This is a genomic window from Fodinibius saliphilus (genome assembly GCF_005869845.1).
Taxonomy (GTDB): Bacteria; Bacteroidota; Rhodothermia; order Balneolales; family Balneolaceae; genus Fodinibius; species Fodinibius saliphilus.
Genome location: NZ_VAWF01000001.1, coordinates 346,028 through 576,713, shown reverse-complemented (window position 1 = coordinate 576,713; position 230,686 = coordinate 346,028). Strand labels below are relative to the sequence as shown.

Genomic DNA, 230,686 nt, shown 5'->3' with positions numbered 1-230,686 from the left:
ATTAATTTAAGCCTATACTTATATGGGTATTGAAAGCTCTCTTGGTGACGGTTACTTCACCACAAAAATTGATACATTAACAAACTGGGCACGATCTAATGCAGCTTGGCCTATGCCAATGGGTTTAGCCTGCTGTGCTATTGAGATGATGGCTTTTGCCGGCCCAAAATATGATGCTGCACGATTTGGTTCAGAGGTAATGCGGTTTTCTCCCCGGCAAAGTGATGTTATGATTGTTGCCGGATGGGTAAATTATAAAATGTCGCATGCCATTCGCAGGATATGGGACCAAATGCCCGACCCTAAATGGTGTATTGCTATGGGAGCTTGTGCTTCTACCGGTGGAATGCACCGCTGCTATGGTGTAGTTCAAGGTTGTGATAATTTCTTACCCGTAGATGCATATATTTCTGGTTGTCCTCCACGACCTGACGCTCTCTTGCATGCCCTTATGAAAATCCAGGATAAAATTCGTACTGAACACTCTGTAATGCTCGATACATAATATGGATTTAGAACTATCAGAAAAACTTCAAAATGTAGTCGATGGATTATCCGAACAGTTTTCGGACTCTTTCATCGAAGTATATCAATCAAGCGGTGATACCTTTGTTCAGGTAAAAGCTGGTGCTATTGTTGAAATCTGTTCTTATCTGAAAGATGAACAGCATTTTATCTATCTCACAGACCTTTTCGGCATCGATCGCTTTACCTCAAATGACCGCTTTGAAATTGCTTATAACCTAATTTCATTACGCGACCGTGAGCGTTTTTTCTTAAAAACACGGTTACCGGAAGAAAACCCGGAAATTGCTTCCGTCTCCAACATTTGGAAATCAGCAAGTTGGATGGAACGAGAAGTTTATGACATGTTTGGTGTTACCTTTACCGAACATCCCGACTTCCGTCGTATTTTTATGCCCGAAGATTTCGATTATTTTCCAATGCGTAAAGAGTTTCCTCTTTTGGGTATTCCCGGATCTATCGAATTACCAAGTACAACGCCTGACACTGAGTAGCTTTTTTATGGACACCAAACACATTACGGATCAAGTTGATCCAAAGTTTTTTAAAGAGCATCAGGAAAAGCTATACGATGCTCTTGAGGACAAGCATACAACCATTGAAAAAATGGATGACCAAGATCCTCTGGGCACAAAAATGGTGCTCAACATGGGTCCTCAACACCCTGCTACACACGGGGTACTGCGCCTTGTGTTACAGCTTAACGGTGAGCTCATTGAGAAAGCAAAACTCGATATAGGCTATCTGCACCGTGGCGTAGAAAAGATTGCGGAAAATAAAACGTATCAGGAATTCATGCCTTATACCGATCGCATGGATTACCTTTCACCATACAGTAATAATGTAGCACTGTGTACTGCAGTCGAAAAGATTGCAAATGTAGAAGTGCCGGAAAGAGCTCATTATATCCGCATGATCGGATGTGAACTTGCCCGTATTTCTTCGCACCTGCTGTGGCTTGGTACCATGGTAATGGATGCTGGTGCCGTATCATTCTTTATCTGGACGTTCCGCGAGCGTGAAAAACTATATGATATCTTTGACAATATTGGGGGACATCGATTTACGATCTCTCACGCCAGAATTGGTGGTGTGGCCAATGATCTTACTGATGATGCCATCGCCATGATCAAAGATTTCGTCAACGATTTCCCACAGGAGTTAAAAGACTTCCACGGGCTACTCGACCGTAACCGTATATTCTTCGACCGTAACCGTGAAGTTGGGGTTTTATCTCCGGAAAGAGCTTTGGAAATTGGAGCGACTGGTCCTACCCTGCGAGCTTCGGGTTATGCTTACGATATTCGCGACTTTGAACCTTATGCCCGATATGATGAGGTGGATTTTGAAGTTCCTACTCGTCTTGAGGGCGATAATTTGGCACGTTATTATGTTCGGATGGAAGAGATGCACGAGAGCATCAGAATTATTCGTCAATGTCTTGATAAATTACCGAAGGGACCTGTTAGAACGGATAATGCCAAACAAGCTTATCCTTCCAAAGATGAAGTATATTATTCTATGGAGGGTATGATTCATGATTTTATGATGACCGATACCGGGATTTGTCCACCAGAAGGTGAAGAAAGTTATCATGCTGTTGAAGGGCCAAAAGGTGAGCTTGGTTACTATATACAAAGTGATGGAACCGGACATCCCTGGAGGCTAAAAATCAACTCTCCATCTTTTAAGAACCTACAAGCACTTGAAGATATGCTGGATGGTGAAATGGTTGCCGACACTGTCGTAATCATTGGTGGTGTTGACCCCGTAATGGGTGAAGCAGATAAGTAGAAATTGCTATAGCAAGATAGGTCACGGTTTAGGTAGAGGCCTAATTAAAAACTTAAGAATAAGATAGATTAATGGCTGAACTGTCATTTACAGAAGAAGAACTTAAAGAAATAGAACAACTTAAGGCCAAGTTTCCTACGGCTAAAGCGGCTACCTTGCAGGTATTATGGGTAGCGCAACGTAAATATGGTCATGTGGAACCTGAGGTTCAAAACCTGGTTGCCGATACATTGGATGTCCCAAAATCACATGTGCATGGTGTGGCAAGCTTTTATACACAGTATTATAAAGAAGAAAAAGGTAAGTTTGTTCTCGATGTTTGCACCTGCCTTAGCTGTCAGCTATGCGGCGGCTATGATATATTACATCATCTAGAAGACAAACTGGGTATTAAAGCCGGGGAAACGACCGACGATGGAATGTTCAGTATTCAATCGGTTGAATGCTTGGGTGCCTGTGGATATGCGCCCATGCTTCAAGTTACAAATGGGGTTTATGTTAATAATCTTACCAAAGAAAAGGTTGATTCCCTTATAGAAAACCTAAAAAATGGTAACATACCCGAGTTTGAATCTATGGCGATGCCGGAATTAGAAAAACGAAACCAAGCTGCTTCAGAATAATGGCTCAAGACTGGAAATCATTCGAACCACAACTTATTCCTGACATTCCCAATCTGCAAAAGATTGAGGTTTATGAGGAAAATGGTGGATATAACGCTCTAAAAAAGATTTTAAATGACCAACAAGAATGGTCTCGAGACAATGTCGTCAATGAAGTAAAACAGGCGAACATTCGCGGTCGCGGTGGTGCCGGATTTAATGCAGGGCTAAAATGGAGTTTCATGCCCGATCCCGATGGCGGCCCACGGTATCTTGCATGTAATGGAGATGAATCTGAACCCGGGACATTCAAAGATCGTAAAATATTTGAATTCAATCCTCACCTTTTTATTGAAGGGGCCTTAATTGCAGCATATGCCATGACTATAGACACGATTTATGTTTATATCCGTGGCGAATATATCTCTTGGGTAGAACAACTACAGGATGCAGTAGACGATGCCTATGAACAAGGATATCTGGGTGAAAATATTTTAGGTACAGACATCTCCATTGATTTGGAAATAACCTATGGCGCAGGCGCATATATCTGTGGTGAAGAAACTTCTATGCTCGAATCCCTAGAAGGCAAGCGGGGTTATCCGCGAGTTAAACCCCCCTTCCCTGCTCAAAAAGGTTTATGGGGACGCCCTACTACTATCAATAATATTGAAACACTGGCAAATGTTCCTTTAGTCATTAATAACGGTGCGGATTGGTATAGTGATGTTGGTGCTGAGGAACATCCCGGTCCGGTACTCTATGGCATATCGGGGCATGTAAATCAGCCTGGCGTTTATGAATATCCAACTGGTGTACCAGTTTTAGAACTTATTAATGATGTTGCCGGTGGTATCAGAGGCGGAAAAGAGCTTAAGGCACTTATCCCCGGTGGATCTTCGACACCTGTACTCCGAGCTGATCAGCTTGAAGGAGTAACCATGAATTCAGACTCTTTAAAAGAGGCTGGTTCTATGATGGGTACAGCTGGCATGGTTGTTATGGATGAAGATACCGATATGGTCGATGTGTTGTGGAGAATTGCTCACTTCTATCACCACGAATCTTGTGGACAGTGTACCCCATGCCGTGAAGGTACAGGCTGGCTTGAAAAAGTGCTGCTTAAGATCAAAAACGGTAATGGAGAAATGAAAGATCTTGACCTCTTACTTGACGTAGGCAACCAGATGGAAGGCCGCACGATATGTGCTCTTGCTGATGCCGCTGTATGGCCTGTTCGTCATACTATCAACCGATTTAGAGATGAATTTGAAGCACGATGTAAGAAATCTAGTCACGCTGTAGCGTAACTTTTTGTTATATATTGGATATTGAAATTTTGATATTACAGTCGCTTGCAAAAGCGTCAAAAAATAAATAGATAAATCGATGCCTGAAGTATTTATAGACGGTAAACGTTACGAATTTGAAGGAAAGCCAATGTTGCTCCAGTTTATTCTGGATCAGGGATTGGAAGTGCCTTTCTTTTGTTACCACCCAGCCATGTCCATACCGGCTAACTGCCGCCAATGCATGGTAAAAGTGGGGACACCTGTTAAAGATCGTGAAACAGGAGAGTTTGAAAAGGATGAAAACGGGGAACGTAAAATCCGATGGTTTCCTAATCCACAGACTTCATGCTCAACTCCTCTGCAAGATGGTATGGTGGTTCATACTCAGGAAACTTCTGAGGAAGTAGCCCGTGCTCAAAAAGATAATTTGGAGTTTATACTTGTTAATCACCCGCTTGACTGCCCTATTTGTGATCAAGCCGGCGAATGTCCATTACAGATACAAACTTATAAATATGGACCTGAAGGCAGTCGATTTGAAGTTAAGAAGGTTCACAAACCAAAACGAGTGGAGCTTGGCCCACGCGTTACACTGGATGCCGAACGGTGTATTAACTGTACCCGTTGCGTGCGATTTACTGAAGAAATTAGTGGAACCAATCAGCTTACGATTGTTCAGCGTGGTGATGATAACTATCCCCAAACAGCTGCAGGCGAAGAGTTTGATGATCCCTATTCTATGAATACGGTAGACATCTGCCCTGTTGGCGCACTCACTTCTACCGATTTTCGTTTTAAAGCACGCGTTTGGGAAATGAACCAAACACCCAGTATCGATGTCACAAACGGAAAAGGATGTAACATTGATCTTTGGACTCGCGATAATGAAGTATTACGTATTACCCCCCGCGAGAATGAAGAAGTGAACGATTATTGGATGCCAGATGCAGGGCGCGAGGCATATAAGCGGTTTAATGAAAACCGTGTTGATCGTCCCTCAATTAAACTAGATGGAAATAACCAGTCTAATACTTCTTGGAATAATGCTATTGAAACATTTGCAGAAGTTCTGGAAGCAAATAATGCAGAAGATATCTTGGTGATTGGTAGTCCCCATGCTTCGGTTGAAGAGAACTTTGCTTTTAATAAGTTTTTCAACCTTCTGGGTTCTTCCAATGCTAAGTTTATACCTCATATCATACCCGGTGCCGGTGACGACTTTTTAATTACCGATGACCAAGCCCCCAATACAAATGGTTGTCGGGCTTTAAATCTTGATGAAGTTGACAGCAATAGCTTGCAATCTGCTATTTCTGGTGCCAAGGTTGTTGTTATTCTTTCTGATGATCTGGTCGGCAGAGAAATTCTTTCGGCAACAGATCTTAATGATTCATATACCATCTGTTTGACGACCAATCAAACAGAGACTACCCAAGCTTCTGACTTAGTAATTCCAATAACTTGTGTTGCCGAACATGCTGCCAGTTATGTGAACGTAGATGGACGCATTCAACGCTCCTACCCTGCCAAAGAGACAAAATATACGAATCGTCGCCTCAACCTCGAGATGTCAGAAGGACGCCTCGATCGATTTGGAACGAACTTTGATAACTGGGTTAGCGAAGACAACAAAGTTGACTGTTTACCTCTCTGGCAATTTTTGAATAAACTTGCAGAACGAATCAATCTTGACTTCAGCTACAAACATTCTCGTGATGTTTTTGATGATATCAGAGAACAATTCGAAATTCTCAGTGACATCTCATATGAGCGGATGGACGAAGAAAATGGCGTTCAGCTCCCCATTAAACAAGAAGAAGTAAAACAAGCGTAAATATATTATTTCAATGGAGCCTGTAACAACTACATCATATATTGTATTAGGAGTAGCACTTTTTATGCTACTTAACTCGGCAGCAATTGCTGTATATGCAGAACGCCGTGTTTCTGCTTTTATCCAAAATCGCCACGGTCCCAATCGTGTCGGTCCTGCTGGATTACTTCAGCCCATTGCTGACGTAGTAAAACTTCTTCTCAAAGAAGATGTAACTCCTGCTAAAGGATTTAAGACAGTACATGCCATTGCTCCAATGATACCGGTGGTTACAGCCCTGATGACGGTCGCTGTAATCCCTTTTGGAGATGGTCTTTATGCTACTGATATCAATGCAGCAGTTCTCTATTTGCTAGCTGTCAACTCACTTAGTGTCTACGGAGTTACACTCGGCGGGTGGGCTTCAAATAGTAAATATTCCCTTCTAGGAGGGTTGCGTGCTGCTGCCCAAATGATTAGTTATGAACTTCCCATGGGGATGGCTGTTGCTTCCTGTATTCTTTTTGCAGGATCTCTTAGCATGATCGATGTTGTAGAATCTCAAGAGATTTGGTGGAATATATTTCGCAACCCTATTGGAGCTGTTATTTTTATTGTAGCTGCATTTGCAGAAGCCAACCGTACTCCTTTCGATCTTGTAGAGGCTGAACAAGAACTTGTTGGTGGATTCCACACAGAGTATAGTGGTATGAAATTCGGGATGTTCTTCCTTGCTGAATATATGCATGTGATGATCGGGAGTATGCTCATTACCACCTTCTTTTTTGGCGGATATCACCTCCCCTTTGCTGGATATTATGAGTGGCTGTTACCCGAAGCCGGTTCAGTAGGAAAAATGATTTTAGACGTCTCGGTATTTACTGTAAAGACCCTTATTTGGGGCTTCATATACATCTGGGTACGCTGGACAATTCCACGATTCAAATATAACCAAGTTATGAAATTGGGATGGAAACGCATGCTTCCCATCAGTATTTTTAACTTTCTGGGGCTTGCAGTCATCATCTTTTTCTGGCAACACTACCTGGGATGGTAATAAAAGAGGGCTATATTAAATACATGCATTGCTGGTAAGTAAAATTATTTACTAACTAATGCTGAGAGGCTCTGTTTTTCTCTTAGATAGTAATCAGTATACCACTCCACAAATTTGTGAATTCCCTCTTTTACCCGCACTTGGGGCTGAAAATCTATATAATTATATAAATCATCTACATCAGCCCAAGTTTTAGGCACATCACCCGGTTGCATTGGCAGAAAATCTTTCTCTGCCTTAATCCCAAGCTGATGTTCTAATTCACTAATGAAATCCATTAGTTTTACAGGATTACTGTTACCAATATTAAACAGCTGATATGGAGCAAAGCTACTTCCCGGATCAGGGTTATCTCCAGACCAATCTGCATTACCAGAAGGCGCTTTCGGAATCAGCCGGTGGATTGCTTCTACAATATCCCCGACGTACGTAAAGTCACGTTCCATTTTGCCATAATTAAAAACTTTGATAGGCTCCCCATTTAGAATGGCTTTTGTAAAAAGGAAAAGAGCCATATCTGGCCGCCCCCATGGGCCATAGACCGTAAAGAAGCGTAACCCTGTCGTGGGTATATCAAATAAATTTGAGTAGGTATGAGCCATCAATTCATTAGTCTTCTTACTTGCAGCATAAAGGCTCATAGGGTGATCCACATTATCATTCGTTGTAAAAGGCATATCAGTATTTGCCCCATAGACTGAACTTGAAGAAGCATATATCAAATGTTCAATAGAGTGAAACCTTGCTGCTTCTAGGATATTTAAGAAGCCAGTTATATTGCTATCTATATAACAATGAGGATTTATTAGACTATGGCGCACACCCGCCTGGGCTGCAAGATTAATAACAATATCAAACTTCTGGTCATCAAACAAATCATTTATAACGGATCTATTCTTAAGGTCCGCTTTTATAAAGCTTATATTTTTATGTGTAGAGCTTTCAATTAATACCTCTTCACTAATGGTATCCATGTGAATTCCCAATAGTTCTAAACGCCGATACTTTAGTTTGGTTGAATAATAATCATTAATACAATCCAGACCTACAATTTGGTAATTCATTTGTGCTAACTTTCTAGTCAAGTGAAAACCAATGAAACCTGCTGCCCCTGTTACTAAAATTTTCATAACACTTTTTATTCTCTCTATTGTTTTAACTTTATTCACTCACATCAATACTATTTCAAAAAACGTGCCACTACATTCAGAACCTGCAATAAGCTATAACAGACGGTTATTAGTCATAAAAAGAGATTATCTCACAACATGTGTTTTGTTAATCGAGACGGGAAATAATCAACAGGTAATTTTTACTCGAACCGAGTAAAAATTCACATATTAATCTATATTTCACCTCTTGAAATTGTATAGCCACTCTCTGTATTAGAAAATAACAATGTATCTGATTGCATATTAGTACTGATTCTTTGATCATTTTTTTTGCTCAATAAAGAATAAAGGTATTCACCATATGAATTGTTTTTTAAATCACAGGCCAACCCCATCACCTGATCATCATCTATCCAATTGTTTCGCCAAGCAATCTCTTCTGGACAAAATACTTTAGCCCTATTTTTTCGTTCAATTGATTTCAAAAAACTCGAAGCATCACGTTTTTCTTTCAGTGTTTCTACACTCAGCCATGTGTATTCAGGACTAAAAAACTCAGCGGTAATTTTATTCTGTTTTAAATAGATCTTATTTATTACCGATAATTTAGAATCTGAACGACTGCATGCGCTTACCTGCTTTGCATAATCGATCACTCGGTCATCATAAAAATACGGTCCTGTTACTGCCATTTTTTTGTTATTTAAAGAATTCTTGGAATCTTCTTCAATACATATTACTTCGTCATGATATTTGTCCTCTGACATACCAAACCGACCAAAATTCTTCATTCTATGACCAAATAATGTTGCACCACCAATTGTACTCACAGCTCTACGCAGCATTGAACGCATATTGTGATCATAAAAAATGTCATCTCCCCTAATTAAAACTATTTTATCATCACCAATAAATCCTTCTGCTATCACTAACGCATCTACTATGTCATCACAACTTCTTTGCAATTCATAACTGATATTAACACCAAAAACCGAACCGTCTCCAAGCATATTTTTAAAATCAGGGCTATCTGCCGGTGATGTTATAATCAAAATATCTTGAATTCCAGCCAGCATCAGTACCGATAACGGGTAATAAATCAGCGGTTTATCATAGACAGGCATCAAATGGTTAGCCACAGATTTCTTCGTAGGGTATAATCTCGGCTTTGACCTAACGGCCCAAATAATCCCTTTTACCTTGCTTTTATTCATATTAACCCCCTCTCTAGCCTCTGCTATTTAGTAAGTTTTTGCTACTGGAATATATATCCAAGTCTTCTCAATGAATCCTTTAAACTACCAACCAGCCTGAAAAATACGCCCAGAAATGATGATCAGTTTCGCAGGTTCTCAATCAACAAAATTGATGTAGCAATAACGCTTACTACCGGCGCCACTACATCCACATAATCTGTAAAAGACGGTTTTCGTCTTACCTGTAAACTTACGATGTCATTGTTCTGTAAATCAAATTCAAACATCTCTTTAGGTTCCGGGTCATGGTATCGATATCGAAAATAAGCCACTTCTACAAACCTTCTGTCTGCATTATATCGAGATACTTTTACTTCAATCTGGGTTTTAGCCCAATCGATATTATTCTGATTCCCACGCAGTACATTATATCCAAAACTATATGAGATCAACTCCGGCAGTTTAGTATCTTCCGGAACTATGAATCGTCCTGAGCTACCAACATCACCCCATACATTAATAGAGTCTGCAAGTTGTCCAATTTCTGCAACACGAATTAGCCTGTTACCGCCTTGTTGTATTTGTGCTACCAATGAGGAAGAGTTTAAGACTAATATTGTTGTAAAAAGGGATACTAATAACGTTAATTGTTTCATAATCTATTAATTTTGACTACTTGATATCTATTTATTGGGTAACAGGTAAAAACTATATTTCATCAGGTGTTGGTGTCTCTCCTACAAGCTCGTAGTTTACATATTAGGTCCTATTATAATCCTCATAATTGTCGTAAAGTGATTGGTAATCCCCTGCTCCATAAAGGCCACCAGGCTCTTTACGATAATCAAAATCTGTTACCACAATATCAGTTACATTTGCATTAATTCGTTCTAGCTCTTCAACTGTTCTAAGTAGCATTCCCTGATTTGTTTTTCTATACCTGGCTACTACTAAAACCGATTCAGCTGTTTTCAATAATGAGGTAGAATCGCTAATTATACCAAATGGTGGGTTATCCAAAAGGATAACATCAAACACGTTCTCCATCTTTTTTAAAACTTCCTTTAGTGCTTTGTTGTTAGCCAAATTTTGGGGATACGTCGTTTCTGTACCGGCTGTTAATACCTTCAAAGCTTCCAAATCAGTATGGCGAATATTTGAAAGAAGTTGTTTGAACGTAATTTTATTCATTAAAAAGTCTGACAGCCCTTTTCCTCGATCCAACCCAAAATAAGTGTGAATTCGGGGACACCGGAAATCAGCATCAATGATTAACGTTTTATATCCTTCTTCAGCAAGTGCAATACCTAGATTACTAACAATTGTTGATTTTCCATCTCCTTTTTCCGGGCTTGTAACTGCTACTGTTTGAGGAGGAGTTTCACCATATTGGTAAATGATATTATTCTTTAATCTTCTTATAGATTCAGCCTGAATGCTAGAACGATCTTGTAGCAACACAACTTCTTTGGGGATTGTGCCATCACCAACTTTAAATGTTTTTCGATTTTTTCGCGAAACCTTTTCAAGGGAAGGCACCACTGTAAATGAAAGTAATCTGGGGTAATTTTCCCGCAGCTCGCTAGCACTTTTAATGGTATTGTCATTAAATTCTTTTATAAATATGAACCCTGCTGACAAAGCTCCACCAAGCATGAGACCTAAAATAATAAATATTTTTTTGTTTGGACTCACCGGTACCGTTGGGATTTCTCCGTCATCAACAATACGCCCATATCCAAATTGAGACTGTCGCCAAACAGATATATCTGCTAACTGTCGTGATAATTTAACAAAGAGTTCTTCATTTATTCTAACATCACGTTTCAACTGGGCCAGTTTAATCATGCCTTGCGGTAATGCCTCAAAATTACTCTCCAGCTCTACTTTATGCTCTTCTAAAGCCTTCTTCCGGGATTGATATTGATTTTGTTCAATTTTAAGCTCCACTAGTTCGCTTTGGATTCCTGATACCATCTTTGCTCGCTCTTCTGAATTCATTCCCAAAAACTCTTCATCTTTGGTGAATAATTGACTTGAAAGCTCTTTAATTTTATCTGTCAGACGTTCTATTTGTTTATCTACATAAACCAACCTTGGCGGTAATGTATCACGGTCCTCAACTCCGGGATTTTTAGAAATAATGAGCGTTCGTTCATTTTCAAATCGAGCTAATTCCTCCTGTGCATTTCTAATTCGTGGACCGAGAGCCTTTGAAAATTGATCAGAGAGCCCCGGCTTTATTTGCTCTAGCTGTTTTTCATAATTGTCAATCTTTTCACCTATGGTATTTAACTCAAGGTTTACTTCTTGCAATTCGGTTTCTAGATTTACTCTTCTGGTAATAATCCCTGATGCCTGCTTATCTACCTGTACGATACCAGTAGCATCCATATATCGATGGAGGCGTTGTTCAGCAGCTTCCAGCCTATCCTTTACCTCTTTCTTTTCATTTTCCAAATAATCAGCCGTTGATGCCGCGGCCTGCCGGTTTTGTCGGGTAGAACTTTTTACATAAATATCCATTGTAAGGTTTACGATTTTTGCCGCTTCCTCGGGCGAAGTGCTTGAAAACAGAATAGCAATCACATCTGAGTCATCAGAAACTTTCTGAAAATCTAGTCCTCTTCTTATCCTTGATGTTACAGTTTGCTCACTTACTCGAAATGGCCCACCTTCTTCAGATTCAGCCCATAAAATGGGATAATTCTCTACCTTTTCTGGAAGCGTTGCCAAAAACTTCTCAGCCACTCTGCTAGCAAAATTGCGCGATTTAAGTACCTGTAATTCATTTTCAAGCGTTGCATTTATACCATGCCCGGTTGCTTTTGAAATAATCGAAGAAAGCTCATCATCAGAAGCCCCTGCATTTGAGCTAATCATCATAGTTCCTTCACTTTCATATGTTGGAGTAATGCTATCAGCATAAAACCATGAACCCACTGCACCTGCAATCAAAAAAAGTAGAACCAGCCATTTATAACGCAACAGTATTGATACAACCTTTTGAGGTGTAAGTTCAGTCTCATCTGGTTCAACGTTATATGCATATTGAAAAGAGGAGCGCTCTGAGTTATGATGATTATCATCAAATTTTTGAATTGATTCCGACATTAGATTAACCTATTATTCTTAAACTGTTTACCTAGTTTACTCTTCCCATAAAGACTGAATGATCAACTTTTGGATGTATAATACCATTGTTGAGTGTTTTCTTTTCTTTAAAGGAATATGTGGGTACAATTTCTTTAAGCTGTTTTTTTATTGAATTTCCATTTTTCTGGTCCAATGAATCAAACAGCTGGTCAATTCGCTGGATTAATTCATTTTCTGCTAATTTTCTACTACATTTTGCTTTAAAAATTTCTTCATACTCAGTTTCTAAAACGCCTTCTTCTGCGTTCAATAATTCTTCGAATAACTTTTCTCCAGGTCTAAGCCCAATTACATCAATTGGAATATCGATATATGGCTTTAACCCATGCAGTCGAATCAAGTCTTTGGCCATATCAATAATTTTAACCGGTTCTCCCATATCTAACACAAAAACTTCTCCCCCTCTACCCATTGATCCAGCCTGCATAACTAACAATACGGCTTCGGGAATAGTCATAAAGTATCTTTTCATTTCTGGGTCTGTTATAGTGATTGGCCCACCTTGCTTTATCTGTTCAATAAAAAGTGGAACCACAGATCCTCTTGAACCAAGGACATTGCCAAAACGAACTGACATAAATTTGGTCTTGGTACTTCGGCTATTAAACGCCATACACACTTCTTCGGCCACACGCTTGGTTGCCCCCATCACATTAGCAGGGTTTACAGCCTTGTCAGTTGAAATCATTATAAATTTTTCAACTTCATACTTGCAGGCCAGCGTAGCTATTGAACGGGTACCACCGACATTTACTTTAATCGCTTCATCAGGGAAACTTTCCATCATCGGTACATGCTTGTAGGCCGCTGCATGAAATAACACATCAGGGTTATACTTGGAAAAGATCTTTTCCATCTTCTTGCTATCCGTAACTGAAGCTACACAAGGAATCAGCGAAGCCCCACTATCCTTTAATTCATTATTGATATGAAAAAGTTCTGTCTCATCGATATCCAAGGCAATCAGCTTTGAGGGATTAAGGGCTGCACATTGCCTGATTAACTCACTACCAATAGATCCCCCGGCACCGGTTACCAGGATTGTTTTTCCACTGATACTATTTTCAATAGTCTTTATATCAATACTAACCGGTTCTCTACCCAAGATGTCATCAATACTTACCTCACGGATATGTTCTATTCCTACAGGGTTATCAGTCAGGGAATGAAATGAAGGTAGTACCTTGATATTCATATCTGGGCTAATTTTTTTAATCTCATCGAACATTACCTTTAGATCATTTTTAGGATAATCTGGGAATGCGACAATAAGCTGATCAACTTCATGGGTTTTGAGATACCCAATCATCTCATTTTTACCTCCCACTATTTTTACACCGTGCAGGAAAGTCCCTGGAATTAAGCGATCATCAAAAATTGCGTATACCGACAAATCCCAGTTATCATTGTTCAAGATATCTCGCAATATCTGTTCTCCTTCACTTTTACCACCAAAAATGATGGTATGATTTTGTTTCTTCGATGATGCTTTGAGTCCGTGATACAATCGTTTACTTATTCTAAAAGCACCTATTGAGATCACTGCATTAATCATCAGAAGGGCCGTAAAGGCTCCTTCATACCTTCCAACCTCTAAAAATGCTTCAGTGAGTCCCAGTGAAATCCCCCCTCCAATGGTTATCCCCAAGATAATACGAATCAAGTCGTTCAAGCTTACATAACGCCACTTAATAACATACATTTTGAATATCGCTAATCCCGCCAATACCGACCCTGTAACTATCAGTGTTTGCTGGATTGGAAATGTTATCTCACTCGGGTGTACCATGGAAAGAATCAGAAAGGCCCCCATAGCTGAAACTAATAGTGACAGCGTATCCCCTATCAGAAAAAACACTCCCCTCGTAAATTTATTTAGTAACTTAAATCTCTTGTTATATGTTTCAAGTTCCATCTGAATCCCTCTTTCTCTATTATTCCTTATCACTTATGTACTACACAAGAGTTATGCCAACTGTATTTAGTACAAGAGATAAATATTTATTTAGTGTCAAATACTTCGTTATAAGTTCATTGACTATAAAAAATCATTTCCTGAATCAGTTATTCTTTCAATTAAAATTCGATGCCCTACATAAATTGAGTTACTTTTATTCAAACTGTCGAGTAAATTTTACTCGTAATGAACGTCCCTCAACGTTTTCCTAATCACTGAAACAACCCGTAAGCGCTCTCGATTTGAGAGGTTACTTCCTGAAGGAAGACACAATCCCAGTTCAAAAAGTTTTTCCGATACCCCATTTTCATAATGCTTGCAACTCCTGTACAGGGGTTGCAGATGCATCGGCTTCCAAAGCGGACGTGATTCTATGTTTTTCTCTTCCAATGCCAGACGAATATCGGTGGCGGTAACCCCCCCCGTCTCTTCGGGATTTACGAGAATAGTAGTAAGCCAGCGATTACTAAAATAACCGGCAGGTTCTCTTAAGAAATAGATTCCTTTTGATGTCCCGGCACCGGTAAAAGCTGGTGTTTGCATGGTTTGTAACGTCTCCTCTTCAAGCCAAACGCCCTCTAGCTGCTCAAAATAAAACGCATGATTTGCTCTCCTTGCTTTGACATGTTCATCCAAAACCTGCATTTGACCACGACCAATACCAGCTACAATATTACTCATTCGATAGTTATATCCCAGCTGAGAATGCTGGTAGTGTGGTGCCTCATCCCGTGCTTGTGTTGCCAAAAAACGGCCTTTTCGAATCAACCTCCTGTCATCGCTAAGTAAGGCCCCGCCACCCGAGGTCGTGATAATTTTATTACCATTAAAAGAGAAAATCGACAATAGCCCAAAGCCTCCGCATTTATAATGTTCAACGGCTGATCCCATTGCTTCTGCGGCATCTTCAATAACCGGAATATCGTATTTTCCAGCAACTGCCAAAATTCGGTCAACTTTTGCTGGCATACCATATAGATGTACCAGTATGATCGCTTTAGGCTTGACTCCCTTCTCCATCCGATCTAAGATTGCTTTCTCCAAAAGCTGAGGATCCATGTTCCAGGTAACCGGTTCTGAATCTATAAAGATTGGTGTAGCACCTTGGTATCGTATAGGATTAGCAGAAGCGGTAAATGTAAATGATTGACATATTACCTCATCCCCCAGTCCCACATCACAAAGAATCAACGCAAGATGAATAGCAGCAGTACCTGATGATACAGCAGCGGCTTCATTTCGATTGGTATATTCTTGCAGATCCTGTTCAAACCCATCCACATTTTCTCCCATCGGTGCTATCCAATTTTTATTGAAAGCATCCCGAATATAATGCTCTTCCTGTCCTCCCATATGAGGAGGTGAAAGGTAAATTCTATTAGCTGAATAGTCCATTTTTCGTTACTCAGTTTACAGGAAACTAACCCTCATAAAATAGGCACAGATTTAGATTCCCCGCTATAATTATGTTTAATCCATCTGGAAAATTAATGCTACAATAGTTATGCCAAATCTCTATTGTTACTCACACTACAATCAACAACTGAAAATAAATTTTTATTTGGACCTATAACCCAATTGTGATATTCCTACCCCCCCTTTTATTAATGGGCTTTGGCGGAATCCTATATAGGATTAAATTATTAACACTTTTTTATATTCTGCGCGTCATCCTCGCCCACTACGTTAAAACTTTGAAGTATATAGCTGAATTTCCTTCGGTAGGTCTTAAAAAACGTAGTACTAAACTCATACTTTTTTTCGCACTGTCGAGTTTGGCATTTTTCTTACCCACTCTTACCAGAAAGTTTACAAATGCCTCAACAAGAGTTTAAAACATTAATAATGTAGAGGTTAGAGAAAAAATAAAATGGAACTCCTCCCGTATTTCCCTCGGTGGCAGATTCATTGAGGGAGCTTAATCACCCCTTAGCTATTGCTATTAGTCGCCTACCCTCATTGGACTTTTAGGAACAGCCCAATATTAGTACTGAACCTTCATGGAATTTTAAAAAAAACTCTTATTCTCTTTGGCATGATCTCTTAAATTTCGGGGGGAATACAAAGCCCCCATTAAATACACCTCAATAAGACTACGGATAAAAAAATAAGCGTAAATAAACTGCCATTATCCGAAGTACAAAAGGAGGATCCCTAACTACATAATTGACTGATAGGTGGTATCCTACCTTTTTTAATCCCGTTGATAATTTATTTCGTCATCAGACCTGTTTAAAATCACCCATTTATTTTTTCTCAACCACAGTAAAGATGGTTTGAACATCTGAAGGTGTTTCCGCAATAACTGCAAACTTTGTGCCTGACTTAAAATCAAATGACGAATAACCATCATCTACTGTATCTAAAATGTTGCTTACCTTGTCATAACTGAATTGCGGTTCTCCGTCAGCTTGCATGTTATTTGGAAGTTGCTCTACAGCTAATTTATCTAAATCAAATTCAGGATGAGCGCGCAATGTCCATATAGCAGCCTGTATTTCACGGAAGCCAATGGATGCATCATCATCCATTAACGCATCTTTTATATTGATCAGGTAATTCAGTTTTTTCCACTTTTCAACATTGTCAGTTGAAAACAATCTAATTCCCTTATAGGTGCCGTTGTTAGAATTGATACCCCTTTTCCAATCTATACACCACCCTTCCTTTGTTCCATTTTCGATAATATTATTTTCAGTAATATTGCTAAAAGTCAGGCTAAAATAAGCATTGTCATCATTATTAACCGTAACCGTTACATCTTCGGCACCATTGACCAAACTCACTTCCTCGACTGGTTCAAATGAATCATCTATAGACGGGTCTGTACTCTTATTAAAGATACAACCCGTGCAATACATAATTATGCTGACCATCAATATATTCTTAACTGTATGTGGTACTCTTGTTTTCATACTAACCTCTCTGTCTATAGATTAAGATATTATTAAACCAACTGACATTACATTGTAACTAATACCGTACAATTATTATGCCGAAACTAAATTTCCCCTTTTCCTACCAGTTATGAAATAACAGAGTTTAATTTAGTATAGATGTGGTGTAAAAAAATTACTCGAATATAGATTAGGGCCGTGTAATTATCCTATACCTAGGACTTCGTACTTTTTAAATTGAAAGCAAAAAACCTTTCAAATAGGTTTGTCCTATTTAAATAAAGCAACTAAAATCATTTTGGACTTATTTTTGCATCATCAGGATACCGGAGACTCCAAAACAGAAACGACCATAAATTCAATAAAGTATCCGCATGAATATCAATAGAGCACGGTGCATCGTAGTAATAACAGCCTTACTTTTTTTGGGGATTTTACCCGTAAGTTCAAATGGTCAATCATTTGAACTTGGGGTTGGGGCAGGACTAAACATGAGTTCACATGTCAACAAGTTTTTTTTTACTGATGGAGAAATTGATCTGCAATTTAACCCAAAGGTCACCGTCGGCTACCAAGGCGGAGTAATTATTCGAAGGAGTTTTACACAGTCTTTACGCCTGCAGGTAGAACCATCAATAATTCTATTGGGAGCAAATTATGATGATTCATTTACTTTACGAGGTTCAGAATTTGAAACTGACAGCAGAACGGAACTTCTCTACATTCAATTGCCCATCTTATTGCAGCTTTCTACCAAACCTCCAAGCAAGACAGTTTTTGGACGAAATTTCATAGCCACCACCTACCATATTTCAGGAGGATTCTATGGGGGATATCTGCCCTATGCTAAGTTCACAGGCACCAATACGGGTGCTCCAATTGGCATACCTTTCGAAGGTAATTTCTCTAATGATGTACTTTCTCAATATTCCGAATTCGACGGTGGTGCAATTTTGGGAGTCGGCGTTGAACACGGCAATAATAGTAAAGTTGGTTTTGAAATAAGAGCAATATATTCATTTATAGATTCTGGGGAAAAACCAGCCGGTTTCGAACCCCAAAATATGGCACTCACTTTTTCGGTGTACTACATGTTTTAAGATATTATTTATCAATTCAATTGATTTGCCTGTTTTGTTCAATAACGTCATAAGCTGTACCAAAACAATGCTGCGTATTCATATATACCCACTTTAAGATTTTCGATATTTCTCATTGATGGAAGGCCAAACCATTTATGTCTCCAACTTCCTTTCAGCCTATAATTTGTTGGAGATGCTAATGGGTCTAACCCAAAATTATTAAAACTATTTACTGCTCGTGGCATATGCGCTGCATTTGTAACTAGAATGATAGGGCTCGTATTACCATACTTCGTAGAATAAACCTCTGCCTCTTCATAAGTATTAACTGGGTCCTTTTGAAGCATCGTTTCCTTTTCAACAATACCAAGTGAAAGAGCCGTCTGAAGAAGCATTTCTGCCTGTGTAGTTTTCCCACTAGCTGAATACCCAGAAAATATGAGTACACTATTAGGTAGTTGTTGATGCAATCGAATTGCCTCATTCAATCTACCAAGAGCATTCTGAGACAACAGAGAGTTAGAAGGCAAGCGATCATCAAAGCCATGTCCCCCTCCTAAAATAAGAATATGATATTCAGCATTTCTGTTTATTAGATCTTTTACTTTTATAGGTTCATAGCGACTCTCCAGTGAGTCTAAAACTTGTGTTGGTATCAAAGGAGTTGAGATAATCAAAAACCATATACCAGTTATGATAATCGCCCACTTAAATAGCCGCTTTCGTTTTAGAAACCATGTTACTATTACAAGAAACAATAGCATCCAAAAAATATTAAATGGATCAATTAGGAATCTGGCAAGAGATATTAGCATAATTTTAAAATCAATAGTTTTAAAACCTTAAAGAATAACAAAACCAGTAGACGATACTATCTCCCATTCATACGGTATTACAGAAGATAGGTACTCCTTATTTTTTTAATTATTTGATCTTCTCCCCAACACTCTTCTTGCTTTATCAAGAAATTCTTTTGACTGTCCATTTTTTTTAAGGCTCCCATTGAAATTAAAACTTTCAGGTTTCTCGTATCGTAAGACTTCTCGTTGTAAGCGATAAAAAGGAGGGCCAAATTCATGCATCCTCGGCATTAAAGCTAATCTTGATGCACGTACTTTTTTAGTTAATCTTTGAAGCGCTTTTATTGCATTCTCTTGGCTACCAGAAATAACATCAAACATACCAACAGGACTTTTGTAAGGGGCCTCCGTAAAGTTTTGGGTCCAATAATATCGCCATCGACCTAGTTCATCGGGTTCAAAATTCACCTGCCAGCAATAATCACCGCAATATTCTGCCAAAATGCTATATTTTTTATCCGAAGGTGAAAGAAAAGTCCAAAGAACCTCCTGTTCTTCTGGAGGTGCTGTTCTGACCCAAGTTTCTCTAAAACCAGCCGTAAATAACTGTCCAATTTTTACAGGATTAAAATGTGCATCAATTCGGATTTCCACCCATGACCAATCTTCTATCTTTTTGGGAAAATAAATTGGGTGCCATTCTGATTTTATTGTTTCATTACCACCACGAATACTTATAGTTGGAATTTCTTCATTTGTTTTACTCAAAAAACTAATTGCTATATTATCTGCATCTTCAACCTGAATGCGTGGAAATACCAATGACCTGTTGTGTTCTAACAATATATCTTCTTTCCATTCAGTTTTTGCATTTACATCTTCCCAGTCTACAATGAGCTGAGGTCTTCTTGCCGTATTATGACTATCTCCATGATTACCTGAATAGAGATTAATCACAGAAAATGGAAGATCCTCATAATAGTCTGAAAGTTTTAACAAAAATAGCAATGGGTTACCACTATGAATTTGATCAGCCACATAAGAAGCAAGTTGATGTGATTCGAAAGTAATACTTGAATCACCTGGTTGATAGTAAGCGATTGCCAGCGGCGATATAGGTGTGTCAGCTTCAGAATGAGTATTTGATGAAAAACCAACACCAGGCAGTCCCCATTTTTTTACATCCTGACCAACTTCATTCCACCATACCTCTCCGTAATTAGCATCACTTATATTATTACGATCTATCCCCCCCTCTCCTGGGTCCCAATCTTTATGTACATTATATAGCAGAATTTCAAGCTTATGGTCTACTTCAAATTCGACTTCTATATCTAAATGAACGTTATGTACGTTAGCCCCTTCAGGTAACCACAGGTTAGTCCATCGTTGAAGAACACGATATAGCTCCCACTCTCCATTAGTTCGGCAAAAACTATTAGAAGCCCTTCCCAATCTTACATGTTTTTGTCCTGGTTGATTCCATGCATGGTAATATTTACCATCTAAAAATCCGCGAATGTCATTATCCTCCATCCCGTTGTAATTTGGTCCATTGACCCAAACATGTCGGTGTAGAATAGGGTTACTTTCTGATTTCTTTTCTGGATTTATTCTTTTCTCTTTAGTGCTTGTAGATATTAGAACTGAACCATTTAATGTTTCCGGTATTGCTTCCGTATCTTTTAAAAAAGCTTGCCATTCCATCTCTTTTTTTCTCACCCAGCGTGGGTAAATAAGTTTGTTAATATATTCCAGAAAAAACTTAAACGCTCTAAAACCCGCAATAAAATTTAGAAATGAATAAATCCTAGAACTCTTGCCTAATATTTTTCTTGCATATTGACCTAAATTAGCCATTGTAGCCTCCCTTTATGGGTGAATATTGTACTAATATAATTACTTACGTACGAAATTGAGGTTAATCACCTTATAACAAATTTGTGCAGAAGAGATATTTTTTTATGAGATCACTTTTGCCGGAATACCCGCTACCGTGGTGTAATTCCTCACATCAGTGATTACCATACTTTGCCCTCCCACTGTACTACCTGCACCAATTGTAATATCCTGCACAGTAGAAGATCCTATTCCTAATTCCACTCCCTCCTTTATGGCGGTGTGTCCACCCGTGTTGACACCAGGTGCAAAACTTGTATACCTTCCTACCTCTGTATGGTGGCCCAGAGAACAGTTCATGTTAATACACACAAAATCATTTATTTTACAACCATAATTAATTGCTGTTCCTGGGTACACCAAGCATCCCATACCAAGAGATATTTCTTTTGAAACCCAAGCATTTTTGTGAACAAAAGATGGAAAAACAAGCGTAGTGTTAGCCGTAATTATATCACCGATTCTTCGCTTTATATCCGGAAAAGCAATCCCAATTACAATTGCCTCCCCTTTCATTTTTAAAACATCACTGACAGGACCAATTACTTGGCTACCATACAGTTCTGCACCAATTTTTTGAGGATCATCATCAAAAAAACCTTCTACTTTGTATCTCTCTGAATATTCCTCCAGATTTAATGCTAAGTGAGCACCAACACTGCCTGCGCCAACGATATACAGTTTTTTTTTGTCCACTATTTGGTACCCTTAAATGGTTGCATAGTCTGTGAGTCAGACTGATTAATTCCTTCCCTCTTCAAAATCTTTAAAACAGTAAGACCCACTATTCTTACATCTAACAGAAAAGAAACATTATCAACGTAATAAAGATCAAGAGTAAACTTTTCTTCCCAGCTGATTGAATTTCTGCCATTAACCTGGGCCCAACCTGTAATACCGGGTTTGACCTCATGTCTCTGGTGTTGTTCATCAGAATATAACGGCAGGTATTTCATCAATAATGGCCTCGGACCGATCAAGCTCATATCCCCTTTTAATACATTTAACAGCTGGGGCAATTCATCCAGCGACAGTTTTCGAACCCATCTTCCAATTGTTGTAATCCGCTCTGAATTGGATAGTAAATTCCCTTTCTCATCTTTTTGATCAGTCATAGTCTTGAACTTTATTATATAAAAAGGCTTTTCTTTAAAACCCGGTCGCTTTTGATAATAGAATACCCCTCCCTTATTTTGAGCAAATAAAAAAAATGAAGTGATCAGCAGGATAGGCAAGCTCACGATTAACAGCAAAAGAGAGCCTATCAGATCAATAAACCGCTTTCCATATTTAGGATAAAACATGCTATTCTTTTTAATTATACTGCTTTAAAGCCGACTTCAACCCCTCTTTGGCCGGTAATTGCCATAAGAGCTTACACCAATCGTGGTTCCCTTCAATCAGACCGGGACCTTCCTTTGTAATAACCACATCCCAGCCAATCGATCTATTTTCTTTATGATGGAGTGCCGCATGCTTTACCATCTGCATAGTCTCCTCCCAAAAAGGAACTTGGAAACCCGGTATTTTCACACTAGTAACCGGGTGATACATCCGTTCATCTTTGGTAATATCACTATAGACTCCCGGTCCGCTTAAGCGCCCCGTGTCCTCATCGATGGGAGCAGCAAGATTACCGGCTGCCATGTTATCAACCGGCGAATTCACTGAAATTCGTAAGCGACAACCCAGTATTATGACTTCATCTCTATCATTAAGCTGAGTAAAAATTCGTACCGTATTAACCCCAGAGGGGGAAAGACGTTTTAGTTCTGGGTGTTGAACCAAAAACTCCTCAACCAGTGCATAATCATTTATTTCCATATACTTGATCAGACCCTCTCGGTTAAACTCCTCACATCTTCTTATTTCTATATCTAAGCCACACTTTCCCTCTTTAGGCTTAAATACCAACCTGCCAGACTTATTAGTGAGAATAGTTTCAGCAACCGCAGGCGAATTTTTGAGATCCTCCCTGTCAGCAACTGTATGAATTAAAAAGTCACCATAATTCTTATAAAACAATGTTTTGTCTTCAAGGATGTGGCGTCGGTTACGAGGATTCATTTTAAGCTGATATTCATACATATAACCCGTTCCAGCCCATAATTTTCTCTCTCCTTTAGACCGTTTATAAAAACGAAACTGAAAGTACTCAAGCACAGAAATATTATAGATAAAAACAGATTTCAACATGTCAACGACAATTGCAACTTTGGACTTCCCAGTCACCTTACTTGTATAGTCAAGAAATTGTAGAAACTCTGTTCTATTCAGCTGTTTAATATAATACCCCAGATATATGACTCTCTTTAATTTCATATCCAGCCTGTTTTATTTATCTCGGATATCTACTTATAACCTCTTACTATTTAGCAATTATCCAAGTTATTTAAAATTATAATACCGTATTATTACGTATTATCATTTGTATCACTATCATTCCGATACGATCAGTTCACCAAGTTCATTCGCTGCCATAAACTCTACTTCCGGCCAACGGTCTGTTATTCTTTTTAGCAGTTCATGTAGTGCCTTTACCCCCTTCTTGCGATTATCTTCGTTGATATGCCCACAAAAATTCACCCTATGTGAACTAATTACTGCAGGCCGATTCCAGCGGAAAGCTGCCTCAATTTGTTGCATAACATAGGATGGCCAATCAATATCATAGTTAGCTGATGGCTCAAAAACTACATTTCTAACAATTAGACAAAGGCCCTCATCATTCTTCTTTCCCGTATAGTTAAACTTTTTATCAAATTTTCCTTGCCCCTGATGCACACTTGAAATCATAGCCATATCTACAAAACGAATACCATGTTTTTTTAATGTTTTATGTAGAACAGGGTGAGCACTATAAACCGGCGGAGTAAAATTCTGAGCCCGAGTTCCAAATACATTTTCAAACTGAATAAGACCATCTTCCAGAATGCCATGGAAATGCTCATTTTCTTTAAATTGCCAAAAATCAAATGCAGCCATGGGCGAAATAAGCTTGTCTTCATTGCTTTTAATACTAGTGAAAGATCTATTCTTTAAGCAGGTCATTAGATCATGATCTTCAGCTTCTAGCTTTTCATTAAATAAGTTGACGTTCAGATGTTCTCTACCGTGGAACTGTGGAACCATCAACCCCTTTTCAATACCCTCTTTCCATAATTCCCAGCCCCCCTTGTAGGCAGACGCATCCGAAGTAGCCAATTTTTGATACGTTTCTGAAATAACTTCATAGTGGTATTCTTCGTAATTGGTCTCCGCTATTTTCTCAAAATTGATATTACATGGCACAGTATAAGCAGTAAAAACTGCATTCCGACCATTTTTATCGTTAACCGAGCTCAATGTTTCGTAAAGTATAGCCAGGTCCTGCTTTGTTTCCAGTGAATCGAAAGCATCAAACCGGTTATATGTCGGCAAACCTGCCATGTCCAGCTTTTGACGGGCTTCTTTTGAATGCAATCGTACATTTCCATAATCATCAACTGCAAATACTACGATCTTACGATCTGTACGCCAGCCTAATAGGTTTTTTGCATTTTGTAATAATATGTTTCTTGCATTCATAATCATTGTTGTTCTTTCACAACTTGCTGAATATTGATTAAATCAATAAAATTGATCAATAAGTCTGGCAAATAATTTCTCTTTACCGTTTAATCTATGGTATTCTGTATGCATTGGCTTTTCAGAAATAAATATTTCATCCTCCATACGTATTTTATTCCCAGCAACTAAATGCTTTGGGTAGAAAGGGCCTCGCCTATTCAATATTTTTTTATAATCAAATTTGTTATTTAGGATATAAGATATTTGTTCTTCAGGAGTAGCAACAATATCCTCATACTTTATTCTCTTGTACCTAACCCCTCTCGAAAAACCGATTGTTATTAAATTCTTAATAACCCAATTTAAAAAAACATAGGAAGTACTATTTGGAACTATTTCATGTTCAATCCCTTTCTTTAAATTCTTTTCAGCTCTTTTTTTATTTGAATTCAGTATATCACCAAAACGTCTTACTAAATGAACAACATGTAAATCAAAATTATTTTTTTTTAAGATCAATATATTAAGCGGTGATTTGGAAGAATCTATAATAATGTTCGAATTTGTAACCGAAAATATTGCATTATATAGCTCATAGGTATCATCAATGAAATAGTTAATTTTCTTTCTAGGGATAACTAATTTTACAATAGATGATATAATTTTTTTTAAGCTGGTTAAATATCTTTGTATTTCAATATATTCATCTAGCTTTAGATTTCGTTTCTTTTCCCATTCTTTGTAAATATTTGACCAAACTTCACATTCTGGAACTTTTTTTCCACATGAACAGTACTCTTGATTTTTAATTCCTTTTTGAGGGAAGAAAATAAGTTCTCCAGCACTGAAGGCATCTTTTTTTGCACCTAGAAGTATGTCTAAGAGTGTTGAACCTATAAAACCTTGACCAGATATATATATAATTGTCTTCTTACCCATTTTGAAAGTCTTTTCAATTAAAAGTTACTTTTCAATTGGTGACCGGCATCTAACTAGATTAAACGCTGTATCAAATTCATAACGCTGTAATAGCTTTGATAACTTGGGATAAACTGATTTTCTGTTTATCCACATCGATTTCATCTTGTATCTTTTCAAAAGTGTAGCTTTTTTTAGCTGCTCAAAATAGTAATCGGGATACTTCTCGGTATCCAATTCATAGGGATGCAAATATAGTGCCACCGGTCGTTCCTCTTGTATTTTCTCCAGGGCCATTTTAGTAACCCAATAGGGGAACAATCGCAGGTACCCACCCCCGCAAACCGGTATTTCTTTACCTAAAATGTTGACAGTACTCAACGGTATCTCAATCAGTTCCTTCCCGGAAGGGGTTATTATGGAATGTATGCCTTTTCGGAAACCAGCCCACCCATACCTAATTCCGTTAATAGGCATAATACTGCTATCATAGGTAAAGCCTACTTCAGCAATGACATCCAGTCCCCATTGAGTATCCGGGGAAATTGAAAATGCAGGAGCCCGATGCCCAAACACCTCTAGTCCAGAAATATCTTCAATTAACTTTTTCGCACTGCTCAACTCTTGAAATGCCTGTTCGGGTGTCATTTTATGAAATTGCAAGTGATTGTAACCATGTACTCCCAGCTCATGACCTTCTGTAGCTATCTTTTTAACCAGATTCGGAAATTTTTCAGCAACCTGTCCCAACACAAAGAATGTACCTTTCACCTGATGTTCAGCCAGTAATTCCAAGATCCTGTTAGTCAGTGATACCACCCGGGATGTTTGAGGTGAATTCACAGAAAAAGCATCACGCATGGCAATACTGATGCCATCCTCAACATCAACAGTAAATACAGATTTCGGTTTTTTATCCATAATAATCAGCTACTAACTATAAAATAGATCATCTTTATTCTGTTTAAGTAATTCTTTCTCCCCGTTTTTGACCATAACCACATTTTTAGCAATATCCATCAATGGTTTGTCTGAATAACTATCCGTAAAAAGAATATCTATTTCATCTATGCCCTGATTGTTTAGCCACTTCTTTTTTTGCTCTCCATACATATTGATATGAAGATCAGCAACTTGTGATGATGAATCGAACAGTAGCTCAGATCCTACTACCCGGTGATTTGGAAACAATGGTTTTAGATAGGTTTGATAAGAAGCAGACATAATGACCACTTTTTCAGGCGGATATCTACCAAAGTCATCCCGATATACCTCATTCAATTTAATTTTCGTTGAATAATCGCTTGCCACCTTTTCCAATTTCTCTCTTTTTAACCCACGTAAAAAAAGCTTAATACCCAACCGCTTTAACTCAGTATTCGTTATAACATTCAATTTCGTCAATAGGGCAAACAGGTATAACAGTGGCAGCTTAAGACAATATAGCAGTTTAACTGTGGATGCCTCTTTATAAAAGCCAAGTACGGTATCCTTTTCAGTCATGGTTTTATCAAAATCAAAGACAATTAGTTGATCATTCATGGAAATATTTTTTTAAAAAAACGACTAATTGAATTCCCGTTAAACGTAAAGTACAGGAGATAAAGGAGGGCAGCACCCCAGCCGCTGTATGTGAAATTGATATAACAGGTTTTGTCATTTTGGATATTGAAAAAATCGGTTAATCCCAGTCTCCCTTTTAAAAAGCTGACTATCTCAAATGGGAAAAACCAGCGAATATACCTATCCGTAGCCACCCTTTTCTTTCGTAATGGTTTGCCTTGACAAAGGCGTACGTAATTAATGAGCATAGAAGAATTACAAAACTCTGAAAGCATTACGGACCCCCACAGTCGAGGATTTAACTCTATAATTTTCCACTCCTTGCTATTTTGATCAAACATAAATTCAATCATCGCAAAACCGCTCCAATTCAATTTCTTTAATACCTTTGTCCCTATCGATTTTAACTCCTCATTTAAATCGGCTTTGGAAAACACAGTAACACCGCCATTTTCAGGAAAGGTTCTGATCCTAAAATGTCCATGATACACATGTACTTTCCCTTTTTCGCTCAAAAAGAACCCACCGTGTATATTTTGACTGCTCTCTATCTTTTCCTGTATCAAATAGGAATCATAATTGATGTCATCCAAAAGATGGATCTGGTCTTTCGTTTCAACATACTTCATCCCCATTGATCCGGCACCAATTTTCTTTTTGGCAACTACGGGATTAAATGAAGCAGCGAGCTCTTCCACTCCCATCTTATCGTACGACCTCGGGACCGGCAGCCTATTCATTTCACAAAATTGTTGAAACTCATCCTTATTTCTTGTCAGTTCAAATACTTCTTTCTCAGGCAACAGGTAAGATATATTGGTTGAAGGCCTCTCTTTCACATAATCATAAAAATGCAAGGTCGCCTTTTCTGAAATCGCCATATAATACAGCTTTTCCCCTTTGTAGCGGTTTAATACCTTTTCAAAATCGGCTCTGAAATTTTCATACATCTCACAATCCAAGCGATTGACTTTCTGCCTATATACCAACGACAAGTACAGCGTTTTGCCGGGCTTGGAAAATAAAATAGTCTCCAACCCGTACTCTCTCTTAAGAATGTTTATCACATCAAAGGCTTGACGGGATCCCGCATGTGTAATGATAACTTTCATAATTTTTCCAATTCTTTTTGCAGTTCAGCTACTCTTGTACCCGCTATTTCTTCAAAAAACGCTATCATCTCCCCATAAACCGAATTTGAATCTCCTTTCTCTTTCGTAAGTGCTATCGCATTCTGTTTGTACAGCTGAAGCTGATCCCTGTTATAGAGGAAGTACTCAATATTTTTTACCAGCTTCTTATAATCACCATTCATATTATTTAGCCCTACATTATTTTCAGAAATTATATCAGCCATTTCACTCTGCAACGAATTTAAAATGGGCAGTCCGGCACTTAAATAACTGAATAACTTATAGGTAACGGTCTGGGTAAAATTATTTTTGTGTTGAATTAACCCGAGATCCGATAAAAAGTATTGCCTAATCAATTCTTCGTCTGATATCCATCCCAGGTATTGTAGATTTCCCAGTTTCTTCTGATACTCTTCAACAATTTCTGACTGAGGCCCAACACCCGCCACGATGAACTCTGTTTGGCCAGGGTGTTTTTTATCCATTATTTCAGACGCTTTTACGATCGCTGGGATGTCATAGGAACTGCCCAGACTTCCCACATAAATAATCCTCAAAACTTCCTCATTCCTGCTTTCAGTCTTTTTAAAATCTTCTATTTTTGATTGAATCGCCTCTAAGTCTTGGGCTGGGTAAAAACATTTTGTTTGTCTAATTGTTTTACACTGAGATTTAGCCCAATCTAAGTACCCGTTGGAAATTGATGTTACAGCATCAGCATTCCTAAAGACTCCTCTTACCCTATTATAAAAAGGCTGGATAAAAACACGACTTAGCGGTTTTAAGGCATTTGGAACATCTTTGATAAATGAATCTGGCCAAGGATCTATAATATCAACGACTATAGGAATATCATTCTCACTTGCCCATTCTACTACCCTGGCTGCAGAAACAATAGGTGGCATACTAATGAAAATGATATCCGGCTTGTGACGTCCTGCTAGTGAGTCAATGAGTTGTTGGGCAAAATCACGATGGGCAAAAATTCTCTTGATTGATATATTCTTTTTATATCCCTTAGATCGTATATATTCAACGCTATAACCGGGCTCGATAGGGAGCGTTGTATCTTTATTAAACCGCTGTTTCTTAGAAGTATGCCTGAACGTACTTGTAAAATGCGTAACCTGATGCCCTCCCTTAATCGCAGCATTTGCAATCTGTATAAATCGGAGGTTCCCTACGTTATCATAAGGGGTGGGATCAAATAATGAGATAGTCCAAATATTCATTTCAAAGCGTGTTTTTTAACCAATGTTTTTTCGTAGAGATTTACGTAATCGTAATATCTCTCTTTCTTGTCATAATGAGTTATCGCTCGATTTCTACAAGCTTCACGGTATCTTTCTGATTTGCTGCATACCACTTTAATAGCCTCAAGTAGCTTCTTTAAATTGCCTTTCTCTACAACCATACCCGTATCCTCATCGATAGATTCTGGGCTTCCGCCGGTATCAAAGGTAATTACAGGAGTACCGCATGCAAGTGCCTCAAGGTTGGTAGTTGGAAAATTATCTACGAGTGTAGGATTTACAAAAACATCTGCAACACTGTAAAAGGATACCAGTTCTTCCAGGCTTTCTGTTCGCTGAATTCCTATTATATTCTCCGGCAATCGGTTAATTTCAACTTCGGGTAAGCCAACCAGAATTATTTTAAAACTATCATCTAATTTTTTGCTTAGTTCAAGAAAGTACTTTAACCCCTTTCTTCGATCCCATACACTGGCTACGCCCAAAAGCACCTTTTTGCCAAATAGGTTATAGCGGTTATTAATATTATCCGCATTAGTAGGCCAAAATTTTTCAAGATCAATACCATTATTTATAACTTCGACTGCATACCCCCCCAGAAATGACTGTTTCACCAACGTAGCCAACCATTGGCTTGGCGTAATAATTGTCAGATCTTGTATCCCATTGAATAACTTTTTTTTGTGATAAAAATTTCTCCTCGATTGATCCATAAACCAGCTGGCAGGGTATTTATCAGATAAAGGACAATTCCGGCATTCTGTTTTCCATTTTTCGCAGGAGACATAATCAAAAAAGCTACAATGCCCGGTAAAAGGCCAACAATCATGTAGCGTCCAAACCACAGGTTTTTGTACTTCTTTCAAATAGTTGAACAGCCCTTCTACATTCAGATAATACCCATGTAAGTTATGAAGACCTATTACATCAGGACTAATCTCCTTTAACTTTCTTAAAAAAGCTTGTGTGGTTCTTTTAGATCCAAACCCATGACGATCGAAGAGCCTTGTTTTTAAGGCGTGAGCATACTCATCATACTTGTTCCCAAGGTGAATGAGATTAGAGGTGCTCCCCCCTGGCCCCACCTTTTTAGAAGCAATAAAACTCTCATGACCCTGTTTTTGAAGGGCCTGTCCTATTTCTTCAGCAATTCTCCCAGTACTGGTAGTATTGACTGAACTATTTATTTGAAGGATCTTCATAACATTTTAAGGATAAATGAATAGTACTGCTCCCCAATTGTTTTAGTAGAATATTGTTCTACTTTTTCTCTAGAATGTTTTCCCATCTTTAATCGAAGGTGCTCATCATCTAACAGGTGCTGTAATTTTTTTGAATACTGATCATCATCAAATAGCGGGATTAAAAAACCATTTTTCCCATCATCAATTAAATCGGAGGGACCAGCCACACAATCATAAGCGATCACTGGCAAACCGGCCGACATGGCCTCGCCAATCACATTAGGAAACCCTTCAGAGCTAGATGTAAAGGCAAATATCTTACTTTTCTTATAGTATAATTCTATATCAGAAACCGTGCCTGTAAATTCTACATTTCCTTTAATATTCAAATCGCCAGCTAATTTTTTAAGCCTCTGCATACCTTGCTGTTTTAGTGCATCTCCTCCTACGATAACAAGCTTCCAATCCGAAGAAGATATTTTGTCAAAAATCTTAATCAGTCTATCGTGATGTTTTGTCTTGATGAGTCTTCCAACAGTTAATACAATATTCTCCTTATTGTGTGATTTACAATTCGGAGTAACTTTAAAAATAGGATTCCCAATTACCTTTATATTTTTGTTTAATTTTTGTCTGCGGTAAATATCTTTTGCCCTCGAGGTCTGTGCTACCATTCCTGCAGCGGATGGATACAACCATTTCCGCAAGATGTCTTGAAATATACCCAGAGATTTATCTGGCTTACATCGGTCTGAAATTACAATCGGTATATTTACACCAAGCAAAGAAAGTAGCACAAAATTGTTCCAGTACTCCCCAAAACTAAGTATCGCGTCCGGTTGTAATTCTTTTACTTTCATTCGTACAAAATATATCGTTTTAAGCGTACTGATTGTTCTGTTTGTACTTTTAAAGTCGAATGATGGCCTGTGAATTTTTATACCATTCGGTATGGAGAAAAAGATATCTCGCTTTTTTCCATACAGTATTAAATGGACTTCTATCCCTCTTCTTTGTGCAAAGTATTTCGCTAATTCCGACATTACTCTCTCCATCCCTCCCGACTGTAATGATGGAATGACTAAGCAAATTTTTCTCATAGTTTTTTAAAAACAATTTGGGATAAGCCAATAAATATCGACCCAAAAACACGTAAATCATCACTAATACTTATTACAAGAGTTGTGCCATTTTTTAGCTTATGAGTTAAGCCGTACTAAGACACCTCCCCTTAGCCAATCCAGCTAAATTGGGTTATTTTTAGTCAACGGTTTGAGTAAATATTACTCTATATGTTCATAGCCCACTTTTATTGCACTCTCTGTTTTTATGCCCAGAAAATGGGATACCAAGATCTTATCCTATTCCCTCTGTTGCTATTTTTAATACGAGGTCATCAAGCTCTGAAGAGAGATAGAATTCTTGTTTTCTATTTGCATTATAAATCTCCCTATCACGTAAGTAGCTTTTGACATTATCATGGTAATCAAGGTTTAGAAATTCTAAAAGGTTTTTCATCTCCCTATCACTGTTTTTAATAAAGTCTTCATACTGTAATACATATATATTTTTTTCGATGTTGAGTTTTTGTCTTTCAAGCTGAAATACTTCATGTACCTTATAATATTGGATGGCAGCTATAAGCTCGGCTTGCCCATTCCAGTTTTTTATTTCTTTCAACTCTTTACTCGAATATACATCCCCTTTCCACCACAATTCATGTTTGCGGTCTTGAAAAAAATCTATGTTCAAAAGGGACCTGATATTGGGTAACGGACTTCTCTTTATCCAAACAAACTTTGCATCGGGAAAAATACTGTGTAAATATTCTAACCGCGAAGGCCCTGTTATTTTAAATGAAAACCTTTCACGTTTTTGGTATTTGACAATATTACTGCATACCTCACGAATAGCATTTCTATTTTCTGTTTCTGTCATCTCCCAAAAGAAACTCCTTCCGAACTCTCTTTTTGTTACCCAATTCCAAAATGAATATGACTCACTTGGTAAAAATAAGAACTTAAAAAAAAAGGAAACTAGGTGGGCATTGTTAGGCTTTTTTATTCTCCACAAAGAATTATCTTGAATATTTCTAAGTACGTTTATTGATCGGTATTGGGGAAGCTTGTCTTGATAATTGGAAACCCATGCTAATTTGGGGTGCCTGAAAACAATATTGGAAATGATTGTGGTACCTGACCTACCAAATCCAAAAAAAATAATTGGTGATTTCAGATTGTCTGGCATAAGTGGTTAACTGGTTATATTACAGTTTCGATATCTCTCATATCTTGGTAATCGCATATCATCATCTTTTAACTATATGCCACAAGAGCTATGCCAAATTTTAAAAGTCTCACTATTTAGTAGGCGTTATTCTATATACTAGTTGCAAATTGGCAAGAACTTCACTTGGTTAATTTTCACCTAAAAATTATTCCCACTAATACTAATTGTTTGTAACACCGGGCTGCTTACTTCTTTCATACAGCTGGTAGCATTACTGCTGAACCTATTGTTATTCATGTATACCCTTCGCAGGTTATCACTTTTGTTGAGCATATTCCATAAATCACAGGGTATACGTCCCGTTAAATCATTGTCATTCAACCGCCAGTTTCGCATATCATAGTACCAGCCATACCCATCTTGGGGGATATCGCCACTAAAGTTATTCCAGCCCAGCGCGACAATCTTAACACCTTGATCAATTTGCGTAAGTTGCGGATCAAGCGAACCACTTAAGTTATTTCCATTCAGCACGATACTTCTGATGGACGGCAAGTTATTGAACCCATGAAGAGTACCTGTAAAATTATTCCATTGCCCCGACAGGGTGATTAGTTGAGTAAAATTACCGTTATTCCAATATTTAGGCCAATCTCCCCCTAATTCATTCTTGCTAAGTACAAACTGCCTTAACCCTGTAGCATTGCTAAAATCAGGGAGCGTTCCAGTAAAACTGTTTTGGTTGGATGTTTGACTCGAAGAGCCTATCGTGAAATAAGTCAATTTCGTAAGATTAGACATAGAAGACGGCAGATCGCCTGTCATATTATTTTCTGCCATATAAAAGTGACGCAAGTTCCTAAGGTTTCCAACCTTGGAATCAATTCCATGCGTCACATTGTAATTATGACTCATATACAACCCTTCTAAAGAGGTAATATCATATACCTCTGATGGAATCTGCGATATGCCTGAACCCGAAAGCTCAAAGCGGGTTAGGTTTTGTAGATTTCCAATTGTTGAGGGTAAACTTGTAAAGTGATTAGTAGATTCATTCCGTTTGCCTTGATGATAAGGCTTGGTAAGATCCTGTGGGGGCTCTTTCGGACCTGTTGAATCATTATCTTTGGTTTTGCCTTCAAGAAGCAACCACTCCAAGCTCACCATATTTCCTAGCTCCGAAGGAATGTCGCCTGTTAGTTGGTTCTTCTTTAAATTCAGGTACTTCACCTTCGTCAGGTTTCCAATGGAGGCCGGCAGGCTACCCTGCAGCCCGTTATCCCACAGGTCCAGGCGGACCACGCGACCGTTGGCATCTACCTGTACTCCGTACCAAGAATCAGAGGGATCACCGCTGCCCCAACCGGAATTGTCAACCCAATTATCGCCGTCCGTCGCATTATACAAATCCATCAAGGCCTGGCGATCACCTGTTACACCACTTTTATTCTGGCCAAACACTATAGCACTTAGGCTCATTAAAAGAACCAACAAAACACCGATCTGAAGTTTCATAGTTTTATGACATAGTTGGGTTAACTGATAAATACATCAAAAACAATACCACACTACGAAAAATTTAGCTGGGCTTCTTAAATATTATAAAATAAAAAGCCGGAATTGCATGACGACAATTCCGGCTCAAATGGGGGTAGAATACAATTCTACCGTCTGTATATTAGACTTTTAAAAATATGTTGATTAGAAATTATTATCACTGACATTTATCGTTTGTAACACCGGGCTGCTTACTTCTTCCATACAGCTGGTAGCATTACTGTCAAACTCGCTATTATTCATGTATACCCTTCGCAGGTTATCACTTTTGTTGAGCATATTCCATAAATCACAGGGTATACGTCCCGTTAAATCATTGTCATTCAACCGCCAGTTTCGCATATCATAGTACCAGCCATACCCATCTTGGGGGATATCGCCACTAAAGTTATTCCAGCCCAGCGCGACAATCTTAACACCTTGATCAATTTGCGTAAGTTGCGGATCAAGCGAACCACTTAAGTTATTTCCATTCAGCACGATACTTCTGATGGACGGCAAGTTATTGAACCCATGAAGAGTACCTGTAAAATTATTCCATTGCCCCGACAGGGTGATTAGTTGAGTAAAATTACCGTTATTCCAATATTTAGGCCAATCTCCCCCTAATTCATTCTTGCTAAGTACAAACTGCCTTAACCCTGTAGCATTGCTAAAATCAGGGAGCGTTCCAGTAAAACTGTTTTGGTTGGATGTTTGACTCGAAGAGCCTATCGTGAAATAAGTCAATTTCGTAAGATTAGACATAGAAGACGGCAGATCGCCTGTCATATTATTTTCTGCCATATAAAAGTGACGCAAGTTCCTAAGGTTTCCAACCTTGGAATCAATTCCATGCGTCACATTGTAATTATGACTCATATACAACCCTTCTAAAGAGGTAATATCATATACCTCTGATGGAATCTGCGATATGCCTGAACCCGAAAGCTCAAAGCGGGTTAGGTTTTGTAGATTTCCAATTGTTGAGGGTAAACTTGTAAAGTGATTAGTAGATTCATTCCGTTTGCCTTGATGATAAGGCTTGGTAAGATCCTGTGGGGGCTCTTTCGGACCTGTTGAATCATTATCTTTGGTTTTGCCTTCAAGAAGCAACCACTCCAAGCTCACCATATTTCCTAGCTCCGAAGGAATGTCGCCTGTTAGTTGGTTCTTCTTTAAATTCAGGTACTTCACCTTCGTCAGGTTTCCAATGGAGGCCGGCAGGCTACCCTGCAGCCCGTTATCCCACAGGTCCAGGCGGACCACGCGACCGTTGGCATCTACCTGTACTCCGTACCAAGAATCAGAGGGATCACCGCTGCCCCAACCGGAATTGTCAACCCAATTATCGCCGTCCGTCGCATTATACAAATCCATCAAGGCCTGGCGATCACCTGTTACACCACCAGATGATGATGATTCAGTGGTAAAATCATAAGTTGTTGACCATTCACCGTTAACACCATCTTTAACTGCTCGAACTCTCCAATAATGAATTGTTCCTGAATTCAGAGTAGAGGAAGGAGTATAAGTATTTCCAGTAACCTGCGTTTCTATAGCCATCTGATTATCATAACTTACATGTAGCTCATAGTAATCGGCACCAGTAACAGATTGCCATTCAAAAGTGGGCTGTACTGAAACACCTGTGGCACCATCAGTTGGCGTAACTAAAGTTGGAGCAGGCAAGGGCTCAGTGGATGATTCGGTAGTAAAGGTGTATGTAGTAGACCAATTCCCGGTATCACCGTCACCGTCCGACTGAACTCTCCAGTAATACTGTTGTCCACTTTTTAATCCGTTTGCTGCATAAGTGGTATCAGCTATGAGTTTATCAATCGTTGTAGTAGCAAAATCACTGGTTTCAGCAAGTTGTAGCTGATAATCACTTATTCCTGATAATGATTCCCATTTAAAAGAGGGAGATGTAGATACGCCTGTTGCTCCATCAGTTGGAGACAATAAGTTAACAACAGCTGTAGATGAAGACATCTCAACAGTAAAAGACCAGTTATTGGACCATTCACCGCTACCGTCATCCACTACCGGAAGTACACGCCAGTGATATTCCTTGCCATCACTAAGTTCGGGAGTTTTTATTGATGTTTTATCAATTACCGAGTCTTTAACAATAGAGGTGAAATCTGAATTAGTAGAAATCTGATATTCATATGTAGAAGTAGCAGCCACAGACTCCCATTCTAGTTGAGGGCTTTGAGTTGAAACTACTGATCCATCATCAGGTGAAGTAAGATTTACAGTAATAGTTGTACTGCTTCCTGTGGTAAACTGCCAAGTATTAGACCAATTTCCCACCTTTTTAGTTTTTTTATTATTGCCAACATGTTTTACAGCATGTACTCTCCAATAATAAGTTGTTTCTTCGGAAAGTGATGTTAAGGTATGCGTGGTATCATTAACAATTGTATCTGCATAGGTTGAAGTAAAGTTGGATGATTTTGATACCTGAAGGTTATATTCATCAGCATTAGATATTTTTTCCCAGAATAATTGGACTGTTGTACCCTGAACATCATCATTCTGGGAAGGTGCAGAAAGTTCAGGCTTAATTTGTGTATTTGAAGATTCCGAATTTATAGTTGTTGGTGTTTTCTTACATTGAACGAAGGCAGCAAGCATAACAATAGCCGTCGCCAGGTATATTATAGACGTTTTCATATCTGTAGATATTTGGGGTAATTAGATCGTAAGAATTTATTTTTCTTACTACTGGATCTTTTTCTTAAATTTTTTGTAATAAATCGAAAGACTTTTTTCTTTCTTTTTATTGTAAGTCCAGTAAATGCAAATGTGTGGTAGATATTACTACAAAGTTATCATACCTATCATTACAATGATTGTTCCGCTAGATCCCCTAAAACCCCCACATTTTATTAGGGTTTTCTAATGTTTTGAATCGCATAGGTTTAGTGTGATAAAAAAAACAAGAGACCGAGAAAAGAGATGGGAATAAGTAGAAAAAAACTATCCGAAGAGGAAATTTTTGTTCGAGAAAGGAAACAGGTTCAATAATCTAGTGATTATTAAATCAACAATGACTACAATAGAATAGCAGCATACTACAATAAATAAGCTTGTATTATTGTTTAAATAACAATTATGAAAAAAGCTAAGCGAATATTAATTGCAGATAATAAGACAATAAATTCAACCAATAGTATATACCTATTATTAACTAACTTTTGAATACAAAAAAATAAATCAGGATAGAACAGTTTCAACCATCCATCCTTGGGCATTAAAAGAACCTTCATGCCAATTAAGGTCTCGATCCCAATATCCTTTACAAGGGTAATAACCTTCTTTTACAAAACCATAACTTATTTCAACAATTAATGGTTGGTTATCTTGAAAAACGTAATCCAGGGCCAAGCACTGGCTATTTATTTTTTCTGCCATTTTAAAGGACAACTCAATCGTAGCTTCATCAAAATGACGCTTCTCATAAGAAATGTGCCCACTTCCTGAGGCTCTAAAATCTCCTTCCCTGACCAAACGTTTAATAGCGAAGGCCCTATCTCCTATTACGATAACTCGTATATCATAATCATTTTGAGCAATAAAATCTTGAAAGTATACATAGCCCTTTTCATGACCGGCTATCCTAGAATATTCAGGTTCTTTGAAAAAACGAAGCGCGCCTTTCGCCAGATTCCAAAGATCAGTTTGGCCTTTTTTATATTTATACCAGCGATTTTTAAGATTTGCTCTCTTATTATACAGCCTAAAACCCTGTCTAAAAGCTTTATTAACCATTTTAGTAGCTTCTGATTTGGTCTCTATCAGCTTCACATGAGCCGAACCTGCCCCCCGTCGTAATTTGAACACCTTTGGAAAAGAAGTTTCCCCAACCCAATCTAGCGCCTTATCCTTATCATAAAACACATATGAGGGTACCAACGGTGCCCCGATAGATTCAAGCAGGTATTTTTGTCCCACCTTATCATCAAAATGCCACGCTGTAGGAAAGTTGGGAAATACTTTTTTCCCGGCAGTTTGTAGCGAAAAAGTAAGTTCTTTAGCAAATAAAATATCTTTGGGGTTAGCTTGACTAAAATGCCACATAAGAGCATCACATTCCTGAACCTGATTGATGATATTATTTGAATAACAGTCTACAACTTTATAGTTAATACCCTTGTTTTCACAATACTTAATCCAGTTAGCACTAAAAGAATTTTTACGCCTGTGAATAGCTATCTTCATAATACCTAAATCAAAATGAACAAATTTTATTTATTTATAATATGTATGCAAAAGACAAACAGGAAATAGAGAAATCAAATCGCTTCCAAGTTTCTAACAAATACCAAGTTGGAAATGCTATTACTCTGACCAGATAGCATTAATGTTTATTCATTGGTTAACATCAGCTTTCCAAGTTGCTCCGAGTTAAAAAACTCTACCTCCGGCCATCTTTTTATTATTTTGAACAACAACTCATCAAACATTCTCAAATTTTTATCCCTATTCTGAGTATCTATAAATCCCACGTAGTTAACACGATGAGTATCAATTACAGCAGGTTTTTTCATCCTGAAAGCAACTGATACTTCATTCAAACATTTTTCAACCGGATCGATATCTGTATTTAAAGAAGCCGGCTCAAAGCTTGCATTCCGTAACAAGTACTTTTGGCCAACTTCATTTTCTTCTCCCAACCAATGGGTGTGGAATTGGATAGTTCCATCAAATAATGGTTCTTTCATTTTTCTGCGTCCCTGATAAAACCAAACCCCTTTTGCTGACATTGCTTTATCATAATTCGGACTCCATAGATAATTAGGTGGAATAAATGTTTTTGAATTATAGCCCATCAATTCCTCAAATAATTCTAATCCCTCTAACAATATAGATAGTTTTTCCTTTCTGTCCTGAAGACTACTGTACCGCAAAGACTCAACATATTTATTTCTTCCATTATTACAATTCTTTGGAATACTACCCGGCATTTTATGTTTGAAACCAAAATGCACATCTTCATCCCCCTCTTGTAATGCCTCCATGAAAAGCGATACGTTCAAGTGCTCTCTTCCGTGCGATTGTGGGAAAAAGATCCCCTCCTCTTTTCCATCCTTCCATAAACTCAAACAATTTGAATGATTCGGATAATTCTTAAAAGTCTTCTTAATTGGCTCATAATAGTATTCATTGTACCCTGACTCTTTAATTTTGTTAAAATCAGGGTTAGCAGTCAAAATATTTGCTGTCATGACTGCAGGTGAGCCATGCTGGTCTTTGTGTCGGTGTAACACGTCAAATAATAATTCCAAATCGCTCTCACTTGCCAAGCTATCAAATCGCTCAAAAGTATTTTGATCAACATTATACTCTGCCTCAATACACTCTTGATATACCTCCCGAGAAGGCATTCGAATACTTCCCCAGTCATCACTCTCAATAACTACAATTTTACGATTTGTTCGCCATCCTGGGATATTCTTGACATGACTTTTGATTGTATTTAATGCTGAGTAAAACATCACCGTATTAACCAATTTATTTATAAAAACATCTTAAGTGCATCATTCAATGAAATGTTCTCCCCATTCATAAATAATGCAATAAAAGGATTTCCAAGTATTGCTGTGGCACTCATCGAATAAAGCCCCATTCTAAATGCAACCACAACGTAGAGTAACAACAAAGGTGTTGCAGCGATAATGAATCTTTTCATAATTACTTGATGCTCCCGATTCTGGACATATAACGTGATTAAGGCCAGAGCAAGTAAGTTAGCGACAGCTAGAAATCGCCCCCCCGAAGGCAATGAGCTTAACAAGCTGGCCATTCCATAAAAGAAAAGTGTAAAAGAATAAAAACTAAGCCACCTTTTGTTGTTATTAAAAAATGTTCGGCCTTGAAAAAAGAGAACTAAAAGGAATCCCTTGATGGCCCATCTCAGAGCAGTTCCATAATACCTTGCATACCAAACTCTCCCACTACTTCCACCTCCTCCCCTGTATTGCTCTACTGAGGCCTCCGACCGGTAGCCTGAAGTTCTCTCTTGTATAATTTCAGGAGCATAGTTTTCTACGATATTATTGAAGACCGTTAGGTTAATTTCAGTAATAAAAAATGTTAAGAGAAAGAAAATGAAATATAAGGTCAGCCTATTGCCGGCAACCATATAACCGTATAGAATACCCACTGGTACGATAAATGCAAAGTGTACTAATATAGCCAATGATGCTATTAAAACACCCGATTTTTTTCCCTCAAAAAGATATGGTAATAGCCCATAGATAAACACATGGGTCGCTGTCCAAAACCGAAACCCATTCATTTTCCAGATGGATACTGTCAAAAAGAAACAACAAAAAAGAACAATGGTTATTAGTTGTACTTTACCCTCCATATTTTTTAAGACATACCACATATTCCTGGAAAAGAAGAACCCAAAAATGATTCCATACACAAGAGTAACAATAGCCTGACTTCCTGTTACTCTGGAAAGAGTCACAGCTATAAATGTTCTAAGAATATCGACTTCACCACTTTCGAGAAAATAATCAACGGCATCGGTAACAGTCATATTAACCCCATGGAGTTGCTCTACCTCTGCTACATACCGAACAATATCGGCCCCATCATTTTCAGCGCCAATGGCAAATGAGAAACCATAAAATGCTACAAATGCCCAAAGTACATTTTTACCCCATTTACTTTTATAATTCCAAAATGCTGTAAATAATGCGAACAACGGCCACACTAAGAATAAAAAAGCAGAATAAAAGCCCGTTTTGTTATTATTAAGACTCATTTGCTACCTGTATTTCTTCACACAACGATAAAAATTGATCGCATACATTTTCAATACGGTATCGATCTACACCGTTATAATTGTATTTGTTTCTGTAGTTAGCTACCAAAAATTGATTAATCGTATACTTATTGATCCCTTTACTTGGTATATTCAGCACAGGGCGGCCTGCCAGGTAATAGTCGATTAGTTTACTGGGCATCATCAGATTGGAACGATTTTCAAAATTGACCAAGAAATCCATCTTACTTAATCTGCGAAGTAACTCTTTGCGTGGTATGTAATCATGAATCTCAATCTTACCATTTGCTCGCTCTAAATATGGTTTTACAAGATCTTTACTTCTCGTAAAAATAATAAATTTATAGGGCTGTTCGATTTGAACCAGGTAATCCAGAAATTCTCTTGGATCTCTACCTCCCGGAATAAATCCACCGGCATAAGCAAAGGTTGGAACAGTATTAGAACTGAAAGATGAGTGATCAATTTCTATCTCTCCAAAATTAAACCCTTGGGGAATCACTCGTACTTTGTCCCTGAATTCAGGGTAATATCCCTTTCTGGCTTCCTCAATAGGTACAGTTATAAAGTTAGCTTTACGACAAAAACTTTTTTCAAAATATTTGAAGTAAAACATCTTGTTAAACGAATCGAGCGTCTGCCACATATATGGATCCCCACAATCCGCGGCCCAGGTATGGGCAATCGGATTATTCATTTTCCACGCCCACGCTACCCCCCAATGGATTGGATGAGGAACGGCAATAGAAATCAGTAAATCATAACCTGATTCTTTTTTCAAAGCATTTTTTACCTTAAACATCAATTCAATATTGGGGTATTCGAACAACTGAAGAAGTCCCCTGCGCACCCCCCTTTTAATGAGTCTGCTAATCCCGGTACTATTTGTAAGATTGATTTCCGGTAATTGCAGGGGGCCTAAATTTCTAATTGTAACACCATATTTTTTTTCAAACGGTATATGGTATTTATCCCTTTTCACCGTTAGAAGGGTAACCTCATGGCCCTCTCGGCCAAACTCTTTTACCAATTCCGTAGTACGGAACGCACGCGGAGAATTCCTCGGGTAAAACGACTTGGAGATAATAAGGATTCTTTTCTTAGTCATTGATGAACATTTTGACAACATCATTTAATCATAGTATCCAACATGCTATGAAACAAAAACTATGCCTTAGTCCAGATCCTAAGTTTTATGTTACTTTGAATAGTTGTGCAAGTCTTTTTTACTATTACCTATTATTAGCTGATGCCTTACTAAATATCATCAATATGATTTAAATATAGCTGTGTATCCCTCTCAATATCGTTTTGAGAATATAAATAACATTATCTCTTTTCTTGGATATTCTTATTTAGTGGTTACCCAAAAGAATGGATTAGAAACTGAACTACTTCATTATTTCTCAATCCAACGAGTAAAAATTACCCGCGTTTTTAATATCCCTACTATACCGCACACTTAATGTGTAATTTTAAAAAACTCATAGCTAATCAAAGTATTTAAACTCTACAAATAGAAATATTTACAGTTCGCAGATTTTAAATTTTCCTTTACTCGAACAGGCCTATTTAATATTCAATAGAAATATAAACGACTTAAGGATTGGTCTGACACATTTAATGCCCACAAGCACAGCTTTTCTTATCTAGATATATTATATATCTATTTTCAAAACAGCTAATGCATAATAGGGATAAAGTAGTTTCATTAGATTTGGGTATTCATAAAAAACTGAAAAGGATTATTGTTATCTCTCTCTTTTAAAGTATGAAGTAAAAAGCCACTCGAATCTGCCCTAACAGTTTTCAATAATATTTCTTTCTAACAGGTGGGAACTTTCTAAATCAAATGCCGGTAAAACATTAATATATAGCAGTCATTTCTTAAAATATATGTTTACCACAACGATATGACATACTGAGTTATGAAAAAGCTAACATCAAGCAATAAAACTGTTCGGATATTTACCACTTTAGTTTTACTGGGGCTCATTATCTTATCATCAGCTTCCTGTAATGATAACTCAACAAATTCCACTAGTGATTATTCACCTAGCGACGATGCCGTACCTGAGAAGAATGCTATACAACCTTACAGCGATAATCCCAACTACTGGCAATACAAAGAAGAACCTATCATGCTTATTGGTGGTAGCAATAATGACAACTTATTCCAGTGGACCGGGGATAAACTCACAAACCATCTGGATTCTCTTGTAGCTGCCGGTGGCAATTACCTTCGACTTGTTATGTCTGACGATGATGATCATGATTTGGGCGAAGTCTATGCATTTGGGCAGAGAAGTAACGGGAAATATAATTTAAACACGTGGAATCCCGAATACTGGAACCGTTTGATTAACTTCCTTGATAAAACCTCTGATCGCGATATAATTGTACAGTTAACTTTGTGGGATGGTTGGGATTTTGGCGGAGATGACGGATCGGATTGGAGTGAACATCCCTATAATCCCAAAAACAACACAAATTACAGTACCAATAATACCCGATTACCTACAACATGGAAAGAACCGCCTTGGCGCGAAGATCATCCCTTATTCTTAACGGTGCCAACACTAAATAATGATATTGAGGTTCTCAAATTCCAAGAGGCCTTCATTTCTAAATTACTTTCCATTGCCCTTACATATAATAATGTTCTTTATAATATCGAAAATGAAGCAAGTACTCCATTAGAGTGGTCTGACTACTGGGCAGAGTTTATACATAAGGAAGCAAATGCTACGGGAAAAAAAATATACGTAACCAGTATGCGAGACAATTGGGATATTAGACATCAAGACCATTTACATGTGCTAAAAAATGTCAACTTGTACCAGTTTTTTGATGCATCCCAAAATACCCAAATGCCCAGAAGGCATGGCGAAGGCGCGGGACATCAAATAGCCTATGAACATCTGTTAGATCTGAAAACCCGAATTCAACAATCAGGACAACGACCGGTTAATATTGTTAAAACCTATGGTGCAAAAAATTCTTCAAACGGAGCACCTTCAGATGCCGGAGGCCTACAAAGCTTCTGGATTAATATTTTTGGTGGAGTTTCAGCCGTTCGATTTCACCGACCAAAGCAAGGCCTAGGTATTTCCGAAATTGCCTTAAAAAGCATCAAATCTGCACGAATGTTGAGTGACAGTACTGATTTTTTTTCTATGTTTCCGAAACCATCGTTATTAGGCAATCGATCACAAAACGAGGCCTATGCTTTAGCAAATACAGGTAAGCAATATGCGGTGTACTTCACAGAGGGTCGAGAGATTACGCTGGATATTTCCGCAATAACGGCGGATAGTATAGAAGTCCAATGGCTGAATATTCTTACTGCTTCTTGGACTGACACAGAATTAGTTTTTAAATCAGAAAACACTACTGGCCCGATAAGAAAGATTGCAGACAAACTCCAAGATCTTCTTAAAATCAGTACCAGTATCACACTTAGTCCGCCAGATAATGGCCCCTGGATTGCATTAATCAATCCTGTAAATAAAGATAATTAGCATTTCTTATTTAGATGCGTCATTTCTTCTGGTTTTATAATTCTGAAACCAGTTAGGGTGATAGGCTGAATACTCAATTATTCCTCAATCCACCGAGTAAAAATTACTCAAAAACTCCTCTTTTTTTATTCAATTTAACTCTTTCCTAAAACAGAACCCCCTGTGATGGCTACAAACAGGATATTATAGCCGTTTTTCATTTTTTTCATCACTTGGCATGCTTGTTGATTTAGATATTTACAGAATGTCACCAAGGGAAATAACTCGATAGTTCTATAAGACTAAGAATCAGTGTCGGGGCATTAATTAATACTTAAATAAAAAAGAGCGTTATAAATATGAAAGCAGTTATTCTTGCAGGAGGCTATGGAACCAGGCTCAGTGAAGAAACAAGCGTACGACCTAAACCGATGGTCAAGATTGGAGAAAAACCAATACTTTGGCATATAATGAAAATATATTCTCATTATGGGATTCAAGATTTCATTATATGTCTCGGATACAAAGGAGCGGTCATTAAAGAGTACTTTGCTAACTATTTCTTATACAAGTCAGATCTCACCTTTGATCTAAAAAAGAACAACATGAAAATCCTTCGTAATGGTGTTGAGCCTTGGAAGGTGACTCTTGTTGATACGGGAGACGGTACTATGACCGGTGGGCGTCTAAAACGAGTCAAAGATTATATTGGAGATGAAACATTTTGTATGACTTATGGTGATGGTGTTAGCAATATAAACCTCAAAGAACTTATTGCATTTCATAAAGACAACAAGACTTCTGCTACCCTCACAGCTGTTCAACCACCCGGGCGTTTCGGTACTTTTAGTCTCCGTGATAAAGATTCTAAAATAGATTCTTTCACCGAAAAACCCCAAGGCGACGGTGCATGGATAAATGGTGGCTTCTTTGTATTAGAACCGGAAGTTTTTGACTACATCGAGGGCGATGAAACAGTATGGGAAAAAGATCCTCTTGAAAAGCTTGCCAATGACGGGAAATTAGCAGCCTACAAACATCGGGGCTTCTGGCAACCCATGGACACGCTCCGAGACAAAAATGTTATTGAAAATTTATGGAAATCAGAATCAACACCTTGGAAGATCTGGTAGGTTTTATATGAATAGAGCAAATACGATAATACAAAGTGCGACAGAAGTTGTGGAAACAGACCTCAACTACATCTGTAATTCATTGGAAAATGAATTTAGTCAACTTGCTGGAAAGAATATTCTTATCACCGGGGGTGCAGGGTTCTTGGGATATTACCTCATCCAGTCACTATTAAAGTGGAATGAAAAAGTAGCCCAAAAAGAAAAAATAAATATAATAATTTATGACAATTATATACGTGGAATTCCTGAATGGTTACAGCAGGTAAAACATGATGATTATTTGGGATTAGTAAAACACGATGTAAGAAATCCACTTCCCGACTCCGTTATTGATTTTCATTATATCATCCATGCAGCCTCAATAGCATCTCCGATTTACTATCGGAAACACCCGCTTGAAACAATGGATGCAAATGTTAACGGCTTACGATATTTATTAGAATACACGCGCAACCGAAAAAAAACAGCAACCCCGGTTGAAGGTTTTTTATTTTTCTCAACAAGTGAAGTTTATGGAGATCCCCATCCAGACTACATCCCAACACCGGAAACCTATCGTGGGAATGTATCATGTACTGGCCCTCGCGCCTGCTATGATGAATCAAAACGGTATGGAGAAACCCTATGCGTAACCTTTGCACAAGAATTTGACCTGCCTATTTCTATTGCCCGACCATTTAATAATTATGGGCCAGGTTTAAAAATTACTGACCGTAGGGTAATACCTGACTTTATGCGTGATGTTTTATCAGGAAAAAACATCGTAATGCACTCGGATGGCTCTCCTTCCAGAACGTTCTGCTACATAGCAGATGCAATAACCGGCTATTTCAAAATATTGGTAAACGGGAAGCCGGGCGATTCATACAATATTGGGGTTTCAGAACCAGAAATAACAATGACAGAACTAGCTGAACGGATCATCACAATTGCCCGCGATCATATTAACTATCACGGAGAAGTTCAACATATCCCAAGTAATGACGAAGACTACTTGGTAGATAACCCAAACAGGCGCTGCCCAGTAATATCTAAAGCTGAAAATGAGCTTGGTTATAGTCCCTCGATCGGACTTGAAGAAGGACTAATCCGAAATTTATTGTGGTACAACGAAAATCAAGAAGCAGAGGAAGCATAATGAATATTTCAGTCATTGGTACCGGATATGTAGGACTTGTGTCAGGCGTTTGCCTGTCAGAAAAAGGACATAATGTTACATGTGTTGACATAGATAAAGAAAAAGTTAAGAAAATTAACAGCGGCATCCCGCCAATCTATGAAAAGAGATTAAAAGAATTGCTAAATAACAATATCAAAAACGGTTTTTCAGCTACCACAGATCTTCACAGCGCAATTTTGCATTCCGATTTATCTATTATTGCAGTAGGCACGCCCTACAGAGGGGATAAAATAGATCTCAGCAGTATCAAGAAAGCAGCAAGTGCCATTGGTGTTTCCCTTAAAGAAAAAGAGGAATACCATGTTGTTGTCGTAAAAAGCACTGTTGTGCCCGGAACAACAGATGATGTAGTGCAGCCCATATTGGAAGAAACATCAGGAAAAAAAGCCGGCAAAGATTTCGGAGTGGGAATGAACCCCGAATTTTTGAGAGAAGGCGAAGCTATTGATGATTTCATGAATCCAGATAGAATCGTACTAGGTGGAATTGACCCAAAAACCCACTCAATACTGAAAGAAGTATATAAAGTTTTTGAGGGCGTTGACATCCTAACAACCAATAATAAAACAGCGGAGATGATTAAATATACCGCGAATTCTCTGCTGGCTACATTGATCTCATTTTCTAATGAAATTGGCAATTTGTGTGCTACGTTGGGAGGCATTGATGCCGTTGAGGTAATGGAAGGTGTGCACAAGGACAAACGATTTAGCCCGATTTTAGCTAACGGTAACAGAATCACCCCTGGCTTTCTTTCTTACTTGGCTGCCGGATGTGGATTTGGCGGGAGTTGTTTTCCAAAAGATGTGAAGGCGCTTATTGCGCACGGCAAGGATGCAGGAAATCCTATGGCACTACTCGATTCTGTTATAGAAATCAATAAAAAACAACCGCAAGAGGTTATTGCACTACTACGAAAACACTTATCAAGTCTGAGAGGAAAAACTATTGGCGTCCTTGGACTGGCATTTAAACCGGGCACCGATGACATGCGGGAGTCCCCTGCTATTCCGATTGTAAATTACCTTCTCACAGAAGGCGCAAAGATCAAAGCTTATGATCCTGAAGCCCAACACGAAGCTAAAAAGTTATTTGGAAACCATCAGATAGTATATCAAAATAATCTATCCCAAAGCATCCAGGGAACTGATGCCATCTTATTGCTTACCAGTTGGGACGAATTCAAACAAGTGCCCGACCTAATACATACCCAAAACGAACAACCTTTAATCATTGATGGGAGAAGAATGTTAAGCAAAAACCTCTTCCACAAATATGAAGGAATCGGACTTTCGTTATGATTTTCAAAGAAACTAAAATTGACGGCGCCTTTGTAATCGAGATAGAAAAGCTAACCGACAAAAGAGGCTTTTTTGCTCGTGGGTATTGTGAAAAAGAATTCAAAGAGCAGGGAATATTATTTGAAGCTGTCCAGGCCAATATTGGTTATAACAAATTCAAACACACTATTCGCGGATTACATTACCAAGTAAAACCTCATGCTGAGGCAAAGCTGGTACGCTGTGTAAAAGGTGAAGTATGGGATGTAATCGTTGATGTTAGACCCGAATCACCGACATATAAACAATGGCTGGGAGTTGAACTAACAGAGAATAATCATACTATGCTCTTCATTCCTGAGGGGTGTGCTCACGGCTACCAAACCTTAGTAGATAATACCGAAATATACTACATGGTTTCAGCATTCTATGCTCCGGAAGCAGAACAGGGAATTCGATGGGATGATCAGGCTTTCAATATTGAATGGAGAGAAACAGAGCAGATTTTTATCTCTGACAAAGATCAAAAGTGGGAAAACTATAACTCATCTCCCCAAAAAGTATGAGCAATAGGTAGAAGAACAAAAAGCGGTATCTCCAGCAGTTATAAATGCATAACATTTAAATAGTGATAGATTTATGATTATAGTAGATAATGCCCTTAAAGAGAGGGAACGAAGTAACAACCCTGTCAGGGTTGGAATCATTGGAGCAGGATACATGGGACGAGGGACCGTTTTAACGATTGAGCGATCCGTTCCCGGAATGAAGGTTGCTGCCCTATATAACCGTACCTTATCAAAAGCAAAACGAGCATTCAGCCAGGCAGGAGTGGATAACTACCGGGAAGTATCTGCAACGCATGAATTAGATCAAGTGATTGCTGAGGGGGGATACGCCGTTACAGACAATCCCAATGCTTTGTGTAGGGCTGAAAATTTGGATGTTATTATTGAAGCTACTGGTCAAATTGAGTTTGGTGCACAAGTTACGGTGGAGGCTATAAACCATCAAAAGCACGTAGTACTAATGAATGCTGAGCTTGACGCCACTGTAGGTCCCATATTAAAAAAATATGCCGACGACAATGGTGTAATTATTACAAATGCCGATGGTGACCAACCGGGAGTACTGATGAATTTAATGCGGTTTGTAAAAACAATTGGCTACGATCCTGTATTAGCAGGAAATATAAAAGGCCTCGAAGACCCTTACCGGACCCCGGAGACCCAAAAAGAATTTGCCCGTAAACACAAACAAAAACCAAGAATGGTGACCTCCTTTGCCGATGGTACTAAACTTTCAATGGAAATGGCGGTTGTTGCTAATGCAACTGGTTTTAAAGCAGGAAAACGAGGAATGTATGGGCCAGAATGTGAACATGCAACTGATGCTATCGACCTGTTTCCGATGGACCAGATGATGAACGGAGGGCTTGTTGATTACATATTAGGTGCTGAGCCGGGACCCGGCGTTTTTGTGCTGGCATATAATGATAATCCTATACAACAAGACTATATGTCCTATTTCAAAATGGGTGATGGCCCGTTGTATGTATTCTATGTACCCTACCACCTGCCCCACCTTGAAGTTCCCATCACTGCGGCACGAGCGGTACTCTTTAATGATGCAACCATCGCTCCAAAGGGAGAAGCAGTTTGTGATGTTATCACTTTAGCAAAAAAAGATCTTAAGGCAGGTGATATGCTGGATGGAATCGGGGGGTTTACCACTTATGGAACACTTGAAAATTCTGATATTGTAAATACAGAAGCATTTCTTCCAATGGGACTATCAGAAGGATGCGTGCTAAAAAATGATGTACCTAAAGATCATGCTCTTACCTATCAAGATGTAACTATACCGAAAGGTAGATTAGTTGATCAGATTCGCAGAGAACAAATGCAGTACTTTGATTTTACAAAGATATCAAACTCAACCGTTGGTTTAAATCAACATTTAAATATAAAGTGATCTAACATGTGGTTTTTAATAAGTTTATCGATTGTCTTGCTTGGATTGCTGATTACCTATGTCAAGGTATCAAAAATAAAAAAAAGCGACAGCGATGATGACACTGACAATATCTACCCAATGTGGTAGAATATTAAAAATACCTGGTGTTTTTGTTCACCATTAAAGGTAGTAATAGATAATATCATGGGTTCAATAGATTTACTTACAATTATCCAAATTACAGCTTTAGCTCTGTTACTCGTTATTGGACTTGAAATAATACTTCGGCATAAGGGTTTCGAACCTAAAACGTTTACTAAAGAGAAGTCTACCATTGTGCCTGAAGGAAAGTTGTACCAGTCAGATCCTAAACTGGGGTTTGTTTTTCAACCCGGGAACTTTTCAATAAGCATTAACAATCGGTTTACATTTACTGCTAACCATGATGAAAATGGTCATCGGATCACTTCTGATAAAAAAGAGTATGATCAGAATACAAATTACCCGGAAATATGGTTTTTAGGCTGTTCATTTACTTATGGCTGGCTGGTTTACGATAACGAAACATTCCCATGGTTAGTCCAACAGCATTTAAAAAACTGGAAAGTCCGTAATTTTGGCGTGAGTGGCTATAGTATATTACAGTCTTATTTGCAGTTCAAAGAAGCGTCATTGAAAGGGGAACCACCTCGAATTGTTATGCTGATGTATGGCAGCGAAATACATGATAACAGAAACACGCTTACCAGAAAACGGAAAAAGTCATTTACTCGCTTAGAGAGAACAAGTCCCTTTTCAGTACCATGTGGCCGACTTACAGCAAACGGTGACTTGAAAATTATATATGACCATACCCGATATACCGGCTTACCATTTTCATCTTACTCAGCATTGATGCATCGTCTTGAGAACAAATATGATATGAGATATGATAGCCGTCTTAACAACAAAGAAGTATCAAAAAAAATAATAACGAAATTTCAACTGCTCTGTGATAAGGTAAACTCAACTTTTATTCTTGCTGGTATCCATGAAGGGAAAAACACTAAAAAAATGCTACAGTTTTGTAACTCTAAAGGAATAAAAACGCTAGATATTTCGGTTGATCGGGGGCCGAGATATCCTGAACACTCCTTCTATCCGTTTGATGACCATCCAAGCCCGCTGGCTCATAAAAAATATGCAGAAACTATAATTATGTATTTAAAGCAGGAAAATTTGATCAATACACAATCTGTTAAAACTACACATTGGGAATAAGAAACATGGACAAAAAAATATACATACTGGGAATTTCAGCATTCTACCATGATTCCGCTGCTTGTATCATTGAAAATGGTAAAATATTAGCTGCTGCCCAAGAAGAGAGATTCACTCGAGTGAAACATGAACGAAGTTTTCCAAAGGAAGCTATACGCTATTGTCTTTCAGAGGCAAACATATCCATCAAAGATATTGAGCTGGTAGCATTTTACGATCAGCCATGGCTCAAATTTGATCGTCTTATCAAGACATACTTCGCATATGCTCCAGACGGCTTTTTATCTTTTTCTAAAGCCATACCTCAATGGATCAAAAAGAAATTATGGGTAGATCGTATAATAAAAAACGAGTTGAGCTATAAGGGTAAAGTCCTTTACCCAGAACATCACGAATCCCACGCAGCATCAGCTTTTTTCCCCTCTCCATATGAAAAAGCAGCTGTACTCACAATAGATGGTGTTGGAGAGTGGGCTACAGCTTCATGGGGAGTAGGAGAATATAATAATATCAAGATTGAAAACGAGCTTCATTTTCCTCACAGTTTAGGACTGTTGTACACTGCATTTACAACCTATACAGGATTTCGAGCAAACTCTGGCGAATATAAAGTAATGGGGTTAGCCCCCTACGGCAAACCTAAATACAAAGAAAAGATCCTCGATAACCTTATGGATCTAAAAGAGGACGGGTCGTTCCGATTGAATATGAAATACTTTAACTATTGCCAGGGGCTTACAATGACCTCCGAAGCATTTCATGACCTTTTGGGCGGCCCTCCCCGGGAACCCGAGTCTAAGTTAACACAACGAGAAATGGATCTGGCACGGTCGGTCCAAGAAGTTGTGGAAGAGGTGATGCTACGCATGGCCCGTCACGTTCGTAAAGAAACCGGCGAAAAATATCTATGCTTGGCCGGAGGTGTAGCTCTAAACTGCGTTGCAAATGGCAAAATACTTCGTGAAAGGATCTTTGACGATATCTGGATACAACCCGCTGCCGGAGACGCGGGCGGTGCCTTAGGTGCTGCACTATACGCATGGTACCAAATTATGGATAAACCCCGCATGCTAAATGGCCAAAAAGATTTCCAGAAAGGATCTTATTTGGGGCCCTCTTTTTCCCAGAAAGAAATTGAACAATGGTTAAAAGAGGAACGTATTCCGTATAAAAAAGAAGATCCTGAAAAAATACCTTCTCTGGCTGCAGAGCAACTTGTTGATGGCAAGGTAGTTGGATGGTTTAATGGCCGAATGGAGTTTGGCCCCCGAGCGTTGGGGGCTCGAAGTATTTTGGGAGATTCGCGGAGTCCGGAAACACAGTCCACTCTAAACCTAAAAATAAAATACCGAGAATCATTTCGACCGTTTGCACCATCATGTCTGGCTGAAGATGTAAGTGAATACTTTGAGCTCTACCGAGAATCACCTTACATGCTGCTTGTTGCACCTGTAAAAAAATCCAGAAGAATTAAGCAAGCGGAAGACCACCAAAAACTATTTGGAATTGAACTTCTGAATATTCCCAGAAGTGATATTCCTGCTGTTACACATGTAGATTATTCCGCAAGGATTCAAACTGTCAGTAAGGATGATAACCCACAGTATTATCAGCTAATTAGGGAATTCAAAAAACAGACTGGGTATGGAGTGATCGTAAATACCTCATTCAATGTTCGAGGTGAGCCCATCGTCTGTACCTTTCAAGATGCATATCGATGTTTTATGAGAACGGAGATGGATGTCCTTTTCTTAGAAAACTTCGTAATGTTTAAAAGAGAACAACCTGAGATAACCGAAGATAAAGACTGGAGAAAAGAATTTGTACTCGACTAATAAGAAACTAAATATAATTCCATCATGGCTGCTAAAAAAAATAACTGGATCGAACAGTTGGTACTGGCAATCCTATTCTATGTAATAATCACTCCTACGGGACTGATATTACGTTTATTTGGATATGACCCATTGCGACTCAAATCCGATAAGGATAATACGTCTTACTGGGTAAAAAAATGATAACAGGTAATATGGGGGTATAAAACTATTCATTACCCATGTTTTACAATAAGAAGAGAGTGATTATACAACTAAGAAAGTAATTCAATAAGAGGTTCAAGTGAAGGTTCAAGACTTTAAAACAGATATAATTAGCGGGAGAAAAAGGGTAAGTGCGAATATTATCTGGGAGGATACCCCCCGACCATCAGAAGAGGTTTATTTTGAGGTAGATGAACAGTTCGCTAACGATATATCCTGTAACCCAAATGCTTTTTTCCTGGCTACTGTAATCCCCGCATTACATTACGGAGAGCATCGGTTTTTTATCGAGGAAAAGATTTCACCAGTTTTATATCAAGGAGCTAAAGATACACTGGGATGGTTTTACCATTGGTTTTACAAGGATAAAAGAGATCCACTTAAATTAGAAGTAGAAACTAAGGCACAAGCCACATCATTATACAAAAAAGGTAAATCGGCTTGTTTTTTATCAGGAGGCGTTGACTCTTATCATACTCTGTTTGAAAATTGGTCCATTTACTCAAAAACGCATCCTAGATATATAACACATGGTGTTGTTGCATATGGACTAGAACAAGACGATCCAAAAAAGTTCGAATATGTGCTCTCATTTTTACAACAAGTTGCTGATGATTTAAATATTTCATTAATACCAGTTTACACTAATATCTACCTTATCCACCGCGAAGAGGATGCGAAAAATAGCTTTGACTTCTGGATCTCAAAGTTTCAGGGGGCTGCATTAGCATCTATTGCTCATATTTTAAGCAATAGATTGAACAGTATTTCAATAGCCGGAACCTATGATTTAGTTCACCAAGTACCCGACGGGCTTCATCCTTCGATACTACCTAATTTTAGCAGTGAAAAGTTGAACATTCGTCTTGATGGGATACTTTATTCCAGGCTGACTAAAACAAAAAAAATGTTAGAAGCCTCTCCCTTACCTATATCTCTAAGAGTATGTAATCGATACAAAAAATATGAATATGGGAATTTAAATTGCGGCAAATGTGAAAAATGTATCCGTACAATGCTGGCGTTTATGGCCATTGGTAAATTACACGAAATAGATTCATTCCCCACCGACAATATCACTGCAGAAATGATATACAAAAATGTAGCCATAACTAGTGAATATACCGCAGCATGCTATAACGAACTTATTGCCCCATTAGAAGAACAGAATCACAATGAACTGGCAAACGCTTTGAGATACAAGTTGAATCTGTATTACAACAAGGATAAAAAGTTAAAATCCAAGTTCATCAAATTAAATCATAAAATACATGACCATAAATTAACGTATATGCTAAAATCTTAGAATATCCCCAGAAAGATGAAGGTCCAAAACATTAAAAAAAGTTATGCTAATAATCGATGCAGAATTAGTGCGGAGCTGGTCTGGGAAACGATAGACCGGCCGCAGGAAGTAATCTATTTTGAAGTAGATAAACAGTTTAGTAGCGATATCTCTTGTAATCCTGATGCTTTTTTCTTGGCTACATTATTTCCTGCATTATATTATGGAGAACAACGGTATACCATTGATGAAGCAATCTCTCCTGCTTTGTATCAAGGTGTGAAAGATGTTTTGGGTTTATACCGTCACTGGTACTATCGTGATAAACATGAACTAATCACTCTTGAAATTGAAACCAAGGGAAAAAAAACTCAAGACACTCGCAATAAAAATGCTGCCTTCTTTTTTTCCGGTGGAATAGATTCCTACAGCACATTCGTTGATAATCGGCAGATTTATCCGAAAGAACATCCCGGATATATAAAAGACGGAGTTATTGTTTTTGGCCTTGAACAGGATGATCCGAAAAAATTTGGCTATGTATTTTCTATGCTTAAAGAGGTTGTAAGCCGCTTAGAGGTAACCCTCTTGCCGGTATATACCAACATCTATTTAAATTACCGTGAAGAGGATGCTTCGAACAATTTTTACTTCTGGATTTGGGAGTTCCAGGGAGCCGCACTAGCTGCTATTGCACATATATTAAGCAATCGGTTCAGTACTGTATCGATCGCATCATCCTTGCGAGTCTCAAATATAACCCCTTATGGTTCTCATCCCTTACTAGAACCGAATTTCAGCAGTAACAATTTGCAAATTCGTCATGATGGGCTCATTTATTCCCGACTGGAAAAAGTAAAAATGGTTACTGATTACTTATCGGTACCATTTAACCTGCGGGTATGCAACTATTTCAAGAAATATAAACATAATAACTTGAACTGCGGTAGATGTGAAAAATGTATCCGTACAATGCTGGAATTTCTGGTACTTGGAAAGCTCAATAAAATGGATTCCTTTCCCTATGATAATGTAACTGCAGAAATGGTTTTAAAAGGCGTAAAAATAACATCTGATGATATGATAGCCCCCTATACTGACCTCATCCCTCCCCTCAGAGAGATAGGTCGGAAAGACTTGGCTAATCTCTTGGAATCAAAGTTGAATAAGTATAATAGTATCAAGAATAAAGCATCAGGATCAAATACATTTTTAAAAAACAAAAATTTTAAACGGTCATATAATAAGTTCAAATCTATTTTTGTATAAAATGATCATAGATTCATCAAATATTGAAACAGGTAAAGTAATAGCTACGGATATTTGTATTATCGGTGCAGGGGTGGCTGGAATTACTGTTGCCAGAGAATTTATTAATAAAGATGTTAACGTCCTTTTACTTGAAAGTGGCGGTTTGGAACCCAATCCGGAACTACAAACACTGAATACCGGTAAAAACGTTGGAACACCCTATTACGATCTAGACCGTACTCGAGTTAGGGCTTTTGGAGGAACCAGCCATCGTTGGATCATAGATATCGATAATGAGGAACAGGGAGTACGATTGCGCGGGATGGATAGCATAGACTTTGAAAAACGCGACTGGGTGCCATACAGCGGTTGGCCTTTTAGTAAGACTCATCTCGATCCATACTATGAACGAGCACACGAAGTTTGTAAAATTGGTCCCTATTCTTATGATGCTGATCATTGGAAAAGCTCTGATACCAGAACTCCCCTCCCATTTGTTAATGAAAAAGTTAAAACAACAATTTTTCAGTTCACACGAAAAAACATTTTCTATGAAGATTATAGACGAGAACTGGACAATGCAAAAAATATCACCACGGTACTAAATGCGACTGCACTAAAAATTGAGGCCTCTGAAAACGCCAAAAAAGTTAAAACGATACTTACAACAACTCGTAATGGAAAAGAATTTCGTGTAAAAGCAACACAATTTATACTAGCAACTGGCGCATTGGAAATACCACGTTTGTTGTTGCTTTCTAATGATGTTATGAAATGTGGGTTAGGGAATCAAAACGACCTTGTAGGTAGATTCTTCATGGAACACCCTCACTTATGGAGTGGGGTTTTTTACCCATCAGATCCCAACCTATACAAACGTGCTGGGCTCTATGATGTTCATCAACAAAATGGAACACCCGTTATGGGCAAATTGACTATTGATGAAAATGTATTGAGAGAAGAGCAATTACTAAACTTTACCACTTCTATTCATCCTGTCTCCATTCCGGATCCTAACAGTGGGGTACAATCGCTCAAAAAGATTGGTGCTGCAGTGGCAAGTGGCCGAAAAGTCGACGATTTTGAAGGACATTTAAAAAACTGCATCCAAAATTTTGATGGTATCGCAGCTGCCGTTCTGCGAAAAGTAGCCGGTCCTCACTTCGACAAGTATCTGGATAACAGTAGTCAAATAAATGCATTTAAGCTAAACATTATGGCTGAACAAGTTCCAGATCCGGAAAGCAGAGTAATGCTTGATAACGTTAAAGACCAGTTTGGGCAACAAAAAATAAAGTTGGATTGGAAATTAAATTCCCAAGACATCAGAAGTATTCGTAAAGCCCAACAAATAGTTGACAATGAACTGCGTCGATCGGGACTTGGCCATCTGGAGATCGAACTAAAAGATGATGTGCCACCTCCTGACATTCATGGTGGTTGGCATAATATGGGTACGACGCGCATGCACGAATCCCCGGAAAATGGAGTCGTCGATCCCAATTGCAGAGTACATGGAATACTAAATTTATTTATAGCAGGTCCGTCAGTTTATCCCACGGTAGGATATGCAAACCCCGTTTTAACCGCTGTAGCATTATCTCTGCGACTGGCTGATCATCTTAAAAAACAAATAGATAATTAATGAACTGGAGAGAGGTTTTTTATGCCTAAATGGGGAATGATCATAGATCTGGAACAATGTATCAACTGCAAAGCATGTGAAGTCGCTTGCACGCAAACCAATAATGTACCTAGAGGGAGCCGCAGAAATGTTTTTGATTTCGGAATAGATCACGTTAAAGATGAAATACGTATTTCTCTGCCGATGAGCTGCATGCAATGTGAAAACGCCCCCTGCCTTGAGGTTTGTCCTACCAAAGCAACTTATCAACGACCCGATGGTATCGTCGATATTGATCCGGATTTGTGTACAGGGTGTGGATACTGCATAGTTGGATGTCCATATAACACCAGGTCAATAGTAGAACTAGATGATAATAACCCAATTGATGAAAAAGTTAATGACGAAGATCTCCAATCATTCTTGGGAACCTGTACAAAGTGTAATTTTTGTGTTGTAAAAGTGGATGCGGGGTTACAACAGGGCCTAATGCCAGGTATAGATATTGAAGCAACACCATCTTGTGTAAACATGTGTAGTTCTAAAGCATTGCATTTTGGGGATTTGGAAAATCCAAATAGTAACATATCCAAAATGGTAAGAGAAGAAAATGTAGAATGCCTACATCCGGAAGTTGGAACTGCCCCCTCTTTGTGGTACATCCTTCCAGAGGATTATACCCTAAAAAATAACATGAAATAAGATGAGAGAAATAGCCAACACCTTACAACCAATACACCAAAATGTATGGCGCTTACCTGCTGTACTAAACTTCACGCTTGGTGGGGTTGGAAGCGGAATTTATCTCGTTGGCACATTTTTATCTTGTTTTCAGGAGTTTAGCACTAGTACGAATTTGTTTTATATCGTTAGCGCGCCACTTTTGATTATACTTGGGTTATTTGCCGTATCCCAAGAAGCAGGAAGGCCTTCCCGAGCAATCTATCTTATGCGAAACTGGAAGCAGTCATGGATGTCACGCGAAACTCTGGCAGCTGCTATTTTTATTCCTTCATGCTTTCTTGAGGTTATCTTTTCCTCAATATTTTTTAGCCTAGTTGGTTTTATATCCGGACTAATATTCTTGATTAGCCAGGGAATGATTATGTACAAGAGCCGGGGGCTACCAGCCTGGAATATTTGGTTAACTCCCGTTTTATTTGTTGTGTCTGGGTTTGTTGCAGGCAGTGGACTACTACTATGTTTCTTAACTTTCTCCGGTAATACGTCTCCGTATCTTGCTTTTACTACGCTGGGATTCCTTCTTTTAGATATTATCCTTTGGTATGCATATGTAAACTATACTCAAGACCCTGCTTTCAGGCTGGCCACTCGGCATCTACGTAAGGCGAAATACAGATTTACGATCCCTATTGTGGGGCATGCTTTACCTGCTTTGGTCATTGTAGTTGAGATCTACAGAATGCTATTTCACCCTGAATTTCTTACAGGAATCACATCTTATTTAGCAGCATTTGCAGCATTAATCCCTATGTATACTGCTTACAAAATACGGTATGGGATAGTCATAAAAGCCGGCTTTTATAGAAAAATCACCCTCTATCGTAAACCAGAGGCACTATCTGTAAAAGTTTGAACTATAAGATTATGAACACATCACATTACGATATTAAAATACAGTTGATAATTAGATTTAAAATAGAGAGAAATAAATAATCCAAACTGAGAAATATTAAGCCTAATAGAGGTTTAAAAAATGACTAAAGAACAAAAACCACTTGTGACCATTGGAATTCCAACCTACAACCGCGCCGATGGGTATTTAAAAAATGCCTTGGAAAGTGCTTTACAACAAACCTATCCAAATATTGAAATTATTGTCTCTGATAACTGTTCACCTGACAATACTGAAAAGCTTATTAACAGTTATAAAGATGAAAGAATCAAATATTTTAAGCACAAAAAAAATATAGGAGCAAATAACAACTTTAACTTTTGTGTGGAAAAAGCAAATGGCATGTATTTTCACATGCTCCATGATGATGATTTAATTGATCCCGATTTTATTGAGACTTGCATAGGCAAGGTTGATTCTAAGCCTGATGCAGGGCTAATCCGTACCGGCATGCGAATTATCGATGGAAACGGCTTTTTGATTGCCAAAAGATTCAATAAGATAAGCGGACAATCATTTACCGATTTTATCTTTGAATGGTTTGATGACAAGACCTCTCCCTACCTTTGTAACACCCTTTTTAAAACTGAAGCTCTACGTGAAGTAGGAGGATTCCATTCTAAAACTCATTTATGGAATGATGTTGTAGCAGAAATGAAAATAGCAGCAAAATATCCACGAATAGAAATAGAAGAAATTAAGGCTTCATTTAGAGATCACGGAGATAATCGCGGTTCAGCATCAAGATTGAAAGAATGGGTAGAAGACTCAAAATTTCTTTTGGATGTGTTATGTGATCTCGTCCCCAAAAAATCTAACGAGCTGATATACCTGGAAGGCTCCAAGCACTTTGCCAGGTTAAATTACCTAAAAGTTAAATCTCTGAACGAACCTTCCATTAAAAAACTACTGACATACTGGTATATTTATAAGGCTTTTGATTTTAAGCATTCACCATTGGGATATATACTTCCCACTTTCTTAAAGCCATATTATTGGAAGAACAAAGTTAAAAAGCTAATCACTTCACCAGGGTAATTAGATATAACAGCAATATAACCTTAACCTATAAGGGATTAGTTATGTACCTTAAGTCTATCCCATGATGGCTCAACAGATTCAATATCTCCGTTGAAGTTACAGTCATTGATTTTTCTCCATGTACTTAAATCTCTACCCGTTATTTGTTCTAATTCATCGATCTCATTTCTTAGTAAATGGAGAACCATTTCTTGATATTGCCGATCCATTTGAGGCTTCTCTTTAAAAGCCCGATCAGAATTATCCGTTATTTTCTTCCACACAAATGGCAAAAACCGGCGAACTATTCGAAGCACAATACCAGGATTTTTATATCTGTGATGTAACTTATTTCCTCCTACCGATTTATTAGAATGAATATTTTGCACATCACCAAAGTTTTTTTCTGAAATCCCTAAAAATTTTGATAACTCACTAACTACAGCACTTGGATCTTGGACCAAATCCTCAAAAAAAAGGATTTGAACGTTTTCTGACCCAAATCGATCGATATAAGGCCTAATTTGTGTAGCATATCGGGTTACATTCAAGAAGAAAGCGTTTTTAACAATTGTTTTTTCAAGCCCAGTATCAAAATGTCCCTGCTCATATGCATGCATATAACTAGAAATAATTCTGTCGATCGGATGCCTAACGATATAAATAATTTTAAGATCAGGATTGTAAGTATACAGGCGATCCCAAACTTTAAGATCTCGATATGGATAAAAGGTATATGAGGTGGAAGATTCAAAATGCATGCCCCCCTTTTTCCACTGAAATAGTGAGTGGTAATCAGAAATTTCATCTTGCCAATTTGGGCTAGAACAGAAAAACATTGGCTCTTTTTCATCGCAAGATACAATTGCAGGGTGCCTTCTCAGCATTTCTGCAAGTGTTGTTGTACCACATTTTTGGGACCCAACAATCATGAAATCCACTTTATACTCTTGATCCATAGAATTATTTCTTTTCGTTTGAAATAACCTCTCGTGTAGTGGTAGTAAAACACTAAAAAGGTTATAATTTTCGTTGATTATTGTTAGTTTTCAAGATGTAAAGCACAGCAGAAATTCGATGATAAAAATACGCAATCGGATTTTTCTTGTGCCGCAACAAGTCTGGCAAATTTTTTACCGTTCCTAAAAAAGCCTTTACTAAAGCTATAGGTCCATTTATTCTGCAGTCAAACCCACCGGTCACCCAAATACGACGTTTATCATATTTAGGTATTGTCTTTACTGAACTTTCAAAGGGATGACCCACGATATATTCAGGGAAAAACTTCACTTTCAGCCCTGCATCAATACAATCTTGTACAAAGATACTCTCATCTGCTCCAATTAAAAGCTCTTGACCGGCCCCAAACCGTTCATCAAAACAAATCCCTTTATCACGAATTTTTTTTATGCGGAATGCCATTTCCACAGTACCCACTGAAGGTGCATTTGTATACTGAACAACTTTATTGGGATAGTTTTTATATTCAGGTTCTCCCCGGCCAGTCTTTATCTTGAAAAGTGCTACATCCAGATTAGGGTTCTCCTTAAATCTCTTTTCCAGCCTGTCAAAATAACTCTCTTTGTAGGTAACGTCATCATCAGCAAAAAGACCAATTTCGCCATCTGCAAGTCGGATCGCATTGTTTCGAGATTTTGTTACCCCCCTCCCAAAAATTTGAGACACTATAATATCCTCTCTCTCCAAAAAATCGGGAATTTTTTTATATTTCTCGTCTGTATATTGATGTGAGACGATATACTTTACATTACTTTTGGGATCTAAAATAACTGTATCCAGATCTTGAATGCCTGAATCAATTGTCGAAACCAGTATGTTAATCTTATAACTCAATTAAATATATATTTTAGATTTCCTAATAACCTTTTTTAAGAACTCTATTTATTATTCAAGGCAACCGAAATCAATCTTAAAAGTTCAAACCAACTCTTTTACCCTTCGGTTCTCCTCTGCATCTTCCTTATTCAATAAATAGCTTCCATAAATATGTCCCAACGACATTGTGACCCATATTGTCCAGGCAACAAAGTATAATCTTATCTTATGGAGTAACTTGACCTCGAAATCAACATTCTTAACTAACCGGTCAAGTTTTTTTGGATGATATGGAAGTAAACTTTTTATCAGTTTCTTATAAAGAGGTACATGTTTACCCTGGAGTCTCCAAAATACCGGGTATCCTTTTGCTTCTCTCCATTGCTTTTTCAACAGTTTTCCAAATGACTTGGCTTTTTTAATGGCCCGGGAGTTACCACAAAACTCCAATCTATACCCTCTTTGTGTAGCACGCCACGTCCATATTCCATCTTCAGCCGTTTTTGTTCCTTCAGCAAATTTTCCCAGTTCTTTAAAAAGATCAGCCTGTACAAATAAAGATGCAGTGACTGCAACACCTCTTTGCTTCACTTGGCTTCTTGTTGTAGCATTATTGGAATCATATAATTTTCCCCCAGTCACCTTGCCCCCGAAATCAAATCGTACGTTACTGGTTACGATATCGGCATTCTTTTTCTTCATACAATTCAACCCTTCTTCAAGCCATTTTTTTTCCGGGATAACAGTCCCATCCAACAGTATAATCACCTCTCCTTTTGAGGCTTCGATACCTCTATTTCTACTTGAATAAGAGCTATTCAGATACTCAACCTGTAATAGATATTTTACTTTTTCATATCCGCGTACTAACTCTTCTGTGTTATCAGTCGATCCATTATCGACAACAATAACTTCAAACTTATCTCTGGGGAAAGTTTGGTTTTCCAGCGCATCTAATACCTTCTGAAGCTCTGTGGCTTCATTATACACAGGAATTACAACTGATGCTTGTAGCATAGTTTTGTCCGTTGCTTGGATAGTTTATGATTTAAAGGCTTGCAAAAACCTTATTTATTTTCTCCTGCATAACACGATTCGTATACGACTCCTCTACCGTTTCTTTAGCTTTTGCTCCGAGCTGTTTTCTCATCTCCGGATTTTGGATAAGCTTTTCTATACGGTCTTTCAGCTCTTCATTTGCATATTCTTTTGCTAGCAACCCATTTTTTCCATGTTCTATTACATCCGGAATTCCAGCATGGATCGTTGAGACAACCGGCTTTTTAAGACACATCGCCTCCATGATAGAGACCGGGGTACCTTCCATATCTCCCCTGTCATCGGTCCGGCTATTCAGTACAAATATATCTGCATCATTTAGCAGGTCTTTGACCTCCTGTTGGGATACCCTGCCGTAGAACCTAATTTTTTCAGGATGACCATATTTTCTTGCCAATTCTTTGGAGTCTTCAAGCTCTATACCATCACCTGCAATATGAAGTTCAATGTTGTCATATTTATCTGCCAACTCAGAAAACACTTTTACTAAGTCAGGAACCCCCTTTGTAGGTACAACACGCCCCGAGTGAGCAATTTTTACCACCTCCGATGATTTATTGTTCTTTTGTATCGTAAATTTAGTAGGATCCACTGAACATGGAATAACATGAACTTTACTAATCCACGGACCAAGCTCCAAGGTTTCAATCATATGTCGACTCACAATGATAATCCCTGTAGCATAATCAAAAAGCTCTGGCAGTTTTTCCTTGTATTCTTTATCCCGAAGTAATGTAGAAGCATCATGGCCATGAAAAGTCACCATTAAGGGAATATTGAAAGCTTTTGCATATCCCAGGATATCTATCGCATTGGGACCAAAATGGGCATGTATAGCAGTTATATTATGATCTTTAACTAATTTTCTAAACCTTAGAAAAGACTTTAAGGATATATTCATATGAGCACCACACCAGTAGCGTATCAATTTACCCAAAGCACGACCTACCAACGATTGTGGCCGTTTTACTAAATGCGTTTTCAGCATAGAACAATCAAAACCATGTGGGTTTTGAAACTTTTGTGAAAGTACATGAACATCAAAGTTTTGTGCTAAATCCCTTGCTTGTTGATAAACGAACGTCTCACTTATCAGAAAAAATATGTGGTTATAGACCAGTATCTTTTTCTTTTCTTTCATACTCTCCCAACCTGCCTGATTTACGGTTTAATTTTTCTAAGAGCAAAACTCTGATTTTCAATTGGTTCAACCGTTAAATAGATGAGTTCCCAATCATACTTTACACAAAACTCGTGTGTTGCTTCAATTACACCATATCTTACCGCATTAACCCAATTCCCCATAGAATAATCGTGACCGGATATTATTCCTCCAGGTTTGACCTTGTCGGAGTATTTAAAAAGCTCCTCTTTCGTCAACTGATACCTGTGACTTGTATCAAGGTAAATCCAGTCAAAATAATTATCCGGAAATTCATCTACTACTTCAGTAGATAGTTTTCGATGAATAATCACCTTCTTATTTTTAATATGATCACTAAATTTACTTCTAACATTCTTATACATCTCATCATTATACTTTTCCTTGTCCCAATTATCGATGAGGTGTAATTTTTCAGGTTGCGTTTTCTCAATTATCTGCTCAGTGAAATCTCCGTTGGCAACTCCAATTTCACCTACAACTGCATTTTCTTTTAACTTTATTAACAAATCTGACCGATCTAATAGTAATTCACAGTTGGAGATATGCTTTGAAGCCAACCGGACCTTTTCTATACTTTTCTCCGTATGAATTCGCTTTTTTTTCTCAGCTGCTAAAAAAAGATTTCTTACCCTTTTTGTTACCAGCTTTGGGATGAAGTATCTGTTTATTTTAGATAACATAACTTGCACTCACAGTTAACAGTTTGCTTATTTTTTTGATGAAGAATTATTTCAGCATTGCTAAGCATATTCATTTTTGGACCACCTGTTAATCATTTTATTTCTAAATTCCTCAGAAAAGAAATGTTTAGCATATTTAGTAGAGTAAAATTCTTTTAAGCCCTCCCTGGACACCCTGATATTTTGCTTTAACAGCTTATAAAAACCTGATTTGTCATTCTTGCTTCTAATATTTTTCCTCTCGATAGAAACATCTTTATTACTCTTAAATAGTTGCTTAAAAACAGGTGCTAAATTACTATCCAGTGATTCTAATGCTATAATAGCAATATTAAACTGCTCCCCTTCTATAAGAACATATCCCTTCTCGTGGTCAAAAGGATATTCATAAATATCTATCCCGGTAACCTTCAAAAACTCTTCATCAAACCAATTGGTAATAAAATCTTTTTCAGGATTTGGGCCTGAAAAAACTTTTTCTATATGATCTTCAACTTTCTCCTTAACAAGTATCCCATCATCATCCAAAAGAAATGGACGTATAATCTGTGGATTTTGAAAAATATGGGATAAATATGTTGAAAATGGATCCCTGACCAAGGTTATAACATTCCATTTTCGGTTTGAATTAATAATTTGATCTTTTTTTAAAATACAACTTGCAGACATATGGCTTGAGTTACCTTTAAAGAAGGTAATCAAGTTTATTTTAGGACTAATAGGTAAGTTATTCTTTTGGTACCTATCAACAGCTCGTTGATAGGAGCGATCAGTAAGATGATGAACATGATAGACAAGAGGAAGATAGTACTGCTTTTGAAAAGTATGAAAAACAGTAGATGATCCCACTTTACCCATTGTATAAACGATGATCGGTTCGCGCCCAAAAAACTCAAACAGCCGATGTTTAAGGTATAGAAACTGATGTGGCAAAAAACTTAGATTAAATATTTTTTTAATGCCTTTTCTCATAAAATTTGGTAATAACCCAAACCTATTTTTCATAATTCATACCCTCCCTTTGATTAGGCCTCCAAAGCCATTTCTCTAAATAGCGAACTTTTCTCTACCAACTCTTCATAAGTTCCTTCCTGAACAATTCGACCTCCCTCCATAAGATAGAGTTGGTCGCAGTTCATAACCGTGGTCAACCGGTGAGCAATCATAATGATTGTTCGCTCCCCTATCAGTGATTCAATTGCCCTGATAACCTGTTTTTCAGTAATATTGTCCAGTGCTGCGGTAGCCTCATCCATCACAAGTACGCCCGGGTTGTGATACAATGCCCGAGCTATACCCACTCGCTGCCGTTGTCCTCCGGATAAGCGAGTACCGTGTTCCCCAATAATCGCATCTAATCCTTCCGGTAAGTTTTGAAGTAGTTTACCAAGCTGAGCTGATTCCACTGCTTTGTATATTTTCTCATCCTCTATCTCATGGTCAGGCAAACCAAAGGCAATATTTCGCCGAAGGGTATCATCAGCCATGTAGATAGATTGTGGAATATATCCGATATTTTGCTGCCAGCCCGATAGGTTTTCATGTATATTTTTTCCATCTACAGATATTGTTCCCGAAGTTGGCTCCATTAACCCCAACAGTAGATCTACCATCGTTGTTTTCCCGGCCCCGGACTCTCCAACAAATGCTATAGCCTTGCCTTTCGGAATTGTTACAGAAACCTTACTAATAGCTTGTTCACTACTTTGAGGATACGAATAACTCAGATCCTTAATTTCAATATTATTTATAATATCAGCTTTTGTCGCATTTCTTCGTTCTTCAAGGAATTGCTGATTCTTTTTTTCAAGAAGTTTCAAATCGTTATAGACAGGATCCAGTGAAGCCATATTGTATTGAAGGGCAGAATACATTGAACTGATCTTCTGAGTGGCTGGCATTAAGCGTACTACAGCTATTGCAAATAACGTCAAGGTGGTAATAATTGCCCCCATCGAACGCCCCTCCCATACCATCAGTATAGAAATCGTCATCATTCCTAAAACAGCTGTTATTTCTACCACTGGTCTTGGTACTTGTTTAATAAATCGGGTGTAGGTTTTGAGAATTGAGTCTTTAAGTGCCTCTGTACTAAACTCTTTAATAAATTCACTTTCCCGGTTTAAAACTCTTGCATCTTTAAGCCCGTGTATCCCTTGATATATTGCTTTTAACATCTTACGCCGATGTTCAAGCTGCTCTTGTCCATATTGTTTCAGTATATTCTGAGTGAAAAAGATAAATGAGCCAGCTCCAAAACCTGACAACAAAATTACAATCACCGTAATTAAGGGATCATAGTAAAAAAGGAAGGCCAGTATTGTCAGAGTCATTACACCATTCATGCCTATCCTCAGCAAACCATACAAAACATTATTGACTATAATACTTATCTCTCCATTTATATTTCTGACAAGTTCAGCTGAATTTCTATCCAAATGAAAACTGTATGGCGCATGCATATAGGTTTTCATCAACCTATTACTCATTCTGTACCTGCGATTAAATAGAAACTTAGATTCTACATAAGCATAAAAAAGGACATAGGTGCTTTTTACAATAAAGACTAATACGAGAGCAATGGAACCATATAAAAGAAGATCCTTGGAGTTCTGGATATTTAAATACAAAAATAATGGTTCTAGCCGATCATACTCTAACACTTTATCTGGAACTGCTACAATGGCGACAAATGCCGGTATCATACCAATTCCCCCTATTTCAAGAAAAGCGGCAACCAGCATCATTAGAAATAGTACCCCAACCTTATAACCATCTCCCTTAGGGAGCAGATAAAATATTTTTTTAAAAATATCAGTCATGTATTTGTAATTTTTTTCAAAGGAATAATCATCAATAGTTGTACAAAGAATAACTTAACATCAATTCGTTGAGGTAGACGTAAATGATTGAATCCCCACCTAAAAATGTAAATTCAAAAAGTGTGCCATTTATAATTACGGCACTAAATTTGTAATCATTTACGGTAGGAAGTGCTATCAGTTTATAGTATGTAAATGACTAATCAAGCGCTGATAGTAATCTTACACATTTGAGTAAATTCTACTCATCAGAAGCGAAATTTTGAATTAGCTTTTCGTAACTGTTGCTTATTACAAAAACTGCCATCATCGATATATGGCTTATCATTTAAACACTTATAGAGGGACCCTACAATGAAAGCACTAACCATGAGAAATATTGCAGCATTAACATTTATAGCATTTTTTATCTTTTTATCATGCGATCGTTCAACGAACGTAGAACTCGAAGAGAGTTTTGAAATTATTAAAGAAGTCACCCCAATATCCGTTGAAGGAAATATACAAATGAACCTTCAGCGTGATCGCAATGAGAACAGTTTCTTTACAGTAACGTTAAACAGTGGTGTAACAAAAGAAGCATGGTGTGTTGAGTGGAATGAAGCATCAGTTGAAGGCCTTCAAAGCGATATTCAATTTTATTCTACCCAAGGCAAAAAGCAATGGAAAGAGCTGAACTATTTTATGAGCATAAAAGATGGTCTTATGGAACAAGATCCGGATTTAACATTCCGTGAAATTCAAGTTGTGATCTGGTCACTGATGAAGAATCCTTCTTTTGATGTTGATAAAATATCACAGTACAAAAATATATCATCAGACATTTATGATAACGGACAACCTAAATTTAATGTTCAAAAGGTGAAGGATATCTTAGGTCGGGTGCACAGCCAAATCCAATCTGGCAATGATATAAGATCATTATTAAAGTATTTTGTAATTTTTATTAAGAATAAGGGACAAACGATAATGATGGGAGCTGAAACAGCTTTTGCTTATGGTGATAGCTATGCAACTTGTTTTACCGACTTCGCTAATCTAAAGAATAATCGATGGGGATGGTCAAATGGAGGTTTGGGCGAAGGTGAGTATGTGTTTGATCTATATGCCGGAGCTGGACGTTGTAATACTAGCAAAGGCATTTTAGTTGGTAAAATAATTGTGAAGTATCTGGATGGAACCACGAAGGTTACGTACAAAATAACAGAAGTATCGGAGTTCACGAATGAATTTTACAAGCTGATGGCAACTCATTTGTATGTTGGTAACAATCCATTACCAGATAAGTTTGGAATATATACTGTAGCGCCGGGGCTTTATGGACATACAAATACTCATGATAGCGTTTCAGAATATACCTACACAATCAATGATTTATCTGGAGATATCTATATAGTAGCACATGCTGATGTTAACGGTTTTTCCATGGAGTTTTAACCCGACCTGTATCTATTTTTTTTTAATCGGACAAACAAAAAGGGATTCGAAGCCAACATCGAATCCCTTTTTTACTTTTACTATCTAACCTAAATTTGTTACACCTTTTGGGGTTTTGGGGTAGTATTGCTACAACCTGATAAAGATTTAGCAGCTAGTTGGTGTTTAAGTATTTCCAATATCCTGTAAGTTGTATGTCCATCCCATTTCGGTGGGATATTTCCGAGCTTATAGTCCCCTTTTTCAATATCGCTGATATACCCTCGTATTATATCGAGCTCAAACGGAACCAGCGTATTAGTCCCAAGCTCAACGGTTGAAGGTCGCTCTGTATTGGGACGAAGAGTAAGGCAAGGCACCCGCCGAAATGTTGACTCTTCCTGAATCCCGCCACTATCTGTAAGGATGTATTTGCACCGAGCAATTAATTTTTGAAATGCAAAGTAATCCAATGGATCTGTAAGTAACACATTCTTATTACCTTCCAGTTGATTGTGTAAATTAAATTTTTTGAGATTATGTACTGTTCGTGGATGAATGGGAAAAACGAGTTTATCGGTAGAAGCAATTCCTTCAATCAACTGTATTAGTTTTATAAGCTCTACTTCATGATCCACGGTAGCCGGTCGATGCATCGTCATAAGTACAAAACTACCATTTTCTAAGCCAAGCTTTTCCATAACAGGAGAAGATTCAATCTTATCCTCGAAAGCAACCATGGTATCGATCATGGTGTTACCGACAAAGAAAAGCTGTTTTTCTGGTTTTCCTTCATCTCGCAGGTTATCAATTCCGCTTTGTTCGGTAATAAACAGGTAGTCTGATATTTCATCCGTCAGAATACGGTTGATCTCTTCTGGCATGGACCGATCTCTGCTCCGTAACCCGCTTTCAATATGCCCAAGCGGAATATCCATCTTGTTTGCTGTTAACGCTGCTGCAAAAGTAGAATTGACATCCCCCGTAACTAATAGCATATCAGTATCACATTCTTTGATAACCGGTTCTAGTCGGAGCATTACTTCAGCCATTTGAGTATTAGGTGATACAGCTGGTATATCAAGAAAATAGTCAATCTCCAGCTCAAATTGCTGAAAAAACACATTTGCCATCTTATCATCATAGTGCTGTCCAGTATGCACAATTGTAATCTTAAAAGTACCCGGAAAATCACGTTCGGCTACTTTTTTAAATTGGGTTATTTTAATGAAGTTAGGTCGCGTCCCTACTACAATTACTAAATTCTTCATTTTTTAATAGTCAATTAGTTTTATCTGCGCTGACACTGGGTTACGCTTTCCAAATTTGATTAACCGACTTAGCCTGAATCCCCTTCATTGCATTGCGAGTATCCACAATAATATCACTCCAGTCGGCTAATTCTTGGTAATCAATATCGGAATGATCTGTTGAGATAATGACTGCATCGAAGCTAGAAACACTCTCTTTTTCCCATGCCACCGTTTGTAACCCTGTCCATTGGTCGTGTTCGCGCGTCTCCCATATTTCAGGAATATAATGATCATAATACGATACATTAGCCCCGTACTCTTCAAGCAGATCCATTAGCTTAAATGTAGGCGACTCTCTCAGATCATCAACATCCGGTTTATAAGCTAGTCCTATTACTAACACCTTACTACCATTCATCGCCTTTTTATGAGCATTTAATGCTTTTATTGTCCGGTCAACAACATAATGCGGCATTGATGTATTAATTTCTCCAGCTAATTCAATAAAACGAGTATACTTCTCGTATTCCCGTGCTTTCCATGTCAAATAAAACGGGTCTATAGGTATACAGTGACCACCAAGGCCTGGCCCGGGAGTGAACTTCATAAAGCCAAATGGCTTAGTTTCGGCAGCATCCAATACTTCATGCACATCAATCCCCATCTCCTGGAAAATGATTTTTAGTTCATTTACAAGCGCTATGTTTACTGATCGAAAGATATTTTCTGTTAATTTAACCGCTTCAGCGGTTTTATTATCGGATACAGGTACAGTCTCAACAATTACTGTATCATACAGTTCTGTTGCAATATGCAATGCTTCGGGACCGTCTGCACCAACAACTTTTGGAATTTTAGCAGTGTTAAAATTAGGATTGCCTGGATCTTCTCTTTCAGGACTATAAGCCACAAAAAAATCTTGCCCCGATTTTAACCCTGATACATCTTCTAAAATAGGAATAATCAGTTCATCAGTTGTTCCCGGATACGAGGTAGACTCTAATACTATCAGCTGACCCGGTTGCAAGTGCTCTGCAATTGTTTTTGTTGTTTTTTCAACGTATTGCATGTCAGGTTCACGATAGGCATTCAACGGAGTAGGCACACACATAATGATAGCATCCATCGAGGATAAACCGGTAAATTTCTGGGTAGCAGAGCATTTATTTGATGCAGCTAGCTTTTCCATCATATCATAGCCCAAATGCTTAATATAGGGTTGACCTTGTTCTAAGGCCTCTATTTTTACTTCATCAATATCAAATCCTGTCACTGGAAATCCTACCTCATGGAATGTCCACAACAGCGGTAATCCCACATAGCCTAAACCAATAATCCCTATTTGAGCTGTTTTATTTTCAATCTTGATCACAAAGTTATCCTGTAACCTCGCAGTTTTTTCTATCTCCTTTACATCAACATCATTGTATAAATTTCGCGATTTTTGAATAGTCTTCATTATTCTTAAGCATTAAGTTAATTTTTTCTCTATCCTCGTAAACCATCTCTTTAACAAGATCCTCAAAAGAATACTTGGGTGTCCACCCGAGCTTTTTGCGTGCTTTTTGGGCCTCACCAATTAACAGCTCGACCTCTGTCGGCCGGAAATAACGTGGATCAATTTCAATGACCGAATCACCTGTTTCAGCATTAATTCCCTTCTCCTCTATCCCATCTCCTATCCATTTTAGTGGAATACCGGCATGTTCAAATGCCAGCTCGCAAAACTCACGAACGCTGTGTGTTTCCCCGGTTGCCAATACATAATCATCAGGCTCATCTTGTTGAAGCATTAAGTACATGCCTTCGATATAATCCTTGGCATGTCCCCAGTCTCTTCGAGCCTCAAGATTACCCAGAAATGTTTTTTCTTGTAGTCCCGCGGCAATACGTACTGCAGCCCGCGTAATCTTTCTGGTTACAAATGTTTCTCCCCGTTTAGGTGATTCATGATTAAATAGAATTCCATTAACAGCAAACATATCGTACGCCTCTCGATAGTTGATGGTAATCCAATACGAATACAGCTTCGCAGCCGCATATGGTGAACGAGGATAAAAAGGCGTTTTTTCGGTTTGCGGGACCTCTTGAACCTTACCAAACAACTCGCTTGTAGAGGCTTGGTAAAACTTAGTATGTTGCGTCATATCCAGAATGCGAATCGCTTCTAATATTCTCAATACCCCTAACGCATCTGTATCTGCGGTATACTCAGGAGCATCAAATGATACCTGTACATGGCTTTGTGCACCTAAGTTATAAATTTCATCAGGCTGTACATCCTGAATAATCCGGATAAGGTTTGTTGAGTCCGTTAAATCGCCATAATGTAGCTCAAACGGCAGATCTTTAGTATGTGGATCTTGATAAATATGATCTATCCTTCCCGTATTGAAAGAACTGGACCGCCTTTTGATACCATGTACCTTATACCCTTTCTTAAGCAGAAATTCAGCCAGATAGGAACCATCTTGACCTGTAACTCCTGTAATTAACGCTACTTTTCTTTTTTCCATTAGTACCTCTCCATTGTTGTCCCCCCGGGAGAGCCCCGTGGACAAATATTATATCTTTACTTCTTTTAGTTGATTCTTGTTTTTAACAAACCATTTGTAGGTATCTCTTAAACCCTCTTCCAAACCAATTTCGTTATGCCACCCCGCGGCATGTATGCGCGATACATCCAATACTTTTCTGGGCGTGCCATCAGGTTTTGACTTGTCCCAAATGATTTCTCCCTCATGCCCAACAATATCTTGAATCAATCTAGCTAAAGCCTTTATCGTAAGATCTTGTCCTGTACCAATATTGTATATGCTCTTCGATAACTGGTTTTCTACAGCAAATAACACGGCCTTCGCAAGATCATTAACATGTAATAGTTCACGTCTTGGATTTCCTGTTCCCCATAATATTACAGGGTGATCTCCTGACTCCTTGGCTTCATGAAACTTTCGGATCATGGCCGGAACTACATGCGAGGTTTCTAGATCAAAATTATCCCGAGGCCCGTATAAGTTAGTGGGCATTAGTGCCACATATTTTCTGCCGTACTGCTTACGCAATGCCTGGCATAATTTAATTCCGGCTATTTTAGCAATTGCATACCATTGATTAGTTGGCTCCAATGAACCGGTTAACAAATATTCTTCTTTCAGAGGCTGCGATGCTTCTTTGGGATATATGCAAGAGCTACCCAAAAAAATGAGTTCAGCTACATTATTTTTATGTGCTGCATTAATTACATTATTCTGTATCGACAGATTATCATAAATGAACGGATAGGGATATTGATCGTTTGCCAGTATTCCTCCCACACGTGCCGCAGCTAAAATTATCACATCCGGTTTTTCTGTAGAAATAAAACGGTTCACTCTAGCTTGTTTTCGCAGATCCAACTCATCACTCGACCGTGTGATTATATGTTGGTATCCTTTTTTTCTAAAGGCATTTAGTACTGTGGAACCTACCATCCCCCGGTGCCCGGCAATGTATATTTTTGGTGTATCCATAGAAATAGTATTTGTTTGCGTTACTATCTGGATACAACAACTGTGCCATACGCTTTTTTTGCCGGTTACAAGGTAACCTCTCCCTCATTCAGTAAACCTTAATATTTAAGCACGGGTAATAATTATATGATAAGCACTATAATGGGCAAAAATGTTACAAAGTACTTTTTCAGATGAGGACCAACTTTAACTATCGATATTTTTGCTGTTTTTTTGTATTATCACAGTTCTGTTACCATTGCTCGGTACGTTAACCCACATCAACTACGAGCTAAATTCTGATCGATGAAAAAAGTTGCTTTTAAGACCCTTGGCTGTAAACTAAATTACTCCGAAACCAAAGCTATTCAGCGCGATTTCGAAGAAGAAGGTTATGATATTACGGAGTTTGGTAATGAAGCTGATATATACGTAATAAATACATGCTCGGTAACACAAAGTGCTAATGCAACTTGTCGAAGAACTGTGCGGCGTGCCCTGCGTCGCAATAGCAACGCTTTTGTTGCCGTTATTGGATGTTATGCTCAGCTTGAACCCGATGAAATTGCCGACATTGATGGTGTAGATGCCATTTTAGGAGCAAAAAACAAGTTTAAACTTTTGGAGCTCTTTGATGATTTCGAGAAGCGCACCGACCCAATAGTCTATAACTCTGATGTTAATGAGGCAGTAGACTTTCATAATGCCTTTTCGGCTGATGACCGTACTCGTGCCTTTCTAAAAGTACAGGATGGGTGTAGCTATAACTGCTCATTTTGTACCATCCCAATGGCCCGGGGTGAGAGTAGAAGTCCCGAGATTGCTTCGGTAATTAACAATGCTAAACTCCTTGTTGAAGAGGGATTTAAGGAAGTGGTTGTTACCGGTGTTAATGCAGGTGATTATGGGCGCGGTACTGATGAAAATTTCTTTATGCTATTACAAGAACTTGATAAAGTTAGCGGCCTCGAACGCATTCGATTCTCCTCTGTTGAACCAAATCTGATGCATGAAGATATCATTCATTTCACAGCCGAATCTGACAAAATTCAACCGCACTTCCACATGCCCCTTCAGAGTGGTAGCGATAAAATGCTCGGGTTAATGCGTCGCCGGTACCAATCGGACCTTTACCGTGAACGTGTGGAGCTAATAAAAGATCTTATGCCCGATGCTGCTATCGGCGTTGATGTTATAACCGGGCACCCCGGTGAAACGGATGAACTATTTCAAGAGTCTTTCAACTTTATAGCTGATCTCCCGGTCTCTTACCTCCATGTGTTTACCTACTCCGAACGACCAAATACCCATGCCCTGAATATTGAACCGAATGTTCAAAACAGCGTTCGAAAAGAACGTACACACAAATTGCGGCGCTTATCAGAAAAAAAACGCTTTGCCTTTGATACCTCTTTCCGTGATGAGGTTCGCCCTGTACTATTTGAAGGAGCTGCTCACGATGGGGCTATGCTGGGTTGGACTGATAATTATGTTCGAGTAGGTATCCCCTACAATCCGCAGTATGAAAACCGAATTTTACCTGTTCGATTGGGAGCACGCTCCAAGGATGGTTATCTCATTGGAGAACTGACTTCAGAAGCCAAAGAAGAGCAAAAAGTAATCGCAGAACTCGTTGGATAATAATGGCTGACTCATATCCGGAAGATCTCATTAATAATGTAATTAACTTTATAGAATATGAACGCGAGGTATATGGAGATTTCTCTCTGAACAAAGAGTCATCAAACCATGAAGTTTCTGTAAAGGAGCAAAAAACTGATGATAATGAGGAACATGAAAACATGGTAGAAGATACTACCTCTAACTATGCCTCCTCAGAAAGCTTTTCCCAAGAAGAAACAGATGAAGCAACAGATGCTTCAGATGACAAAAAGAAAACAAAAACTATCCAAGACTACATTGATGCCTGCAATTCACTAAAAGAACTTGAGGCTTTATGTAAAAAAGCAGATATACTCCGTACAGATCTTGAAGGCACGCAGCTTGTATTTGGAGTAGGTAATTCTAATGCCGATCTGATGTTGATTGGTGAAGCACCGGGCGCCGAAGAAGATCGATTGGGAGAACCTTTTGTAGGTAAAGCAGGTCAATTATTAAACAAGATACTGGCTGCTATTGATTTTGATCGCAAAGACGTATATATCGCTAATATTTTAAAACATCGCCCTCCCAATAACCGAAATCCTAAAGAAGAGGAACGACAGCGTAGTCTTCCCTTTTTACTAAAACAGATAGATCTTGTTAATCCCAAGCTCATTTTATCACTTGGAAAAGTATCTGCACAGACATTGCTGAACAAAAACTCCTCGCTCTCAAGCATGCGAGGTCATTTTCATACCTTCCGGAATGAATACGAACTATTAGCCACATACCATCCCGCCGCCTTACTGCGCCATGCAAAATGGAAACGTCCGACCTGGGAGGATGTTAAACTTTTACGCAAACGTTATGATGAAGTCGGCGGTGAACCGTAATTTTTACATTTGAAAACGGTTTTTTCTTCATTCTGACAGACTCATTTATTATACTTATAACTTGGAATTATCTCTTCTCATCGGAACACTCATTGGTGATATAATTTAGGATGGCATCACAACAAGAATCAAACTATAGTAACAATTCTGATTCAGGTATATTACAGCAAGAAGGTCGCGTTCCGCCCCAAGCCGTTGAAGTAGAAGAAGCCGTTTTAGGTTCAATGCTTATTGAACATGAAGCTGCAACAGTAGCACTTCAAATGCTTTCCAAAGAAGATTTTTATAAACCAGCTCACCAGCACATCTTTGAAGTTTTACACAACCTTTATGAGAGGGATAATCCGCTTGACCTTCTTACGGTAGAAAATGAACTGAGAGATAAAGGATTACTGGATACCTGTGGTGGGGCTGGCTACCTTTCAGAGTTGACCCGTTCGGTTAGTTCTGCTGCTAATGTTGATTATCATGCTCAAATTATAGCTGAAAAAGCGACAAAACGAAATTTGATACGTGGCTGCACAGATATCATTAAAGAAGCCTATGACAGTTCTACAGACCCTTATGATGTATTAGACAAAGCTGAGCAACGTATTTTTGATCTAGCAAACTCCAAGCAACGTTCCCAGGCACAAGCAATTGGTGATGTTTTAAAAGATACCCTCTCCTACTTAGAAGATATCAGAGGAAAAGAAGCCGGTATCACTGGAGTGCCAACAGGTACGGATGTAGATAAGATGACTGCTGGATGGCAAAATGGTGACATGATCATTATTGCCGCACGACCCTCAATGGGTAAAACAGCTTATGTACTTACAACAGCACGTAATGCTGCGATGCATCAAGATGAAAAACTTCAGACCAAGGTGGCCATTTTTAGCCTTGAAATGTCAAACCAATCACTTGTTCAGCGTCTGCTAACTATGGAAGGGCGAATAAATGCCCAGTCAGCGCGATCAGGTCAACTTGATGATGAGGAGTTTAAACGACTTATTGATGCCGCAGGACGCCTCTTCACTGCGAATATTTTTGTCGATGATACTCCCGGACTCAGTATCATGGAATTAAGGACTAAGGCACGGCGCCTTAAAAGTGAGCACGATATTGGTCTTATCGTTGTTGACTACCTTCAGCTGATGACAGCAAGCGGAGACCATGGCACTCGTGAACAAGAAATTGCTTCTATTTCACGTGGGTTAAAAGCACTGGCTAAAGAACTTGATGTGCCTGTTGTTGCTCTATCTCAGCTGAGTCGTGCTGTAGAGCAGAGAGGAGGTGATAAACGGCCCCAACTTAGTGACTTGCGTGAATCCGGATCCATTGAACAGGATGCCGATGTTGTATGCTTTCTCTACCGACCTGAATATTATGGAATTAAAACTACGCCTGAAGGACAATCAACTGCAGGACTTGCTGAACTCATTATCGGGAAGCAACGTAACGGGCCTGTAGGTAGTGTTCCACTCTATTTTGTTAAAGACTATGCTCGATTTGAAAATCTCACAACTGCAGACTCTGGCCCCTTTGGTGAACCTAATCCCGATAACGATAATAGTGGAAATAATGGTTCGGGCGATAACGGCGGTCCACCCCCTATGGGTCATAATCCGGCTGGTAATGGAGGAGATAGCGAAGCCCCTTTCTAGTTGTTTTACGGTTTTATGCTATTTCTCTAAAGGAAGAAAAAGAACCCTACCTATTTAAGCAGGGTTCTTTTATTGAGTTTGCTACTCTCTCTCATTTTGAATATCAATTAGCCGTCCCTCTCTTAATGGACTTAAGTAAAACATCAGTATATTTATAGCTGCAATAACTGTGCCAACTGCTTCTATCTCACTTGCCTTTAAAAAATGGTTATTATTATTAGTTCTGGTGAGTAATACTTATATACATGAGAAATTTTTGCACGTTAGTATTTAGCACCTTGAGTTTCTTTTTTTTCGTTAAACTGTGAGGACTTATCATTTTTATTACCTTGCCAGTAATTAGCAAACTTGTATTTAATCTTTGTAATCAAGTTTTTGGGAACATACATCGCTGTCCAATACAGCCTGTGGGATAAATCAGCTGCTGTAAGTCCTATATAAAGTTGTAGCATTCCCAACCCCGCTAAAATCATCCAGACTAATATTACTGACATAGGACTCCATCCTATTTCCCAAAGTAATATGCTTACGATCATTAGGGTAACAGGAAACACAATAAGTGTTACAGATCTTGGCATTATTAAATCAATAAAAAGCTCCAGAAACCTGATGTTTCCTTTCTGAAAGGTAGCTCCCCATAACTTGGGCCCCCACTTGAAAATTCCGGAATAAGGTTTATATATGCTTTTAAGAACTCTTGCGAACTGTTCTCTTGATTCGGGTTCAAATTCCACAGAAACTGACGCTTCGGGGGCAAACTCTATTAATATATCGCTTAATTGAATCTCCAGTCCGTAATCGCTCACATCATTTCTGGATCGAGCTTTCCAAGGTATTTGCTCTAGCAATCTTGTTGAAAAACACATTCCACTCCCTCGCAATACCGTTTCCAAACCGAGTGCTTTACGTCCCAATGGCCTCACAAAATTTTTTAATAAGAACTCAATACGAACAATTTCAGCAAAACGGCTCTGTTTCTTAGGTAATAATTGGTAGTTGCTTTGTATTACCAGGCTCCCCTGTTCTAAATAGTAATTCATAACTTCTAAGTAATTGCCAGAAATTAAACTACCGGCATCAATAAATACAACAGCATCATATTCCAGTGCAATGTTATTTAGCTGTTGAAGCCCCCATTTAATCATATACTCTCTGCTTTCGGGAGTCCCTTCTTTCCTATGTAAAACACGAGCCCCGAGCCGCTCCGAAACTTCTACCGTGTTATCAGTACAATTATCTGCAATAACAATAAGATCATATAAGCTCTGGGGATAAACCAGCCCTGAAAGACTATATAAGCTTCTGGTAATAATACTCTCTAGATTATGTCCGGTAAGCATGATGGCAAATTTTCGTTGCCGGGTTGTGGAGAAATCATCTTTCTTATTTGCTTTTAAAGCAAAAATACTGAACAAGAATTGATTAATAAGAAATAACCCAAAAATTATTGCCACCGAATACTGTATAACCTCAAAAAAAGTCATCTGTTTCTACTCAATTAATGTAGTTTATAATCCAAAGAAGGAATTACACATCTTCACCCACTCTAGTGAACTTTGTTTTAACTAAAACCTACAAATTGTTGCTACAGTGTAGACTATCTATCGTATGGCTAAAACCAATCACTATTTATACTATGCAGAGTCGTTCTCTTCTCATGAACAGTAAGTCATAAAGCATTTTTAATTTTTTTTTCAAATTATAAACCAGTAACTATGTTTAATTATTTACTGTACGACAAAATGAATTATACAATACCTATGCCAATCCATTATCCAGTATGTAAAATCCCACTATATGACTTAATAAGTAGCTTTCTCTCTTTAATGAAGGTTAAAACGTTGCAAGATGAGATATCATTTTTAAGCTCTTTCTTGCATCAATATTACACATACCAAAGTATTCTATGAAATTTGTTCACACAAAACTTAATACCTTAAAACCCATTTTACTGATCAATCACATTACCTTTAGGCCTACAAGTATTAAATGTGACATCTACTGAAACAGGTATCTTTTGAGGGAAAAGTTGGCACATTTGTTGTGGTTATCAGTGTAGGTGATTTTAAAACTATACGAAGGACAGGAATAGAAAAGAAAATAAATTATCGTTGTAAAGGTTTCGGTAATTCAATACACCTACTCAATAACTGCAATTAGATAACAAGTAAGTTGCCGGTGAGTAATAGCTAACTTTGACCTATTCACGTGGTAACTTACATTTCAATCAGATACACCTCAGCCATGATCAAATCAAAGATAAATTTGGATTTAGAAACTAACCTAATCAGTGATCTGACAAAATCTTCTCAGAGCATACTGATGCAAGATATATCATACAAAGTTTTACAGCTGGCCAAACGAGACTCAAATGTGATCATTGTTGGAGAAATCGGTTCGGGCAAAAAAAGACTCGCTGAAGTTATTCATGAAAATAGCTCTCGTAAAGATAAGCCCTTTCACTCCTTTTATTGTTTGAATATTAACGAAGATGAGTACAAAGACGCCTTCTGGGGACACCTTGAATTCAACCAAAGCGGGATTACTGTACGGTACGATGCTCTTGAAAAGGCAACGGCGGGCACCCTTCACCTCGATCAGTTTTCAGAACTTTCTGAAACGTTTATGTTGAATATTATTAATTCATTTCGAAATGGATGTCATCAATTATTCCGATTCAAAAAAAGCTCACAGCCACGTCTGCTTCTTTCTATAAATGAAGAAGCTTACCATACAATAATTCACTCAAATATTTGGCAAATAATACTTGATCAGCTAGATCCAGTGGTAATTATGCTTCCTCCCCTTCGAGAGCGTAAAGAAGATATTCCCGTGTTAATTAAGCTCTTTGTTAACGAGATTAAGAAATCATCACAATATTTTGAAAACCTTAACATCTCATCCCAAGCATTATATGCATGTTTTAACTATCAATGGCCTGGTAATATCCGCCAGTTAAAGAATGCTATATTACAAGGAGCCATTCTTTCGTATGGTAAAACAATTGAGCTCGACCATTTGCCTTTCACTATGAGCTGGAAACTTCCGTACAAATTAGATGAAAAATAAAAAGCAGCCTTCTCTCTGGTTACTATCTTAATCTATACAAAGATGTGCTTATTATAGTATAGAAAAGATTATTTAATCACCTGATTAAATAGATATGTAGCAAATCAAAAGATATAAGCAATGCATCCGAAAGCTTATTCACACATCTCCTAGCCTAGAAGTATAAATATCCGATCTCTTCTTAATTAATCATTCCCAACAGCTTGAGCATTTCTTTCCGTCATTTTTTTATACTTATCCAGCTTGTTATGAAGTGTTTTTCTACTACATCCCAAAATCTTTGCCGCTTCCGTCTTATTATTATCAACCGAAGAAAGCGTATGATCAATAACCTTCCGCTCTATCTCTTCCAAGCTTGTACCTATGGGAATCTGCATAATATTATGATTCGGATTACCCGTGCAAACCGGATAAATATTCTCACCACGATGAATATGAGACGGAATAGCATCCATATCAACTGTTTCACCTTTGGAGAGGACCACGGAACGTTCCACAATATTTTTTAGCTCCCGTACATTGCCTGGCCAATCATAGGACTTAAATATCTCCAAACATTCATCGGTAAACTCGATATTTTCAATATAATATCTTTCGCAGAAAAAGTTTTTATAAAACTCTACTAATAAAGGGATATCCTCTTTCCGGTGTCGGAGTGGTGGAACGTATAACTCAACCACATTCAGCCTGAAAAACAGATCTTCTCTAAAGCTCCCCGATTTTACTTGGTCAATCAAAATCTTATTTGTAGCTGAGATCAAACTTATATCAACATCAATCTCTTTTTTTCCACCGACTCTTCTGAAAGAACCCAGCTCTACCGCACGCAATAGCTTAACCTGAATAGACTTCGGCATCTCACCAACCTCATCCAGAAAAAGCGTACCCCCATGAGCTTGTTCAAAACACCCTGCTTTTTTTTCATGAGCACCAGTAAAAGCTCCTTTTTCATGACCAAAAAGTTCACTCTCCACTAAATCCGATGGAATTGCCCCACAGTTAACAGCTACCATATCTTCATCCGAACGAGAACCAAAATAATGCAGAAGTTGGGCAATTACTTCTTTACCCGTACCATTTTCGCCTGTTATTAGAACTGTAGCATTCGTTCTCGAAATTAGTTTCACCTTCTCCAGTAACTCCACCATCAAAGGATTCTGAGTAATGAATACCGGTTTCTTATCTTGGTTGTTGATTTCCTTCTTTACTACATCTCCCATATGCATCTTCCCCCTTATTTTTTAAAGAAGGCAAACGCTAAGAATAGCAACATCAATAAATAGAACCAATCAACTATTTGCTCCTAAAAAACTATTCTTTTGCCTACTCCCTTCTCTTTTGCTTTAAATTAAGCTAGTATTTTTTTGCAAGCTATTAAATTATAATCCTTTAATGTTCAAGTTTTTACCCCTCTAACTTTATAAGCTGAATGACAACTAGAGATTATCTAACACGCTACATATTATTTTAATTTTTTAATTTTAAAATGTTGATAGTTAAATATACTATTGAACCTGAGGGGATTTCTACTACAAATTAAAGGAGAGGATAATTATACCATCACTGCAATTTTTCCAGTGCTTTTCGTGCTGCCTTTTGTTCTGCCTCTTTTTTGCTCTTCCCTTTTCCACGGGCAATGGGTTTTTTATCGACAAGTACTTCTACGCCAAATGTTTTGTTATGCCCCGGTCCTTCTTCGGAAATAACATTATAGGTAGGAATTTCCATACGTTCCGCTTGGGCAAACTCTAATAACAAACTTTTATAATTATCCAGAGAAGTTATAATCGTATTAAAGTCTACATATCCTTCAATAATTCTTCTGACAAAATCTGAGGTAGGTTTATATCCTAAATCTAGATAAGTAGCCCCTGTGAGAGCTTCAAAGACGTCTGCTAGCACACTTTTCGACTGTTCGACACCCTGCCCTCTTACTCGTTCTCCAAGAAGCATTAAGTCATAAAGCTCTAAGTTACGAGCATACATGGCAAGACTATCTCCTTTAACGAGTTTAGCTCGTAGTTTTGTTAAAAAGCCTTCATTCTTATCAGGAAAAAGATCAAAAATAATCTCCGTTACGATAAGATCCAGCACAGCATCTCCCAGGAACTCTAATCTTTCATACGAATCAGTGCTTGAAAAATTATCGTCCTCCAATGTTGAACGATGTCTGAGAGCTCTAATGTAAATAAAGGGGTTATCGATAGTAGTACCGATAATCCCCTCTAACTCTTTAATTCTTTGCTCGTGTTCAGGTGTTAACTCTATATCACTCTTAAAATATGACTTGAGTCTGTCGAACATTAATTATTCTTCAAATTTTTTGAACACGAGTGTTGTGTTATGGCCACCAAAACCAAAGGCATTATTTAGCCCATACTTCACATCACGAACTTCAGATTCGTTAAATGTATAGTTGAGATCACAATCCGGATCGGGCGTTTCAAAATTTATGGTCGGTGGTATCATGCCATGGTAACTGCTAAGCATCGTAGCTAATGCCTCCATTGCTCCTGCAGCGCCAAGTGCATGCCCTGTCATAGACTTTGTAGAGTTGTGATTTATTTCATAGGCATGGTCGCCAAAAACTTTCTTAATAGAATTAGTCTCAGCAATATCACCCAGCGGTGTTGAAGTACCATGCATATTGATATGATCAACATCTTCTGGTTCAATACCAGCTGAATCGAGTGCTCGATTTAGAGCTAGTATCACTCCTTCCCCATCCGGGTCCGGAGCAGTAATATGGTGAGCATCAGCTGAAAATCCATACCCTACTATTTCGCCATAAATTTGAGCTCCACGCTCTTTAGCATGTTCATACTCTTCCAAAAACATAATTGCAGACCCTTCACCAAGTACGAATCCGTCTCGGTTTTTATCAAAAGGTCGTGATGCTTTTTTAGGATCATCATTACGAGTAGACATTGCACGCATGGCATTAAAGCCGGCAACACCTATTCTGGAAACGGGTGCTTCTGACCCGCCGGAAACCGCCATATCACATTGCCCGTTACGAATTGAATCGTAGGCCAAGGCTATATTGTGAGAACCCGTAGCACAAGCAGAAACAGCACAAAAGTTTGGTCCTTTAAACCCATACTTAATTGAGATCTGGCCTGCTACCATATCTGGAATGAGTTTGGGAATAAAGAATGGTGATACCCCACGTGGTCCATGTTCATGGAAGGAAACAGATTGTTCATAGAATGTAATCATTCCCCCAATTCCAGTTCCAACGATTACGGCAACATCATCTTTATTGATATCATCGAGATCTAAACCAGTATCTTGAATAGCTTCATCAGCAGCAATTAATGCATACTGACATACCTTATCCAACCGGCGTGCCTCTTTACGATCGAAGTAATCCTCTGGATCATAGCCTTCAATTTGGGCCGCAAACTTGGTTGGAAATTCCGATGTATCAAAGTGCTCAATAGGTTGAGCGCCACTCTTTCCTGAAATTAATCCATTCCAGAAATCTGGTGCCGTCTTACCAACGGGGGTAAGGGCACCAATTCCGGTAATGACTACTCTACGTTTCGACATGCTAGTTGTTTAGCGTATGAGTTTTATACTTTCTCTTGTAGATATTCAACAGCATTACCTACTGTTGCAATATTCTCAGCATCTTCATCAGGAATGCTGATATCAAAATCTTTCTCAAACTCCATGATAAGTTCAACAGTGTCAAGAGAATCAGCCCCTAAATCGTTTGTGAAGTTAGCTTCATGGGTAACTTCTGATTCATCAACACCTAATTTATCAACAATAATTGATTTTACTTTTGCTTCGACGTCTTGTGACATAATTTGTATTTAACTTATTTTCGAGTTAATTAAAAAATTGTTTTCTGCCTACTTTCGTAAAGCATGGGCAGAAAATACAATTTAAATAGATAAAAATACACTTTCTCAATTTCTTATTAATAAAAAGAATAAAAGATTCTTTTTACATTGCCATTCCACCGTCTACGCGAATTGTTTCACCTGTAATGTACTTACTTATATCGGAGGCTAAAAACAAAACTGTAGAAGCTACTTCATCAGCATCTCCTGCCCTGCCGAGCGGAGTCTCTTCTTTAATAGACTCCAATACTTTTTCATTCAATTCTTCGGTCATTTCGGTGGTAATATATCCAGGTGCTACAACATTAGCTCTAATATTTCTCGAAGCTAATTCTTTTGCATAGGATTTTGTAAAACCAATAAGGCCAGCTTTTGAAGCCGCATAATTACTTTGTCCGGCGTTTCCTGATATCCCAACTACAGAACTAATATTAATAATTGAGCCGCCCTGATTTCGCATCATAGGCTTGGCTACAGCCTTACTATAATTAAAAATACTCTTTAGGTTTGTATCGATAACCTGATCCCACTGTTCTTCGGTCATACGAAGAATTAAGTTATCACGTGCAATACCAGCATTATTTACGAGAATATCTAATTTTTCCCAATCTCCGGTAATTTCAGAAATAACCTCTTCAGCACTGTCAAACTTAACGGCATCAGCCTGAATAGCCTTAGCCTTTTGTCCCTTTTCCTCAATCAATTCTTTTACCTCATTAGCTGCATCTACAGAACTTCTATAGGTAATAGCAACATCAGCACCATAATCAGCTAACATCAGTGCAATAGCACGACCAATGCCACGGCTTCCACCGGTTACTAATGCTGTTTTTCCTTCAATAGATAAACTCATAATAATAATTGTTAAGGTTTTATAGCAGAAATCAAAAGAATGCTACAATAATAATTTTATTTATTGAAGACCACTTATTTTAACATCATCAAGGGTACGTTTTACCAGTCCCTGAAGCACCTTGCCAGGACCAACTTCAATAAATGACTCTGCACCGTTCTTGTTCATATTTTCCAGTGTCTGTGTCCAGCGAACCGGGTTCAATAACTGATTTAATAAATTAGAGCGAATCTCTTCGGGATCAGTTGTAGGTTCTGCAGTATAATTGCTATAAATAGGGCACTCAGGTTCTGAAATATCTAAATCTTCCAGACTTCTCTGCAACCCATCAAAAGCCGGCTGCATCAAGGAAGAGTGAAAAGCTCCACTTACTTCAAGAACTTTTGCTAAACGGCACCCTTCTTCTTTAAGCAGATCAACAGCTTTCTGAATTGCATCAGCATCCCCGGAAATAACTAACTGGCCGGGACAATTATAGTTTGCAGCGACTACTTCTTTACCCGTTTGCTCAGTAGCTTCTGCACAAATACGTTCTACTATATCATCGTCCATACCGATAACCGCAGCCATTGTTCCGGGATTTTCTTCCCCAGCTTGCTGCATTAATTCACCTCGGCGACGCACAATTTTAAGCGCATCTTCAAAGTCCACAGCACCACATGCGACCAAAGCTGAAAATTCACCCAAACTATGACCCGCTACCATGTCGGGATTAGCATCCAGTTTCTTATACAATGCTACAGAATGCAGAAAGATCGCAGGCTGCGTATACTCAGTTTGTTTCAATTTCTCTTTCGGTCCTTCAAACATAATCTCTTTGAGATCAAAACCGAGTATATCATTGGCCTGATCTACATAAGATGCAAATATCTCATCCTGTTCATAATGTTTTTTACCCATCCCAACAGATTGTGCTCCTTGTCCTGGAAAAAGATACGCTGAACTCATGATATTACATTCCCCATTTTAAATAGATAGCGCCCCAGGTATATCCCCCACCAAAGGCCGCTAAGATTAGATTATCACCTTTTTCTAGTTTCGATTTCCAATCAAACAAACAAAGCGGAATCGTTGCTGCAGTAGTATTACCGTATTTATTTATATTTACCATCACTTTTTCGCTGTCGAGTCCCATACGATTTGCTGTAGCATCAATGATTCTAAGATTTGCCTGATGCGGGACCAGATATGATATATCATCAGCTGTAAGATCATTTTTTTTCATAATCTCAGCCGAAACATCTGCCATACCAACTGTTGCCTTCTTAAAGACAGTACGTCCATCTTGTTTCGCATAGTGGAGACGGTCAGCAACTGATTCTTCAGTAGCAGGATTTAAACTTCCACCGGCAGGCTGATACAATGCTAATCCGGTATCCCCTTCAGAGCGATTAATATAATCTACTATACCATTGCCGTCTTCCGACGCTTCTAATAAAACAGCCCCAGCTCCATCTCCAAAAAGGATACAAGTGGAGCGGTCGGTATAATCAACAATGGAACTCATTTTGTCAGCCCCAATAACAAGTACTTTCTGGGCCCTTCCTGATTCAATAAAATTTCCTCCGGTAGATAAAGCGAAAAGAAAGCCGGAACATGCTGCAGAAAGATCAAAAGCATAGGCATTACTTGCCCCTATTTTGCTTTGAATAAGACATGCTGTCGCCGGAAAAAGGTAATCGGGAGTAACAGTAGCACAGATGATAACATCGATCTCATCAGCAGAAATGCCTCGCTCATCAAGTGCTTCTTTTGCAGCTTCTGCTCCCATAAAAGCAGTTGCTTTATCATCGTCTTTTAAAATCCGACGTTCTTTAATACCAGTTCTTGTTTGGATCCATTCATCATTGGTATCCACCATTTGCTCTAAGTCATGATTTGTTAACTTATTGTCAGGCAAATAGTGGCCTACTGCTGTTATTGCTGCTCGTTTTACTTCAGCCATGTAAGAGGGTTATTTATTTAAGAGATGCTACAATTTTCTTATTGATACTATGATCCACACATTTTGCGGCATTCAGTATCATATTTCTAATCGCAAGAGGTGAACTACTTCCGTGCCCTACCATGCTTACTCCATCAACACCAAGGAAGGGCACACCACCAATGCGGTCCGAATCGAATTCGGCCAGAGAAGCTTTTAATACCTTCCCTACGAGCTTGGCCTCTTCAGGACCTAACTCGAGTTTTTGTATTCCTTTCTTAACAAAAGTATTCAGTGCTTCCGGTATTGACTCACCAAATTTCAATAACAGATTTCCTACTAAGCCATCACTGAGGAAAATATCTGCCTCAGCAGAAAATATGTCACGCCCTTCTACATTTCCCACAAAATTAGGAAGCGCTTCAAGTTCTTTAAAGGCATCTTTCAGCACACTAGTCCCTTTTTCTTCTTCTTCCCCAACATTAAGAAGCCCAACCGTTGGGTCTTCCACATCCATAATCTCATTGGCGAATATTTTACCCATATGGGCAAACTGAACGAACATGTCCGGTCGTACTTCAAGATTTGCTCCAACATCAAGTAACAAGCGCAAACCTTTCACTGTAGGATACATTGCTGCAATCGTAGGACGACTTACACCTTCAAGCTTTCCTAGCAGAAAGGAAGAAGCTGCAAGCAAAGCACCGGTATTTCCAGCACTTACAAAAGCCTTACATTTACCGGCTTTATGCATCCCTATTCCAGATACAATAGATGAATTTTGTTTGCTCTTTACCGCTTGTGCCGGAGCTTCATCCATACCTATAATATCAGGAGCATGCTGCACCAAAAGACGCTGCTCATCATAGTCATGCTTTGATAACTCCTGCTCAATTATATCTTCTGGCCCTACCAAAATAACTGTTAACTCCGTTGATTCATTAAGAGCCTGAATAGAACCTTTAACCGGATTTTCGGGATAGTAGTCGCCCCCTGCGGCATCTACAGCAATGATCATGAAATAGGGATTTAACTAAAATTATTTGTTCACATCAAGAATTTGACGACCGCGATAAAAACCGCACTCTTTACAGATATGATGATAGCGATGCAGGGCACCACAATTTTTGCATTCAGCTAATGTAGGCTCTCCAATTTTATGGTGAGAGCGACGTTTCCCCTGGCGGGACTTTGAATGTTGTCGTTTTGGTTGTGCCATTATTAATAGATGGTAATATTGCTGTTAATTCTTTAATTCTTTCAACTTCTTCCACCGAGGATCTACAATCTCGGTATCGTCATCGTTTTCTGTAGCTCCAAATGATTTTGTGTCAAAATCTTTTGGCTTCCCTTCGTCGTCAATAAACTTGGGATGCAATTTTTTAATAGGAACATTCAGAAAAATAGTATCACGGACTTCGTCTTCAATACTTAATGTATTCGAGGAGAAGTTAAAACGCCGTACAGCACCGTTTTCATCTTCTTTCTCTTCCTTAACATCAACCTTGAATACAACTTCATAGTCTGATTCGACCGGCTGAATATATTTTTCCAAAGACCGATCACATGTTAATTCAATATCAGAATCTACATGGAAATTTACCCGGATAAAATGAAGCGTACGGTAAAATAGTATCTCTACCTCACCTCCAACAAAAGTATGCGGAGATAAGTCAAGATCTTCATCGGAGAGCTCGACTGTTCGTCGACTTTCTCCTTCAGGTATTTCTACTATGTTAAATTCAAGTTTTGACATATCCGTAATAGCTAGCAAAAATATGAATTATTGGGTTTACCTGCAATCAATTAAACAAGCCAAAAAGTCTTTGTTCTACAAGCCCAATAATTTGCCCGAGATCCTCTTTGTTATTCACAAAATCAAGATCATCTGTATCGATAATAAGCTTTTCATGCGGATAGCGGTCGATCCAGTCCTCATACAAACGGTTTAAACGTTCTAAGTATTCAATTCGAATTGTATTTTCATAATCTCTACCGCGCTGCTGAATTTGATCAACTAGGGTTGAAACCTGCGCGCGAATATAAATCAAAAGACCTGGAGGTTGAAGATAGTCTGTCATCTCTTCAAATAGAGCCTCATAGTTCGCAAAATCACGATCACTCATTAACCCCATGTTGTGCAAGTTCTTTGCAAAAATCTCTACATCCTCATAAATCGTCCGATCTTGTACAAAACGCCCTTCCTGTTCGAGCATCTGTTTTTGATGCCGGAATCGACTAGATAAAAAGTAAATCTGCAAATTAAAGCTCCATCGGCGCATATCCTCATAAAAATCTGAGAGATAGGGATTATCATCTACTGATTCATAGAATGCTTCCCAGCCAAAATGCTTGGCAAGTAATCCGGTTAATGATGATTTCCCGGCTCCAATATTACCGGCAACAGCAATAAATTGGAGATCTTCGGAAGGGCTTGTTCCTGGCTGCTTGTCATTATTGACTTCTGACATACCTTGTTATTTTCCCAATAGTTGATACATTTCACTTTTATAATCTTCTACGCCCGGCTGATTAAATGGGTTAACGTTCAAACTGTAGCAATAGACGGCCGTAAAAAGCTCATAAAGATAAATAAACTCACCGAGATGTTGTGCATTCAATTTGTCTAAATTAACGACGACAGAGGGGACTCCACCTTTGACATGAGCCTGAATTGTGCCTTCAAACGCTCGTTTATTAATTTCATGAAACGTCATGCCTGCAAGATAGTTGAGCCCATCGTTATTTTCTTCTGCCTCTTTTACTGTCAATCCCCCCTTAGAATCTCCCACCGTTATAAATGTTTCCATGACAATGCGAGCTCCATCTTGGATAAACTGTCCCAAACTATGTAGGTCAGTTGAATAAGTCGTAACAGCAGGAAACATCCCCTCTCCACCCTTACCTTCACTTTCACCCAATAGTTGTTGTAACCACCCTCCCAAAGACGCAAGCTGCGGCTCAAAAGAAGTGATCACATCTACGGCCTTACCCTTCTTAAATAAAGCATATTTTACCGCAGCATAATCCAATAATGACCCTGCCTCTTCCTCCAGTTCTTCATACTTTGAAACGGCGCCATAAAAAAGACTGCGAATGTCAATACCCGCCACAGCAATCGGTAATAACCCGACAGGCGTTAATACAGAAAACCGTCCTCCTACATCATCAGGGATAACAAACTTTTGAAACCTATATTGATCTACAAGCTTATTCAGGGCTCCTCCTACTGAACTTGTAGTGCAGATAATCCGATCTTGTAATGTATCCGGGTACTGATCTTGCATCCAACTTCTAATAAATCGAAACGAAAGAGCTGTTTCCAGGGTCGTCCCTGATTTGGATATTACATTGCAATAAACACTTTTAGGCTCTCCGTCTTTGGTTAACTCTTCGAGGTAAGCCAATAATTCTTCTAAATACTGCCCACTCATATGGTGTCCTGCATAAATTATTTCAGGCCCTTTATTTCCAAAAAAAGAGGCTAGTGCATCGATCACTGCGCGCGCACCGAGATAAGATCCGCCAATGCCACAAACGATAAAAACATCAGCATTTTCTCTAATTTTAGTAGCCATACTATGAAGTTGTTCCAGTATTGCGTCATTAGGATCACTCAGTAGATCTCTCCACCCCAACCACTCAGCACCTTTTCCATTTCGCTCCTTTACCGTCATAAGCGCCTCAGATGCCTTATCCCGGGCTTGGTCAAACTCTTCATCGGTCAAAAACTTTTTTGCCCTGCTTACATCAAGCTTAATCATTGTCGATTACACTATTTAGAAATTACTATTCAAACTCTATATTAGAAGCTATTATCAGCTTTTAGAATTGATGGGGTATAAAACCTGAATAATTACTAAATTTCAACTTTTATTTTCGGCTCCAATACCTAAGTGATCACAAACGTTTCATGATTAATACGCAGCTAGAAAAAGCAACTACTTTTAAACGCAAGCAAAAGAAGTCACTTCAAGATATAACCGCACCTGTTAAAGGTAGTTTATCTGAGTTTCGTACTTTCTATAAAAAAGCGTTGCGTACTGATGTGTGGGTATTAGATAAAGTCGTACAATATTTACTCCGTCAGAAAGGAAAAGAAATTCGCCCTACACTCGTATTTATGTCGGCACGACTTTTTGGAGAAGTTAACAAGCGAAGCTATGTAGCTGCCACTATGATTGAGTTACTGCATACGGCTACTCTAATACATGACGATGTTGTGGATGAAGCCGAAGTACGACGCGGGTTCCTTAGTATTAATAAAGTATGGAATAATAAGGCAGGAGTATTACTAGGAGATTTCCTACTCTCCAAAGGCTTACTTACCGCACTGGACCATGAAGAATACAAGCTCTTAAAAGTTCTTTCTGAGGCGGTACGGCAAATGAGTGAAGGAGAGCTTCGCCAGTTTAAAGCAGCTCGCCTTTTCAACATGGATGAAGAATATTATTTTAAAGTTATTTCGGAGAAAACGGCCAGTCTTATTGCTTCGTGCTGTGAATGTGGTGCTATCTCAACGACAGATAACCCCAAGATGCATAAAAAAATGCACAATATTGGTAAATGGACCGGGATCGCATTCCAAATTAGAGATGATATTTTCGACTACGGTGTCAATGATATTGGCAAACCAAAGCGCAATGATATTCAGGAGCGAAAAGTAACCCTTCCTTTTATTAAAGCCCTCGATAATGCTTCTACCATGGAGAAGGTCCGGGCACGATACCTAATGCGAAAACGCCGAAAAAAGAAAGCCGATGTCGACAAAATTGTTTCTTTTGTGCACGATAAAGGAGGCGTTAAATACGCACGATCAATTATGAATGACTACGCAAACCGGGCTCTTGAAACGCTAGCTGAACTCCCAGAATCTGAAGATCGTGCAGCGTTTGAAGACCTTATTAAGTTTATCATCGAGCGTAAAAAATAACGCCCAGCGGCCGTATGAGAATTTCTACTGTTGATCAGCCGATGATTTTTCTTTCTGATGCACATCTCGGCGGTTTTTCTGACGAAATAAACCAACGTATTGAATCAGAGCTGATTCAACTTCTCAATTACTGTCAACGTAACAAGATTGGCATAGCTATCTTGGGCGACCTTTTTGATTATTGGATGGAATATCCCGATGTCATACCTGCTATTGGGGAAAGGGTTCTAGAACGGTTTTCTTCTTTTAATAAAGATATGGGACCTACTCTATTTATTACGGGTAATCATGACAATTGGACTCGTGACTATTTTGAGAACTTAGGTTTTGAGCTTAAACACGAACATATGATGCTCCAGGTTAATGGTAATACGGTAATGACGCTCCATGGGGATGGGTTAGCTGATGAGCTGCTACACCTTCCCCGCCCACGCCTGCATCGGCTGCTGCGTTCCGATAAGTTCATTTCGCTGTACCAAACGCTGTTTCCGCCACGTGTGGGAATAAATATCATGAAATACTTTTCCCGCTTTACCCGTTCATTGGAATGGAACACAGAAAAAGAAAAAAAGTTAGATGAGTGGGCATCAAGAACACTGGCGAGTACCGAAATTGACTTTATTCTTTGTGGCCATGACCATATACCCCGTCAGAAAGAATTCGACTTCGGAACCTATATAAATTTAGGTACCTTTTATCAGCATCGGACAATGGCATTTTATAATAATAGTTCGATTTCTCTCGTTTCTTGGGTGCCGCAACTGCAGTCTCTACAACCATTTGAATAATATAATTGATGAGCAACTCAGATTACGAAAATGAAATGGACCGTTACTTTAACGATCCGGAATATCGTCGTAAAAATGCAAAGCAAGATAATAATGATTCTTCTCCAGAAAAATCTCACTGGGTATGGAACTATACAACAAATAATGTTTTAAAATGGGCTGCCATTGTAGTCGGTACTTTTATTATTGGTTTTACCGGCTTTACGCTTTACCTGATGCAGGGACTACCCTCCATAAAACAGCTTGAAAATCCTAAAACAGCTGTTGCTTCAGAATTGTTAAGTCGTGATGGCGTTGTTTTGGATAGGTATTATACCGAGAACCGTACCTATGTACCCATCGAAGAGATGTCACCACACATTGTAGATGCCTTAGTGGCGACCGAAGATCATCGATTCTATAACCATTGGGGAATTGATATGGTTCGTACGCTTGCGGTACCCTGGCACTTAATTAATGGTCGTATACAGGGCGGATCTACAATTACCCAGCAGTTAGCACGAAATCTATATAAAAAAATTGGTCGTGAATTTTCTATCATTAGAAAACTGAGAGAGATGTTAACTGCTATTCAGCTGGAACAAAACTACACCAAACGTGAGATTATTGAGATGTATCTGAATACGGTGGAGTTTCCCAATAGTTCCTTTGGCATTGAATCTGCTGCCCAAACCCACTACGGAAAACAAGCTAAAGATCTTACTATATCACAGGCAGCAACCTTGGTAGGTTCTTTAAAGGGAGTATATTTGTATAATCCCCGCATTAATCCCCAGAACTCCAAAAATCGCCGCAATACTGTTCTTTTCTTACTCAACAAGAGGGGCTTTATAAGTGACGCTGTCTATGGCAAGTTGCGTGAAGAACCGATAGCTCTTGACTACCATCCGCCTTCAAAAGCAGGACAAGAAAGCCGCTATTTCGGCGAATATATTCGAAAGAAAGTCGACAAATGGACTCAGAAAAACGGATATAATCTATATACAGACGGACTTAAAATTTATACTACCATTGATTCCCGACTACAGCGGTATGCTGAAAAAGCTCTGCGGTCAAAACTGGATTCTTTACAAACCATATATGAGTGTGAATGGACCACTGGAAATGCCTCAATTTCTACATGTAAAACAGCAATTGAGAATGGCGGATATATGAGACGATTTTGGGATAAATATCCCCGCTTCTTACGCGAATTTATCCGAGATACTGATCGCTATAAAAACGCCTTTTCAAAGTATAATACCGACCAGGAATCCGTTGTTTTTGATAGCCTGCTTGCTGACAATGCTTTTGTCGATTCAGTGAAACATGTAAAAACTAGACTAGAAGCAGGATTTGTAGGCATAGACCCTAATAATGGAAATATTTTGGCATGGGTGGGTGGCTCTAACTACGGCAATGTACAATACGACCATGTTTATCAGTCCGAGCGCCAAGCGGGCTCTACCTTTAAGCCCTTTGTTTACTCCGTTGCCATCGATAATGGCTATAAACCCTATCACAGGTTTTCTAAATACCCTAGTGTATTTTACGATCGCAGTGGTAAAGCATGGAAACCCAAGGACCCCTCTATCCCTTCCGGTCCCAAGATGATTCCCTTGCGACAGGCATTAGCTCGTAGCTTGAATAATGTAACAATCCGACTATTACCGGAACTGGCGGGTAATCCCAATACTACCAAGCTTGAAGAGCTAGCACCTGCTGCTCAAAAGATTAAACAGATGGCTTCAAATATGGGTATTGATATGTCTGATACAAAGGCTTACCCATCTATAGCCCTCGGTACTGCCGAGGTCTCACTGTTAGAGCTTGTTAGTGCTTATACGACCTTTGCAAATCAAGGAGTCCATATCGATCCCATAGCTATTACTCGAATTGAGGACAAAGAAGGCAATATCATTAAAAAATACCGCCCTGAATATAGGGATGAAGTTATTAGCCCTGAAACAGCCTATATGATGGTTGATATGATGCGCGGTGTTATTAATGGCGGAGAAGGCTACTATGGAACAGGAGTACGCCTTCGTAATGTATATAATGTGCGCCAAGATGTTGCTGGTAAAACAGGTACGACCCAAAATAGTGCTGACAACTGGTTTGTAGGTATGATGCCTCATATGGTTATGGGGGCTTGGGTCGGTGGTGCAAACAGAATGATTCGATTCCCTACTGACCTCAACTATAGCATTGGTCAGGGAGCCCGTTCTGCTCTACCTATTGTCGGTAATTTTATCAATCGGGCTACTGCTGATCCTAAAGCACCATGGAGTTATGATTCATTTGAACAACCTCCGGGCTTTGTAATGCCGAAAGATCCTGATAGTACAGATAATAAAGATACTGGCACGGGTCGTATTGGATGGTAATACAGGTGAATTAAGAAGCCATTATATATGTGGCTGTGGAGAAAGTGATTAGGCAACTTTTTAAAAAATACGTTAACCCTCCTGCCCTTTTTCTCCAGGAAGAAAACTTTGTACAATATATTGAGAAAGCTAAGAGAATGCCTTGCTTGGAACAGCAAATAATTAAGGCAGCTTTACGGTTATCGACTCAGAATTTTTACAAAAGTCTCTAGTATTTAATGTCTGCCAGTTAAAATAAAAAAAGGCAACCCCTTACGAGGTTGCCTTCTAGAAATTATCAAAACAGAATTAGCTACTATTGTGTACTCACGCTAAAATCAGCAGCTAATTTAATGCGATTTTCAGCACGTTCAAGGGCTTTTTTTGCTCGCTCCTTATCGATATCAGAGTCATCGGATTCGAGACGTTCCTTGGCTCGCTCTTTGGCTTCCTTGGCACGCTCGATATCAATCTCCTCGACCGGTTCTGCAGCTTCGGCTAGTAAAGTAAGTTTATTATCAACCACTTCAACAAAACCACCGGTAACAGAAAAATGCTGTTCATCTCCGGTTGCCTTGCGAACAAGGATCTCTCCTACTTCAAGTGAAGAGATAATATTTGCGTGAAGGGTTTTTACTTCGAAACTGCCCATTTCTCCGGGCATCTGAACCCCTGTCACTTCATCATCAAATAATGAACCTTCAGGAGTAAGTATTTGTGCTTTAAAGCTAGTCATGAGTTACCTCTATTCTGCGGCTTCGGCTTCTTCTTCAGCTAATAGTTCTTCACCTTTCTCTTCAGCCTCTTCAATGGTACCAACCATATAGAAAGCCTTCTCAGGTAAGTGATCAAGCTCACCATCAAGAATCTTCTTGAAGCCTTTAACAGTATCTTCAACGCTGATATATTTACCGGGCTGGCCAGTAAACTGTTCAGCAACAAAGAACGGTTGACTCAAGAATCGCTGAATTCGTCGGGCACGAGAAACAACGGTTTTATCTTCATCAGAGAGTTCGTCCATACCTAGAATTGCAATAATATCTTGCAAGTCTTTGTATTTCTGCAGGATCTCAATTACTCGCTGTGCAGTTTTATAATGCTCTTCTCCTACAATGTGGGGATCAAGAATACGAGAGGTAGAGTCCAGCGGATCCACAGCAGGATAAATACCTATCTGTGTCAATGCACGACTCAGTACTGTTGTAGCATCCAAGTGGGCAAATGTTGTTGCCGGAGCCGGGTCAGTCAAGTCATCAGCAGGTACATATACTGCCTGTACTGATGTAATAGAACCATCCTTTGTAGAAGTAATACGTTCCTGAAGGTCACCCATTTCAGTTGCCAGTGTTGGCTGATAACCTACAGCAGAAGGCATACGTCCAAGAAGCGCTGACACCTCAGAACCAGCCTGTGTAAATCGGAAAATATTATCAATAAAGAGCAGGATATCTCGAGACACTTCTTCACGGAAGTATTCAGCAAGCGTCAGTCCGGAAAGTGCTACACGAGCACGAGCCCCTGGAGGTTCGTTCATCTGACCAAATGCGAAGGTAGCTTTTGACTCTTTCAGCGCATCCTTGTCCACTTTGCTAAGATCCCACTTGCCATTTTCAAAAGCTTCCTTAAACTCTTCACCATAGTCAATAATATCAGCTTCGAGCATCTCACGGATAAGATCATTACCCTCACGAGTACGCTCACCTACACCGGCGAAAACCGAGAGGCCACCATGTCCTTTAGCAATATTGTTAATAAGCTCCTGAATAAGAACCGTTTTTCCTACACCAGCACCACCGAAAAGTCCTGTCTTACCACCTTTAGCATATGGGCAAAGCAAATCAATAACTTTGATTCCCGTTTCAAGCATTTCCGTTGATGTTGCCAACTCCTCAAAATCAGGCGCTGGACGGTGGATTGGATAGCTGCGATCTCCTTTTGGCGGCTCAATACCGTCAATAGGCTCTCCAACAACATTAAATACTCGTCCACGGACATCTTCACCAACAGGCATAGAAATAGGAGAACCGGTATCAACGACCTCCATTTCACGAACTAAGCCATCGGTAGAGTCCATCGCAATCGTACGAACGCGATTTTCGCCGAGGTGCTGGGCAACTTCCAGATAAAGTTTAGAATTGTCTTCTCGTTCAATATAAAGTGCATTTAGCACCGGGGGAATGTCTCCCTGATCAAAATCGACATCCACAACCGGCCCAATCACTTGTGCAACGGTTCCTTTGTTCATTATTTATGTTCGATTGTAAAGGGTTAAGTTTTGATAATTTCTTGCGTTTAAATAACGCTTTATTCCATAGCTCTGGAAGTGGCAAAAGGTAGGATTTTTCCAATGAAAAGGCAAAAGGAAAGATTCCCCAAATTACGCAAGATGATTGCATACCCTCCTCATACTGTATAAGCTTAAACAACTAGACTTATACCAATATACAATATTACCCAACCTAAACTAAGTACTGCCTTGATAATTAATGGTAAATGACAATAAAGGCTTTATTAATAAGGTTTTTAAACTTTAAATCAATACATTACTAAATATAAAGGAATATAAAATCAAATCTGGTTTCATTCATCAACTTAAAAAGGAGCGTAATTATGAAGAACTATTTTCAAAGTTATAAGGCTCACAGTTCTTGCCTCCCCTCTTTCAGCTTACTCTTCATAGCACTATTCCTAATTCCTGCGCATTCCCTGACAGCACAAAATCTGGATGTTCCATATGTAGCAACCCCACAGAAGGTTGTTAGCCGAATGCTGGAAATAGCTGACCTGCAACCCAGTGACTATGTTATTGACCTTGGTTCTGGAGACGGACGTATCGTAATTACTGCAGCCCTGCATGGAGCCAGTGGACATGGTGTGGAGTTGGACCCAAAACGTATAAAAGAAGCCCGCGAAAAGGCCTATCAAAAGGGAGTAGACAAACAGGTAATGTTCGTGGAAGCGGACATCTTTGAAACAGACTTTAGCAATGCATCTATAATTACAATGTATCTGCTTCCATCCATTAATAAAAAGCTACGGCCCGAACTTTTACAAACACTCGAGCCCGGCACTAAAATAGTATCTCACAGCTTTGACATGGGGAAATGGGAACCCGATAAACAAGATGCATTTAAAGTTAAAGGCAGCACCCATACTCATAATATTTTTTATTGGGTTATTCCTGCTAACGTAGAGGGAAGTTGGCAATGGTCAAATGGCACAAGGACATTTTCGATGGATATAACCCAAAATTTTCAAAAAATAGAAGTCAACCTTACCGACAACCAGGGAGCTACCTATAGCATCAAAAGTGCTTATTTGAAAGGGCGGCGAATTACAATAAAAGCTTCAAATGGAGCTCAAAGTCTCGTTTGTAGCGGACGAATAGGAAATAACCAGATTGATGGCATCATGCAGATACATGCTGATAAAAAAGCCGAAATCAACAATTGGAACCCAATCAAGAACTAAGCGACCTTCATATCTGACTCTCATATTATGAACAATAGTAATTCCGGTCGTCCCCTACCTATTTTTGGCAACTTAAGTGCCATTTCAGTTGTTGTAGGTATTGTAATAGGCATCGGTATTTTTCGTCTCCCTTCGATGGTAGCACAAAATTCAGCATCGGGTATGGAATACATTGCTTTTTGGTTGGCCGGTGGTGTGATATCAATGCTCGGAGCCTTATGCTATGCCGAACTGGCTGCAAATCATCCGGATGCAGGGGGCGAATATCATTTTTTAACGAAAGCATTCGGTCCCGGCATTGGATTTCTATTTTCATGGGGTCGGATGACTGTAATTCAAACCGGATCAATAGCATTAGCAGCATTTATACTTGGAGACTATGCTACTTTAATCTATGATTTCGGTCCAAATAGTAATGCTATATATGCAGGTTGTACAGTCATAAGCCTTACCATTGTTAATATTTTGGGGACAAGCTCCTCAAAAAATTTACAAACTATACTGACGATCCTTATCGTTAGCTTACTCTTAGTTACAGGCTTTGCTGGTCTTATTGCCACTTCCCAATCTGCTGAGATCTCTGAAAGTTCTGTCAACACATCAGCCGGGGCAGCTATGATATTTGTACTACTTACCTATGGTGGTTGGAATGAAGGTGTATACCTTTCTGCAGAACTTAAAAATACTCGCCAAAATATATCTCGTGTATTACTTATTGGAATAGGAATTATTACAGCTTTATATCTACTTATTAACAGTGCTTATCTACATGCACTAGGGCTCGAGACACTACGTAACTCTGATACAATTGGTGTAGCATTAAGCAATCAAATAACCGGAAGCCATGGCTCACTAATAATAGCGATAGTTATTATTATATCTGCCTTCTCCACTGCCAATGCCACCATTATAACCGGTGCCAGAACCAACTATGCCCTAGGCCGTGACTTCTCAATTTTTAAGCTTATTGGGCGATGGCATAGTGGATCTAACGCTCCTACGAATGCGCTTATTCTGCAAGGAGTGATTGCAACAGGACTGGTAATTCTGGGGAGCTTTACTAAGGAAGCGGTTACTACAATGGTTGATTATACTGCTCCTGTATTCTGGTTTTTCTTTTTATTAACAACAGCCTCTCTTATTGTTATCAGAATACGCTCAAATGAACAACCTCGCTCGTACTCTGTTCCTCTTTACCCTGCAACTCCCATTATTTTCATAATTATCTGTAGCTATCTGCTTTACTCAAGTATTGTCTTTACCGGTTGGGGAGCGTTATTGGGCATAGCCATCCTGCTACTTGGCACCCCCTTCTACCTTTTCACTCAATATTATTAAAACCCTATTTTGTGCGAAGCCAAAGATTGATAATAATTTGGCAATTATCCATTAGCAACTCCCCTCCTAATCTCGTATTTTTTGCAACCTGTTCGACCTGTACACATTATTAACTTGCATCAGCAGTATTGGGCTAAAGTCTTAGAATGATTAATGGCCGAAAACATATAGAAATTTTAAAAGTTTAACCTAAAAAGGATACCGCATTGGATACTGAAGCATCTGCTCGCACTGTCAGCGTGGAAATATTAATAGAATTTGATGAGAACAACGTTCTCAATTACGCAAAAGCGGATCGACTTGAATCTCGTGAACGTGCCGAAGTACGTGAATATGTTCAAAATATTTTACGACGTCGGAGTTACCTTGACTTTTTGATTGATCAATTTTCCAATGTCAAGATTGAGGAGATGAAATCCAGTCTCAAAAACATTTTGCGACTGGGCGTCTATGACATGCTTTTTATGGATAGCACTCCTGATTATGCAGCTATCAATGAATCTGTTGAGATAGCAAAATATGAATTGGGATCTCGTACAGGAGATCTTACCAACGCTATTTTACGTAACTTACAGCGCGATATCGACAATCTACCCAAACCAGACTTTGAAGATCGTACTAAGCTGGTTGCAACAACGTTCTCTCATCCCGAGTGGTTAGTTAAAAGATGGACTGATCGCTTTGGTGAACGCGAAGCTTTTAAACTGATGCAGGCCAATAATCAACGGCCGGTATATTACATCCGCGCAAATAATCTGCGCACAAAAACGGAGAACTTTAAGCTTCGGATGTCAAAAAATGACATCGATTTTCAGGAAAGTGACTGGTTACCCGGCTACTTTCGTGTGGAAAGTGTGGCTCCTTTTATCTCTAATGGTTGGCTTAAAAAAGGGTTTTGTCAGGTTCAGGATATAGCTGCCGGTTTTGCCCCCTACCTTCTGGATCCCCAGCCAAATGAATCCATCTATGACCTCTGTGCTGCTCCGGGGACCAAAAGTGTTCTCATGTCAGACCTTATGAATGGAGAAGGAGATATTCTTGCTGTGGATATCTCATCAGACCGATTAGACCAATTAGCACAAAGTGCTCTGTCTTATCATGCAGAGAATATACGAGTTCGTCGGGCAGACGTGACTGAATTAGAGCTCGAAGAAGCTGATGGAGTACTTCTTGATGCCCCATGTACCGGAACCGGTGTTCTTAGCAAGCGTGCCGACCTCCGTTGGCGTCGCGATAAAGAGGGACTTGAAAATGCTATTAAGCTTCAATCTGAGCTCTTAGATTCTGCTGCTAAAATGGTAAAAAAAGGCGGTCGCCTTGTTTACAGTACCTGCTCGCTTGAAGAGGAAGAAAACATGGAACAAGTAATGAACTTCCTGGATCGCCACGAGAATTTTGAAATACAATCGGTAGAAGGCTATGTACCAGATGAAATTATAGTACACGGAGGACTTGCTTACCAAACCCTGCCTCACAAGCACAATTGTGATGGCCACTTTGGCGTATTACTTAAACGAGTAAGCTAGTTTTTAAAAAATCAGATCCTGTAGAGTGATTTTAATCGATCACTCTACATCTTCTTTCCTTTTTCGTATCTTCCCGATCTTATAATCCTGTTAACATAAACTTGCAAAAAGGTTTCCTAATTTTGGACAAATCCACGGCTTCTCAAGACATCCCAAAACATTTTAAACCCGGTAGCATTGAAGATAAATGGTACAGCTTCTGGGAGGATAATGGCTTTTTCCATTCAGAACCAGATGATGACCGTGAATCTTATACGGTTGTTATTCCCCCGCCAAACGTTACGGGAGTACTGCATATGGGACATATGCTTAATAATACTATTCAGGATGTTCTTGTAAGACGAGCCCGTATGCAAGGGAAAAATGCGTGCTGGGTACCTGGTACCGACCACGCCTCTATTGCTACAGAAGCTAAAGTTGTTCAAAAGCTCCGCAAAGAAGGTATCACCAAAGCCGACCTAACCCGCAAAGAATTTTTAGAACACGCTTGGGACTGGACCGATGAACACGGTGGCATCATTTTACAACAGTTGCGAAAACTGGGGGCCTCCTGTGACTGGGAACGCACACGTTTTACCTTGGAAGACGACCTGTATGAAGCAGTCATTGATTGTTTCATTGAACTCTACAATCGAGGCTATATCTACCGCGGTAAGCGTATGATCAACTGGGATCCAGAAGCACAAACAGCCCTCTCAGATGAAGAGGTAATTCATCGTGAGGAACAGTCTAAACTCTACCACGTTCGGTATAAAATAAAAGACAGTGACGAATGGGTTACCATCGCTACTACGCGTCCAGAAACAATACTTGCAGATACGGCAGTTTGTGTAAATCCCGCAGATGAACGATACGAAGACCTTATTGGACAAACAGCCATCATCCCAATCGTAGGGCGTGAAGTGCCTATTATTGCCGATGATTATGTTGATATGGACTATGGTACAGGCTGCCTGAAAATAACTCCTGCTCACGATGAAAATGACTATGAAATTGGGCAAAAACACAACCTTGAAATTATTGACATGCTCAATGCTGACGGAACGCTCAGTGAAGAAGCAGCGCATTACGTCGGTAAAGATCGTTTTGAAGCGAGGGATCTTGTTATTAAAGAATTGGAAGCGTCAGGTCAGCTAGTCGAGATCGAAGAGATGACCAACAAAGTTGGATATTCTGAACGCACCGATGCCATTATTGAACCTCGACTTTCCCTACAGTGGTTCTGTAAAATGGATGAGCTGGCCAAACCTGCTCAGGAAAATGTAATGAACGACAATATTCAGTTTCATCCTGCCAAATTTAAAAACTCCTATAACCACTGGATGAACAATATTCGCGATTGGTGTATCTCTCGTCAGCTCTGGTGGGGGCAGCGCATACCGGCTTGGTATTATGGAGACGGAAAAACTGATTATGTCGTTGCCAAAACTGAAGACGAGGCAGTAGAAAAGGCTCAAGAAAAATCAGGCAATGCAGAATTAACGGCCGAAGATATCCACCAAGATGAAGACGTATTGGATACCTGGTTCTCTTCTTGGTTGTGGCCTATCACCGTTTTTGATCCGGAATTTATCCGTACTGGTGAAGCGAATGAAGAGCTGGAATACTATTATCCTACACAAGATCTGGTTACCGCTCCTGAAATTATGTTTTTCTGGGTAGCTCGAATGATTATTGCGGGCTACGAATTTGAAGGCGAAAAACCCTTTAGCAATGTCTATTATACTGGTATTGTTCGTGACAGTCAGCGGCGAAAGATGTCAAAATCACTTGGGAACTCTCCCGATCCTATTAAATTGATGGAACAGTACGGTACCGACGGTGTTCGTGTGGGAATGTTGTTCTCCTCCCCTGCCGGCAACGATCTGCTTTTTGAAGAGCAACTCTGTGAACAAGGTCGAAATTTTGCCAACAAGATCTGGAATGCTTTCCGTTTCTTGTCGATGAACCGAACTGAAGGCACAACTATTTCCGATTCACTGGAAATTGATGAGAGTAACTTAGTTGACCGCTGGATGCTCTCGAGACTACACGAAACGATTGACGCTATTAATAAAGACATGGAATCGTTTCGAATCAATGAGGCACTGCATAAAATTTATTCGCTTATTTGGGACGATTTCTGTGACTGGTACATCGAACTTATTAAAGCAGATGAATCGGGAGCTAATATCCCCGCAGATCGTCTGAGTCGCGGCTTCAACTTCTTTGAACAGCTGATGAAACTCTTGCATCCGTTTATGCCGTTCATTACCGAAGAGATCTGGCAACATATTCGAGAACGTAGCACCGAAGAAGCCATGATCGTTTCTTCCTGGCCCACATTTAATGAGTCGGCTGTTTCTGATTCTGATCAGGCTTTGTTTTCACTTATTCAGAAAATGATCTCAGCTATACGAAATATCCGTGCTGAATTTAAGCTGAGTCCCAATGATGATATCAAGCTAATTATCCAGGCAAAAGACGAAAAAACAGCAAAAGCCCTTCATGAAAATGAATGGATTTTCCATAAGCTGCAATCGATTGCGACCTTTAAGGCAGAAGCAGATCTGGAAAAACCAGAAAAATCGGCATCCTCTGTTATTGAGGGAACAGAAATATTTGTACCCCTTGAAGGACTTATTGATCTTGATAAAGAACGAGAACGAATTCAAAAAGAGATTGACCGACTAGAAGGGTTTCTTAAATCTGTTGAAGGAAAGCTAAATAACGACGGATTTGTCAATAATGCCCCAGAAGAAGTTGTCCAGCGTGAACGACAAAAGAAAGAAGATACTGAGACAAATCTCGAAAAACTCCGAGCTAATTTAGAAGAATTAGATCAATAGAACAGCCAATAACTAACAAGCAAATACACTCTTTAAATAGAATTACAGTGGTATATTAGCTGTATATGCTTAATTGACGTTCCATAATACTTATTTTCCGAAATACCTATGCCCAAGGAACCCGATTTTATACATGATTTAAATAAGCAGCAGAAACGAGCTGTACGTCACAGTGAAGGTCCTCTCCTTATTGTTGCAGGAGCAGGTAGTGGAAAAACACGAGTACTGACTTACCGCATTGCTTATCTTATTCAACAGCAAAAAGCTGCTCCCAATGAAATTTTAGCCTTAACATTTACCAATAAGGCAGCAAGGGAGATGAAGCAGCGTATTCAGCAGCTTATTGGTGAGCAAGCCAAAAAATTGTGGATGGGAACCTTTCACTCCGTTTTTTCAAAAATCCTTCGTTATGAGGCCGAAAGAATTGGATTTACCTCTGATTATTCCATCTACGATATGGATGATGCGAAGAATGCCATTAAACAGATTCTCAAAGAGCAAGGATACGATCCCAAAGAGGTTAAACCTCGAATTATTCAGCGCCGAATCAGTGATGCCAAGAACGAACTTATTAGCCCGGACCATTACAATCAGAAGTTTGTTCATAGTACCCTAGACGATATTACAGCCAAAATTTATGGCATTTATATTGAGCGGCTTAAACAGAATAATGCCATGGATTTTGATGACCTCCTTATCAAGCCGATTGAACTGTTCGAGGAACATGAAGATGTCCTGGAAAAGTATCAGGATCGCTTCAAGTATATCTTGATTGATGAGTATCAGGATACCAACCATGCCCAGTACAAAGTGACCAATATGTTGGCCAATAAATATAAAAACCTTTGTGTTGTTGGTGATGATGCGCAGAGCATCTACTCTTTTCGTGGTGCTGATATACGCAATATCCTGGACTTTAAGAATGATTATGAGGAAGCCGTAAAGATCCCCCTTGAACAAAATTATCGCTCTACAAAGGCTATTTTAAAAGCAGCTGATTCCATCATCAAAAACAACTCCCAGCAGCTGGATAAAACATTGTGGACTGATAACGGGATGGGAGAAACCATTACCGTTTTAGACAACTACGATGAACGGGACGAAGCCAATCGCGTCGCAGATTATATCCGGGATTTAAAAGCTCGTAAGGGATATGATTACAGTGATTTTGCAATTCTTTATCGTACAAACTACCAAAGTCGTGTTTTTGAAGAAACCTTCAGACGCAAGGGTATTACCTATCAGCTAGTGGGAGGTCTTTCCTTCTACCAACGGAAAGAGGTTAAAGATGTACTAGCTTATTTAACATTATTGATAAATCCCGATGATGATACCAACCTTATGCGAATTATTAATGAACCCTCGCGTGGGATCGGGAATAAATCGCTTTCTGACCTGATGGCTAAAGCTCGTGAAACCGATCAGTCACTTTGGCGCATACTGGAAAATGTTGAAGAAGCTGATGTCTACAAACCGGCAGAAAACAGCGTAAAAGAGTTTGTAGCCATGATTAACGAGCTGAAGCAAGATCTTGCCAGTGGTAAAAAGCTTATTAATGTAACAAAAAAGCTGCTCGAACGATCAGGCTATATGAAAGCATTGGTTGAGGAAAATACGCCCAAGGCAATGACGCGAAGGGAGAATATTTTAGAACTCGAAAATGCCATCTCATACTTCGAAAAAAATAATAATAATCCCACACTCAGTGCTTTCCTTCAGGAAATCAGCCTTATTACCGATACTGATAAATATGATGAGGAAAAGCCGGCTGTTACCATGATGACGGTACATGCCGCGAAGGGATTGGAATTCCCGGTAGTTTTTGTAGTAGGACTCGAAGAAGAGCTTTTCCCGGTAGGCAGCCGAAACAACGAAGAGGTTAATATTGAAGAAGAACGGCGCCTCTTTTATGTGGCAATAACCCGAGCCGAAGAACAGTTATTCTTTAGTCACTGTCGAAGCCGATATAAATATGGCGAAGAACAACGAAAAATCCGTTCTCGCTTCCTTGACGAAGTAAGTGCTGATGTAGTACGCACCGAAACGGGTGGATCCATAAAACAGGATAAGGAACGCTTCTCAGACAATAAAAATTCGAGAAACAAGAATACCCAAAAAAATAATACTGAAGTAGAATACGACTGGAAAAAACCACTGTATAATAAAAATAATCGATCATCTAATAATACACAGATCCATTACGATAATCCCGACGAAGACCCATTCCAAGTTGGTGCCAAAGTAGAACATGATGTATTTGGTCCTGGAAAAATTATCAATAGAAGTGGTAAAGGAGAACGAACAAAAGTAGTGGTCTTTTTTAAGGGACGAGGCCGAAAAACTTTAATGCTCAGAGTAGCAAAACTCGAAGTCATCGGCTAACTAGTATCTATCACTTTAACATATGACTAAACCGGAATACTCAACGAGCTTTACTTCCTTTACCTTTTGGGGCTTTATACTGATGGCCATAGCCTCTGTTGTACCCCACATGTCAATGGCTCAACCGGTACTGGGTGCGCGAAATACGGCCCTTGGAGGGGGAGGTACAGCATATATCGCTGGATTCGAATCAACACTATGGAATCCAGCAAATTTAATGGTACGCAACCGATCGGGACAGTGGCATATTGGGCTCGGACATTTCGGCATTTTACATGAACCGGTTTTATCTTCAAGCGATGCTAATAGCCAATATTCTAATTTTACGAATATATATTTCCCCTACCAAGCCAAAAACGTTTCCATTTCTACCAAAGAACGTGATACCATATTGGATAATAACTACCCATCTGACCGTCTAAAATCTGAACATCAAACACGGTCAGATGTTATTTTGGGAGGCGCTTTATGGCAAAATGAAAATGAAGCTTTTTCTATCGTTGCCCGTGCTCGTTTTGCTTCAAGAATAGAGGTAGGACGTGGCTGGTATTCTAATGATTTTGCAAAATTAAAAAATAATGATGTTCGAGACTTTACACTGCACCAACAAAGAAACCATCTCTATGAACTCTCTTTCGGTTATTCGCGAGAATTCACATTTCTAAATGGCCTTTCTCCGCAAATAAATAAGTTATACATCGGCATTGCCCCTAAACTTGTGCTTGCCGGTCCGGGGATGAATATGAAATACGACGCTCGTTATATTCGCTCCAAAGATGGTAACCGTACCACATTCGCAAGTTCTTTTTCCTACCAGTCAACTGGCAGCTACTCTCGTGCACTACAGGCATATCGAAATGGAACTTCGGTCAGTGAAAGTATCAAAAATAACTTTGACCGCCAGCTGGAACTAAATAATACAGGCTACGGTCTGGGATTCGATTGGGGGGTAACCTATATTATTCCATTGGGTAATGACTTTTCCACGATAAATAAAGGCGGCAAAAAGTCTATCACTTCAAAGTCCATTCGTGTTGGTCTGTCACTTAATGATGTGGGTATTATTCAACATCGAACCGCCCCCATTCAATTGGAAATCCCCAAAGATACTGTATCAACCGGGCTACAGCCTGCTGTTGAAACGATGTTTATTGGATCCAATGGACAGTATCTTTCATACTTTGACCAAGCAACAGATCTTGAAAATCCTTTACTTCAGAGTAAGAACGTAGATGAGGATGAATTCAACACCCTGCTTCCTACTTCTTTAAACGCCGGCATTATGATTGAGTACTCAAGAATCAAGTTGATGGGAGATTTAACCCTTGGTTTAAAAGATAATGCATTTACAAATACTAAACTGGCAGTCCATCTTGGAATAGAAGGCTATCTTCTTAAACAATTACCAATACGAGCAGGCACCCGAATTGCTTCTGGGCTACCCACTCAAGTTGGGTTGGGAACGGGTATTGAAACTAAGAATTGGACCTTCAACATCAGTACTCAAATATTAATTCGTTCTCGAACATTAACCTCTGAACTTATAGGCGGGGCCTTTGCAGGTTTGCAGTTTCATTTTTGATGCTTGTTTTCCTGCCAACCTGTCAACTCATCAACTAATTAACCGAACATTTTGTTATTTTGCCAGTAACCATGACTAATTGGTAGAAGGTTGCCGCTTGGCTCTTTATTTGCATCGTCTATATTCAAGAATACAAAAACTTTGATAAAACTATTGCTTTTTCATGGAGAATATCTTCAATAATATTGCTGACTTTGAGGATCTGGAAGACCAGTTCGATGATTTCGAACAGGCGATACCTCTAATGTCTGAAGAGGAGGAAAAGGAGCTGACGGAATCTGAAATCCCCGATGAGTTACCTATCCTTCCCCTTAAAAATACTGTACTTTTCCCCGGTGTTGTTGTACCAATTACCGTGGGACGAGATCGTTCCCTTAACTTGGTTAAAGAAGCGTACGAATCTGATAAAACTATTGGGGTTGTAAGCCAACGAGATGAAGAAGATGAAGACCCTGACGGAGAAGATCTTTACGAGGTTGGTACGGTAGCACAAATTCTTAAACTGATAAAAATGCCTGATGGCAGTAAAAGTATTGTCATCCAGGGAAAAACAACCTTTAAGGTTGAGGAGTTTTTACAAAAGGATCCCTATTTTAAGGCTACTGTTAAACCATACCGCCAGCAGATGGACCTTGAAGGGGTTGAACTTGATGCCTCGATCCGATCGGTAAAAGAGACCGCAAGCAAAATTGTAAACCTCTCCCCTAATATTCCATCAGAGGCATCGGTTGCTATAAATAATATCAGCAGCCCTACCTTTTTGCTTAACTTTATCTCCTCAAACCTCAATGTCTCTACTGCTGATAAACAGGAAGTATTAGAGACACTTCAGTTCTCTGATCGCATAGAACTGGTGATGGAGTATTTAAACAAAGAGCTACAGGTATTGAATCTCAGCGAAGAGATTCGTACCAAGGTGAAGTCTGATATTGACGAACAACAGCGTGACTTTTACCTACGTCAACAAATGAAAGCCATACAGGAAGCCCTTGGCGAAGATGGACAACACCAAGAAGTTGAAAACCTGCGCCAGCGTGCTAAAGAAAAAGATCTTCCTGAAGAAGCTCAGGAAACGGTAGAAAAAGAGCTCACACGACTTGATCGTACGCCTAACTCCTCTCCCAACTATGGAGTTATCCATAATTATATTGAGTGGATCCTTGATCTTCCATGGGAGAAATATTCCGATGACAACCTAGACCTGGAAAACGCTCAAAATGTTCTTGATGAAGATCACTATGGGCTCGATAAGGTTAAGAAACGTATTATAGAGTATCTAGCTGTACTAAAGCTGAAAAATGATATGAAGGCGCCAATCCTCTGTTTTTACGGCCCTCCCGGGGTTGGTAAAACCTCACTTGGTAAATCTATTGCCCGTGCTCTAAATCGTAAATTTGAACGCTTCAGCCTGGGCGGAATTCATGACGAAGCAGAAATTCGAGGACACCGCCGTACCTATATCGGGGCTTTGCCCGGACGTATTATCCGTGCGATGAAAAAAGCAGAGACTAGCAATCCTGTTATGATGCTTGATGAAATTGATAAAGTAGGATCTGATTATCGCGGAGACCCCACATCTGCTCTGCTTGAGGTGCTAGACCCTGAACAAAACGATAGCTTCGCTGACAATTACCTTGAACTGGACTATGACCTTTCCAAAGTTCTGTTTATTGCTACGGCAAACTCTTTAGATACCATTCCGGCTCCGTTACGCGATCGAATGGAAATAATTAATATAAGCGGATACACGCTTCAAGAAAAAACAGAGATTGCCAAAGAACACTTACTGCCTAAGCAGATCAAGGAAAATGGTCTTGAAGAAGACCAAATTGAAATTGATGATGAGGCAATAAAACAGATCATTGAAGAACATACACGAGAATCGGGCGTTCGATCTCTGGAACGCAAGATAGGATCAGTTTGCCGAGGGGTCGCTGCAAAAATTGCTAAAGGAGAAGAAGGTCCTCATAAAGTAAGTGAGGATGACCTTCAAGACTACCTAGGCAAGCAAAAATACTTTAACGAAGTAGCAGAACGCACTAAAGTACCCGGCGTGGCTACTGGCTTAGCTTGGACCCCTTATGGTGGTGATATCTTATTTATTGAGGCAAGCGTCTCAAAAGGATCAGGTAAACTTCATATTACTGGTCAGCTTGGTGATGTAATGAAGGAATCAGCCATGCTGGCAATGTCCTATTTGAAAGCAAACTCCGAGGAGCTAAATATTCCTGATGAGGCATTCAAATATTGGGATCTCCATATTCACGTACCCAAAGGAGCAGTACCCAAAGATGGACCCTCTGCCGGAGTTTCTATCTTCTCGGCTGTAGCCTCGATATTTACCCAGCGTAAAGTCAAGGGGACCTTAGCTATGACCGGAGAAATCACCCTGCGTGGATTGGTACTACCAGTTGGCGGGATTAAAGAGAAAGTACTTGCTGCTAAACGAGCTGGTATTGAAAAAGTGCTACTTCCTCAAAAAAATGAAAAAGATGTGGCCGAAATCGAAGAAGATGTCCTTGGTGATCTGAAGGTGCAATACCTGGAGCGCATGGATCCTCTTCTAGATATCGTGCTTGAAAAAGAAGTTGTTCAAGAGCCAGCAGATCGGTTTAAAGTAAGCGATAGTTATAAGGCTCAAAAAGGTAAAGGTTCCAAATCCAATGATGCTACCCAAGAAACCATTGTAATGGATTAGAAACTATATAAGACAAAATGTTTTCGAAGTCACCTCGATTTATCGGGGTGACTTCTTTATTTTAGGCCCTTTAAACTTTGAATAAATAAAAAGATAACGTTTGAAATATCGAGGACGCGTTGTAGAATCAACAGGTCGCTGGTACGAAGTATCATATAAAAAGAGTGAAGAAACTACCAGCATCAACTGTCGGCTGCCCGGACGGTTTCGGCTCGAAGACCATGCCCTGACTAATCCTATTGCAGTAGGTGATTATGTGCATTTTACAATTAATGATGACGGTACCGGCAGTATCGAAGAAATTGAGGATCGGGAAAATTACTTAATTCGAGAGTCTACCCATCACCAACAGGGTAACCAAATTTTGGCTGCCAATATTGATGCTGCCTATGTTGTAGTAGCAGTCAAACAACCAAAACTAAAACCTCAATTTCTGGATCGATTTCTTATAACCTGCGAAGCCTACCAAATACCTGCTAGAGTAGTGATTAATAAGATGGATTTGGCCGATGACCAAGACCTACACTCCATTGAATACCTTACCGAACTCTATGAATCGTTAGGCTATGGAATATTAACAACAAGCATCAAAGATGACTCCTCTCTTGACCGCCTCAAAGACAGCCTGAAAAATATCACATCAGTATTTGTAGGACCTTCGGGAGTGGGCAAAACTAGTCTTCTTAACCATATCAATCCGAATATTGAGCGTAAAGTCGGAGACATATCTTCCTATAATGAAAAAGGAACCCATACCACGACCTTTGCGAAATTACTACCACTTGTCGACGGGGGCTATCTTGTTGATACACCCGGTATTCGCGAATTTGGACTGGTCAATATTGATCCTTGGGAACTCTCCTTGTTTTTCCCTGAGATGCTGGAACCGCGTCGAAAATGCAAATTCAATAACTGTACTCACAGCCATGAACCCGGTTGTGGCGTAATTAAAGCCTTTGAAAAAGGCAATATTGACCCCGGTCGCTACGATTCATACCTTAACATTCTTGATTCTCTAAAAGAAGATTAAGAACTAGAGAGTTAGCTGTAAATTACGTAGTATTCCACATACACAAATTAGGGTCGCAATTAAACACAATATCTATGAAATTAAGATACAGAACATTATTACTGGGGCTATTCATCGGGATTTTGGGCTTTTCCACATTACCCGCTAATGCCCAAATTGGAGATGTCGGGCAGATTTTACAATCGGGAAAAGCTGACGCTAATACATTAGCAAGAGCATACCTTCAACCATTTGGATCTGGATTTGGTGCTGCTTTAAACACCGGTTGGACAAATACAGCCAAACCTCATAAAAAATTCGGTTTTGATCTAACGATAAGTTCCGGTCTTGCTATAGTACCTGGTGCAGACAAGACCTTTGATGTGCAAAGCCTGAATCTGCAACAATTAGAAATAGAGAGTGGTGGCAATATTGCTCAAACCATAAATGGAAAAGATATTGCAGGGCCTACCCTGGCTGCATATGCAGATCCTGATGGACCAGGAGGAATAAGTGAGCAAAAGATCTTTGACTTTCAGATGCCTAAAGGGACTGACTTTGGATATGTTCCCTCCCCAATGATAAAAGCAGGTGTCGGTCTTATTAAAGACACTGAACTAATGTTCCGTTATATGCCAAAAACAACGATTGGTGATTTCGGATCCTTTAACCTATTTGGGGTAGGTGCTAAACATGGCATTAACCAATGGTTACCAGGAGGTAACCTACTACCAGTTAACCTCTCACTTATGTTTGGATATACGAACATGGAAGTCGGTTCAGGTTTTGATGTAACCGCTCAAGACGTTATTGAAGACCCCCAAAATACTGAAAATCCATATTCAGCTTCACAATGGGACGGTCAGAAAATTACAATGAACACTGACGCTTGGTCAATAAATGCACTGGTTGGTAAAACATTACCCATGATATCAATTTATGGGGGAATCGGATATGAAGCATCCACATTTAATATAAAAACGCCGGGCTCCTATCCTACTGTAGTTCCGAATCCCGATTATTCCAATGATCCAAATAATAACGAACCATTCATTGTTGATGCCGTTGATGAACCACTTGATATTTCTATTGATGGTGATAACGGGTTCCGAGCCCTTGCTGGATTTCGATTTCGTTTCGCCGTCTTCCACATTTCTGGGTCTTACACCCTTTCCAATTATTCCAGTTACAACGTAGGCTTCGGTATTAGCTTTAGATAAAAAATTAAGCAGTACTACTTTTTAAAAGGGAGTTCATTAAATGAACTCCCTTTTTTTATATTCTCACTGATCTTTCCGAACCCATTTATTAATACGAGAATATTCTTGAACTATGCTGGACGAGATACAACTATTATATTTATTAGATCTTTTCGGCGTCTCCGTTTTTGCCATATCCGGGGCGTTAGCCGCAGGGCGCAAAAGCCTTGATCTGCTGGGTGTTGTAATTATTGCGGTGGTAACTGCTATTGGTGGTGGTACTACCCGTGACCTTCTCTTGGATCGCCACCCTATCTTTTGGATTGCAGACCCTACTTACCTATCCGTAATTATTATATCGGCCCTGGCAACAATATGGTATACACGTCATAAAGCTCCCCCGGAGAAAGCATTGCTTTTAGCTGATGCCCTGGGACTTGCCGTTTTCACAATTACCGGGGCGCAAATTACGCAAGAAGTAATATCCAATGGAGTTATTATTGTTATTATGGCAGCTATTACCGGTACTGTCGGTGGGCTGATTCGCGATGTATTATCTAATGATATTCCACTCATTATGCGCCGTGATATTTATGCTACAGCAGCCCTGGCTGGTGCTACTGTATATCTTCTGTTACAGTTTACAGGTTTATCCTCGGTTACCAATATTATTCTTGGTATGACCGTCGTCATTGGCCTACGCCTGGCAGCTATTCAATGGTCGCTGCACCTGCCTCGTTTTAGACTTGAAGAATAGCAATTGAAGGCTTTTTTATAAGTCTTTTCGCATTATCCCGAAGTGATACTACGATACTACTAGTACCTTATTAACTGAAACAGAACCCACTCAAAACTTATGATTGACAGGTTTCCAAAACCACTGGAAATGCAACCGATCCCTTTCCATAATTGGTGTTAGGAAGGAAAAGGAAAATAGCGATGACATCCCTAAGTTATAAGTAACAAACCGTTGAAAAGTATATAAATAGTAAGTTCGAGAAAGTTATATCCCCGCCTTAAAAGTATTCATTACTTGTGCATCAACTACTTGCAAGCAAAATTCGGAAATCTCCCCTCTGCTTACCAGTAAATAAGTAGTTTTAACTAATTTTTCGCATATTAAAAAAAGATTAGTATTGAATAAACAAAATTAGATATTATGAATACTCTTAAAACGATATCAATATTTGTAGTACTGCTAGGAACAAGTATTTCTGTTCAGGCTCAGAATCTAAGAGTTCCACAAATAACCATTGCGCAAGATGTTCAGGATCGTCAACCGATAAAGAAAGATACTGCCTTTTCTGCAAATATCGGGTCTGTTTACTGCTACACACTTATTGAAGGTGCAATCGATTCAACAAAAATATTTCATGTGTGGCATTACAAGGAAGAAGAAAAAGCTCGCATTCCCCTTACCGTTGCAGCGAAAAAATGGCGCACCTGGAGCTCAAAGTCGATCTTACCAAGCTGGACCGGCCCCTGGCGCGTCATGATTGAAGACAGTGAAGGTAATATATTGGCCACCAAATCCTTTACTATAAAGAACTAATGGGCTTTTAACCAATTATCAGCAAGACCCATATCCACTTTCAGTGGTACAGAGAGCGTATAGGCAGATTCCATTAACTCTTTAAGTTTCTCAGGTACCTCATCTGCTTCCTCCTTAGGAACTTCAAAAATCAATTCATCATGCACCTGTAAGAGCATCCGTGTTTTGAGCTGCTCTTCTTCAAGATACTCTTGAATATTTATCATCGCGATCTTAATAATATCTGCTGCTGTACCTTGTATCGGCATATTGATCGCTGTTCGTTCTGCGAAAGATCGCACATTCCAATTACCTGAATTTATCTGGGGAATATAACGACGGCGCCCCAACAGAGTTTTCACGTATCCATTTTCTTTGGCAAAGTTTTTAGTCTCATCTATATAGTCCTGTATACCCGGGAAACGCTCAAAGTACTGATCAATTATCTCTTTACCCTCGGTGTTGCTGATATTAAGACGATTCGCCAGTCCATATGCACTTACTCCATACGGAATTCCAAAGTTCACTTCTTTAGCCTTACGACGATGATTGGAAGTAACATCTTTGATATCATCCAGCTCAAAAATCTCTTTGGCAGTACGAGAATGGATATCTTCATCATTATTAAAGGCCTCCATCATATTTTCATCTTCGGCTATTGAAGCGATAACCCGGAGCTCAACCTGTGAATAGTCAGCAGAAAGAAGCTGACAACCCTCATCAGCAATAAATGCCTTACGGATTTCACGTCCACGTGGGGTACGAATAGGAATATTCTGTAAATTCGGATTGGAAGAAGAAAGACGTCCTGTTGCTGCTATACTCTGGTTAAAGCTTGTATGGATTCGTCCAGTCTCTTCATTAATCAGCTTGGGTAAAGCATCTACATAAGTAGACTTCAACTTTTTCAATGCCCGATATTCCAAAATAAGGTCTGGTATTTCATAGTCATCTGCTAACTTTTTCAATACCGATTCAGCCGTAGAATATTGGCCTGTCTTGGTTTTTTTTCCAGCAGGCAGTCCCATTTTGTCAAAAAGCACTTCTCCCAGCTGCTTTGGAGAATTTATATTAAATTCGGTACCGGCCTTCTCGTAAATAGTCTCTTCCAGCCTTATCAATTCCTCTCGCAGTTCCTGAGAGAACTCCTCAAGCATCTTCTTATCCAGACGCACACCATTCATCTCCATCCTTGCTAGAACCTCCATAAGAGGGAATTCAAGCGTCTCTGCGATCTCATCCAAATCATCATCCGACAGAGCATCACTCAATCGTTCATACAACCGGAGTGTGATATCTGCATCTTCACAGGCATATACCTTTATATCGGCCGCAGCAATTTCATCCATCGTCTTTTGCTTCCGCCCTTCGCCGATCAATTCGGTGATAGAAATACACTCATAGTTCAGGTACTCTTTGGCAAGTGTATCCATTTTAAGTTTTTGATCTGCATCAATAAGGTAGGCTGCTATCATAGTATCAAAAGCAGGACCTCCTATCTTGAGCCCAGCCCTATTTAGCATCATATAATCAAACTTATAGTTATGTGCTATTTTCAAAGTATTTTCATCCTTAAAAAGGGGGGCTAAAGTCTCTAGCACCTCCTTTTCAGGCATCCCCTCTTCCACATTTACCGGTATATAATATGCTACACCAGGCGTTGTTGATAGAGAGATCCCAACCAGCTCATTTTCCATGGGATCAATGCCATCGGTTTCCGTATCAAAACAAAGACGGTTCTTGCCAGATAATTTTTCAACCAATGCTACCAGAGCTTTTGAGGTATCCACTAACTCATATGTGACAATATCTTCATCGTACTTTTGTAGCGGTGATTCCTCTTCTGTATCATCTTCTGCGATAAAAAGATCTGCCTGATTTTCATCTGCCGGTGCCGACTTTTTATCAGCTGATCGATTAATCTTTTCATCAAGATACTTTTTAGTAAGTGTCCGAAACTCCATTCTCTTAAAGAACGTCCCCAATTCTTCTTCATTCGGGCCTTCCCACTCAAGTTCTTCCCAATCTACAGTATTAGGCACATCCGTTTTAATCGTTACCAGCTCCTTAGCATGTAATGCTTCCTCTTCATATTCTTGTAATCCTTCGCGATGGCGTTTGGAACTCATATTAGGCGCATCTTCTATGGCTGCCTCCAAGGTCCCATATTTGTTAATCAATTTGGGAGCCCCTTTTTTACCAATTCCCTTAACCCCGGGAATATTATCGGAGGTATCCCCCAAAATTGCCAATACATCGATCACTTTTTCAGGGTAAACACCGAAATACTCTTTTACTCCTTCACGGTCAATCTTATTAAATCCACCATTTTTATTATCCGGTTTATACATCGTGATATGATCATGTACCAACTGCATAAAATCTTTATCCGGTGTTACCAAAAACACATCCACATCCTCGGCATTGGCCCCTTCGGCAATCGTACCAATAATATCATCTGCCTCATAGCCATCTTGCTCTATATTCTTGATTCCATATCCTTCAATCATCTCTTTGATAAGAGGAATTCCGATTGTAAGCTCTTCAGGTTGTGGAGGGCGATTTGCTTTATACTCTTCATCCATTTCATGGCGAAAAGTTGGTTTGTCAGTATCCCATGCAACCGCGATATGGCTAGGCTTATGCTCTTGAAGTAACTTTTCCAGTGTATTGGCAAAACCTAATATTGGCCCTGTGGGAATCCCTTCGGAATTCTTTAAATTACTGCGGATAAAAGCATAGTGTGAACGATAGGCTAAAGCCATACCATCTATTAAAAACAAGAAACTTCTAGACATTCTGGATTTATTTTTACTTGGTTAATTTATTTTTTTCAACGGGCAAAAGGAAAGGTAAAACTTTTTACTATTGTTTTCGAATAAGTACTTTACATTCAATTATTATTGATCACATTTTTACATGGGCTTAAAAAACGAAGCACAATCTGCTTTCCAAAATACAAAATCGTTTTATAAAGAATATGTTTCCGGTATGACCCGGGAGCGTATCGGTAAAGAGTTTTACAATGATACCGATCGGCTAAAACAACTATACTCTGAAGCAATCAACGAAGATTTAGAGCAACGAGTCGATAGTAAGGTGCCCGGGCATATGAAATTTTTGCGATTATTCTCTGCCCTCACCCAGCGGTTAAACCCAACCAGAAGACTTCTTTTTGGTCTATCATTAATTTCATTTGTAGCACACTATCTTTTCGGATTTCTACAAATAACCGGCTTCGTAATTTTTTATGATCTGTTAGTCCCCTTTGCTTTTGGATCTATGTTAATGCTTTTGCTGGTTGAATTACTTGAAAAGTCTGATGTCAAACGAGAAATTGACTTGGCCCGTGAAATTCAACTCAGCCTATTACCCAATACTGAACATCAAACTGATAATTTAGAAATTGTCTCATTTGCCAATACGGCAAAAGAAGTAGGTGGTGACTATGTGGATATTATTGAGACTGAAGAAGGTACGTATATCGTTATTGCAGATGTTTCCGGTAAAGGGTTGACAGCTGCACTATACATGGTTCGTATGCAGGCACTTGTTCACCTGATTATTGAAAAAAGCAATCCCACTCCTAAAGAGCTATTTATGGAGCTCAATAATTATGTGAAATCAGATATTAAAGACAAAACCTTTGTTACCGCTTGTGCCGGCTTTTTTCCAAAAGGAGAAGATAAACTGATATTTGCACGAGCCGGCCACAATGCTCCCATCTTTTTCAGTGATGAGCGAGATGCAACCTTCGACCTGCGTTCTGATGGCTATGCGCTTGGTATGACATCATCAGCAAACTTACAACACCATATGCAGGAAAAGGTTTTCCATTTTAAGTCGGGAGATAGCATCTTATTCTATACCGATGGCCTGACAGAAGCTCGCAATGAGGTGAGTGAAGAGTACGGAGAAGATCGTCTTGACGCCATACTTAGTGTATATGGATCATTACACGCCAAAACGATCATCCGCAAAATTCAATCCTCACTTGAAAACTTTATCGGCAACGAAAAGCCGGGCGATGATATCACCTTTACCTGTGTACACCATAAAGAGTAATTTCTGGGAACAGAAATTTAGTCTACCAGAGTACGAGCTTCTTGTACAATATTATCTGTTGTTAGACCGAAGTGGTTATAAATATCTTGAAACGGCGCAGAAGCTCCAAAGTGATCTAACCCAATAGCTATCCCTTCGGATCCTATCCACTCACGCCAGCCAAAAGTAGCAGCGGCCTCAATAGATATACGTGCTGTTACTGCCGAAGGCAATACCTTTTGTTTATAAGATTTATCCTGTTCTCGGAACAGTTTCCAGCATGGCATACTCACCACTCGTGCATCGATACCCTCATCAGCAAGTTTATATTTAGCTTTCATGGCATACTGAACTTCTGAACCGCTTCCCATCAAAATTACATCCGGCTGCTCTTTATCAGAATCAGCTAAAATGTATCCGCCTTTTAGCGTATTTGATGCTGCATTCTCTTTGGTACGTTCAAAGGTTGGAACATTTTGTCTGGTAAGTGCAAGAAGTGATGGGCCTTCTGTATAGCTAATTGCTGCCTTCCAACTCCAGGCAACCTCATTTGCATCAGCTGGTCGCAAGACCAAAGCATTAGGCATAGCTCGTAATGATGCCAAATGCTCAATAGGTTGGTGGGTGGGCCCATCTTCACCAAGGCCTACACTGTCATGCGTAAACACAAATATGGATGGTATATTTGAAAGTGCAGCAAGACGTATTGCCGGACGGCAATAGTCTGAAAAGATTAAAAACGTTCCTCCATAAGGAATTACGCCGGTATGTAATGCCATACCATTAAGTGCCGCTCCCATGGCATGCTCACGTACTCCAAAATGGATATTTTGTCCGGCATAGTTCGAAGCACTAAAAATTCCGGAATCATCCATCCAGGTTTTATTACTACCCGTAAGGTCTGCCGAACCGCCAATTAAATGAGGAATATTGGGTGCCATTTCCTGAATTACCTTACCGGAAGAGGCCCTTGTTGCCAAACCATCTTCATCAGCCTCAAAAGTCGGTAAAAAATCTTCAAAATCAGACGGTAGTTCCCGGCTAATAGCGGCCTCAAACTGAGCTGCTTGTTCGCCATACGTTTCTTTATACTGGTTAAACCGTGCTTCCCATTGGTCACGATATTCACTGCCTTTCTCTTTGGCTGTTCTAAAGTGCTCTAACACGTCATCGGGAATGTGGAAAGTTGCCTCAGGATCCCAACCCAAATTTTCTTTCGTTTTCTTAATCTCATCTTCACCAAGGGGAGCACCGTGGGAAGAAGCACTATCTTGTTTATTTGGGCTACCAAATCCGATATGTGTTCTACAGCGAATCAGTGATGGTTTATCTGTTTCTTTCTGTGCTTCTAAAATTGCCTTCTCTACTGCATCGCGGTCATGACCGTCGATTTCAATAATATGCCAGTCACATGACTCAAATCGCTTAGAAACATCTTCTGTAAAAGATAGATCAGTACTTCCATCAATTGAGATCTCATTATCATCATAGAGATAAATAATCTTGCCAAGCTTCAAATGTCCGGCAAGAGAAGCGGCTTCTTGTGAGATTCCTTCCATAAGATCACCATCACTGACAATACCGTAGGTATAATGATCTGTAATGGGTAATCCAGCTTCATTAAATTTAGCAGCCAAATGTCTTTCAGCCATTGCCATACCCACACCAGTAGCAAACCCCTGCCCCAACGGACCTGTTGTTGTTTCTACACCCGGCGTGTGCCCGTACTCGGGATGCCCTGGAGTAAGGCTTTCCCATTGACGAAAATTTTTAAGTTCTTCTAATGATAAATCATAACCAGTAAGATGTAAGAGGCTGTATAGCAACATCGATCCATGCCCTGCTGAGAGTATAAAACGATCTCTGTTGTACCAATCAGGGTTAGAAGGGTCGTGTTTTAAAAACTTAGTCCAAAGTACATAAGCTGCATCAGCCATACCCATGGGCATACCAGGGTGGCCAGATTCAGCTGCTTGTACAGCATCCATCGATAGGGTTCTAATCGTATTTACGCACAGCTCATCAAGCGAAGTAATGGTGTGATTCATGGTTGTGATAGTAGAGAAGGTTTGTAAATTAGCATCAAATAAATTAGAAGCGGAAAATAGCCAATGCTGTGCTCACTTAAAAACAAAAGAACCACAACATCACCAAATAAAAAAAGGCCTCCGAAAACCGGAGGCCCCAAATAGTTTAATAAAACAGAATACTTAATTTGTAGCGCTATCACATTTCAGTTCGTATTCCATTTGGTGCTGGGCAGGCGATTTAAATGATCCGTAGGAAGCATTACTAAAGGCACTACATGCATTTTCTTTTTGTCCCAACCCTTTGTAAGCAGTTGCTAATTCAAAGTATATTTTTGCCTGTTCGGTTTTACCACCTTTTTCGTAATCCAGCCCCTTTTGAGCATTATTAGCTGCACTTTGCCAGTTTTGCATCTTATTATGTGCCTCAGCAAGACGGAAATAAGCATCAGCAGAGGTCGAATCATACTTTAATGCACGATCTAGCAAATCTACTGCTCTTTCAAAGTTTTCATTACTAATAGCTTGAGCCCCTTGATACACTAACTGATCACGTGCCGATTCTTTAGCACGAGTAGCCGTACGACTTTCACCAATTTCATTGGCTACCTTAATAGCTTTATCAAACTGGGCAATAGCATCATCAATATTTTTACTATCTACCTTCTTCATGACAATACCTTTCTGGTAATAAGCCTTAGCATAGTTGGCATTTCGTTCAATAACTTTATCAAGTGTAGTTAAAGCATCGTTGTTATTGCCTTGTTGATAATACAATAATGCTTTTGAATACATCAACTTGGTAACTATACCATTTGCTTTTTTGGCACGACGTTGATCATTATACTTTTCAGCAACATCTTTAGTATTCCTGAATTCATTAATCGCTGCATCTAATGTTTCAATCGAATTATTACTTTTAAAAGCTTTGTATCGCTGTAAGGCCAGCTGGTAATGCACCTGTGGCAGTTTTTGTTGAGATCGCTGCAGAATATCTTTCCCTTCTTCACCTAAAGACTCTGCTTGGGTAATTGCTTGGTTGAATAAATTGATAGACTGCTCAATATCACCATTTTGAGCCGACTCTAAAGCTTTGTTATATGTTTTTACCGCTGATCGCTTATCTTGGGCATCTACATTTGACACTGCCCCTACTATTAAAAGACTAAATACAACGGTTGTTATGCAGTTTTTTAACAATTTCATTATCCCTTCGTTTTTGTTGAATTTTTGAAAACAGTAAATGTAATGAATTAAAGTTCTATTTTAAAAGTAAAACTTAAACCTAAGCATTTTATTGTATACTAGTTATATATTTATAGTCAATAATTCATTTTTTGTTTCTTGAAAATTGAGTGGCAGTAAGAAGCAGTTTAAAAATTTGGACTTAGTGTATGTTTCTGATAGAATTCGCATATAATATTGACTGCCTCATCAGGATCATCCGTTAAGTGAAACAGGTCAACATCAGAAGCAGATATTGTACCTTCCTCAACCATGCGCTCTTTAATCCAGTCTACCAATCCTTTCCAGTAGTCTACACCTATTAAAACAATAGGAAATGTATTGATTTTTTTTGTCTGAATTAATGTCAATGCCTCAAAAAACTCATCTAACGTACCAAAACCACCCGGAAAGACGATAAAACCCTGAGCATATTTCACAAACATTACCTTGCGAGCAAAGAAATAGTGAAAGTTTATTATATAATCGTTATCAACAAAGGTATTTACGCCCTGTTCATGAGGTAATGTAACTCCAAGTCCAACAGATTTCCCATCTCCCTCTTGAGCACCTTTATTAGCAGCCTCCATAATACCGGGCCCTCCCCCTGTTATCACGCCGAAACCCTGATCTGTTACCTTATGAGCCGTAGACCGCGCTAATTCATAATAATCATCTCCTTCAGTTGTTCGGGCAGACCCAAAAAAGGAGACGCAAGGACCTATTTTAAATAATTTATCAAAACCATCTACAAACTCCCCCATTATTTTGAAGATACTCCAAACATCACTGGAGTGGCTATCATCAAAATGTTCGGGGACTTTTAGTTCTTCATTTTCTTTATTGTTACCCATAAGCGTCTACTATTTTGTTATAAAATCTATTGAAAGCGAAATTCCTGGTGTAGCCTGCGCCGTTATTGTAGGTTTAATGTGTGGTCTCATGCTGAGATCTTTAGAAACATCAAATGAGCGCATATGAGCAAATACATATGCATCTACAATATTAAGCCCATAAGCTAATACTATTCCAACATAGACTAGATCTCGTCGGTTTCGATATGTGTTTCGTATGGTACGCAGCTCTTGTAGATTAGCATCCTCCGGAATATAAGATGGGGTTGGTCCAAACCGTAAATCATTATCAGTCTCTGGATTCAGATTATAATAAGCAGCCCGATAATCATGATACTGTTTATTAAGGCGGACACTATAATAACCTAAACCGCCAAGCAAACCATATACAATAGGAACTTTCCAGACCTGTTTGTTAATAACCTGCCCCCAACCCGGGATAATCATTGATTTATACATCACACTCATGGGATCCGGTAAACCGGGAGTAATTTCCCTATCTGTAGAATCAGCTATATTCAAATGGAAAGCGCTGTCAAACTGCTTTCGTTCGAAATGGGTATATGGCGCCCCCTCATTATTTGTAAGTGACTGCCCCAAAACAGGTACAACTCCAAAAAGAATGGTAAGGCTAAGAGATATCGTCAAATAGATCGAGCAGGCGATCCAGCTCTTCATCCGAATAATATTCGATACGTATTTCGCCACCATTCTTTTTAGATTTAATATTTACTTTAGTACTTAGTTTACTCCGAAGCCGATTAGATATCTCTTTATAAAGAGCTTTATTCTCTTCCTTAGATTCTTCATTTGGCTTTTTTTCCTCTTTATTGAGGTTACGGACAAGCTTTTCTGTTTTTCTAACAGAATATCCCTTTTCAATAATTTTATTAAAAATCTTTTTTTGATCTCCTTCATCTTCAATAGGAATCAAAGCACGCGCATGTCCCATAGATATTTTATTGTCTCGCAAACCTGCTTGAATAAATGCCGGTAGACTAAGCAAGCGAAGCATATTTGTAACAGTAGTACGGTTTTTACCCACCCGTTCTGCAACCTCTGCCTGGGTATAGCCGGCCTCATCAATTAACCGCTTATAGCCCAATGCAACCTCAATAGGGTTTAAGTCTTCACGCTGAATATTCTCAATTAGCGCAAATGAAATTATATCTTCGTCATTAACTTCACGAATATATGCTGGAATCTCTTCCAACCCAGCTAACTTAGAGGCACGGAGCCGACGCTCTCCACTAATAAGTTCAAAGCGTTTTTCACCGATATAACGTACTGTTATAGGTTGAATAAGCCCATGTTGATCTATGGAATCTGCAAGTTCCTCAAGTCGTTCTCCATCAAACTCTTTTCGAGGCTGATGAGGATTAGGGCGGATATTATCAACCGGAACATCTAAAACAATATTTACTCGTTTCTTAGGCTCAATATATGCCGTACCTTCGGTATCACCACCTTTACCTTCTCCTTTCTCCCCTTTTTCTGTACTTTCAGACCCTTCATCATATTCTGGGAAAAAAGCGCCTAAACCGCGACCTAAAACTTTTTTTGATGCCATGAATTAAATACTCTTTAGCCCTCTGCTAACACAGGACTATCTTTAAAAAGATCTTTATTACGTCGAATTATTTCACGAGCAAGAGCCAAATAGTTTTTAGCTCCTACACTGGTAGAATCATAAAGTACAGCAGGTTTTCCAAAACTTGGGGCTTCTGCTAACCGAACATTCCGTTTGATGATCTGCTCAAAAACACGATCATCAAAATATTTGCGAACCTCATCGGCAACTTGGTCTGAAAGGCGAGTTCTGGTATCGTACATTGTAAGTAATACGCCTTCAATCTCAAGCTCTGTATTAAGATGTTGGCGAACAATCTTTATGGTATTCAAAAGCTGACCCAACCCTTCAAGAGCAAAATACTCACACTGTACAGGGATAAGAACTGAATCAGATGCTGTTAGTGCATTGATAGTAAGAAGACCCAAAGAAGGGGGACAGTCTATAATAATAAAATCATACTCTTCTTTAAGATCTCCTATCGCCTTTTCAAGAATACGTTCGCGCTCTTCGCGGTCGATCATTTCAATCTCAGCACCCACAAGATTAATATGAGACGGAATAAGCTCCAAGAAAGGCAATTCCGTTTCGCGAATAGCATCTTTTGCATCCACTCCACCTACCATCACTTCATAGACAGAGTTGGTCACTGTTTTGGATTCGATACCCAGACCACTTGTAGTATTACTTTGAGGATCGATATCAATAATAAGAGTCGTATGTTCAACGGCGGCTAAACTCGCTGCAAGATTGATAGCCGTAGTCGTTTTACCAACGCCCCCTTTCTGATTGGCAATGGAAATTATCTTACCCATGTACGAAAATTATAGAACTATTAGTAATGTAGCGAAGCAAAAATATAACGGGATGACTTATGCTAAACAAGAATACTTATTAACAAATTGTCAACCTACTTATTAACATTTCTATCACAATGAATACCAGTGTATTACAACTGATCAGTTCAAGAAATATTTTATATGTTCCACAACATGTTTCATACTACTGCAAACATTGGCGAAAAAATAGGGTACGGCCAACTAATAAAAAAAGCCGAATACCTTCAATGATATTCGGCTTCTTTAAATAACAGTATCTGTTAGAATACACTATCGATGGAAGTAAAGTCCATATCAAATGCATCTGCCACATCCTTATAGACCACATCACCATTAACAATGTTAAGACCTTTCTTTAATTCTTCATCATTATCAAGTGCTTTCTTCCAACCTTTATTAGCTATATCTACCGCATAAGGCAAGGTGACATTTGTTAGTCCCAGCGTAGAGGTAAAGGGTACTGCTCCCGGCATGTTTGTTACACAGTAATGAACAATACCATCTACATCATAAATAGGATTGTCATGAGTAGTAGGCTTCGAAGTTTCAAAACATCCGCCCTGATCAATAGCCACATCTACCAGTACAGCTCCTTTTTTCATATCACCAAGCATTTCACGCGTTACCAAGTGCGGCGCTTTTGCTCCCGGCTTTAGTACTGCACCAATAATCATATCAACATCAGGCAAAAGCTTTTTAATATTGGCCTCTGACGAGAACATTGTATCAATATTTGAAGGCATAACATCGTCAAGATACCGCAAACGAGGCATATCAATATCCATAATTGTAGTATTAGCACCCATCCCAGCTGCAATCTTGGCTGCATTAACTCCAACAATGCCACCACCAATAACCATAACATTAGCAGGTTTTACTCCAGGAATACCACCGAGCAGTACACCACGGCCCCCTTGTGCCTTTTCTAAATACTTTGCACCTTCTTGAGAAGCCATCCGTCCAGCAACTTCACTCATAGGAATTAGTAACGGCAAAGAGCCATCAGCCTTTTCTACCGTCTCGTAAGCAATAGCAATACATTTTGAATCAATAACTGCTTCTGTCAGTTCTCTGCTGGCTGCGAAGTGGAAGTATGTAAAGATAATTTGTCCTTCCTGCATTCGGTCATATTCAACCTCAATAGGTTCTTTAACCTTCATTATCATTTCAGACTTTTCCCACAATTTGTCGACGTCATCAACGATAGTAGCTCCAGCTTCAGTATATTTTTCATCAGAAAAACCACTGCCTATTCCAGCTCCTTTCTCGATCAATACATCATGACCGTTGCGTTTCATCTTTAAGACGCCTCCGGGTAGAAGAGCGACGCGGTTTTCGTGTGTTTTTATCTCTTTGGGTACACCTATAATCATGGATACGAATGTTTTGTTATAAGAAAATACTTCAGGATTAAAATCCGTGCGAAAGGTAGGTATTTTTTTCGAAAATATTTAACTCCCTGGCTTAGAAAAATTTACACTCTAAAAATACTTAGCTTTTTGTAAGCTCTTCACATTTAGATAGTCCTGAAGCCGTAATTGTGATATGGCCATATAATAAGGGGCCCCCTATCGTTTTTGTCTCAATGTACCCTAACCCCTCTAGATACTCTAGCACATTTTTAATTTCCGTGCGATCCAGATTTAAATTAGCATTAATATCTTTTACAGCAATGCTGTGTGAAGTATCATTATTAGCATGAGTGCCAACTTCTTTAAGTAACTCTTGGTATTTTTTACTGAATTCACTACCAATTATCATCTGCTGAAATGCTTGTATCTATAAAGTGATTGCATATCTAAATACAAGCATTATATCTGACTAAACCGTTACCAAAATGTTATTAAACTGTTAATAGATATCTAGTAATTGCTTCTGGAAGGGAGGACTAAGTATCATTGCAATGGTGGAAAAAAATAAGGCCTCACAAGTATCAGTTGTGAGGCCCTGACTATTCATCAAGAGAGACACCCGTTTCAGGGCGCCTCACAAGATCGGGAATTGTTGCATTTTTTCAAAACACATTATTGCAACCTATACATATCTTCCAGGCCTATACACCGTTCTTATCAAATAATCAGAGGGTCATTAAAAAAATAGAACCACTTGTGTAATCCTGCTGTGCGAGCCCAGCACAATGCACCCCCCCCCTTTGGGTGAATTATATACTTTTAAATGCTTCCTAATTACATTATCCTTAAGCGCTATCAACAGAAGACAATTATTACAGTATGATTTCCAAAGAGATTTTAAAAAAAGTCCGAAAAATTGAAATTCGTACCAAGGGGATGGTTAACAATATACTTGGTGGTGAATATCAATCAGCTTTTAAAGGCCGAGGCATGGAGTTCTCTGAAGTTCGGGAGTATAATTATGGAGATGATATTCGGCAAATCGACTGGAATGTCACGGCCCGTACTGGAGATCCTTTTATTAAACAGTTTGAGGAGGAACGCGAACAAACGCTGATGCTGTGCGTAGACATCTCTCCCAGTGGAATATTTGGCAGTAAAGGTCAAAGTAAGATGGAATTATCTATCGAAATTTGTGCTGTACTAGCTTTTAGTGCTATTAAGAATGGTGATAAGGTAGGCCTCATCCTTTTTACTGATAAAGTTGAAAAGGTAATCCCTCCTAAAAAAGGCCGTAAACACGTACTGCGACTCATCCGAGAACTGCTAACAACTGAACCTGAAAGTACCGGTACTGATCTTAGTGAGGCTCTCTCTTATGTTAACCGGCTTCTTAATCGCAGAGCTATTGTGATTTTTGCCAGCGATTTCCAAGATGAGAACTATGACAAGCAGATGAAGATTACCAGTCAAAAACATGACTTGGTAAACATATTCATTAATGATGAGTTTGAAGATGAACTTCCCGAATTAGGGCTGATGCCACTAAAAGATGCAGAAACCGGAGAAGAGGTATTAGTTGATACATCGAGCGAGAAAGTGCGGAAAGAATACCTTAAAAAACGTAAAATACAGAAAGAAAACTTACGTGATCGTTTTCTAAGAATGAAAATTGATACTATAGAACTGAATACCAACACTTCCTACATTCGTCCGCTCATGTCATTCTTCCGCCGGCGTGTTCACCGTTACTAATGATTATTAACATACGTAATCATAGATTCATTTTCCGTATCACCGGCAGAATTAGAATTTTTACTTTCTAACTGCTTATTGAGTGAATCTCTCACTTTTTTAAAATCTTCCATCAAGCTATCCGGAATTGATTCAGAAGATGGTAAATCTATACCCAGTGCATTCACAGGTTGATTGTTTTTGTATAATGAGTAGTGAAGATGAGGACCAGTAGACATGCCTGTATTTCCTACATAAGCAATAACCTGTCCCTGTTCTACTTTAGCCCCCCGATGGATACCATCTGCAAAACCGCGCAAATGCATGTACGCAGTTTGGTAAACTCCATTGTGTTCTATTTTGACAATATATCCACTGCCATTACCATATTCTGCTTTAGTAACTATCCCATCTCCTACCGATAATACCGGTGTCCCTCGCGGTGCAGCATAATCAATACCATAGTGAGGTCGACGCTTTTTCAATATAGGATGATAACGATTACGTGAAAATGGAGAACTTATACGTTGACTAAACTTAAATGGAGCCTTAAGCAGTGCTTTCTCAACACTCTTGCCCTCATTAGTAAAGTAACCCTCTACTTCCCCATTGCTATATTTGTATGCCTGGTATATCTCTCCCCGATGGTTAAATGTAGCAGCCAGTACATCCCCAACACTCCAAAAGTCATCTCCTATAAACTGCTTTTCATATAAGACGTTAAATGAATCTCCTTCACGCAATCCAAAAAAGTTTATTTGCCATGCAAAAATATCTGCCATCTTATAAGCAAGAAGCGGACTTGCTCCTTTATCACTTATTGTCTGATACAACGAGCTGGAAACTTCTCCCGATGCCACGGATTTCTTTTTTTTAAGCGGATGTGCAGCCCGGTAAGCTTTCAATGAGTCTTTAGCCCAGTCAAAAACCACATACTCAAGCTTGTTGGGTTGCCATACCAATCGTGAAATCCCATTATCGTCAACTGAAGCATACGTTCGATAACGTTGGCCAGGGCGCAGATTATTGAAATCCAGTACATTACGTGCTTTCTGTGTAAAAGAGTGAATCTCTTTAGGAGTAAAATCGAATTTATCCAGTATCACATAAAGACTTTCATTACGCTTAATTTCATGATCAGCAACCTGGAAACTATCAACAGGGGTCCCATACATATCTCGTTTAACAACATTAGCAGAATCAACCTGTTGGTTCTGCTTTTCCTTTTTTACTTGTGATTTCTCAGTTTTACCAGTGTTACAACCTAGAAGCACAAAGCTTGTTATGATACTAACTAATAGCGTTCTGAACATAGTGACCCTTTATTTGCAAATAATCCTCGTCCAACATACCATTTTCATAAAATTAATGCACATCTTAATTAAAAATGCCAAATAAATAATTGCTTTGACTTACTTTTTCTGAATGGAGAGATTTTTTCTATTTTTAGCGCCGGTGCAAATGACTGACACAATAAAAAACAGAATTAATTGTTCAAGGTATCTGATTAATTATTACCAAGAAACTGTGATAAGTACCAAGTTTAATAACTTCTTTTTTCTGCCGGCCCTGTTACTGCTAATATTGGTTCCCAGTATCAGCATGGGCCAGACTGTGAGTGAGTATGTAAACATTGATTCGCTACAGGTAGGCGACACATTCAATTACTCTCTGACACTTAACCGTAGTAAGCAGTATGATCAAATAACCTTCCCTGATTCATCTCATTTCGGTAATAGTTTTGAAATACGTTCACGGCGTCATTTCCAACAATCCACATATAAGGATAGTATTTCTTATAAACTGCAATTTTTTGCTACTGCAGATACTACCATTCCGCCTTTACCGGTAAGCTTAATTCTACAGCAGGATACTACTGTTCTTTATACTAATCCGGTAAGAGTACCATTTCATAGCGTACTGGCAAAAGAGGAACAAGAGTTTCGTCCTCTTAAACCTATTTTTGCTTTTGCTAAAGCCTGGTGGCCCTATATTGTGGCCCTGTTACTTTTAATCGCAGCAGGATATCTCATTTATCACTATTATTTGAAAAATCGTGACCGAAGCGAACCGAAAGAGCCAAAAACGTTTAGCCCCGAACCTTTTATAAATCCTCTTAGCCAGCTTGAAAAAACAATAAAACAACTTGAAAAGAGTAAGCTGGATAGCCATGAAGATTTTAAAGAGTTCTATATTGTACTGGGAGATGCTATACGCCAATATTATGAAAACCTATACGGAATACCGGCTCTTGAGTCTACCAGTAGTGAGCTCCTACGAGCGCTTAGAAAAAGAGTCATAGATGACGATCTGCTTGCTGACACTCAGGCCGTACTCCAAGAGGCAGATATGGTGAAATTTGCTAAATTCCAACCTACTACCGATCAAGCACAACGGGCACTTAGAAAAGCACATAATTTCCTGGAACGCGCCAAAGATGTAGATGGTCCACGTATTGAACATAAGCGAAAAAATCATAAATCTAAGGTAGAAGCCGAACGTAAACGTTTTCATGAACAACAAAAACGGGAAGAGGTTAATGCATGAGTTGGGATAATCCACAATGGCTTTGGTTGCTTCTACTCTTGATACCCATCATTGGGTATCATATCTGGACAATATGGACAAAAAAAACGCCCAGCCTAACCTTCTCCGATACCTCAGGTCTCAAAAACCTTTCTGGAAATTGGCGATCTCTGGGGGTATGGGTTTCTCCTATTTTACAATGGATCGCCTTCATTCTTATTGTTTTGGCTATTGCCCGTCCACAGTATAAAAATACTACGATAGAACAAAATGCTGAAGGTATCGACATTGTACTAACAGTCGATATTTCGACTTCCATGAAAGCCGAAGATCTTCAACCCAATAGGCTGGAGGCTGCCAAAGATGTTGCCGAAGATTTCATCAACCAACGAATTTCAGACCGCATAGGTCTTGTTCTTTTTGCCCGTAAAAGCTTTACCATGGTGCCCCCTACTCTCGACTATGATTTATTAAAACGGTTACTTGGAGATGTAGAGATGGGGGTAGTAGAAGATGGCACCGCTATCGGAATGGGGATTGCCACAGCCGTTAATCGGTTAAAAAAGAGTGAAGCGAAAAGTAAAATTATCATTCTACTTACCGACGGGCAAAATAACTCCGGGGAAATTGACCCTGTTACAGCTGCTGATCTAGCTTTATCTTATGATATAAAAGTATATACTATTGGTGCCGGTACTCGCGGTACAGCCCCCTACCCTGTGAAAGATCCTATCTTTGGTAATCGCTATCAAAATGTTGAAGTCAATATTGATGAAGAGATGCTTAAAAAAATTGCCAATATGACGGGGGGAGCCTATTTTCGGGCTACGGATACCGAAAAACTAGAAGAGATCTATTCTAAAATTGATAACCTTGAGAAATCGGAAATTGAGGAAATTATCTATACCGATTACCAAGATTTATATCCACGTTTTTTACTACCCGGTATTCTTTTACTGGTATTTGCTTTAGTGTCTGAGCAGTTTCTTTTTCGGAAAGCAGTAGAATAGTAATGGACATGCATTTACAGCTCTATAAAAGAACTGTTTAAATGCTTATTTTTGTTATATGCATTTCTAAGAGTTCCAATTATTAACCTCCTACTTTTTCATGGCTTTACAGTCGGTTCTAAAAACATTTTCCAGCCAACTTCCATGGCGAGATCTATATAAGCATATTAACCAACAAAATGCGATATTTCTAAATCACTTTGTGGGTTCTACTCCTTCTCTCCTGGTTGCAAAACTGGCGCAAAAGTATGATAAGCTGGTAGTCATTTATCCTGATACCGAGTCGGCAGAATTTATGAAGGGAGACCTTGATACCTTGGGGTTAGAGCAAGCTAGCTACTTCCCGCCTACAGGACATCATCCCTATGATGCCCAGCAAATTACTGATAGTACTCCTGTTGTACTGCGTTCTGAGGTATTAGAAAATATTGATACGGGTGATAAATCGGTTGTGGTTACCTCTGCTCCGGCAATTTTCGAGAAAATCGTTTCTCCTGAAAACTTTTCTAAAGCTTCTATTACCATCAAAAAGGGAGATGCCGTCGATATGCAACAATTAAAAGAAGAGCTGGTAGATCAGGAGTATCAACCTGTGAAATTTGTAGATCACCCCGGTGAATTTGCTCATCGCGGTGGTATTTTGGATATCTATCCCTACTCGGGAGACTACCCCATCCGCCTTGAATTTTTTGGTGATGAAATAGAATCTATTAGGGAGTTCGACCCTGACTCTCAACGTTCTGTCTCTTTTTTGGATACTGCCCGTTTCGTACCTGATGCTTCCGGGCTCAGCCAAGATAATAAACACAGCCTACTCTCCCACTTCGATGACGATGCTATTATCCTCTTGGCAAACCAATCCCTTATTAAAGGAGATATTGAGGATCGTTACGAAAAAGCAGAGAAGGCCTATGATGAAAAAGCTTCCGACGAAGACCTAACTCCCGAACACCTTTATGTAGATAAGAATAAGTTAAAAAAGGACATAGAAGGACATTCCCGTATTTTCCTTGGCGGCTTTTCTGAAGAGGAAGAAGTTGACTGGGAGTTTCGCCTCGATGCCAGTCCCCAACCAGATTTCAATGGCAGTATCAAACTCTTGCGTGATGATATCGAAAGCTTGAGCAAACAAAGTTTTGATACCTATATTCTGTGTGACAATGAAGGGCAACGCGATCGTTTTGAAGAACTGCTTGGAGAACCTTCCGAAAATCTTCGCTATCACCTTTCGGTTGAAACCATTCATGAAGGTTTTATCCTAAATGAACAAGGACTGGCCGTATATACAGACCATCAAATTTTTAACCGCTACCATCGTCCTAAAACCAGGAAAAGACGTACAAAAAACAGTATTTCTGTTAAAGAGCTTCGGGATCTTAACGTAGGAGATTTTGTAGTTCATGTTGACTATGGCATCGGAACTTTTAGAGGCTTCAAAAAAATTGAGGTCCGGGGCGTAGAGCAAGAATCAGTTGTCCTTCACTACCAAGAAAATTCTACGCTATATGTCAATGTATCTAACCTTCATAAAATACAGAAATATTCCAGTAAAGAAGGGACCAAACCAAGAATAGATAAATTGGGTTCCGGACGCTGGGCTCGTAAAAAGGCTGAGACCAAAAAGAAGGTTAAGGATATTGCCCGAGACCTTATTAAGCTTTATGCAAAACGGAAATCACAAGATGCCTTTGAGTTTTCCCCTGATAATTCATGGCAAACCGAAATGGAGGCCCGTTTTGAATTTGAAGAAACTCCAGATCAACGGGATACTATTGAAGCCGTTAAGGAAGATATGCAAACCAATACCCCCATGGACCGACTCGTATGTGGAGATGTTGGTTTTGGTAAAACAGAAGTTGCTGTACGAGCGGCATTTAAAGCAGTAATGGACCACAAACAAGTAGCTGTACTGGTACCAACCACGATATTGGCTGACCAACATTACAAAACATTTGCTAAGCGGATGAAGGATTTTCCCGTCACGGTTGATGTAATATCACGATTTCGAAGCCGCAAAGAGCAAAAAGAGACTCTTAAGCGTCTTAATCAAGGCAAAGTAGATATTTTGGTAGGTACCCACCGCCTCACATCGAAGGATGTTGAATTTGAAGACCTGGGGTTACTTATTGTAGATGAAGAACAACGCTTTGGCGTCAAAACAAAAGAAAAGCTCAAAGAGTATCGGGCCACAGTAGATGTTCTTACTCTTACAGCTACTCCTATTCCCAGAACGCTTCAATTCTCTCTGATGGGCGCTCGCGACCTTAGCATTATTAATACCCCTCCGCCCAACCGTCAGCCGGTGCAAACAGAAATTCACAGCTTTGATGAAGACTTGATACGGGATGCCCTGATGCAGGAAGTTTCTCGGGGTGGGCAAGTATTTTTCATCCATAATAGAGTGAAAAATATAGAGGCCGTAGCAAATATGGTACGTCAGTTGGTACCCGATATTCGGGTCCGCCATGCACACGGCCAGATGAGTTCCAGTAAACTTGAAAAGATTATAGAAGACTTTTACGATCATAAATTTGATGTACTCCTTTCCACGAACATTGTGGAAAATGGTATCGATATCTCCAATGCTAATACTATGATTATCAATCGCGCTGATCGATTTGGGTTGGCAGAACTCCATCAGCTGCGAGGACGTGTTGGGAGATCAAACCGAAAAGCGTTTTGTTACCTTATCACTCCTGATATTAAATCATTAACCGATGAGGCTAGAAAACGCTTGCTCGCTCTCGAGGAATTTTCGGATCTTGGGTCGGGCTTTAATATCGCAATGCGTGACCTCGATATTCGAGGTGCTGGTGATATCCTGGGAGCCGAACAAAGTGGTTATATTAATGATTTAGGTTTCGACTTATATCAAAAGATACTCAATGATGCTGTAAGGGAACTTAAAGAACAAGAATTTAGCGATGTATTTGATGACGTGGAAGTAGAGATGGAACTTCCAGAAACCCAAGTTGAATTTGACCATCCTGCCCTACTTGATAAAGATTATGTTTCCGATAATGTTGAACGGCTTAACCTATATAGAAAACTCTCTGGCGCAGAATCTCTTGAAGAGATTAAAGATTGGAAAGAAGAAGTAGAAGATCGCTTTGGTCCAGTTACCGATGCTACTCAAAACCTTATCACCTCCACAGTTATAAAACTATATGCATCGCAATTACTTATGACTAAAGTACGAATTCGTTCAAATCGCATGTGGCTAAGCTGCCCAAAACACGACTCTGAGCTGGGTAATGAATTTTATGGGAATCGATTCCAGACACTGCTGAAAAGATTACAGGAAAAGGCTGAAGGACGATTTGAAGTTATCCAAAAAGATGATCGTGTGCGTTTTGTTATTACGGAGATTCCCGATCTTGAAGCCGCCGCTGAATTTTTAAGTAAATTTACTGCTTCAGAAATAAAAGAGGTTAGCTTTGCTTAATCGATTTATCAACATATTAAACAGAGGGGATCTTGTAGCCTTCCCCACAGAAACGGTCTATGGTTTGGGTGCCGATGCCTGGAACCCTACCGCTATTCAAAAAGTCTTTGATCAAAAGGCACGTCCTGCTGATAATCCGCTAATAGTTCATATCGCTCATAGAAAAACAGTAGATTCTTTTGCTGAAACAGTTCCTGCTGCTGCGGAAAAACTAATGGCGCATTTTTGGCCTGGTCCACTTACTCTTATTTTTCCCAAAAAGCCGGAGGTATTAGATCTGCTCACTGGCGGATTAAGTACCGTTGCCTTACGATGGCCTCAACATCCTATTTCACAAGAACTTATTGAACAAGTAGGACCGCTAGTAGCGCCCAGTGCAAACTCATCAGGTAAACCAAGCCCCACTAAGCCAGAGCACGTGAAAGAAGATTTTGGGGATGATTTCCCTGTAATTGCTGCCGGTGAAACCGACATTGGTTTAGAATCTACCGTTCTCGACGTTTCATCAGAACCCTTTTGTATTTACAGGCCTGGAGCGATAAGTGCTAAACAAATTGAGTCCATAGTTAATAAAAGAATTATTACTAATAACGAATCTTCAAAGGAGCAAAACCCCAAAAGCCCAGGTATTAAATATACCCATTATTCCCCCCATGCTACTGTACATTGGCTAAAAGGAGATATAAACAATCAAGATACCCTCTATTTACTGCATCAAAAATATGACAACATCAAAGCGGATAATATTGTGCATTATGCAGGTGATTATAAGCAGATGGCCCACGAGTTATACGACCGATTTCGTCAAGCTGATCATGAAGGGTTTACATCTATTGCTGTTGAGCCACTTAGTGAAACACAAAAAAACGAACTTATTCCTGCCTTAACCAATCGAATTAATAAGGCCGTTTCTTAACCAGAAATATTCACTAAATACTATAAAGTAATTAGTAAATATTTGATATTACTTCATGTATTAAAAATTGGTTCTCGCTCAAATTAGAATGGTTGCAAAGAGAACACAAAAGTCTAACTTTAAACAGTGAGTTTTTTTTCATTATTTGGTTAGAATAATTCAGCAGCTCTACCAGATTTGTTATTTAAAAAAAGGCTTGCTCATAATGAACAAGCCTTTAGAGCATACCTTCCTATTCCATTTCGCAGATCGATTTATTTTCTAACTATTTAAATCAAGTTGGGGTTAATCTATCAAATTGAGGCATAGCTTCGTGTCAGTAATACATCATTTCAAAACATGGAATGTTTGATCCGGATCTAGAGCTAATATTGACTCTGTCATCAGATTAACAACAGATTCAACATCTTTCATTGATGCTGTCTCAACAGGGGAGTGCATATATCGCAGGGGTAGTGAAATAAGTGCGCTCGGAATACCCGTTTTTTGATAAAATATACTGTCGGTATCGGTACCCGTACGAACACTGGTTGCTTCATGCTGTATCCCGATTTCATTTTCATCGGATACTTGCTCTACAAATTCCACAATTTTGGGATGGTTTGCACCGCCGTGCTGTATTGACGGTCCCTCTCCCAATTTAACAAACCCATGTTCTTTATGGTCTATACCGGGCGTATCTGTAGCGTGTGTTACATCTGTTACTAAAGCCAAGTCTGGGTTTACCCTGTAGCTCATCATACGAGCTCCATAGCCCCCTACTTCTTCTTGTACTGAGTTAAGAGCAACAACATTCACAGAAAGATCTTCTCTCTGCTCATTTAAATTCTTAAGCACTTGAGCAATGATAAATCCACCGATGCGGTTATCCAGTGCCCTGCCGGTTAAAATATTTTCGGTAAGGTAATCATGCTCATCTGCATAAGTGATAGGATCTCCAACTTGTACCATCTGCAGAGCCTCTTCTTTACTTGAAGCTCCTATATCAACATATATATCTTTCCAGGCAGGCTCTTTGCCCCCTCCATTCTTTTTATCCTGTAAATGAATAGCAGTATTCCCCGTTACACCAGATACAATACCATCTTTGGTATGTATGTTTACCTGTTTGGCCCGAGCAATAGTTGAATCACTGCCCCCCAACTTGTTTATATAAATAAATCCTTTGTCAGTAATATGCTGAACAATCATGCCAATCTCATCGCAGTGAGCTTCAATCATTACCGTTATAACATCAAAGCTAGTCTCCAATTGAGCCGTTGCTGACCCATAAGCATCAGCTTGCACCTTATCGGCGAATTGCTCTACATAACCTTTCCACACTTTTTGTCCAGCAGACTCAAAGCCGGTTGGACTTGGGGTAATTAAAAGCTCTTCTAAAAATTCTTTTTCAGCAGAATCAAACATAGGATCAAATTAAATTAGTTTCTGATATTAAGTTTGTGAATATAAGGATTCAATATTGTTCAGCTAAATGTAATTTACTGATTTCCAGCTTTTGATTTACCCATATAAGATCACATCTTTAGATTTCATAAAATGGCACCGTATTTTGCTAAATTCCTACTCAAATACTTGCCATAATTACATAGTTTATATGAATAAACTCCGCTAACTTTTTTAACTAGATAACATCCATGGTACGACCCGATTACGATCAAAACCTTTTCCCCCACTGGACTACTGTTAGAGTTCGATTTAGGGATTTAGATCCCCTCAGTCATGTTAACAACGCTATTTTTAGTACCTACTACGAAGAAGCTCGTATAAATTTTATCCAAGATGTTAACAAACTTGCCGGACAACTTAAGCATGGCTTTAGTTTTGTGCTGGCAAATATTGAAATCGACTTTATCAATCCCATAGAATATCCTGCTGATATTTTAATTGGATCGGGTATTAAAAAATTAGGCAACTCAAGCATTACCAGTTTCCAGGGCATTTATACCGCCGACGATAAGAAGCTTGCATCTGTAGCAACAGCTCATGGTGTTTGGTTTGACCTTAAGAAACAGCGACCTACTCGCTTGCCTGAAATTCCCAATAAAAAGAAATATATCCTCCCGGAAAGCTTTTTTGAATAACAGTACTACTCGTTACCTTTGAGGCAATTGTGTAGCAAATTAATTACGTATTCCAATGGATAAAAGTACTCAATACAAGATATTTAACGATCCTATCCACGGTTTTATCACCGTTCCAAAAGGGATTATTCTCGATCTTATTGATCACCCGTATATACAACGCTTGCGGCGTATTAAACAGATGGGACTCGGTTATCTTGTATTCCCTGCCGCTGAACATTCTCGGTTTTCTCATGCCCTTGGTGCCATGGAGTTGGCACAACGCACATTAAATAACCTCCGGGAGAAAGATACAACCATTAGTCCTGCTGAATACGAGGCCACCCTAATTGCCGTTCTGCTCCATGATGTTGGTCACGGCCCTTTATCTCATACGCTCGAATTCAATCTCATTGAAGATTTTCACCACGAAAAGATGACCCTTGCTGTGATGAAATATCTGAACAAAGAGATGAACGGGGTACTCGATCTGGCAATAAAGATATTCACTGACCAATACCCTAAAAAACCATTTTTAAATCAGCTGATCTCATCTCAACTTGATATCGACCGACTCGATTATCTTAAAAGGGATAGCGTTTTTACCTCGGTTTATGAAGGGTCGGTGGGCATTGAACGTATCCTAAAAACCATGCGGGTACATAAAGGCAATATTGTGATTGAGAAAAAAGGAATTTATGCTATCGAGAACTATATATTGGCCCGTCGGCTGATGTATATGCAAGTGTATCTGCATAAAACAGTACTAAGTGCTGATATTCTTATTCGCAATATCTTTAGGCGTGTTCGTGCACTCATTGCAAAAGGAAAGAAGCTATATCACGCTTCTCCCGCACTGCAATTTTTCTTAGAGAACCAACCCAGTGCAAAGAAGGGAGTTTCAAAAACAGTACTAGAGAAGTATCTACAGCTCGACGACAATGATGTTTTCCAAAGTATTAAGTACTGGCAGCATTCCGATGATCCAATATTGGCAAACCTTTGTAAGCGTTTCCAGGCGCGTTCGTTATTCCGAACAACTTTTTTAAACAATAAGCCCACTAAAAAACTAGTTAAGAACGTAAAAGCAAAAACTCAGAAATCCCTGAAAGAAAAAGGCTTACCTTATGACAATGATTCAGCCTCCTATTACTTCTGCTTTGATGAAAGCTACAGTGAGGCCTATCGCTATGAAAATGAAGGCATCTGGATACTCGAAGAAAAAGACAAAGCAGTAGAATTTTCTAAAGCAGCTGATACACAAAATATCATTGCTCTTACACAACCGGTAGTAAAACCCTATGTGGTTCACCTGAAAAGTATAAACGTATAAATCTTTATTTCATTCGTTCATACACCACAAAAGAGAGCTCCTGTTTATCCTCGCGCTTAATTTCTTTCCAAGTGCTACCAATATCATCCCGATATTCCGGAAAATAGGTATCACCCTCAAAAGTTTCCTTTATTTCAGTGACAAACAGTTTATCTATGCGATCCATAAACTGACGATATACCTTCCCCCCTCCTATGATAAATGTTATCTCTTCATCTTTTACATATTGCAAGGCCTCCTCTATCGAAGAAAAAGTAGGTACATGATCATAATCGCTTGAGCGACTTAGTATTATATTCTCACGGCCCGGTAAGGGTTTTTCATCGAGTTCTTCAAAAACTACCCGCCCCATGATCATGGGATGTCCCATCGTAGTGCGTTTAAAATATTTTAGATCCTCAGAATAGTGCCATGGAAGGTCACCATCTTTACCAATTACTAAGTTTGGATCGTGAGCTACTATTGCAGCAAGTGTCATACTGCTACCTCAAATTTAATTCCGGGATGGGGATCATATCCCTTTAGTATAAAGTCATCAAATTCGAGTTCATCCACCGGTTTATCGGCAATTTCCAAGGTAGGTAGCGGACGCGGTTCGCGCTTGAGCTGCTCCTTTAATCCATCCACGTGATTTTCATAGATATGAGCATCAACAATGGTATGGGCAAACTCTCCATATTCAAGCCCCACCTCGTTAGCAATAGCCATGGTAAGTGCAGAATAGCAGGCCAGGTTAAAAGGAATTCCCAACGCAATATCACCAGAACGCTGTGTCAGATGACAGTTTAACTTACCATTGGTAACATTGAAAACATACATGATATGGCAAGGTGGCAATGCCATCTGCTTAAGTAAACCCGGATGCCATGCACTCACTACAATACGACGGCTATGGGGGTTTTCTTTAAGCATTTTGATAGCACGCTCTACCTGGTCAAACTCTTTCTTCACACACATAGTTTTGCAAATATGTGAGGCATCTCCTTCAAAACGAATTTCCTCTTCTTCATAATAGGGAAAACGTCGCCACAACACTGGGTAAATTGGGCCTACATGCCCATCATCACTAGCCCAATCGTCCCAAATATGGCAATCATTCTCATCCCGTAACCAACGAATATGATCTTCGCCCCGTAGATACCATAACATTTCGAGAATAACCGATCTAAAATATACTTTTTTTGTAGTTAACAGTGGAAAACCTTCCGAAAGATCTACTTTATAGAATTCAGAAAACTTAGATATCGTATCAATACCTGTACGATTTTCCTTCTTTGTGCCATGTTCCAATACATTGCTGACTAAATCCAGATACTGTTTCATGAGTATGCTCTCTAACGTTTTATCTTTTTGTTAAAGTACTACGCCTTCAAGTAAGGCAATCGCAATAGAAAAATAAATAATAATTCCTGTGACATCACTAAGTGTTGAGACAAAAGGTGCCGAGGTTACCGCTGGGTCCAACCCCATCTTTGACAATACAAAAGGTAACATTGAACCACTAAGATTACCCCACAACACCACTCCTATAAGACTTAGGCCTACCACCATGGCACTGAGTACCAGCTCTTGGGTAAAAGCATCATTAATCATATAGCCCCAGCCGAGAATTACAAAAAATCCAATGACAGCCATAATCCCCCCCAACATCAAACCCGATAATAGTTCGCGACCCAATACCTTTAGCCATTCGTTCATATCAATATCATCGGTAGAAAGTGCACGAATAATAAGCGTAGCAGCCTGCGAACCAGAGTTCCCCCCACTGGAAATAATCATCGGAATAAAAAGAGATAAAAATACGGCATTTGCAATTACACTTTCATACGCTCCCATAGCTGTAGTGGTAAACAGCTGACCAATAAATAAAAAGGCAAGCCATCCAATGCGTTTCTTGACCATCTCAAAAACAGAAGTCTGAGAATAGTAATCATCCAGCGCATCCATACCGGCCATAAGTTGCATGTCCTCAGTGGTTTCTTCCTCGGCAACATCAATAACATCATCTACTGTAACAATACCTACCAAGATACCATCAGAATCTACCACAGGCATTGCAACCCGGTCGTATTTACTTAACATTTTTACCGCATCTTCCTGGTCATCAAAAGCACTTAATGCTTCAAAACTTTCATCCATTAATGTTTCGATTTGAGCCTCAGGATCAGCCAGAATAAGCTGGTTTAACCGTAGATCATCAATAAGATGTTCATTTTCATCAACCACATAAATTACATTCACCGTTTCTACACTATGTCCGAAATTTCGGATATGCTCCATTGCCTTTTGGATGGTCCAGTGCTTTTTGACCTTAACATAGCGCGGGGTCATCAGACGTCCGACACTCTCATCGGGATACCCCAGTAGCTGCTGCACTAACTTTCTGTCGGCAGTTTTCATTGAGCTCATTACCCTTTGGGTCAAGTGCCCGGGCAATTCTTCCATCAATGCTACTCGTTCATCAGGTTCCAAATTCGACATCACTTCACTAAGCTGCTGAGCTGTAAACATATTCAACAACTCCAGCCCTTTCCCTGAACTCAAATAGCTGAACACATCTGCTGCTTTCTGTTTCTTGAGTAGTCGAAAAATTACAATCGATATCTCAGCATCAAATTCTTCAAGTAGCTCAGCCACATCTACAGCTGGAACATCGTTGAGAATATCTTTAAGGGTAACCCAGTCTTTTGCTTCTATGAGCTCCTCAAATTCAGGTTTTAGCAGGTGAACAATCATTGGAATGATGCCTTACCAATTAACGTATTAGCAAATAGTTAGAACTCTGACATTTATTGTTCGGAATGTACAAATAGCTGGCAGAATTTCACAAAAAAAGACCAGACTTGAATTAAACGATAATAGCAATTTAATAGCCTGCTTAAAAACAGCGCCATGAATTTTTATTCCATTGGTGTTAGCTTAAAAAAGAGTATACTTCATGATTTATCTGTTACCAGTAATACTGATCGAATTATGCAGTTAGTGTTGCGATTTTCGCTGCACTTTGGGACTTTTAGCATACTTTTCAACAAAACAGGATTTCAGATTTGAAAATAGTAATTATAGGGGCAGGCGAAATTGGATACGACTTGGCCAGTGTACTTTCTCAAGAAAAACATGATGTAATTGTACTTGACCGTGATAAAGATTGTTTAGACAAAGTTTCAGAAAATCTAGACGTCTTATGCCATGAAGGGAATGCGACCTCCGCAAAAGACCTGGTTGATACCGGTGTTAAAGATGCCGACATCATGATTGCCGTTACCAGCATCGATGAAGTTAATATGATTGCTTCGATGATGAGTAAAAGACTCGGTGCTAAAATGGTCATTGCCCGTGTTCGCAGCGATGAGCTCTCACGGCCCAACGCTCCACTCAAATCTACAGATCTGGGTATTGATGTTCTTATCCATCCCGAACAAAGTGCGGCTCAAGAGATTGTCCGTCTAATCAAACGAGCCTCAGCCAGTGATCTGATAAATTTGGCAGACGGCAAAATGCAGATGATTGGCCTTCGCATCGGTAAAGATTCGCCTCTTGTCGGCAAATCACTTATCGACTATGCCGAAGCCTATCCCGAGCTTACCTTTCGTGTTGTTGCCATTTCGCGTAAAGGACTTACCATTATTCCCAGCGGCTCCGTTAACATACAAGCTCTAGATCAAATATTTGTATTAGCCAAAACCGAAGAAATTCCGGATATTGTTAAAACTTCGGGCAAGCCAAATGTCGAGATTAATCGTATCATGATTGCCGGCGGTACTCCTATCGGATCTATGATAGCTCGCATTTTATGCCAAGAAGAAAAAAACTGGAATATCAAACTTATTGAACCGGACCACGATACTGCAGTTGACTTGGCCCACGAATTGAAAGATGTTTTAGTTCTAAATGGCAACCCTACTGATCCTGATCTACTTGCAACAGAAGGGATTACCGATACCGATGCCTTTATCTCGGTAACCGATGATGAGGAGTCGAATATTATTTCCTGCCTGATGGCCAAGCACCTGGAAGTACAAAAAACCGTAGCCTTGGTATCTAAATCTGATTATATACCACTTAGCCAAACTATTGGCCTTGATGCTGCCATAAATAAGAAGTCTGCAGCCTCGAATGAAATTCACCGTCACGTTCGTGGCGGACGCGTTATTTCGGTAACGGCATTACAAGGCACCAAAGCAGAAGTTATTGAATTACAAGCTGCCCCCAAATCAAAGATCACTAAAAAACCTATCCGAAAAATAACATTCCCTGAAGGCTGTGTAGTTGGTGGAATTCTAAGCAACGGATCTACTGATATTGCAACCGGGCAATCTCAAATACAAGCCAACGACCGCGTTATCATTTTCTGTCTTCCAAAAGCCATTGAAAAAGTAACCTCATTATTTAAATAATGCGGAAATCAGCTCTTAACAACGCCAATCGTGGCCAATTTAATTTTGGTACTGTTCTTGGCATATTAGGTTCGTTTGTTTTTTTCCTGGGATTTGCACTGCTTATCCCTATGTTCATCTCTTTTATATACGATGAAGGGGTTTGGCATACCTTTCTGTATTCGGCTACCATTGCATTTGTAGTAGGTGGTGCGCTGTATTACTCATTTAAACCCCAACATGAACTTCGTGTGAGAGAAGGGTTCTTAGTCGTGAGCCTCACTTGGTTATTTCTATCCCTGGTTGGGGCCCTCCCCTTCGTTATTTCCGGAATCCTTCCCAGTTATACCGATGCAGTTTTTGAAACAATGAGTGGGCTTACCACAACAGGAGCTACAATTTTTAATGGTACAACCAGTGATGGTTTTACAAATCCACAAATCGAAAGTCTGCCGTATAGTATTTTATTTTGGCGCTCTCTTGCTCACTGGCTCGGGGGTATGGGAATCATTGTATTAACATTAGCTATCCTTCCCCTTTTAGGAGTTGGGGGAATGCAGCTTTTCCAAGCAGAATCGCCCGGTCCTACTACTGATAAACTAACACCACGGGTACAAGAAACAGCCAAACTGTTGTGGGGCGTATACGTAGCCTTCACAGGAGTTGAATTCCTGCTACTCTGGGCACACCCCAGCATGGACTGGTTTGATGCCATAAATCATGCATTTGCAACAATGGCGACCGGTGGGTTTTCTACCAAGAATGCCAGTATTGAAGCCTTTGACTCAATCTATATCGATACTGTTATAACCATTTTTATGTTTATTGCCGGTATTAACTTTGCCATGCACTTTCGGCTGTTGAGGGGAGATATAAAATCTTTTTTTGACAACCGGGAGACCCGTTTCTATGCCCTAATTACTTTAATAAGTATAGTCGTAGTAAGCGCTTCGTTGTGGCTTTTTGATTACTATCCCATTGGCAGTGCCATTCGGTATGGTTCCTTCCAGGTGGTATCTATAATTACCACTACTGGCTTTGGTACCGATAATTATGAAGTATGGCATACTTTGGGGGCATTCTTCCTGTTTCTGCTCTTTTTTACGGGGGGCTGTGCCGGGTCTACCGGTGGTGGGGTTAAAATGGTACGGTGGATGATTATTATCCGTAACTCATTTCGGGAAATAAAACAGATTGTTCACCCAAAAGCCATACTCCCAATTCGTATTGGAGAAAAAACAGTAGATCCTAATATCCAACGGACAGTACTCAGCTTTTTTGTACTATATCTTGTGGTATTTGGTGTAGGAGCGCTCATTATGTCAGCTATGGGATACGGCATGCAGTCAGCTATTGGGGCAAGTATCGCTTGCTTAGGTAATATTGGTCCGGGATGGGGAGAATTTGGACCTACTGATAATTTTGCCCAAATACCATACATCGGTAAATGGGTTCTAATCTTGTTTATGATGATTGGGCGTCTGGAAATCTTTACTGTTCTTCTGATCTTTTCGCCTACCTTCTGGCGTCAGTAATTTGAGAAGATCCAGCGTTAAATCTACAGTTAAATTTTAATAGCTGTTAAAACCGAATCCAATTTCGATCTTCGAGCCATTGTATCAGAGCCGGCAAAAAGGTTAATGCGGTAACCAGAGTCATCCCGATTCCGATAACAGCCATTGTTCCAATCGACCGTAACCCCGGATGATTAGTTAGCAATAACCCCGCAAAACCAAGCATAGTTGTAATGGAACCAATGGTCACATGCTGACCTGTACTTGACAGTACATCCCACATACTGCTTTTCCCTTCTTCGCGATAGCGGTGTGCCAAGTGAACCCCATTATCTTCACCAATCCCGAGAATTGCTGGAAGAACCACTAAGTTGTAAAAATTAAACATCATACCTGATAACATCATAATCCCAAACAGCCACAACAAACCTACGGTTAGGGGTAACATTGCTATCAGGGTCCATCGCAGCGAACGGAAAGCAAAATACATCAATATAAACACCATTAAGAAGGTAGCCCCTACCATCCATGGGCTTTCTTTACGCATTAGCTCCAACATTTCTGCTGCAATAATTGATGTACTGGCTGCATAAAAAGTCTTGCCGTTATCAAGAGTCACTTTACCCACATCATTTTTAAAGGCTATAGATTTCTCACCATCTGCCAGCCCTACACTGGGATAAGCAATCACAAAGTTTCCAATTTCACCTTCTTTTGTTAAAAATCGGCTCTTAAAATAATCAGGCATTTGGCTTATTTGCAGCTGCTCATTCGTCTGAGCTGCTTTACGTAATCGATCCAGCTGATCATCTTCTTGGTCACGCAGGAATGGATCATCCAGCAGTTCCCGTACTCTGGCAATTTCTTTGAGTTTTTCATGGGCCATACTTTCTGAGGGTGGGAAACGCTCTGGCAAAGCTTCTACATCCAATATCGTGGGACTTGTTGAATCTCTCTTCATTTTATGGCGCAGTTTATCCATAATCTCCAACACCTGCTTTTGGTTATCAGCAAGAATATAAGCCGGATTTCGCTTATCAGATGAAGAGATTTGTCCTGCAACTTTTTTATACTCTTCATATTCAGGAAACTCCGGTTCCAACTCACCAAAATCATACTGAAATCCCAGCTGTTGAAAATTCATGCCAACTATTACAGAAATCAATAGTCCCATTACAACAATAGAACGCGACATCGGGAATCGTGTAAATAATGATTCCTTTTGCTCGGCGGTACTTTCATCCACTATACGTTCATTGAATACAATCCAATTATACCGTTCAAAAATCACCAGTAATGCAGGCATCACAAATAGCATACAGGCAAGGGCCAGAATGATACCAGAACCGGCAATAAAACCAAACTCAGAAAACCCTCTAAACTGGGCTAGTATTAGTACAAAAAGCGAAAAAGCGGTTGTTAATCCACTTACCACAATGGCAGAACCCGTATTGTCATAGGTTTTGTGAAGCGCTTCAAGAATGGGAGTGCCTTCAGCTCGAAACTCAATATAACGTGCATAGTAGTGAATCCCGTAATCGATCCCCATCCCAAAAAGAATCACAAACAAGACCGAAGTCATGGTATTGAGGGATCCAAGAATAAAGTAGGTTACCCCAAAGGTCCAACAGAGACTAACCAGTAATGGAACACCAATCACAAGAGCTGGAACGGGCAGCCTTAGTAGGTGCTTCCAGAAACCAAGTTCTTTCTCCTCGCTATTACCCCATCGATAATTGAGATACTTTTTAAAAGAAAAGTATACCATCACTAAAATAATGACCGATGAAATACCGGTTGCAAAACTGCTAAAGACATCTCCCATGATAGAATTTATCTCGGCCATATGCCGCTTCAATCGTCCGCCATACCTCACTTCCATATCCTTATTGTAAGAAGCTGGTTTCATCTCCGCCAGCAACGAATCATAAGAACTAAACATACGTCGGAGGTAACTTAAGTCACTCTTGGATCCCGTGGGATAAAAAGTAACTTTCATAACCGTACTGTCAGGGCTAATAGGATATTCTGAAGGAATAAGAGCATCATAACTTTCTTCGAAATCAGTCATTTCGCTATCAGCATCTGTCTCCTCTTCATCCTCAAAGCTGACTAAAAAGGGATTTGCTTCCTCTTTAGCTTTTGTAATTTCTTTGTGTAGATATTCTTTTATATCAGACAGTTCATCTGAAGTAGCAAAATAGAGCGCATTATTTTCAAGAAACTCAGTATTTTTCCGGAATTCAGCACGCTCCAGGAAATAGTTATCTTTTTTATCGTCATAAAGTTTTAAGCTCTTACGAATAAGAGCGCGAGCAAAGGACTTGTTGTCTTCAAAACTGGGTGATTTGATGACCACTTCCATCGTGGTTTCGCCCCCTACCGTTGCCTGAAGTTTATCAAGCGCTTTTACGTGAGGGTTTTTTTCTGGAAGGAGATTGGCCAGATCGGTATCAATTTTTAATTGTATCGCAAAAGTCCCCAATATGGCGGCCAACAAAATACTGACTCCCAAAACCCAATATGGTTTGGAATAATTTAGACCGATGAGGGGACGAAATATTTTTAAAATTTTTTTCATTTAAACGCCATATAAATAATTCAATAGAATAGCGCAGAACTTAACCATTTCAAATGAACTTATTTAGTCAATAATTATTGAGTTTCCTTATTTTCAACTGGTTTTAGCATAATATCATCATAATCAGCAATCGAATTATCATTCATGCTATCTCCATCGCTCATCAGAAGTATTGCAAGAGGCTTTTGAGGGGGATCATCACCGAATAGTCGTCTATAATCTTCAACAATATTTCGTTCAAAAGTTTTCCACTTTCCAGCATTTTTCTCACCGGATTCTAATACCAAAATCTGCTGATTCCCAAATAATTTAGAAGTATTAGTCCCTGGTTCTAAACTCGAACTCCAAGTATATCGTATTGATTTGGGAACTTTCTTAAAAAAAGCAATACGCCCCATATCAAATACAACATAGAGACTTGCCGCTGTATCATTTTTCCCATTTATATCTTCATTTGCTCCCTTTGGTAGCTTATGAACTCGCCATCTCCAGCTTAAAATCGGTGTGTCATAAATATTTATTCCATCCTTGTTTTTTAACGGATAGGTTAGATGACGTACCTTCATACCATTGTAATGGAGATACTTATTTTCCTCTTCCTGACGTATTTCATATTTGTATAAACTTTGTTCCTGCTTTGAAGAGGTAACAACACGAAAGTCAGCATCTCTATTGTACCAACGTTTAGGGAGGCTTCCAACCGAATCATTTTCAAAATCTTCAATTAAAATATTGCCATTCTTTAACCTTTCTGGTTGAAATATAGCTTCTTTGTCAAAATTCTGAGCAATAATTGAAGAACTTACAATAAAAAGTAAGACTAGTAACGATATAAACTGTTTCATACGAAAGATATAGCCAATAAATTATGAGGTGATATCTTATACAAAAATTCTTAAACGTTTTTCCTGTATAGTTATTACGTTCAATACTACATTATATTAGTCGATATCAATCCAATTTTCTCTGATGAATATTTGCCTTGATATGAGCCTTACTTAGATTAGTACTTAATACTGATCGTATATTAGACAGAGATCGATTTTTTGGCTAACTGTTCTTCAGCATGAGCCATCATTTCCGGGGTATCTACATCTTGCCAAAAACTATCACCGATATCTAACACTTCCATTTTATCCCGACGTGCCAATTCTTGGATCCCATCACTCAAAGATACATTCCCAGACTCTTGGTATCGATCTTCCAATGCTTTAAGCAATCCCTGAGTTCCGAGAAAAACTCCAGTATCAATACAATTGAACTCCTCAATCTGTTTCCCTATTGATTTCAGCTTTGTATCCTCTGCTAAAACTTTTGTAGCATCATCCATATCAAAGATAGTGCCTATCTTATAATCAACTAATAGGGTCGCACCATCCTCAGGCGGGGTATGAATACGCGCTTTTTGCATTAATGATTTTTCAAGGATATGATCTGCCATTGTTAGAACAAACTCATCCTCAACATATTCACGGGCGGTAAGGACTGAGACCCCATTTTGAAGATCATAATTTTCGTTATATGCATATACGAGTTCTAACGGGCCTTCATAACGCTCCTTTATACTCTGCTTTATCTCCTCATATCCATGTCCCAAGACAATAACTACTCGCTTACAACCAGCTATTTTCAGGCTTTCAATAACACGAAATATTAAAGGAGTACCTGCTACAGGTGTTAGTGGTTTAAGACTTGTTTCCTTAACCGTACCGTTCAGACGTGAACCGAAACCGGCTGCTAAAACTACACCGGTTCTATTACCAATATTTTCTTTATCCATCTTAATATTTACCGTCAAAATTTTCAGAAAGGTGTGTAAGGGGTTCTTCCCCACCCAATACACGCAGAGTATTTTTTAAACGGAAATGTTGTATGAAAATATCATGCTCTTGAATGTGTCCTTCTACAATTTGTGGACTCTTAAAGTAGAATGAGAGCCATTCCTGAATACCCTTCCTGTCAGATCGTTTTGCTAAATCAAGAAAAAGTGCAAGATCCAGTACAATTGGAGCAGCCAAAATGGAATCCCGGCAAAGGAAATCGACCTTTATCTGCATGGGGTACCCCATCCAACCTTTAATATCAATATTGTCCCATCCCTCTTTCTCATCTCCTCTGGGTGGATAATAATTGATACGCACCTTATGATATAAATCATCATAGAGATCAGGGTATAAATCTGGTTGTAAAATGGTATCAAGCACCCCTTTCTTACTGACTTCCTTAGTTTTAAAACTTTCAGGGTCATCTAAAATTTCGCCATCCCTGTTACCAAGGATATTTGTAGAGAACCAACCTTCTACACCCAGCATACGAGTTTTAAATCCGGGAGCAAGCATTGTTTTCATTAGCGTTTGACCCGTTTTAAAATCTTTCCCAGCAATAGGTACGCCATTTTGAACAGCTAATTTTTCTAATGCCGGAAAATCAGCAGAGAGGTTGGGTGCTCCATTTGCATAAGGTACTCCCTCCTTAATAGCTGCATAGGCATATATCTGTGAAGGAGCAATAGATTCATCATTGTTCTTTAGCCCTTCTTCAAAAACTTCTATAGTCTGATGGCAATCAGTGGGGTGTTGATAAACTTCTGTAGACCCACACCAAATCATGACAGCTCTACTTGCATTCGTCTCTTTCATTCTACGGCGGATATCTTCACGTAAAGCCTCTGCCAATTCCATCTTATTGGTCTCTTCCTTTACATTTGGTCCATCTAGCCTTTTCACATAGTCTTGACTAAAAACGGCAGACATAGGCTCAATTGTTTTTAAACGATCCGCTACTGGCTCTAAATCTTCATTATTTAATACCTCAGCACGCTTTGCTGCTTCATAAGCATTATCTTCAAATACGTCCCATCCCCCAAATTCAATATCTGATAGTGGAGCAAGATCTACAAAGTCTTTAATCAAAGGATTTCGGCCCTCTGATCGCATCCCCAACCGGATAGTCTGCATTTGTGTCAAAGAACCTATAGGCTTCGTTAGCCCTTGGCGCATAGATTCAACACCGGCAATGAAAGTAGTAGCTACAGCCCCTAAACCAGGAGTTAAAACTAATAGTTTTCCATCCTTAGAGGTCTGCGTATTTTCTGAAGGCATATATCTGAGTTAGTTAATTCTGGAGCCTAAAACTATTCCTAATTTCCTTTAACCTCTGATCACTTATAAGTGAAATCGATTAATAAAAATGAGGTGTTTAAGGCATTATTTCGAGTTTATTAAAAGCATGTGAAGTTAATTAAAATAGGTGGGTTGATCAAAAATATTATCTATTGCTTTCAACCAAGACAGGCTCTTTATCGGATTCAAAATGCTTACCATAAACAAGCTCTTGTAAAGAGCTCCAAATTCGTTCACAGTTCTTACCATCAGCTCCCAACATATATTCATCCAAGAACTCATTCGCTGATTCTTCACAGCATTCTGGATTTTTAATTGCGTAGTCAATTTGCTCTTGTAATTCTTTCAAATTATGAGCCATCAGTCCACCATTCTCTTCCGGAGGCAGCTTCCATATAAAACGAGCTGAATCAACTTTTCTTTTATAAACCCCTGCTACAGTTTGGCTTCGCCATAAGAACTCTTCATCTGCATCTTTGACTGGGTATACATGAATTGTAGGTTTACCGGTTGCATAAAAAAGATTCGCAATACTGCTATAGTTTGTAATTAGCAGATCGGAAACCTGCAAATCTAGCAAATTATCGGGATTCTCATTTTTATATTTTAAAAATACATTATCGTGGTTATCAGCCAAACCTTCTAAAAAGGATCGATATTCATCTTCAAACCGAAATGAATCATGCAACCGCAAGATAATATTGGCTCCCAATTCAGTAATTTGGTCAACAAGCTTTGGAAATATCACTTTGTCTTCTCCCCAATGAGAAAACACATCACCGTAATGCCATGTAGGTGCAATTAATACTGTAGGTTTGTTTGCCACATCGAAAGGATAGTAAGGTTGTGCTTTCTGAGCATCGAACGGTTTACGTAAGTAGTCATGACTGGCAGATCCCAAGATACGACAGTTTTCGGGAGCAAATCCACTTACCTGGGTCCGATGTTCAAAATCCCACGGTCCAAAACATTGCCAAATAAAATCGGGATTAGGTACCTTTGCACTTCCCCAACAATTTTTGAGAGAAAAGTGAAGCCAGCGAAATTCCCGCTCATCATTGGGCCCCTTCCATCCGAATCCATGCCACAAAATCATTCCTTTTGGAGAAGGGGCAAACAAAGGAACCCGGTTATCCATAATTGTCACGTCAGGTTCAAAGCCTCGCAATCCGAATATGGAGTGGTACCACTTACGTTCTATAAGTTTAGCATCGAGTTCAAACAGATCTGCTACTCCTTCGCCATTGAATAACTCAGGGTCATCTAATAATACACGAATTTCAACACCTGGTTTTTGGTCTAAAAAATGAGTGAACGCCCACAGATCTGCCCCAAAAGTGGTGGCATAAATAAGTATTTTCATCCTTTGTTTTTTTTTATCAAATATACGCCCCAACTAACAGTACTGATGCTAAAAATATTCATCAATAATATCTAAACTGAGAAATTACGAAAAAGTACTTATAACTTAAAACAGTAAGCTTTTGACCCGTTTCAATGAACTTTGCAAATACTTAAGTATTACTCTGAGGTATTTTCCATTGTGAGCTTATCTTTTAAACGGGATTAGAACTCACTTAGAGCTTGTATTTAGCAGCTGTTGCAAAAACACTGTTAATTAAAAGCTAATCTCACATCCAACTGAAACATACCTACTAGTTTATTATTGGACACATTGACGATATGGTTCTCATTCAAGACATGATTATAGCCAACGTCTGCTCGTAATCGGACATTTGTATCAAACGATTCCCAGGATGGGATGAGCCGAAGAAGCTCTACCGGCTGGTACTCTAGCTGTAAAGCAAAACGATGTGTTTTTTCAATGGTTCCGTGTAAAATACTATCATTGAGAATTTTATAATCAAATGGTTGTCGAAATCCTAGTTCTCCCTGGCTGAGAAGGGTATATGAGGGCCCTAACCTAAGCCCCGGTATCACCCTATCAGCATACCAGTGGGCATATAATTGAAGCTTTGTATAATCACTAAAATTTGTTGCTAATCCACGACCTGCATACATCCATCTATCTTCTGCAATTGAGGATGAGCCTCGGTAAGACATAGAGCTCACCATATTGTACCGGACTCCTAAATCAACGTAGGGTTCTATAGAGGCATAACTAACGGAATTGATAAACGTATATGCCATAGGTTTTAACTCCCCACTCTCCTCCAACTCTTCTCTATCTTCAACTACTAAATCATCTAAAATAAACTGACTATTTACACGCAGATTATTCCAATAAGCATCAATAGCCAAAGCAATCATAATATTCGAAGATTCGTACTGCTTGGGTTTAGTACTAGAATCTACGAATAAAAAATTCAGGGGATTCAAATGCCTAAAAGGAAGATTCAAATGTTCACCTGAAACGATTTCCCCTTCAAGCAACGAAACCATAAAGTGTTTACTAGGTAACCAGTCCAAGCGATGTCCAAAGAAATAACGTTTTATCGTATTTGCCCCAATCCTGTTGTCAAATTGCCCCTCTGTAACACTATCCAGCTCACCTAATATTGTTCGAAACTGAATATTGCCTTTACCAAAACGCAAGTAAAAATTATCGAATGGTACCGGGTTTTTTGAGATTATACCGCTTGTACTACTATTCAGCCCCCAATGATGACGAAAACGCCCTAAGTATGCTGAAAAGTGTCCTTTATCATAACCAATATATGAGTCTTCTGCACGTAACCAAGGGCGTGCTGCCGTCCTATAGCCATCAGGATCGACAATATAGTACCGATCCAGCATAAGCCCTGTTTGCAAAACAATGTTTTTCCATTCTCCATACAGCGTTAACTTCCAATGCGGATAAACAGACTCTCCACCTTTGGTGGGTCGAAGCACATTAGTACGCCCAGAGTTAATTCTTGTTGCACGTCCGGTAAGCTCTCCACCATATATCAAATTATAACTTCCCTTTTGCTTTTCAGGTTTTACATGGTTTTCAACCTTCTTTAGCCACTGTCGTGATAACGGAGACAAAGTTTCACGATCTACCTCTTGAACAGCTTCCCATACTTCTCCTCTATTGTAAGGAATAGCTGTAGGGTTTAAGGTCCGTAAATGCCCCCTGTTCTGTAACCGCTCTATATACTCATATGCCCAGTGTTGTGACTTAATTAAAATCTTACTTTGGGCAAAACAATTTGTAAAGGCAACAATCCATATTACGATTACAAGAACAAAAGCTCTATTGCTATCCATTATATACGTTTTCAAATGTTTTTATGTGTGCGGTAAATAAGCATATTCTTAATTATGAACAAATCTTTAATATAACCGCCAGTACTCTTACCTTTGCCCCAACGAATGCACATTCAGATTATATTAACTTTAAACCATTTCGGTATTACAAATGTCAGATCAAAGTCATAGAGTTGCTCTATTCTCAACCTCATTTTTACCGTACTCTCAAACATTTATCCATGAAGAGCTAAAGGCCCATGAACGGTATGATGTAGATGTATTTTGCAAAGAACGGTTGAATGAAGAGCGCTTTCCATATGATTCTTATTACAAACCAAAGGGAAAATTTTCGGAATTTATCTATGAAAATACTGCCTATTGGCCTTCTTTTGATCGCCGTATCGCGAATACAAACTATGATCTGATCCATGCTCATTTCGGTACAGGAGCCGTTTATGCTCTACCCTATAAGCTACGGCATGATCTCCCTTTGGTAGTTACTTTTCATGGACATGATGTTGCTGCCCTCATGGGAATGGGAAAATATAAACCCAAATATTGGAGATATATTCTATACTCTAAGAAGATATTAGAAGAAGCAGACCTTATGTTGGCAGTTAGCAATGAAATGGCTGAGATATTAGCAGAAATAAGTGGTCGTCCCGAGGCTATAGAAGTTTTACATCTCGGAGTCAATCTTAATACTTTTGATCCGATAGATTATGAAAAACGCCCGGAAAATGAACAGTGTCAAATTACAATGATCGGTCGTTTTACGGAAAAGAAAGGCCACATATATGCCCTAAAAGCTTTTAAGAAAGTTATTGCAGAAACCAACGGTGCAGCCCATCTTAATTTTGTAGGTGAAGGAGGATTGTTAGAAAAGTGCCGAAATTATGTTACAGAACATAATCTTGACTCAAATGTCACCTTCCATGGTATATTAGAGACGTCGGGAATATCTAATATACTTAAAAAGTCCGACTTTTTAATTGCTCCCAGTATTGTTGCCAAGGATCATGACAGAGAAGGAACACCGATCGTTTTAAAAGAAGCGAATGCAACCGCTATTCCAGCAATAGGCACTTATCATGGTGGTATACCTGAAGTTATTGACGATGGTAAAACAGGTTTTCTAGTACCCGAACGTAATACTGGAGTTCTTGCAGATCGTATGATTGACTTAATAGAGCATCCTCAAAAAAGAAAAGAATTTGGAATTGCAGCACGAGAAAAAATAGAAAAAGATTATAATATCAAAACACAGGTGAAAAAATTAGAATCTCGATATGATCGGCTGGCTAATAATAAATGAGCATCAAAGAAGAACTAAAAAAAGGAGCATTTGTAAATTTTCTGGGCATTCTCGGCAAAATTGCCGGCCCTTCTTTTTTGGTATTGGTAACACGATATTATGGTCCTGATCTATTTGGAATATTTATTACAGCAAACCTTGCCATAGAAATAGCACTGGCCTTTCTTACCTCCGGCTTTAAAGACGGTGCCCTCATTTTTGTGGCCCGCCATGCAGATCATAAGGAGCAGCACCACCACCTGTATCGTTCGTTATCCAATGCTCTTGCTCTAAGTATGGGCTTATCATTTCTTTTAATTGTGCTTAGCTACTTGGTCGGACCAGTGGTATTTGAGATGCTATACGCCGATGATTTCGGAAATCAGCTGCAGTTTATGCTGCTTACTATGGGCCTTGTTTTACCATTAATGGCATTTGATCGAATTGTAACAGCAGCTACGCAAGGACTTAAAATCATGAAGTACGATGCCATGGTCAATGGAGGTATCCGGCCCGTATTCTTGCTACTTTATTCCATTGGCTTTTGGTATATCTGGCCCACCCTCACCGGCCTTACATTGGGATACATCAGCACGCAAGTCACCGTTGCCTTGGTAGCAACATTCATATATCAAAAGGAGCTGTCATGGGCAGGCCTATTTCAGGCCTTTAGATCCTTTAAGTTTGATAAAGAGCTACTTGACTTTGCCCTGCCACAAAACTTAAATATGACGTTAAATAAATTCATTACCGGATTAGATGTTTTGATGCTCCCTATCTTTGGAGCTTCGGCCTCAATGGTTGGCTTCTATGGGGCCGGTTCAATGATTGTTCGAGAAATTCGGAATGTAAAACTCATCTTCTCCAGTGCTTTTGCCCCTCATATCGTACGTTTTTACGAAAAGAATGATCTGGAAGGGCTCTCGAAGAATTTCTCCATGACCGCTAAATGGATTGCCTCTATTACAATCCCGATTATTATCGGTGTAGCAATATTCAGAGAGGATCTGCTGCGAATTGTGCACCCTGAATTTGGACAGAGTGCTCTCTTTATGCTGATACTGTTACCAATCCCCTATATGTACTGCTCTTACAGCTTAGCAGGTAATATTGTGACGATGACCGGCCATTCAAAGCTGACTCTCTTCAATTCTGTCGTAGTCTCCGCTTCAAACTTTCTACTCAATCTCTGGTTAATACCCCTTTGGGGGATGGAGGGTGCTGCCTTAGCTTCGGCATTAGCTACTTTCACCCTAACCTTGATGGAGCTGGCCGAAGCCCGGTATTTCGTGGGAGCCAAGCTACATTTAAAACAGATATATAAGCCTCACCTGGCCGGACTTGCAGTAAGCCTGCTTCTGGTAGTTTTCATTCCTCTGTCTCAGTTTTCTGACAAAGCATTCTTTAACCACCTTGTACAATACGGGGTCGTACTTTTAATCTACGGAATCTTATTATTCGGATTTAGGTTCAACTTTTCTAACCTAAAAAAGCAGCTGAGCAATTAATCGGAGATAGTACTTATTTTTCCAAGTAATTCTTTTGGTACGTCCAGAATATATATGGCAACTGTGAAAAATATTTCATCCGTTTTGGAAAAGAGATATTAACAGAAGGGCTCCAGATCCATCCTATAACTTTAAAAGAGATCCAAAATAAATATAGATAATAATAGCTTTCAAAGCTATCTGGTCTATATTTTGCCAGAATTTTAAATACATAATCAAAATGGTTGCGTAACTCAGACTCCAGCGTATGATGTCGTTTGTTCATCCCTCCCTGGATCTCTACTCTCCTTTTTACCACAGGTTCTTTTTTAAAAGCTATATACTCATTCTCGTCAAGAGTATTTGCTAATTTAAAAGCAAAGGAATGTTCATCCTGGGATTTAACCCTCGTATCCCAAAGCCCTTCTACTCTATTTAACACAGAACTCCTGAAAGAAGCATTTGTCCCGTGTAGCCAATCTACTGTATCCACATCTTTGTTAAAACGAGCATAGGTATATGGGGTACTCATAAAAGAGTATGACATACAACGTTTCTCAATAAACCAGTTGGGCAAAATATATGGGTTCTTTTCTCCTTTGGCTCTCACATGACGTCCCGTAAATCCTATTAAGTTCGGATCTTCATAGGCTTTTTCATGTTCCTGTATCCACATATCAGAAAGTGGCAGGTCATCATCATCAATAAGAATTATAATCTCCCCTTTTGCCGATTTAACACCAACATTACGAGCTTCAGGACCACCCAAAGGATCTTTTTTGACAAGATTGACACGCTCATCATTACAAAAAGTAAGTACTTTATCCCAATGAGTCCCCGATGGTTCAGGGGTCTGTTCCACAACAATTACTTCGTAGCTGTCATGCTTCTGTTGGAGTAAAACCTCTAACAGTTCAGAAAGAGCTTCCGCTCTGTTAATTGACCTTACAACAACTGAAACCCGTGGATTCATCAAAATAAGTTTCTACGCTGATACTTTTTTACGAAGTGTTTTCAGCAGATGAGCGTACCCCTTTTTATTAATTATATTTTGGAACTGTCTGCGGTAAGAGTTTGCCGTTGATACATCATCAATAATAATGTCAGTAACTACCCATTCTTTGTTTTTATATTCCATATGATAAGTTACCGGCGTACGAACACGCTTAAGTTGTGCAAGTGTTTCAACTACAGCTGTATCCGCCTCAACATTGATCTGTTCATATTTAACATTAGCTCTGTAAATATCAAGATTTTTTAGTGAATGATCTCGAATTATTGTAGAAAAAAGATTAATGAATTCCTCTCTTTCTTCTTGTGATAAAGTGCTATACGTTTCCTGTAACGCGTATTGAGCCATTTTTTGGTAGTCAACAATACCATTAATGATATCCTTCAACTTGTTTCGTTGTTCTTCTGTATATTCCGTGCCCTTGGGACCAACAAGCTCTTTTATCTCATTATTGCGCTTTTCAAGCAGGTCTTTAATAGCTGAACTATTTTTCTGAGCAAAACCATATTGGGGTTGAATAGTTTGTGCTCCCAAAAGAAAAGTAATAATAAATAAACTATACTTAATACACTTCATAAAACTGTCACTAGTTGTTTAATATTTCCATTACCGATAACCCTGATTTACGGTATAAAGCAGCCATATTTTTATTGAATTCAAAAATCTCACGCTTCAATTGTACACGCAGTTCTAATTCTTTTTTCATGGCATCCACTAAATCCTTTGTATCTCCCATATCAAGATCATAATCCAATTGTTCCTGTCGAAGCCATTTTTTACTCGTTACAAAGGCATTATCAATTCTTTCAACCTTTACTTTAGAAAGCGAAGCTTTTTTATAGGCTTCATTTATTTCAAGAACTATACCGTCAACGGCTGCGTCCTTTAAAAATTTTGCTTGTCTCTTTTTTATTTTCCCTTTCTCCAGATCAGTTTTCATACTGAAAAAATCAAGGTTTTGGCGAATACCTAACCCAAAAGAAGCAGAAGCATAATTTGAATTATTAATAATGAAAGGATTACTCTGACGCGGACGATTAGGGGTATTGGCATAACTCCCACTCAAACCCAAAAATAGCGTGGGATAGTTTTTTTGTTTTAACGCCTTTACACCAAATTCTGCAGCCTCTATACCTGCATCGATAGCTGCTACCTCTTCCCTTTCCGATAACGCATTAGAACGATAATAGTCTATTCCTCTCAAATCTTCTTGAACAGGATCAAGGAAGTAGGTATCAGGCATATACACGGTATTGTCATCCGCCTGCAATACATAGTTCCAGATACGTTGTGTCATAGCAGCTTCTTCTCTTACTTCAGCTGCACGAATTTTAAACTCTTCTTTATAAACTTTGAATTTAAAAACGTCAGATTCGTCAATATTTGAATCTTCTTCATTTTGTTTATCCTGTATCTGTTCTTCAATTTTATTAATCTTTTTTTCTGCTTCTTCTAAGAGATACATGATTTCACTTGTCAACAAGTAACTCTGATACAGTTCGAAAAGTCTAAGACGTAAATTTGCCTCTTTTTTATTAAATTGTTCTCGTGCAGCCACAGCAGCAGATTGAGCAGCTTTTACCGTATTTTTAAGAGCTCCCCAAGAAAAAAGAGGTTGTATTGCATTGACTTCTGCTCGCGTAAAAACGGCCCAATTATTCCAGTCATTGTCTAAATTCGGATCAAGATAGTACTCATTCTCTGAAAGTGTGGGATCATCACTCTCTACACCAGGCACCACTCCATGTTGGGTATTAAGTTCAAACTTAGGCAGGTAACGATTTGATTTGGCTTGATCTATACGATTCTGTGCAAGCTTTACCTTTTGTTGCTCAAAATCCAGCTCCCCAGAATTTTTGATACCTCGATCAATAAACCTTTTAATTGATACTTCTACGGTATCTTGTTGACTATAAGTCAATATCGGTAAACAAAACAGGAGGGTAATAAAAGTAAATAGTAACTTCTTCATCATTTAAAGATGTCTAATGAAAATATGTTTCGTGCTATTAACGCAACGAAAAAATATTTATTAAAAAAATAGCCCCTTCCGTTTGGGAAGAGGCCTTTTTTTGCGGAGGGAGAGGGATTCGAACCCCCGAGACCCAAAAGGGCCTGCCGGTTTTCAAGACCGGTGCATTCAACCGCTCTGCCATCCCTCCAATATATCAACAAACTAATTATGCTTCTTCAAGTGCCTGCGCTCCAGAAATAATTTCTGAAATTTCAGTAGTAATAGCACTTTGGCGTGCACGATTATACTCAAGCTCAAGATCTTCTTTCATCTCCTGAGCATTCTCAGTAGCATTATCCATAGCTGTCATACGTGCACCCTGTTCTGCAGCATTCGACTCAAGGATAGCCTTCCACAGTTGCAAATTCAAGTGCAAAGGTAATAATTTTTCAAGAATTTTATCTGCATCTGGCTCAAAGATATATTCTCTATCTTCTTCGATCTCGTCGTCAGTTTCCGTCAGCGTATCCGGTTGTATAGGCAATACGGTTTCTACTAACCTGTTTTGTGCAATAACAGATTTAAATTCGTTATAAACCAGTTTTACCTCATCAAAGGTACCGGACTTAAAATCCTTAATTACGGATTTCATTATTTCCGTAGCTTTATGGAATTCTATGTTGTCCCAAAAGCCCGGATATTCAGCTTTTACTTCATAATCTCGCTTACCAAAATGTTTTGTTGCCTGCCTACCAATACATATTAAAGACAGATTACCTGTTTCTTTATATTCACTGTAGTTTTCTTTGATTTCACTTTCAGCAACTTTAAACAAATTGTTGTTGAATCCACCACAAAGTCCGCGATCTGAACTAATAATGATAAACAGGACGTTATCCGTTGATTCAGGTGTATCCAGCAGCACATTATCATCATTAGAACTTTTCACCATACGCCCTACCACTTCTTTCATCTTGGATGCGTAGGGTCTGGTTTCTATAATGCGATCTTGTGCCTTGCGTAATTTAGCAGCAGCAACCATTTTCATGGCACGTGTAATCTGCTGCGTATTTTTAATGGATTCAATACGATTTCGTATGTCGCGAAGATTCGCCATGGGTTACGCTTCCTCTTCTTCTGTAGCGTTCATCTGTTCAATGATAGTACTTGCAGTCTTAAGCAGTTTATCACCAAGTTCATCTTCAAGCGTACCTTTATTACCTACTTCCGTAAGTTCCTTATCGAACTTCGCATGAATAGTTTCAAGGTATTCTTGTTCAAACTCTTGAACTTGATCTACGCGCAAGTCTTCAAGCAGTCCTTCACTGTTAACTTTAAGCAGTGCAATTTGATCTTCAACAGGACGAGGTTGATAAATATCTTGTTTCAACAATTCAACCGTACGCTCACCACGTTTTAATTGGCGCTGAGTAGCAGGATCAAGATCGGAACCAAACTTGGCAAAAGCTTCAAGCTCACGATACTGAGCCAAGTCAAGCTTCATAGTACCCGACAATTTTTTCATTGATTTCACCTGTGCCGAACCACCCACACGAGATACAGAAGTACCTACGTCAATAGCAGGACGTACACCTGAGTTAAACAGATCAGTGTCGAGGAAAATCTGACCATCAGTAATAGAAATCACATTGGTTGGGATATAGGCAGAAACATCACCGGCTTGAGTTTCAATAACTGGTAAAGCTGTTAATGAACCACCGCCCTTAACCATTGGCTTGAGCTCTTCAGGCACATTATTCATCTGCCGAGCAATGTCATCATCATCAATAATCTTAGCAGCACGCTCAAGTAGGCGACTGTGTAGATAGAATACATCACCAGGATAGGCTTCACGTCCAGGAGGCCGTTTCAGTAAAAGCGAAAGTTCACGATACGCAACAGCTTGTTTGGAAAGATCATCATAAATAACAAGAGCGTGGCGACCAGTATCCCGGAAATATTCACCAATAGCGGCCCCGGCAAAAGGAGCAATAAAACGCATTGGAGCCGTAGAACTTGCAGGTGCTGAAACAATGGTAGAATAATCTATAGCATCATTCTCTTCTAATGCTTTCGCAATACCTGCAACCGTAGAACCCTTTTGACCAACAGCCACATAAATACAATGTACCGGTTTGTCGGTATCCTGAGTTTCTTTTTGGTTAATAATGGTATCTACTGCAACCGAGGTTTTTCCTGTTTGACGATCACCAATAATCAGCTCACGCTGTCCACGTCCAATTGGAATAAGAGAGTCAATAGCCTTAATACCTGTTTGGAGCGGTTCTTTAACCGGTTCACGATAAATAACACCAGGTGCCTTTCGTTCTAGTGGTACCCGGATGGTATCGCCTGCAATAGGACCTTTACCATCGAGAGGACGGCCTAACGGATCGATAACACGACCCAAAACACCGTCTCCTACATTAATAGAAGCAATATCTTTTGTTCGACGAACGGTATCACCTTCTTCGACAGCACTGGTAGCACCAAAAAGTACTACACCAACATTATCTTCTTCAAGGTTCAGTACCATTCCACGAATGGAATTCCCTTCTTTATCTTTAGAATCGGGAAGATCAACAAGTTCACCGGCCTGTACCTTTGACAGCCCATAAACGCGGGCAATACCATCCCCTACCTCGAGGACTGTTCCCACATCATAAGTGTCTGCCTCATTATCGAAGCCGGAAAGTTGTTTTCGTAATATTGCTGAAACTTCGTCTGGTCTAACTTGACTCATTGGTTCAAATGTGATTTAAAAACGTATTAATTAACTATTCAACAGTTGTCGTTAACAACGATTCTTCAAGCTCTTCGAGCTTGTGTTTAACCGTACCGTCAATAACAGTATCATCAATTCTAATGGCCATACCACCTTTTAGACTTTCATCTACGGTAATATCCATATCAACTGTTTTTTGTGTCTTTTCTTCAAGCTCATTGTGAAGACCTGATTTCTGATCTTCTGACAATTCCCTTGCAACGAACACATCTACAGTTATAATGCCGGCATACTCTTTATATTTCTCTATAAAGGCTTTTACAATTTGATCCAATAAATTTATCCGATCTTTTTTAGCCAACAGCTTCATAAAAAGTTTAGTTGGCTCGTTAAGATCATCAAAAAAGAGTTTTTCAAGAGCCCCGATCTTATCATCAAACTTAATAACAGGACTCTTTAAAAATACTACCAATTCTCGAGATCCCTCGAGAGTATTGTGAACAAATTGGATATCCTCCAGAATCTGCTTTACCTCATCTCGCTCCTCGGCGAGTTCAAGCAGTGCTGTAGCATATCGTCGTGCTGCTTTTGTTGTACGCATCTACCTTAATTTTTAGAGAGGTCGTTAATAAAGCTATCTACCAGCTTATTATTTTTCTGTTCATCCAGTTCGGAATCAATAATCTTAGAAGCAGATTCAACGGCTAATCGAGCGACTTCATCACGAAGCTCCATCATAGCACGTTTCTTTTCCTGCTCAATACTTTTCCGGGCATTTTCAATAATCTGCTCGGCCTCTTCCTTGGATTTTTCAATGCGTTCTGCACGAAGCATCTCTGCTTCCTCAATGGCTTCTTTGCGAATCTGCTGTGCTTTCTTCTCAGCTTCACGCAATGCTTTTTCATTATCTTTGGAAACCTGCTCGGCACGCTTAAGAGCCTTTTCTGCGGATTCTAACGAATCCTTGATTCGGCTTTCACGCTCCTGCAAAGAATCCATAATGAGTGGCACAGCATATTTCCCCATTATTGCAAGGAAGATAACCATACTTATAAGAACCCATATTGCAAAACCACTGTTAAATGAGAGGAGTCCTCCTCCGCCTGCTAAAAATAGCATCATGGTGTATATTATGTCTTGATTATTTTATTAAATATCGACTTATCCACCAATTCCGAGAGCGAGAAGAATACAAACAATAGCGCCGATCAGTGCTACACCCTCAATAAGAGCAGCGGTCAAGATCATTGCGCCACGAATATCACCGGAAGCTTCAGGCTGACGAGCGATACTTTCTGTAGCACTTTTACCAATCATTCCAATACCAATTCCGGCACCAACTGCTACAATTCCTGCTCCGATTCCTGCTGCTAATAAACCCATAGTAATTTACCTGTGTTATGTTTAGTTGTTGTTTAGATTAAGTAAGTAGTAATAAATCAAAAAAAAGAATTATGCATGAGCTTCTATACCTTCTTCATGATGCTCGTGCTCCTCGGCTGCCATCCCAATAAATACTGCAGAAAGCAGCGCAAAAATATAAGCTTGCAATAGCCCCACAAAAGCTTTCAATATATATAATACTGCTGTTAGGGGTACTGAAAAGAAACTAACACCAACCCCGGCTATAGAACCAAATATATCAGCAAAGATAAATATGAGGCCAAGAATACAAATAATCATAATCTTTCCTGACAACATATTTGCAAACAAACGAACAGCAAGCGCAAATGGCTTAGTAAACAACCCAATAATTTCAATCGGCGTTAGAATAATGCGCATAAGGGGTGGCACGCCCGGAAACCAAAACACATGCTCCCAGTGATCTTTAGACCCATTCCACTGTGTAATTATAAATGTTATAAAAGCTAATATAGCGGTAACAGTAATATCTGCAGTGGCTGTTGCCCCCCATGGCAATAGACCGAAAAGATTCATAAAGGCAATTGATACAAATACAGCAAAAAGATAAGGAACAAATTTTTGATATTTTTCGTCGGGAATATTCTGTTTGGCAATATCATCACGTACAAACACAAACGTAATCTCAAAAAGGTTTTGGAACCATCCCTTTGGTTCGGTTTCTCGACCGACCCCCTTCTTGTACTTACGAGCCATTGCAATAGTAATGAACAGCGTTAAGATAAGCCCCAACCAAACATATACTAAATGCGAAGTAATTGACAGGTCCAGCGTAATAGGCGCTCCACTTACTGCAAGAAGCGCTCCGTCCTTCTTAACAAACTCATCTGAAGCAACAGCAGACTCTGTACTACTAAATACATGGAAACTTCCATCCACCAACAAAATACGTGGCAAATGAATATACCCGAACGGTGTTGAAACCTTATTATGGTCTACAACCTTACCCATAACATCAATAGGAGCGCCCTCGGAGTCCTGTGCGGATTTTTCCGAAGCTTGCGAAAACGGAGTGAAAAACAGAATCAATAAAAAAGTTACGAAAAGTCGGCGACAGGCCCTTAGCATCTAATTCTAATTATCAGTTTCTAGTATTTTGTTAATGGAAATAATCTCGATTACAGAATGGAAAATATAAGAAAATATGAAACTAACTGTAAAATGAATTTGATGAATTTTTATTGCCTTTAAAGCAACCACCAAAGCCGCTATAACAAACAAAAATCGAAGTCCAAAAGAGAGGTAAAACTTACGATAAAAGCTGTCGGAGCTATCTTCTCGTATTTTTTTGAAAACAAAAAAATTGCTGCCCACAAAAAAAAAGCTAAGCAGGTTAGCAATTATTGACATTAAAAGAGCGTCTTTTGTGAGCATAATCGTGCTAATAGCCACACAACATAGAGCAACTGCTGAGAGTAATATAAATTGAGATAGAATTCCCTGAAACGTTCGTTCCAACCTACTGTTTATTTAGCCGATCGTTGAGCTTAAAGATAAGAATAAAAATATTTATAACCCCCACCAGGCAGCCTACTAAAAGCAGCCACGGACTACTCTCAAAAAAACTATCCAGCCAATATCCCAAAAAAATGGGTACGGCAAGTGCTGCTGCAATCTCCCCCCCTAATGAGAGGTACTGCATATAGTTACCTGGGTTCTTGGGGGTATCCAATATCGCTTACCCTATTTTCTTATCTTTTTTGGAGTTACTGCCGGCTTCAACATTCTTTTTAGCCTTCTTCTTGTCAGTCTTTTTAGATGATTTCACTTTAGAAGTAGTAGAACTGTTCTTAAGCTCATTTTCAATATTATCTCCCATATGGAAAGAACCATTAATCTGTGCTCCTTCTTCGGCCAGCATCGTTTTAGTATAAATATCCCCTTCAACTACAGCAGACTCCCGTAATACTAATTTATTAGATACACACACTTCTCCATCTACGTGACCTGCAATATCAGCATCTGCTGCACCAATATTCCCTTCTACCTTTCCAGTGGATGAGACAATAACTTTTCCTTTTGCCTTTGCCTCTCCATCCAATGTACCTGCAATGCGGATATCATTTTTCGTATCAAGAGTTCCTTCTAAACGAGTTCCTTCGCTAATCATATTAACAGAAGGCAAGTTCTTACCGGACTTGTTCGAGCTCATAGATTCCGACTTTTTTTTATTGTTATTATTAAACATAAGATGATTATGACTTTATTAAATACGCATTAGGATTTTGGGGCACACCATTTTTCCATATTTCAATATGCAGATGAGGACCAGAGCTTAACACTCCAACATCCCCGGCCGTACCCAAAATATCGCCTTTCTTAACGATATCACCAATAGATTTTGATAAACTTGCTGCATGCTTAAAAACCGTTATTATACCATTGCTATGTTGGATATGTAATACAAAACCGTAATTCACCGTCCAGTCTTGATTTACAATAGCCCCATCAGCAATTGCTTTAAACTCAGTACCTTTTGTAGTTGCAATATCGATACCATAATGTCCACTTTCTGGATTGTATCCCCGAGTTGAGGTCCCATCAATAGGATAAGTAGTAGGGAATTCCGGTACGCTATCAAAAATCTTTGAAAAAATGATATCGTTCTGCGATAACATTCTGTCTATTGATACATCAGAAACGGTTTCAGGTTCCAAAGTTTCTGATCTTTTTTGATCAGAAATTGCCTGATATTCTTTGGTAACATTGAAAGAGGTATCAGCTCCACTGGCAATAACTTGCTGCATCTCTGCAAGCTGTGTGTCTCGTGCGTCCAATGAATCCTGAAGCGCCTGAACCTTCTTTGATATTTTAATAGCACGTTCCCGAAGCTGAGCATCTTCCCTATTATAAAGTAGCGTACTGAGTGGTGTAAACATAACCAGCAGCAACACGATGATACATACTACTGTCAATGCCCCATAAAACAATCGCCAAAGTTGGGCCGGCTTAAAGTGATAAGAGGTTGATGATTCGGGCTCCTCTTCGTCAAAAAGGACAAAAGTAAGCTCTCGATTTTGGTTGTTAAAGAGCCGTTTTAAGAATTCAAACATGCGAAGTTACCAAATTATGCTTCAGGTGTAGGTCCTCTGTAGTTAAATGGAACATCGATATCTTCCTCATCCGAGATAGTACCGTTTTCTTTTTCGTAGCGGTTAATGTTTTCGGAGAGGGCATTTACCAACCTCTTAGCATGGTCGGGGGTAAGCACCATTCGTTTTACGACCTTTGCTTTGGGTGCTCCCGGCATTACAGAAATAAAATCCAGAATAAACTCTGAAGGTGAGTGTGAAATCATCACCAAGTTCGAGTATGTGCCACTGGCCTCCTCTTCAGGAAGTTCTATTTGTATTTGTCCTTGTTGTAGATCCTGTGTTTGATCTGGCATATTACTATTAATCTTCCTTCAAATTAGTTAAAAAAGTTATTCCTATTCAGCATCCAAGAACCCATGTCCTTCCATCCATTCATCATTGAAAATCTTGGAAACATATCTAGTTCCACTGTCGGGCAAAATAATAACCATCAGATCCTCTTCTCCAAACTCGTTATTTCGTGCATATTCAAGCGCTCCATGCACAGCTGCCCCACAAGACCCCCCTACAAAAAGCCCCTCATCTTCAGCAAGAGCACGGGTAGTCAAGAAAGCATCTTTATCAGAGATCTGCATCACTTCATCCAATTGATCAAAGTCCATATTCTCGGGAATGATATCTTCTCCAATACCTTCAGTCAAATAAGAATGAATTTCATCTTTATCAAACTCACCGGTCTCAAAAAACTTTTTATATACCGACCCTTCGCTATCAACGCCAATAGTCTTTATTTCTTTATTTTGTTCTTTTAGATATCGAGAAGTCCCAGAAACAGTTCCACCTGTACCCATACCAGCCACATAGTGCGTTATCTTCCCTTCAGTTTGTTCCCAGATCTCAGGACCGGTAGTCTCATAATGAGCCTGAGCATTACTTGGATTATCGTATTGGTTGGGATAATAGGAATTGGGGATTTCTTCACTCAGTCGTTTAGCTACTGAATAATAACTCCGGGGGTCGTCGGGTTCTACATCTGTAGGGCAAACTTTAACTTCTGCTCCCAAAGCTCGAAGTAAATCAATTTTTGATTTACTCTGTTTATCTGTAGTGGTGAAAATGCAATCATACCCTTTAATAACAGCGGCAAGGGCTAATCCCATCCCGGTATTTCCGGAGGTTCCCTCAATAATCGTCCCTCCCGGTTTAATAAGTCCTTTTTCTTCTGCATCTTCAATCATCTTAATCCCAATACGATCTTTTACACTCTGCCCGGGATTAAAATATTCAACTTTTACAAGTATCGTACCGGGAATATCATCGGCTATTTTATTAAGTTTTACCAGTGGAGTATTGCCGATAGTTTCTAGAATTGAATTATAATACATTAAGGACTTTATCGTGCTTTTATGATAGCATTAAAAATTTATTAGACCCGAAATATAGGAATTTTGTTCTATCTACCCGAATAAAGATCTGGATTTGCTTTCATCTACTTATTATATAGTATTCAGAAAATCTCCTTTATTCGCACGACCAACTCTGTTATCTTCTATATCACATAAATTTAAGCTAATTCAACACAATGTTTGTAAAACAAGTAAAGCCTAAAGATTTCGATTGTGGTTACAACTTAGACCGAATGATCGCCTCCCTCCCTCGTATTGAGGATGAAGATGAGCGCATTGAATATGCCGAACGTGCCGTTGGCCTTATCAAACAAAGCCACCCAAACTGGGTTGATGATAATGAGGAAAGCCCTGAAGCCTGGGACCATTTCTTTGAACTTGCTGAATATGATCCAAATGAATACGGCATCTACAATCCTTATGAGAAATAATCAAATAGTATAAGCGGAGTATATCAGCTCAATTGGTACCTACTATGTTTTAGCACATATTGATAGTCACTTTTCAAAAGTGAAAAATAAGTTTTCAGTATACCTTTCTTAAGGAACTAAACTCACTTTTTTTGTCTTAAAGCAGATACCTGACATTTTCTATCTTTAAGATTGACATACATGAGTTGTGCTATACTATTCATGTAAACAGCAAGCAACATTTGAGATAATATTGCAATTCTGTTCTAATACTGATGTAGATATTAACTACTAGAGAGTCTGACAGAACATTATCTAAATAATAACGGTGTAATATTATGGAAAAAGCAATTTTCAATTTATATTGAAAGTTGTGAAAGGTAGAGTAAATAAAATTATTTCATGGCTAACGCATCGTTATCTAAAACAGATTATTACCAAAATATAGATACCCCAGAACCACAAACGGGTAACTTGCGTGCATTTATATCCCAACTCTTTGAAGATACAGAAGCACAGTATGCCTCATTTAGTTTTACACTGGATGCTATAGATCCTTTAGCATATCTTGAAATGAACTGGGACACCGAAGAATACCAGTTTTATTGGGAAAAGCCCACCGATGAGCTTGCAATTGCAGCGGGTGGTTCCATAGAGCATCTTTCGGCTGCTGGTTCCGATAGGTTCAACACCGTCAGCAAAGCAATTAAAGATACCCAACGCATCAGCAGAGAATATTCTTCGGTTCCTCATCCCTATTCAGGCATGATGTTTCTAGGAGGATTTTCCTTCTTTGATGATATTGCTGAAGGACTGTGGCAGGATTTTGAACCTGCTTCTTTCACTATACCGGAATGGAGTATCATTCGAGATGGAAAATTCAATTTGGTTACCCTGTCAATAGACCTTTCCTCCTTTAAGAACGACAGCGAGCTTCATAATTATTTAATTGACAGGTTTGAAACCATACGCAAACGCTGCCATCTAAAAGATGAGCTTAATGGCCAACAAAAACTTAACTCTTTTCTTCAGAATAATTCACTCTCAGAAATAAAGAATGGAGAATATAAAGAGTGGACCTCTTCGGTTGAGAAAGCAACTGATTTAATTTCTGAGAATAATTTTGAAAAAATCGTATTAGCTCGAAAAATATCGGTACCAAGGCACGATGCTACGAATCCTACGCAAGTACTGAATAAACTACGAAGACGATATCAAAACTGTTCCAGCTTTCTCATACATCGGTCCGGTAGTACTTTTTTAGGATCTTCCCCTGAGCGACTTGGTTCTTTTCGAAGTCGTCTTTTTCTTACTGAAGCACTGGCCGGCAGTATTCAACGGGGACAAACCATTTCTGAAGATACCCAGCTGGGGCAGCACCTTATCGATAGTAAAAAAGATCAAAATGAGCACAATTTCGTAATCAAGGATATTGAAGAGCGTCTCATTCCTTTTACCATCGATTTTTATCGCAGTGCTAAACCTGAAATTAAAAAACTATCCAATGTGCAGCACCTTTACACCCCTATTCGGGCCCACTTACAGCAAGAGGCTGAGGTGTTAAATGTTATTGGCCAGTTGCATCCTACTCCGGCTGTTGGAGGATACCCATGGAAAGATGCTGCTCCATATCTCAATAAACTGGAAAATTTCTCGCGAGGATGGTATGCAAGTCCTATTGGGTGGATAAACAGCAAAGGAATCGGCGAGTTTGCTGTTGGTATTCGCAGTGGTTTGCTGACAGACAAAGAAGCACATTTTTTTGCCGGATGCGGTATCGTTGCGGACTCTGACCCATCTGCAGAATGGCATGAAACAAACCTTAAATTAAAGCCGATGCTTTCAGCCCTGCAATATGACTAGTTCCAATCCAGGAAATCTTGTCTTCAACTGGACCGCTACTTTTTTTCGGACGCTCCAACAGCTTGGGGTACAGCATGTCATAATATCCCCTGGATCCCGCTCTACCCCTCTTACTCTTGCAGCAGCTACCAATAAACATTTTCAGAAGCATGTTATCCTGGATGAACGATCTGCGGCTTTTACCGCTCTTGGTATCGGCAAAGCAACAAACACTCCTGCAGTTTTAATATGCACCTCGGGAACTGCTGTGGCCAATTATTATCCGGCAGTTATAGAGGCGCGTAAAAGTGGTGTGCCCATAATTTTAGCTACAGCAGATCGCCCTCCGAATCGAAGGGCTACCGGGGCAAACCAAGCTATAGATCAACTCAAAATATTTGGGGATTACCCTGTTTTTTTCCATGAAGTTGGGGAAGCAGGAAATAGCGAAGAAGATTTAGAACGACTTGAAATACTTGGCCAACAAGCGTTTGAGGCCAGCAAGAATAAACGTGGACCGGTCCACCTAAATTTCCCCTTTCGAAAACCTTTGGAGCCTGATCCTAAATATCTTCAAACGATATCCACACCAGACAAAAAAGAACAGCCTGATTCAGATAAAACTACTTATAAAGAAACACAGCATCTTTCTGACGGACTCCTCAATAAAATATCGAAAGCTCAAAATCCTCTTATAATCGTTGGTCCGTTAGCACCGGGCGATAATACCGATTCTATCCGGGCAATAGCTGAGAAGATAAATGCCCCTATTATTGCTGAATCCAATATAGACAGCAAACATGTAATCAAACAGTTTTCAGGATTTCTGCGAAATGAACAGAACCTTGAAAACTTAGCCCCGGATCTTATTCTCCGGTTTGGTTTCCAGCCTACTGCTAAATCAATTGAGATTGGGCTTGAACAGTGGAATCCCGTCTATCACTATCATTTTGCCAGTACGCATGCCTTGCAAAATGCAACCCTTTCTGAAATTTCTTCTATACCCTGGTTTGGTCGACCTATTGCAACGGATAAAATCCATTCAAAAAATAGTGATCAATGGCTTAATAAATGGAAGGAGACCAAATCTGACTACCAAGAATATGCCAACAAACAAATTACAGAAGAAAGCCCTCTAACCGATGGACATGTTTATGACCATCTGACGCCACAACTAACAAGGGATCTATTCCTAATGGTATCGAACTCTTTCCCTGCCCGTGATATCAACCTTTTTGGTAAACAACCTACTGGCATCCCTCTTTATTTAAATCGCGGTACCAGCGGTATTGACGGCATTACTTCCACTGCATTTGGTCTATCCCTGGCTTTAGATAAAGCCGGAGTCTTGATAACAGGAGATCTTGCCTTTTTGCATGACAGTAATGCCCTGCTGAATCAACAAAAATTGAAACTCCCACTGGTCATCATTGTAATTAATAACTCGGGAGGATCTATTTTCCGAATGCTCCCCATTGAACAGCACGAAAAGTATTTTACTGATTATTTTGAAACTCCCCAGTCTGTTGATATCAGACAGATGGTACAGGCCCATGATATCCCCTTTCATAGTATTGAAACCTTCTCAGAGCTCCACGATTTCAGCTTGCAACGATGGATGCGTAATAGTAATAATAACGGTCTTTCCATTATTGAGTGTAAAACAGATGCTGATGCTTCTATGAAGCTCAGGAAAAAGCTTTGGAAATACTCCTAATGGAAGTGCTTGAAATCAATAATACAGGTTACGCTTATGAGCTTCACCAGCAAGATGATAATATTCCTTATCTGCTTATGCTTCACGGCTTTATGGGCAGTCGACTTGTGTTTGAACATCTTATTGGGGAACTAAAAAGATATTGTAATCCCATAACAGTAGATCTGCTTGGACATGGAGACACCGGCAAACCTACCAATCCTAATCGTTACCGCGAAGAACAACAAATGGCAGATCTTCTAGCACTCATTGATAAACTGGCCATATCGCCATTAATACTTTATGGATACAGTATGGGGGGAAGACTAGCTCTCCAAACGGCCCTTTCTTCACCCGACCGTTTTAATGGGATGATTCTGGAAAGTGCTAACTGTGGAATCAGTAATAAAAAAGAACGCTCAAAACGCCGGAAGATCGATATGGAGCGAGCAAAAAAAATTGAACATAATTTTAACTCGTTTCTTGCCAAATGGCAAAAGCTCGACCTGTTTCAATCTCCAACTGTTGTTGATAGCGATCTTCAAGAAACCTATCATCACGTACAGGCTAAGCAATATCCCTCTGCTCTTGCGGCTTCGCTAAAGGGATTTGGCACCGGAACAATGACTCCCGTATGTGATAAATTACAACAATGGGATAAACCGATACTTCTGCTAGCCGGTACAGAAGATGAGAAATATCAGCAAATAAATAATCATTTGGTTGAACAGTTTCCCAATGCTACATTTTCATCTATCGAAGCCGGACACCGGGTTCACCTTGATAACCCTTCAATGCTTCTTAAAAAGATTACCCATTTTATCAACAGAATTAATTAGATAAACCGTATTACTTACTACCAAATACAGAATATTTTATTATGAATTGGAAAACCGTCAATGAATACGAAGACATCACCTTTAAAAAATCTAATGGCGTAGCCCGCATTGCCATAAATCGCCCTGAAATTCGCAATGCATTTCGCCCTAAAACCCTCTTTGAGCTACAGGATGCATTTCTGGATGTCCGTGAAGATGCTAACATCGGTGTTGTACTGCTTACCGGCGAAGGGCCTTCTCCCAAAGATGGTAAATGGGCCTTTTGTTCAGGCGGAGACCAGAATGTCCGTGGCAAAGCCGGCTATAAAGATGATGCCGGTACCCCACGGTTAAATGTGCTGGACCTACAACGAATGATCCGCTTTATGGGTAAAGTTGTCATTGCCGTAGTTCCCGGATGGGCTGTGGGCGGCGGGCATAGTTTGCATGTTGTTTGTGACCTCACTCTTGCCAGTAAAGAACATGCAACATTCAAACAAACTGATGCTGATGTTGCCAGTTTTGACGGCGGTTTTGGTTCAGCACTCTTAGCCCGACAGGTGGGACAAAAAAAGGCACGTGAAATATTTTTCCTAGGGCGTAACTACTCAGCCCAAGAAGCGTTTGAGATGGGGATGGTTAATAAAGTGGTGCCCCATGATGAACTCGAAGAAACGGCCTACCAATGGGCCCAAGAGATACTCAAAAAAAGCCCTACTGCCATCCGTATGATCAAGTATGCATTTAATTTAGTTGACGATGGCATGGTTGGTCAACAAGTGTTCTCCGGGGAAGCTACCCGTCTGGCCTACATGACAGATGAAGCCACCGAAGGACGAGATGCTTTCCTTGAGAAACGCGATCCCAATTGGGATGATTACCCTTGGATTGGATAACAAATGGGAACAAACCCTGATCGATTTTGAAGTCGATCAGGGATATTTACCTTTCAATCTTTTTCCCTTCTTTTTCATCCTTAAAAATTCGAATAAGCTTCCTCATCTCTTGTACTTGTTCTTCTTGGGCTCGTGCTATCTTATTTATTTTGGTCGCCAGCCATAAAAAGTATCCCACTACAATAAGAGAGGGAAGTAAACCTATAATTAGTATGATAAATATTTCCATTCCACCAAATGATCCCATCATAGCCTTTGACTTAATTACTATTTTATGATTACTAATAGGCAATTCATTGCTATCTAAATAACCTATTATGATTTATCAGACAACCATTATGAAAAATATCTAACACCTATTCTCTCCTTATCGCCTCTACAGGGGTTAATTTTGCGGCTCTAATGGCAGGATAGGTACCAAAAATAATACCGATAACAACTGCAAGTATGGCAATAATTCCCATTGTTGATACCGAAAATCCAGCCTCAAAAGGTACCTCAATAAAAAGTTTTACAATGGGTACTGCTGCCATTGCAACTAACATACCCAAAATTAAACCTAAAAAACTACCAAAAATAGAAACCGTTACCGATTCTGAAAGAAACTGAAGAATAATATCAAACTTTTTGGCGCCTGTTGCCTTTCGAATTCCTATTTCAGCAGTACGTTCGGTTACAGAAATTAGTAACACATTCATTACTCCGATCCCTCCTACAACAACCGCAATGCCCGTTATTAATCCCATTATTAACTTAAAAAGCAACATTCCTTTTCGGGCTTGCTCCACACGCATTTGATTCGTAAAAATATGGAAATTCTGTTCTGCATTTTCATAGTTAGCAGCTAACCAGTTCTCTACTTCTGACTTTATCTTTTCTACGGCCTCTACCTTCTCGGAATCTATTATCAGTTTAGGTGCATTATTACGAATCACCTCATCACTAAGTGATAAAAATGGAACCACGATTCTACGTTTGGCCTCCCTGTCCCTATTAAATATGCCACTAACCGTGTACGTATTACCATGCATTTCAAATTTTCTTCCCACCGTAGATTTCCACCCATCTTCTGAACTCAGTACCTTAGCCAATGTCTCAGATATTATCGCAGAATTATGCCCATCAAATATATTACTGCCTGCTTTCATTTTAATTTTTTCAGTATTTAGAGAATCAGAACTCAAAGCATAAAAATAGGTGGCCGTTTTTGCAGTATCGGCCAAAGCAAAAATCGTAGCTGATCCGGAGGTGCGAAGTTCTACAGAAGAGACATTATTCAGTTTGCGCTTTAACCGTTCAACGTTCTGAGGCATCAATACCGGAGCGTTTTTATTATCCACCCAAACTCCATCTACTTGTAACCTATGGCGGCTTTCAACAATTATCGTCTGTAAAGAGGTTGTTTGAGTTATCTGGCTGCGGGCATAATTCTCCATGCCGTCTATCAACGACAATATAGTTACCAAAGCTGCTACTCCAATCACAATACCCAGGGTAGATAAAAAAGTATGTAAGAGGTTGGATTTAATATTTTGGCAGGCAATTTTAAAAGAGATCCAGCATTTACTAAGCATATTTCACAGTTAGATTAATTGATGACCAATCAATCAACCCTACGAGACACCACAAAAAATTGTTGCGAATAATGAAAGGCCCACTGTAACCCAACAGGCCTCTGAAAAGTTATATGGTTAGAACTACTTAGACAACCATAATTTTATTATCGACGCTTACAACACCCGGTGTATAAAGTGCTGAATCGAAGGCTGCATTTTTAGCCTTTGAGGTTTCAACCGTACCTTCTAGCGTAACGTTGCCATTTTCTACTCGGATATTTACATCATCGGCAAAAATATTAACATTACGTTCAAGTGCACTCACAATGTCTTTAGCGATCGATTCATCCATGTAATCACCGGTAGGCACTACACCGAGATTATTGGTAACGCCGATAACACCATTAAGCTCAAGTACCTCATTTTTGGCATGGATCTTTTCCCAATACGCATTAACGGTACCTTCCAAAGTGACCCATCCCTGCTTAACATCTACATCAATCTTATAGGATTTCAGGTCGCCATCTAAAGCTAATGCCGTTACTACATTATTTTTAATCTGTTCGTCGGTAGGTACCGTTTCAGTATCAGGAAATTCAATATTCAACTCGTTTTCTACTATAGATACTCCTTCAACCAAGTAAGCATCATTAGTAGCTGCTGACTTAGCAGTAAGTGAAGGTACTTGTCCTGAAATCATTACTTTTCCGTTATCTACGGTGATACTTACATCAGATGCATCAATTCGAGCATCCCATTTAAGCTGTTTAGTTACATCTAGTTTAATGTCTTCGTCGGAACGTGTTGTTACTTCTACACTCATAATGATAAATAACTTTTATTCCGGTTTTTTGACTTAGGCCACATAACAACGAAGAGATCAAAATTGTTCCATTTTTGCCCTCTGGAAGCTTTAAACAACGTTTTTATTAGGCTTTACCTAATAAAAAAGCCTGGCAAGTTTTCAAAACTTGCCAGGCTTAAAATCTTATAAAAGATTAGTTTAAAGTTACGAGCAACCGGTAGTTGAGCCACAAGTTATGCACTTCTGACAGGTTCCATTGCGGACCATCGTCATACTACCACATTCGGGGCAGGAATCACCGGTGTATCCCAGTTCTTTTGCTTTCTCGTAATCACTCTGATAACCATCATCACTATCTGCAGATTGGGTAGCAGGTTCTGGCTCTGCAACCGCATCAGCGGTACCCGTCTGGGCCTGATCTGCCTTCTTTGCTTGTTTCGCTTCTTCAGAAGGTCGCATCTTACGCGACATAATATCCTCTGCAGGAACGTGTGCCAGATCATCACGACCGAGATATGTTACCGCAAGTTCACGGAAAATATAATCGATAACGGAAGTCGTCATCTTAACATGCGGACTTCCACTAACCGTACCACTGGGCTCAAACTTTGTGAATGTAAAGGCATCCACAAACTCTTCAAGCGGTACACCATGCTGCAACCCAAGTGAAATAGCGATTGCAAAACAGTTTGTGAGACTTCGGAAAGCAGCACCTTCACGGTGCATGTCAATGAAGATCTCACCGAGTTGGCCATTTTTATATTCGCCGGTTCGTAAATAGACACTTTGTCCGCCGATCTTCACTTTCTGGGTATAACCATTGCGACGGCTGGGTAAACGCTGACGATCGGCCACATATTTGTGAACAATCTTTTCAGCAGTTTCAACCACCTTATCCTGAGCTTGAGTAATCTCCTCATCGAGGTCCTCTTCATCCAAGTCTTCGAAAACATCACTTAGACTATTAAGTGGTTGACTCAACTTAGATCCATCACGATACAAGGCATTAGCCTTCAGCATTAGCTCCCAAGATTCCATATAGGCATCTTTAAAGTCTTCAACCGTTGCTTCGTTGGGCAAGTTGATTGTTTTCGAAATAGCTCCGGAAACAAACGGCTGTGCTGCTGCCATCATGCGGATGTGTCCGCCCGGTGCAATATAACGGGTTCCGATACGTCCACATCGATTGGCACAGTCAAAGACCGGCAGGTGCTCATCTTTTAGATGAGGTGCTCCCTCTACGGTCATAGTACCGCATACATAATCGTTAGCTTCCTGAACTTGCTCTTTGCTAAATCCAAGAAACTTGAGAATATCAAACTGAGGATTGGCAAGTTGCTCGTCAGTTAGGCCAAGCTCTTCTTTGCAGAAGTCTTCTCCCAGTGTCCACTGGTTGAAAGCAAACTTGATTTCGAAACTGCTGGGCAATGCCTCTTCAATGGCATCCAGCTGCTTGTCACCAAACCCTTTCTCGCGGAGTGTTTCCTCATTAATATGAGGACAACCATCCAATGTACCATGACCTTTAGCATAGTTAATTATTTCTTGTCGCTCTTTAGGACTATAGCCTAGGTTTTGCAGTGCTTTAGGTACACATTGGTTAATAATTTTGAAGTGACCACCACCTGCAAGTTTCTTAAACTTCACCAGTGCGAAATCGGGCTCAATTCCGGTTGTATCACAATCCATGACCAAGCCGATGGTACCCGTTGGGGCAATTACCGTTACCTGGGCATTTCGATAACCGTGCTCTTCACCCATTTTTACTGCTTCGTCAGAATCTTCACGGGCTGCCTTTAAGAGATTATCCGGGCATTCATTAGCATCAATACCCATTGGCTTTACCGTGAGATCCTCATATTCATCAGGATCCACATTATAAGCCGCACGTTTGTGGTTTCGCACAACTTTCAGCATTGGTTCCTTATTGGCTTCGAAACGCTCAAAAGCACCAAGCTCTTTCGCCATTTCGGCACTTGTTTTATAAGCATTCATGTGGATGATGCTCATCAATCCACCGGCAATAGCACAACCTTCATCACTGTCGTAAGGAACACCTTGAACCATCAATGCAGCACCAAGGTTCGCAAAACCAAGACCCAGCGTACGATACTTGTAAGAAAGCTCTGCAATCTCTTTGGATGGAAATTGTGCCATCAATACGGAGATTTCAAGAACTACCGTCCACAGACGCGAAGCGTTTCGAAGCGCCTCTACATCAAACTCGTTGCATTCGTCCGTTTTGAAATACTTCATCAGGTTCAACGACGCCAGGTTACAAGCCGTATTGTCGAGGAACATGTACTCCGAACAAGGATTACTACCGTTAATTGGCCCATCGTTAGGACATGTGTGCCACTCATTAATGGTATCGTGATACTGAGCACCGGGATCGGCACAAGACCAAGCAGCATGCGCAATATCATCCCAAAGCTTACGGGCCGGCATTGACTTGCACGGATCTGGCTCTCGCCCTTCTTCGGCCGCCTTACGTTTTTCCGTTCTCCAGTAGAGATCCCACTGGTCATCATCCTTTACGGCTTTCATAAATTTGTTGGGAATACGGACAGAGTTATTTGAATTCTGTCCACTTACCGTACGATAAGCTTCAGAATCCCAATCCGTATCATAAGTATCGAATTCCAGATCAGTAAAGCCTTGTGCCGCCAGTTGAACTACTCTTTCGATATAATTTAATGGTACCTGATCTTCTTTGGCTTCTTTAATCGCTTTCCCAAGCTCTTTGTTTTTCACCGGATCCCGACTTACCGCGCCGTTAAAGGTACGACCGTCAATTTCAACCGGTTTGTTACAGAGTTTAATTATCTTTTTGAGATGACTTTCCAAAATTTTCGAGCCCGCAACCATAGAAGCAACCTTCTGCTCTTCCCGGACCTTCCAATTCACATACTCTTCAATATCAGGATGATCAAGATCAAGCGTCACCATCTTCGCAGCACGTCTGGTGGTACCGCCGGATTTAATAGCTCCTGCTGCTTTATCACCAATCTTAAGGAAACTCATCAAACCGGAAGAACGACCACCTCCACTCAGGGGCTCTCCTTCACCACGTACTTTTGAAAAGTTACTGCCTGTACCCGAACCATATTTGAACAAACGAGCTTCACGAACCCACAAGTCCATGATACCGCCTTCGTTCACAAGGTTATCATCAATACTTTGGATAAAGCAGGCGTGAGGTTGTGGGTGGGAATAGGCATCATCAGACCGTGTCAGTTCGCCGGTTTTTCCATCAACATAGTAATGACCTTGTGACGGGCCATTGATACCATAAGCCCAGTGCAAGCCAGTATTAAACCATTGTGGACTATTTGGAGCTGCCATCTGGTTTGCCAGCATATAGCAAAGCTCATCATAAAATACTTTAGCCTGTTCTTCTGAATCGAAATAATCATGCTTCCATCCCCAGTAGGTCCAGCAACCAGCCAATCGATGAAACACCTGGCGACTGTCAAACTCTCCGCCATATCGTTCCTCTTCATCAATATCTTTCATTGCCTCTTCATCCGCCTCAGAACGCTGAAGCCATTTAGGCACTCCTTTTTCTTTGACTTTTTTCGTTTTCTTAGGAACACCGGCTTTTCTAAAATACTTCTGGGCAATAACATCTGTTGACACCTGCGACCAAGAAGCCGGTACAATTAATTCGTCCATTGAAAAGACCATTGAGCCGTCGGGATTTTTGATCTCCGATTTACGACTCTCAAACTTCATATCTCCAAAAGGGCTATCCCACTCTTCCTGAGTATAAAAGCGTGTAAATTTCATAAATATTCTCCGGTTACTTACAAATTATTTTGACTAGTATGGAAGGCTTTAAATGCACTAAAAAAAATCGCCACTCTCCATCAGTTAAATATAAAGGACTAGCTTTTTGGAGCAAGTAAATTAGCTAATTACTTTTCCACAAAAGGTTAAAGTTATCCACAATACATTTAGTAACCCGGACTATTTTTATCTCAATTTTGTCATAAGAAATCCACATCCTGTGGATAACTTTTTAAGAACTATAAAAAAACCCACCTCATACCCTGCTAATTGGATCAAGTTCGTTTATTAATATTAATATTTTTTAATATTTGTATAAAAACGAGCTTTTCATCAAAATAGTGGTCTGTGCTAGAAAATACAGAACTCCTCATCACTCAAGCATTAAATAAGTTATCTACTACTAGTAATATAAGGGTAAAAAGATCTTTTACTCCATTGTTGAAGAAGACTCTACTACTAGCCTTTTGAATGATTAATAGCTTCTATTCTATTAATGTGTCTTCTTTTCCGGCACTTGTAAATCCATGAACCAGTAAATGCATTCATCAGGCGGAGCAGCATCATCCTGAAAACAGTGAGAGTCATCATCATTAGGTAGTTCATAAGATCGTTTTATGGTCTCCCCTATCGTAAAAGGCACAGCATCTTTAAAGATAGGGCCATCAAAAACAAAGGTATGAAATTCTCCATTTTCTCCACAGGGATCGACTCCTATTGGCAACGCCCCGATAAAAGACTCATCATAAATCCGCCCTACAAAAGACTTGTCTAATTTCTCTCCGCTGACAGACACGACAATTGCTTTGAATCCATCGTCAATGAACTTTTGTGATAGCTCTGCAGTTGATTTTTTCCATAACGGGAAATGTGCTTCCATTCCAATACTTTTAAGCTGTTTCTCTCGATAATTTTTGAGGTCTTCCAAAAAGATATCCCCAAAAACTCCGACATTGATCCCGTTCTTTTTATAACTCAAGAGTTTTTGCTCCATATATGCATTATACTTGTCCATCCCTAAATCCTGCGGTAGCATCAGTGGATATAACGGCAGGCCGATTTGCCGAGCTTGTTCTTCAACCAGCTTTTGATGAATGCCGTGCATAGACACTCTTTTATTAGCCTTATTGAAACTCGTAAGCAATCCCGCAATTTCATAGTTACCATCCTGCAGTACACGATGTAAAGCAAAGGAGGAGTCTTTTCCTCCGCTCCAATTGAACAATGCTCTTTTCATCTGTTGATAAATCTTACTGAGTTTCTATTATGACGACGAGATATTTTAGAAACGCCTCCGTAATCTATGGTCAGTTGAAAACTATTTCCCAATGGAATACCTAACACCAAACTTAGGAGACAGCGAATAACCCCTCCATGCGTTATCACAAGCAACTGATCGTCTTTCCCCTCTAATTGCTCCTTCCACCATGCTTCTACCCGGTTATGTAACTGCCGATACGATTCTCCACCGGGGCATACGACCTCAACAAAGTTTTCCATCCATTCACCCAGTTCATTCTGGCTTATATTATCCCATTTCCGACCTTCCCAATCCCCAAAATTGAGTTCCATCAGGCGATCATCTGTGATAGGCTCTTTCGTAGCTAGTTCGTCAGCTAATTTTTTACACCGTTCAAGAGAACTGCTATAAGTAGTAAAATTATGGTAGCCCTTTGGAAGCTTTCTCTTTAGAATATTTACTTCATTTGCATAATCAACGGCTAAACCAATATCTTTTTGCCCGTAACAAATGCCTTCTTCGATATCCGGTGTCGTGTGTCGAATTAAATAAATGTCCATATAATTACTGCTGAAAGGTAAAAAGTTACTTCAAGAAGTTGTTGTGTGGCCCCACTGCAATCGCCGGTATGACCGCCAATCCATTTGTTGAAAAACCAACCCAGATAAGCCAATACACTAATCATGGGAATAAGGCTAAGCCAAATCCATGAGTGTGGTATCAAAAACAGTGGCAGCAATCCAAATACGGCGCTTAAAATTATGGAAAATGGGGACATTTTTTGGGCTACCGGCTTGGCTTTGGAGGGTTCGCCCCGAACATAATCATGCGTCATAATAAGAGTAGTAGCAAAAAATCGACTAGCAGCATGTCCAGCAATAAGAAGAAAAGGGATAGCCAAAGGAGGCAATTCGTTAAGGCTCAGAAACTTCAATGCAAGAATGCCAGTCAGACCAGCAACGCCGAAGGTACCAATGCGTGAATCTTTCATAATACTGAGGATTTGCTCCTGGGTCCACCCTCCACCAAAACCATCAAACATATCGGCCAACCCATCTTCATGAAAAGCCCCGGTCACCCATATTGTTGCCAACATACTTAGCAATACGGCAATCGTTTGTGGAAAGAGGAAGTTAAATCCCCAAAATACTGCTGCCCCTACGCTGCCTACAATAATACCCACCAGAGAAAAATAGCGGGCACTTTCATTCAAAAACTCCGGAGAATGGTCTACCCATTGGGGACACGGAATTTTAGTGAAAAACATTACAGCCGTCAGAAATACCTGTAGTTCTCTTTTCATTAATTATCTCCTTTTGATACGGCAGCATCTTTGAAGGATGCCATATTATTTAAGAAGTTAACAGCAGATTCTATAATGGGATATGCCATTGCCGCGCCGGTACCTTCCCCCAGTCGCATTCCTAACTGCAACAGCGGTTCTGCCTGCAGATAATCCAGCTGAATACGATGTGCCTGCTCGTCGGATGTATGAGTGAAAATAGCAAAATCACGTACTTTGGAATACAACTCACAAGCTACCATAAAAGCGGCTGTAGCAATAAAACCATCTACTAAAATAATCATCTGGTGCTCTGCAGCCTGCAGTATGCCCCCGACAATCATGGCAATTTCAAATCCACCAAATGTTTGTAACACAGAAAACGGATCGGCATCAATATCATGGGCTTCAATGGCCTTTGCAAGTATTGTGGCCTTCTGGCTTACCTCCTCTTCATCAAGCCCCGTTCCTTTACCCGTACATGCATCAATAGAGTAACCTGTTAGTATACTGGTGATAATAGAGGCAGAAGAGGTATTGCCAATACCCATTTCGCCAAAGCCAATAATATTGGTTCCTCTATTATGCCATTGGCTAACAAGTTCGGACCCTGCTTCAATAGCATTATTACACTCTTTAGCAGACATAGCGGGAGTATGACTATAATTCTGGGTACCGGCGGCAATTTTTCGATCTATTAACTTTTCGCTGGATGGCAATTCTGCTGCCACACCTGCATCAATAATTTTTGTAGCGATATTGTGTGTAGCACAAAATACGTTTACGGCCGCCCCACCCCCAACCATATTTAGCACCATCTGTGCCGTTACTTCTTGAGGATATGCATTCACTATTCCTTCGGCAGCAATACCGTGATCACCGGCAAATACAGCTAAAAGTGGATTTTTAAGCTGGGGTTCGAGATCCTGCTGTATAAGTCCAATTTTAAGAGCAATATCTTCTAAGCTGCCCAGTGCTCCTACGGGTTTGGTCTTATTATCAATTTTATGCTGTAAGGGTTCTTCTAAATTTTTGTTTACTGCTGATATATTAAATTCTTTCATCTATATAAATACAGTTTTAAAAAAAAGTAATCCTACATTTAAGATAACTTTCATAGGAAAACACACAGTTATATGCTTATCCTTTTATTTCTACCGGAATACCTGAGACCATGAGAGTAACATTGTCAGCCCGTTCAGCAATAAACTGATTCATCCAGCCCTGCATGTCAGCAAATTTTCGGCCACTTTCGGTGTGAGCATGTGTACCCATACCAATTTCGTTAGTGACCAAAATAAGGGTACAATCCTTTTCAAATAATTTTTCAAGTTCATCCTTGGCCAACTCCATAGACCGATCGACATCTTGGTCGGTATCCATAAAAAAGTTAGTAAGCCAGAGCGTAATACAATCAACAACCACAACTCTTCTCTCAACTTTGATATCTCCGAGCGCTTTTTCCACTTCAAGGGTATTCCACCGCTCATCGCGATCATCCTTATGGCGCTCTACGCGCTGTTCAAAATCTTCGTCCCAAACACGAGCCGTAGCCACATAAACGGGACTGTCGGTCAATGAAAGAGCAAACTCTTGAGCCCTGCTGCTTTTCCCGGATCTCTGGCCACCGGTAATTAAGTGTATCATGTTATATATGCTAAGTTATCCTTTTTGTGTGACTCAGATCTTAATCTGATAGCAATTATTTTCAACTGCAACTATCTAAAAAATAATCCTGAACAGGCGAACCCATCCAGAATTATACGGCTCAACAATCGGACCTTAGGGGAGTCCGATTATACGCCTCTCTTTATAGGGTATCAGTTGCTAGTAAAGTGAAACTTATGGGGGATAATACCTACATTAAAAGAATCCACGGGCGCACCTTCCAGGTCATATACATATCCCTTTCCAGGCTGAGAAGTTCCATTGCTTTTACCTACATAAATACTCTGTTGCAGTGGGAAATAACCGATCGCGTAAAATGACTCATTAACAATATTCTTTTTAATAGTATAAGAGTTCATGTCAATGACGCTAATACCGTTGTTAAGAAGATATGCTTCTGCCTTCTCGGAATTCAGAACCAATCTCTCTTGGTAAGATTGAGCACCTAAAGTAATACCTTCGGTAATAGAGTCGATTACAGTTGCAGAATTCCCATCGATAATATAGACACTGCCAGGAACATCAGAACTTCCTTCAGAATAAGATTTTCTTCCATTGCAAACGACCCAGACTCGTTCTTCGTTATCTACAATCAACTCATTAGGACCGGCACCAACAGTAATGGTCTCAATAACCTCATTGGATGAAAGGTCGATAACTGAAACGGTATTACCATATCCGAAGCCATTATTACTGACATAAAGGTTGTCTCCTACTCTTTCTATATCACGGGGAGTATTTCCGACTTCTATTGCTGCTTCTTTTTTCTCAAAAGATGCCAAGTCAAACATTCTAAGTGAATCTGTAGCGCCTTTAAAATCTGCTGTTCCTACAAATGCAACTCCATCAACTATTTCAATAGCAGTAGGTGCTTTTTCAAAAGAATCTATGGTTCCTTTGCTTTCTAAGGTCTTATAGTCAATAATTTCGATTTTGTCGGCCTTATTAGATACAATATAAATGCGTTCATCTACCTTTTTAGAGGTCTGTAAATAACCTGCCAATGGACGGCCATTTTCCTTATCAAAGGCTTGCAAGATGGTACTTCCGGATTCAGGACTATAGCTTGTAATTGATCCATTTGCATCACTAAAGTTACCCTCATTAACCACATATGCTGCAGAATCCTCAAGTGGAGCGGGGTTGTTATCATTATCTTTGTCGCAGGATACGATTAAAATTACCAGTGACAAGAGAAATAAAGAGTATCGTTTTTTCATCGTTATTATGTTAGAAATTATAAGTTGCAGTTATTGAAAAATTAAAATTCCGTTTTGGCATGGGGTACCAGCTAATGATTTCATATTCCTCTCCAAGAATATTTTTGGCAACAGCTTGTACCTCAAGATCAAAGTTTTGATATGCTTTTTTGAACTGTACATGAGCATCAACCACTTGATAAGGGTCCAATGAATTATTGATATTTTCATTTTCTGTTAAATATCTCCTGCTGATCCATCGGTATTTCAAGACAGTAGTTACATAGTCTCGTTTAATTGTAATAGAGGCATTATATTTCCATTTGGGCACAAGCCGAACTTGATTACCCACCCCTTGGTCTCCGGGGAACCGAGCTTCTGAAATCTCAGTATCTGTTAATATTCCTTTTTGAGCTACTTTTAAAGACCATAGATTTCCCCGCAGAAAAGTATTCTTTAGATGAGCTTCTATCCCTTTTGTAGTAACCTGTTCAACATTACTGGGAGCCCACTGCCCGGATCCACCGGGATACCAGCGAATTCCATTATCAACTTTACTGAAATAACCCGTTAGGTCGAAAGTGGTTATCCCTATAAAAGGGGTTTCACTTAACGAAAGACCCAGCTCAGCACTATTGCTGAGCTCTGGCTTTAGGTTGGGATCTCCTACTTCTCCCCAATAAAGAGCATTAAATGAAGGAGGGTTAAAGTCTCTACTAAGTTGCCCGCGAATAAATAATCGCTCTTCAAAAAGCTCATAGTTAACACCTAAGGAAGGACTGACTATCGTTCCAAAATCGCTATAAATATCTAAACGTAACGCCGGATAAACACGCAAATATTCATCCGCCAATATAAATTCAGGATTAGCCAAAGCACTAAACTGCCGGCGATTCCGTATGTTGTTATAGTTATTCGTCTCAACGCCAGTCAGCTCACCGCTTATCTCTCCCTTTAAAAAAAGGTGTTTGCTTACAGGATGAGTAGCAGTAGAACTAACCATCCACCGTTTTATAGTACTTAAACTGTGAGTACCAATACTCGGATCAAAGTAGTTTAGTTCTACTCGTTCCATATAATTTTTAAATGATATATCTGTCTTGCCCCAATCTACATTATACAAGCTCAACCATCGCATAGACTTATCATTTTGTTGAGCTTGGGGATCTGTGCTAAGTATATCTCCGGGAATCTGATTTTCACTATCTGAAATCCAGAAAGTCGTCTTCCATCGTTCTTTTTTGTTTTTTCTACCTACCGAAGCCATCATGCTATAACGCTTGCTTCGGTTGTGCTCACGCTGTTCAATCGTGTTGTAGGCTCGACTAAAATACTTAAAATCATTTTCCCCATAGTCGTACAGCCCACGATATGCCACATAAGTACCAGTTGATGAGCTATATTTACCTTGCAGCGATGTTTGCCACTGACCATAGGAGCCTATGCCTTGGTGCATGGTAACGTAGCTTTTCTGCTTCCAATCAGATCCAAGATATAATGCACCTGACAGACTTCCTCCACCAAAAGCGGTACTGGGGGTACCAGAACTAACTTGCACATTAGAAAAGAAACTGGCCGGTAAAAGTGACAGATCAGTCTGTCCCTGCATTGGGCTATTGATTGGAATTCCTTCCCACAATACCTGTATTTGCTCAGACGAGAGCCCCCGTTGTGAAGCTGTAGCCATACCTCCGGGTCCATAGTCTTTTATCACTAGGGAGGATTCTGCTGCTAATACTTCAGCAACTGATAATGTCTTTAACATCTGAAGCTGTACTGAATCTATTACCTCAACATTCGTAGGCTGATAGTTCAGTGGCTGATAGATACGGGTAGCTACCACTTCAATCTCATCAAATTGAAGCGTATCACTTACTGTTTGTCCGTACGTAAGATTGTGTGTAAGAAAAAGGGCACAACAACATATAGCTGTGCTATAGCGAATATATAGTTTTATCATAAAATCCTCGTAGAAACTTTAACTCCCGAAAGTTCCTCGAAATAGAATAGATTGGCAGGTCTCCTGGCTTTTCCAACTGTCGGGCCTTCCCATTTGCCAAATGGCTAATAGTGGCACAAAGATATGCGACAGTGTTATACGGAATTACAGTTGCGGGTACAGCTTTCGATTTCCAAGCGATATGCTCGTGCACGAAATTCCCTTTTCACCCCAGTATTAATGGGGAACCGAATCACTATTTCAAAGAGCGCTTAAAGGTATAAGCTTTAATGAGAAAATAAAAACGTATTACCCATTATAATTTTAAAATATTAGCTAGGGTTTCTAGCAATATTGAAACAACTGCTCCAATACCTCCTCAATTGAATCACATTCAAACTGATCTTCACAACAACGGAGCGTCCACTTGAAATCATCTTTTAAACGCTTCACTTCTACTTGAATATCAGTACCGTTCGACTCTTTGACTTGGTATCCTGATCGTTCCAGGGCTCGCCGTGTCCAAAACTGTCCTACAGCATCACCATGCAAGTAAACAGGCGCTTTTTTAGGGTGAAGCAATTTAAAGGATCCTGTACTACGATCGAATTCGAAACTGTCCCGTTCAAATACAGACTCAAAAGTACCATCCAATACCAGGTCCTCTGGAGTACCTGTTACCACATTCCCATTCATATCAATAAGCCATAAGGTATCGGCAGCCTTTAAGGCTAAATCCAGCTCATGAGTAGACAGTAAAATCCCTTTTTGGGTATCGTGAGCCAACTCCCGCAGGAGTCTAATAATCTCTACCCTATTAGGTAGGTCCAGATGTGCAGTTGGTTCATCGAGCATAATGGCCGAGGTATTTTGTGCCAGTGCGCGAGCAATCATTACTTTTTGGCGTTCCCCATCACTCAAGCGCAAGACATCCCGATTAACAAACTGTCCAATTCCTGTTGATTCTATAGCCCATTGCACGACTTCTTCATCTTGCTGGCTAAGTGAGCCAAACCAGCCGGTATAAGGTGACCTTCCAAAGGAAACCAGTTCATAGACACTTAAATTACCGATTGTTAGCCGATCAGTAAGTACTGTACTCACTTTTCTAGCAATCTGCTTGGTAGAGAACGATTTCAACTTTTTATTTTCCAGTTCTACTGTCCCTCCAAGTGGGTAATGTAAGCCTGTCAACGTTCTGATAAGTGTTGACTTACCCGAACCGTTGGGACCCAGCAAGCATACTATTTCACCACTATTTAACGCTACATTTATACCAGATGCAACAACTGTTGGCGACTTCATAGCTCTGCGGGCTGGAAAACCAATGCTTAAACCTTTAGTCGATATGATCTGTTGTTCAAATGCCATCAAAATGAGGCCTGTAGGTTTTTGCGTTCGATAATCACCCAGATCACCACTGGTGACCCTATCAGTGAAGTAACAGCACTAATGGGCAGGGTTGTTGTTGACCCCGGTACCTGTGCAATAATATCACAGGCTAACAGCAATATGGCTCCCATAAGAAGCGTGCTTGGTATCAATACCCGGTGATCGTTGGTTCCCAAAAGTGAACGAGTCAAATGAGGTACAGCGATCCCCACAAAACCGATAGGACCACAAAAAGCGGTGATTCCCCCCGCCAATATACTTGTACTCACAATAATCCATATTCGTGTACTAGTAACAGAAAGCCCCATACTTCGGGCATAGTTTTCACCGAGTAACAAGCCGTTTAAAGATTTAGATAATACCAGTGCAATACCACTACCCAAAATAGCAACGAGTGCTAATATCCATAGTTGGTCAAGTGGCACACCGCCCAAGCTTCCAAATGTCCAAATCAGATAATCCTGTATCTGTTCAGGTCGGCTAAAATACTGCCAGATGCTTACTATGGCGATCGTCACATTCCCAATCATTAACCCAATAATAAGAAGAGTTACATTATCTCTAACCTTGATAGAGATCAATAGAATTAATAACAGCACTACTGCCGAGCCCAAACTGGCAGCTAATACGATAATCCAGCTTCCCATGGCTGATAACTGTTGAATGGCAAATATACTTGTAATAGTGCCTGCGGCCAGCATTACCACTGCTACCCCAAGGCTGGCTCCGGCAGTAATGCCCAGTACTGATGGACCCGCCAGTGGGTTTCGAAAAAGTGTTTGCATCTGTAGCCCCCCAACAGCTAGGGCACTACCCGCTAAAATGGCTGTTACAGCTCGCGGTAGACGAATATTAATCACAATTTTATGCCAAGAATCTTGTCCTGCATCAACCCCCAAAAGAATTTGTACAATTGCTTCCAGAGGAATGTCCACCGAACCAAGGGCTAAATTCAACAAAAATAGTACTCCAACCCCACCTATTAAAAAAAATAGATAAAGCGGTCGTATTCCCACTCCATACTGTTTTGTTTGATCGGCTATTGATCTACCCATTACTTGATTTTCTGATAGTAATAGAGTTTATGATCCGGAACTACTTGAGGATGTAAAATCTTGATCAAATCAGCTAACAAGATATCTGGATTAACTACCCCCGATTCCCAGTAGTCATTTCCACCTTTGGGATGCTGTCGTTTATTATTGTTGTATATTTTTCCGGTTTTAAAAGATTTGAAATCTTTAAACCGACTGTCTTTTGCCAAAATATCTTCTTTGGATTGGGCTGATCCCGGATTCAACCAAATATCTGCTTCTAATCCCTTTTCATATACCACCTCAAAACTCTTGCGTAACCCTCCTGTGCCTTCGGTATCTAACCAAGGGTAGTCAGCTCCGGCATCTTTTAAAAAACGGGCAGCAAAACTGTCGCCAGCCGATACAAACCATGCTCCTTTATACGGCATACTATTAATAATCAATGGTTTCTGAGACACAGTATCGATAGCAGCTTTCAATTTATTATACCGCTTAACAACGGCATTGAACTTTTTGTTAGCCAACTTTTCTTTATTCAATAAAGCGGCCATTACTTTCATCCATTCTGCTTTACCAAGTGGAGTTGTTTCCAGCCATTCAGAGTTTACCAAGATGTTGATGCCCGAGTCAATAAGAACACGGTAATTATCAAATTGTGACGACTGTCCTCCCGAAATCATTAAAACGTCCGGGTTAAGCTCCAGTACCTTTTCTTTATTGACCTCTCCCTGCAGCAAACTCATAATATCACCATTCTCGATTCCCTTTCGAACTTTGGGACTGTACACATATTCAGCCCCCACCATCCCGGAAAGAATATCGTTAGCTTCCAGCATCTCAATAAGTCCAATATGGGTCGTAGAACTTGCAATCATACTTTGAACGGGGATAGTAATTTTACGAGCATCTCCCACCTCTACTTTGCCTTCCAATTCTCGGGGAATTAAGGCATAGCGCAAAGTATCAACCTTATCTTGGAAAGGTTTTAGAATTTCGAGGAGTTTATAATTGTTGTGATATTGGATCTGAAAGCCCTCAGCAAATTTTGCATGCACTTGATCCTGAAAGTAAACAGAATCAGGGGGCGAATAAGTGGTGTTAGACTTTTCTTTCGCTTGTTGACAGGCAGTTAATGATATTCCAACCGAAAAAAGTCCGATGAGCAATATATAAAAACAGAAACAGTAAAGACGTTTGAGAAACATGGATACGGCTCTTTCTCCCGAGAGCTTTTTCCGTCATCAATACGGGCAGGTCTTCTGGCTTACTCCTCTTTTATGATAACCTTCCCATCTGCCGCAGACAGATAGTGGATTTCAGCATCACAAAGTTCATGGAGCTTACAGCAGCGGGGACTGCTCCGGACTTTCAACCAAGACAATAGGTTGATCACCGAATTCCCATTTTAACTACATTGATCACAATGCAGACCTTTATTGAATCAGTACATTAAAATTATAAGATTCATAATAATAACGGTATTCTGAGTCATAAGCCAACAAAGAAATACTCAAATTTCTATTCCAGAATTAGTAAGGGTTCATACTATTTAGTAAAATAATTAAGATTTTAAGTGATGAATAGAGATATATTATTTTGATTTTGGGATTAGTTATAACTGTTGCCCCCCTCCTGGGGCATCTGGGTAAAAATCTTGCCTAGCTGTTGAAAATTATAAACGATAAATTCCTTTCCCTTCTATACCAGAACTAAAAAAGTAGATTAATCTATTTATGTTTCTATCCTGATTCAGGGGATGGAGTTAAAAACCAAATAATCACCCTTAAAACCTTTTATAAGCCATATTGTTAGCTTTTCCCGCTTCATTTCTCTCCTTCTTTCAATACCAAGCCACCCTTAAACTTATTTTTTTTCGTAACAAATTTCTGAATTGGTGCGTAATGGAAACCAAGTAGGTTAAAAATTCTAAATCTTTTCAAACTGGTTTTAGTATGAATAATTCAGCAAAATGGTTGACTTTAGGTGTATTAGTTTGGTCCGCAACATTCATCTATTCTTGTAGTACCGAATCCCAGTCAAAAGAGGTGACTGATAAAGATTCTACCGCAACTATTCCCGTAGAAGTAGCAATTGCTAATAAGGGCGATATCGCTGCTCATTACTCCAGCACTGCCACGCTGGAGGCAGATGAAGAAGCTACAGTAGTAGCAAAAGTTCGAGGCATTGTAGAAACGCTTCATGTCGAAGAAGGAGATGTAGTTAATACCGGAGATCTACTGGTACAACTCGAAGATGAGCAACTTAAACTTGAAGCCCAACAAGCAAAAGCAACAATGGATCGGCTTAAGAACGAGCTCAATCGCAAAAAAGAGCTGTACCAGAAAGAACTTATCAGTGCACAAGAGTATGAAAATGCCAAGTATGAATACCAAGCTCAAAAATCTGCCTATGAGCTGGCTCAACTCCAAGTCAAACACACTAAGATAACAGCCCCTATTGATGGTATCATCTCTGATCGTATGATTAAAGTTGGAAATATGATAAACACCGATCAGGAAGTATTCCAAATTACCGATTTTGACCCCCTCTTGGCCGTACTTAATGTTCCTGAACATGAGATGAATAAACTTGAAAAGGGACAACCAGCAAATATTAAAGTAGATGCTATTCCCGGCAAAATTTTCTCAGGTAATGTCTTGCGGATAAGTCCGGTTGTTAATGCTGAAACTGGGACATTTAAGGTAACAGTTTCAATAAAAGATGAATCTCGACAATTAAAACCGGGGATGTTTGGCCGGGTCCGTATTGTCTACGATACCCATCAGAATACGCTGATGGTTCCCAAAAACTCAGTAATGACTGAAGACGGAACCAGTAGTGTCTATATCATTAATAATAATATGGCCTATCGTAGGAATGTACGTACTGGCTACATTAATGGAGAAAACATTGAAGTATTAGAAGGCTTAAGTCCTTCCGATACCGTAGTAACAGTGGGCCAAAACAGCCTTCAAGATAGTGCCTTGGTAGACGTTGTCTCCTATTAATTAGCCGATTTTTCACACAAAAAGGGGTATCTAAAATGAAATTGATTGATTTTTCTATCCGCCGAAAAGTGACGATTGCCATGTTTACCATTGGCATCATTTTATTCGGTTTCGTCTCATTAAGCCGACTCAATATTAACTTGCTTCCAGAACTGAGTTACCCTACCCTGACGGTACGTACTGAATTTGAAGGTGCTGCTCCTGCTGAAGTTGAAAACCTGGTATCAAAACCAGTAGAAGAAGCACTGGGCGTTGTTAAAGATGTGCAGCAAGTTCGATCTATTTCCCGGTCGGGACAGTCTGATGTGACCCTTGAATTTGCCTGGGGCACCGACATGGATTTTGCAAGTATTGATGTGCGCGAGAAGCTTGATGCCCTGCAATTACCTCTTGAAGTTGAACGTCCCGTTATTCTGCGTTTCGACCCCACCCTGGATCCAATTATGCGATATGCATTCTATATAAAGGATGGTAATGAAAGGCAACAGGATGTCAATTATGCGAGTTTAGACAGTAAACAACCTACAAATTCTCATATCAATAAGCTTAAAAAGCTTCGTCGGTTTGCAGAAGAACAGATAAAAAAAGATCTGCAATCTTCTCAGGGGGTTGCCTCTATTAAGATAAGTGGTGGACTTGAAGAAGAAATACAGGTATCTATTAATCAAGATCGGCTGTCTCATTTAAATATCCCCATATCGCAAGTAACACAGGTACTTGATGCCGAGAATGTGAATCTCTCCGGCGGACGCCTGGAAGAGGGTAACCAACAGTATTTGGTGCGAACGCTAAACCAGTTTAAAACTGTAGATAATATTCGTAACGTCGTTATCACAACCCAAAATGGATCCCCCGTTTACCTTAAAGATGTTGCCACTATTGAGCAGGGATATAAAGAACGGGAAGCAATATCGCGACTGAACGGACAGGAAGCAGTTGAAATCGCCATCTACAAAGAGGGAGATGCAAATACTGTAAATGTAGCAAGTAATGTACAGTCTAAAATGGGAGCTGTATCAGATCATTTGCCTAAGGATATGGCTGTAACTAAAGTATATGATCAATCGACTTATATTTCATCGGCCGTAAGTGAAGTCGTTAATGCAGGTATTATTGGTGGTATTTTAGCAATTGTTATCTTGTTTCTCTTCCTTCGTAATTTCTGGACAACGGTAATTATTTCTCTATCAATTCCTGTCTCCGTTATTGCCACTTTTAACCTAATGTATGGAAACGATATTACTCTTAATATTATGTCGCTCGGAGGTATTGCCCTAGGTATCGGGCTGCTGGTTGATAACTCTATTGTAGTACTTGAAAATATTTCGAGACATAAAGAAATGGGCAAAGGCCCCATACAATCTGCCAAAGACGGTGCAGGAGAAGTAGGAACTGCTGTGATCGCCTCTACCCTTACCACAATAGCTGTGTTCTTCCCACTTGTTTTTGTACATGGTATTGCCGGACAGCTGTTTAGAGACCAAGCTCTTACGGTAACCTTCTCATTGCTGGCTTCACTGGTTGTTGCAATCACACTAATACCGATGCTATCTTCATTAGCCGGTCGTGAAAGAGCTAAGGTGAAAAAACCAGAACTTCGTAAACCACGAACAATGGTAGGACGATGGATGCGTGCAGCACGTATCTTTATCTTTGAAACTATACCTTCTTTTATAATTGGTGTATTCAGCAAAATTGTACGCTGGTTAAGTAAAGGTATAATGTTTGTGCTTAAACCTTTTCTCAATGCTTTTGATAAAGGATATACAGCTATTGAAAACTGGTATCCAGATGTTCTAAAATGGTCTCTACGTCACCGATTCACCGTTATCTCGTTTGCATTCTTATCTCTCTTAGGAACATTAATGCTGGTTCCCCAGCTAGGCATGGAACTAATACCCTCCCTATCACAAGGGGAGTTTAATGTAGAATTTCAGATGCCCCCGGGGACGCCAATTGAACAAACTGACCGTGCTCTTCAAATGGTACAGAATGCAGCGAATGATGTCTCTTCTATTGATGCCACCTTTGCTGTTGCCGGTACTGGTAATCAAATGGATGCCAATCCAAATCAAGGTGGAGAAAATTGGGGTGAACTCAATGTAACCCTAAGCAGTGGAGCCGGACGTTCACTTGAAGAAAGTACAATAGATGAGCTCAGGCTGGATCTCCAACGCATTCCAGGGCTAGAATATAAATTTTCGCGTCCTGCTCTTTTTACCTTTAAAACTCCTGTCGAAGTTGAAATTTCAGGCTATGACCTGGACAACCTCAAAAAAGTAAGTGATCGAATCCGTACAAAGCTCAGTTCTAATTCCCGTTTTGCCGATGTTAAATCTACCATGGAGCAAGGTAGTCCTGAAATACAGGTCACTTTTGATCGCCCCAAAGCTGCTGCATTAGGACTGCAGGTTTATGAAGTAGCAGACCTTGTTGTCAGTAAAGTGCGAGGTGATATTGCCACTCGTTACTCTTGGCGAGATCAAAAAATTGATGTTCTTGTCAGAGCTAAAAAGCAGGATCGCTCAACGGTTGATGATATCAGGAACCTCATTATCAATCCCAATAGCAATGCTGCTATTCCATTGTCTAGTATTGCTAATATTGAGGTTGCAACAGGCCCGAGCGAGATTAGGCGTGTTGCCCAACAACGCGTAGCCATCGTATCAGCGAATCTAAGTTATGGTGACCTTGCTACTGCTGCCGAAGAAATTAGATCTGTGATTGATGAAACTACCATTCCTACCGGCTTACAAGCACGCGTAAGCGGTCAAAACGAGGAGATGGCAGATTCATTTCAATCACTTATTTTCGCCCTTTCTCTGGCTGTCTTCCTGGTTTACCTGGTAATGGCCTCACAGTTTGAATCATTAATGCATCCGTTCATAATTCTTTTCACTATCCCCCTTGCCCTTGTTGGTGCAATTCTTGGATTATGGCTTACCGGATCAACCATTAGCGTGGTCGTTTTCATCGGCCTCATCTTACTGGTAGGAATCGTAGTAAATAATGCGATCGTACTCATTGACTTAATTAACCAACTTCGGGAACGAGGTAAAGATAAGATTCAAGCAATTTTGGAAGGAGGAAAATCGAGATTGCGTCCTATTCTTATGACAACTCTGACAACAACTCTGGGCCTGCTACCCCTGGCAATAGGGATTGGAGATGGTGCCGAGCTTCGTGCCCCAATGGCTATTACAGTCATAGCCGGCCTCATAGTATCTACTCTACTGACACTTGTAGTTATACCAACGATGTATGCCATTATGGATCGCAAGGTGTACAATATCGCTGTATCAGAAGAATCATCAACCTCTAAAAACTGAGGGATACCTTATGAATTTCACTGATCTCTCACTTCGTCGTCCGGTAACCACCATCATGGTGTTTATAAGCTTTGTCGTTATCGGCATTATTGCCAGTCGAATGGTACCCCTTGAGTACTTCCCGGATATCTCTTTTCCCGGTGCCTATATATCGGTACCCTATCCTAATTCTACACCTGAAGAAGTAGAACGAAATATAACCCGCCCCATCGAAGAAGCCCTGGCAACAATTAGTGGGCTGGAACGCATGAATTCTACCTCCAGTGAAAATCAGGCAGGCATTTTCGTGCAGTTTAAGATGGGATCCAACATTAGCATGAAGGCGATGGAGGTTAAAGAAAAAATTGATGGAATACGCAACCAGTTACCCGATGATATGGAGCGGTTTAGCATCAATAAGTTTTCTGCGCAAGATAACCCGATGATGAAACTTCGCATCTCCAGCAAGCGGAATCTTTCAAATGCCTATGATCTACTTAACCGCAATCTAAAACAACGTATTGAGCGTATTAATGGTATTGCAAAAGTAGATTTATACGGTGTTGAACAGAAGCAAATTCGCATTGAACTTATTCCTGACCGACTTAAAGCTCACAAGGTAAATCTCAATGAGCTCACGCAAAAACTGCGAAGAAGTAATTTCTCAGTCACAGCCGGCAAAGTTGAAGATGCCGGCAAGCGGTATATGGTTCGTCCAACGGGAGAACTGACCAATCCTGCTGAATTTGCCCGTCTTGTTATTGGTCCTAATAATCTGCAACTAAAAGATATAGCTACTGTCGGCTATGGTAAACCCGATAGAGATTATGGCCGTCATTTAGATCAAACTTATGCCATTGGTCTTGATGTATTTAAAGAATCGGGTGCTAATACAGTGGAAATAGGTGACAAGGTACTTACCGAAATTGAAGAAATAAATAAACTGCCTGAAATGCATGGCATCAAGATCTATGAGATGAATAATCAGGCTACCGGTATTATAAGTTCTCTTTCAGAGCTTTTTAAAGCAGGACTGCTGGGGGCTTTTTTCTCTATCATCATTTTATACCTCTTCCTGAGGCGACTTAGCACCACCCTCATCGTAGCCATGGCTGTTCCCTTTTCACTCATTGTTACCTTGGGACTACTTTATTTCATGGATTTGTCCCTTAACATACTTTCTATGATGGGACTTATGTTGGCTGTGGGAATGCTAGTTGATAATGCCGTTGTCGTCACAGAAAACATCCATCGTAACCAAAAACTAATCGACGATAAGGTCGAAGCTACCAAAAGAGGTGTTAAACAGGTATCAATGGCTGTTACAGCCGGTACCTTAACAACAATCATTGTATTTTTGCCTAACATTATCAGCGAGGATTCCATGATTGCCATACAGCTATATCATGTAGCTATTACCATTATTCTGGCATTAGGGGCCTCTCTGCTTATTTCACTCACTATTATTCCCCTATTTACGTCGAAGGTTAAAGCACCGAAAAAAACGGAAGAGAAAAATAACATCATTAAAAAACTTGAAGAAAAGTACAGTGCTACTTTAAATTGGCTTTTAAAGCGCCGATATACTTCAAGCTTTCTGATATTAGGTACGCTTCTCAGTGTTGCAATTCCGATGAGTATGACAAATATAGATATGTTTCCCTCCTCAGAATCACGAGAAATCTATTTGCGTTATCAACTTAATGATCGTTATACGGTAGAACGTGTAGAACAATCGGTGAGCCGTATTGAAGAATATCTCTACAGTAACAAGAAAAAGTTCGAAATTGATGCTGTGTACTCTTATTTCGAACCGGAAAACGCGACCTCAACCATCTTACTTACCGATGATGATAAAGCAGAAAAAGATGTTAAAACTATAAAAAAGGAGATTGAAGAAAATCTGCCTAAAATTGCTATCGGAGATGTTTCCTTTGAATTCCGTGACCGAACCGGTGGAGAACAACTCCGGGTGTTTATTATTGGGGAATCTTCTGAGGTACTGGTAAACCTGGCTAACGAAGTGGTCCGGCGCCTGGAAGACACCCCGGGTATAGCTGAGGTCCGATCTGAGGCTGAGACCGGTACTGAAGAGGTTCAAGTTATGGTTAACCGGGAACGGGCCCGCAGTATGGGAATATCCACGTCTGAAGTTGCTAATCTTGTTTCCAGTTCTATTCGTGGTACAAACTTACGCCGGGTTCGCGGTAAACACGGCGAAACTGATGTTGTCTTGGCTTTGCAAGAGTCTGATCGCCAGTCTATTCAAGATCTTATGAAACTCCCTGTTACTTTAAGAGATCAAGAAGAAACGGTAACCCTTGCTTCTGTAGCTGATTACCGTATGGATGTAGGACCACGCACGATCCGCAGAGAAAACCGTCAAACTTCAATGGGCATTACAATCAGCCTTGATGATTTGCCTATGAATAAAGCTAAGGAAAGAATCTTCCCTATTTTGGACCAAATTAATTACCCTGCCGGCTACGGCTGGAGTCAAGGAAGAAGTTTTGAACAAGATCAGGAAGCAATGGATGAGATGCTTATTAATATGCTTTTGGCTATGTTCTTAATCTACCTGGTTATGGCTTCTCTTTTCGAATCTGTGCTATTTCCTTCCAGTATTATTACCTCCATTTTCTTTGCCGTAATTGGGGTTTTCTGGTTTTTCTTTGTTACCGGTACAACCTTTTCATTTATGGCCATGATCGGGATACTCATCTTGATGGGGATTGTGGTCAATAATGGTATTGTACTTATCGATCACATTCATCAGCTTCGAGAATCAGGGATGAATCGATTTGAGGCTATCATTAAAGGAGGAAAAGATCGTATGCGTCCCATTTTAATGACCGCGGCAACTACGGTATTGGGATTACTCCCACTCTGTTTTGGGACTACCCAAATTGGCGGTGACGGTCCTCCCTACTTTCCCATGGCACGGGCTATTGTTGGGGGCTTAACCTTTTCTACTGTTGTTACGTTGGTTATCTTACCGGCAATTTACCTGATCCTGGATGACATTAAATTATGGGGTAGCCGGGTATGGCAAACTGGTACGAAAAGAACATAAATTTAATTAATTAAACGTACCCCTCTTTTACCTCTGGTATCTGACTTAAGGTGATTTTTAAAATAGATTTTAAAGCTTACTTTGCACTTTTTTAAAAAGGCACATTTTTATGGATACCGAAAAACTTAGCTATAAAGAGTCTTTTAAGATCCGCGCATCAGAAGTTGCTAGCAACCACCAAGCAACACTCCCTGCAATAGGAAATTTGTTACAAGAGATTGCCGGTAACCATGCCCGTAAGCTTTCATTTGATATTACTGACCTTCAAGAAAATAACAGAACGTGGGTACTTCACCGACTTCACATTCAAATGGAACGGCTCCCCGACTGGAGAGAAACCATTTGTATCCAGACCTGGCCCTCTGGCGGCGACGGACTTCGGGCCCATCGTGATTTCTTAATACTGGATAACAAAGAGACAATAATAGGTCGAGCTCTAAGCTACTGGCTGATATTAGATATTGAAAGTCGCCGCCCCACCCGCATACCAGAAGAGATTTTAAAAAAGGTACCCACAAATAGTGATCATGTACTACAACAAAATGAGTTTCCTTCCCAACCTATTGAATCACCGGTAAGCAAAAAATATTTTACCGTACGAAAATCTGACCTTGATCTGAATAATCACGTCAATAACGTCCGTTTTGTGGAATGGATGTTTTCATGTCTACCTGATTCTACCCCAATAAAAAATATTGATATCGTCTTCAAAGCTGAATCTACGTATGGTGATAAGATTATTGCCCGCCAAATGAATACAGATGAACATACCTATCTTCAAGTTGTGACAGAACCAACCAACAAAATACTGGCTGAAGCCGTCATTTAGTATCCCCTACTCAGAGGTATGCAAATGATCTTTTTCCTGATGATATTCTTCGGGATGAGATTCCATTTCCCTAAACTCTTTTGCGGTATAAAAAACACCAATCATGAAAAGTATAGTTACAAATACGCCAAAGCCCAGTAGATAGGTTTCCATATCAATTATTGTTCTTAATTTTCAGATAGTTAGCAAACCCCAGTATACTGGGAACCCATAAGCCTACAAATATTGCACTTTCAGTACTTCCGGTGAACCAAAGTGTTATAGAAAAAATAAGTGAAAGAAGTGCTGCGGCAAGAATAAAATAATCCGATTTCTGTAGCATATTTCCTATTTATTTTGCAATTCACCCATATAAAAAAGGGAACGACTAAATCGTTCCCTTTTCTCAAATAATATGATATGTATTACACCTTATCCCCAGTTCGGAGCAAAGCTTGGATTTACCAAACGGGTAGTTTTCTCTAGCTGGTCAATCCTATCGAAATCTTCATCTTCAAGGAAAAAATCAAAAACTTCAAAGTTTTCTTTCAGATGCTCTTCATTCGATGCTTTGGGAATTGCCACTACATTTTCCTGCTCGATAAGCCAACGCAAAGAAATCTGTGCCGGTGATTTATCGTATTTTTCGGCAATTTCCTGCATTTCTTTGTTTTCTGTAACCTTTCCTTGAGCTAGTGGGCTGTAGGCCGTAACCATAATATCTTTCTCAATGGCATAGTCCAACAGATCCAGTTGGTCAATAAATGGGTGGAACTCAACCTGGTTACAAAAAATAGGAGCTCGAATTTCATCATTTGCAATTTTGAGCAAATCAAGCGGAAAATTACTTACTCCGATATTCATTGCCTTTCCTTGATCTCTGAGCACCAACATGGACTCAATAGTTGGCCGAAGATCGTATTGATCATTGGGCCAGTGTATCATCAGAAGATCTACATATGGGGTATCCAATTGGCGGAGACTCTCCTCAGTAGACTGTAACACATCATCAGCGTCAAGGTTAGTGTGCCATATTTTGGTACTCAGAAAAATATCTTCTCTCGGAACATTAGAAACATTCAATGCCTCCCCGATTTCACGCTCATTTTTGTACATCTGAGCAGTATCAATATGTCTATAACCAAGATCGAGTGCTGTTCGAACTATTTTTGAACACTCTCTGTCGTGTAGCTTATAGGTCCCGAGCCCGATCTCCGGAACCTCAAGTCCCTGTATATTTTTATATTGCATTTTTGTTAAAAGAAATACTCCGTATTTATTGAGATTTAAGTAGTGCTTCGAATATTGGATTAATTAACGATGAACTAAAATATACAAACTAAGACGGATCTGAAAGACTATTCCTGAATGTCCTTTAATTCTCAAAATATACCATCTGATACTATAAAAAGATTCCTTTAAAACAACAATAGATATCTACGTTGACCTATCCGGCAATGCTGAACAAAGAAAAAATTAACAACAAAAACAATGCATACCTTTTATAAATAAATATCAAACCGTAGTGCTCAACAACCTTTCCATAGGTTTGATTCCCACTTTATAAATATTCACTGCACTTTATTTTATCAGCGTCATCTTACGGGTATAAACCTTCCCTCCAACTTCAAAACGGGCAATATATATACCACTTGGCATGCTACTGGCATTCCAGCTTACTTCATTTCTACCCGCTTCTGCGGGACCATCAATAAGGGTAGCCACTTTCTGACCAATCATATTCCAAACGGTTAGTGTAACTTCTGCATCTTTTGTCAATTCATATGATATAGTAGTAGTGGGGTTAAATGGATTGGGATAGTTGGGGTTCAATTTTGCAGAATTCGGCATTTCGCCTGAAGATAACCCCTGTGAATTAGGTTGAACTTTCAGTGTAAACCGAGCATCAGATTCAGATTTTACCTTTCCTTTATTTAATAGTTTCTCTTTTTGATTGATTTTTTGTGCATCTCCAACATTATAGTTTGTAAACTCATACGTATTCGTTGTTCGAAGATTGATTTCACGGTTTTCCATTTCATCAACCAGAATAAACTCCCAATCTTCTGGCACCCCTTTTAGTTTTTTCCAACGCAGTATAAGCTTTTCTCTGCTACCAGCCTCGAAATATAATGGAATATTCAGATTCGCATCTAAACTACGAGGAAGCACGTTTTTTTGAAGACGATTACTATTTAACATACTATAGAAATTAATAGAACTCGGATCTAACGAAAATAAGTGATAACCATCAAAACGGTCCGAGTCAATTGCCCCTAGATCATTAAATTCTAAATGATAGGTATCAAATTTCTCTGTTCCATGTAGCTCCAGCCCAAACTGAAATGAATCTTCAGATTCTTTTTTATAATAATTTGTGCTACCATTGGGCATAAGATTATCTTTGTCCAAGATTACTTCTGTATCAATACCATCTTGCATATAGCGAACCCAAAAAGCTTGGTATGGAGCTAATCGTTCACCATCCCCTTTTGACAATTCAACATAATCTGCACCCCCAGACTTATTATTATCCCAGACATAAATATTTGTATTTACCATTCCAGCTGCTTCCAAGGCCGAAAAAAGAGCATCTACTGAAATATCCGTCCCAAATGGATTGCCCAATAAGTTCCAGCCTTCATTCCCATCGATACCATTTTGCTCATCAGCGTCATGTGCTGAAACTGGAACATTTACAGTTCTATTATTATCAATATTATCTGAGCTGATAAATTTTGGAAACCCTCCTTGTATACCAGAAGTATTTAATTCATCATCTTCAAAAACATATACGATATATCCTTTACCGACTTCCAACGATGATGACATACTGGATGGCGTCGCAAATGCTCCTCCATTCTTCTCCGACCAAGAGAATATGCTTCCTGTACCCGAAAGTTCATCAGAACCACTAAAGCCTTGCACCCATAGATCTCCAATCAAATCTTCGAAAGTAGTTCCTTGACCGGGCGATGATATCATGCGCCACCCTTCATTTCCACGAAGTGCTACTACATGTCCACTAGTAAAAGAACTGCCATCTACTTTTGTTCCTGGCGAAAACAACTCGCCATTACTATCTGATACTTGCGAATGTGGAATACCCTCCCCAGTCTCATCTGGAGCACGTGTTATAGATTGACCATTTTCTGTTTCTTTTTCATATGCAATATTATCAACAACAGTCCCGGATTTATCTAAGAGAGTAACCTGTCCATAACTATTTGTTAAACTCAAGTTAGATGCAGTATGTACAAAGGCACTTCCAAACTGTCCCGATGGAGATCCCCCGCCAAAAACTACAATGGCCCTGCCTGCCGGTAATATCGTACCCTCAGGAAAGGTATAGGTTATGTTATTTCCCCCATCATTAGATAACTGCCAACCGGAAATGTCAATTTCTTTGGTTTCAGAATTAATAATCTCAATAAATTCATCATCAACTCCATCTCTGATACCGTCTCCGTTGGCATCTCCGTCACTCCCTGCAGTAGGATCCGCTAAAAACTCATTGATTACAATTTTGGGAGAATCATTATCAGCAATTGTCAACGTCATTACGTCTGGTTTTACAAGTGAACCGGAAGTATTATTACGAAGACCAAATACTGCTTTTTCATCTCCTTCAAAGTTATTGTCCTCCGACAGTGTTATCGACACCCCCTGTTTGGTACCATCTACAGCCCCAGAACCAAAACTTACCTTTGTGTTGGTGTAGTTATCCAGATCAGCTGAACTGGCAGTACTCACATCACTCAAAAAGCTGATATCAACATCTACCGGGCTAGCAGTAGATTCTAAGAGTTTAACAATTAGTAAAATAGTACTACCCTCGGTACTAGTTAGTTTAGCAGAAGAAAAAGCTACTGTTGGAGCAGATACTATCCTAAAAGATTCAGTATCAAAAGGAAAAACTTTTGAAGCTTGGTTACTACTTCCATCGGCTTCCTCCCATTTGCCATCTTTATTGAGCTTTTTTCTATATCCACTTTTTGTATTTCTACTTCGATCTCCACCAAACTGTTGGCCACCAGTGACAGCATTTAACAGTATGGCATCAACGTTTTGTGTTAATCCAGTTCCTGACAACGTCCCTTGAGTACCATTGTAATGATCAATTGAATTAGAAATTGCTCCAAGCATTGGAGTATTAGGGGTGTCCTTATCAGTACCGGTATATGCGAAAATAACGCTACCAGATCCTAATAAGTTTATTTTAGTAGCATCAGTGATAGAACCAATATTCACAGAAGGAGTACTATTCAGATCACGAAAAGAAAGGACTGTTCCTGCTGAAATACCCCCAGCGGGAGAATTCCAAGTAAAATTACCCGCTTCATTACCAAATGAATTTCCTAACCAAGGTCCTTCACTGAAGTGAATTTCCTGTTCCCCAGCTACGCTTTCAAAAAAAACCACTGCAAAGCCGTCAGAGTCTTCAACCTTGAATCCAGTAAAGGCGATATCACCCGATGATAACGACTGGCCATAGCTTATCTGTGCAAAGCTCCCAAAAAGGAAAACTAAGAAAAAACAGGTCTTAAAAATCTTTTTACACAGTAGCTTTAGGGCCATCCAAATTTAGTCAATTTTGATTAACTAACCTTTCATATAATTAATAGTATTTTACCATAATTTTCAATTATATGAGTATTAATATGTGAATGAAAAAAATGTCAAAAAGATTCAAATTATTGCAGCCGACGGTGACTCTCCTGTCTTAATGATTCGAGATGTATAGCATTCATAGACATCACTTTTTGATACCTTTTTCTGGCTTTTTGTGAATATCCGCATTTTTCGAGGATCTCAGCAAGATTAAACTGGAATATGATATTTTTGGGATACTTGCTTACCAGCTTTTCTAGATATGGTAACGCTTTCTGGGGTTGCTCTTCTTTTTTGTAGAGATAGGCTAAAATCATTTTGGCGTCATTACTCACATAACTATCAGAGGTCGCCGCCTTCTTTAAAGCAGAAAACCCTGCTTCAGTGTCTCCTGAGAATCCAATCATATTGGTTACCCATTTTAAGCCATTGGGGACACTGCCCACCATATAATAAAACATTCCTTTGCCAATAAGAGCCCTAGGATCATCCGCATCTAACATTAACAGTTGCCGTGTGTATTTAAAACCAGTCATTCCACTTTCAATAGCAGTCCGATACTCTTCTTGGCTGGCTGCTACCAAACTGCGATACCCATATAATCCACTTAACATAAGAACCATCGTGGTATCCCGGGGATGTTGTTTTAATTGATTACGGCTTACACGAATTGCTTGCTCTGAACGTTTTAAAAAAAGATTTGCTGCCTGTTCAGAGGTATCCCCAAAATAATAGGTCCAAAAAGGGATCATTGAAGAAAAGAAGTAGGCTCGTGAATCCTTGGGATTTTTTTGCTGCAGCTTATCAAATATTGTTTCTGCCCGATCCCAATCTGTTTGATAAAAAGCTTCTATTCCCTTTTCGAGTTCGTTTTCATAGTTCGTTGTATCATAGGAAGGGGTATAAAATGAAGCATGGGCTCCCGAAACGGAACCCATGAATATCATTAAAAATATCGAAATCGTACATTTCATAGGACAAATAATTTATAGCTTTAGAAACGCCCCGGTACGAGTTTACCAAACTACTCGTCATCATCTTCAAGGTGCATCTCACCAAGTAGTCCTTCGGTATGGGCTACTGCAACAGAAACAGCAGCATCTCCTGTAATATTTACCGCGGTACGGCACATATCCAGAATTCGATCAACACCCAGGATAAGAGCAATTCCTTCGACCGGAACTTGAATAGCTTGAAGCACAATTACGAGCATAATAATTCCCGCACCGGGCACCCCTGCCGATCCTATGGAAGCAAGAGTAGCAGTTATCACAATGGTAAGTTGTTGCCCAATACCAAGATCGAGCCCCAATGCTTGAGCAATAAATACTGCTGCTACGGCTTGGTACAGACTAGTACCATCCATATTAATAGTTGCACCTATAGGCAATACGAAACTGGCAACTTCTTCGTCCACTCCCACGTTCTTTTCTACCCGCTCCATTGTTACCGGCAAGGTTGCTGAGCTCGAGCTGGTACTAAATCCAAGTAACATAGCCGGGCGAATAGCTTTGAAAAAATCTGTCAGCTTCATCTTGCTGAAAATTTTGAACAAACTTGAATACACTAAAAAGAGATGTAATAATAGACCTACCAACACAGCTACACAATACCATCCCAATGCCCCTAAAAGGTTCAGGGCTTGCCCGATATCATCCCCGGCTAAATCTACAATAACCCCTGCCATTAGGGCAAAAACTCCATAAGGGGCTATTTTCATCACCAAATCTACAATCTTGATGATCACCTCATTAAGGGAGTCAAAAAAGTTAATTAACGATTTACTTTTATCTGAGGGAATTTGGATGAGACCTATCCCCAGCAAAATTGCTACAAAGACGACTTGCAACATATTGCCATTATCAGCGGCAGCCTTGAAAAAGTTTTGGGGAACGATATCCACAAAAAAGGTCATTGGACTGCGCTCCATCACTTCTTTTGCCGATTGAGCCGACCCTTCAATATTACCTTCGTAACTGGACATCAATTGGTCTTGTGTTTCAGTTGGCAAAAAATCACCCGGCTGAATAATATTAACCACCGTTAACCCAATAGTAATAGCAAAAATAGTTGTCACCAAGTAGATCCCGATGGTCTTACCTCCCATCCGAGATAGTTTTGTGACATCATTGAGGTTTGTTACCCCAACAATAAGCGAAGCTAAAACGAGTGGAACAGCAATCAGCTTCAACAAATTTATAAATATGGTGCCGATAGGCTGGATATAATCGATAGTGAAGGCTGTGTAACCAGTTATACTGGCTATGAGTCCCCATATTAACCCCAACACCAAACCAATGATAATTTGCCAGTGTAATTGCTTGTACCACTTCTTCATATAACTATCAATTTTAAGATTGCGGCCAGTACCCCTCCAATTCCAGTAGAAATTCCATTAACAATATTATTAGTAATAGGAATTGTTTGATTTATAACCGGAAGCGTTACTGAACTGTTATTACGTTGAAAAATCGCACCAAAATAAGAATCAGCGACAGATCCTAAAAATCCTGCTGCAAATATGCAGATAAATAGGGCCAATTGTAATGAAAAAACGTAAATAGATATAGCAGCGATAAGTGCACTTCCCAGTAACCCTGCAATGGTACCTTTAATACTTACTCCTCCATCGGTACCTATCGATACCTTCCTAAAATTGGTAATGAGATAAGTGCTATTATCTGCTCTTGTTCCTATCTCAGTACTCCAGGTATCCGCAGTAGCTGTAGCTATTGTTCCCACTGCTGCTACTATAAAAAGCTGAGAATCAAATATGACATACAAAATCAGTGATATCACGAGCCAAAATCCATTAGCCCAAACTTGATTTCCGCTGCGCCGAATACGTTTAGGAAGATCTGCCTGCAGCTTTTTTGTGTTTTTAGATAGCGTAATGCTACTTATAAAAAAAATAAGTAGTATCCCTGCAGTAGACCATCCTCCAAAGCCGAGGACAAATACTCCTACCACAATTGCTGCGAACATTCCATCAAGAGTCAACCGTTGGATCAAAAAAGCCAGAAATGAAAAAGCTGTAGCCAACAACAGCCCTAATATGACATGCCATTGCTGTTGAACCTCAGCTGCTGATATAAAGATCAACACTAAAAAAAAACAGAATAATGCATTTAGTTTACGATCCACAAGCGTGGTATTAAGATTCTTCGGAGGCTTTGCCTGTTTCATCATCATGCTTCATAATAGAAACAATAACTGTTATATATCCGGTCATGATAACGATGGGAGAAATATAAAGAGAGATAAACCCATTAACTTCATTTTCGATATACATTGCTGAAAATCCCGCAATAACCAACAGTATTCCCAGCGCTAACACTTTATAATTCCAAGAACTAAAAATCATTCTATTATTTTTGCGCTGCTTTGTAGCCATTAGTAAAGATAATTATTTAGCGATTTAAATAGATGAAACGAGAGAAATACGATATTCTTATACTTCTCTTCTCGGGCTAAAGTAACTATTGATTTAGTGAGCTACAAAAAGTACAGAATTCACCTGCATAATTTTGACAAAAAATAATTATTATGCCAGGTGTGCACTTCCAATTCCCTTCATTTCTGTTTTCTCAAAAGTAAGTGTAAAAAGTGTCCCGGTTTCTGTCGATTCATAGGTATATTTTGCCTCAAGCTGGTTAGAGAGTGTTTCAATAAGTTTCACTCCCAGCGAACTACCATTGGTATTTGTAGTAAAATCTTTGGGAAGCCCCCTACCACTGTCTTCAATACTAAGGTATAGACTGTCATTATTTTCTTTGAGCACCACTTTTAAAACTCCTTTCTTTTCAGACTTATAAGCATGTTTTAGGACATTTGTGATAACTTCATTTACAATAAGAGAACATGGAATAGCTTGGTTAATATTAAGAGTTACCTCATCCATATTAAACTGTAGATCAAGCTCGGTAGTTGTTTTAAACGTTTCTGTAATTACAGAAATTAGTTGCTTAATATTCTTATCAAGATGAAGTTTTGAAAAGCTTTCGGATTTATAAAGTAACTCATGAATAGAGCCCATAGTTTTTATCCGAACTACACTATCAAATAGTTTCTGTTTAAGGTCCTCTTCTTCAGCCTCATAGGCTTGCAACTGCATCATTCCGGAGACTACCGCTAAATTATTTTTTACCCGGTGATGGATCTCCATTAGTAATATTTCTTTCTCATTTAGGGAATCGCGGAGTTTGTTCTCCCGTTCTCGGCGATCCGTAATATTACGTCCCACACAGATCCAGTGGCTATATAACCCTTCTTCATCTCTAACCGGTGACAAGGAAACTCGAACCCAGAAGGCTTCCCCATTTTTCTTATAATTTAAAAACTCAGCATCAACAGGCTCCCAATTTTCAAGAGCATCCTCAACTGTCTTTCGGGCAGTACTATCATTTTCAGGTCCGATCAACATATCAATTGTTCCGCCCAAAATTTCTTCAGATGAATAGCCGGTCATCTTTTTAAACGCATTATTGACATATAATATCTTTCGGCCAACACCGTCGGTAGGCTCTCCCTGCAAAATAGCTACCGATTCTGTGGTATTAGATACTGCTGATTCAAACAGTTTTAACCATTTCTTTTCCGCTTTTTGCTGAGTTACATCCTGCATGGCTCCAATCATGCGAACAGGATTACCATCATCATCCGAAACAATAAAAGCGCGATCATAAATAAATTTATACACTCCGTCATAGGCCTTAAATCGATACTCCATCTGAAACCGATCTTTCTTGGATTCTAAGGCCTGCTCAATCTGTTCTATAACCCTCGGATAATCTTCTGGGTGGATTTTATCTTTCCACCACTTTTTGGGATTCGTGACTTCCGTCTTTCCATACCCAAACATGGTTTCTAAATTTCGGCTATATCGATTAATATTTTCTTCTAAATCAAAATCCCAGATGGTATCGCTTGTCGCTTTTGATACAATATCATACCGTTCCACACTCTCCTGGAGCTTTCTTTTCCGTTCAACCTGTTCAGTCACATCTTTTTCTACACTTATAATTCGCTCACACTCTCCCTGGGCATTGAAAATGGGATCAATCGTAACATCAAGCCAATATTTTTTTCCGGTTTGGGAATAATTTACAATCACATCTTGTACACTTTCCGCAGCCTCTACAGCATCGACAATTCTTCGTGATGTTTCTTGATCTGTTTCAGGCCCATGTAACAGATCAGTAGGATTGGCCCCTAAATACTCTTCCGGACTGTACTCCATAAGTTCTTCAAACGCATCATTAGCCCATGTAATATTAGCATCCGCATCTGTTATAACAATAATATCCGTCGTCTTAGCTGCAACCAAAGAAAGCTGTTCAAGTTGTTCCTCATATTCCTTTCTTTCTGTGATATCCGTTAACGACCCCACAATTGCAATAGTCTCCCCATCCTCCACAATTGGTGCTTCATTAACTTGAACCCAAATTTTTTCTCCGTTCCCTTTCACCAGTTGTAACTCAAAAGGTGGCTGAGACTCCCCGGTATCAATGGCTTTTTGGGTCTTTTTGAATCCTTTTTCATTTATGGGGTGGTCAGTCACAAACTTGGTCCACCTTTTCTTAGCCTGTTCCGGTTTGTATCCCAAAAACTCTTCTGATTGTGGACTCACGTATGATAGTACATGATTGGGATCATGACGATAAAACATATTTGTACTGTGCTCTACAATATCTTTGAGCTTTTGGCGAGTATCTCTCAGTTTTAATTCAACTTTTTTCCGTTCGGTGATTTCCTGAGTGGAACCATAAATTTTATGGCATTGACCATCTCTGAATTCCGTTTCACCTACGGCCCTTACCCATCGGGGATTTCCTTTTTTAGTGATAATTTCTAACTCTAAGTCAAATCCTTCTCCTGTTTCTATCGAATTCTCAACTGCTCTTGTTATGGCTTCTCGGTTACTTCCCTCTTTATAGAATTGTATTGCATTATCCAGATCTGGCGTATAGTCACTAGGCACCTCGTGTATTTTCTTTATACTTTCAGACCAAAACAACTGCTCTTTTTTCAAGTTTAATTCCCAGTGCCCGATATCAGCAAGTTGATATGCTTCATCAAGAAGCTTTTGCTTCTGTTTAAGCTCCTTCTCCGATCTCTTATTCTCAATAAGAACCTGCAAGATATTCCGTGCCCTGTTAATTACCTTCTCTTCAAGCAAGGTAGGCTGTTTAGGTTCAGCATAATAAATTCCAAATGTCCCAATTACTTCTCCTGTACTATCTATTAGTGGTTGCGACCAACAAGCTTGTAAACCACTCTTCTCCGCAATATCGTGGAAAGCTTCCCAATAAGAATCATTCCCGATATTGGGAACGATTACTTTTTCTTTTAATGATGCTGCCCTGCCGCAAGAACCAACATCCGGACCGATCTCTAACCCATCAATCGCATCTAAATACCGATCAGACAAACGACTTGAAGAAGACCACCTATGCAATCTCCCATCTTCAACTTTTACAATAGACGGAATCATCTGGGGAAAGATCTCTTCAAGATGATCAACAAAGAAATCAAGAATCTCTTGCAGGCTCGTACCAGACTCAATAATCATATTGGACAAGCGATTTTCCAACTGGTCAATCTCGGACAAATACTTTTGCTCTGTGATATCAACCATTAACCCACGCAAAATGGCGGAACGTCCCTCTTTTTTTATAACCGTGACATAATCACGAAGCCATACTTCTCGTCCTTCTGAGGTAAACATACGGTATTCAAAAGAATGATCTTCTCCCTGCTTGGTTTTATTATGACAATAAGTAATAGCTTTTTCTTGGTCTTCGGGATGAATATGATTCTTCCAAAAATATTTGGATTCATACCATTCTTCAGGTGCATAACCCAATATTTGCTCTGACTGCGGACTTACATAAGTAAATTCAAAAGTATCTGCATCTGCTTCCCAAACTATACCATCTACCGATTGAACCAAGGCCTGATAACGATCAAGAGAGTGCGATAACTGTTCTTCCTTTTTTTTGTGTTTTCGATAATTTTGTATCTCACGTTTAACAGCCGGCAAGAGTCGCTCCAGATTATGCCTTCTGACAAAATCAGAAAGCCCTTCTAACATAAGATCTAATACTTTCTCCTCGTCAATCGAATCGCCTATTAAAATAAAGGGAAGGTCTGGTTGTTCTTCTCGGATTAAGTGAAAAGCATCTACCCCCAAAAAACCGGAAAGCTTATTTTCAGAGACTATTAAATCTGGTTGAAATGAATTTATTTTTTCAAGCAGCTGTTTTTTTTTCGCAATTACTTCAAAAGTAATTTGCAAATCCAGGTTTTCTAGAAGGGCTATTACATACTCAGCTTCATCACCATTATTACTCATGAGCAATAGACGATACGGATTATGCATTTTGTTCTATTCCTTTGAAGTTCGTTGAAATCCTTCTGCTATTATTAAATGGGGAAAACCTAACTATCAATGTTTATCGGACAACTAAAAAATATCTTCAATACGTAACAGCATCGTTTTCTTAATCACTCAAACAGATATCATTAAAGATAAGCTAATATTACGATTTATACCCTGGCAATTATTGTTAAATAGATTATTTGTTATTTTCCCAACCGGAAAGCTGATACCTTAAGCTGTTTTCAACAATTATGATATTAGATTGTACAATATCTTTTTCAAAAAATCATCTTTAACCTAGAATTCATCCTTTTGAAACAGATAATTCTTGCTTCAGCCAGTCCTCGAAGGAAAAAATTATTAAACCAAATCAATCTCTCTTTTGAAGTTCAACCAAGTGCTATTGAGGAAGAGTACAACCCAGAATGGCCACCCGAAAAGATCGTTTGCGAGCTGGCTATGCAAAAAGGAAAAGACATAGCCTCTCAATTTAGCAACACACTTGTGATTGGTGCAGATACCATTGTTACTTTCGAAGACAATATACTTGAGAAACCCAAAGATGCTGATGATGCCCGCCAAATGTTAACACAACTAAGTGGAAATACCCACCAAGTATATACGGGCGTAGCACTATATAAAACAGATCATTTAAATAACATCGTGGACAGTACTACGTTTTTTGAAGTTACAGATGTAACGTTTGGAGAACTTGATCCTCTTGATATTGATACCTATGTGAAGGGAGGCAGCCCCATGGACAAGGCTGGGAGTTATGGTATTCAGGATGATTTTGGTGCAATTTTTGTTAAGCGTATAGAAGGAGACTATAACAATGTGGTAGGATTTCCGCTTCACAGCTTTTATAATACTGTTAGAAATTTTGCAGGCGACCTCTTACCCAAACCTGGAAATAAAAACAGATGAGAAAATCCTCTAAATCAATATATATATTAATATTGATGTTGTTCTTAGCCTTTGTTCCACAAATAGGGCTGGCACAACTCGATAATGAATATTTTGTGGCTGATCAACTTCTCCGTCAGCAAAAATACCAGCAGGCATTTCAAAAGTTCAACAAACTCTATCAAGAACAACCCAATAACTATACCTATTTCAATAAGACTGTTGAGTGTCTTATAAATCTCAAAAAATATGAGCAAGCAATATCATTAGCTCAACAAGCAGTTGACCAAAGTTCTTACCAACCTCGTGCAAAGATACGAATCGGAGAAATTTATTATATAGCAGGAAAGAAAAAGAAGGCTTTTTCAATTTGGGATAATATTTCGAATAAATATAAAAAAGACCAACAAGTTAGCCTGCAACTTGCTCGTACAATGAGCCGACGGCGGGCATTTGACCGCGCCATTACCGTTTATAATCAACTCCAACAGTATCACACTAGCTCAAATATCATTAGCTCAGAACTAGCCGATACGTACCTGCAAGCCGGGAAATACGAGCAAGCTATTAGAGAATACCTTCAATTGGTAAAAAAAAGCCCCAACCGGTTAAGTTTTATTCAACAACGCTTGATCCGATTTAAAGATGATTATATTTATGATGTAGCAATTTTAGAAATATCAGATTTTTTAAAGCAGCTGTCACCACGTCATCCAAGTTATCGAAATTTACAGCAACTGGAAGTTTGGTTGCTGATGGAACGCGAACTATATAAGCGAGCTCTTGCCACTGCAAGAAAGTATGAAGCCCTATCTTCAAACCTCACCTACTTGCCCTTCAATATAGGTCGCAAATTACTGGCAGCCCAAAAGTTTGAATTGGCTGAAAAAGCATATTCTTATTATATAGAAAATCAGGTTCATTCACTGAAATACAGGTCGATGGAAAAGCTGGCTACCATCTACCGTCAATGGGCCAAATATTTAGAAAACTATAACCTTGGTCTTTCCTCAGAGCGCAATGAACTCTACAACAAAGCAATAACAACACTGAAATCGATCAAAAATCAAAAGCCAAACTACCGCCGCATTGATAAAGTTCTAGTAGAACTGTCAGAGCTTGCGCTCGATGTTACGCATCAGCCTGATACTGCTGCAAAATACCTGGAAGAATTACGTATTCTTTCCGGGAAATCCCTACAAGCAAAAATAGATTATATCGAGGGGCGGTTGCATCTCTATAACCAAGAGTACAGTCGGGCCCGTATTGCTTTTACTAAGAGTAATAAACAAGAAAATACAGGGTTACTCGCTGAAGAAAGCCGATATTATCTTGCACTCACTGATTTTTATTCCGGGGATTACGAATTTGCTAAAATCCAGCTCAATGCCCTAGAACGACAAAACACCTCCTACTTTGCCAATGATGCAGTGCAACTAAGAATATGGATACAAAGTGGTCTCAATGCGGATAGCACTGGAATGCAACTCCGTCCATTTGCTAACGCTATCGAATACTTTTCACAGGGCAAAGATCAGCTTGCCCAAAACAGCCTGCAAGACCTCTTCCAAGAAAGCTCCTACCATCCCCTTATCGATGATGCCATATTAGAACTCAGCTTACATAAAACACAAGGTAATATCGGCTTCATATATAAAACCCTTAGTCAATACCTTAGCCAATATGGTGCGGGGTCACCTCTTCATGAACGGCTCTTATGGGAACGTGCACGTCTAGCCGATCAACTGGTTAATAATAAAGAGCTTTCTTCCATTCAAGATGAAACAGCTGGCACGCCTAAAACATTTGGGAACAACGAGAAACAAGTAAAATTACCAACAACGGTAAAACAACTGTTTCCAATCTATGAGGAAATTTTAGTTCACTTTCCAAACGGCTTTTATGCCACATACGTACGCAATCGAATTAACGAATTGCAAAATATTCAAACCTGATATGCTATTACGCACTCTTATTATAATTCTTATCTCTCTATTTCTAAGTTCAACCGGCCTGGCACAACAACAGCTGTTTATTCCTATGGATGCCTCTCAAACCAACCATTTGAAGGCCTACGGAATTATATTCAATAACCTACAGGACGGGAACTCATCGAAGTGGTTGCTAAACTATAAAGGGGGCAGCTTTATGACCGATTACTCCGATGAATTACTGCGTACTTGTCGACTTAAAAATGTGAAAGCTACAGTTATTTCCAATAAAGAAGCAGCCAAGATTATAACTGAAGTAGAACAACCCAATTCCAATACATCGGTTACAAAGCTCGATAAAGCCCCTAAAATTGCGGTCTACACCCCTAAACAGGCCCTACCCTGGGATGATGCTGTGACCCTGGCCCTGACTTATGCCGATATTGAATTTGATAAGGTTTGGGACCCGGAAGTACTCAACGGTAAGCTTTCAAAATATGATTGGCTGCACCTTCATCACGAAGACTTTACTGGACAGTATGGCAAATTTTGGGGCTCTTCCAAAAATCAGCCATGGTATATCAAACAAGTTCGACAGATGGAAGCTATGGCTAAAGAATTAGGTTATGAAAGTGTCAGTAAAGAGAAAAAGGCAGTAGCCGCCAAAATTAAGGAGTATGTGGGTAATGGTGGCTTTATGTTCTCGATGTGTTCAGGCACTGATACCTTTGATATCGCCCTTGCTGCCCAAGGGGTTGATATCGCTCCCACCCCTTATGACGGCGACCCAATGGATCCCAATGTACAGCAAAAGCTTAATTTTAAAAATACCCTGGCATTCACTGATTTTAAGGTGAGTACAAATCCTGCAGAATATGAACACGCCAATATCGATGTTCCTGTTCAGATTAACGAAGTAGATAAATCGCTAGATTTCTTCACCCTTTTTGAATTCTCCGCTAAATGGGATCCTGTACCCACTATGTTAACTCAAAACCATGTAAGCAGTATACGCGGATTCTACGGACAAACAACAGCATTCCAAAAGGATAAAATCAAAGAATCGGTTGTCATATTAGGCGAAAGTCCCGGTCGAAATATGGTAAAATATGTCCATGGAAATTATGGGCGAGGCACCTTTACATTCTATGCCGGTCATGACCCTGAAGATTATACCCACCGTGTTAATGACCCGCCTACTGACTTAAGCCTGCACACCAGTAGCCCCGGTTATAGACTTATCCTCAATAATATCCTCTTCCCGGCGGCGAAAAAGAAAAAGCGAAAGACGTGATTTAGTTTCTGGCGACAGTGATCATTTTTTTGAATAGTAAAAGGATACCAGCTAATTCTGATACTTAATTCTTACCGTTAAATCAGTATCTTTGCCTTTAGCACTATTATTAATAACTATAAAATGATCACTGTTATAACATGGCTGAAGATCGCAAGCCCACCAAAAATTTCAACGACCTTGTAGAAATTGTACAAATTCTTCGAAAAGAATGTCCTTGGGATCGTAAGCAGACCCATGAAAGTATTAAAGACAATTTAATCGAAGAAGCCTATGAAGCTGTCGAAGCTATTGATACCAAAGACTTTGGCGAACTACAGAAAGAGCTCGGCGATGTACTACTGCATGTTGTATTCCATAGCCGAATGGGCGAAGAAAAAGACAACTTCTCCATAAACGATGTAATATTCTCCATCCAGCAAAAGCTCATCCGGCGTCACCCCCATGTTTTTGGAGATGAAAATGCCAATGACGAAGAACAAGTAGCCAAGAACTGGGAAAGTATTAAAATGGAAGAAGGGAAAAAATCAGTATTGGAAGGTATCCCCACCCCCCTCCCTGCCCTTATCCGAGCGCAACGTATGCAAGAGAAAGCCGCCAACGTAGGCTTTGACTGGCCCGAATTTTCACAGGTTTGGGAGAAGCTTGAAGAAGAGCTCGACGAATTTAAAGAAGTGCTTGAGAGCGGTACAGAAAAAGAAAAACAAGACGAATTCGGCGATCTCCTTTTTTCACTGGTAAATGCCGGTCGGTTCTTCAATCTGAATGCTGAAGATAGCCTGCGTGCCACAAACCGAAAATTCATTCAACGATTTCAATACATCGAAGAGCGACTAAAAGAAGAAGACAAAGATATCTCGGATGTTTCACTCAAAGAGATGGACAAACACTGGAATAATGCTAAAGAACAAGCTGAATCTTAAATTCAGCACAAAAAAGAGAGTAAAAAGTATTAAATATTGTGAACAGCTAAACGCTGTTAACCAATTTCACGTTATAACCTTTCAAAACAAACTTAAAACAGCTAAAAACACACAACTAAAACCTGATTTTCTGATCGCTATATATTATATTTGACCCGCAACAAAAAGTTTATATCCAATCTAAAATTCGGAGTACAGAATGGCTGAGAGCTTAAAGACAGAAATTGACCTAAGTCAATATCCGCACATTAATAAAGGTTTGGCAGGTATTGTCGCTTTTTCTTCAAATAAAAGTTTTATCGACGGAAAAAAAGGAGAACTTATCTATGCCGGATATGATATTGACACCTTAGCAGAAAACGCTAGTTTCGAAGAAGTATGCTTTCTGCTTTGGAACAACCGTTTACCCAACAAGTCGGAATTAGAAGAACTTAACACCAAACTGCAAAACAGCCGAGAGCTTCCAAAGCCGGTATTAGACTATATTCAAAATACGTCTAAAAATGCAGAACCGATGGCAGTGCTCCGAACGGCTGTGTCTATGCTTGGTGATTTCCATGAATTAGATGCTGACGATACCGACGAATTCCGTATCAACAAAGCTATTACTATTACCGCAAAAATCCCTACAATTATTGCTGCTTTTGATCGCAGTCGTAGTGGCAAAAACATTGTTGAACCTCTCAACGAAAAAAGTACAGCGTTCAACTTTCTTTATATGTTAAATGATGAAAAACCCGGCGAAGAGGCTGAAAAAACGATGAATCTTTGCCTCATCTTACACGCCGAGCACGGCATGAACGCATCCACCTTTACCAACCGTGCCATCTGCTCAACAGAATCCGATATGTATTCTTCTGTTACGGGAGCTATTGGTGCCCTAAAAGGACCTCTGCACGGCGGTGCTAACCAGCAGGTCATGAACATGCTGCTAGATATCGATGAAAAAGACGCTGACCCTGTAGAGTATATCCACCAACGTCTGGATAACAAAGAGAAAGTAATGGGCTTTGGCCATCGTGTATACAAGACCATGGACCCCCGTGCTCGCATTCTTCGAGGTATGTCTAAACAACTTTCAGAAGAAACCGGCCATACTGAACTTTACGAATGGTCAGAAGCGATCCTCGAAACCATGAAGAACGAAAAAGATATCGATCCAAATGTCGATTTCTTCTCAGCAACAGTATATTACTCTATGGGTATTAAACCTGATCTTTATACCTGCATTTTCACCATGAGCCGCGTTTCCGGCTGGACAGGTCACTACATCGAACAGGCTGAAAATAACCGCCTTGTTCGTCCCCGTGCCCTATACATCGGTGAAAAGAATAAAGACTGGGTCCCAGTTGAACAACGATAATACATCCCTATTTACTGATTATCAAAGCCCCGATATTTCGGGGCTTTTTTATTATTATACGTCGAATTTGTAATTAGCAACGAAACTCAAGACGGCAAATAAGCCCTATGGTCGGGTATCCTTGTCCCATATAAAAGTTCAATCCATTTAACAATAGAACTACCAGCACGGTGACACTCAGAGATTACCAAGAAGAACAGCTTTTTATACTCATCCGGGCCGCCCGCCAAACCCAATTCGGAGAGCAGCATCTTTTCTCTGATCTGCAACGATATGAAGATTTCCGCGACCAGGTATCCCCCACCTTTTATAATGACATTGCCAATCACATAGATCAACTTAAAGAAGGCGCCGAAGACTTACTATGGCCCGGTACAATCTCTCAATTTGCAATCTCTGCAGGCACATCGGGCAACGGCAAACACTTGCCTCTATCCAATCACCGGCTGGCCTCAGACCAGCGGTTTATGCGTAAAGTAGTGTGGAACTATCTCAAACAGCGACCCAATATTTTCAGACTTTGGGGCAAGCATTTAAGCCTGCCGGGTTCTATTGAGAAACATACTCAGTTTGAAACCGGAGAAATCAGTGCTTTCACTGCCCGAAACGTTCCTTGGTGGCTCTCCACTTTTCAACTAATCGATACCCAAAAACTAGTCACTCTTCCCTTCCAAAAAAAGATAGATCGCATTGTAAAAGAAGCAATCAATAAAGATGTTCGTATTATTACCGCTGTGCCCAGCTGGTTGCTTACCATCTTTCAACGCGTTCTTAATAAAACCGGTAAAAGTAGTATTGCAGAAGTATGGCCTAACCTATCACTACTTGTCTGTGGAGGTGTAAAACTGGAACATTACTGTTCTCATCTACAACAGCTTGTCCAAAAATCTGATCTAGACTTTATCGAAACTTATGGCGCCTCCGAAGGATACTTTGCCTTCCGTGATAATCTGCAAAAAGAGGATATGAAACTGGTCACCGACAACGGCATATTCTACGAATTTATCCCCAACCCCCTGCCTGATAAGAATTCGATGGCTATACAGCAAGCCGTTCCCATTTGGGAAGTCAAAGCCGGAGTTCCCTATGCATTAGTAGTAACAACCAATGCCGGCCTTTGGCGATATGCGTTAAACGACATCATAGAGTTTACCCAAACCGATCCCCCTCGTATCAAGGTAAAGGGACGCGTCAGTGAAATGTTGGACAATTACGGCGAAGCTCTCTATAGCTATGAAGCAGATGAAGCTCTGGTTAAAGCAACCGAGGGCATGGATATTGAAATATCTTCTTTTACCATCGGAGCAAGCCTGCAAGACCAGCACTCGGTGCCCAGACACCATTGGTTTATTCAAAGCCCAACCCCGCTTCATCGCGATACGCTAAACCGTATAGCCAAAAAAGTTGATTCTATTATCCGGGAATCCAATCGGCATTATGCCATTCGCCGAGAAAGTGATGCTCTAGGCTCCCCTGTCTTTAATACGATCTCTCAGCAACAAATCAATGATTGGTTAAAGCAACAAGGAAAACAGAAAGCCCAGGGAAAGTTACCGGCCGTTCTTCATTCAAAAGAGGATATTCAATTTTTCAAGTGATTTAATACAACATTAACAGCAATATCTGTTTGTATTTCGGCAATTTTTAATTGAGCTTCCCTAACAAATTCAGTACTGGGTTAAAAGCAGTTACATTCTTAGAAATATCCCCATCCAAAAAAAAGAAGATAGCTAATAACCAGAACGCCCCCCATCCATCGTGTTATTAATTTTTGCATCATCAGTAAGCTAACGAACAATACCATCCCAAGACTTACCGGCAGGTAGAAGTACAAGAGATCAGTACTCAATGTAACAGGTTGAACAAGTGCTATTATTCCGGCATTGAAAAGAAAAAATGCTAATACCGAGCCCATTACATTTCCAATGGTTATTTCAGAGCGACCTTTCAATGCTGCAGGGAGCTCCCTAGCCAACTCTTCAATACTTACTACTAATGCCAAAACGGACATCCCAAAAACAGTATCCGAAAGCCCCATATCTGCCATTAATGTAGAAGAAGCATCTACAACCAGGTCACTGCCTATAATAATCGCTACCAGTGATAGACCCAACATTCCAATAGCCTGCCATTTGCCAAACTCTTTCTCCTCTTCCAGTACTTCTGCTGTTTCACTGGTAGGTTCAATATGTAGCCCCCCCTTTCCTAAATAGATCAGGTAGTATAAAGAAGCTCCATATCCCGTCAACAGTAAAATCCCATCCAATCGAGAAAGACTTCCATCTAAACATAGACCTCCAAAAAATGTAACTGCCCCTGCTTGTAATAACGGAATCTGCATAGGTACTTTCTCAAATTCCAACGGTACAATCAGGGCGGTAATTCCCAGAGCTAAGGTTAAAGCCACCATTGCTGATCCCAATACAGTCCCCATAGCAATACCGCCAAGGCCCTCATATGACGCTACCGAACCAAGTGCTAAGTTTTCCGGATCAAAACCAATAAAAATGACACTTATCAGAAAGGTTGATAATCCTATATGCAGTGAGGTCCCTACCGTTGCCTCTACCAACTTTTCTGAAAAGTAGACAATAAGCATGATACCAACCACACAAATGAGAATGGGATAAATCATAATTTCTCAAATAATACCTTGGTTACTTTGAGTGCTCTTTTGAAGAACGGATTTATAATTTAAAAAGGAAAATCAAGGATGCCGGCAGCTTAAGATTTTTCGCTGAGGTGGTTCTTTCGTGCCGCTTAGCCTTTGTAGCGAGAGGACCATTCCATCGGAGAGTATGTTTAACCAGTGCTATCTGACAGCTTTTGCACAAACTTGTTGAAATAAAAAAGGCACTATAGCCATGCTACAGTGCCTTTTTAAACCTTTAAAGAGAAATAAGTTATTTCACTACGAGGTTAACAATACGTTCGGGTACAAAAATCTCTTTTACAAGATTCCCATCTTCTAAATATCGCTGAACGTTATCTTCAGCTTTTGCCTCAGAAAGTACATACTCCTTGTCTTTGGCTTTATCACGCGGTACGTGAATTTCACCACGAACCTTACCATTCACCTGTATAGGATACAATTGGGTATCAGAAATCAAGTATTCCTCATTAAACTCCGGCCAATCTGCATACGCGATGGTCTCCTCATTACCCAATCGACGCCATATCTCCTCAGCAATATGTGGTGCAAAGGGTGACAATAGCTTAATAAAGCTTTCCAGTACTGACTTCGGATGACTATCCCATTTATTCGCCTCATTCACAAATATCATCATTGCAGAAATTGCCGTATTAAACGACAAGTCTGTAATATCACCCGTCACTTTCTGAATACATTCATGGAGTACTTTCAACTGCTCTTTGGAAGGGTCACTGTCCGTTACCGAATCATTCAGTTCACCCGTATCTTCATCAATAATCATGCGCCAAACACGTCCCAGGAAACGGTATACCCCATCAACATCCTGAGTACTCCAAGGCTTCACCTGCTCCAATGGTCCCATAAACATCTCATAAAGGCGCATAGAGTCGGCGCCATACTGTTCTACAATATCATCGGGATTTACGACATTCCCGCGCGACTTCGACATTTTGTGTGCCTTAGCATCCACGCGAATTTCAGTGCCCTTAACAACAAAATCATCCCCCTTCTTTTCAACCTGCTCTTCATCGAGTTTTATACGCTTAACATCTTCAAAATCAGCTTTGGTATTAGCAGATATCCAATTTTCTTCATGCTTATACCCGGTAAACTCCACTTCTCCGAGAATCATACCCTGATGAACCAATCTCTGGAATGGTTCTTTTGTAGATACTACTCCGCAATCATAAAGCACCTTATGCCAAAAACGCGCGTAAAGCAAGTGGAGCACACTGTGTTCAGCACCACCAACATACATATCTACCGGCATCCAGTAGTTTTCTTCATTAGGATCTACGGGACCGTCCTTAAATTCCGGACTACAATACCGTAAATAATACCAACAAGAACCCGCCCACTGCGGCATTGTATTCGTTTCTCGTTTCGCAGGCTTACCAGACTCAGGATCTTCAATATTCACCCAGTCTGTAGCTTTGGCCAAAGGCGGATTACCATCATCAGTGGGCTCAAAGTCATCCATCTCTGGCAGTGTCACCGGTAAGTTATCTTCCCCAACCGGTTTCGGCTCTCCATCAACATGTATAATTGGAAATGGTTCACCCCAATAGCGCTGACGCGAGAATAACCAATCACGCAATTTATAGTTTACCGCTTTCTTACCGGCATCATGCTCTTCAAGCCAATCAATAATCTTTTCTTTGGCCTCTTCAACCTCTAACCCGTTCAAAAACTCACTATTGATCGCCTTGCCTTCGCCGGTGTAAGCATCTCCATCAAAATCTTCGGGTGGCTGTACCGTACGAACAATAGGAAGATCAAATTTTTCCGCGAACTCCCAATCGCGTTCATCCTGGCCCGGTACCGCCATAATAGCCCCGGTGCCATAGCTTGCCAATACATAGTCAGCTACCCAGATCGGAATCTTTTTACCATTGGCGGGATTAACAGCATGTGCACCTGTAAATACTCCAGTCTTTTCGTCACTGAGCTCGGTACGCTCCAGATCAGATTTACGCGCTGCTTCTTTCTGATAACTAGCTACCGCTTCTTTCTGATCTTCAACCGTAATCTTGTCTACCAGATCGTGCTCCGGTGCCAATACCATATAGGTAGCTCCAAAAATAGTATCAGGACGAGTGGTGAATACTCGGATCTCATCCTCATAACCTGATATCTCAAAATCGATATCAGCCCCCATCGACTTCCCAATCCAATCGCGCTGCATCTTTTTAGTAGATTCCGGCCAATCTAATTCATCCAGTCCCTGAAGCAATCGCTCGGCATATTCTGTAATCTTTAATACCCACTGCCGCATTGGTTTCTTTACAACGGGATGTCCCCCTACTTCGCTCTTGCCATCAATTACTTCCTCGTTAGCCAACACGGTTCCCAACTCAGGACACCAGTTAACCGGCACATCATCTTCGTAGGCTAATCCCTTTTCATAGAGTTTCAGAAAAATCCACTGCGTCCATTTATAATAATCTGGATCGGTAGTATTTACCTCACGATCCCAGTCATAACTAAAGCCCAGATCCTGCAACTGTTCACGGAAACGGTTGACGTTCTTTTCGGTAGTATCGCGTGGATGGGTTCCCGTCTTAACAGCATATTGCTCAGCCGGTAATCCAAAAGCATCCCACCCAATGGGATGAAGTACATTGAATCCGTTCATCCGCTTATATCGTGCCAGGATATCCGTAGCCGTATAGCCCTCTGGGTGTCCTACATGTAGTCCTGATCCACTGGGATAGGGAAACATATCCAACACATAATATTTGGGTTTATCGTGATCTTCCGGCGTTTTGAACGTTTTGTTTTGTTGCCAATATTCTTGCCATTTGGACTCAATATCTTCCGGCTTATATGAGCTCATTCAGTAATTGTTAAATCTTTATTCATTGTTTTTGTGAGGGAACGCACTAATACAACTAAAAAGGAATTTCATTCACCCATCATAGGCTATAACCAGTTTAACGATCTACCTGATCTGCGTTCTATTCAAGTTGCCAAAGATAAGCAAAATTTGGGCTGTTTTGTAGTAAGATGTTAAACTACCTATTGAACGAAAAGTTATCTACTTCTTTCACACCTATTGCTAAGGAAAGCTAAACATCGACGATAGATCCTAAAGATAAAAAAATCAATATGGGAATAATCTGTATTCTAAAACAAAGATTAAACATCCCCTAAAGCATTCTGTCTCTGTAGGGAGCTTTTTACAAATTCTTGGTATCCATATTGAGATGATTCTACGGTTACCTATACTTTGTAACGGGAGTATAGCTCCCTCCAAGCAATTGTAGCTAAGACGGATTAATTAAAAAAGCCGGTCCCTAAGGCCGGCTTTTTTACTATATGATAAGTTGAAAAACTATTCCAGGAAATATGAATCCCGAAAAATCACTTTTTTATCCCTCGAGCACCTCTTCATAAGCTGCCTTCACCTTTACACCAGCAAGTGCTTCATTTACATTAAAGAGATGATCTCCGATCTTTTCAAGACGATTAACATAGTCAAGGAATATAAATCCTACCTTGTTTGAGTATGCCTTATTTTCGAGTTGAGCATAGTGATAGGTGAGTAATTCATCACGATACTTATTAATCGCTTCTTCAACTTCTACAGCTTTATCAAGATTGATTTCTCCGTACTCCAAGTCCAAGTTTTGTCGTACATTCCGAATAGCATCGTGGGTCAAATCAAGCAATTGAATGATCTTATCCATCGCCTCTTGGGGCAGGTTAGTACCCTCTTTTTGCATTCGCTCATAGGTTTTGGACATCTGGTAATAGATATCTCCTACCCGCTCAAGATCATTAATTATGCTATGCATACCGCGAATTCGTCGACTTGATACTTCCGTCAGGTTTTCGCTGGAAATTTTAGTTAAATACTCAGCAATTTCTAACTCAATATTATCCGTAATGCCCTCACGTTTTTCAATTTTCTTTAAGAACTGAGACTTTTTATTCAGCTTATTGGATAAGAGCCCTTCCATACTGAAGTGCATCTTGTCAATCAGTTTGGCAAACAGCTTTATCTCTTTATGAGCCTGAGAAATTGAAAGCTCAGGAGAAGACATGAGACCCGAAGAAATATATTTTAACCGATGCTGATTATCTGCATCATCCTTCCCTTTCTGATACTTCTCTATTATTTTCACAATATAGGGCACAAAGCCTATAAGAAGCAGTACATTAATGACATTAAATGTACTGTGAAATAACGACAGCGCCAATGTTGCGTTGGCTCTTCCCAGTTGACTTGTTGCATGCATTACGGAACCGGCACCAGGTGCAAAATATCCCATAAGTTGATCAATCCCTATTAAGAAGGGGTTGATCAGCAACATCATCCAAATAACGCCAAAAATATTAAATACAAAGTGAAACCTCGCGGCCCTTTTGGCATATACATTACCGACAACAGCAGCAATATTAGCCGTTACCGTTGTTCCAATATTCTCTCCCAGTACCATCGCTGCAGCAATGGGAAAATCGATCCAGCCTTCAAACAACATTACCAATGTTATAGCCATTGCAGCAGATGACGATTGAGTAAGTAAGGTCAGTATCGTACCAGCAACCACAAATATTGCAATTGAAGCAATCCCAAATTCTGTAAATTGCTGCAAAAACTGGAACATTTCCGGGTTCTGCTGAATATTAGGCACCCCATTCTTGATAAAATCAAGACCGATAAACAAAATACCGAAACCGATCATAGATTCGGCAAGGTTCCGTAACTTCTCCCTGCCAAAAAAAATAAATGGGAAAAAGACCCCGATTAAAACCATTGCGACAGGCGTAATCTGCATCTTGAAACCGAACACTGAGATTATCCAAGAGGTGACAGTAGTTCCAATATTAGCTCCCATTACAACCCCGGTTGACTCCAGAAATGTAATCAACCCGGCATTAACGAAGCTAACTACCATTACAGTGGTTGTTGAAGAGGACTGAGTAATAGCAGTAGTACCAAAACCTGTAAGAACACCACGAAATCGAGTGCTTGTCATCCCTTTTAGGATAGACCGCAGGTTATTACCGGCTACCTTTTGAAGTCCATCACTGAATACCTTCATCCCATATATAAATATGCCCAGTGAGCCGATCAGTTGTAGAAAATCCCAAAATGTGTAAGTCATTGTCCAATTAGTAATGTGCTTAAAATTTTGCTGACCTATTCCCCAAAGATGTGGCTGCAAATATAGTAGATATAAAGCTTTATTGATAGTTCTAATAAAAAGTAAAGAGCTCATCCTCTAATCAGACATCATGAAATTTGATGTTTATATCTAGGTAAAAAAGAACAACTGCATATATATCAACTTTTTTAACCAAACCTCTTGCCTTCTTCTATTTTTAAGAAACGTACTCTCAATACTTGGGCTGGATATTGAGAGTATTACATTAATTTTATCCAATAATCGAGCTCTCTATTTCAACTCAACACAATATTTCACATATTGGAAAAGTAATATCGGATAAAATACTCCGATATATTTTTATATAAAGTCATTACAGTAGCATTGACTTTACCTACTCAAATAAAAACCAGAGCCATGCCCAGACCAAAAACTAAAGATGAACTACTCACCCTGAGCGAAGAAAACTTCAGAAAGCTTAACGACTTTATTGCCGCTTATTCTGATAATGAAAAAGAGAAAAAATTTCCCAAAGGGACAATGAATAGGAATATCAGAGATGTTCTTGCCCACCTTCATCATTGGCACATGATGATGTTAGATTGGTATGAGGTAGGTATGGCTGGGGATGATCCGGATATGCCCGCAAAAGGATATACCTGGAAAACCGTACCTGACCTAAACAAAAAGATATGGGAAAAGTACCGGGATACCCCATTAAAAAGTGTCCAAAGGATGTTAAACAAATCATATAAAGATGTCCGCGAAATAATCCATAAACACACTAATAATGAACTATTCGAAAAGAAAAGGTACCACTGGACCGGAACCACTTCCTTGGGAGCATACTTGGTATCAGCGACTTCGAGTCACTACGATTGGGCATATAAGCTGATTAAAAAGGCAAAGAAATAGTCACTTACCTGATTGTCGGCCAATATGGTCGGCAATTTTTAAATAAATAACTTCAGCTATCTCTTATTCTTTAGCTACATTGTGCAAAATTAAGATATTTTACTCCTTAATATAATCAGCATGCAAAATTACCTGTTGGCAATACTCGTCTTACTACCTGTATTTACTCTTGGGCAACAATCCCAAGACGCCTCATGGGAAGTTAAAACAGACGGCAAAATTTTTGGTTCAGCGACCTATACCAATGGTACTATTTATGTGGGAAATATTACAGGTTCACTATTGGCGCTAAACGCTAAAAACGGCGAAAAGATTTGGGAATTAGCAGTAGGTGGACGGTGGGCCTCAAAACCACTGGTTAGAAACAAATCAATTTACCAGCTTAATGGTAATGGCACCTTCTATTCCATTGACATCAAGAATGGAAAAATACAATGGTCGTTTAAAACCGGCGGCGAACATCGCATGCTCCGTAGCACAGAAAAAAAATCATACCGGGATATCTGGGACTACTACCTATCCGGGGCTACCTTTCAAAATGAAACTGTTTACTTTGGCAGTAGTGACGGATTCATCTATGCTCTTAATGCTATAACCGGCAAACTCAAATGGAAATTTAAGACCTCTGGAGAAGTACATGCTACTCCCATTGTTAATGATTCATTAGTATATGCTGGTAGTATGGATGGTACTCTTTATGCTCTAAATGCAGCTGATGGGTCCCTGCTATGGGATTTTGATACCATAGGTTCTCGATTCTTTCCAAAGGGGGGTATCCAACGTGGCCCGATATTTTATGATGGGATGGTTTTATTTGGCAGTCGCGACTTTAACCTCTATGCCTTAAATCCAAAAACAGGAAAGGGACTTTGGAACTATCGCGATCCCGGCAGTTGGATTGTAGCCTCCCCTGCAGCATCAGATGATAATATTTTTATTGGTACTTCAGACTCTCACCTTTTCTATAACTTTGACACTACCAGTGGTAAAGTAAAATGGAAAAAAAAGTTGAACATGCGCGTATACGGTTCAGCCGCAATTGATGAAGAACGTGTCTACTTCGGCTGTTTTAATGGTTTTCTTTATGGATTAAACATAAAGAACGGTGATATTGAATGGCAGTTCCAGACCAATGGAAGTAACCGAAACTACTATACCATATTTAATAAAGATCATACATTTAAAGAAGAGTTTGAACTATATGGCTCTACCATTGCAAGCATGCAGGATGGAGAAAAAAAGTTACAAACTCTAGGATCTATATTAGCTAGTCCTGTTATCGCAAATGAAAAGTTATACATTGGCAGTACTGACAGTACTTTTTATGCTGTAGAAATTTAAAGACAAATACCTTTATCAAATGATTAGAGCAACCTTCTAATTCCGCTCGCTAAGTTCCTAAATTTCTTTATATTCTCCTTATATATAATCATACTTTCCGTTAACTCTTTTGGCACTATGAAAACTCAAACACTTTTAATAATAGTATGGGCAGTTAGTATGATGCTTTCGGCCTGCAGTGAATCAAATAACATGAACGACAACCCCCTGTTTTCACCAAGTACCCTTCCCTATGAAGCTCCTGACTTTGATGCTATCAAGGTTAAGCACTACCGCCCGGCTTTCGAAGCAGGTATGGAACAAGAGCTTAAAGAAATGGAGGAGATAGCTAATAATCCGGAAGCTCCTACTTTTGATAATACTATTGTAGCAATGGAAAAAAGTGGGGAACTCTTAAATAGAACAAGGTCAGTCTTTTATAACCTCACTTCTGCTCATACCAACAATGAGATCCAAAAGATTCAAAAAGAGATGGCTCCCAAGTCGGCAGCCCATTCAGATAATATTTTATTAAACGCCAAGCTCTATGATCGTGTAAAAACACTCTACGATAAAAGAGAAGAGCTTGATCTGTCGGAAGCACAGTTAAAGTTGCTAGAAGACACTCACCGAGAGTTTGTCCGGGCAGGTGCACAACTTAGTGACGAAGAAAAAGAACGCATGAGAGCGATTAATGAGCGGCTTTCCACTCTCACCACTCAATTCCAGGACAACCTGCT

The 230,686-nt window shown here is 39.5% G+C and carries 186 protein-coding genes, 1 tRNA gene, 1 pseudogene and 2 riboswitches (2 of these 190 cut by a window edge); of the genes and pseudogenes, 73 read left to right on the top strand and 115 right to left on the bottom strand.

The window, feature by feature from the left end:
- From FCN14_RS02325 to nuoH, 8 genes are all read left to right on the top strand, one after another.
- On the top strand, position 1 holds a 1-nt sliver of the coding sequence (locus FCN14_RS02325; RefSeq protein ID WP_246043078.1) for an NADH-quinone oxidoreductase subunit A. The gene continues 311 nt to the left of window position 1, outside the view; just 1 of its 312 coding nucleotides falls inside the window; the start codon falls outside the window, past its left edge; only part of the stop codon is in view: it crosses the left edge, with 1 base visible at position 1.
- Positions 2-22: 21 nt separating this feature from the next.
- Positions 23-505: an NADH-quinone oxidoreductase subunit B gene (locus tag FCN14_RS02320; RefSeq protein ID WP_138429480.1), complete on the top strand. Its 483-nt coding sequence runs from the start codon at positions 23-25 to the stop codon at positions 503-505.
- A gap of 1 nt (position 506) precedes the next feature.
- The gene (locus FCN14_RS02315; protein ID WP_138429479.1) at positions 507-1,019 is read left to right on the top strand and encodes an NADH-quinone oxidoreductase subunit C; all 513 of its coding nucleotides are present in this window, start codon (positions 507-509) and stop codon (positions 1,017-1,019) included.
- Between the two features lie 7 nt (positions 1,020-1,026).
- Complete coding sequence (gene nuoD, locus FCN14_RS02310) at positions 1,027-2,319, top strand: NADH dehydrogenase (quinone) subunit D (RefSeq protein WP_138429478.1); 1,293 nt, start codon at positions 1,027-1,029, stop codon at positions 2,317-2,319.
- A gap of 71 nt (positions 2,320-2,390) precedes the next feature.
- Positions 2,391-2,942 (top strand): NADH-quinone oxidoreductase subunit NuoE family protein, encoded by a 552-nt coding sequence (locus FCN14_RS02305; RefSeq protein WP_138429477.1) that lies wholly within the window; start codon positions 2,391-2,393, stop codon positions 2,940-2,942.
- Entirely contained in the window at positions 2,942-4,231 is a 1,290-nt protein-coding gene (nuoF, locus tag FCN14_RS02300) for an NADH-quinone oxidoreductase subunit NuoF (RefSeq protein ID WP_138429476.1), read from the top strand. The genes FCN14_RS02305 and nuoF overlap by 1 nt, the downstream gene beginning before the upstream one ends.
- 79 nt (positions 4,232-4,310) lie before the next feature.
- Positions 4,311-6,047, top strand: coding sequence for an NADH-quinone oxidoreductase subunit G (locus FCN14_RS02295; protein ID WP_138429475.1), 1,737 nt, complete (start codon positions 4,311-4,313; stop codon positions 6,045-6,047).
- A 13-nt stretch (positions 6,048-6,060) separates the two neighbouring features.
- Positions 6,061-7,083, top strand: coding sequence for an NADH-quinone oxidoreductase subunit NuoH (nuoH, locus tag FCN14_RS02290; RefSeq protein ID WP_138429474.1), 1,023 nt, complete (start codon positions 6,061-6,063; stop codon positions 7,081-7,083).
- Positions 7,084-7,127: 44 nt separating this feature from the next.
- Here the strand turns inward: nuoH and FCN14_RS02285 are convergent, their stop codons facing one another.
- The 7 genes from FCN14_RS02285 to FCN14_RS02255 form a co-directional block, all read right to left on the bottom strand.
- A complete protein-coding gene (locus FCN14_RS02285; RefSeq protein ID WP_138430683.1) occupies positions 7,128-8,213 on the bottom strand; it encodes an NAD-dependent epimerase in 1,086 nt (361 codons plus the stop codon).
- A gap of 215 nt (positions 8,214-8,428) precedes the next feature.
- Positions 8,429-9,409 (bottom strand): sugar phosphate nucleotidyltransferase, encoded by a 981-nt coding sequence (locus FCN14_RS02280; RefSeq protein ID WP_138429473.1) that lies wholly within the window; start codon positions 9,407-9,409, stop codon positions 8,429-8,431.
- A gap of 122 nt (positions 9,410-9,531) precedes the next feature.
- Positions 9,532-10,047: a hypothetical protein gene (locus tag FCN14_RS02275; protein WP_138429472.1), complete on the bottom strand. Its 516-nt coding sequence runs from the start codon at positions 10,045-10,047 to the stop codon at positions 9,532-9,534.
- A 103-nt stretch (positions 10,048-10,150) separates the two neighbouring features.
- The gene (locus FCN14_RS02270) at positions 10,151-12,505 is read right to left on the bottom strand and encodes a GumC family protein (protein ID WP_138429471.1); all 2,355 of its coding nucleotides are present in this window, start codon (positions 12,503-12,505) and stop codon (positions 10,151-10,153) included.
- 31 nt (positions 12,506-12,536) lie between these two features.
- The gene (locus FCN14_RS02265) at positions 12,537-14,462 is read right to left on the bottom strand and encodes a polysaccharide biosynthesis protein (protein ID WP_138429470.1); all 1,926 of its coding nucleotides are present in this window, start codon (positions 14,460-14,462) and stop codon (positions 12,537-12,539) included.
- Positions 14,463-14,681: 219 nt separating this feature from the next.
- The gene (locus FCN14_RS02260; protein WP_138429469.1) at positions 14,682-15,899 is read right to left on the bottom strand and encodes a DegT/DnrJ/EryC1/StrS family aminotransferase; all 1,218 of its coding nucleotides are present in this window, start codon (positions 15,897-15,899) and stop codon (positions 14,682-14,684) included.
- Between the two features lie 851 nt (positions 15,900-16,750).
- Positions 16,751-17,419 (bottom strand): hypothetical protein, encoded by a 669-nt coding sequence (locus FCN14_RS02255; RefSeq protein ID WP_138429468.1) that lies wholly within the window; start codon positions 17,417-17,419, stop codon positions 16,751-16,753.
- 356 nt (positions 17,420-17,775) lie between these two features.
- On the opposite strand from FCN14_RS02255, the gene FCN14_RS02250 reads away from it, so the two are divergent.
- Complete coding sequence (locus FCN14_RS02250; RefSeq protein ID WP_138429467.1) at positions 17,776-18,501, top strand: porin family protein; 726 nt, start codon at positions 17,776-17,778, stop codon at positions 18,499-18,501.
- A gap of 47 nt (positions 18,502-18,548) precedes the next feature.
- On the opposite strand, the gene FCN14_RS02245 is transcribed toward FCN14_RS02250, so the two are convergent.
- From FCN14_RS02245 to FCN14_RS02150, 20 genes are all read right to left on the bottom strand, one after another.
- Positions 18,549-19,142, bottom strand: a complete 594-nt coding sequence (locus tag FCN14_RS02245) for a YdcF family protein (RefSeq protein WP_171032779.1) — start codon at positions 19,140-19,142, stop codon at positions 18,549-18,551.
- Between the two features lie 261 nt (positions 19,143-19,403).
- Positions 19,404-21,143 (bottom strand): hypothetical protein, encoded by a 1,740-nt coding sequence (locus FCN14_RS02240; protein WP_138429465.1) that lies wholly within the window; start codon positions 21,141-21,143, stop codon positions 19,404-19,406.
- Positions 21,144-21,245: 102 nt separating this feature from the next.
- On the bottom strand, positions 21,246-21,878 hold the full coding sequence (locus tag FCN14_RS02235) for an LbetaH domain-containing protein (protein ID WP_138429464.1): 633 nt from the start codon (positions 21,876-21,878) through the stop codon (positions 21,246-21,248).
- Positions 21,878-22,486 carry a sugar transferase gene (locus FCN14_RS02230; RefSeq protein ID WP_138429463.1) on the bottom strand — a complete coding sequence of 203 codons (609 nt, stop codon included), beginning with the start codon at positions 22,484-22,486 and terminating at the stop codon, positions 21,878-21,880. The genes FCN14_RS02235 and FCN14_RS02230 overlap by 1 nt, the downstream gene beginning before the upstream one ends.
- A 10-nt stretch (positions 22,487-22,496) precedes the next feature.
- Positions 22,497-23,504 carry a sugar-transfer associated ATP-grasp domain-containing protein gene (locus FCN14_RS02225; protein ID WP_138429462.1) on the bottom strand — a complete coding sequence of 336 codons (1,008 nt, stop codon included), beginning with the start codon at positions 23,502-23,504 and terminating at the stop codon, positions 22,497-22,499.
- A 117-nt stretch (positions 23,505-23,621) separates the two neighbouring features.
- Positions 23,622-24,749, bottom strand: a complete 1,128-nt coding sequence (locus FCN14_RS02220; protein WP_138429461.1) for a hypothetical protein — start codon at positions 24,747-24,749, stop codon at positions 23,622-23,624.
- Positions 24,750-24,791: 42 nt separating this feature from the next.
- The gene (locus FCN14_RS02215) at positions 24,792-25,670 is read right to left on the bottom strand and encodes a hypothetical protein (protein WP_138429460.1); all 879 of its coding nucleotides are present in this window, start codon (positions 25,668-25,670) and stop codon (positions 24,792-24,794) included.
- A gap of 24 nt (positions 25,671-25,694) precedes the next feature.
- Entirely contained in the window at positions 25,695-26,570 is an 876-nt protein-coding gene (locus FCN14_RS02210) for a DUF3473 domain-containing protein (protein ID WP_138429459.1), read from the bottom strand.
- A gap of 12 nt (positions 26,571-26,582) precedes the next feature.
- Entirely contained in the window at positions 26,583-27,191 is a 609-nt protein-coding gene (locus tag FCN14_RS02205) for a haloacid dehalogenase-like hydrolase (RefSeq protein ID WP_138429458.1), read from the bottom strand.
- Positions 27,188-28,324 carry an ATP-grasp domain-containing protein gene (locus tag FCN14_RS02200; RefSeq protein ID WP_138429457.1) on the bottom strand — a complete coding sequence of 379 codons (1,137 nt, stop codon included), beginning with the start codon at positions 28,322-28,324 and terminating at the stop codon, positions 27,188-27,190. The genes FCN14_RS02205 and FCN14_RS02200 overlap by 4 nt, the downstream gene beginning before the upstream one ends.
- Positions 28,321-29,577, bottom strand: a complete 1,257-nt coding sequence (locus FCN14_RS02195) for a glycosyltransferase family 4 protein (RefSeq protein ID WP_138429456.1) — start codon at positions 29,575-29,577, stop codon at positions 28,321-28,323. The genes FCN14_RS02200 and FCN14_RS02195 overlap by 4 nt, the downstream gene beginning before the upstream one ends.
- Positions 29,574-30,800, bottom strand: coding sequence for a glycosyltransferase (locus FCN14_RS02190; RefSeq protein ID WP_138429455.1), 1,227 nt, complete (start codon positions 30,798-30,800; stop codon positions 29,574-29,576). The genes FCN14_RS02195 and FCN14_RS02190 overlap by 4 nt, the downstream gene beginning before the upstream one ends.
- Positions 30,797-31,837, bottom strand: coding sequence for a glycosyltransferase (locus FCN14_RS02185; protein ID WP_281280650.1), 1,041 nt, complete (start codon positions 31,835-31,837; stop codon positions 30,797-30,799). Before FCN14_RS02185 ends, FCN14_RS02190 begins: the two co-directional genes overlap by 4 nt.
- Before the next feature lie 301 nt (positions 31,838-32,138).
- Positions 32,139-33,029 carry a sulfotransferase family protein gene (locus FCN14_RS02180; protein WP_138429453.1) on the bottom strand — a complete coding sequence of 297 codons (891 nt, stop codon included), beginning with the start codon at positions 33,027-33,029 and terminating at the stop codon, positions 32,139-32,141.
- 180 nt (positions 33,030-33,209) lie between these two features.
- The gene (locus tag FCN14_RS02175) at positions 33,210-34,526 is read right to left on the bottom strand and encodes a leucine-rich repeat domain-containing protein (RefSeq protein WP_138429452.1); all 1,317 of its coding nucleotides are present in this window, start codon (positions 34,524-34,526) and stop codon (positions 33,210-33,212) included.
- A 186-nt stretch (positions 34,527-34,712) separates the two neighbouring features.
- On the bottom strand, positions 34,713-37,229 hold the full coding sequence (locus tag FCN14_RS02170) for a leucine-rich repeat domain-containing protein (RefSeq protein WP_138429451.1): 2,517 nt from the start codon (positions 37,227-37,229) through the stop codon (positions 34,713-34,715).
- Positions 37,230-37,772: 543 nt separating this feature from the next.
- The gene (locus FCN14_RS02165) at positions 37,773-38,777 is read right to left on the bottom strand and encodes an ATP-grasp domain-containing protein (protein WP_138429450.1); all 1,005 of its coding nucleotides are present in this window, start codon (positions 38,775-38,777) and stop codon (positions 37,773-37,775) included.
- Between the two features lie 146 nt (positions 38,778-38,923).
- Positions 38,924-40,054 carry a hypothetical protein gene (locus tag FCN14_RS02160; RefSeq protein ID WP_138429449.1) on the bottom strand — a complete coding sequence of 377 codons (1,131 nt, stop codon included), beginning with the start codon at positions 40,052-40,054 and terminating at the stop codon, positions 38,924-38,926.
- A 20-nt stretch (positions 40,055-40,074) separates the two neighbouring features.
- Positions 40,075-41,334 (bottom strand): EpsG family protein, encoded by a 1,260-nt coding sequence (locus FCN14_RS02155; protein ID WP_138429448.1) that lies wholly within the window; start codon positions 41,332-41,334, stop codon positions 40,075-40,077.
- Positions 41,324-42,463, bottom strand: a complete 1,140-nt coding sequence (locus FCN14_RS02150; RefSeq protein WP_171032778.1) for a glycosyltransferase — start codon at positions 42,461-42,463, stop codon at positions 41,324-41,326. Before FCN14_RS02150 ends, FCN14_RS02155 begins: the two co-directional genes overlap by 11 nt.
- Before the next feature lie 820 nt (positions 42,464-43,283).
- Between FCN14_RS02150 and FCN14_RS02145 the strand changes: the two genes are divergently transcribed.
- The 15 genes from FCN14_RS02145 to FCN14_RS02080 all read left to right on the top strand — a co-directional run bounded on the left by FCN14_RS02145 (position 43,284) and on the right by FCN14_RS02080 (position 60,540).
- On the top strand, positions 43,284-44,876 hold the full coding sequence (locus FCN14_RS02145) for a DUF6298 domain-containing protein (protein WP_138429446.1): 1,593 nt from the start codon (positions 43,284-43,286) through the stop codon (positions 44,874-44,876).
- Between the two features lie 338 nt (positions 44,877-45,214).
- A complete protein-coding gene (gene rfbF / locus FCN14_RS02140; RefSeq protein ID WP_138429445.1) occupies positions 45,215-45,988 on the top strand; it encodes a glucose-1-phosphate cytidylyltransferase in 774 nt (257 codons plus the stop codon).
- A gap of 7 nt (positions 45,989-45,995) precedes the next feature.
- A complete protein-coding gene (locus FCN14_RS02135) occupies positions 45,996-47,129 on the top strand; it encodes an NAD-dependent epimerase/dehydratase family protein (protein ID WP_171032777.1) in 1,134 nt (377 codons plus the stop codon).
- Positions 47,129-48,472, top strand: coding sequence for a UDP-glucose dehydrogenase family protein (locus tag FCN14_RS02130; RefSeq protein WP_138429444.1), 1,344 nt, complete (start codon positions 47,129-47,131; stop codon positions 48,470-48,472). The genes FCN14_RS02135 and FCN14_RS02130 overlap by 1 nt, the downstream gene beginning before the upstream one ends.
- Complete coding sequence (gene rfbC, locus FCN14_RS02125; protein ID WP_138429443.1) at positions 48,469-49,017, top strand: dTDP-4-dehydrorhamnose 3,5-epimerase; 549 nt, start codon at positions 48,469-48,471, stop codon at positions 49,015-49,017. The genes FCN14_RS02130 and rfbC overlap by 4 nt, the downstream gene beginning before the upstream one ends.
- Before the next feature lie 73 nt (positions 49,018-49,090).
- Complete coding sequence (locus FCN14_RS02120) at positions 49,091-50,425, top strand: NAD(P)H-dependent oxidoreductase (RefSeq protein ID WP_138429442.1); 1,335 nt, start codon at positions 49,091-49,093, stop codon at positions 50,423-50,425.
- Between the two features lie 186 nt (positions 50,426-50,611).
- A complete protein-coding gene (locus FCN14_RS02115) occupies positions 50,612-51,667 on the top strand; it encodes an SGNH/GDSL hydrolase family protein (RefSeq protein WP_138429441.1) in 1,056 nt (351 codons plus the stop codon).
- A gap of 5 nt (positions 51,668-51,672) precedes the next feature.
- The gene (locus tag FCN14_RS02110; protein ID WP_246043076.1) at positions 51,673-53,502 is read left to right on the top strand and encodes a carbamoyltransferase family protein; all 1,830 of its coding nucleotides are present in this window, start codon (positions 51,673-51,675) and stop codon (positions 53,500-53,502) included.
- Between the two features lie 24 nt (positions 53,503-53,526).
- Positions 53,527-53,685 (top strand): hypothetical protein, encoded by a 159-nt coding sequence (locus tag FCN14_RS15675; RefSeq protein WP_171032776.1) that lies wholly within the window; start codon positions 53,527-53,529, stop codon positions 53,683-53,685.
- Positions 53,686-53,785: 100 nt separating this feature from the next.
- Complete coding sequence (locus tag FCN14_RS02105) at positions 53,786-55,012, top strand: hypothetical protein (protein WP_138429440.1); 1,227 nt, start codon at positions 53,786-53,788, stop codon at positions 55,010-55,012.
- 15 nt (positions 55,013-55,027) lie between these two features.
- The gene (locus tag FCN14_RS02100; protein WP_138429439.1) at positions 55,028-56,260 is read left to right on the top strand and encodes a hypothetical protein; all 1,233 of its coding nucleotides are present in this window, start codon (positions 55,028-55,030) and stop codon (positions 56,258-56,260) included.
- Between the two features lies 1 nt (position 56,261).
- Entirely contained in the window at positions 56,262-57,887 is a 1,626-nt protein-coding gene (locus FCN14_RS02095) for an FAD-dependent oxidoreductase (RefSeq protein WP_138429438.1), read from the top strand.
- Positions 57,888-57,908: 21 nt separating this feature from the next.
- Positions 57,909-58,568 carry a 4Fe-4S dicluster domain-containing protein gene (locus FCN14_RS02090; protein WP_138429437.1) on the top strand — a complete coding sequence of 220 codons (660 nt, stop codon included), beginning with the start codon at positions 57,909-57,911 and terminating at the stop codon, positions 58,566-58,568.
- Between the two features lies 1 nt (position 58,569).
- The gene (locus FCN14_RS02085; RefSeq protein ID WP_138429436.1) at positions 58,570-59,463 is read left to right on the top strand and encodes a DmsC/YnfH family molybdoenzyme membrane anchor subunit; all 894 of its coding nucleotides are present in this window, start codon (positions 58,570-58,572) and stop codon (positions 59,461-59,463) included.
- A 120-nt stretch (positions 59,464-59,583) separates the two neighbouring features.
- A complete protein-coding gene (locus FCN14_RS02080) occupies positions 59,584-60,540 on the top strand; it encodes a glycosyltransferase family 2 protein (RefSeq protein ID WP_138429435.1) in 957 nt (318 codons plus the stop codon).
- A 38-nt stretch (positions 60,541-60,578) separates the two neighbouring features.
- Here the strand turns inward: FCN14_RS02080 and FCN14_RS02075 are convergent, their stop codons facing one another.
- The 7 genes from FCN14_RS02075 to FCN14_RS02045 form a co-directional block, all read right to left on the bottom strand.
- On the bottom strand, positions 60,579-61,481 hold the full coding sequence (locus FCN14_RS02075) for a sulfotransferase family protein (protein WP_138429434.1): 903 nt from the start codon (positions 61,479-61,481) through the stop codon (positions 60,579-60,581).
- 61 nt (positions 61,482-61,542) lie between these two features.
- Positions 61,543-62,376, bottom strand: a complete 834-nt coding sequence (locus FCN14_RS02070) for a glycosyltransferase family A protein (RefSeq protein WP_138429433.1) — start codon at positions 62,374-62,376, stop codon at positions 61,543-61,545.
- Between the two features lie 84 nt (positions 62,377-62,460).
- Entirely contained in the window at positions 62,461-63,375 is a 915-nt protein-coding gene (locus tag FCN14_RS02065) for a glycosyltransferase (RefSeq protein WP_138429432.1), read from the bottom strand.
- 31 nt (positions 63,376-63,406) lie between these two features.
- Entirely contained in the window at positions 63,407-64,558 is a 1,152-nt protein-coding gene (locus FCN14_RS02060; RefSeq protein ID WP_138429431.1) for a glycosyltransferase family 4 protein, read from the bottom strand.
- 20 nt (positions 64,559-64,578) lie between these two features.
- Positions 64,579-65,262 (bottom strand): class I SAM-dependent methyltransferase, encoded by a 684-nt coding sequence (locus FCN14_RS02055; RefSeq protein WP_138429430.1) that lies wholly within the window; start codon positions 65,260-65,262, stop codon positions 64,579-64,581.
- Positions 65,263-65,322: 60 nt separating this feature from the next.
- On the bottom strand, positions 65,323-66,195 hold the full coding sequence (locus tag FCN14_RS02050) for a putative capsular polysaccharide synthesis family protein (protein WP_171032775.1): 873 nt from the start codon (positions 66,193-66,195) through the stop codon (positions 65,323-65,325).
- A 92-nt stretch (positions 66,196-66,287) separates the two neighbouring features.
- Positions 66,288-68,084 carry an ABC transporter ATP-binding protein gene (locus tag FCN14_RS02045; RefSeq protein ID WP_138429428.1) on the bottom strand — a complete coding sequence of 599 codons (1,797 nt, stop codon included), beginning with the start codon at positions 68,082-68,084 and terminating at the stop codon, positions 66,288-66,290.
- Positions 68,085-68,438: 354 nt separating this feature from the next.
- On the opposite strand from FCN14_RS02045, the gene FCN14_RS02040 reads away from it, so the two are divergent.
- Positions 68,439-69,521 (top strand): hypothetical protein, encoded by a 1,083-nt coding sequence (locus FCN14_RS02040; protein ID WP_138429427.1) that lies wholly within the window; start codon positions 68,439-68,441, stop codon positions 69,519-69,521.
- Between the two features lie 98 nt (positions 69,522-69,619).
- On the opposite strand, the gene wecB is transcribed toward FCN14_RS02040, so the two are convergent.
- The 4 genes from wecB to FCN14_RS02020 are packed head-to-tail and all read right to left on the bottom strand — an operon-like array spanning position 69,620 to position 74,265.
- The gene (wecB, locus tag FCN14_RS02035; RefSeq protein WP_138429426.1) at positions 69,620-70,771 is read right to left on the bottom strand and encodes a non-hydrolyzing UDP-N-acetylglucosamine 2-epimerase; all 1,152 of its coding nucleotides are present in this window, start codon (positions 70,769-70,771) and stop codon (positions 69,620-69,622) included.
- Between the two features lie 40 nt (positions 70,772-70,811).
- Positions 70,812-72,212, bottom strand: coding sequence for a nucleotide sugar dehydrogenase (locus FCN14_RS02030; RefSeq protein WP_138429425.1), 1,401 nt, complete (start codon positions 72,210-72,212; stop codon positions 70,812-70,814).
- The gene (gene gmd, locus FCN14_RS02025; RefSeq protein ID WP_138429424.1) at positions 72,175-73,269 is read right to left on the bottom strand and encodes a GDP-mannose 4,6-dehydratase; all 1,095 of its coding nucleotides are present in this window, start codon (positions 73,267-73,269) and stop codon (positions 72,175-72,177) included. The genes FCN14_RS02030 and gmd overlap by 38 nt, the downstream gene beginning before the upstream one ends.
- A gap of 48 nt (positions 73,270-73,317) precedes the next feature.
- Positions 73,318-74,265: a GDP-L-fucose synthase family protein gene (locus tag FCN14_RS02020; protein ID WP_138429423.1), complete on the bottom strand. Its 948-nt coding sequence runs from the start codon at positions 74,263-74,265 to the stop codon at positions 73,318-73,320.
- Positions 74,266-74,550: 285 nt separating this feature from the next.
- Between FCN14_RS02020 and mtaB the strand changes: the two genes are divergently transcribed.
- From mtaB to dnaB, 3 genes are all read left to right on the top strand, one after another.
- Complete coding sequence (mtaB, locus tag FCN14_RS02015) at positions 74,551-75,885, top strand: tRNA (N(6)-L-threonylcarbamoyladenosine(37)-C(2))-methylthiotransferase MtaB (RefSeq protein ID WP_138429422.1); 1,335 nt, start codon at positions 74,551-74,553, stop codon at positions 75,883-75,885.
- A 2-nt stretch (positions 75,886-75,887) separates the two neighbouring features.
- Positions 75,888-76,739 (top strand): uracil-DNA glycosylase, encoded by an 852-nt coding sequence (locus tag FCN14_RS02010; RefSeq protein WP_138429421.1) that lies wholly within the window; start codon positions 75,888-75,890, stop codon positions 76,737-76,739.
- Positions 76,740-76,849: 110 nt separating this feature from the next.
- Positions 76,850-78,385 (top strand): replicative DNA helicase, encoded by a 1,536-nt coding sequence (gene dnaB, locus FCN14_RS02005; protein WP_138429420.1) that lies wholly within the window; start codon positions 76,850-76,852, stop codon positions 78,383-78,385.
- 263 nt (positions 78,386-78,648) lie between these two features.
- Here dnaB and FCN14_RS02000 read toward each other — a convergent pair whose 3' ends face one another.
- Positions 78,649-79,869: a glycosyltransferase family 2 protein gene (locus tag FCN14_RS02000; protein WP_138429419.1), complete on the bottom strand. Its 1,221-nt coding sequence runs from the start codon at positions 79,867-79,869 to the stop codon at positions 78,649-78,651.
- Between the two features lie 760 nt (positions 79,870-80,629).
- Between FCN14_RS02000 and FCN14_RS01995 the strand changes: the two genes are divergently transcribed.
- Positions 80,630-81,454 carry an AAA-type ATPase lid domain-containing protein gene (locus FCN14_RS01995; protein ID WP_138429418.1) on the top strand — a complete coding sequence of 275 codons (825 nt, stop codon included), beginning with the start codon at positions 80,630-80,632 and terminating at the stop codon, positions 81,452-81,454.
- Positions 81,455-81,639: 185 nt separating this feature from the next.
- Here the strand turns inward: FCN14_RS01995 and FCN14_RS01990 are convergent, their stop codons facing one another.
- The 12 genes from FCN14_RS01990 to FCN14_RS01935 form a co-directional block, all read right to left on the bottom strand.
- Entirely contained in the window at positions 81,640-82,674 is a 1,035-nt protein-coding gene (locus tag FCN14_RS01990; RefSeq protein ID WP_171032774.1) for a sigma-54 interaction domain-containing protein, read from the bottom strand.
- Between the two features lie 340 nt (positions 82,675-83,014).
- Positions 83,015-83,758, bottom strand: a complete 744-nt coding sequence (gene rnc / locus FCN14_RS01985; RefSeq protein WP_138429416.1) for a ribonuclease III — start codon at positions 83,756-83,758, stop codon at positions 83,015-83,017.
- 3 nt (positions 83,759-83,761) lie between these two features.
- The gene (fabF, locus tag FCN14_RS01980) at positions 83,762-85,006 is read right to left on the bottom strand and encodes a beta-ketoacyl-ACP synthase II (RefSeq protein WP_138429415.1); all 1,245 of its coding nucleotides are present in this window, start codon (positions 85,004-85,006) and stop codon (positions 83,762-83,764) included.
- A 23-nt stretch (positions 85,007-85,029) separates the two neighbouring features.
- Positions 85,030-85,266 carry an acyl carrier protein gene (locus FCN14_RS01975; protein ID WP_138429414.1) on the bottom strand — a complete coding sequence of 79 codons (237 nt, stop codon included), beginning with the start codon at positions 85,264-85,266 and terminating at the stop codon, positions 85,030-85,032.
- A 142-nt stretch (positions 85,267-85,408) separates the two neighbouring features.
- Entirely contained in the window at positions 85,409-86,158 is a 750-nt protein-coding gene (gene fabG / locus FCN14_RS01970; RefSeq protein WP_138429413.1) for a 3-oxoacyl-[acyl-carrier-protein] reductase, read from the bottom strand.
- 60 nt (positions 86,159-86,218) lie between these two features.
- Entirely contained in the window at positions 86,219-87,106 is an 888-nt protein-coding gene (gene fabD, locus FCN14_RS01965) for an ACP S-malonyltransferase (RefSeq protein ID WP_138429412.1), read from the bottom strand.
- Between the two features lie 4 nt (positions 87,107-87,110).
- Positions 87,111-88,103: a beta-ketoacyl-ACP synthase III gene (locus FCN14_RS01960; RefSeq protein ID WP_138429411.1), complete on the bottom strand. Its 993-nt coding sequence runs from the start codon at positions 88,101-88,103 to the stop codon at positions 87,111-87,113.
- 13 nt (positions 88,104-88,116) lie between these two features.
- Positions 88,117-89,100: a phosphate acyltransferase PlsX gene (gene plsX, locus FCN14_RS01955; RefSeq protein WP_138429410.1), complete on the bottom strand. Its 984-nt coding sequence runs from the start codon at positions 89,098-89,100 to the stop codon at positions 88,117-88,119.
- Positions 89,101-89,121: 21 nt separating this feature from the next.
- On the bottom strand, positions 89,122-89,301 hold the full coding sequence (rpmF, locus tag FCN14_RS01950; RefSeq protein WP_138429409.1) for a 50S ribosomal protein L32: 180 nt from the start codon (positions 89,299-89,301) through the stop codon (positions 89,122-89,124).
- Between the two features lie 24 nt (positions 89,302-89,325).
- Positions 89,326-89,838 (bottom strand): YceD family protein, encoded by a 513-nt coding sequence (locus FCN14_RS01945; protein WP_138429408.1) that lies wholly within the window; start codon positions 89,836-89,838, stop codon positions 89,326-89,328.
- Positions 89,839-89,884: 46 nt separating this feature from the next.
- On the bottom strand, positions 89,885-90,553 hold the full coding sequence (locus FCN14_RS01940) for a deoxynucleoside kinase (RefSeq protein ID WP_138429407.1): 669 nt from the start codon (positions 90,551-90,553) through the stop codon (positions 89,885-89,887).
- A 6-nt stretch (positions 90,554-90,559) separates the two neighbouring features.
- Complete coding sequence (locus FCN14_RS01935; protein ID WP_138429406.1) at positions 90,560-91,846, bottom strand: glucose-6-phosphate isomerase; 1,287 nt, start codon at positions 91,844-91,846, stop codon at positions 90,560-90,562.
- A 149-nt stretch (positions 91,847-91,995) separates the two neighbouring features.
- Here FCN14_RS01935 and FCN14_RS01930 point away from each other — a divergent pair, with 149 nt between their 5' ends.
- The 3 genes from FCN14_RS01930 to FCN14_RS01920 are packed head-to-tail and all read left to right on the top strand — an operon-like array spanning position 91,996 to position 96,169.
- The gene (locus FCN14_RS01930) at positions 91,996-93,015 is read left to right on the top strand and encodes a polyprenyl synthetase family protein (protein ID WP_138429405.1); all 1,020 of its coding nucleotides are present in this window, start codon (positions 91,996-91,998) and stop codon (positions 93,013-93,015) included.
- Between the two features lie 14 nt (positions 93,016-93,029).
- Positions 93,030-93,803 (top strand): UDP-2,3-diacylglucosamine diphosphatase, encoded by a 774-nt coding sequence (locus FCN14_RS01925; RefSeq protein WP_138429404.1) that lies wholly within the window; start codon positions 93,030-93,032, stop codon positions 93,801-93,803.
- A gap of 8 nt (positions 93,804-93,811) precedes the next feature.
- Complete coding sequence (locus tag FCN14_RS01920) at positions 93,812-96,169, top strand: penicillin-binding protein 1A (protein WP_138429403.1); 2,358 nt, start codon at positions 93,812-93,814, stop codon at positions 96,167-96,169.
- Positions 96,170-96,464: 295 nt separating this feature from the next.
- On the opposite strand, the gene FCN14_RS01915 is transcribed toward FCN14_RS01920, so the two are convergent.
- Positions 96,465-96,884, bottom strand: a complete 420-nt coding sequence (locus tag FCN14_RS01915) for a F0F1 ATP synthase subunit epsilon (protein WP_138429402.1) — start codon at positions 96,882-96,884, stop codon at positions 96,465-96,467.
- A gap of 9 nt (positions 96,885-96,893) precedes the next feature.
- Positions 96,894-98,393 carry a F0F1 ATP synthase subunit beta gene (gene atpD / locus FCN14_RS01910; RefSeq protein ID WP_212747543.1) on the bottom strand — a complete coding sequence of 500 codons (1,500 nt, stop codon included), beginning with the start codon at positions 98,391-98,393 and terminating at the stop codon, positions 96,894-96,896.
- A gap of 365 nt (positions 98,394-98,758) precedes the next feature.
- Here atpD and FCN14_RS01905 point away from each other — a divergent pair, with 365 nt between their 5' ends.
- The 11 genes from FCN14_RS01905 to FCN14_RS01855 all read left to right on the top strand — a co-directional run bounded on the left by FCN14_RS01905 (position 98,759) and on the right by FCN14_RS01855 (position 115,733).
- Positions 98,759-99,619 carry a class I SAM-dependent methyltransferase gene (locus FCN14_RS01905; RefSeq protein ID WP_138429400.1) on the top strand — a complete coding sequence of 287 codons (861 nt, stop codon included), beginning with the start codon at positions 98,759-98,761 and terminating at the stop codon, positions 99,617-99,619.
- A gap of 27 nt (positions 99,620-99,646) precedes the next feature.
- Entirely contained in the window at positions 99,647-100,957 is a 1,311-nt protein-coding gene (locus tag FCN14_RS01900; RefSeq protein ID WP_138429399.1) for an APC family permease, read from the top strand.
- A gap of 206 nt (positions 100,958-101,163) precedes the next feature.
- Positions 101,164-102,483 (top strand): 16S rRNA (cytosine(967)-C(5))-methyltransferase RsmB, encoded by a 1,320-nt coding sequence (gene rsmB, locus FCN14_RS01895; RefSeq protein WP_138429398.1) that lies wholly within the window; start codon positions 101,164-101,166, stop codon positions 102,481-102,483.
- A 122-nt stretch (positions 102,484-102,605) separates the two neighbouring features.
- Complete coding sequence (locus FCN14_RS01890) at positions 102,606-105,311, top strand: valine--tRNA ligase (protein WP_138429397.1); 2,706 nt, start codon at positions 102,606-102,608, stop codon at positions 105,309-105,311.
- A 108-nt stretch (positions 105,312-105,419) separates the two neighbouring features.
- Positions 105,420-107,693 carry an ATP-dependent helicase gene (locus FCN14_RS01885; protein WP_138429396.1) on the top strand — a complete coding sequence of 758 codons (2,274 nt, stop codon included), beginning with the start codon at positions 105,420-105,422 and terminating at the stop codon, positions 107,691-107,693.
- 22 nt (positions 107,694-107,715) lie between these two features.
- Positions 107,716-109,275 carry a DUF5723 family protein gene (locus tag FCN14_RS01880; protein WP_138429395.1) on the top strand — a complete coding sequence of 520 codons (1,560 nt, stop codon included), beginning with the start codon at positions 107,716-107,718 and terminating at the stop codon, positions 109,273-109,275.
- Positions 109,276-109,438: 163 nt separating this feature from the next.
- Positions 109,439-111,973 (top strand): endopeptidase La, encoded by a 2,535-nt coding sequence (lon, locus tag FCN14_RS01875; RefSeq protein WP_138429394.1) that lies wholly within the window; start codon positions 109,439-109,441, stop codon positions 111,971-111,973.
- Between the two features lie 100 nt (positions 111,974-112,073).
- The gene (gene rsgA / locus FCN14_RS01870; protein WP_138429393.1) at positions 112,074-113,003 is read left to right on the top strand and encodes a ribosome small subunit-dependent GTPase A; all 930 of its coding nucleotides are present in this window, start codon (positions 112,074-112,076) and stop codon (positions 113,001-113,003) included.
- 74 nt (positions 113,004-113,077) lie between these two features.
- Positions 113,078-114,202, top strand: coding sequence for a DUF6588 family protein (locus FCN14_RS01865; RefSeq protein ID WP_138429392.1), 1,125 nt, complete (start codon positions 113,078-113,080; stop codon positions 114,200-114,202).
- Between the two features lie 112 nt (positions 114,203-114,314).
- Positions 114,315-114,938 carry a trimeric intracellular cation channel family protein gene (locus tag FCN14_RS01860; protein WP_138429391.1) on the top strand — a complete coding sequence of 208 codons (624 nt, stop codon included), beginning with the start codon at positions 114,315-114,317 and terminating at the stop codon, positions 114,936-114,938.
- Between the two features lie 402 nt (positions 114,939-115,340).
- Positions 115,341-115,733 (top strand): DUF2914 domain-containing protein, encoded by a 393-nt coding sequence (locus FCN14_RS01855; RefSeq protein ID WP_138429390.1) that lies wholly within the window; start codon positions 115,341-115,343, stop codon positions 115,731-115,733.
- Here FCN14_RS01855 and polA read toward each other — a convergent pair.
- Positions 115,730-118,510: a DNA polymerase I gene (gene polA / locus FCN14_RS01850; protein ID WP_138429389.1), complete on the bottom strand. Its 2,781-nt coding sequence runs from the start codon at positions 118,508-118,510 to the stop codon at positions 115,730-115,732. The two genes, FCN14_RS01855 and polA, sit on opposite strands and share 4 nt — an antisense overlap.
- 121 nt (positions 118,511-118,631) lie before the next feature.
- Here polA and FCN14_RS01845 point away from each other — a divergent pair, with 121 nt between their 5' ends.
- Positions 118,632-119,777 carry a PP2C family protein-serine/threonine phosphatase gene (locus FCN14_RS01845; protein ID WP_138429388.1) on the top strand — a complete coding sequence of 382 codons (1,146 nt, stop codon included), beginning with the start codon at positions 118,632-118,634 and terminating at the stop codon, positions 119,775-119,777.
- A gap of 17 nt (positions 119,778-119,794) precedes the next feature.
- On the opposite strand, the gene tkt is transcribed toward FCN14_RS01845, so the two are convergent.
- The 8 genes from tkt to FCN14_RS01805 all read right to left on the bottom strand — a co-directional run bounded on the left by tkt (position 119,795) and on the right by FCN14_RS01805 (position 128,031).
- The gene (tkt, locus tag FCN14_RS01840) at positions 119,795-121,804 is read right to left on the bottom strand and encodes a transketolase (protein WP_138429387.1); all 2,010 of its coding nucleotides are present in this window, start codon (positions 121,802-121,804) and stop codon (positions 119,795-119,797) included.
- Positions 121,805-121,966: 162 nt separating this feature from the next.
- A complete protein-coding gene (locus FCN14_RS01835) occupies positions 121,967-122,989 on the bottom strand; it encodes a tetratricopeptide repeat protein (RefSeq protein ID WP_138429386.1) in 1,023 nt (340 codons plus the stop codon).
- Positions 122,990-123,156: 167 nt separating this feature from the next.
- Positions 123,157-123,861 (bottom strand): LOG family protein, encoded by a 705-nt coding sequence (locus FCN14_RS01830; protein ID WP_138429385.1) that lies wholly within the window; start codon positions 123,859-123,861, stop codon positions 123,157-123,159.
- 9 nt (positions 123,862-123,870) lie between these two features.
- Positions 123,871-124,539, bottom strand: a complete 669-nt coding sequence (locus FCN14_RS01825; protein WP_138429384.1) for a DUF5683 domain-containing protein — start codon at positions 124,537-124,539, stop codon at positions 123,871-123,873.
- The gene (locus FCN14_RS01820; RefSeq protein ID WP_138429383.1) at positions 124,493-125,431 is read right to left on the bottom strand and encodes a ParB/RepB/Spo0J family partition protein; all 939 of its coding nucleotides are present in this window, start codon (positions 125,429-125,431) and stop codon (positions 124,493-124,495) included. Before FCN14_RS01820 ends, FCN14_RS01825 begins: the two co-directional genes overlap by 47 nt.
- 14 nt (positions 125,432-125,445) lie before the next feature.
- Positions 125,446-126,246, bottom strand: a complete 801-nt coding sequence (locus FCN14_RS01815; protein ID WP_138429382.1) for a ParA family protein — start codon at positions 126,244-126,246, stop codon at positions 125,446-125,448.
- A 284-nt stretch (positions 126,247-126,530) separates the two neighbouring features.
- Positions 126,531-127,643, bottom strand: a complete 1,113-nt coding sequence (ald, locus tag FCN14_RS01810; protein WP_138429381.1) for an alanine dehydrogenase — start codon at positions 127,641-127,643, stop codon at positions 126,531-126,533.
- Positions 127,644-127,761: 118 nt separating this feature from the next.
- Entirely contained in the window at positions 127,762-128,031 is a 270-nt protein-coding gene (locus FCN14_RS01805; protein WP_138429380.1) for a hypothetical protein, read from the bottom strand.
- A gap of 470 nt (positions 128,032-128,501) precedes the next feature.
- On the opposite strand from FCN14_RS01805, the gene FCN14_RS01800 reads away from it, so the two are divergent.
- Complete coding sequence (locus FCN14_RS01800) at positions 128,502-129,377, top strand: DUF58 domain-containing protein (RefSeq protein ID WP_138429379.1); 876 nt, start codon at positions 128,502-128,504, stop codon at positions 129,375-129,377.
- Here the strand turns inward: FCN14_RS01800 and FCN14_RS01795 are convergent.
- A complete protein-coding gene (locus FCN14_RS01795; RefSeq protein ID WP_138429378.1) occupies positions 129,374-130,669 on the bottom strand; it encodes a M23 family metallopeptidase in 1,296 nt (431 codons plus the stop codon). The two genes, FCN14_RS01800 and FCN14_RS01795, sit on opposite strands and share 4 nt — an antisense overlap.
- A 214-nt stretch (positions 130,670-130,883) precedes the next feature.
- Between FCN14_RS01795 and FCN14_RS01790 the strand changes: the two genes are divergently transcribed.
- The 4 genes from FCN14_RS01790 (at position 130,884) to FCN14_RS01775 (ending at position 137,253) form a co-directional block, all read left to right on the top strand.
- A complete protein-coding gene (locus tag FCN14_RS01790; protein ID WP_138429377.1) occupies positions 130,884-131,903 on the top strand; it encodes a coiled-coil domain-containing protein in 1,020 nt (339 codons plus the stop codon).
- On the top strand, positions 131,900-132,892 hold the full coding sequence (locus FCN14_RS01785; RefSeq protein ID WP_138429376.1) for a vWA domain-containing protein: 993 nt from the start codon (positions 131,900-131,902) through the stop codon (positions 132,890-132,892). Before FCN14_RS01790 ends, FCN14_RS01785 begins: the two co-directional genes overlap by 4 nt.
- A gap of 100 nt (positions 132,893-132,992) precedes the next feature.
- Positions 132,993-136,337: a transcription-repair coupling factor gene (gene mfd, locus FCN14_RS01780; protein ID WP_138429375.1), complete on the top strand. Its 3,345-nt coding sequence runs from the start codon at positions 132,993-132,995 to the stop codon at positions 136,335-136,337.
- Positions 136,330-137,253, top strand: coding sequence for an L-threonylcarbamoyladenylate synthase (locus FCN14_RS01775; protein ID WP_138429374.1), 924 nt, complete (start codon positions 136,330-136,332; stop codon positions 137,251-137,253). The genes mfd and FCN14_RS01775 overlap by 8 nt, the downstream gene beginning before the upstream one ends.
- 327 nt (positions 137,254-137,580) lie before the next feature.
- On the opposite strand, the gene FCN14_RS01770 is transcribed toward FCN14_RS01775, so the two are convergent.
- Positions 137,581-138,660: a M42 family metallopeptidase gene (locus FCN14_RS01770; RefSeq protein ID WP_138429373.1), complete on the bottom strand. Its 1,080-nt coding sequence runs from the start codon at positions 138,658-138,660 to the stop codon at positions 137,581-137,583.
- A gap of 230 nt (positions 138,661-138,890) precedes the next feature.
- On the opposite strand from FCN14_RS01770, the gene FCN14_RS01765 reads away from it, so the two are divergent.
- Both FCN14_RS01765 and FCN14_RS01760 read left to right on the top strand, forming a co-directional pair.
- Positions 138,891-139,337 (top strand): acyl-CoA thioesterase, encoded by a 447-nt coding sequence (locus tag FCN14_RS01765; protein ID WP_138429372.1) that lies wholly within the window; start codon positions 138,891-138,893, stop codon positions 139,335-139,337.
- Positions 139,338-139,392: 55 nt separating this feature from the next.
- Positions 139,393-140,649, top strand: a complete 1,257-nt coding sequence (locus FCN14_RS01760) for an HD domain-containing protein (protein ID WP_138429371.1) — start codon at positions 139,393-139,395, stop codon at positions 140,647-140,649.
- 4 nt (positions 140,650-140,653) lie between these two features.
- On the opposite strand, the gene FCN14_RS01755 is transcribed toward FCN14_RS01760, so the two are convergent.
- Genes FCN14_RS01755 through mgtE form a run of 3 tightly spaced genes read right to left on the bottom strand, consistent with a single transcriptional unit; the run spans position 140,654 to position 143,385 of the window.
- Complete coding sequence (locus tag FCN14_RS01755) at positions 140,654-141,127, bottom strand: dihydrofolate reductase (RefSeq protein WP_138429370.1); 474 nt, start codon at positions 141,125-141,127, stop codon at positions 140,654-140,656.
- On the bottom strand, positions 141,124-141,972 hold the full coding sequence (locus FCN14_RS01750; RefSeq protein ID WP_138429369.1) for a thymidylate synthase: 849 nt from the start codon (positions 141,970-141,972) through the stop codon (positions 141,124-141,126). The genes FCN14_RS01755 and FCN14_RS01750 overlap by 4 nt, the downstream gene beginning before the upstream one ends.
- Positions 141,973-142,002: 30 nt before the next feature.
- Positions 142,003-143,385, bottom strand: a complete 1,383-nt coding sequence (gene mgtE / locus FCN14_RS01745) for a magnesium transporter (RefSeq protein WP_138429368.1) — start codon at positions 143,383-143,385, stop codon at positions 142,003-142,005.
- A gap of 302 nt (positions 143,386-143,687) precedes the next feature.
- Here mgtE and trkA point away from each other — a divergent pair, with 302 nt between their 5' ends.
- Positions 143,688-145,046, top strand: coding sequence for a Trk system potassium transporter TrkA (gene trkA / locus FCN14_RS01740; protein WP_350354170.1), 1,359 nt, complete (start codon positions 143,688-143,690; stop codon positions 145,044-145,046).
- Complete coding sequence (locus FCN14_RS01735) at positions 145,046-146,560, top strand: TrkH family potassium uptake protein (RefSeq protein WP_138429366.1); 1,515 nt, start codon at positions 145,046-145,048, stop codon at positions 146,558-146,560. The genes trkA and FCN14_RS01735 overlap by 1 nt, the downstream gene beginning before the upstream one ends.
- 46 nt (positions 146,561-146,606) lie before the next feature.
- Here FCN14_RS01735 and FCN14_RS01730 read toward each other — a convergent pair whose 3' ends face one another.
- The 6 genes from FCN14_RS01730 to FCN14_RS01705 form a co-directional block, all read right to left on the bottom strand.
- Complete coding sequence (locus tag FCN14_RS01730) at positions 146,607-149,120, bottom strand: efflux RND transporter permease subunit (RefSeq protein ID WP_138429365.1); 2,514 nt, start codon at positions 149,118-149,120, stop codon at positions 146,607-146,609.
- Between the two features lie 74 nt (positions 149,121-149,194).
- Positions 149,195-149,965, bottom strand: coding sequence for a DUF3047 domain-containing protein (locus FCN14_RS01725; RefSeq protein WP_138429364.1), 771 nt, complete (start codon positions 149,963-149,965; stop codon positions 149,195-149,197).
- Between the two features lie 182 nt (positions 149,966-150,147).
- A complete protein-coding gene (locus tag FCN14_RS01720; RefSeq protein WP_138429363.1) occupies positions 150,148-150,900 on the bottom strand; it encodes a phosphocholine cytidylyltransferase family protein in 753 nt (250 codons plus the stop codon).
- 1 nt (position 150,901) lies between these two features.
- Positions 150,902-152,221 carry an inositol-3-phosphate synthase gene (locus FCN14_RS01715; RefSeq protein WP_138429362.1) on the bottom strand — a complete coding sequence of 440 codons (1,320 nt, stop codon included), beginning with the start codon at positions 152,219-152,221 and terminating at the stop codon, positions 150,902-150,904.
- A gap of 166 nt (positions 152,222-152,387) precedes the next feature.
- Positions 152,388-153,605 carry a CDP-glycerol glycerophosphotransferase family protein gene (locus tag FCN14_RS01710; RefSeq protein ID WP_138429361.1) on the bottom strand — a complete coding sequence of 406 codons (1,218 nt, stop codon included), beginning with the start codon at positions 153,603-153,605 and terminating at the stop codon, positions 152,388-152,390.
- Between the two features lie 251 nt (positions 153,606-153,856).
- On the bottom strand, positions 153,857-155,455 hold the full coding sequence (locus FCN14_RS01705) for a hypothetical protein (RefSeq protein WP_138429360.1): 1,599 nt from the start codon (positions 155,453-155,455) through the stop codon (positions 153,857-153,859).
- A gap of 151 nt (positions 155,456-155,606) precedes the next feature.
- Between FCN14_RS01705 and FCN14_RS01700 the strand changes: the two genes are divergently transcribed.
- Together FCN14_RS01700 and FCN14_RS01695 are read left to right on the top strand one after the other, a co-directional pair.
- On the top strand, positions 155,607-156,752 hold the full coding sequence (locus tag FCN14_RS01700) for a glycosyltransferase family 4 protein (protein ID WP_138429359.1): 1,146 nt from the start codon (positions 155,607-155,609) through the stop codon (positions 156,750-156,752).
- On the top strand, positions 156,749-158,239 hold the full coding sequence (locus FCN14_RS01695; protein WP_138429358.1) for an oligosaccharide flippase family protein: 1,491 nt from the start codon (positions 156,749-156,751) through the stop codon (positions 158,237-158,239). Before FCN14_RS01700 ends, FCN14_RS01695 begins: the two co-directional genes overlap by 4 nt.
- 13 nt (positions 158,240-158,252) lie before the next feature.
- Here the strand turns inward: FCN14_RS01695 and FCN14_RS01690 are convergent, their stop codons facing one another.
- From FCN14_RS01690 to FCN14_RS01620, 16 genes and pseudogenes are all read right to left on the bottom strand, one after another.
- On the bottom strand, positions 158,253-159,191 hold the full coding sequence (locus FCN14_RS01690) for a glycosyltransferase family 2 protein (RefSeq protein WP_138429357.1): 939 nt from the start codon (positions 159,189-159,191) through the stop codon (positions 158,253-158,255).
- A 12-nt stretch (positions 159,192-159,203) separates the two neighbouring features.
- Entirely contained in the window at positions 159,204-159,806 is a 603-nt protein-coding gene (locus FCN14_RS01685; RefSeq protein WP_138429356.1) for an MlaC/ttg2D family ABC transporter substrate-binding protein, read from the bottom strand.
- A 10-nt stretch (positions 159,807-159,816) separates the two neighbouring features.
- The gene (locus FCN14_RS01680) at positions 159,817-161,205 is read right to left on the bottom strand and encodes a TolC family protein (protein ID WP_138429355.1); all 1,389 of its coding nucleotides are present in this window, start codon (positions 161,203-161,205) and stop codon (positions 159,817-159,819) included.
- Between the two features lie 100 nt (positions 161,206-161,305).
- Positions 161,306-161,392, bottom strand: a tRNA-Ser gene (locus tag FCN14_RS01675).
- 18 nt (positions 161,393-161,410) lie between these two features.
- Positions 161,411-162,301 (bottom strand): ATP synthase F1 subunit gamma, encoded by an 891-nt coding sequence (gene atpG, locus FCN14_RS01670; protein ID WP_138429354.1) that lies wholly within the window; start codon positions 162,299-162,301, stop codon positions 161,411-161,413.
- Between the two features lie 3 nt (positions 162,302-162,304).
- Entirely contained in the window at positions 162,305-163,927 is a 1,623-nt protein-coding gene (gene atpA, locus FCN14_RS01665; RefSeq protein WP_138429353.1) for a F0F1 ATP synthase subunit alpha, read from the bottom strand.
- Between the two features lie 34 nt (positions 163,928-163,961).
- Positions 163,962-164,510: an ATP synthase F1 subunit delta gene (gene atpH / locus FCN14_RS01660; RefSeq protein WP_138429352.1), complete on the bottom strand. Its 549-nt coding sequence runs from the start codon at positions 164,508-164,510 to the stop codon at positions 163,962-163,964.
- Between the two features lie 5 nt (positions 164,511-164,515).
- Positions 164,516-165,031 (bottom strand): F0F1 ATP synthase subunit B, encoded by a 516-nt coding sequence (atpF, locus tag FCN14_RS01655; RefSeq protein ID WP_138429351.1) that lies wholly within the window; start codon positions 165,029-165,031, stop codon positions 164,516-164,518.
- 39 nt (positions 165,032-165,070) lie between these two features.
- Positions 165,071-165,292 (bottom strand): ATP synthase F0 subunit C, encoded by a 222-nt coding sequence (gene atpE, locus FCN14_RS01650; protein WP_138429350.1) that lies wholly within the window; start codon positions 165,290-165,292, stop codon positions 165,071-165,073.
- A 69-nt stretch (positions 165,293-165,361) separates the two neighbouring features.
- Positions 165,362-166,399 carry a F0F1 ATP synthase subunit A gene (atpB, locus tag FCN14_RS01645; RefSeq protein WP_138429349.1) on the bottom strand — a complete coding sequence of 346 codons (1,038 nt, stop codon included), beginning with the start codon at positions 166,397-166,399 and terminating at the stop codon, positions 165,362-165,364.
- A gap of 6 nt (positions 166,400-166,405) precedes the next feature.
- Positions 166,406-166,789 carry an ATP synthase subunit I gene (locus FCN14_RS15670; protein WP_171032773.1) on the bottom strand — a complete coding sequence of 128 codons (384 nt, stop codon included), beginning with the start codon at positions 166,787-166,789 and terminating at the stop codon, positions 166,406-166,408.
- Position 166,790: 1 nt separating this feature from the next.
- Positions 166,791-167,003 carry an AtpZ/AtpI family protein gene (locus FCN14_RS01640; RefSeq protein WP_138429348.1) on the bottom strand — a complete coding sequence of 71 codons (213 nt, stop codon included), beginning with the start codon at positions 167,001-167,003 and terminating at the stop codon, positions 166,791-166,793.
- A 6-nt stretch (positions 167,004-167,009) separates the two neighbouring features.
- Positions 167,010-167,483: a bactofilin family protein gene (locus FCN14_RS01635; protein ID WP_246043075.1), complete on the bottom strand. Its 474-nt coding sequence runs from the start codon at positions 167,481-167,483 to the stop codon at positions 167,010-167,012.
- A 43-nt stretch (positions 167,484-167,526) separates the two neighbouring features.
- The gene (locus FCN14_RS01630) at positions 167,527-168,384 is read right to left on the bottom strand and encodes a murein hydrolase activator EnvC family protein (RefSeq protein ID WP_138429346.1); all 858 of its coding nucleotides are present in this window, start codon (positions 168,382-168,384) and stop codon (positions 167,527-167,529) included.
- Between the two features lie 14 nt (positions 168,385-168,398).
- Positions 168,399-168,719, bottom strand: a complete 321-nt coding sequence (locus tag FCN14_RS01625) for a DUF3467 domain-containing protein (RefSeq protein WP_138429345.1) — start codon at positions 168,717-168,719, stop codon at positions 168,399-168,401.
- Positions 168,720-168,770: 51 nt separating this feature from the next.
- A pseudogene (locus FCN14_RS01620) lies at positions 168,771-169,751 on the bottom strand (PLP-dependent cysteine synthase family protein); the annotation flags it as partial.
- A gap of 197 nt (positions 169,752-169,948) precedes the next feature.
- Here FCN14_RS01620 and FCN14_RS01615 point away from each other — a divergent pair.
- The 5 genes from FCN14_RS01615 to FCN14_RS01595 all read left to right on the top strand — a co-directional run bounded on the left by FCN14_RS01615 (position 169,949) and on the right by FCN14_RS01595 (position 175,434).
- Positions 169,949-170,203 carry a DUF4290 domain-containing protein gene (locus FCN14_RS01615; RefSeq protein ID WP_138429343.1) on the top strand — a complete coding sequence of 85 codons (255 nt, stop codon included), beginning with the start codon at positions 169,949-169,951 and terminating at the stop codon, positions 170,201-170,203.
- Between the two features lie 381 nt (positions 170,204-170,584).
- Positions 170,585-172,045, top strand: coding sequence for an isochorismate synthase (locus FCN14_RS01610; protein ID WP_138429342.1), 1,461 nt, complete (start codon positions 170,585-170,587; stop codon positions 172,043-172,045).
- Complete coding sequence (gene menD / locus FCN14_RS01605) at positions 172,038-173,741, top strand: 2-succinyl-5-enolpyruvyl-6-hydroxy-3-cyclohexene-1-carboxylic-acid synthase (RefSeq protein ID WP_138429341.1); 1,704 nt, start codon at positions 172,038-172,040, stop codon at positions 173,739-173,741. Before FCN14_RS01610 ends, menD begins: the two co-directional genes overlap by 8 nt.
- Positions 173,726-174,559 carry a 2-succinyl-6-hydroxy-2,4-cyclohexadiene-1-carboxylate synthase gene (gene menH / locus FCN14_RS01600; RefSeq protein ID WP_138429340.1) on the top strand — a complete coding sequence of 278 codons (834 nt, stop codon included), beginning with the start codon at positions 173,726-173,728 and terminating at the stop codon, positions 174,557-174,559. The genes menD and menH overlap by 16 nt, the downstream gene beginning before the upstream one ends.
- A 38-nt stretch (positions 174,560-174,597) precedes the next feature.
- On the top strand, positions 174,598-175,434 hold the full coding sequence (locus FCN14_RS01595) for a 1,4-dihydroxy-2-naphthoyl-CoA synthase (RefSeq protein ID WP_171032844.1): 837 nt from the start codon (positions 174,598-174,600) through the stop codon (positions 175,432-175,434).
- 46 nt (positions 175,435-175,480) lie between these two features.
- On the opposite strand, the gene FCN14_RS01590 is transcribed toward FCN14_RS01595, so the two are convergent.
- From FCN14_RS01590 to FCN14_RS01525, 14 genes are all read right to left on the bottom strand, one after another.
- Positions 175,481-175,684 carry a hypothetical protein gene (locus tag FCN14_RS01590; protein ID WP_138429338.1) on the bottom strand — a complete coding sequence of 68 codons (204 nt, stop codon included), beginning with the start codon at positions 175,682-175,684 and terminating at the stop codon, positions 175,481-175,483.
- A 106-nt stretch (positions 175,685-175,790) separates the two neighbouring features.
- Positions 175,791-177,008, bottom strand: coding sequence for an ABC transporter permease (locus FCN14_RS01585; RefSeq protein WP_138429337.1), 1,218 nt, complete (start codon positions 177,006-177,008; stop codon positions 175,791-175,793).
- A 127-nt stretch (positions 177,009-177,135) separates the two neighbouring features.
- Entirely contained in the window at positions 177,136-177,813 is a 678-nt protein-coding gene (locus FCN14_RS01580) for a BON domain-containing protein (RefSeq protein WP_138429336.1), read from the bottom strand.
- A gap of 186 nt (positions 177,814-177,999) precedes the next feature.
- Positions 178,000-181,584, bottom strand: a complete 3,585-nt coding sequence (locus FCN14_RS01575; RefSeq protein WP_138429335.1) for a vitamin B12-dependent ribonucleotide reductase — start codon at positions 181,582-181,584, stop codon at positions 178,000-178,002.
- Positions 181,585-182,077: 493 nt separating this feature from the next.
- Positions 182,078-182,821, bottom strand: a complete 744-nt coding sequence (locus FCN14_RS01570; RefSeq protein WP_138429334.1) for a Dph6-related ATP pyrophosphatase — start codon at positions 182,819-182,821, stop codon at positions 182,078-182,080.
- Positions 182,818-183,384, bottom strand: coding sequence for an alpha-ribazole phosphatase (gene cobC / locus FCN14_RS01565; protein WP_138429333.1), 567 nt, complete (start codon positions 183,382-183,384; stop codon positions 182,818-182,820). Before cobC ends, FCN14_RS01570 begins: the two co-directional genes overlap by 4 nt.
- Entirely contained in the window at positions 183,369-184,127 is a 759-nt protein-coding gene (locus FCN14_RS01560; RefSeq protein ID WP_138429332.1) for an adenosylcobinamide-GDP ribazoletransferase, read from the bottom strand. Before FCN14_RS01560 ends, cobC begins: the two co-directional genes overlap by 16 nt.
- Positions 184,127-185,170, bottom strand: coding sequence for a nicotinate-nucleotide--dimethylbenzimidazole phosphoribosyltransferase (gene cobT / locus FCN14_RS01555; protein WP_138429331.1), 1,044 nt, complete (start codon positions 185,168-185,170; stop codon positions 184,127-184,129). The genes FCN14_RS01560 and cobT overlap by 1 nt, the downstream gene beginning before the upstream one ends.
- 76 nt (positions 185,171-185,246) lie before the next feature.
- A complete protein-coding gene (locus FCN14_RS01550; protein WP_138429330.1) occupies positions 185,247-185,753 on the bottom strand; it encodes a bifunctional adenosylcobinamide kinase/adenosylcobinamide-phosphate guanylyltransferase in 507 nt (168 codons plus the stop codon).
- Positions 185,754-185,926: 173 nt separating this feature from the next.
- Positions 185,927-186,994: a YncE family protein gene (locus tag FCN14_RS01545; protein WP_138429329.1), complete on the bottom strand. Its 1,068-nt coding sequence runs from the start codon at positions 186,992-186,994 to the stop codon at positions 185,927-185,929.
- 10 nt (positions 186,995-187,004) lie between these two features.
- Entirely contained in the window at positions 187,005-188,933 is a 1,929-nt protein-coding gene (locus FCN14_RS01540) for a TonB-dependent receptor plug domain-containing protein (RefSeq protein ID WP_138429328.1), read from the bottom strand.
- 36 nt (positions 188,934-188,969) lie between these two features.
- A riboswitch (cobalamin riboswitch) is annotated at positions 188,970-189,180 on the bottom strand.
- A 77-nt stretch (positions 189,181-189,257) separates the two neighbouring features.
- A complete protein-coding gene (locus FCN14_RS01535; protein ID WP_171032772.1) occupies positions 189,258-190,217 on the bottom strand; it encodes an ABC transporter ATP-binding protein in 960 nt (319 codons plus the stop codon).
- A 65-nt stretch (positions 190,218-190,282) separates the two neighbouring features.
- Positions 190,283-191,359, bottom strand: a complete 1,077-nt coding sequence (locus tag FCN14_RS01530) for an iron ABC transporter permease (RefSeq protein WP_138429326.1) — start codon at positions 191,357-191,359, stop codon at positions 190,283-190,285.
- Positions 191,359-192,546, bottom strand: a complete 1,188-nt coding sequence (locus tag FCN14_RS01525; RefSeq protein WP_138429325.1) for an ABC transporter substrate-binding protein — start codon at positions 192,544-192,546, stop codon at positions 191,359-191,361. The genes FCN14_RS01530 and FCN14_RS01525 overlap by 1 nt, the downstream gene beginning before the upstream one ends.
- A 27-nt stretch (positions 192,547-192,573) precedes the next feature.
- Positions 192,574-192,791, bottom strand: a riboswitch (cobalamin riboswitch).
- A gap of 502 nt (positions 192,792-193,293) precedes the next feature.
- Here FCN14_RS01525 and FCN14_RS01520 point away from each other — a divergent pair.
- The 4 genes from FCN14_RS01520 to FCN14_RS01505 all read left to right on the top strand — a co-directional run bounded on the left by FCN14_RS01520 (position 193,294) and on the right by FCN14_RS01505 (position 201,559).
- Positions 193,294-194,349 (top strand): efflux RND transporter periplasmic adaptor subunit, encoded by a 1,056-nt coding sequence (locus tag FCN14_RS01520; protein WP_138429324.1) that lies wholly within the window; start codon positions 193,294-193,296, stop codon positions 194,347-194,349.
- Between the two features lie 35 nt (positions 194,350-194,384).
- Positions 194,385-197,678, top strand: coding sequence for an efflux RND transporter permease subunit (locus tag FCN14_RS01515; protein WP_138429323.1), 3,294 nt, complete (start codon positions 194,385-194,387; stop codon positions 197,676-197,678).
- A 10-nt stretch (positions 197,679-197,688) separates the two neighbouring features.
- Positions 197,689-200,730 carry an efflux RND transporter permease subunit gene (locus FCN14_RS01510; protein WP_138429322.1) on the top strand — a complete coding sequence of 1,014 codons (3,042 nt, stop codon included), beginning with the start codon at positions 197,689-197,691 and terminating at the stop codon, positions 200,728-200,730.
- Between the two features lie 109 nt (positions 200,731-200,839).
- Complete coding sequence (locus FCN14_RS01505) at positions 200,840-201,559, top strand: acyl-[acyl-carrier-protein] thioesterase (RefSeq protein ID WP_138429321.1); 720 nt, start codon at positions 200,840-200,842, stop codon at positions 201,557-201,559.
- A 6-nt stretch (positions 201,560-201,565) separates the two neighbouring features.
- On the opposite strand, the gene FCN14_RS15665 is transcribed toward FCN14_RS01505, so the two are convergent.
- The 9 genes from FCN14_RS15665 to FCN14_RS01470 form a co-directional block, all read right to left on the bottom strand.
- Positions 201,566-201,712, bottom strand: coding sequence for a hypothetical protein (locus tag FCN14_RS15665; protein WP_171032771.1), 147 nt, complete (start codon positions 201,710-201,712; stop codon positions 201,566-201,568).
- A gap of 1 nt (position 201,713) precedes the next feature.
- Positions 201,714-201,881 (bottom strand): hypothetical protein, encoded by a 168-nt coding sequence (locus FCN14_RS15660; RefSeq protein WP_171032770.1) that lies wholly within the window; start codon positions 201,879-201,881, stop codon positions 201,714-201,716.
- Between the two features lie 89 nt (positions 201,882-201,970).
- Positions 201,971-202,789 carry an aldo/keto reductase gene (locus FCN14_RS01500; protein ID WP_138429320.1) on the bottom strand — a complete coding sequence of 273 codons (819 nt, stop codon included), beginning with the start codon at positions 202,787-202,789 and terminating at the stop codon, positions 201,971-201,973.
- A gap of 330 nt (positions 202,790-203,119) precedes the next feature.
- Positions 203,120-206,116, bottom strand: a complete 2,997-nt coding sequence (locus tag FCN14_RS01495; protein ID WP_138429319.1) for a lamin tail domain-containing protein — start codon at positions 206,114-206,116, stop codon at positions 203,120-203,122.
- 116 nt (positions 206,117-206,232) lie between these two features.
- The gene (locus FCN14_RS01490; protein WP_138429318.1) at positions 206,233-207,123 is read right to left on the bottom strand and encodes a tetratricopeptide repeat protein; all 891 of its coding nucleotides are present in this window, start codon (positions 207,121-207,123) and stop codon (positions 206,233-206,235) included.
- A gap of 50 nt (positions 207,124-207,173) precedes the next feature.
- The gene (locus FCN14_RS01485) at positions 207,174-208,487 is read right to left on the bottom strand and encodes a dicarboxylate/amino acid:cation symporter (RefSeq protein ID WP_138429317.1); all 1,314 of its coding nucleotides are present in this window, start codon (positions 208,485-208,487) and stop codon (positions 207,174-207,176) included.
- Positions 208,484-209,293: a DUF92 domain-containing protein gene (locus FCN14_RS01480; protein WP_171032769.1), complete on the bottom strand. Its 810-nt coding sequence runs from the start codon at positions 209,291-209,293 to the stop codon at positions 208,484-208,486. The genes FCN14_RS01485 and FCN14_RS01480 overlap by 4 nt, the downstream gene beginning before the upstream one ends.
- A 10-nt stretch (positions 209,294-209,303) precedes the next feature.
- On the bottom strand, positions 209,304-209,543 hold the full coding sequence (locus tag FCN14_RS01475) for a DUF3098 domain-containing protein (RefSeq protein WP_138429315.1): 240 nt from the start codon (positions 209,541-209,543) through the stop codon (positions 209,304-209,306).
- 150 nt (positions 209,544-209,693) lie between these two features.
- Entirely contained in the window at positions 209,694-213,530 is a 3,837-nt protein-coding gene (locus FCN14_RS01470) for a PAS domain S-box protein (protein ID WP_138429314.1), read from the bottom strand.
- Positions 213,531-213,842: 312 nt separating this feature from the next.
- Between FCN14_RS01470 and FCN14_RS01465 the strand changes: the two genes are divergently transcribed.
- The 6 genes from FCN14_RS01465 to FCN14_RS01440 all read left to right on the top strand — a co-directional run bounded on the left by FCN14_RS01465 (position 213,843) and on the right by FCN14_RS01440 (position 221,545).
- On the top strand, positions 213,843-214,457 hold the full coding sequence (locus FCN14_RS01465) for a Maf family protein (RefSeq protein ID WP_138429313.1): 615 nt from the start codon (positions 213,843-213,845) through the stop codon (positions 214,455-214,457).
- Between the two features lie 35 nt (positions 214,458-214,492).
- Positions 214,493-216,391: a tetratricopeptide repeat protein gene (locus FCN14_RS01460; protein WP_246043132.1), complete on the top strand. Its 1,899-nt coding sequence runs from the start codon at positions 214,493-214,495 to the stop codon at positions 216,389-216,391.
- 1 nt (position 216,392) lies between these two features.
- Positions 216,393-217,661 (top strand): asparagine synthetase B, encoded by a 1,269-nt coding sequence (locus FCN14_RS01455; protein WP_138429311.1) that lies wholly within the window; start codon positions 216,393-216,395, stop codon positions 217,659-217,661.
- Positions 217,662-217,801: 140 nt separating this feature from the next.
- Positions 217,802-218,584 carry a nucleoside triphosphate pyrophosphohydrolase gene (gene mazG / locus FCN14_RS01450; RefSeq protein WP_138429310.1) on the top strand — a complete coding sequence of 261 codons (783 nt, stop codon included), beginning with the start codon at positions 217,802-217,804 and terminating at the stop codon, positions 218,582-218,584.
- Positions 218,585-218,783: 199 nt separating this feature from the next.
- On the top strand, positions 218,784-219,947 hold the full coding sequence (locus FCN14_RS01445; RefSeq protein ID WP_138429309.1) for a DNA repair protein RecO C-terminal domain-containing protein: 1,164 nt from the start codon (positions 218,784-218,786) through the stop codon (positions 219,945-219,947).
- 170 nt (positions 219,948-220,117) lie between these two features.
- Positions 220,118-221,545: a GH3 family acyl-acid amido synthetase gene (locus FCN14_RS01440; RefSeq protein ID WP_138429308.1), complete on the top strand. Its 1,428-nt coding sequence runs from the start codon at positions 220,118-220,120 to the stop codon at positions 221,543-221,545.
- A 98-nt stretch (positions 221,546-221,643) separates the two neighbouring features.
- Here FCN14_RS01440 and FCN14_RS01435 read toward each other — a convergent pair whose 3' ends face one another.
- From FCN14_RS01435 to FCN14_RS01425, 3 genes are all read right to left on the bottom strand, one after another.
- Positions 221,644-222,582: a sodium:calcium antiporter gene (locus tag FCN14_RS01435; protein ID WP_138429307.1), complete on the bottom strand. Its 939-nt coding sequence runs from the start codon at positions 222,580-222,582 to the stop codon at positions 221,644-221,646.
- A 268-nt stretch (positions 222,583-222,850) separates the two neighbouring features.
- Entirely contained in the window at positions 222,851-225,436 is a 2,586-nt protein-coding gene (gene leuS, locus FCN14_RS01430) for a leucine--tRNA ligase (RefSeq protein ID WP_138429306.1), read from the bottom strand.
- 535 nt (positions 225,437-225,971) lie between these two features.
- Positions 225,972-227,711: a Na/Pi cotransporter family protein gene (locus FCN14_RS01425; protein WP_138429305.1), complete on the bottom strand. Its 1,740-nt coding sequence runs from the start codon at positions 227,709-227,711 to the stop codon at positions 225,972-225,974.
- 417 nt (positions 227,712-228,128) lie between these two features.
- Between FCN14_RS01425 and FCN14_RS01420 the strand changes: the two genes are divergently transcribed.
- From FCN14_RS01420 to FCN14_RS01410, 3 genes are all read left to right on the top strand, one after another.
- Positions 228,129-228,626 (top strand): ClbS/DfsB family four-helix bundle protein, encoded by a 498-nt coding sequence (locus FCN14_RS01420; protein WP_138429304.1) that lies wholly within the window; start codon positions 228,129-228,131, stop codon positions 228,624-228,626.
- A 120-nt stretch (positions 228,627-228,746) separates the two neighbouring features.
- Positions 228,747-229,967, top strand: a complete 1,221-nt coding sequence (locus FCN14_RS01415) for an outer membrane protein assembly factor BamB (protein WP_138430680.1) — start codon at positions 228,747-228,749, stop codon at positions 229,965-229,967.
- A 117-nt stretch (positions 229,968-230,084) separates the two neighbouring features.
- On the top strand, positions 230,085-230,686 hold the 5' end (the start) of the coding sequence (locus tag FCN14_RS01410) for a M3 family metallopeptidase (protein WP_138429303.1). 1,525 nt of this gene lie beyond the right edge of the window; only the first 602 of its 2,127 coding nucleotides appear in the window; it begins with the start codon at positions 230,085-230,087; the stop codon falls past the right edge of the window.

Bases quoted from the DNA above. Each gene is read 5' to 3' on its own strand.
- FCN14_RS02045 (WP_138429428.1), bottom strand. From the start codon at position 68,084: ATGACTGATATTTTTAAAAAAATATTTTATCTGCTCCCTAAGGGAGAT.
- FCN14_RS02155 (WP_138429448.1), bottom strand. From the start codon at position 41,334: ATGAGTCTTAATAATAACAAAACGGGCTTTTATTCTGCTTTTTTATTC.
- FCN14_RS01680 (WP_138429355.1), bottom strand. From the start codon at position 161,205: ATGATGAAGAAGTTACTATTTACTTTTATTACCCTCCTGTTTTGTTTA.
- rpmF (WP_138429409.1), bottom strand. From the start codon at position 89,301: ATGGCACAACCAAAACGACAACATTCAAAGTCCCGCCAGGGGAAACGT.
- FCN14_RS01805 (WP_138429380.1), bottom strand. From the start codon at position 128,031: ATGATAATTGGTAGTGAATTCAGTAAAAAATACCAAGAGTTACTTAAA.
- FCN14_RS01495 (WP_138429319.1), bottom strand. From the start codon at position 206,116: ATGGCCCTAAAGCTACTGTGTAAAAAGATTTTTAAGACCTGTTTTTTC.
- FCN14_RS01445 (WP_138429309.1), top strand. From the start codon at position 218,784: ATGGCTGAGAGCTTAAAGACAGAAATTGACCTAAGTCAATATCCGCAC.
- FCN14_RS01575 (WP_138429335.1), bottom strand. From the start codon at position 181,584: ATGAAATTTACACGCTTTTATACTCAGGAAGAGTGGGATAGCCCTTTT.
- FCN14_RS01490 (WP_138429318.1), bottom strand. From the start codon at position 207,123: ATGAAATGTACGATTTCGATATTTTTAATGATATTCATGGGTTCCGTT.
- atpE (WP_138429350.1), bottom strand. From the start codon at position 165,292: ATGGGTTTATTAGCAGCAGGAATCGGAGCAGGAATTGTAGCAGTTGGT.
- FCN14_RS01835 (WP_138429386.1), bottom strand. From the start codon at position 122,989: ATGAAATTGTTAAAAAACTGCATAACAACCGTTGTATTTAGTCTTTTA.
- FCN14_RS02130 (WP_138429444.1), top strand. From the start codon at position 47,129: ATGAATATTTCAGTCATTGGTACCGGATATGTAGGACTTGTGTCAGGC.
- FCN14_RS01730 (WP_138429365.1), bottom strand. From the start codon at position 149,120: ATGAAAAAAATTTTAAAAATATTTCGTCCCCTCATCGGTCTAAATTAT.
- FCN14_RS01715 (WP_138429362.1), bottom strand. From the start codon at position 152,221: ATGCCTTCAGAAAATACGCAGACCTCTAAGGATGGAAAACTATTAGTT.
- FCN14_RS02020 (WP_138429423.1), bottom strand. From the start codon at position 74,265: ATGGATACACCAAAAATATACATTGCCGGGCACCGGGGGATGGTAGGT.
- rfbC (WP_138429443.1), top strand. From the start codon at position 48,469: ATGATTTTCAAAGAAACTAAAATTGACGGCGCCTTTGTAATCGAGATA.
- nuoD (WP_138429478.1), top strand. From the start codon at position 1,027: ATGGACACCAAACACATTACGGATCAAGTTGATCCAAAGTTTTTTAAA.
- FCN14_RS02180 (WP_138429453.1), bottom strand. From the start codon at position 33,029: ATGCCAGACAATCTGAAATCACCAATTATTTTTTTTGGATTTGGTAGG.
- FCN14_RS01610 (WP_138429342.1), top strand. From the start codon at position 170,585: ATGGCTAACGCATCGTTATCTAAAACAGATTATTACCAAAATATAGAT.
- FCN14_RS01550 (WP_138429330.1), bottom strand. From the start codon at position 185,753: ATGATACACTTAATTACCGGTGGCCAGAGATCCGGGAAAAGCAGCAGG.
- FCN14_RS01900 (WP_138429399.1), top strand. From the start codon at position 99,647: ATGAACAATAGTAATTCCGGTCGTCCCCTACCTATTTTTGGCAACTTA.
- FCN14_RS01590 (WP_138429338.1), bottom strand. From the start codon at position 175,684: ATGATGGGATCATTTGGTGGAATGGAAATATTTATCATACTAATTATA.
- FCN14_RS02115 (WP_138429441.1), top strand. From the start codon at position 50,612: ATGGGTTCAATAGATTTACTTACAATTATCCAAATTACAGCTTTAGCT.
- FCN14_RS02150 (WP_171032778.1), bottom strand. From the start codon at position 42,463: ATGACTAAGAAAAGAATCCTTATTATCTCCAAGTCGTTTTACCCGAGG.
- FCN14_RS02160 (WP_138429449.1), bottom strand. From the start codon at position 40,054: ATGTTTTACTCAGCATTAAATACAATCAAAAGTCATGTCAAGAATATC.
- FCN14_RS02225 (WP_138429462.1), bottom strand. From the start codon at position 23,504: ATGAAATTAAAGAGAGTCATATATCTGGGGTATTATATTAAACAGCTG.
- FCN14_RS02170 (WP_138429451.1), bottom strand. From the start codon at position 37,229: ATGAAAACGTCTATAATATACCTGGCGACGGCTATTGTTATGCTTGCT.
- FCN14_RS02080 (WP_138429435.1), top strand. From the start codon at position 59,584: ATGACTAAAGAACAAAAACCACTTGTGACCATTGGAATTCCAACCTAC.
- FCN14_RS01540 (WP_138429328.1), bottom strand. From the start codon at position 188,933: ATGATAAAACTATATATTCGCTATAGCACAGCTATATGTTGTTGTGCC.
- FCN14_RS02265 (WP_138429470.1), bottom strand. From the start codon at position 14,462: ATGGAACTTGAAACATATAACAAGAGATTTAAGTTACTAAATAAATTT.
- FCN14_RS02270 (WP_138429471.1), bottom strand. From the start codon at position 12,505: ATGTCGGAATCAATTCAAAAATTTGATGATAATCATCATAACTCAGAG.
- FCN14_RS01930 (WP_138429405.1), top strand. From the start codon at position 91,996: ATGATTAATACGCAGCTAGAAAAAGCAACTACTTTTAAACGCAAGCAA.
- FCN14_RS02190 (WP_138429455.1), bottom strand. From the start codon at position 30,800: ATGAAGATCCTTCAAATAAATAGTTCAGTCAATACTACCAGTACTGGG.
- dnaB (WP_138429420.1), top strand. From the start codon at position 76,850: ATGGCATCACAACAAGAATCAAACTATAGTAACAATTCTGATTCAGGT.
- FCN14_RS02305 (WP_138429477.1), top strand. From the start codon at position 2,391: ATGGCTGAACTGTCATTTACAGAAGAAGAACTTAAAGAAATAGAACAA.
- FCN14_RS02030 (WP_138429425.1), bottom strand. From the start codon at position 72,212: ATGAAGACTATTCAAAAATCGCGAAATTTATACAATGATGTTGATGTA.
- FCN14_RS02095 (WP_138429438.1), top strand. From the start codon at position 56,262: ATGATCATAGATTCATCAAATATTGAAACAGGTAAAGTAATAGCTACG.
- mtaB (WP_138429422.1), top strand. From the start codon at position 74,551: ATGAAAAAAGTTGCTTTTAAGACCCTTGGCTGTAAACTAAATTACTCC.
- menD (WP_138429341.1), top strand. From the start codon at position 172,038: ATGACTAGTTCCAATCCAGGAAATCTTGTCTTCAACTGGACCGCTACT.
- lon (WP_138429394.1), top strand. From the start codon at position 109,439: ATGGAGAATATCTTCAATAATATTGCTGACTTTGAGGATCTGGAAGAC.
- FCN14_RS02240 (WP_138429465.1), bottom strand. From the start codon at position 21,143: ATGGCTAATTTAGGTCAATATGCAAGAAAAATATTAGGCAAGAGTTCT.
- atpA (WP_138429353.1), bottom strand. From the start codon at position 163,927: ATGAGTCAAGTTAGACCAGACGAAGTTTCAGCAATATTACGAAAACAA.
- FCN14_RS01420 (WP_138429304.1), top strand. From the start codon at position 228,129: ATGCCCAGACCAAAAACTAAAGATGAACTACTCACCCTGAGCGAAGAA.
- FCN14_RS02260 (WP_138429469.1), bottom strand. From the start codon at position 15,899: ATGGACTATTCAGCTAATAGAATTTACCTTTCACCTCCTCATATGGGA.
- FCN14_RS01760 (WP_138429371.1), top strand. From the start codon at position 139,393: ATGGATAAAAGTACTCAATACAAGATATTTAACGATCCTATCCACGGT.
- FCN14_RS01510 (WP_138429322.1), top strand. From the start codon at position 197,689: ATGAATTTCACTGATCTCTCACTTCGTCGTCCGGTAACCACCATCATG.
- FCN14_RS02185 (WP_281280650.1), bottom strand. From the start codon at position 31,837: ATGGAGAGAGTAATGTCGGAATTAGCGAAATACTTTGCACAAAGAAGA.
- FCN14_RS01525 (WP_138429325.1), bottom strand. From the start codon at position 192,546: ATGTTTCTCAAACGTCTTTACTGTTTCTGTTTTTATATATTGCTCATC.
- atpH (WP_138429352.1), bottom strand. From the start codon at position 164,510: ATGCGTACAACAAAAGCAGCACGACGATATGCTACAGCACTGCTTGAA.
- FCN14_RS02315 (WP_138429479.1), top strand. From the start codon at position 507: ATGGATTTAGAACTATCAGAAAAACTTCAAAATGTAGTCGATGGATTA.
- FCN14_RS01800 (WP_138429379.1), top strand. From the start codon at position 128,502: ATGATTTCCAAAGAGATTTTAAAAAAAGTCCGAAAAATTGAAATTCGT.
- FCN14_RS01615 (WP_138429343.1), top strand. From the start codon at position 169,949: ATGTTTGTAAAACAAGTAAAGCCTAAAGATTTCGATTGTGGTTACAAC.
- FCN14_RS01710 (WP_138429361.1), bottom strand. From the start codon at position 153,605: ATGAAAATACTTATTTATGCCACCACTTTTGGGGCAGATCTGTGGGCG.
- FCN14_RS01945 (WP_138429408.1), bottom strand. From the start codon at position 89,838: ATGTCAAAACTTGAATTTAACATAGTAGAAATACCTGAAGGAGAAAGT.
- FCN14_RS01725 (WP_138429364.1), bottom strand. From the start codon at position 149,965: ATGAAACAGTTTATATCGTTACTAGTCTTACTTTTTATTGTAAGTTCT.
- FCN14_RS02295 (WP_138429475.1), top strand. From the start codon at position 4,311: ATGCCTGAAGTATTTATAGACGGTAAACGTTACGAATTTGAAGGAAAG.
- FCN14_RS02065 (WP_138429432.1), bottom strand. From the start codon at position 63,375: ATGCTACAAGCATCAGTTGTAATTCCTGTGTATAATGAAGCCACAGAG.
- FCN14_RS01925 (WP_138429404.1), top strand. From the start codon at position 93,030: ATGAGAATTTCTACTGTTGATCAGCCGATGATTTTTCTTTCTGATGCA.
- FCN14_RS01685 (WP_138429356.1), bottom strand. From the start codon at position 159,806: ATGAAGTGTATTAAGTATAGTTTATTTATTATTACTTTTCTTTTGGGA.
- FCN14_RS01880 (WP_138429395.1), top strand. From the start codon at position 107,716: ATGACTAAACCGGAATACTCAACGAGCTTTACTTCCTTTACCTTTTGG.
- FCN14_RS02220 (WP_138429461.1), bottom strand. From the start codon at position 24,749: ATGAATGCAAGAAACATATTATTACAAAATGCAAAAAACCTATTAGGC.
- FCN14_RS15660 (WP_171032770.1), bottom strand. From the start codon at position 201,881: ATGCTACAGAAATCGGATTATTTTATTCTTGCCGCAGCACTTCTTTCA.
- nuoF (WP_138429476.1), top strand. From the start codon at position 2,942: ATGGCTCAAGACTGGAAATCATTCGAACCACAACTTATTCCTGACATT.
- FCN14_RS15665 (WP_171032771.1), bottom strand. From the start codon at position 201,712: ATGGAAACCTATCTACTGGGCTTTGGCGTATTTGTAACTATACTTTTC.
- FCN14_RS01700 (WP_138429359.1), top strand. From the start codon at position 155,607: ATGTCAGATCAAAGTCATAGAGTTGCTCTATTCTCAACCTCATTTTTA.
- FCN14_RS01435 (WP_138429307.1), bottom strand. From the start codon at position 222,582: ATGATTTATCCCATTCTCATTTGTGTGGTTGGTATCATGCTTATTGTC.
- FCN14_RS01695 (WP_138429358.1), top strand. From the start codon at position 156,749: ATGAGCATCAAAGAAGAACTAAAAAAAGGAGCATTTGTAAATTTTCTG.
- FCN14_RS02000 (WP_138429419.1), bottom strand. From the start codon at position 79,869: ATGACTTTTTTTGAGGTTATACAGTATTCGGTGGCAATAATTTTTGGG.
- FCN14_RS01545 (WP_138429329.1), bottom strand. From the start codon at position 186,994: ATGAAAAAACGATACTCTTTATTTCTCTTGTCACTGGTAATTTTAATC.
- FCN14_RS01755 (WP_138429370.1), bottom strand. From the start codon at position 141,127: ATGACACTTGCTGCAATAGTAGCTCACGATCCAAACTTAGTAATTGGT.
- FCN14_RS01535 (WP_171032772.1), bottom strand. From the start codon at position 190,217: ATGAAGTCGCCAACAGTTGTTGCATCTGGTATAAATGTAGCGTTAAAT.
- FCN14_RS01460 (WP_246043132.1), top strand. From the start codon at position 214,493: ATGTTGTTCTTAGCCTTTGTTCCACAAATAGGGCTGGCACAACTCGAT.
- FCN14_RS01530 (WP_138429326.1), bottom strand. From the start codon at position 191,359: ATGGGTAGATCAATAGCCGATCAAACAAAACAGTATGGAGTGGGAATA.
- FCN14_RS01940 (WP_138429407.1), bottom strand. From the start codon at position 90,553: ATGTCAGAAGTCAATAATGACAAGCAGCCAGGAACAAGCCCTTCCGAA.
- FCN14_RS01475 (WP_138429315.1), bottom strand. From the start codon at position 209,543: ATGGCTACAAAGCAGCGCAAAAATAATAGAATGATTTTTAGTTCTTGG.
- atpF (WP_138429351.1), bottom strand. From the start codon at position 165,031: ATGATGCTATTTTTAGCAGGCGGAGGAGGACTCCTCTCATTTAACAGT.
- polA (WP_138429389.1), bottom strand. From the start codon at position 118,510: ATGTCTAGAAGTTTCTTGTTTTTAATAGATGGTATGGCTTTAGCCTAT.
- FCN14_RS02175 (WP_138429452.1), bottom strand. From the start codon at position 34,526: ATGAAACTTCAGATCGGTGTTTTGTTGGTTCTTTTAATGAGCCTAAGT.
- FCN14_RS02210 (WP_138429459.1), bottom strand. From the start codon at position 26,570: ATGGATAAAAAACCGAAATCTGTATTTACTGTTGATGTTGAGGATGGC.
- FCN14_RS01935 (WP_138429406.1), bottom strand. From the start codon at position 91,846: ATGATTAAGCTTGATGTAAGCAGGGCAAAAAAGTTTTTGACCGATGAA.
- rnc (WP_138429416.1), bottom strand. From the start codon at position 83,758: ATGTTCGACAGACTCAAGTCATATTTTAAGAGTGATATAGAGTTAACA.
- ald (WP_138429381.1), bottom strand. From the start codon at position 127,643: ATGATTATAGGTGTACCCAAAGAGATAAAAACACACGAAAACCGCGTC.
- FCN14_RS02280 (WP_138429473.1), bottom strand. From the start codon at position 9,409: ATGAATAAAAGCAAGGTAAAAGGGATTATTTGGGCCGTTAGGTCAAAG.
- FCN14_RS01485 (WP_138429317.1), bottom strand. From the start codon at position 208,487: ATGAAGAAGTGGTACAAGCAATTACACTGGCAAATTATCATTGGTTTG.
- cobC (WP_138429333.1), bottom strand. From the start codon at position 183,384: ATGGACATTTATTTAATTCGACACACGACACCGGATATCGAAGAAGGC.
- fabG (WP_138429413.1), bottom strand. From the start codon at position 86,158: ATGAGTTTATCTATTGAAGGAAAAACAGCATTAGTAACCGGTGGAAGC.
- FCN14_RS02110 (WP_246043076.1), top strand. From the start codon at position 51,673: ATGGACAAAAAAATATACATACTGGGAATTTCAGCATTCTACCATGAT.
- FCN14_RS02085 (WP_138429436.1), top strand. From the start codon at position 58,570: ATGAGAGAAATAGCCAACACCTTACAACCAATACACCAAAATGTATGG.
- gmd (WP_138429424.1), bottom strand. From the start codon at position 73,269: ATGGAAAAAAGAAAAGTAGCGTTAATTACAGGAGTTACAGGTCAAGAT.
- nuoH (WP_138429474.1), top strand. From the start codon at position 6,061: ATGGAGCCTGTAACAACTACATCATATATTGTATTAGGAGTAGCACTT.
- FCN14_RS01995 (WP_138429418.1), top strand. From the start codon at position 80,630: ATGATCAAATCAAAGATAAATTTGGATTTAGAAACTAACCTAATCAGT.
- FCN14_RS02135 (WP_171032777.1), top strand. From the start codon at position 45,996: ATGAATAGAGCAAATACGATAATACAAAGTGCGACAGAAGTTGTGGAA.
- FCN14_RS01960 (WP_138429411.1), bottom strand. From the start codon at position 88,103: ATGGCTGAAGTAAAACGAGCAGCAATAACAGCAGTAGGCCACTATTTG.
- FCN14_RS01785 (WP_138429376.1), top strand. From the start codon at position 131,900: ATGAGTTGGGATAATCCACAATGGCTTTGGTTGCTTCTACTCTTGATA.
- FCN14_RS01690 (WP_138429357.1), bottom strand. From the start codon at position 159,191: ATGAATCCACGGGTTTCAGTTGTTGTAAGGTCAATTAACAGAGCGGAA.
- FCN14_RS01630 (WP_138429346.1), bottom strand. From the start codon at position 168,384: ATGTTTGAATTCTTAAAACGGCTCTTTAACAACCAAAATCGAGAGCTT.
- FCN14_RS01585 (WP_138429337.1), bottom strand. From the start codon at position 177,008: ATGCTTAGTAAATGCTGGATCTCTTTTAAAATTGCCTGCCAAAATATT.
- FCN14_RS01920 (WP_138429403.1), top strand. From the start codon at position 93,812: ATGAGCAACTCAGATTACGAAAATGAAATGGACCGTTACTTTAACGAT.
- mfd (WP_138429375.1), top strand. From the start codon at position 132,993: ATGGCTTTACAGTCGGTTCTAAAAACATTTTCCAGCCAACTTCCATGG.
- FCN14_RS01720 (WP_138429363.1), bottom strand. From the start codon at position 150,900: ATGGATAAAGAAAATATTGGTAATAGAACCGGTGTAGTTTTAGCAGCC.
- FCN14_RS02275 (WP_138429472.1), bottom strand. From the start codon at position 10,047: ATGAAACAATTAACGTTATTAGTATCCCTTTTTACAACAATATTAGTC.
- FCN14_RS02145 (WP_138429446.1), top strand. From the start codon at position 43,284: ATGAAAAAGCTAACATCAAGCAATAAAACTGTTCGGATATTTACCACT.
- FCN14_RS02100 (WP_138429439.1), top strand. From the start codon at position 55,028: ATGAAGGTCCAAAACATTAAAAAAAGTTATGCTAATAATCGATGCAGA.
- FCN14_RS01915 (WP_138429402.1), bottom strand. From the start codon at position 96,884: ATGACTAGCTTTAAAGCACAAATACTTACTCCTGAAGGTTCATTATTT.
- FCN14_RS01815 (WP_138429382.1), bottom strand. From the start codon at position 126,246: ATGGGTAAGATAATTTCCATTGCCAATCAGAAAGGGGGCGTTGGTAAA.
- FCN14_RS01975 (WP_138429414.1), bottom strand. From the start codon at position 85,266: ATGTCACAAGACGTCGAAGCAAAAGTAAAATCAATTATTGTTGATAAA.
- leuS (WP_138429306.1), bottom strand. From the start codon at position 225,436: ATGAGCTCATATAAGCCGGAAGATATTGAGTCCAAATGGCAAGAATAT.
- FCN14_RS01885 (WP_138429396.1), top strand. From the start codon at position 105,420: ATGCCCAAGGAACCCGATTTTATACATGATTTAAATAAGCAGCAGAAA.
- fabF (WP_138429415.1), bottom strand. From the start codon at position 85,006: ATGTCGAAACGTAGAGTAGTCATTACCGGAATTGGTGCCCTTACCCCC.
- atpG (WP_138429354.1), bottom strand. From the start codon at position 162,301: ATGGCGAATCTTCGCGACATACGAAATCGTATTGAATCCATTAAAAAT.
- FCN14_RS01865 (WP_138429392.1), top strand. From the start codon at position 113,078: ATGAAATTAAGATACAGAACATTATTACTGGGGCTATTCATCGGGATT.
- FCN14_RS01990 (WP_171032774.1), bottom strand. From the start codon at position 82,674: ATGGGAGATGTAGTAAAGAAGGAAATCAACAACCAAGATAAGAAACCG.
- FCN14_RS01505 (WP_138429321.1), top strand. From the start codon at position 200,840: ATGGATACCGAAAAACTTAGCTATAAAGAGTCTTTTAAGATCCGCGCA.
- FCN14_RS02320 (WP_138429480.1), top strand. From the start codon at position 23: ATGGGTATTGAAAGCTCTCTTGGTGACGGTTACTTCACCACAAAAATT.
- rfbF (WP_138429445.1), top strand. From the start codon at position 45,215: ATGAAAGCAGTTATTCTTGCAGGAGGCTATGGAACCAGGCTCAGTGAA.
- FCN14_RS01470 (WP_138429314.1), bottom strand. From the start codon at position 213,530: ATGCATAATCCGTATCGTCTATTGCTCATGAGTAATAATGGTGATGAA.
- FCN14_RS01625 (WP_138429345.1), bottom strand. From the start codon at position 168,719: ATGCCAGATCAAACACAGGATCTACAACAAGGACAAATACAAATAGAA.
- FCN14_RS01515 (WP_138429323.1), top strand. From the start codon at position 194,385: ATGAAATTGATTGATTTTTCTATCCGCCGAAAAGTGACGATTGCCATG.
- FCN14_RS02205 (WP_138429458.1), bottom strand. From the start codon at position 27,191: ATGAATGATCAACTAATTGTCTTTGATTTTGATAAAACCATGACTGAA.
- FCN14_RS02075 (WP_138429434.1), bottom strand. From the start codon at position 61,481: ATGGATCAAGAGTATAAAGTGGATTTCATGATTGTTGGGTCCCAAAAA.
- FCN14_RS01860 (WP_138429391.1), top strand. From the start codon at position 114,315: ATGCTGGACGAGATACAACTATTATATTTATTAGATCTTTTCGGCGTC.
- FCN14_RS01500 (WP_138429320.1), bottom strand. From the start codon at position 202,789: ATGCAATATAAAAATATACAGGGACTTGAGGTTCCGGAGATCGGGCTC.
- FCN14_RS01560 (WP_138429332.1), bottom strand. From the start codon at position 184,127: ATGAAAAGAGAACTACAGGTATTTCTGACGGCTGTAATGTTTTTCACT.
- FCN14_RS01825 (WP_138429384.1), bottom strand. From the start codon at position 124,539: ATGAAGAGCTGGATCGCCTGCTCGATCTATTTGACGATATCTCTTAGC.
- FCN14_RS01765 (WP_138429372.1), top strand. From the start codon at position 138,891: ATGGTACGACCCGATTACGATCAAAACCTTTTCCCCCACTGGACTACT.
- atpB (WP_138429349.1), bottom strand. From the start codon at position 166,399: ATGCTAAGGGCCTGTCGCCGACTTTTCGTAACTTTTTTATTGATTCTG.
- atpD (WP_212747543.1), bottom strand. From the start codon at position 98,393: ATGAACAAAGGAACCGTTGCACAAGTGATTGGGCCGGTTGTGGATGTC.
- FCN14_RS02055 (WP_138429430.1), bottom strand. From the start codon at position 65,262: ATGTTATCTAAAATAAACAGATACTTCATCCCAAAGCTGGTAACAAAA.
- FCN14_RS01855 (WP_138429390.1), top strand. From the start codon at position 115,341: ATGAATACTCTTAAAACGATATCAATATTTGTAGTACTGCTAGGAACA.
- FCN14_RS02040 (WP_138429427.1), top strand. From the start codon at position 68,439: ATGAAAGCACTAACCATGAGAAATATTGCAGCATTAACATTTATAGCA.
- FCN14_RS02250 (WP_138429467.1), top strand. From the start codon at position 17,776: ATGAATATCAATAGAGCACGGTGCATCGTAGTAATAACAGCCTTACTT.
- FCN14_RS02195 (WP_138429456.1), bottom strand. From the start codon at position 29,577: ATGAATATTTGGACTATCTCATTATTTGATCCCACCCCTTATGATAAC.
- FCN14_RS02165 (WP_138429450.1), bottom strand. From the start codon at position 38,777: ATGAAGATAGCTATTCACAGGCGTAAAAATTCTTTTAGTGCTAACTGG.
- FCN14_RS02060 (WP_138429431.1), bottom strand. From the start codon at position 64,558: ATGAAAGAAAAGAAAAAGATACTGGTCTATAACCACATATTTTTTCTG.
- FCN14_RS02255 (WP_138429468.1), bottom strand. From the start codon at position 17,419: ATGAAAACAAGAGTACCACATACAGTTAAGAATATATTGATGGTCAGC.
- FCN14_RS01830 (WP_138429385.1), bottom strand. From the start codon at position 123,861: ATGGGTAACAATAAAGAAAATGAAGAACTAAAAGTCCCCGAACATTTT.
- plsX (WP_138429410.1), bottom strand. From the start codon at position 89,100: ATGATCATTGCTGTAGATGCCGCAGGGGGCGACTACTATCCCGAAAAT.
- FCN14_RS01455 (WP_138429311.1), top strand. From the start codon at position 216,393: ATGCTATTACGCACTCTTATTATAATTCTTATCTCTCTATTTCTAAGT.
- FCN14_RS01770 (WP_138429373.1), bottom strand. From the start codon at position 138,660: ATGTTTGATTCTGCTGAAAAAGAATTTTTAGAAGAGCTTTTAATTACC.
- FCN14_RS01425 (WP_138429305.1), bottom strand. From the start codon at position 227,711: ATGACTTACACATTTTGGGATTTTCTACAACTGATCGGCTCACTGGGC.
- FCN14_RS01635 (WP_246043075.1), bottom strand. From the start codon at position 167,483: ATGAGCTCGAACAAGTCCGGTAAGAACTTGCCTTCTGTTAATATGATT.
- FCN14_RS01795 (WP_138429378.1), bottom strand. From the start codon at position 130,669: ATGTTCAGAACGCTATTAGTTAGTATCATAACAAGCTTTGTGCTTCTA.
- cobT (WP_138429331.1), bottom strand. From the start codon at position 185,170: ATGAAAGAATTTAATATATCAGCAGTAAACAAAAATTTAGAAGAACCC.
- tkt (WP_138429387.1), bottom strand. From the start codon at position 121,804: ATGAATCACACCATTACTTCGCTTGATGAGCTGTGCGTAAATACGATT.
- fabD (WP_138429412.1), bottom strand. From the start codon at position 87,106: ATGAGTTCAGCGTATCTTTTTCCAGGACAAGGAGCACAATCTGTTGGG.
- mgtE (WP_138429368.1), bottom strand. From the start codon at position 143,385: ATGATTGTTCACCTGCTAAAACCTGAATTTGAGGAGCTCATAGAAGCA.
- FCN14_RS02200 (WP_138429457.1), bottom strand. From the start codon at position 28,324: ATGAAAGTTATCATTACACATGCGGGATCCCGTCAAGCCTTTGATGTG.
- FCN14_RS02120 (WP_138429442.1), top strand. From the start codon at position 49,091: ATGATTATAGTAGATAATGCCCTTAAAGAGAGGGAACGAAGTAACAAC.
- FCN14_RS01415 (WP_138430680.1), top strand. From the start codon at position 228,747: ATGCAAAATTACCTGTTGGCAATACTCGTCTTACTACCTGTATTTACT.
- FCN14_RS02010 (WP_138429421.1), top strand. From the start codon at position 75,888: ATGGCTGACTCATATCCGGAAGATCTCATTAATAATGTAATTAACTTT.
- FCN14_RS02285 (WP_138430683.1), bottom strand. From the start codon at position 8,213: ATGAAAATTTTAGTAACAGGGGCAGCAGGTTTCATTGGTTTTCACTTG.
- FCN14_RS01750 (WP_138429369.1), bottom strand. From the start codon at position 141,972: ATGAAACAGTATCTGGATTTAGTCAGCAATGTATTGGAACATGGCACA.
- FCN14_RS01580 (WP_138429336.1), bottom strand. From the start codon at position 177,813: ATGAGTGTAGAAGTAACAACACGTTCCGACGAAGACATTAAACTAGAT.
- FCN14_RS15675 (WP_171032776.1), top strand. From the start codon at position 53,527: ATGGCTGCTAAAAAAAATAACTGGATCGAACAGTTGGTACTGGCAATC.
- FCN14_RS01820 (WP_138429383.1), bottom strand. From the start codon at position 125,431: ATGGCATCAAAAAAAGTTTTAGGTCGCGGTTTAGGCGCTTTTTTCCCA.
- mazG (WP_138429310.1), top strand. From the start codon at position 217,802: ATGGCTGAAGATCGCAAGCCCACCAAAAATTTCAACGACCTTGTAGAA.
- FCN14_RS01570 (WP_138429334.1), bottom strand. From the start codon at position 182,821: ATGAAAAGAGCATTGTTCAATTGGAGCGGAGGAAAAGACTCCTCCTTT.
- FCN14_RS02090 (WP_138429437.1), top strand. From the start codon at position 57,909: ATGCCTAAATGGGGAATGATCATAGATCTGGAACAATGTATCAACTGC.
- FCN14_RS01905 (WP_138429400.1), top strand. From the start codon at position 98,759: ATGAAGAACTATTTTCAAAGTTATAAGGCTCACAGTTCTTGCCTCCCC.
- FCN14_RS01705 (WP_138429360.1), bottom strand. From the start codon at position 155,455: ATGGATAGCAATAGAGCTTTTGTTCTTGTAATCGTAATATGGATTGTT.
- FCN14_RS01845 (WP_138429388.1), top strand. From the start codon at position 118,632: ATGGGCTTAAAAAACGAAGCACAATCTGCTTTCCAAAATACAAAATCG.
- wecB (WP_138429426.1), bottom strand. From the start codon at position 70,771: ATGAAGAATTTAGTAATTGTAGTAGGGACGCGACCTAACTTCATTAAA.
- FCN14_RS02215 (WP_138429460.1), bottom strand. From the start codon at position 25,670: ATGGGTAAGAAGACAATTATATATATATCTGGTCAAGGTTTTATAGGT.
- FCN14_RS01735 (WP_138429366.1), top strand. From the start codon at position 145,046: ATGCGGAAATCAGCTCTTAACAACGCCAATCGTGGCCAATTTAATTTT.
- FCN14_RS01520 (WP_138429324.1), top strand. From the start codon at position 193,294: ATGAATAATTCAGCAAAATGGTTGACTTTAGGTGTATTAGTTTGGTCC.
- FCN14_RS02230 (WP_138429463.1), bottom strand. From the start codon at position 22,486: ATGTTTTATCCTAAATATGGAAAGCGGTTTATTGATCTGATAGGCTCT.